The organism is Fictibacillus sp. NPDC058756 (assembly GCF_042746035.1).
Taxonomy (GTDB): domain Bacteria; phylum Bacillota; class Bacilli; order Bacillales; family Fictibacillaceae; genus Fictibacillus.
In genome coordinates this window covers 2,706,483-2,937,168 of the sequence record NZ_JBHYPU010000001.1, presented here as the reverse complement: position 1 = coordinate 2,937,168, position 230,686 = coordinate 2,706,483, and the positions used below count along the sequence as shown (strand labels likewise).

Below are 230,686 nucleotides of genomic sequence, written 5' to 3'. Positions count from 1 at the left end.
GCGAGCAGAATATCAGGTAATTTTGTGTTCTGTTTTTGAAGTTGTTCCAAAAGCCATGCCTCATTTTTTCCTGTTTCCGAAAGCTCTTGTTGATTGATTTTTCCTTCTTTAATAACAACCTGAGGATAATCGAAAGGCTTTGGAGGCAAGTTTAAATCTTTTTGAATAACAGTTTGGTATTGCGGCTGTAAAAATGAAGTAATGGTACCATTGGATTCAAACAAAGCGAGTGCGACTTCTTGAATATCTATTACCCTATGTTTTCGCAGTTCAGAAAACAAAACGTCTATTGAAATCCGTGCTTTTTTCAAGTTTTTATATAATATTTGACCATTCTTTACTAACAGAATAGGTGCTGGATCTATTAATTTTCTAAGTGGGTGCCAATGCAGACCGGTCATGGTTGTAGTCACATAAAGAATAACAAGAACGGACATTGTGATAAGGGAACCTTTAAGACCAAGATGCTGGTCAGACAGGGGATGGGCAATGATGTTTCCAAAGATAAGAGCCATAATGAAATCCAATAAACGAAGCTGTGAGAAAGATCGCTGGCCCATCAATTTTACAGCAAACAGCATAAAGAAGAAGGCAACGATTGCCCTTAAAATCCATTCGATCGCCAATAAATTCTCTTGTGCTTGATAAAAATCCAGCATACTAGCAGCACCCCGTTAAACTTGATGCATTTAGTATGGTCGTAAAAAATGACTTTTTAACCAGAAATAAATTATAAAAATAGTTTGACTATTCTTGCGGGTATGCTACAATCAATTTTAAATTAAAACTTAATCGAATTTCTTCTTATCCAGAGAGGTGGAGGGACTGACCCTATGAAGCCTCGGCAACCAGTACAAGTTGTGCACGGTGCCAATTTCAGAGGAAGCTTAAGATTTAAGCTCCGAAGATGAGAAGCAAGCGGGTACTTTTTTTCGTTATTCCACCCCTTCGCTCTTTTCTTTGAGTGAAGGGGTTTTATTATTTTAAGGAGGTGTAAAGCTTTAAAAAGGAGTGAAAGTATGGCAGTACTTTCACCCCGGGCTGCGATGATCACCCCTTGAGGAGGGCTTAAGAATCGCTTAAACATTTTACCATGTGAAGCGAAATGTCGTCCAATTCAAGGGATATAAACCTTGAGGAGGAAAAGAAAATGAGTGAGTTAAAATTTGCGTATTGGGTACCGAACGTTAGCGGAGGGTTGGTTGTATCTAAGCTTCCGCAGGAAACAGATTGGACATTTGAAGCGAACAAACGCTATGCTCAAATCGCAGAGGATTCCGGATTCGATTTTGCACTTCTTCAGACGCGTTTCTTTGCAAGCTATGGTGCTGAATATCAGCTGGAGGCGGCCACGCTTGCTGCAGCTTTGGCGAGTGTTACTAAAAAGATAAATCTTATCTCAGCTGTTCATCCGGGGCTTTGGCATCCAGGTGTATATGCGAAGATGATGGCAACACTCGATAATATCTCTGGCGGCCGGGCGGCGATCAACGTCGTGAGTGGGTGGTTTAAAGGGGAGTTTACCGGATATGGAGAACCTTGGCTGGAGCATGACGAGAGGTATCGCCGTTCTGAAGAATTTATTAAAGTTATAAGAAGTTTTTGGACAGAAGAAGAGACAACGTTCAAAGGTGATTTTTACAGAATAAATGGCGCTCCGCTGAAACCGAAACCTGTTCAAAAGCCGACACCGCCAATTTTCCAAGGCGGTAACTCAAAGGCTGCAAAAGAGATGGCAGCAAGAGTTTCGGATTGGTATTTCATGAACGGAAACACGACAGAAGGATTCAAGAATCAGATTGAAGAAGTGAAGGCTTTGGCAGAGAAAGAAGGCCGTACTTTGAAATATGCGGCAAACGGATTTGTGATTGTAAGAGATACAGAAGAAGAGGCTGTTCAAGTTCTGCGTGATATTGTTTCAAATGCTGACGTTGAAGCGGTTGAAGGATTTGGTGAAGCCGTAAAAGAAGCAGGGCAATCGTCTAAGGAAAAAGAGGGAATGTGGACAAATTCTACATTCGAGGATCTCGTCCAGTATAATGATGGATTCAAAACAGGTCTGATCGGAACACCTGAACAAGTGGCAGACCGCATAATAGAGTTGAAGCAGCTAGGCGTTGACCTTGTTCTGACCGCCTTTTTACATTATGAAAATGATTTGAAAGACTTTGGAGAGAAAGTGATACCGCTTGTGAAAGAAAAAGAAGCTCGATTGAAGGAAGAGGGAGTGCTTGTTTAATTTTTTAAGTGAAAAACATGTGAAAAGTCGCCGTTTGTGGCGGCTTTTTTTTATTTTAGGTAAAGGTCGTTGGGGTTGTAGTTTTGGTTAGGGATGTCGAAATTTCTATAAACTTATCTTTACCTTGAATATATTTAAAATTACCGTTGATAAAACAAATTTATCCTATTACGTGCCTTTATACAGATCAAATACAAGTGTGATGCATAGAACAAGGGCGGATGGCAGTGAAATCAACACTTCTGATGAGAACTTGCCAGCTTAAACTGTTAAAAGTACCGCTAATGAGATTTATCTTGTACATTCTCATTAATTTATATCAAAATACAGGGACTTTAGACCTTATCGTCGCTACCAGCCTTAAAAATATATGGAAAGAAAGTGAGAAATTTTTATCATTGACGATGATAATCATTATCATTTAAAGTGGTACATGTAATTAATAATGAGAATCATTTTCAGTAACGTGAATTCAATTAAACCTTAAGGAGGAGCAAACATGAGCACTCTACAAATAGAAATGAACGAACTTTACCTTAAACAGCAGGAAAAACGGGAGTCGAACGCGAGGTCCTATCCAAGACGGATCCCGATTGCTATAGAAGAAGCTGAAGGAATCTATGTAAAAGATGCAGACGGAAGAAAATTCATAGATTGTCTGGCAGGAGCAGGGACGCTGGCACTTGGCCATAATCATCCGGTCGTAATCGATGCGATTGAAAAAGTGCTTCATAACAAGCGCCCATTACATACACTGGATTTAACGACACCAGTAAAAGAAGAATTCGTGAGTGAAGTGTTTGATAGTTTACCAGAAGAATTCGCGAAGCGTGCAAAGATTCAATTTTGCGGACCAACTGGCGGAGATGCGATCGAAGCTGCAATCAAACTTGTAAAAACAGCGACAGGAAGAAGAAGCATTCTATCTTTCCAAGGGGGGTATCACGGAGCAACACACGGAACGATGGCTCTTTCCGGAAACTTAGGACCTAAGCAGAATGTTCAAGGTTTAATGCCAGATGTTCACTTTATGCCATATCCGTATGAATATCGCTGTCCGTTTGGAATGGGTGGAGAAGATACAGCGAAAATCAGCGCAAAATATATCGAAAACCTTTTATATGATCCGGAATGCGGAATTCTTCCTCCAGCAGCTATGATTTTAGAAGTTGTTCAAGGGGAAGGCGGATCTATTCCTGCACCAGTTGAGTGGCTGCGTGAAATTCGCAGAATCACAAAAGAACGCAACATTCCGCTGATCATTGACGAGGTTCAAACTGGAATTGGCCGCACAGGTGAGTTGTTTGCATTCCAGCATGCAGATATCGTTCCCGATGTTGTTGTTTTATCAAAAGCTATCGGAGGAAGCTTGCCGTTATCCGTCGTGATCTATGACCGGGAACTTGATAAATGGGGACCTGGTGCACATATCGGAACGTTCCGAGGCAACCAGATGGCGATGGCCGCAGGAACAGCAACTTTAAAATACATCAAAGAAAATAACGTATCACAGCATGCAAAAGAGCTTGGTGAGAAGCTTATGCTTGAACTATCTATTCTTCAAAATGAGATTCCCGAGATCGGTGATGTTCGCGGACGAGGCTTAATGGTTGGAGCAGAGATCGTAAATCCTAAAATCCCGTCAGGACAAAAAGGAACATTCGCAGCACATCCTGAACTGGCTAGCCGCATACAACGAGAATGCTTTAATAGAGGCTTGATTTTGGAAGTCGGAGGCAGACATGGAAGTGTCATTAGATTCTTGCCGCCTCTTATCATTACGGAAGAACAGCTTGATAATGTGATCGCAATATTTAAAGATGCGGTAAGAGCCGCGCTCAAATAGAGGTGCAGAATGAACATAACTGATTTTGACCGTTTTTTTCTAAATAACAGTGAAGCTGGATTGCAAAGTTTTCAGGACATCGTGTTTGAAGCGCAGCACCTTTTAAGTCATTTTTATAAAAACAATACAGATGCATATAACGGCAAACAGCCGCATGACATTGAAAAAGAGTTGAATGCTTTGTCTCTCACTTCAAAAGACGGAGACGATCCCTTGATAGTTCTTGAAGATGTAAAAGAAAAAATCGTTAAGAACAGCATTCACGTATCACACCCGACAAGCATAGGGCATCTTCATTGTCCTCCGCTTGTCCCAGCCATTGCGGCGGAACTGATTATCGGTGCGCTTAATCAGTCAATGGATTCGTGGGATCAAAGTTCAGCAGCTACTTATCTGGAAGAAAAGCTGATTCACTGGGTAAGCGAAAAATTAGAGCTTTCAAATAATGCAGATGGCACGTTTACAAGCGGAGGCACTCAATCAAACTATATGGGATTGCTGTTAGCCCGTGACCATTTTTGCGCCGAAAAGTGGAACTGGAACGTAAAGATTAAAGGTCTGCCGCCTGAAGCGAATAAGATGCGCATTCTTTGTTCTGAAGATGCTCATTTCACGGTAAAAAAGTCAGCATTTCAGTTAGGTCTAGGAGAACAGGCTGTAGTAACCATCGAAACAGATCACAACAAAAAAATGAATGTTTATGTTTTAGAGGCAGAAATTCAACGGTTAAAATCAGAAGGGTTATACCCGATGTGTGTCGTTGCAACAGCAGGAACCACTGATTTTGGGAGCATAGATCCGATTCAGAATATAGCGGTGACCACTGAGAGGAACGGTCTATGGCTGCACGTTGATGCTGCGTATGGCGGAGCATTAATGCTGAGTGAAAAACATTCAAAAAAACTCGCAGGCATCGAACAAGCAGACTCGATCACCATCGATTTTCATAAACAATTTTATCAGCCAATCAGTTGCGGTGCTTTCTTTGTGAAAAATAAAGAAAACTTCCGACACCTGGCACACCATGCAGACTACTTGAATCCCGAAAATGATGAAGACGACGGTCTCGTTCATCTCGTAAGCAAATCGGTTCAAACAACAAGACGGTTTGACGCATTAAAGCTTTTTATGTCACTTCGAATCGTCGGAGAAAAAAATTTTGCAAGCATGATTGATTACACGCTTCACCTTGCAAGTCAGGCTGCAGGTGTTCTGGATCAAAACGAGCAGTTCGAAGTCTGTAACAGAAACCCAGAAATAAATGCCGTCGTTTTCCGATATGCAGATGGCTATGCTAACAACCTGGATGAACTGAACATGTATATCTATAAAAGAATCCTTCATACAGGTACGGCTTTGGTTGCCAAAACAAAAGTGAACAGCCAAGTATTTTTGAAATTTACATTGCTTAATCCGCGAACGACCATCGTGGATATTGAAGATATTCTTCATAGCATTTCTCAATTTGCAGCAGAGTACGAAAACAGGGGGATCACCCAATGACAAACCATAACCAACGAGCAGAAAATGCGAGTATGCAGAGTTTCTTAAACTGCTATCTTAGAGAAACACAAAATTTTATAGAAGTTGAAGGTGAGATGAATCACTTAGAATGGAACGGAGATGCGCCAAAGAGATGGGTAAAGGTATCTCTCTTGAACCAGGATTCCGCCATTTTTGCAGCGGTAAAGCATTGGTCATTAACAGGCAGACATCTGTTTCACTTTCCTATTCTTTATCAAACAGGTGAGAAAGTGATAACGCTTGATTACGTTTCGCTCGTATCGGTTCTTTCGAAGGAACTGCTTCTGAATCAAGATCGGGAAGATGCGGAAGACGAATTGATGCTGCGCACGATTCTTAGCAAAAAGAATGTACAGCGGTATTTAGAAGAGCGAGAAAATGATGCAGCTGATTTAGAGAAAAGTGAATTTGCGTTTATTGAAGCAGAACAGTCTCTTCTTTTTGGCCACCTTCTTCATCCAACACCGAAAAGTAAGCAAGGAATGAGTGAAGAGCAGGAATCTATGTATTCTCCAGAACTTAAGGGGACGTTCCAGCTGCATTTCTTCAAAGCAGACAGGGGGGTTGTCGATCAGGATTCAGCAGACAACATTACTGCTGAAGAGATAACGATGCAGCTGCTTCAGAAAGATAAAAACTTTGTTCAAACGATAGAGTGTGATGAACGATCCATCTTTATCCCTGTGCATCCACTGCAGGTTCCTGTACTTTTCCAAGATTCGTCAGTTCAAGCGTTGATCACAGAAGGAAGTTTAAGCTACATAGGTCCGTATGGAGAGCCTTTTTCAGCTACTTCTTCTATGCGCTCAGTGTACAGCCGTGATTTTAAATATATGTTTAAGTTCTCTGTACCTGTGAAGATTACAAACTCACTTCGTGTCAATTTGGAAAAAGAACTTCATAGGGGAGTGGAGGTTTCCAGGCTTATGCAAGCGAGGATGGGACAAGAGCTGAAGGAGATCTATCCATCGTTTCAAATCATTCAGGACCCGGCATTCTTAAACATTCCAACAGTAAAAGAAACGTCAGGGTTTGAAGTGGTAATCAGAGAAAACCCGTTTTATGAAAATGACAAAAATGCGAGTTTGATAGCAGGGCTTTGTCAGGATCACGGATTTGAAGGGGAATCACGAATCGGAGCTATTATTCAGGACCTCGCTCAAAAAGAGAACCGATCAACGGAAGAAGTGAGCAAGGACTGGTTTGGCGAATACTTATCAATCGCTCTAGATCCGATGCTGTGGCTGTATGAAACATATGGTGTAGCACTTGAGGCGCATCAGCAGAACTCGATCGTCCAGATGGAGAATGGCTACCCGAAGCATTTCTATTATCGTGATAATCAAGGATACTATTACAGCGAATCGAAAGCAGACAAGCTGGTGGAACAGCTGCCTGGACTTAACCGGAAGAGTGTAACGATCTGCAGTGATGAAGTCGCGATCGAACGCTTCCGTTATTACTTCTTCATGAACCACTTGTTCGGACTGATCAATGGATTCGGTACAGCTGGTCTTATAGAAGAATCAGAGCTTATGAAAATGTTGCGAAACAGGCTGATGCATCATGATAAACTGACGGGTGGCAAATCAGCATTATTAAGAAGTTTGCTAGATTCGGAGGAGCTGCCTTGCAAAGCGAACTTGCTTACACGTTTTCATGATATGGACGAGCTTGTCGGTTCTTTAGAAACGCAGTCCGTTTATACGAACATTTCAAACCCATTACAGAAGGTGTTGACTTCAAATGTTTCTAGCGTTTAGTTTCTATGATTCAACCATTGAGAAAACACTAGCTTTTGTAAAAGTAGAATTAGAGAGGGATGTGGCACTTCTTCATAAGTGGCAGCAGCAGCCATATGTCATTCCGTTTTGGAAGATGGATATTTCCTTTGAAGACTATGAAAAACACCTGAAACATTTTTTAGCAGACAAGCATCAGACTTTGTATTTAGGTTTGATCGATGGCGTTCCGATGAGCTACTGGGAAACATATTGGGTGAAAGGGGATGTGGTTGAGAATTGCTACGACCTGCACCCCGAGGATCAAGGGATCCACCTTTTGATCGGAGAGGAAGCATACCTTGGAAAAGGGTACGCACTGCCTTTATTACGTGCGATTGTCCATTTTCAGTTCCAATCACAAGCTACGGAGAAAGTGATCGCTGAACCCGATATTTCGAATGAAAAGATGATTCATGTATTTGAAAAGTGCGGTTTTGAAAAAGTAAAGCCAATTGAGCTGCCAGATAAGACAGGGATGCTCATGTCTTGCCATAGAGAAACGTTTGAAAGGAGATGGAAAGATGTCTTTAGAACAGCCGCAGCAAAATAAAGTGTATGACATCATCGGTGTTGGCATCGGTCCATTCAACCTTGGGCTAGCGGCTATGCTGGATGAAACAGAGGGAAAAGAAGCGCTGTTTTTTGAAAAGAAAACAGAATTCAACTGGCATAAAGGGATGCTGATCGACGGTACAACTCTGCAGGTCCCATTCTTTGCAGACTTGGTGAGTATGGCGAATGTGAAGAGCAAGTATACGTTTTTAAATTATTTGCAGGAGCATAACAGACTGTATCATTTTTATTTTCTGGAGAACTTCCACATTCCCCGTACAGAGTATAACCATTATTGCCAGTGGGCAGCGAGTCAGCTTGATACGTGCCGTTTCGGAATGGCTGTGGAACAAATTATGCCGGTTGAAAATGGTGATGAGCCGTTGTATGAGGTGATTGTTAAATCTGAGGAATCAGGTGAAATAACCACGTATTACACAAGACACCTTTCAGTAGGTATCGGAACAAGTCCTGCCGTGCCATCACATCTGGAGAAGAAGCTTGGCGCAAAAGTCATCCACTCCTCGCAATACTTAGATCGAAAAGAGGAGCTGTTGAACGCAAATTCCATTACAGTGATCGGTTCTGGACAGAGTGCTGCAGAAGTTTTTTATGATTTAGCTCAGCATCAGGATAATGACGCTTATTCATTGAACTGGTTCACGCGTTCAAAAGGATTTTTTCCAATGGAGTATTCGAAGCTGGGGCTTGAATATTTTTCGCCGGATTATACAAATTTCTTTTACCAGCTGTCTTCCTCCAAGAAGGACGAGCTCCTGCAGAAGCAAGCCCTTTTGTATAAAGGCATAAGCATGGATACGATCTCGGACATATATGATCTGCTTTATGAAAAATCAGTAGGTCAGTATAAGCCAGAGATACACATGCAAGCGATGACCGAACTCGTTTCTTTAGACAATGAAGGAGTCACACACATTCTCTCACTTCGTCAAAACGTTACGGGTGAAGTGTTTGAGTTAGAATCTGACGTCGTTATATTAGGCACGGGTTATGCCCCTTCATTTCCGCACTTCTTGATGAAGATGCAAGAAAGAATACAGTGGGATTCTAAAAATCGTTACCAGATCACTCAAGATTATTGCTTGCAGACGAAAGACATGGAGAACAACCATATCTTCATTCAGAATGGAGAGCTTCACACGCATGGTGTCGGTGCTCCTGATTTGGGCCTTGGTGCACACAGAAACGCAGTGATCATCAATAAAATCTTTGGTGAAGAAATTTATCCAGTTAACGAGAAAAATGTGTTTCAAAACTTTGGAACGGAACCATCATGGAAGCGCGCAGCCGTTCGCTAAATCTTTTTCTATTAAGCTGTGTCTTTCTGTTCGTATGTACAGAAGTATTGCTATCACCGTTCTACCCGCAGTTTTTTAAAAAAGTGTATGGCATAACAGACCCTGATCTCACAGGTTTTTACATTATGACATGCCGGCTCGTAGTTGTCGTTTTCACCCCGATCTGGGGACTGATCGCGAACAAACGGCAAAACAGTTCTACTCTGCTGATCATTGGCCAATGGGGAACAGGACTCTCTTGCTTCTTGATGGCCATCTCCCAGACCTTTGAGATGTTTGTTGTTGCGAGTGTTCTTCTGCTGATCTTTAAGAGCAGCTATTTTCTGCTATATACAATCCTGATGCAGGAGAACCAAAAAACGACGACAGGCGCTGCTGCAAGCTATCATGCTGTTCTGCAGGGTGCAATCGTATCAGCGACATTATTATCTGGTTGGGTCATACAAATGGAAAATCCTCTGCTGGTATTCTGGCTGATCGGGATTATGGAATGTTTGTTGGGGCTTTTCAGTTATTTTATGCTGAAAAAAGCAGGACACAATGTGGATGATCCGTTACAAGAAAACGGACAACGAAGTTCCAAAAGCGTGCTGCCGCAATTATTCATATTCGGAATGGTGGTGTTAACCCTCCATCTAGCTATAAATATGGTTCGGCCATTTTTTACAACGTACACAGAACAGATGTATCACACAGGTACCATGATGAGCAGTATATTGTATTTACTGCCCAGTTTAATGGCGATTGTATCTGTGCCTCTAATCCGGAAATACAGTGAGAGGCTTGGCTGGAACGGCTATATAGCAGCAACCGTCATGATTATAACGGGATTGTTTTTCCAAGGAGTTGAAACAGGCATTGCAGAACTGATTGTGTTTCGCTGCATGTTCGGAATAGGAGCTGCTTGGTGTCTTGCGAAATTGGATGTATTCATTTTTAAGTGGAGCCAGAATACACATGGCGATTACAGCAAGATATCTGCGATTCAGAATGTCGGTCTTTTGCTCGCACCTGTTGCAGCATCATCGATCGTAAACGTCCGGTCGCTGTCAGATATATTTTTTTACGCAAGTTTGTTCGTCGTTCTCCATCTGATTGTTTTCTTATGGGGAACGTTCACAAGAGAAAGAAGCAGAGGGAAACTTCACATACATAAGGAGGAAAAGCATGCTTTATATAAATGAAACAGAATCCCTTCTTCAAAAGGAAACGTGGGAGAAAGTAAACAAAAATCTGCTTGCTAAGATGCTGGCAGAGTATATGTATGAAGACATGATTCTTCCAGAGCAAAAAGAAGAAGGCTTTGTATTAACTGTTAACAATGACCGCCAGTATCGTTTTGCCGGAGAAAAGCGTTTCTTTGACAGCTATGATGTGGATCCAAAATCGATACAAGTATTAGAGAACGGTGAGTGGAAGCCTGCAATAAGTGCGATCCGTTTTTTAACGGATATTCAGCCTATGATCGGTATGTCTGCAGAAACAGCAGGTCACCTTATTAAGGAATTGAACCATACACTGATCGCAGATGCCAATCTATTAAACAATCATAAAAAGTCTTCCGATGAACTGGCAGATCTTGATTATGCAGACTTAGAAGGCGAGATGTCAGGTCACCCATGGATCACGTATAACAAAGGTCGTATCGGCTTTGGATTTGACGACTACAGCAAATATGCACCTGAAAACCAAAACGAAACGAAGCTGTTCTGGATCGCTGTTCATCGTGACCGTGCTCAGTTCCAGTCCGTAAGTGAACTGCATTATGAAAAACTGATAATCAAAGAACTGGATGGGGTCCTCGTTCAGCGTTTTAATGAAATTTTACGTGAAAAAGGAAAGCTGCCGCTCGATTACTACTTCATGCCCGTTCACGAATGGCAATGGAAGAATGTTTTGATTCAGAACTTTCCCGAAGACTTGGCGAATGGCATGATTGTGCCATTAGAAGAGGGTACGGATCACTATTTGCCGCAGCAGTCGATCAGAACGTTTGTAAATACAACCAATAAGCTGAAGTCCCACGTTAAACTTCCGATGAGCATTTTAAATACGCTCGTATATCGCGGGCTGCCATCAGAGCGTACGGTGATCGCGCCTCAAGTGACTGAACACATTAAAGGCATCTTTGAACGCGACAGCTTTTTAAGAGATGAATGTGAAGTTGTGCTGCCAGGAGAAGTAGCAAGCATCAATGTGAATCATGACCATTACAGCGAGTTGAAAGGTGCTCCATATCAATATTTAGAAATGCTCGGAACGATTTGGCGTGAAAGCATCTACACATACTTGAAGCCTGGCGAACAGCCAATTACACTCGCTGCACTTCATCATGTCGATGTGAACGGCAAGCCATACGTACAAAGCTTGATCGAAAAGTCTGGCTTGAGTGCTGAGGCATGGGTGAAGAAGTTCTTTGATGTTGTGATGCCGCCGCTTCTGCACTTTTTGTATCAATATGGAACAGTATTCTCACCGCATGGTCAGAATACGATCTTAATCTTAAAAGATTATCAGCCTGGAAGACTGGCAGTAAAGGATTATGTGGATGATGTGAATATATCTGATCAGCCATTCCCTGAACTAGAAGGAGTAACGGAAGAATTGCGTAAGGTTCTTCGCAGCGAGCCGCCAGAAGGCTTAACACAGTTTATTTTCACGGGTCTATTTATCTGTCATCTGCGTTACATGTCGAACGTGCTTGTACGCAATGAATTGATTGAAGAGACAGTTTTCTGGTCCTATTTAGTTGATAGTATTGAAGGGTATCAAGAGCGATTCTCTCACTTAGAAAAGCGTTTCAAACTGTTTGATTTCTTTAAGCCAGAGCTTACAAAACTATGTTTGAACCGGAACCGAATGGTAGATTACGGATATAGGGATGGAGACGACCGTCCGCACGCATCTGAGTTTGGGAAAGTAAAGAATGCACTGCATGAAATCCGCGCAAGCAGGGTAACCGTTTAAAGGAACGATTAAGTTTAGAAAGGATTGCATTTTTTAAGAATGCAGTCCTTTTTTTGATGAAAGTTAACGATGATGATAAAACTGAAACTTCTGTCTTTTTATTTTCGTATGTAATAATATGTAAAAGAGGTGTGATGGGGGGCTATATGATGGATGACTTTGAAAACTTTCAAGAGTTTCAAGAACCTGGTTTAGGTTCAGGGGACTGGATTTTTGATTTTGGACCGATGTTCATGGGAGTTATCTTTGTACTTGTTATAGGTACGTTTATATTCGTGATTTTTAAAGGTATCAGTCAATGGAGCCACAATAACAATCAACCGCAACTGACGGTTCCTGCTGATGTGAAAACAAAGCGAAGCAATGTAAGCGGAGGCGCAAACGATACATCTGCGCGTACAACCTACTTTGTTACATTTGAAGTCGAAAGTGGAGACCGAATGGAATTGCAGGTGAAGCCACAAGACTATGGTCAGCTGGTTGAAGGCGACAAAGGAAACCTAACTTTTCAAGGTACACGTTATCTAGGTTTTGAACGAAATAGAAAAACTGAATCGATATAGATGGAGTTGAGAAAAAATGACAACAGAACTAGAGAACTATCAAACAAGTGTATTAAATGCTTTCTTAAATAAAGAAGGGAAACTGAAAAACATACCTTCACAGAAGAAGAAAAAGTTTGTGGTTCTGGAGTACTTGGTACGCAAATTAGAGAACGAAACTTACAGTGAACTTCAGATCAATCAATTCATCAAACAATACCATGAGGATTTTTGTACAATTAGAAGAGAGTTTATTGTAAATGGTTATATGGATCGAAACGCAGGCTTTTATAAAAAAAGAGAAGAATCATTGTGGGTGAAGTGGCAGGAGCTGAAGTAAACCGATGGGAGTCGTTAGTTTTGAAAAACGAGCTGCAGAACAATCGTTATGGGAACATCTAAAAAACGATGCAGAATGCCGTTTTGATTTGCATATTTATAAAAGTATGCCCATTAAACGCGGCTGGCTAAATCAAAAGTGGAAAATAGAAACGAATAAAGGGACCTTTCTTTTAAAGCAATACAACAGGGAACGCATCAAAAAATATGACCATGATACCATTCGAACGGCACTTCAGACACAAAATCGCTGTCTTCATCATGGAGTTCTCTGTCCAGAACTGCTGGAGCTTGGAGGGGAACTTTTACATGAGTCTGCAGATAATGAGCTTTATACGATTATGCGCTTTATGGAAGGAAACTTAATAAAGGCTGGAAAAGCTGACCCCCAACAGATGAAATCATTAGGATCAGCTGCTGGAAAGCTTCACAAACTATTGAATGATGGAACTCTTCCTCCCAAAAAAGAAACAGTGTTTAATCTGCCGTCTAAACAAGATCGTATTGATTATTGGAATTCTGTTTTATTGGAGTGCGATGAAAAAGATTTAACAGAATTAAGACCCCTAATACTTTTTCAAAAAGAAGCAACCCGTAAAATGGTTAAGGAGGACTTTGAAAATTTAACTCCAGGATGGTGTCATCGGGATTTGTGGGTGGATAATATATTGTTTTCAATGGACTCCGTAACAGCTATCTTGGATTTTGACCGGATGAATTATGACTACCTTGAATTAGACATTGGCAGAATTATTATCTCAGCCTGCTTACATAACGATACTTTAAATAGAGAAGCGGTACATGCATTTATTGAAGGATATTGCCATACAAATGAATTATCGCTTGAGAGGTTAATTAAGTCGCTAAAATTAGTTTGGTACATGGAGAGTACGTGGTGGATCTCAGTTATCGAGCATGAAGGTGAACCCCCTAAAAGGTTTGCACACGAAATGAACTGGCTGGCACAACATTTAGGCAAACTAGAAGAGATTTTAGCTTGGAAAAAATAAGCAAGGCAAATCACGTTTCAATCATTCAGCTTAAGGGAAATTCCTCATTATCAGATTAGAGGAGTGGTTAAGTGGAAACGAAACAATTAACTTTGCTTACTAAAGAAGATATGACAAATCCAGATAGAGTTCCAGCTTGGGTCATTGAAGAGTATAAGACCTTTCATGAAACAGTAACTGACAAAACGTTTCCTTGTTACTTTGGTATGGCCGCTGAGAAAAAAGGTGAGCTTCGCTATGCTTACGTGACTCATAATGACTGGTCAAACCTGCCTGAAGCCATTAAAGAATTCAATAAACTATTTAACGCACCTAAACTGATTCGTCATGGTTTGTTTGTGTTCGTGGAGCCTGAAAAAGAAGAGAAAGACATTCCCTATTATCGTGAATACTTCTGGAACATCCTTAAATACCTTCACGAAACAGATGATCAGCCATGGCCAAAACATATTCCAAAAGATCCCGATCATCACTTGTTTGCTTTTTCAGTGGATAATGAACCCTACTTTGTGTTTGGCAATGCACCAGCATATAAACAGCGTAAAACGCGGGACCTTGGAAACAGCTTAGTTTTAGGATTCCAGCCAAGACGAATTTTCGAAGGCTTAGAAGGAACATCCCCTGGCGGAAGCATGTCACGTGAAAAAGTACGTGAACGTGTTGAGAAGTGGGATAACTTGCCGACGCATCCGAACATCAGCCATTACGGTGACCCTGAGCATCGCGAATGGAAGCAGTACTTTATCGGAGATGACGTAGAACCGATTACCGGTAAATGTCCGTTTCATCATAAATAAAAATGAAATATAAAAAAAGGACTCTTTTGCTGGAGTCCTTTTTATATGGAAACTTTCTTCTTTGTATCTTTGTAAAACCTGATATTGCTGATGAAAATAACGATACTAATAATAGTAGCTGTAAAATAGGCTTTGTTAAAATCGAATCGTTCAATATTATAGCCTTTAATCCAAATATGATAGCCAAGTTTTGCCGCCATAATCAAGGGGACAGAAAGAATCATTAGAAGCACATAATAATATAAGGTTTTCTTGAAATCATAAAAGCCTCCTTAAACTTTCTAAAAACGAATTCTATAGGGAACAAATGAATTCCTATCATTTAATAAATTTTTTTCTTAAAATAGAAATAGAATGTTATCTAATAAATGGGAGATTACTTTTATGAGATTAAAAGAAATGGCTATAAAAATGGCATCAATTTATCAGAAAAATCCTAAAATAGAGGCTGTTTTACTCGCAGGTTCCGTTTCAAGAGGATGGGAAGATAAATATTCAGACATCGAGCTGAATATCTTCTGGTCTGAACCGCCAACAGATGAAGACCGAATGCATCCCATTCAAGCTATCAGTGGTTCAGTGATTGATTTTCACGCATTTGAGGAAGAAGAATGGGCAGAAAGCTATTTAACACCTGAGAATGTGAAGCTGGAAATCAGCAGCTTTTTAACAAGTACTGCTGAAACTTTGATTAACGATGTGGTGAATGAGTTTGATATGGATTACGGAAAACAATGTATGGTTTCTTCTATCTATTACGGACAAAGTTTATATGGAGATCAAGTGATCAATAAATTAAAAAATAAAGTTCAAATTTATCCAGATGAACTTGCTGAAAAGATGATCGAAGAGAACCTGGCCCTCTGGTACAGATGGAACAATCGCAAAGCATTATTATACCGAAAAGACTGGCTGATGCTGTATGATCTGTTGGGATCGGTCCAGAAAAAGCTAATGGGTGTGCTATTTGGATTGAACAAATTGTATATTCATCATCCATCATTTAAATGGATGCACAAATATAGCGAGATTTTTAACATTAAGCCAGAAAATATGGATGAAAGATTTTCTGCTATTTTTATAGGAGATGTACATAACAGTGTGCAAGAGTTGGAGCTTTTAATCCACGAGGTTTTCCTTCTTGTAGAAAAGCATAATCCTCATCTCGAATTTTTGGAATCATACAAAGAAAAAATGGCTTTTGTCCGACCAGTAAACGACGTATAAATAATGTGAAATAAATACAAAATAGTGATAGCCATCCGGGTGGATTCGTCTGCTCGGGTGGTTTTTTTATAAAGAGAGATAACTTTTAGCCATTTTTGGCAAAAATGAAAATAGAATAGTTGAAGGTGTAAAAAACGTTTACGGTACGGTTGATTTAGGGAAGAGCCTTATATATACCTTAAATGGAGGATTTTGAATGGCTACCGTAATTAAAGGAGAATATAAGCTCGTGAACTGTGACAGTGAATATGGAACATTAAAAAAAGTAATTGTATGTGAACCTAGATATATGAAGATCGATGAAATTATCAATGAAACTCAGCGTCATTTTGCGAAAGACAATATCAATATGAAGCGTGCGATGAAACAGCACCAAGATTTTGTTAAAATTATGACCAATCATGCTGTAGATGTTTATAAGCTTCCTCCAATGGAAAAATTCCCAGAACAGGTTTTTACCCGGGATATCGGTTTTACAATTGGTGAGACGGTATTTGTTTCTAGAATGGGAAGCAACATTCGTGATGGTGAAGAAAAAATTCTCCGAAACTGGCTTCTGGAGCATCAAGTAAACCTCTCTTTAATAGAAGGAGATCGAATTGAAGGCGGAGATGTAATCGTTCATGGCAATAAAGTATATATCGGCGTAAGCGGAAGGACTTCAGAAGAAACCATTCAAGAGTTGCAGTCACAGCTTCCTCATATGGAAGTTATCGCTGTTCCATTCGACCCCATCTTTTTACACTTAGATTGTGTATTTAACATTTTATCTGACAAAGAAGCACTTGTTTATCCGCACGCTTTTGAAGAAAAAGACTTAAAACTTCTCGCATCTCATTTTGAATTAATTGAAGTTAATAAAGACGAGCAATTTACGATGGGAACGAACGTGTTGTCGATCGGTAATAAAAAAGTATTAAGTCTTCCGTGCAATAAAAATGTGAATCGTGCTTTACGGGAACGAGGATACGAAGTGCTAGAAGTAGATATTTCGGAAATAATAAAATCAGGGGGATCGTTCCGCTGCTGCTCGATGCCTTTATATAGAGAATCGGTGTATTAAAATAAAGTCTCTGCCACTAGGCGGGGACTTTTTTATTATTTATTTAAAACTGTTTCATCGGAACATAATTTTCTGAGTTGAGGGAAAAGAGTAAGTATTCTACATCTAGGAGGTTATTATGAGAGCAGTTACTTTCCAAGGTACAAAAGACATCCAGGTGAAAAACGTTGCAGATCCTGTAATTCAGAAAAAGGACGACATTATCGTAAGAATCACTTCAACAGCTATTTGTGGTTCTGATCTTCATATTTATCAAGGTGCTCTGCCTACTAGGAAGGATTATGTAATTGGACATGAACCAATGGGAATTGTAGAAGAAGTTGGTCCAGAAGTTACACGGGTAAAAAAGGGGGATCGAGTAGTACTTCCTTTTAATATTTCGTGCGGTCAATGTTTTTATTGTAATCATGATATGGAAAGTCAATGTGACAATTCCAATCCAAATCCAGCGATTGATACAGGGGGATATTTTGGATTTACGGAAAGGTACGGGAACCATCCAGGAGGACAAGCAGAGCTGCTGCGTGTACCTTATGGAAATTTCATGCCATTTGTCATTCCTGAATCATGTGAAATTGAGGATGAAGCTTTGTTGTTCATGTCGGACGTACTTCCAACAGCTTATTGGAGCATCGAAAATTCGGGTATGAAAGAAGGAGATACAGTAGCTGTGCTCGGATGTGGACCTGTCGGTTTAATGGCTCAGAAATTTGCTTGGATGAAAGGGGCTAAACGAGTTATAGCCATTGATAATATCAATTACCGTTTAAATCATGCTGCAACAAAGAATCGTGCGGAAGTTTACAATTTCGATGATTTCGATAACATGGGTGCTCATATTAAAGAAATAACAAGCGGCGGTGTCGACGTCGTAGTCGATTGTGTAGGTATGGATGGAAAAAAATCGGTTGTTGAGAAGGTTGAACAGAAATTGAAGCTGCAAGGAGGTACACTCAGTGCCATTGAAATTGGCCTTAATGCAGTGAGGAAATTTGGAACGATACAGCTTACAGGTGTTTATGGATCTATGTATAACATGTTTCCCTTAGGAAATATCTTTGAGAGAAATGTAACGTTGAAGATGGGGCAGGCACCAGTCATTCATTACATGCCTTTGCTTTTTGATAAAATTATTAATCAGGAATTTGATCCAACAGAGATTATTACACATCGAATTCCATTAGAGGAGGCAGGGAATGCCTATAAAACATTTAACGACCATGAAGATGAATGTATTAAAGTTGTACTGAAACCTTAAAAATAATAAAAAGGAGCTCGGCAAATCCGAGTTCCTTTTATTTATAATTGATGTATTTCATTATGAACTACAGCATGAAGCGGCAGTAGGATCGAAAATGTTGTAACTTCATCAGAAGAAGTGCAGCTGATTGTTCCTTTATGCTTTTCTATGATCTTTTTGCACACAAAAAGACCTATTCCGGTACCTAACTCCTTTGTTGTGAAAAACGGTTCGAAAATCGTTTTAATCGTTTCAGGAGGAATAGCAGGACCGTTGTTTGAAATGGTAATATGTACGTTCGAATCTGACTCGGTTTTGCTGTAAATCATAATACGGCGATCGTGTTTCTTTTGCCGCAGAGCATCTATGGAATTCATGATCAGGTTAAGCAGAACCTGTTTCAACTCATCTTTGTGTGCCCACAACGTAATGGTCGGGTCAGTCCGAGGGACCACATTCACATCAGCATCTACCAGACTCGGATACATAAAGTCCAGTATGTCTGAAAATAAATCCTCGAGCGCAAATTCCTCTGCATCTCTTTCCTGAACCCCTTTTCTAGAAGCATGAAGAAATTGAGAGATACGGAAATTAAGTTGAGTTAGCTCATGGCTGATGATGTCGATATACTTCATTCGCGGGTTTTCTTGCTGCATGAGTTTTACAAACCCCATAACCGCAGTTAGCGGATTTCGGAACTCGTGAACAAAGCTCGATGACATCTGTCCGAGAATGGTCAGGCGCTCTTTGTGGCTTTGGTCGATAAAGTGCGTCTTCTCTTGTATTTCAGCGTCTTTTAATTGGGTGTACTTTTTAACTGCGTGGTATAAAAACTCATCAAAAAGAGAATTAATTGTTTCAATGACCGGCTGAAGCTGTTCAATAGAAATACCTGAACCCGTGACGAACCTGACAATTTCACTTCGGCCTAAATTTACATTATATACGAATTCGCCAATATTAATTTTTGCTTCTAATCTTTGAACGGCAACTTCACGTGCGAGCTGCTTAATTTTTTCAGGTGAAAGCTGGTCGCGTAAGGAAAGCTTAACGAGCTCAACCATGTGCAAAGCATTTTCGATGACCTTATCCTTATGTATATCATGGTTAGAGATCACGACTTTCTTATGCCAATCGTTTAAATAATTAGGCAAATTTTCATCCATATATGTAATCAGACTCTCCGTAATGTCCAACGCCCGCACCTCTTTCCCATGAAATGATGAAATATGAAGAGAATTTATTTGCTATGTAAAAGTATCGCTACTACATATAGTAATTGATATATGAATAAAATGCTATATACAGTTTACAATTTTTTCATTGAAAAGGGAAAAATAAGGTAGGTAATTTGATAGTTTATAACGAAATCTATAAATGAACTTCAATACCTATACTTCTTCTTTACTAACAAAAGCTATCCTTCAAAAGTCCGCTGAATTTTCTAATAATTCTAAAAATATTTTAAGAGATTTCACATTGTGAAATTAGACGATTGTATCAAGCTATCTTTTTCAATACGATGAACGCATATTGAAAGGGGTGGTTGTCTTTAAGCTGACATTCTAAATAACGTATCCGTTTGAGGGGGAGAATTTGTGATCTCATCTGTTCAAAAAATTTCAAGGATATTAAATTGCTTCACCAAGGATGAACCAGCACTAGGAAACTTGCAAATTGCAGAAAAATTAAATATGAACGCAAGTACTGTCCACCACCTTGTCAGGACACTTTGCTCAGAAGGCATACTAATTCAAGACAGTCAGAAAAAATATAGATTAGGATGGAAGCTTCTAGAATGGAGCAACCACGTCATGTATCAGCAAGACATAAACACTGAAGCTCTTCCGCTGTGTGAAGGTCTTGTCAGAAGGTTCAATACAACTGTACATATCGGAATGCTGGATAGTGGAGAAGTGCGATTTGTTCTGCGTGTTGCATCATCGAATTCAGTACAAGTCCCTACTTTTATTGGTGATACTAAGCCTGCTTATTGTACAAGTACTGGAAAAGTCTTGCTTGCTTACAATACCGCAATGATTAAACCCACTATATCAAGAGGACTTCTTCGACGTGCACCCAACACCATTACATGCGTTGAAAAACTAAAAGATGAGCTTGCCGCAATAAGAGCAAACGGATATGCCATTAGTAATAATGAAAACGAAATGGGCCTGTATGGTATAGCCGCGCCCATAAAGTCGTACACAGGACAGACGATAGCAGCTCTTAATATGGTAGGACCCGTGTCCTATATGCTTGGACAGGACACACCATCGATGATTCATCATGTCGTGAAGACAGCGGAGTCCATTTCAAAAGAACTAGGTTTTATCAGCGTTTTATGACAGCGCTTACATTTTTAAAATTGTATTGGAGGAGTTAAATATGAAGAAAAGGATAAAAGTCGTTTTGAGAAGTTGTTCAAATCATTATCACCATTTTTAGAAGTGGCGATTGCTATTTTATTTCTAATCACATATTTAAAAGATGCGGTTCTGTGAATTCCAAGAATGATCGGTCTTTAAAACGTAAAAGAGCCATGCTGTATAAGGGCTCTTTTTTTACAAAGATATTCTTTCTAAATGATTGTTGCTTATCGCTCTTTGCTTCATTGACAAGTTTATTGGAGTGCAAGGTGCGAGACTCCTGGGGGATAAGCGGGACAGGTGAGACTCCTAACGGCGCAAAGCGCAGAGGAGGCTCACCGCACGCCCCCCGGAAAGCGAGCATCCTGGAACGGAAATCAACTACTTCCAAAAGCTTATGAAACATCGAAATAAATTAATTTTCTAATAATTTCATAATATGAAATTTCTACATTGAGAGTTGAAAGCGCTTTCTTATATAGTGGTTACAAATTCAAACATCTATTCATAGAGGAGGCAGATGGTATGGGAATTAGAACTGGTGCTCAATATATTCAAGCATTGAAATCTCGTTCACCAGAAATTTGGTTAGAGGGCAGGAGAGTTACAGATGTTGTGAGCGAACCTGTTTTTAAACAGCCGATCCAAGAGATTGCCAAACTGTATGACATGCAGCATGATCCGCAATATCAAGATTCCATTACACATATTTGCAAAGAAACGGGCGAGAGGATAAACAATGCGTTCCTGCACCCGACGAGCTATGAAGAAATGATGGCGAGAAGCCAGCTGTTTGAAATCTATGCAAAATCTACTTTTGGACTCATGGGACGTACGCCTGATTTTTTAAACGTTGTTGTAACAGGCATGGCTCATAATGGATGGTTCCTAGATCAGTACAATCCCGAATGGTCTATAAATATCAAAAACTACTATAACTACATAAGAGATAACGATCTGTTTTTGACACATGCCATCATCAATCCGCAAAATGACCGCAGCAAGAACTCTCATGGACAAAAGGATATGTTCACACATCTTGGGGCTGTTGAAGAAACTCCGGATGGGCTAGTTGTCCGCGGAGCAAAAATGCTGGCGACACTCGCGCCGATCACGGACGAAGTCATCATCTATTCGTTCCCTGGATTCGCACCTGGAGACGAGCGTTATGCTCTGGCATTTGCGGTGCCGGTGGACACTCCTGGACTTAAGCTTATTTGCCGTGAGCCGATGCAGGATGGCAAGCGTTCGCAGTTTGACCATCCATTGGCATCACGCTTTGAAGAGATGGACGCACTTCTCGTCTTTAATGACGTACTTGTTCCTTGGGACCGTGTATTCCTTTATAACAATGTTGAAGCTGCTAATCTTCTATACCCTAAGACAGGGATCGCACAGCAGCCTGCTCACCAATCTGGTGTAAGAGGCTATGTGAAACTGGCGTTTGCAACAGAAGTAGCTTGTAAACTAGCAGACTCTATCGGTGTTGATGGATACCTGAATGTACAAAACGACTTGGGTGAACTCGTGCAGAACGTGGAAGTGATCCGCTCGTTATTGCGAGTAGCAGAGTATGAGTATGAAACGACAGCTTCTGGTGAAGTGATGCCGAATGCCGCAGCCCTTGAGACAATTCGCGGCATGCTTCCAAAAATGTATCCGAGAGCAATTGAAGTAATCCAGATTATCGGTGCTGGCGGTTTGCTCATGTCACCGACAGGAAATGATTTTAACGCACCGGAAATCAGAAGTGAGATTGATAAGTATTACTTAGGCCGTGAAGGTGTAGATTCGCTCGAACGTGTGAAGCTGTTTAAGCTTGCATGGGATCTTTGCGGAGAAGCGTTCGGACAGCGTCTTGTTCAATATGAGCGCTATTACACAGGAGATCCAATCCGTAAGAGAGCAATCTTCTATAACGGTTATAAAAGAAAAGCTAAGTTTTCCATGGTTGATGAAGCCCTTTCTGTAACACATGATCTTGTAGCTGACCAGCCTAAGCTGGCTAAATAAAAGGAGGCAATAAGGATGAGTACAACGACAACTTTAAAATCTTTTAACCTATTAAAATGGATCGAAGAAAACAAGGATCTTCTTAAGCCGCCCGTAAATAATAAGGTGATTTGGCAGGACTCAGAATTTATCGCAATGATTTTAGGAGGACCGAACAAAAGACGTGATTTCCATGTGGATCCGTCAGATGAATTCTTCTTTCAGATCAAAGGCAGCTGCTATGTAGAAATTATCAACAAACAAGGCAAGCGTGAAGTGGTGGAAGTGAAAGAAGGCGATGTATTCATGCTTCCGGCAATGGTTCCGCATTCACCGCACCGTGTTGCAGATTCATTTGGTTTGGTTATTGAGAGAAAACGTGCAGAAGGTGAGCTGGAAGACTTTGTCTGGTTCTGTGACCGCTGTGACTCTGAGATGCACCGTGTAACGGTCCAGTTAAGTGATATTGAAAAACAAGTAAAAGAAGCGATTCACAGCTTCAACTCCAACGAACGTGTCCGTTTGTGCAAGGACTGCGGCTATCAGATGCCAGAGAACGTGGAGGAATGGAAGTGCTAAGAATCGACTTTCACACACATATCATTCCAGAGTCGTTTCCTGACTTTGCTGAAAAGTATGGTGGGGAGAGATGGCCGGTTCTAAACAGAACGTGTGCATGCGGTGCTGCAATTATGGTCGGAGGCAAAAACTTTAGAGACGTAACAGATCAAGTATGGGATCCGAAAAAACGGATCGATGACATGGATCGTGAAGGGGTAGACATTCAAGTTCTATCCCCGATCCCTGTGACGTTCTCTTACTGGGCACCGCCGGAACAAGCCGAAGTGATGGCGCGAATCCAGAACGATTTTATTGCAGAAACGGTGAATGAATATCCGGACCGCTTTGCTGGACTTGGGACCGTACCGATGCAAGACGCAGATACCGCAATCAGGGAAATGGACCGCTGCATGAACGAACTTGGTCTTCATGGAATTGAAATCGGAACCAACGTGAACGGTCAGAACCTGGATCATCCTTCGTTTATTGAATTCTTTAAGAAAGCGGAGGAGTGGGAAGTGCCTCTGTTCATTCATCCTTGGGAAACGCTAGGGAAAGAACGCATGCCAAATCATAACTTTATGTATACGATCGGGATGCCAAGTGAAACAGCACTTGCTGCGGCTTCGTTGATCTGGAGTGGCATGATGGAGAAGTTTCCAAAGCTGAAGATTTGTTTTGCTCATGGTGGAGGATCCTTTCCGTATTTGATCCCCCGTCTAGATCAGGGATGGCATGTGTGGCCGCACCTTCGTCTGACTACACATCCTCCAAGTCATTATGCAAAGCAATTTTATTTTGACTCGCTGAATTATGATCCGATGAACATCCGTTATATGATGGAACGTTTTGGTTCTGACAAAATTTTTATGGGGTCAGATTATCCATTTTTATTGCGTGAAGTGAATCCAGGAAAAGTGCTGGATGAAACACTGGAACTGACAAATGAACAGCGCAAGGCCATGCTTGGCGGTAACGCAGCAGCCTTCTTAAATCTCGAAAAACGAAAGCGGGGTGCAGCCGTTGCAAGTCATTCAAACACCGGAGGATAAGCTTGAAAGTCTGGGGCTTATTTTGCCAGAAGTGCGCCCGTCTGTCGGTAATTATGTGAGCTGTGTACGAGTCGGAAATCTCCTTTTTACAGCAGGACAGGGTGTTGATCAGTATCACGGAAAGCTTGGGGAAAACCTGACGCTCGAAGATGGATACGCCGCCTCTAGGCAGTCTATGCTGAACCTGCTGGCTGTTGTCCAGCATGATCTCGGAAGTTTAAATAAAGTAAAACGCATAGTGAAGCTTCTTGGGTTTGTGAACTGTACAGAGGATTTTACAGACCAGCCGAAAGTCATCAACGGTGCTTCTGATCTTTTAGTAAATATTTTCGGTGAAAAAGGAAAACACGCCAGATCTGCAGTAGGAATGGCACAGCTTCCAGGCGGAACAGCAATTGAAATTGAGATGATTGTTGAGATTGAAGAAGAGAAGGGGGACTAGGAAGTGAAATCAGAAACCCTTGCACAGACAGTAAAAGTAAAAAATGCGAAACTGTTCATTGATGGAGAATACGTCGATGCACTTTCTGGTGAAACGTTTGAATCCATTAACCCGGCAACGAATGAAAAACTGGCGCTTGTAGCAAACGGCGGTGATCAAGATGCTAAGCGGGCCATTCAATCTGCTAAAACTGCATATGACAGCGGAGTCTGGAGCAAGATGCCAGTAGAAGAACGGTCAGATATTCTATGCAAGATGGCGGATCTCATCATGGAGAATGTGGACGAGCTTGCGATGGTTGAGACGCTTGATGTCGGTAAACCTATTAAAGAAAGCCGAGGATTCGATATTCCACGTGCTGCTTCTAATTTCCGGTTTTTTGCCGAGATGTCAAAATACATGGTAAGCGAGCATTATGACAAACACAACATCATGTCCTACGCCAAGTATAGTCCTGCAGGGGTTACGAGTCTGATCATCCCGTGGAATCTTCCTTTTATGCAGATGACATGGAAAGCTTCAGCGGCACTTGCTGCCGGGAATACGGTCGTTGTAAAACCAGCTTCGTACACGCCTCTTTCTGCCGTTATGTTTGGAGATATTGCGAATGAAGCAGGACTCCCGCCAGGTGTTCTGAACATCATTACAGGTCCAGGAAGCACAATGGGAGCAGCGATGACCACTGATCCAAACGTCCGCCGCATCTCATTTGTCGGAGAATCAAAAACTGGAAAAACGATTATGAAAAACGCTGCTGAAAATTTGATACCTGTATCACTGGAGTTAGGCGGCAAGTCTGCAAATATCGTTTTTGAAGATGCTGATTTAGATGAAGCGGTTAAAGGATCCATTGATGCGATCTATCGGAATCAAGGGGAAATATGCTTGGCAGGATCCAGATTGCTTCTGCAAGAAAGCATCTATGACGAGTTTTTGGACAAGTTTGTTGCAGCAGTTAAGAAAATAAAGGTAGGAGATCCAACCCAGGAAGATACCGATATGGGAGCGCTCGTATCGAAGAGTCACCTTGAAACGGTTGAAACCTATGTGGATATTGGATTAAAAGAAGGTGCAAAACTCGCATGCGGAGGTAAGCGAGTTAAAGGACTCGAAGCAGGGAACTTCTATGAACCTACTGTTCTTTATGATGTGAACAATAAATGGCGTGTGGCACAGGAGGAAATTTTCGGACCGGTTCTTGTCGTCATTCCATTTAAAACGGAGGAAGATGCGATCCGAATTGCAAATGATTCACAGTATGGTTTGGCAGGAGTTGTCTGGACAAACGATATCCGCAGAGCACAGCGAGTTTCAGCTGCAGTCGATTCTGGTTTGCTATGGGTGAACTGCTGGTACATACGTGACCTTCGCACACCATTTGGAGGATCAAAAGCGAGCGGAATCGGCCGAGAAGGCGGGAGACATAGCTTTGAATTTTATTCAGAAGCGAAAACGATAACGATGAAACTATAGAGGGGGAAGATTGTTGCTTTGGGAAAGGTGGGTGGTTGATCTCCGCTACAGGATGCTCGCTTTCCGCGGGGCGTGCGGTGAGCCTCCTCGGCGCCATGCGCCCTTAGGAGTCTCACCTGTCCCGCTGATCCCGCAGGAGTCTCGCACCTTTCGCTCCAATCAACTTTCATCGAAGGTTTTTACAAAAGCCTTTGAAAGCTACAATCGGCCCACCCGTCTTTTGCTATTAAATAGAGGGTTACAAAGTTTACGTATACAGTCTTTTTAAAACGTGATTGGATTCCAGTCGCGTTTTGCTCTTTGAATAGAGAAGGGAGGATTTACAAAGATGCAACAGCAAATCATTTCAAAGTTAACAGCAGAACTAATGGAAGCTGAAGAAAAATTGGTCCCTGTTGAGCCCTTATCCGTACGATATCCTGAATTATCTGTAAAAGACTCATATGAAATTCAGCTGGAATGGGTTCAGAAGAAACTGGAAGAAGGACGTGTGGTAATCGGGAAAAAGGTGGGACTGACGAGTAAGGCCATGCAGAACATGCTTGGTGTCAATGAACCGGATTATGGGCATCTTCTTGATCATATGAAAGTTACGACTGGCAGTGTGCTTTCGAGAAAGGATTTTATTAAACCAAAAGTGGAAGCAGAGATCGGATTTATTTTAAAAGAAGATTTGTGCGGCCCGAATGTTACGTATGTCGATGTTCTGATGGCAACAGAAGCGCTAGTTCCTACGTTAGAAATCATAGACAGCAGAATAGAAGATTGGAAGATTCAGCTTGTGGATACGGTTGCCGATAACGGTTCATCAGCAAGAGCCGTTATAGGTGAACCATTTTATGAGATTGAGCAAATAGATCTTCGTACATTAAGCATGACACTCCTAAAAAATAGGGAAGTAACCGCGACAGGATCAGGGGCTGCAGCTCTTGGACATCCGGCACATGCAATCGCATGGCTTGCTAACAAACTAGCAGACTACAATATATCTTTAAAAGCAGGAGAACTCATTCTTCCAGGTGCCTTGTCTGCTGCAATCGATGTAGATTCAGGTGATGAAATAACCGCAGCTTTCGGAAAGCTAGGTTCTGTAACCATCTCGTTTCGTGACTAAAATTATGTGCAGAAAGGACTAAAATCAGTGGAAAAGATTAAAGCAGCTATAATCGGATCGGGTAACATTGGCACAGATCTCATGTTTAAACTTCAAAAAAGTGATTGTCTGGAACTGACAGCAATGATCGGTATCGATCCGGATTCTGATGGTCTAAGACGTGCGAACTCTGCAGGTTACCGAGTATTCACGAATGGGATCGAGGACTTTATTGAAAGACCGGATCTTGCTGACATCGTGTTTGATGCCACTTCTGCTAAAGCGCATTTAAGACATGCTGACATCTTAAAAGATATGGGGAAGACGGTGATCGATCTGACTCCGGCAGCTGTCGGTCCGTTTGTATGTCCACCCGTTAACTTAGGGGATCATATGGAATCATGTAATATCAATATGATCACATGCGGTGGTCAGGCTACGATTCCAATCGTGCATGCGATAAACGAAGCAGCTGATGTGACGTACGGTGAAATTGTTGCGACGATTTCATCATTAAGTGCAGGCCCTGGAACTCGTGCAAACATTGATGAATTTACCATCACAACGCGGCGCGGAATTGAGGAAGTCGGTGGTGCGGATCAAGGTAAAGCGATTATTATCTTAAACCCCGCAGACCCTCCGATTTTAATGAGAGCGACCATCTACTGTGAAGTGAAGACTCTGGATGAAGAGAAAATCAGACAGTCAATCTCTGAAATGGAGAAAAAGGTTAAGAGTTATGTACCAGGTTACCGCTTAAAACAAGAACCCTTATTTGACGGCAGCCGTGTAACTGTTTTTATTGAGGTAGAAGGAGCTGGAGATTATTTTCCAAAGTACGCTGGAAATCTGGATATCATGACAGCTGCTGCAAAACAAGCCGGAGAAATGGTAGCTAAGCATCTGCTTGGCCAAGAGAAACATTTGAACAAGGCGGTGACAACTCATGAAACGAAATAGTTCTTTGCCGCTGAAATTCACAGAAGTAAGCCTTCGTGACGGCAGTCATGTGATGGCTCACCAGTTCACGGAAAAACAAGTGTTTGATGCAACTAAAGCTCTTGATAATGCAGGCATGCACTATATCGAAGTGAGCCATGGTGACGGGTTAGGCGGATCAACGCTTCAGTACGGCCGGTCGCTAACTGATGAGATGAAGCTGATCGAAACTGCGGTTGGTGCGTGCCAACAGGCTAAAGTGGCCGTGCTTCTTCTTCCGGGTATCGGTACAGTCTCAGAGTTGAAGCAAGCACATAAATTAGGTGCCAGTCTCGTCAGGGTGGCTACTCATGTTACCGAGGCTGATGTTTCAGCTCAGCACATCCACATGGCACGGGAACTTGGCATGGAAGTAATGGGCTTTTTGATGATGGCGCATTCTGCTCCGGCAGAAAAACTGGTCGAACAAGCAAAACTTATGGAGTCTTATGGAGCACAAGGTGTGTATGTGACGGACTCGGCTGGAGCCTTGCTGCCTCATGAAGTGAAGGAGCGGATCTCTGCGTTAAGAAACTCAATTGATATTGAAGTAGGATTCCACGCACATAACAATTTATCTGTCGCTGTGGCTAACACTTTAGTGGCGATCGAAGAAGGTGCGACCCGTATCGATGGAAGTGTCCGCTGTCTTGGAGCAGGTGCAGGGAATACACAGACTGAAGTGCTGCTTGCAGTGCTGGACCGGATGGGGATTGAAACAGGAATTGATCTATATAAAATGATGGATTTAGCTGAGGACGTGATCGGACCGATGCTTCCTGGATCGCAGGAAATCCGGAAAGGCAGCCTCGCGATGGGTTACGCAGGCGTTTATTCTAGCTTTCTTCTTCATGCTGAACGAGCGGGTAAACGATTTGGTTTAGACCCAAGAGATATTCTAATAGAATTAGGTAAACGAAAAGCGGTCGGCGGGCAAGAAGATCTCATTATTGAAGTTGCGGCTGAATTAGCAAAGAAAACGAAACTGGAGGTGTAAAGCATGACAGTAACGAAAAGGTCTGATATTGAAGTGATCGATTACCTTTTACGTGCAGAAAGCGACGTGAAAGAAGTAGTGAAAATAACCGATCAGTACCCTGGTCTGTCTATTGATGAAGCGTATGATCTGCAAAAAAAGCTGATTGAAAGAAGAATGGAGAAAACGAAAACAAAACGGCTCGGAATCAAACTTGGTCTGACAAGTAAGGCGAAACAGGAAATGATGGGCGTTCATGAGGCGATCTATGGATATCTTTTGAGTGACATGCTTGCTTTCGAGTGGGAGCCGCTTCAGCAGCACAGACTGATTCATCCAAAAGCAGAACCAGAGATTGCATTTATTATGAAGGAAGATTTGATGGGGGAACATGTAACGGCAGATGATGTGAGGAAAGCTGTAAAGTATGTTGTGCCGGCCATTGAAGTGATCGACAGCCGTTATAAGGATTTCCGTTTTACACTGCCAGATGTCGTAGCAGATAATTGTTCTTCAGCGAAATTGATATTGGGTAGCAAGATGGTGAAGCCGGAGGAGCTGGATTTGGCAAGCATCGGAATGGTTATGAGCAAAAATGGCGAAATGGTTGCAACAGGTGCTGGATCAGCCGTTCTCGGTCACCCGGCAGAAGCTGTTGCATGGGCTGTTCAAAAGCTCGCTAAGCGCGGCGAAGGGTTGAAAAAAGGAGATATCGTACTGAGCGGAGCATTATCAGAAGCAATTGCATTTGATATGGATGACACCATTATTGCTCAATTTGACGGATTAGGTTCTGTCACGCTGTCTTCCAGATATGTGAAATAGGAGAAATTTGCAGATGCCGATTATTCACGTACATGTTATAGAAGGCAGAACAGACGAGCAGCTGAGTGAGCTGATGGAAAACTTAACCAATGCAGCTGCTGAAAGTTTAGATGTTAAAAAAGAGCAAGTACGCGTACTGATTCAGGAAGTTCCGAACAAACACTGGGGAGTAGGCGGGAAACCAAAGCAAAGTTGTGGCCCTTTATGATAAAGGGTCTTTTTTTTGTAAAAAATTTTGTTTACGAGCGGTTCTTGAGATTTACGAGCGGTTCTGGAAGTTTACGAGCGCAACTTCAATGAATAGCTCATAACTCTTGTAAAACAGGAATAGTACAATCTTCAATTCTCATACCTTTAAGCGATATGCTATCGTGAGGAGGGAACTTGATGATTAAGCGTTTTAACAGACTGGCCATCGAATTGCCGACACCTGTGAACCCTGATGCGAATGCAGCAGCAGCTGTTCAAGAGCTATTAGGCGGGCGATTCGGGGAGATGTCTACGCTCAATAACTATATGTATCAATCGTTTAATTTTAGAAAAAGGGGAAAGCTTAAGCCGTTCTTTGATCTCGTTTCAAGTATTACTGCAGAAGAATTTGGCCATGTTGAACTCGTTTCCCATACGATTAATCTAATGATTTACGGTACGACGCAGCCTGGTGATGTGAATTCGGCACCGATGGCGGCAGCTACTGACAAAAGAAACACGCAGCATTTTATTGCAACCGCACAAACATCATTTCCGTTTGATTCGATGGGGAAACCATGGAATGGAGATTATGTGTTCAGCAGCGGCAACTTACTGCTGGATCTGCTTCATAACTTTTTCTTGGAATGCGGGGCGCGGACCCACAAAATGAGAGTATATGAAATGACAACCAACCCAGTAGCACGTGAAATGATAGGCTATCTGCTCGTTCGCGGCGGCGTTCACGTTCTTGCTTACGCAAAAGCGATTGAAATGGTAACAGGGGTAGATATTAAAAAAATGCTGCCTGTTCCGGATCTCGAAAACGCCGCATTTGAGACGACGAGAAAGTTTGAGGCGGAAGGTGTTCACCGGAAACTTTATACGTTCAGTGATACGGATTATAGGGATATTGCATTAATTTGGGCAGGCCAGCATCCGCAAGGAGGACAGCTGGAAACCGTAATCGGTGCTCCAGAAGGTGCTCCTATGCCTGAATTAAGATCGATATCAGAAGAGTTTGCACCAGGTATCTCGCAGGAAGATTTTTATCAAATTTATGAAAGATTAAAGAAAAATGCAGGAATTACCTAAACCGGCGCAATATGCGTCCGGTTTTTATATGTTATATTTTAAATGTTTATTTCGAATGAACTCAATTGAAGGGACTTGCCTTTATGACATATAAACAAATAAAATGGCTGATTCTATTGATTCCAACGATTTCTGTCGGGTTGTGGGAATATATCCGGCATACGGTGCTGCTGCCCTATATATCTATGAATGCGGGAAACTGGATGTCTGCCTTTATCGTATTTCTTGTTACACTATATTTTTTAAATATCCTGTTTGGCCGATTGGAGCGAATGCAGCAGGAATTGCAAAAAGAACGTGCTAAAAAAGCAGTGCTGGAAGAACGCGGAAAAATCGCTAAAGAGCTGCATGATGGGATTGCACAGTCACTCTTTTTCCTATCCGTACAAGTCAATAAACTAGGAAATGAAGTGAAAGATTCTGAGAAATATAACAAGCTAAAAAAGACACTGCAGCACATACATGAAGATACGAGGAGTGCCATTCAAAACCTTCGATGTGTGCCTGCTGAATCAGATATTACGTGGACCAAATCCTTAAATACCTTTTTTGATGAGATGGAAAGTCAGCATGATCTTACAATACATAGAGATTGGCAGCTGACTGATGAGGATCTTACATCAAAAGAAAAAGTTGAGTTGTTTGCATGTGTAAGAGAAGCGATTATTAATGTTATCAAACATGCCGGAACATATGAAGTATGGGTGGAAGCACAACCAAAGGCAACCGGGTGGACATGCACCGTTTTGGACAAGGGAACGGGATTTGATCAGAACCAAAATACGGATGGATATGGTTTAAAAATCATTCAGGATAGGGCATCATCTCTCGATTGGAAGTTAAATATAGTAAGCCAAGCGGAATTACTTTTATTTCAATTAAAAAGGAGGAGACGGCATGAATAAGCCGGTCCGATTATTAATTGCAGATGACCACTTGCTTGCACGTGAAGGAGTTAAGGAGATACTTGAAGGTCAGAAAGAATTCGAAATTGTCGGGGAGGCATCAAATGGACTTCAGGCGATCGAGAAAACTAGAGAACTTTTGCCAGAACTAGTTCTGATGGATATTTCCATGCCGAAGATGAATGGTTTTGATGCGACAAAAGAAATAAAAAAACAATTCCCGAATGTTAAGATCGTTATTATGACCGTTTCCTACGATATTACGGATTGGTTTGAAGCCTTAAAACGCGGTGCTCAAGGATATCTTTTGAAAAACTTAAACACAGAAGACATGCTTAACGGATTAAAAGCTTATTCCTTAGATGAAATTCCGATGTCGAAAGAGATGGCATTCCGTATATGGAAAGAATTTAAAAAAGATGGACAAGCACAAGCCGGAAAATGAAGCGACGGTTTATTTTAATCAGTATAATGGCGATATTGTTGAGGATGTTAGGTTCAGTGATTATGGCTGGATGGCAAAAGCCATTTCCATTGGAATAGCCCTGCATGAAGGTCATTATTTTGGACTGGCAAATCAGCTGTTAGGTACAATTGCTGCACTGGGACTAGTCGCGATCGTAATCTTTTCCCTGATCATGTGGAAAAAGAGAAAGCCTGCAGGAAGACTAGGCGTACCAAAAAAATCTGATAAAAAGCTAAAACCGTGGCTGATCGGAGTTATGATCATAACGGGAGTCTTGATGCCTCTTGCTGGAATTTCCTTTATCATTGTATTTCTAATGGATCGGTTTGTTATTCCTAAGGTTAAACCACTGCAAGATTGGTTATCGTGAAAAAGTAGAATTGAATATTAGAGGTGAAAGATAATGAAAAAAATAATGATGATTTTAAGTTTAGTCTTTGTTCTGACTGCATTATCAGCATGCGGTGGTTCAGGCGGATCACATGATGAGCATAAAGACCATAAACAACATGAGAATAGCAGTGAAGAATCGTCTCAGTCATTAGACTGGGACGTTCAGTCGTTTTCTTTTAAAGATCAAAATGATGACGCATTTGGAAGTGGAAATTTAAAAGGGAAAGTATGGATGGCAAACTTTATATTTACTAACTGTGAGACCGTGTGTCCGCCGATGACGGCACATATGGCGAAACTTCAGCAGATGGCAAAAGAGGAAAACGTTAATGTGGATTTTGTCTCTTTCTCTATAGATCCAAAGCGTGATGATGCAGAAGCAAGAACAAAATTTGGCGAGAATTATGACGCTGATTTTTCAAGTTGGCATTTTGTAGGCGGATACAGCCAAGAGGAAATCGAAAAGTTTGCGAAAGAGTCATTTAAAACTCCTGTTACGGCAGACCCGAACTCTGATCAATTCATCCATGCAACATCTTTCTTCTTAGTTGATCAGAACGGAAAAGTGGTATCCAGATATGACGGTGTGGAAAATACTCCTTATGAACAGATCATAAAGGACATAAAGAAACTATCGGAAAAATAAAACAGGTGAGTTGTGTAGGTTGAAATGGAGTAAACACCCTATAGAAATACTGAAGAATGGAAGGGAAAATAAATTGTTTGGGGACTGTCCCCAACAATCCTTTTTTGTTCACACAATAGTTTGGGTTAAAAAGTCTATCTTTATATGATTTATGATAAAACTAAAGATAGAATTGTAATATTGGAGGTAATTATTTTATGAACCCAATTAAAATGCTGAAAACAATTGGATTTTTAGAAGGCTGGTCATTCCTTATCCTTCTCTTTGTTGCGATGCCTTTAAAGTATTTCATGGATCAGCCGATTGCGGTAACGATTGTCGGAGCACTGCATGGTCTTCTGTTTGTACTTTATGCCTTAGCCATTCTTTATGTGTGGAACGTTAAAAAGTGGCCGTTTATGAGAGCCTTTCTTGCTGGACTTTCATCAGTAGTGCCGTTTGGTCCTTTTATCTTTGACCGTAAGTTTTTAAGAGATTAAATGAGAGGGGATGTCTGCTTTTACGGATATTCCCTTTTTGTTCATTAAGTATAAATTTTTGTACGGTTATCCTCTTTTTTTGTACGGTCCCAAAAAAACTTTTATTCGCTTCTCTCCAATAAGTACACATCCTCATCCAGCTTCTTTGCATTTATAGCATCCTATATTGTTAAGAAATCGTTTAGATTGTTTTAATTTCCTATATTTCGGTTATTTATAGTTTAATATGTTCTTTAAAAGAAAGGTTCTTTTCTAAAAGATTGTTGCGTTTGAGTATTTTGTTACCACTCTTCATTGACAAGTTAATTGGAGTGGAAGGTGCGAGACTCCTGTGGGACGAGTGGGACAGGTGAGACTCCTAATGGCGCATAGCGTCAGGAGGCTCACCGCCCGCCCCACGGAAAGCGAGCATCCTGCAACGGAAATCAACCACTTCTAGGAGCAACAAGATTACGAAAACGGCCAAAAGAAAAAAGCGAGATAAACCTTTTTACTCAAGTGGAATGACGACTGAACGATATCAATATATATATCTAGATGCAATGTCATGAAATGAAAAGTTAAGGGAGGATATTTATGCAGATTGAGCATGCTGCAGTTGAAAAGTTAAGCGGACAATATCAACAGGTCAGGTCCTTATCAGAAAAACTAGCTTCAAAACTTCATAATGAAGACACGATCATTCAGGCTATGCCTGACGTCAGTCCTCCAAAGTGGCACCTTGCCCATACAACATGGTTTTTTGAACGATTTATTTTAAAAGAAAACGATTCTTCTTATGTCCCGTATAACCCCCAGTTTGATTATCTATTTAACTCCTATTATGAAACGATCGGTTCCTATCACCCGCGTCACTCCAGAGGGGTGCTATCCAGGCCGTCGATGGATGAAGTCTATGAATACCGTAAACATGTTGACGAAGCCATCATTCACCTTATCAATCAATATGAAAGTCAGCTTCCTGAGGAGATACACGATCTGATCGAAATCGGTCTTCAGCATGAACAGCAGCATCAGGAACTTCTGTTAACAGATGTGAAATATAATTTTTCCTGCAATCCCTTATTGCCTCAATATGCTGAACCTAAGACTGTCCAGCTTCCACAATCAAATACCGAAACAACGTATATCAATATTGAAGGCGGTCTTGTAGAGATCGGATATTCTGGTGCAGGTTTTTCGTTCGATAATGAACGGCCGCGTCATAAAGTATGGATTGAGCCTTACCGGCTGGCTTCTCATCCTGTAACGAATGGTGAATATATCTCGTTTATAGAAGCTGGCGGTTATGAGCAGCCGGAGCACTGGCTGTCTGATGGCTGGGCAACCGTAAAAAAAGAGAAGTGGAAGCACCCCCTTTATTGGAGAAAAACCGAGGACGGCTGGTATACATTTACCTTAACAGGTGAAAAGATACTCAACCTGGATGAGCCGGTTTGTCATATCAGTTTTTATGAAGCAGATGCGTTTGCAAGATGGAGCGGAAAAAGGCTCCCGACTGAAGCTGAATGGGAACATGCGATGGCGTCGATTCCAATCGAAGGCAATTTTGCGGAAAGTGAGTGCTATCACCCCGTTGTGGATCGTTCAGAGACTCTTGCTCCGTTTAAACAAGTTTATGGGGATGTATGGGAATGGACGAGCAGCCCGTACAACTCTTATCCAAGAAGCAAACCACTTGAGGGTGCACTTGGTGAGTACAACGCGAAGTTCATGTGCAACCAGATTGTTTTACGAGGCGGATCCTGTGCAACCTCACAATCCCATATTCGTCCGACATACCGCAACTTCTTTCAAGCGGACAAAAGGTGGCAGTTCAGCGGATTGCGTTTAGCGGAGGACCAATCATGAAAACCGTTAAACAGAACGTGCATTATCATGTCGGGAATGAAAACGAAACAGATATGTACATTGAAATTTTGAACGGTTTAAAATCATCACCTAAATCAATCTCACCCAAATACTTCTATGATAAGAAAGGTTCCGAGCTTTTCGAATCGATCACCATGCTGCGGGAATATTATCCGACACGCACAGAATTATTTATCTTAAATAAGTATAAAAGCGAAATGGCGAATGCAGCAGGAACAAACAGTGCACTCATTGAGTTTGGAAGCGGCAGCAGCGAAAAGGTAAGAACTCTTTTAGAGGCGATGCCAGAGTTGAAAGAATATGTGCCGATCGATATCTCAAAAGATTTTCTATATCAATCTGCCAGGGCGTTATCAATGGAATACCCGGGCTTAAACGTTTATGCCGTCTCAGCGGATTATACCGCTAAATTTGAAATGCCAAAACTTGAATCAGAACGAAAAGTTGTATTTTTTCCAGGTTCAACAATTGGAAATTTTGAGCCGCACGAAATGGAGGATTTCTTAAAACAAACGGCTGAACTATTAAAACCAGGCGGAGGTCTATTGATTGGAGTGGATTTGAAAAAAGATCAAGCAGTCTTGAATGCTGCTTATAATGATAAAAAGGGAGTTACACGTGATTTTAATTTGAATTTGCTCAATCGATTAAACCGTGAACTGCTGGCAAACTTTAAGCTTGAAGACTTCAGCCATCATGCTTTTTACCACGCGGAAAAAGGCCGGGTTGAGATGCATCTTGTAAGCTTGAAGAATCAGGTGATCACGATTGGTGACGTACAGATTGCCTTCCAAGAAGGAGAGACCATTCACACAGAAAACTCCTATAAATTTACGATTAAAGAGTTCCACCAGATCGCTGCCATGTGCGGATTTAAACCAAAAAAAGTCTGGTGTGATGAAAGGCAGTGGTTCACCATTCACTATCTTGAAGTTATATAAAGGTAAAAAGACCGAATTTTGTTTTCGGTCTTTTTTCTTTTACAATGAATGGAGAATGCTTTAAGGGAGGTTCAAGATGTTTACAGCCATTTTTTTGTTTATAATCGCTGGAATTGCAGAGATTGGCGGAGGATATCTTGTATGGCTTTGGCTCCGGGAATCTAAGCCGATTACATATGGATTAGCTGGAAGTTTAATTTTAGTCACATATGGCGTGATCCCCACCTTGCAGAATTTCCCGACGTTCGGAAGGGTCTATGCAGCATATGGTGGTGTATTTATCATATTAGCGGTACTATGGGGCTGGCTGATAGACAAGAAAACACCGGATATGTATGACTGGCTTGGTGCAGGAATCTGCTTAATAGGAGTCTCTGTCATGCTTTGGGCGCCGAGGAGTTAACATTTTTGTAAATATGCTAAAACACCGGACCGTTTCATTGGGCATTTTTCACAAAAAAGCAGATAATATAGAAAAAGTGTGAAAGAAGGTTTTGTAGATGGAACTTAAAGGAATTCATCATGTTTCTGCTCTTACCGCAAAAGCTCCTGAGAATTTTAAGTTTTATACAGAAGTGATGGGGCTCAGACTGATCAAGAAAACCGTGAACCAGGATGACACGAGTGTTTATCACTTATTTTATGGCGATGAAAAAGGAAATCCGGGAACAGAGCTCACATTTTTTGAGATCCCGATGGCTGGCCGCAACCATGACGGCAACAATTCGATTTCTGCGATTTCTCTTCGTGTAAAAGATGATGCCGCATTAAACTACTGGGAAGACCGATTAAAAGAACATGGAATAGAAACAGAAGGAATTAAGGACCGTGCAGGACGGCAGACTCTCGCGTTCCGTGATTTCGAAGGACAGCGCCTGATCTTAGTTTCTGATGAAAAGAACAAAGGGGTAGCAGGCGGAAAACCTTGGAGAAAAAGTACCACTCCAGAAGAAACTGCGATTATCGGACTTGGCCCTGTCCGTTTAACTGTTCCTGCTGCTGAGCCAACCATACAAGTGCTGACAGAACTTTTAGGGTTCCGAAAAAGCGGATCATACTCTGCAGAAGTTTCAGGACAGCCTGATATTATCGTTTTGGAAACGGGAGAAGGCGGATCAGGAGCTGAGGTTCATATTGAAGAACGCACAGATCTGCCGCAGGAACGACTTGGACGCGGTGGAGTCCATCATGTTGCGTTCCGTGTGGATAATGAAGATGAACTGCGTGAATGGATTGAAAAAGTAAGAACATCAAGATTTCCTAACTCTGGTTTCGTCGATCGCTTCTATTTTAAATCACTTTATTTCCGGGAGCCTAATCGCATTCTTTTCGAGCTTGCGACTGACGGACCAGGTTTTGATACAGACGAGGAATTGGAGCATCTTGGAGAATCACTCGCGCTGCCGCCGTTTTTGGAACCGCAGCGTGAAGAAATAGAAGCAAGACTTAAGCCGCTGAATACAAAAGCTTAAATAAAATAAGGAATGACGCTTGAATCAAACTTTGATTCAGGCGTTTTTTATTGAAATCTGTAATAAAAACTGCAAATTAGGAAAAAGTAAAAAACGCTAGGTATGACTTATATAACCTTTTCTAAAAGATTGTTGTTTTGGGTGGTTTTTTTGTAATTTGCCTCCATTGGCACGTTAATTGGAGTGTAAGGTGCGAGACTCCTCGAAAATAAAAATCATATTTTCTTCGTGCGATGTTAAGCTGCCGAAGCCTTCCTTGTCCTGCGGGATCAGTGGGACAGGTGAGACCACTCATGGTGCAAAAGCACCGAGAGGGCTCACCGCACACCCCGCGGAAAGCGAGCATCCTGAAACGGAGATCAACTTCTTTCAAAAACAACAACGAAAACAGCCTATTTAAAAGAGTGGAGGAGTTACTAAAATGTTCATAAAGTGGTTAACTGGATTGTTAATAATCGCGCAGCCCGTCAATCAGCCTGATAGCTTAACAGTGAACCAGCAAGGGAAAATAATCGCTGAGGTGAATCGCACTCAATTTTCTGCCTCGATTCCAGGAATACCAATGATCGATGATGAAAAATACGACCGATTTGTAGATAAGCTCGAGAAACAAACCTACAAAGCCCCTGTTAACGCCAAGATCAATGATGTCGGAGGTGTCGTTGCTGGAGAAGTAGGCTACAAATTAAATCGGCTCATGTTTAAAGAAAGCTTTTACACCTATTTTTTCAGTAAAGGCTTTGCGAAGATAGATGTCCCGGAAGTTAACATCTATCCAAAAGTGGATACAGAGCTCCTTGCACATATTAAAACTCAGCAGATTGGACAATACATAACCTATTTTAATTCTAACAACAAAAGCCGTTCCAACAATATTGAACTGGCTTCAAAAGCATTAGACAGTCATGTTGTTTTCCCAGGCGAAACCTTTTCTTTTAATCAAGTTGTAGGAAATCGAACAATAGCTAAAGGATATATGCGTGCTCCTATTATCGTCAGGGGTGAATTATCTGAAGGTGTTGGCGGAGGTATTTGCCAAGTGTCTTCTACACTGTTTAATGCGGTTGACCGGGCAGGATTAAAGATCGTGCAGCGTTATTCTCACAGCAAAAGGGTTCCGTATGTTCCCTCTGGCAGAGATGCAACGGTCAGCTGGTACGGTCCTGATTTTCAATTTGAGAACCAATACAATCAGCCTATATTAATCAGGGCTAAAAAATATGGAGGAAGTATGATGGTCAAGCTATATTCCTCTGATGTGATTAATATGAAAACAAAAAAAGTACCAAATGCACCAACCAGTCTGCCGAAAGAAATCCATATCGAGCAGAATGTGCATCTTTCTAACCCAGAAAGATAATAAAAATGTACAATTAAGAAGTATACAGATCGTTTCATGGGGAGATGAAAAGTATTGCAAACACTGGAGAAATTAAGCGAACGGTTTTGGTATCAAACACCTGTCTCTGAAACAGACAGACCGATTTTAGGGGCAGTTGTTGGAGATGATATGACGCTGATGATCGATGCTGGGAACTCAGAAAATCATGCAAAATACTTTTTAGAAGAATTAAGTAAAAAAGGCATACGCAAGCCGGGTCTTGCTGTTATTACGCATTGGCACTGGGATCATATTTTTGGCATGTCAGCCTTAGATTTTCCGTCAATTGCATCCAGCCAAACGAAAGCTAAAATGAAAGAACTCATGCCTTTTTCATGGTCAGATGAAGCGCTGGATGAGAGGGTAAAGCAAGGGATTGAAATTGAATTTTGTGCAACCGCTATCAAGAACGAATTCCAAGAATACCGAAAGATTACTGTTAAGCTTCCAACAATTACGTTTGATGAAAAAGCAGAAATTGATCTTGGCGGTGTGACATGTATCGTACAGCATGTTGGGGGAGATCATACGACGGATTCTTCAATCGTCTACATAAAAGAAGAAAAGATTGTATTTTTGGCAGATTGCATATACGCGAACATGTACGCACCGCGAAATAACTATACAGTCTCGAACACAATTAAGCTTTTGGATGTTATAGATACGTTTGATGCAGAAACGTATATTCTTTCTCATTGGAAATCAGTTTCAAAATCAGAGTATAACCAAGAGGCAAAGACATTAAGAAGTGTGGCGAATCTCACTGAAAAATTTAAAGGGGAAAAGCAAGCCGTTACAGAAGCCTATAGAGAGTGGATCGGCCGGGAACTGAATGAAGATGAAATCGAGACGATTCAGTTTTTTGTGAATGGCTATGAGTTGTATCAATAACTTACAGCAACTTTTCTAAAGGTCCTGGAAAGTGGTTGATTTCCGCTCCAGGATACTCGCTTTCCGCGGGGCGTGCGGTGAGCCCCCTAGGCTAATCAAGCCTGCAGGGTCTCACCTGTCCCGCTGATCCCGCAGGACAAGGAAGGCTTCGGCAGCGTTACATCGCACGAAGAAAATTGATTTTTATTTTCGAGGAGTCTCGCACCTTGCGCTCCGATCAACTAGTCAATGAAGTTTTTTTAAAATGCCAGGCATCAATGATTGCGAAAATAAGAAAATCAAGATTAGGAGAATAAGATGATACAAGAATTTAAGATTAAGATAGAACAGTTCGGTGGTATTGAAAGACAAATTCGGGTCTGTCTTCCAGCCAGTTATGAGGAAACTGACGAAACCTATCCCGTTTTGTATATGCATGACGGGCAAAACCTTTTTCGTGATGAAGGTGCTAGTTATGGCGTATCTTGGGGTCTTGCTGACTATCTGAAAGAAAGTAAAACACATCTTATTATCGTCGGGATTGACTGCAATCATGAAGGATTTGAACGCCTTAATGAATATGGTCCTTGGGAAAACCCTTCTGTTGGACCAGAGCTGCTTCAGATAGATGGTGTTTTTGGAGGAAAAGGGGAAGCGTATCTTGAATTTTTGCTTTATACGTTAAAGCCGTTCATTGATGAAAAGTACCGAACGAAACCCGATGTGACTTTAATGGCAGGGAGTTCAATGGGCGGGCTGATTTCAACCTATGCCGCATGCCGCTATCCTCACATTTACAGCAGAATAGCTAGCTTGTCGTCTGCGTTTTGGTTTAACCAGCAGGAAATTGAAAGCTTCATAGAAGAAAGTGACTTGAGTGCTGTAGAAAAGTTTTATATGGATATTGGAACTGATGAAGATACATCAAAAGTCGATGCAGGGCATTACATCCGTTCTTCAGAAAAAGTATACGAAAAGCTCAAGGAGAAGGGTATTGAAGTACGCTTTGAAGTAGCAGAGGGCGGAAAGCATCATGAATCAGCTTGGCGTGAAAGAATGCCCGGAATCATTGAATACTTGTTGAAATAAGGAGCTGAAAGTATTGATCTCATTTGAAAAAATGAAAAATAAAGAGTTTCAGAGCTACATAGGGTTTATGATTCCTGATTACGCAAAAGATACGGCTGAGCACTATCTGATGTCGATGGAAGAGGCAAACGAAAAGGCAGAAAAGCAGATCGAAAGCTTGCTGCCAGATCAAGAGAATACAGAGGGACAATATCTTTATCATATTAAGAGTGAAAAAAGACTCGCAGGCTACCTTTGGTTTCATGTTATGAAAGAGGAGAAAAAAGCATTTCTCTATCATATTTACATCCTTAATGATTTTAGAAAACAGGGAATTGCCCGTGAAGCGCTGCGTTTTTTTGAAGAAGAAGCCAGAAAGCTTGGTGCAGCATCACTAGGTTTACATGTGTTCGGAAGCAACGAAAATGCAATTGAACTTTATAGGAAATCAGGGTTTAAGCAGGCATCTGTTTCGATGAACAAAATTTTGTAATCGAATAAAAAAGGAGAGGGTAAACATGCGTAAAATCGGATTGCAGCTATACTCCATACAATCAGAGGCTGAAAAAGATCTGCTCGGAACATTGGAAAAAGTTAGTGATATGGGCTATGACAGTGTTCAGTTTGCTGGCCTTTTCGGAATATCAGCAAAAGAAGTGAAGAAAGTGCTTGACTCAACCGGTCTGACCGTTGCGGGTGCACATATTCCATTGGACCGTTTTTCAGGAGATGCATTAAAGCGGCATATGGAAGAACAGATGGTGCTCGGAAACGACTTGATGATCATGCCATATTTAACAGAAGAACAAAGGCAGTCGATTGATGATTATAAGCGGGTAGCTGATACGCTGAACGAAGCGGGCGTTAGAAGCAAAGAGTACGGAATTCGGGTGGCTTATCATAATCATGATTTCGAGTTTTATAAGTTTGAAGGAAAACTGCCGTTTGATGTTATTTTTCAAGAAACCGACCCTGAACTTGTGAAAATGGAGCTTGATACATACTGGGCAAAATATGCAGGGTTTGAACCGGAAGAATTATTAAAGAAATATAAATATCGCTGTGTTTCCCTTCACTTAAAAGATATGACAACAAAAGACGATAAAAAGGTAAGCACGATCTCGGGTTCAGGATTTTTGGACATGAGAGGATTTCTGGAGCTTGCGGATGAAGAAAAGATAGATTACTGCGTTATCGAACAGGAGTATTTTGAAGGTAATCCGCTTATGGAAGTTGAAAAAGGGGTTCAGAACATTAAAGCACTTTTATAAGGAGATAGATTAGTGGAAGAACTAAAGATTGTACCTTTCTCTGAAGAATACTTTTCGGAAATACAGGAACTGAACAAAAAGGAAGGCTGGAATCAGCTTGTTGAGCGTTATGAAGAAACATTTGATGCATGGAAAAATTCAAATGCAGCGTATGTCGTAGTCGGACCTGACGAGAAAGCAGCAGGTTACATTCGTGGTCTAACAGACAAAAATGTCACGATTTATATTTGTGAAATGCTTATTTCAGAAGAATTTAGAGGCAAAGGGTTAGGCGAAAAGCTTTTAAAGTATTTGCATAGTTTGTATCCGCGAGCAAGAATGGAAATGCTCGCATCAAGTACATCACATACTTTCTATGAAGCAAAGAATTTCAGACCTTTTTATGGTTTTCGCAAAACGTATGAGGAATAACAAATTATTAGGAGGCATCTGTTATGAGTGAAAAAGTAACAAGCATTGCTCCGGTTCAAAGTCACATTAATAATGTTTTTGTTCACGTGTCTGATCTGAAAAAGTCAGTAGAGTGGTATGCGAAGCTGCTCGGGATAACGATTGATATGGATAAAGTACAGTCACCTGTTCATAACATCCCTGTCACTGGTCAAACCGGTTTATCCCTTGATGACCACACGTTTGATCCGTCGTTCCATCGCACGCCAGGTTCAGGGCCGATGTTTAATTTATATGCGCCAGACATTGACGCAGCTTACGCCGACATAAAAGAAAAAAACATCAAGATTATCCGTGAGATCGAGTGGCATGGGGAAGTCGCTTGGTTCAATGTGGAAGATCCTGATGGAAATGTTGTTATGATATGTAACTGCTAACAAAAACGGGGGTTGTTTTATGAAAGAAACGCTGACGATTCTTCACACCAATGATTTGCACGGACATTATGACCTAGCTTCAAGACAGTCTGCTTTTATTAAAAAAAGAAAGCAGGAACTATTGAGTCAAAATCAAAACGTTATCGTCGTGGACGGCGGTGATCATATGGACATGAGCATGAATGAGTGTCTTGCAACAAATGGGTACATCCATCTCGATATGGTATCAGCTGCGGGCTATGACGCGATGTCGGTTGGCAATAACGAGCTGCTTCGTCTGCCAAAAGAAAAGATTCGGCAATTAAGCTTAGATTCAAAAGTTCCTTGGTTATTGCTTAATCTTGGAGAAGAGGATGGCTCACAAATAGGTGGCACCAAAAAATCGATCATGCTTGAAGCGGGAGAACATCTGAAAATCAGTTTATTTGGTGCGACTGATCTGTTTGAAGATCTATATGAGAGCAAACATGGTTTTAAAAACCGGGACACTTTAACAGAAATAAAAAATGAAGTGGACAAATTAAGACATGAAGGATCGAATCTCATTGTTTTTCTATCTCATTTGGGACTCGAGGCTGACCGTGAACTAGCAGAGAACCTTTCTGGATTGGTGGATGTAATTGTTGGTGCCCATACACATAACGTTTTGCTGCAGCCGGAGATCGTTTCAGATGTAATCATCGTACAGGCTGGATGCTATGGTCAATATGTAGGGGAACTAACGATCACTGTGGATCTTAAAACTAAGAAAGTTACCGATCATTATGGCAAGTTAGCAGAGATAAGCTTGGAAGATGAACGCGATCCTGATTTAGAAGAAGTGCTGAAGAACGGAAGAATACAAGCAGAACAATTTTTATCAGAAGTCCTTACAGAATCAGTGGATGACCTTTCACACGAACAGCTTGTGACGATGACAGCTCATAGTTTAAAAGAGTATTGGAATGCAGATGCAGGAATCATGTATGGTGGTGGTTTCACAGATAGCTTAAGCCGCGGGAAAATAACGAAGGAGAATGTTCTGAACGTTTGTAAAAGCATGCATACACCAATCATCATGGAGCTAACCGGGAAACAGATTGCGGGTCTCATCAAAGAAACATACATAGAGGATGTGACAAACAAACGCGTCTACGGAGGCGGTTTTCGGCCGCATGGGATTGCAATTGGCAAGCTTCAGTTTTCTGGAATAAGCTGGACCGGAGAGGGTGAAGGTGTGTCAGATATACGTGTAAACGGAGAAGAGATCGATTTTACAAAAACGTATAAAATCGGGACGGGAACACCACTCTTGTATGAAGAGGTCTGCGGTTATCCGAGTGTTATAGGCAACAAACTGATCGAACTCGGTAAAGATATCATGATAAAAGATGTACTTATGGATTATATGAAAAAACAATTTGCGGCAAAAAAAACAACGGTGTGATGTGTGAGAAAACTCATTTATATTGTCATAACAATCATTGCAATTATTTTTGTGATTCGCTCATGCAGTGATAATAATGAGAAAAAAGGGAGCTCTATTCCAAAAACGGTATTAAACATCGTTAATAAAGACGAAAAAAATACCGTGAAACTAGCAATTCTTCCTGATGAAAAACCTGCATATACAGTAGCTGACAAAGACTTGTATAAAGTCTTCAACATGAATGGAAGTTATATTGTACAAGAGTTTGAAGATTATAAGAACGATGTGAAAATTGATTTTCAATACGAAATAAGCATATTCGAATACGGGATTTTATCGTGGTATTTAGATTAACGATTAAAAGCTAACTCAAAAAGGCAGTAATGATGCTGAAGAGTTAGCTTTTCTTCATATTTAAGAATTACATATTTTACCTTATCTGTGATAAGGTGATAGGTAGAATGACTATGGAGGGATTAGGTTGGACGTGTTAAATGTTAAAAGTTTAAAGGAAGAGTTTGATAGCCTTGTAAACGTGCATATCAGTTCTGCTGAAGACTTGAAAACTTTTTTATCTGATCAAAAGAGATTGTACGAAAAAGTTGAAGAAAAGATGATGAGGCACTATATCACCTTTCAATGTCAGAGTGATGATGAGGAGAACAAAAGGAAATATGAGTTCGATCAGCAGCATATAAAGCCGCTGTACAAAAAGTATCAATCTATACTAGATGAGAAGCTGTTAGAATCACCTTTCTTAAGCGATCTTCCGGATAGTGAATATGGTGAATTTAAAAAGAAGCTGCGCGTACAGTTTGCACTTTTTCAGGAAGCGAACCTCGAGATTGAAAAGCAGGAAGATATCTTAGTCAATCAGTATTTCGAGATTGCAGGCAGCTTGACTGCGAACTGGGAAGGTGAAGAGGTAACGTTAAGTGATATTTATGTGCATGCGAGAGATTCCAATCGGAATACGAGAGAAAAAGCCTGGGGTGCAATGTATACTCCAATCTTAAAGGAAGAAGAAAAGGTGCAAAAAATATTGGATGAACTGATTCAGCTTCGTGTAAAAAAAGCTGAGAACGCAGGCCTTCCAAACTATACAGAGTATATGTTTAAGAAATACAACCGTTTTGATTACACACCAGAGGATTGCAATCAGCTTGCTGAATCAATCCGAGAACATGTCGTGCCTCTTACTTTGCAGTTAGAAAAGGAGCATAAGAAAGAACTGAATGTTGAGGTATATAGACCTTGGGATGTTACGGGTGCACCTGACAGCAAAAAGCCATTGAAACCCGTAGACTCTGATGAAGAATTGATAAACAAATCATCTAAAGTGCTGGGTGAGCTTCATCCGTCATTTGGTTCCCTCGTACATGAGATGAATGAAAAGGGACTTCTGGATTTAAAGAGCAGAAAGGGTAAAACACAAGGCGGTTTTTGTGAATCTTTGCCGGAAACAGGACTTTCTTTTATCTTTATGAACCTGTCAAACACAGACAGTGATTTAATTGTCTTCATGCATGAAATGGGCCATGGCATTCATGATATGCTGAAAAGAGATCAGGAAGTTTATGCAAACAAACAAATACCGATGGAGTCAGCTGAACTCGCCAGTATGAGTATGGAGTTGCTGACAGCAGAACGCTGGAACGAATTTTATAAAAGTGAAGAAGAACTTAAGCGTGCAAAAAAGGATCATTTAAAATCAGCAGTGATGCTTCTTCCATATATAATTGTCGTTGATCAATTCCAGCATTGGCTATATAAAAATCCAAATCATTCTTGGGAAGAACGAAACAAAAAGTTTGGCGAGATAAAGGAACGATACGATTCTTCGATTGTTAATTGGGATGGCTATGAGGATTGGAAAGAAAAGAACTGGTTGAAAATCCTTCACATTTTTGAGGTTCCTTTTTATTTTATTGAATATGCAATCGCTCAGCTTGGAGCACTGCAATTGTATAAACAATACAAAGAGAACCCTGAAAAAACGATAGAGAATTATATCGAAGCACTGAAGCTTGGAAGTTCTAAATCACTTCCTGAAGTGTATGAGGCGGCAGGGGTGAAATTTAGTTTTTCATCAAAAACAATAGCGGAACTAATGGAATTCGTAGCTAAGGAATTGGATCTCCTGACTGTTTAATAAATATATGTTCGTAAATAATTAAAGAATTTAAATGCTTTTTAAAGGAATTTAATAGCCTTAGTAGAACTATAAAGAGTAAGGTGCCCATTTTTTACAACATTCTTGTTTATTTTTGTACTTAAATTTTGAAGAGGTGCCCATAAATTCTTGTCAAAACCGGTTGGTGAGAGAGTTTCGTTCTGATACACCGACACACCTATTCCGATATTGAGCCGGACTCTATTTCCAGTGCCTAAAGGAGAGTGTACACTGGATTTCTCAATAACGAGACGTAAATTATGCATATTAAGACTTAAATGTTTAGTTTGACGGTTATTCTTCCTATGAAGAGGGAAAATAGGGAAAAGAATGTTGTCTTGCATATTTACAGAGGCTATTTATTCGGAAGATTGAGGGGTGAAGGGTAATGAGAAAACAGGATGACGAGAAAATCTGGGATACTGGTACATCTGATTTTGAAGAGGGCGATAAAATAACCTTTCACAATACCGAACAAGGTGTTGAGAAAACATATATCGTCAAAAGGGTGAAAGAGAACGGTGACATTGAATTAGTATATTCAGCAAATAAACAGCAGACTCCCATGCAATAATGGGTCCTGTTAAGAACAAGCAGAAACAGCTCACGCGGGTGAGCTGTTTTTCTATGCGGTTCAAAGACACTGCATCAGATAACATAGTTCAATATGATTATTTTAAGGGAATAATTTCATACTCCCTATTGGAATGATAAATAATGGGTGTTTAGTAACCGGTCAAAAGGGATACATATGAGGAAGTAATACAAATTGAGAGGAAGTATAACGATGAACAAGAAACCATTGATAGGACTTACAAGTACTGTTATGTCTATAAATACAATTGAAACACAGAGTGAAAATGTGGATACGATCGTTGTTTATAATAAATTTGCGGAAACCGTCAGAGATGCTGGAGGAGTTCCCGTCGTAATTCCGATGGGAAAACCTGAGGAAGCTGATTACTATGCAAAACTGTGTGACGGAATTATTTTTACAGGCGGTGAGGATATCAGTTCCATAACATATGGGGAAGAGCCACATCCTAAAGTAAAAAAAGTGAATAAACATCGTGATGATTTTGAAATTGAATTAGTAAAAAAAGCACGCGAAAATGAAAGAGCGATTTTGGCGATGTGCCGAGGATATCACTTATTGAATGTCTCTTATGGCGGTACGATTGTTCAGGATGTAGTAAGTGAATTCGAGGACAGCATCAACCACTTCCAAACATCTGCAACGAGAACTGAGCCATCTCACACTGTGACCATCGATGAAAATAGTAAACTTTATAAAATCGTTGGTGAAAAGGAAGTAGCGGTTAATAGCTTCCACCACCAGGCAATTGGAGAAGTAGGTAAAGGCTTGCGCGTGGCAGCAAGAGCTGCAGACGGTATAATTGAAGCGCTCGAGCTTGAAGACGAAGAGGCTACATTCTTGCTTGGAACACAATGGCATCCAGAAGAACTTAGACATGAAAACAAAAACATGATGGCGATCATCACAACCTTTATTGAAGCAGCAAGTAAGACGAAGAAATAGATTTTACAAAAACCTCCAATTGTTGGGGGTTTTTTGTTACGATGAAAAGAAAACAGGGTAGTGGATAATGTGAAAGATTTACTTATATTAATGATGCTTTTTACAATACTTTGGATTTTTGTAAGAGCAGTAATCTTTGCATGGAGAAGAGAGTTTTCGATGAAAAGAGAAATTATGGCTGCAGCTATACCTTTTGGCTTTATGCTTATTTATTTTGTAACAGCATTTCCTTTTCCTTTTTTTAATCCATATCAATTTGTTGGAACTGGAATAGAACGGTCTTATAATGTAATACCTTTTAAGAGTATAGTTGATTCCCTCAATCACTTTTACTACATGGTTCCTATTCGTAATTTAGGCGGGAATATTCTCTTATTTGTGCCTTTTGGTTTTGCGTTATTGCTTAGGTTTTATAGGATGAAATTTTGGAAAGGCGTTTCAATCGGTTTTTTGGTTTCACTTGTTATGGAGCTGTGCCAATTAAAATTGGGATATCGCTCTTTCGATGTAGATGATCTAATCCTAAACTCTGCAGGAACATTTATTGGAATGATTACTTTTAAAGTAATTGCTAAAATTTTGCAAAAGGAAACTTTTCCAGTTGTAAGCCGTAAGATAGGATAGAAATTTATCGAGGAGGTTGTCTTATGGGTATATCGAGACTTTTGAAATGGGTAACAGGCGGAATTGAAGCATTTCTTGGAATTCCATTCTTAGGCGGACTCATCATTGTAGGTTCCGGCTGGGCACCGCTTCAGTTTATGTTCGTTCTCCACTTGGTTACATTGATTATTTGTGTGGTGCAAAAAGAAAGGTTTTACGGCAGCGTTTTAGGATTAATAACATCTGTTGTAGGTTTTATACCGTTTTTAGGTATGGCCATGCATATTGTAACAGCTCTTGTATTGTTTGTTGATGCTGCAAGAGGCGGCCGTAAAAAGAAGAATGAACATATAATTGATGCGAAATAGAAATTTTCCAGCTCTAGAAGAGGTGCGAATTTCATAATGATGCTATTGTACATTCTTATAACTTTTCTCTTTGTGCTTTTCTTTATGAATTGGCTGCTGGGATATAAACAAGGGAATATCACCTTAACTCTGGATGATCGTTATACTGATTTAAAGGAATATGCGAAAGCGATAGGTAAGGAGTTAGAGCAAGAAAGGAAACAGGCAGTCTATAAAGGCGGAAGGGAATTCCTTGTAGATGGGAAGCTTTATGAATTTAGTGACCGAACTGTACCAATTGGCGGAGTTCCTACACAGCAGACTATTTTACAGCCTAAATAGAATATAATGAAATGAAACCTTGAACATGAAATGTGTTTGAGGTTTTTGTATGTGCGGGGTATTCTTGACGAAAAGAATTTTGGTTGCTGTCGAAAAGTCTATAAAAGATCATTTACGGCTTATAAAATAAAATTACGGCTTTTAAATTATTTTTACGGCCTATAAATTCCTATTTAGGGCTTATAAAAGATGTTCTCAGCTTATAAATACCATTGAGGGTATAGACGATGGACAAGGAGGTTCCTACAAAAATGAAAGATCATCTTGTATTTATATATGGATCTTTGCGAAAAGGTGAGAAATATTCATATTACCTGAACGAGGCGGAGTGTTTGGAAGAGAATTGTATGATTGAAGGACAGCTTTATGATACTGGCTGGGGCTATCCGGCATTATTATTAGAAAGCGGTAAAGTTCATGTGAAAGGTGAGCTTTATAGAGTATCATCTGAACAGTTAAAAGAACTCGATAGGCTTGAAGATTATGAAGAGAATGGTGCAAATAATTTGTATGAGCGGATAATAACTAAAGTTACAACTGAAAAAGGAGAACAAGAAGCAATTGTTTATGTGATGACTTCAATAAAAGACCATTTTAACAAGATAGACGGGAATGACTGGATTTTACGCAAAAAATAAAAAGACAAACAAAAAAGAGGCTGCCATGAATCATGGTAACCTCTTTTAATATAAATGGAGAATCAACTGCTTTTCTATCTGATAATCATTGTGCTAATGGACTGAACGGCAGATTCTACGTCTTTAAACTTCTCTAGGGAGTTAGTCTCAATCTGAATAACCTCGAAAGTCTCCTCGTTCTTGGAGTACTTGACAGAAAAAACGGCATTATTGTTTTCACTAAAGGTGTGTGTAATATCAGATTCAATATATTGTTTGTTCTGCAAGTTTAAAAGTATAGCTTTCACATCTTGTTGGTTCATGATACATCGTCCCCTTCCTATTATGGGGGATCACCTAAGAACCCAAATAATAAAATATTTTCCTTGATTAACTTTTATGGTATCATAATAAATTTGGGAAGTACAGGTAACACAAGACCTATTCTTCATGATTTAATGGGTTTTTATCGTCAAAATCGCTTCTACTTCGACATTACCTTTCAATGCTCGTGAAATCATACACGAATGCTCGGCCTTTATAGCGAGTTTTTGCAGCAATGTCGAAAGTTTTTTTGACTGCTCTTGTTTGATGGTGACGACTGGTCTATGAGTAATCTTTTCATAAGTGATGACACCATCCGTAACATCTACAAATCCCTCTGATTCCATCGTTAAATCTATTTTATCCACCTTGCTTCGCTCTATCATGGCAGCAAGTGTGATGATATAGCAAGTTGCAGCCGCTCCTAAAAGCATTTCATCCGGGTTCGTTCCAATTCCAGGACCGTCCATTTCTGGCGGGATCGATACAATTGTTTTAAGGTTCTTCGTTGCAATCGATCCTGTGTCATTACGACCTCCAGGCCAATGTGCTTTTAAATGAAAAACATGTTGAGCCATCTCAGATATCCCACCCTCTTTAACATATCTCTAGTGTAAAGCATATTAACTGACACGTCACATTTGCTGTTTATGAAGAAATATTTGTCGTGTAATTTATAGATTGTATGGCTATAAAATAAAACTGAGGTCGAAATGGGTGTGAAATGGAGCAAACACCCTTAGCGAAAACTTAAAACCAGAGTGGGAAATAAATTGTTGGGGGTCAGTCCCTCATGTATACTTAAGCTTATTAAGGATAATTTAGGAGATGGCAAGATGGTACATAAGGATAACAATCTGAAATTGGTTGTTGCTGGTTTATTGCTGGGTATTTTAATGGCTGCCATGGACAACACGATCGTCGCTACCGCGATGGGGACGATTGTTGCAGATCTTGGCGGCTTTGATAAATTTGTTTGGGTAACAGGATCTTATATGGTTGCTGTTATGGCAGGAATGCCGATCTACGGCAAGCTTTCAGATATGTATGGAAGAAAGCGGTTCTTTATCTTTGGACTAGTGGTATTCCTCATGGGGTCTATGCTTTGCGGACTGGCTCAAAGTATGGAGCAGCTGATCGCGTTCCGTGCTATTCAGGGAATTGGCGGCGGGGCACTTATGCCTATCGCCTTCACCATTGTTTTTGACATCTTTCCACCTGAGAAAAGGGGGAAGATGACAGGGCTTCTGGGAGCAGTTTTTGGAACTTCAAGTGTTCTTGGTCCTTTGCTAGGAGCGTTCATTACGGATGCCATCAGCTGGCATTGGGTGTTTTATATTAATGTTCCGATTGGTGCAGCATCCTTTTATCTCATTTACCGTTATTATAGTGAAACCCTTGAACACCGCGAACAAAAAATTGACTGGTGGGGTGCGATCACTCTTGTTGTTGCCGTTGTTAGTTTAATGTTTGCCCTTGAACTAGGCGGGAAGGCATACGCATGGGACTCAACACCAATTGTTGCTTTGTTCACGATCTTCACAGTCTTTTTTATAGTGTTCTTTGCAGTGGAGCAAAAAGCGACTGAGCCGATTATATCTTTTTGGATGTTTAAAAGACGCCTTTTTGCAACGTCTCAAATTCTAGGTTTTTTATATGGCGGCACATTTATAATTTTGGCGGTATTTATCCCGATCTTTGTTCAGGCAGTTTATGGCGGGTCAGCAACGAGTGCTGGAATGATTCTTACGCCAATGATGCTGGGATCTGTAGCGGGAAGTATGGTGGGTGGTATCTTCCAGACCAAGACAACCTTCCGAAATCTTATGATTGTTTCAGTCATTGCTTATTTCACAGGGATGTACATGCTTAGTGGTATAACACCTGATACTACAAGGTTGATGCTTACCTTATTTATGATACTTGTTGGTTTTGGTATGGGCTTTTCGTTTTCATTGCTGCCGACCGCAACGATCAACGGTATGGATTTCCGTCACCGCGGATCAGCCAACTCAACAAACGCATTTCTTCGTTCTTTAGGGATGACGATAGGTGTAACAATCTTTGGAGCACTTCAGAACCGCGTTTTCTATGAAAAATTAAGTGAGAACCTGCAAGGACAGGGTGAAACAGCGAAAGGAACATTTAGCAGCATAGATCCTCAAAAAGTATTCCAACCCGAAGAGAGATCCAAAATACCTTCCGATATTCTTGAAGGTATAACTGTTTCGGTGTCAGATTCAATCGCAACTGTTTTCACGTATGCACTTATTCCGATAGCCATATCAGCCTTTGTGATTTTGTTAATGGGGAATGAGCGAGTGAAAACCTCTGCAAAAGAAAGTTTGAAATCTGAATAGCATAAAAAATGACGCTTGAATGTGATACCAAGCGTCTTCTTATTTATTTAACCATTTTTGTATTTACATAACCTAAGAGGATTACGTAACCGATTACCATAACAGGAAACAGAATTTGTGTATTAGGGCTATCAATGAATGCACCCACTAACATGGCTAGACCAATAATGAAAGTATAAGAACCTACAAGCTTAGCCAATCGGTCCAGATCATGTACTCTTCGCTGATTAAAGCCAGATAAAATCCATGTTTGTTTCTTTACGCCTATCAGAAAGGCTAATACCAACAGAACAGCTGCAGTAATTAATAAAGTATTGTTCATCTTTTAATCCCCTCATTTTTTTATCGTTTTCTAACAATAGAAGGTCCAATAAAAAAGCTGATCATGAAAGTTAAACTGATAAAAATAATTAAGTAGTCAACTTGAATCAAGTGTTGTTTAAACAGAAGCTGGGAGACTAGTAAATAAACAAGAAGAATTAATATGGAAAAAGCAAAAGATTGAAGGGTGAACTTTCTGAGGTTGTCATTGACTCTTTCGTCATACTCGATTTCATCATTTGCGTTTCTTTTTTGAACGCGGAGGTATTTTAACCCGCCAACTAAGACAACTAGACCTGCAAGAAAGCCCCAGCGTAAATCGGATGTTACTAAACTCATTAAACTAAAGCAGGCAACCGCTGAGATAAAAACGTTAAAATAGTTTACGTTCATACCAAGACACCCCTTTTTGTATCATTCTTCAATCCAAAACAATTCATCTACTGGTGTTTCTAAGTACTTGCTTATGAGCAAACATACACGGATCGTCGGGTTGTACTTCTGTGCTTCAATTAAATTCATCGTTTGCCGTGTGACTCCTACAAGTTTGGCAAAATCACCTTGAGTTAAGTTTTCTTTTTCAATTCGGGCGATTTTCACTTTGTTTTTTATTGTGAACTCACTCAAGGAAAACACCAATCCTTTCCAAATATACACTTTAATTGTAATATATATATTAAAAATGTCAATTATATATTACAATAAAATCAAAAAAACTCTGGGCTGAACTCTTTTCTAAAAGTTTGTTGCATCTGAGAGATTTTGCCCAAAAATCTTCATTGCATAGTTAATTGGAGCGAAAGGACGAGACTCCTCGAAATTGAAAATCGCATTTTCTTCGTGCGATGTAACGCTGTCGCAGCTTCCTTGTCCTGCAGGATGAGTGGTACAGGTGAGACCACTCAATGTCGCGAGGCGACGAGGGGGCTCACCGCCCACCCTGAGGAAAGCGAGTCCTGTAGCGGAAATTAACCTCTTACAAACAACAAAGTTTACAAAAACAGCTAAAAAAATACACCTCAAAAGAGATGCATTTTAAGCTGAATGTGTAAATTGTTTTTCTTTTTTCGGAAAAATGGTATACGACAATGAAATGACGATATCAATAGCAAGAATGAGGGCCCATATACGGGTAACGTTATTGGCTGTATCATTTTTATAGAACAAATCCGTTTCCTTCTGATCATACCAATCTTCAAACAGGGTATCGAGCTGAAGAGAGGAAACAGCTTCAGATAAACCAAACATAAAAAAGAACAATACCTGGACCGCTGAGAAGATGAGTAAGTGTCCATACAAATTTTTTCTTTCTTGTTTGGCATGCTCTGCTCCATAAAGCGGTTTTAGACTCGCTATTTCAGGTTCAGGCAGCCCGCGCCATTTTGCCACTTTTCGCTGTATAAAACCATCAAGTTTTTGAAAATCACTTTTTCCATAAAGAAATGCATACGCGATTACGATTAAAATAATGATTTGATAAGCAGAAAATTCGCCAGTCCTCAAATAATCAAAATAACCCATTGTGGCAATCCATAAATCGTTTACGATAAATAATACAAAGAAGGCGGTGCTGAGTCTTTTCAGATTAAACCAGTATCTTACGATCAAAAACGAAAGCGTAGATACCCAGAAAATGACTTCCGCTAGAATAAGAAACGCCCACTTATTGTCCAAAACAAAATCCACTTGAAGTCAGCATCCTTTCAAATCTGGTATATAATTTCCAGTAATAAGAATACCACTTCTAAATGGGTAAGTCTTCCATCAATTTTACCATAAAAAGTCATGAATCAATCGGACATTCCTTTTTATGGTAAAATTAAAAGTGGGCAAAGAAAGAGGGGACATGTATGTATTCTGACTTTAGTGATGAGCTGCGCAGGATTCGGATCACATTAATCGTAATTGCGATTATTATGTTATTCTCTCACGGCGGCAGCAATGTAACAGTTGATCATAACTACGAAGATATGTCATACCAAGAAAGTAAATTTCATAAAAACCTTGTTCCGCTTGGAAATGGGTATTTCGGTTTGTTTAGTGGTGATACGGAACAGGTAGAGGATAATCAAATGAAAGTCTATTTCTATAATGAAAAAGAAAACAAAATGGTACTTATGAGAGATGTGAACCTGGATACCTTAGAATTGACTGCAGAATAACAAGAGAATTGACTGCAGAATAACAAGATTTTTCGGTGAAAATTTTATCTATAAGAAATGGAAAGTCGTTATTTCAGTCAGTTCTTGTATTTTATGATATACTTTTCTAAATAAATAAAATTTATAAACCCTAGGAGGTGACAACTTATATTCCAGAGTGTTTGGGGTATAAGGAGTCTTTTTGGACAGTTTGACCTTATTGAAATTATTTGCAGTAGCCGTATTAATTCTACTAACAGCTTTTTTCGTAGCAGCAGAGTTTGCGATCGTAAAGATCCGAAAATCACGGATCGATCAGCTAGCCGAAGAAGGAAACAAGCGTGCGATTGCCGCCAAGAAGGTCATAGAGAACCTTGACGGGTCACTATCAGCGTGTCAGCTAGGGATTACAATCACAGCTTTAGGACTTGGCTGGTTGGGTGAACCAACTGTAGAAGCCATACTCGGTCCGGTATTTAAAAGCATGGAATTAAGCTCGGCAGTTGTTCATACTCTGTCATTTGCTATTGCCTTTTCATCTATTACTTTTTTACATGTGGTTCTTGGTGAACTAGCACCAAAAACTGTAGCGATCCAAAAAGCTGAGTCAATTAGCTTGATGCTATCCCCTGCTTTGATTGGTTTCTATAGAGTAATGTATCCATTCATCTGGTTCTTAAATGGAAGTGCACAGCTTCTAGTGAGAATGTTTGGCTTGAAGCCAGCTTCAGAACATGACATGGCACATACAGAAGAAGAGCTCCGTTTAATTTTAAGTGAGAGCTACAAAAGTGGTGAAATCAACAAGTCAGAATTCAGCTATGTAGAAAAAGTATTTGAATTTGATGACAGAACTGCAAAAGAGATTATGGTCCCTCGTACAGAGATGGTTTGTATGTATCTTGATAATACAATGCAGGAAAACATCGACATCATTGCTGAAGAAAAATATACACGTTACCCTGTTGTGGGTGAAGATAAAGATAATGTGCTCGGTATGGTCAATGCAAAAGAATTATTCTTTGATCTGATTAAAGGAAAGGAATATCCTCTTGAGCATTATATAAGACCAACTCTTAGCGTTTTTGAAAATACACCAATTAAAGAAACATTGTTAAAGCTTCAAAAAAAAGGCTTTCATATGGCTGTCCTTGTTGATGAATATGGAGGTACAGCAGGTATCGTAACCATTGAAGATATTTTGGAAGAACTTGTCGGTGAAATTCGAGATGAGTTTGACGAAGATGAATCCCCTATGATTCAAGCTATAAGCCCGAATGTGAAACATTTTGATGGGAAAGTGCTGATATCAGAAGTAAATGATATTTATGGGCTTCAAATAGATGATAGTGAACTAGACACGATTGGCGGATGGGTGCTATCTCAGAATTCCGAGATTCAAGAACAGCAAGTTATCATATATGAAGGCTATGATTTCAAAGTTATTGAAATCGATGGACACCAAGTTAAGAAAATTGAAATCTCTAAAAGAGAAGTGGATAAAGAAAGTGATGCGTCAGTTGAAGATGCTGAACATACACTAATTGAAAAAGAGGCTTAAACCTTAAAAGGAGCTGACTCAAAAGTTTTTATACTTTGAGTCAGCTCCTTTCTATTTAAACCTTTTTTAGACAAAATTATCGATTAGATAGCTGAAATTCGAAGAAATCACTTATTTTTTATTTTGTAAAAATAAAAAAATCGGGGCTGCCAAAAGTAAGTTTAACTTACTTTTGGGACAGCCCTTGTTTACAAATCTCGGAGTCGGGTACGAATGTATAAAAGGAGGAGATACACAATGAAATCAATTACTGTCGAGCTTGAATATGATGAAAGAGTATTGCATGAAGGTCGAGAAGTAGAATCAAAACTTAACGAGCAGCTGTATGGAACGGGCTTCCAAGTTATATCCGTGTCACACCATTCCTCTGATAAAGAACGTGAGAATCCACCTGTTAAAGATGATAAGGATTCATCAGGTGCAGGTGGGCAGGCATCACCTGACAATGAAAAGCCGCCAAATAAAAATTAATAAAAGACGGGTATTGTCCGTCTTTTTTCCTTTTTTATCGAAAATATTACAAAATAGCACAACTAATTTCCCGGGAAATCGACTAAAATTGACAGAATTTATTGACAAATAAACTAGCAGATTTTATTATTTAATTAATAAAACTTTTAAATGCAAGACATCTAGCTTGAAACAATATAAAGGGGTTGAAGAAGATGAAAAGTTCTTCGCGTTACCGCTTTTTTTGAGTGATTTCAGGAGGTGATTTATTAGACATTGATATATTCCAATATCCCCACGAAACAACAGTGGTTATAAGCATGCTCTACTATAAACAAGAACACATCCTCATGGTCTAGCAAACAAATTTAGACAGAAGAACCGCAATAAGACTTGCGAATTTTTCATTTCTGAAAAGTAAGAACCTATATGAAAAAAAGCTTAACATTCCTCCAGTTCTTAGTTAACTCTCCGGTATTTTCTGATTGTAATTTTTTCCAATATTAAGGATATTCATGTAAAAATTTCTTTATTTATAAAAGGACATATGTTTATAATTTAGTTAATTAAATAAACGTCTCTCTTGGAACAGGCGTTTTGCGATGGAGGGTAGATATGAAGATTCCAGATGGTCATCCAGCAGCAGACGGACTAATCAGCCAAATTAAAAGATATGCAAAGAAATTTGAGCATTCTGAGATTCCTTTTCTAATTCAGGAAGACCGTAAGTGGATGTATGTTAACCCCGCAGCAAAAAAGATTTTAGAAGCAGAAGAAGACATCATCGGTAAACCAATCTGGGACAATCTCCCGTCAGAAATACATGGTTTAGTCGAAGAAAGAATTCAGTCTAGCAAAAATGGCGTTGCACCAATGCCTAGCGAACAGACTTGGATTACTCAAAAAGGAAACCGTATTATCTTAGAAGTGATTGGATTCCCGCTCATGTTTTCATCCGATGCTACACAAATCATTATCCGGGATATCACGAAGCAAAAGCTTGAGAAGAAAGAAACGTTAGATCACTTAAACCTAATTACAGAGAATATGATTGATATCATTGGCCTGGTCAACGACAGAGGTGTATTTACTTATCTGACTCCTTCTTATGAATGGGTTACTGGTTACTCACAAACTGAAGCAATCGGAACCACTCCTTTTAATTTAGTGCATTCTGAAGACCGTTCATACGTGATCTCGGAGTTTATGAGAATGATTACAGAACAAACCCCTCTGAGTGTAGAATACCGTTATCAGAAAAAGGATGGCTCATATATTTGGCTTGAATCACAGGGAACTCCAGTAAATGAAGAAAACTCCATCCGCTATGCCGTTGTGGCTACAAGGGAAATTACAAAGCGTAAAGAAGCAGAGTATGCGTTGAAAAAGAGTGAACACACTCACCGTATTATCCTTGAACATAGCAACGATTTAATCTGTTTAATTGATTCTAAAGGGAAGTATTTGTTTGCATCACTTTCATATCAGGACATACTAGGCATCGATCCGCAAACATTACTTGGACAAGACGCATTTAGGTTTATTCACGGTGAAGATCACGCTTCTGTTCAGAAGTATATAGAGCTTCTTGCTGCTTCAGAGGACCCGCAGCCGCTTGTATTTCGGAAAATACATGCATCTGGGAAGGAAATTTTCCTTGAAGGTAAAGGGATGCCGATGCTTTCTGAAAACGGAATAGTTGAAGGGATTGTGTTTATTTCCAGAGATATCACTGAAAAGAAAAAAGCTGAAGAATATATTCGCAACAGTGAAAAACTGGCTGTGTTAGGTGAGCTTGCAGCAGGTGTAGCTCACGAAATTCGTAATCCCCTTACTTCAATCAAAGGGCTATTTAGCTTATTAAAACAAAATGAGATTGATCAGGAAAAACAACATTTCTATCATGAAGTCATTTATGAGGAATTGCACCGAATTGAGCATATCGTTAATGAATTTATGGCTTTGGCAAAACCAGATGCTCTTCAAATGGACAAAGAAGTAAACCTTGTCCAGCTCCTTCAGGATACGGTCATGCTTCTCGCAACAGAAGCTAATCTGTACAATGTTGAGATTCGTCTTTTATTTAAAGAGAAGGCTTTGTTTGTAGCGTGTGAAAAGAATCAAATTAAACAAGTGTTTATAAACATTATTAAAAACGCGATCGAAGCGATGAGCAATGGTGGAGTTTTAACGATTGGCATTGAAGAAGAGAGGGATGGAGCTGTTAAACTTATCTTTGCAGACACTGGAGTCGGTATTGAAGAGGAACGCCTGAAAACGATTGGTGTTCCGTTCTTTACTAATAAAGAAAAGGGTATCGGTCTCGGTCTTACGATCAGTAATAAGATTATTACTGAACACCAAGGCAGCTTAAAAGTGGAAAGTATTCCTGGTCAAGGTACGACTGTAGCTGTCACGTTAAAGAAAAATGTAAATAATAATAAGCTGGTGTTACCATAGTGTGGTTAATCCAGCTTTATTTTTTTCCTAACAGATGGCGGTTTTCTTTTTTTGACCAAGCAGGAGCGATTGAAAAAGCAAATGAGCTGTTAAGTAAATATCCTGTGAGTGAGTTGGACGCAGGGTGTAAGCGGCCAGGATTATATTGATGTACAAAAACGAATGAATGATATTTATAACCCTTTATTTCATATCTCTACGAACGAAGGAAACCGTATAAGAAATGCTGTATACTTTCTTCAGCAAAATAACCTTATTCCACGGGAGAAAGGAAATGAAGTTATTGATCTTGCAGGCGCCAGCGCAGAATTAAGAAATGAACATTTCAAGAAAATTAAAGAAGAAAAACAAGCTGAAGCAGTACGTGTACAAAAAGAAATTAACGCCAAAGTTGAGGCATGGAAACAGCAATGGCGCGATGAAATTAATGAATAAAAAAAAGGACCGAAATTCTAATTCGGTCCTTTTTATATTCCGTCAAACATTCTCCAAATGCCTCTTCCAAGCAATCGGATTATCCCAATCAACAACTCTGGAACAAAGAACAATACATCACATAACAAATCAAACCAAGTGTAATGCTGGTACTGTTCTTTTCTCTTTTTCCTTCGCTTAAATGCCATCATGTTCACCTGTTTCTTTGAAGGTATTATGATTAATTATATCAATTTCCTGCAGAAAATATCTCTCGTTTTTTGTTTAAAGGAATTGTTAAAAAAAATAAGCCGAAAGTGTCGATGCTTTTTAATCTTTCACTGGTGATTTCTTATTCTTTCATTCGATTTTCAATTCTTCTTATAAAAAATGTAATGAAAAAGTCCCAGCTATTTCTTTTTCACATTTTTGTACGGTTTACAAAGGAAATAGTTTCTTAACAAACCATCTTTATAATGAGTGTTGTTTGAAAATTCATTTTGAAAGGGGAAACATCATGAAAGATGAAAGACCAATGGATGAATGGATTAAGAAGCTGACAGAAGACAGCTTGGAGAAGCGAAAGCTGGACCGCCGAAAATTTTTAGCAGGTGCAGGAAAAATTGCGGGTCTCTCATTAGGGTTAACGATTGCACAATCAATTGGGGCGTTTGAAGTGAATGCAGCACCTAGGTTCAGAAACTATCCATTTACACTAGGAGTTGCCTCTGGTGATCCGTTATCTGACAGTGTTGTGCTCTGGACAAGACTTGCACCAGATCCGCAGAATGGCGGAGGAATGCCAGATCAGGCAGTTCCTGTGAAATGGGAGATAGCCAATGACGAAAATTTCACAAAGGTAATTCAACATGGGACAGAATTAGCACAGCCGAATCTTGCTCATTCTGTTCATGTAGAAGTAGAGGGATTAAAGCCGAATAAAGTTTATTATTATCGTTTCAGAAGCGGAAATGAAAACAGTCCGATCGGTAAGACAAAGACTCTTCCTGAAAAAGGGGAAGAAGTTTCCAGCATGACTTTTGCATTTGCATCCTGTCAGCAATATGAACACGGTTATTATACGGCATTTCAGCACATGGCTGAGGAAGAACTTGATCTTGTCATTCACCTCGGTGACTATATTTACGAATATGGGCCAAATGAATATGTATCTCCATCAGGGAATGTTCGCGCACATAGCGGGCCGGAAATTATCACACTAGAAGACTACCGTAACCGTTATGCGCAATACCGCTCAGATGCTAACCTAAAAGCTGCACATGCTGCTTTTCCTTGGGTGGTGACATGGGATGACCATGAAGTGGAAAACAACTATGCCAATATGATTCCCGAGAAAGGCCAGTCTGTAGAAGCGTTCGTAAAACGCCGTGCGGCTGCCTATCAAGCGTATTATGAGCATATGCCGTTACGCAGATCTTCATTGCCGCATGGTGCGGACATGTTATTGTATCGTGATTTCACGTACGGAAATTTAGCGGCGTTCAATGTCATGGACACGCGTCAATACCGTGATGATCAAGCGAACGGGGACGGAAGTAAACCGCCATCAGAGGAATCAATGGATCCAAACAGAACTCTGACCGGTCAAGAGCAAGAAGATTGGCTGATTTCTAATCTAGGCAACTCAAAAACACATTGGAACATTCTCGCACAGCAAGTCTTTTTTGCACAGCGCAACTATGGGACAAGTACTGCACCTCGTTTCAGCATGGATGCATGGGACGGATATACGGCATCACGACAAAGAATTACAGATTTTGTTCAATCGAAAAAGTTAAATAACATCATCGTCTTAACAGGGGATGTACATGCGAGCTGGGCCTGTGATTTGAAAGCAGACTATGATGATCCGGCTTCAAAAGTAATCGGCGCAGAATTCGTCGGCACTTCCATCACTTCTGGTGGTAATGGTGCCGATAAGCGTGCGGATACAGATAAGATCATGGGATTAAATCCGCACATTAAGTTTTTTAATGATTATCGCGGATACGTTCGCTGCACAGTAACACCAGAAGAGTGGCGTGCAGATTATCGGGTATTGCCGTTTGTTACCTCGCCTGGGGCGGATATCTCAACTCGGGCATCCTTTGTGTATCAAAAGGATCAAGCAGGGTTGAAACAAGTGGGTTCAAATTTAGTGCCGACAGGTGTGAAGATATCAGCAGAAGTAGAAGAAGACCGCAATCGTGCGCATGGAAAAGCGCATGAAAAACAGATGAAGAAGAATGGAATACTGGTACAATAATGTTAAAAGTGACCAAGAGGAAGCTCTACTTGGTCATTTTTTTATGTCTATGATCGATGTTGAGCGAAAAACAAAGATTCTGAGCGAAACCGCACGTAGTTTGAGCGAAGATAGAGATTTTTGAGCGAACGTGTAATAAATATAAGAACACGTACCGTAAAATAGTTCTCACCTCAATAAAAATGGCCGGCTAAATTTGTTTTTAGCCGGCTTCCTGTTTATTTTTGGCTCTTTTCTAAAGGATTGTTGCTATGGGCTTTTTCTATTTTCATCATTTGTAAGTTGATTGGAGCGCAAGGTGCGAGACTCCTACGGGACGAGCGGTCAGGTGGAGACTCCTAATGGCGCAAAGCGGCAGGAGGCTCACCGCACGCCCCGTGGAAAGTGAGCAGCCTGGAGCGGAAATCAACTACTTTTAAAAGCAACAATGTATGCGAAAACAGCCTTATTTTTTATCCTTCATCGCAGCTTTCAAAGCATCAGCTAAACTGTTTCCAAATCCTTCTTCTTCTTTACTTTTTGCGCTGTATTTTTTCATGAGCTGCCGTTCTTCGCGTTTGGATACTTTCTTTTTCATTTCATCTGCTTTTTCAACGATATTACACGGCTTGCATTGGAAGTATGTGCCCGCTTTTCCATTATGCAGTTCCATTTTTTTCTTGCACTGCGGACAGCGTCGGTTAGACAGCTTCGGATCCTTACGGCGGCGGTATGAACATTCACGATCAGAGCATACGAGCACTTTGCCGTCACGCCCTTTAACTTCTTTAAGAAGCTTGCCGCATTCTGGACACTTTGAGCCTGTTAAGTTATGAGCACGGTATTCCTGTGAACTCGTTTTGATTTCCATTACCAGCTGCTTCGTCTGCTTGCGGATATTTTCTAAAAACTCTTTAGGGTTGCCATTGCCGCGCGCTATAGCTTCAAGCTCTAGTTCCCACTTAGCTGTCAGCTCAGGTGATTTTAACTCATCGTTCACAAGTTCAATAAGCTGTTTTCCTTTCGGAGTAGGGTGCAGCTTATTGTTTTTACGATCCAAAACTTCAGAACCAAGCAAGCGTTCAATAATATCTGCACGTGTGGCTGGCGTTCCCAGGCTGTATTTTTCCATCCGTGATAAAAGGTCTGCTTCAGTAAAGCGTGCTGGCGGTTCAGTCAGCTTCTTCTCCAGATTAACGTCTTTTACTGACAGTGTTTGACCTTCTTTTAAACTAGCTAAAGCTCTAGGAGATTCTTCTTCTTTGCCTGATAATACTTTAAAACCTGCATCAAGCACTAAAGTTTCTCTCGCGATAAATGATTCACCCGCAACTTTTAACGTAGCCGTTAACGTTTCGGACTTATATGCCGGGTAAAAGAGAGCAAGGAAGCGGCGTGCAATTAAATCATATAATTTTCGTTCGTCATTATCGAGGTCACCGAGGTGCAGCGGTTCATCTGTTGGAATGATGGCATGGTGATCCGTAACTTTTGTGTCGTTAAAAACTTTCTTCGCAACGACTTTCCCTTTTTGCTTCAAAAGAGGCTGAACTTCTTCACGGTATCCACCCGACATTCCCTGAAGACGATCGTACATCGTGTTTTCCATATCCATTGTTAAATAACGCGAGTCGGTTCTTGGATACGTAACAAGCTTATATTGCTCATAAAGTTTCTGCAGAACTGAAGATGTCTTTTTTGCAGAGAAACCAAATCGGCGGTTTGCATCTCGCTGCAGTTCTGTCAGGTCATATGGCATTGGGTGAGCCTCTGTTTTCTCTTTCTTTATAAGAGACTCAACTGTTGCTGACTGCTCCTTCACCTTATTTACGATTTCTGCTGTTTTTTTCTCATCAAAAATACGCTTTTCACCATTGTTTTCCCACGACGCCTTCAAGAGACCGATTGTTGCATCAATCGTCCAAAATTCTTTTGGCTGAAACGTATTGATCTCTTGCTCACGTTCTAGAATCATCGCAAGGGTAGGTGTCTGTACTCGGCCAGCAGACAATGGATCATTATATTTAGTTGTGAGTGCACGCGTCACATTTAACCCGATCAGCCAATCGGCTTCAGAACGGCAGACCGCGGATTGATATAAGTTGTCATATTGTTTTGCCGGTTTTAACTGGTTGAATCCATCGCGAATCGCTTTATCCGTCTGCGATGATATCCAAAGACGCTTCACCGGCTTTTGCCATCTTACTTTTTCCATGATCCACCGGGCGACAAGTTCACCTTCACGCCCTGCATCAGTTGCAATAACAAGCTCACTTAGATCTTTTCTTTTTGCAAGCTGTTCAATCGCCCGGAACTGGTGACTAACCTGGCGGATTACCTTCAATCCCATGTGCTTTGGGATGATCGGCAGATCTTCTAATCGCCATTGTTTATACTGTTTGTCATAGTCTTCAGGCATTTTCAATTCTACAAGGTGTCCGAGTGCCCACGTTACAATATGTTTCGGCCCTTCAATATAGCTTTTATTTTGTTGCTTACAGCCAAGCACTCGGGCAAGATCACGCGCCACACTCGGCTTTTCAGCAAGAATCAGTTGTTTCATAGCGTACCCCTTTCCAACTTCTACTTTAGTCATTATAACAGAGTATAAAAAGAGGAAAGAAATGAGTAGAATTTTCACGCCGATTTTTCAAAATACTGGTATACTAAAACAAGAATACTTAACTTTGTTGAGTACTTTTAAAAGACGTTTTGTATAGCAGTTTCGGTGGGGCTGAGAGGGGAAAGTTAACATGTGGAGAAACCGGAATTTTTTAATTTTGATGTTTGGTCTGGCAGTATCGAGTACGGGATTGTGGGTAGGGATTATCGGCAATCTTGAATTTTTGCAAAAGAATGTGGAGTCGTCCTTCTTGCAAGCTCTCATTATTCTAGCTGGATTTCTTGTAGGGATTTTTCTGGCACCGATGGCAGGCAGAATTATCGACCGAAGCAATAAGAGGAAGATCCTCATTTATGCTGGTTTTGCGAGATGCGCAGCTATCTTTTTTATGTATCTGGCAATTGCCTACAATAATGTATGGTGGATGGTTGTTTATACGCTCGTTATAGGTATATCAGGTACTTTTTCGCAGCCTGCTATGCAGACAATGCTTCCTTTGATCGTGAAAAAAGAAGAACTTTTGGATGCAAACGGCGTGAACATGAATATCTTCACAGCCTCTAGGATCGTGGGAACAGCGCTTGGCGGTGTTATGCTGGTTGGAATGTCACTTTTCGCTGTATACACGGTAACGTTGATTTCCTATGTCATTCTTTTAATCTCAACTTTCTTTCTTAATGTAGAGGAAAAGCCGAAAGAAACAGATAAGACCGGCCGAAAGGAAAGCTTTTTCAGAACGCTTGGTGAGCTGTATCCAATCGTGAAGAATCAGCCGAAAGTGGTTTATGGAATCTTTTTATTGATTCCTGCTTATCTTTTTTTGGCAGGATTTAATTTGATGGTTATTGAAATCAGTGACTTGCAGGACAACCCAGGAGTAAAAGGAATTCTTTATACGACAGAAGGAGTTTGTGTATTCATCGGAACGTTTTTGTCTAAAAAATTCTTCCGTGACAACCCCAAGCTGTTATACATGTTTGCGATTACGTTTATCATCGCGGCAGCACATACATCCTTGTATTTAGCAGATCATCCGGTCATGTCAATACTTTCATTCGGACTGTTCGGTCTTTCTGCTGGAACACTTTTTCCGGTTGTTACAACGATTTTTCAAACAGATGTACCATCTGACTATCATGGAAGATTCTTCTCCATCAAAGGGATGGTCGATAATATTATCTTCCAGGCATTGATGCTTTTAACAGGGTTGTTCCTGGATACGATCGGCTTCTTTAACATGGTGATCGGGTTTGGGATCACATCGTTTATTATCGCATCTGTCATTCTTTTTCAGTATATGGCTAAGGGGAACCGCAATAAGCGTGGACCTGTTGCAGTAACAAAATAATAAAAAGAAGAGAGCGGCCTATTGGTCACTCTTTTTTTATGGATAGAAAATTTCTAACTAAGGACAGACCATAACAGCAAGATTGAGGACGATTTTTGAAGTGTGCACTGTTAAAATAATGATAAACAAGGCGGATGGAGGATGTATGTCATGCATGTAAAAATGTTGTTTGATGAAATGTGGGATAAGATCATGGAATGTGACAGGTCGTATGACGGATTGTTCTACACGGCTGTTAAAACGACCAAGATTTTTTGCCGACCATCCTGCAGGTCCCGTAAACCGAAAAAAATCAATGTAACGTTTTATGAGTCAATATCAGAATGTATAGAGGCGGGTTACCGCGCATGCAAGAGGTGCCAACCGGAAATTGAACACTGTCCACAGATTGATTTGGTTCGAAAAACAACCGCGTATTTGGTAAACAATCATAATCAAAAAGTCATTCTGCAAAATATAGCTGACCATGTTGGTGTAAGTGCGTTTTATTTGGAGCGTCTTTTTAAAGAAGAGATGAGCGAAACTCCGCGTGAATATCTCGAGAAGATCCGAGTAGATAAGGCTGCATATCTTTTAAAAAAGACCAATCGAACGAATTTGGAGATCTGTTTTGAGGCAGGGTTCCATAGTCCCTCCAATTTTTATAAAGCATTTCGCCGTGTGAAAAAATGCTCGCCGAGCGATTACAGGAAATCTGCAGGATTATCGGAGTCTAAAAATGCAGTGGATTGATAGGGGAAACCATGTCGAGATGATGCTGCCTGAGGCATTTAATTATAGAGAATGCCTTGTTTTTCTTGGAAGATCTGAGCTGGAACAGCTGCATCATATTCATGATCAGTATCTGATGAAACTAGTAGACACAAGCGAAGAAGAGGTGCTACTGAAGATAAGCAGCTGGAATAATAGTCTTATCATCGAGTTTCCGTTCGGCAAGCCCTCAGACAGAAGCAAAGATGATGTTGCTCATTACATATATGATTGGTTTGACCTTAAAAGGGACCTGACAGATTTTTATAAGATGGCTTCCGAAGATGTTATTTTGCAGCTTTTGGCAAAAAAGTATTACGGGTTGCGCATCATCGGCATTCCAGATTTGTTTGAAGCGATCACGTGGGCAATAATGGGTCAGCAGATCAATCTGAAGTTCGCCTATACATTAAAGAAGCGTCTTATTGAGAACTTTGGTGAAAAGCGAGAATATGAGAACACATCTTATTGGCATTATCCCTCACCTGAAAAAATCGCAAATCTTAATACAGACGATTTAAGAAAATTGCAATTTACAAGCCGAAAAGCTGAGTATGTGATCGGTGCAGCGAAAGAGATGGCATCAGGCAGGTTATCGAAAAAATGGTTAATGGAGTTACAAGATCCAGTAAAACAGCACCAATTCCTTCTATCTATTAAAGGTGTAGGACCTTGGACGGCAGACTACGTTATGATGAAATGCCTGTTAGAGACAACAGCTTTTCCTGTCGCAGATGCAGGGCTTCATAATGCGATAAAAAAGCATTTGAATCTGGCTGCTAAACCGAATCAAGATGAAATTATTGAATTGGCAAAAAATTGGAGTGGCTGGGAAGCTTATGCCACGTTTTATCTTTGGAGGTCATTATATGAATAAGGGATATAAGCTAGACTATCAATCTCCTATCGGTGTCATAGAAATCATAGGCAGTGAAGAAAGTATCCGATCTATTATGTTTGTTGATAGAGATTTATCATTTGAGCATCAGCCTGACATCCCAAAGGTATTAAGAGATTGCTATAAACAACTCGACGAATATTTTAAAGGAGAGCGTCAAATATTTACGTTTCCTCATGAACAGAAAGGAACCTTATTTCAACAATCAGTCTGGAATGCACTTATTACGATTCCTTTTGCAGATACAGCGTCATATCGTGACATCGCAAACTCTCTGCAAAACGAGAAAGCGATCAGAGCGGTAGGGAACGCGAACGGAAAAAATAAGCTGAGTATCGTCATACCATGTCATAGAATTATAGGTTCCAATGGAAGTTTAACGGGTTATGCAGGTGGACTTTGGAGAAAAGAATGGCTGTTAACTCACGAAAGGGAGATTAGGAAAATCACTATATAATTATAGTGATAAAACTTTTAATAATAAATCAAGATTATTTAAAATAGTCCGATAATTCAATCATATTAAGCTTTAAGAGTGATTTTTAAAAACTTTTATAAAAGTCGAAACTTTAATATTTACAATAGTAAGAAAAAGTATTAAAATGAGAAAGTTCCAAAAAATAGAAATATAGATATAGGGGGCATTCTCAATGAAAAAATTCTTAGCAGTTACAGCAGCTGCAGTTCTAGCACTTAGCGTAGGTTGCAGCAAGGAAGAAGAAAAGCCGAAAGAAGAAGCAAAACCAGCAGCAGCTACAGAGAAAAAAGAAAATGCTAATACAGAAAAAATCACTCTTCTTAACTTTGAAGGTGAACTGATGCAGCAGCTTAGAGAATATCATGCTGCATTCAATGCATATGCAGCAGGTCTTGAAAAAGAAGGCGAAGAAGCACTTCCGAAAGAAGAGCTTGATAAGCTGAAAGCTGATGCAAAAACAGCTGGAGAAAAAGCGGTAGCTGAAATTCCATCAGTTGAAGTTCCAACTGAATTATCAGAAGAAAACCAAGCAACGGTTAAAGGTGCTTTAGAAGAGCTGAAGAAGTCATATGAAGCAAAAGTTGCCGGTTTAGATGACGAAGCAAAAGCGACAGAAGCTGACGAGTTGTTCACAGCTTTTGAAGAGAAGTTAAACACGATTCACGAAGACTTAAAATTAATTCCTGGAAAATTCATCAACGAACTACAATAATAGAAATAACTGAACTGCTGTCTCACATGAGGGAGCAGTTCTTTCTGTCTTAAGGAGGTTATATTGTCATGATACGAATCATAGCAGAAAGAAGCGGAGACCAAAAAGCCATCACCCAAATAAACGATTTGGCTTTTAAAGGTGACAATGAATCGAGATTAGTAAATGCGATTAGGAATTCAGAGCTGTTCGTGCCAGAGCTTTCCTTAGTTGCTGAAGCTGATGGAGAACTGATCGGACATATTCTTTTTAGTATCGTTCACATTAAATCAGGGGAGGATGAAATCCCGACTTTGGCACTTGCTCCTATGGCCGTCGTTCCTGAACACCAGAACAGAGGTGTAGGATCATTGTTAGTAGATGAGGGGTTAAAGAGAGCTAAAGATCAAGGTTTTGGGCATGCAGTTGTTTTAGGCCATCCAGAATTTTATCCAAAGTTCGGTTTTGTACCAGCAATAACCAAAGGAATTGAGGCGCCATTCCCAGTTCCTGATGAAGTTTTCATGGCCTTAGAGATAAAAGAAGGGTCTCTAGATCATATCAAAGGAAAAATTGTTTATCCGCCAGCTTTTGATACGGTCTCATAGGATTTTTAAGAAAAGAGCAGAAATAGAATAAGAGATTCTACCTGTAAAGGAGTTGTGTAGTATGAGTCTTGCGAAAACGGATGTATCTTCTGAATATATGCGTTCTGTAAAAGCGCGTTTTCTGGATGCGAAAAACTATGCGGAAAAGACGTTTGATCAGCTTTCGGAAGAACAATTATTTTGGTACCCGAATGAAGATTCCAACAGTGTTGCCGTAATCGTTAAACACATGAGTGGAAATATGATTTCAAGATGGACAGACATTTTTGACACGGACGGAGAAAAACCTGACCGTAATCGTGATGGCGAATTCGAGAACACGATGTCTAACCGCGAAGAAATGAAAGTGGTGTGGAACAAAGGGTGGGAAGTATTCTTTGAAACACTAAACGGTTTGAAAGAAGAAGATCTTCTTCGTAAAATCTATATCCGAAATGAGCCTCACTCTGTAATGGATGCAATCGAGCGTCAGATGTATCACTATTCGTATCACATCGGCCAAATTGTTTATATTGCAAAAATGCTTAAGTCGGATCAATGGCAAACATTAACGATTCCTAAAAAAAAATAATATGAATTTTATAAAACATGGTTTATACTGGAAATATCAAATGAAAGGGGTGATGACAAAATGATTAAGAAATTCAATAAGAACAGTCATATCTTGTCCTCGCCCAACGGTTATAAAAAATAAACATTTAATCGGTGTGCTCTGGGTTCAATATGACTCCCAGGGGCTTTTTCTGATTAATAATGTTAAAGCCAAACGGGCATCCTGCTCTTTTGGCTTTTTCTTTTGCAGATATCTCTGGCTTATTGAAAGGTTTAGATAAAAAAATCTAATACAAGAGGTGCAATAAGCAAATGATGAAACTTAGTACAATGTTTAAAGTAGCAAGCACGGTCGACAGTGAATGGCGCAGTTCTATAGCAGAGAAAATCCTTGAGCATTGGGATTATGATGAAGGAAGTGTTTATGCTTTTCGTTACAGTGCGAACTTTATTTTCGTTTTTAAGATAGATGGAGAGACTCATTTTTTGCGTTTCAATGAGGTTTCAGAGAGAGAACTTTCATCACTTGAAGCGGAAATGGAAATCTTAGAATATTTAGCTGGAACATCATTACGTACAGTGAGACCGGTTTTATCGCTGAACGGGAAAAAGATAGAGCAAGTGGAAGAGGAGAATGGAATTTATTACGCTTCTGTATTTAAAGCTCTGCCTGGTAAGCTGTATGAGATAAATGAGCTTGAACAGTATCAGTTTTTTATATGGGGAAAAACACTAGGGAAACTTCACGGTGAAATGAAAAAATGCGATGAATCTGTTCATTTCAACCGGTTAACCTGGAGGGATCATTTAAACAGTGCAGAAAACTTTCTTCCGATGCAAGAGACTGCTGCGAAAAAAGAGCTTGCCTATCTCGTTAGCTGGGCAGAAACATTGCCGGTTACTCAAGAAAATTTCGGTTTGATTCATTATGATTTTGAATTAGACAATCAGTGCTGGGAAGATGACGTGGCAGGAATACTAGATTTTGATGATTGTGCCTATTATTGGTATGCCGCTGATATCGCTTTTGCATTAAGAGATCTAGATGATCAAAAGATGACGAACCCTTTGTTTGCTGAATTCGTTAATGGATATGAAAGCGAAACGACCTTGGATTCTGATTTAGTAGAGCAGTTACCGATGTTTAATAGACTTCATGATCTTACGATGTTTGTCAAATTACTTCGTTCAGTTGATATTTCAGATTCCGCTGATCATCCGGAGTGGATGTCGAATTTAAGAAAAAAGCTGGTTGAAAAGATAGAGAGATATCGTTCTTCCTTTGAACGATTACATGTTAATAATAAGGAGTTGTTAAAATGAAAAATGCACTATTAGTTATAGATGCTCAACAGGAACTGATCGATGGGAATAAAGAAGAACAAGCCGTTTTTAACCAAGATCAGCTAATAAAGAATATTAACCTAGTAATTAAACAAGGCATAGATGCGGGAGCGGAGATCATATTTGTAAGAGATCTAGACGTTGCAGAAGGTGAGGGGAAAGGTTTCGAAGTTCATTCGGAAATCCATGTACCTGAAGGAGCAGCATTTTTTAATAAAAAAGCCACAAATGCATTTTACGGTACTTCTCTATTAGAAGATTTAAAAGAAAAAGAAATTAGTCATGTCGTGATTATGGGATGCAAAACAGAGCATTGCATCGATACTGCAGTAAGAATGGCGACAGTAAACGGACTCGATGTAACATTAGTCGAGGATGGTCACTCAACGACAGACTCTGCAGTGTTAAAGGCCCAACAAATCATCGAACATCATAATAAAATCCTTCATGGCCATTATAACGTTGACCACTTCTCGGTAGTCAGGAAGGCAAGTGAAGATCTTTTCAGCCCGATTCATAATCAATATCGATGAGCATTCTTTTATTAGTCAACTGATTTTTAAGCTTGTATAATTAAAATTGAAAGGGCTTTTAACTTTAAGGGAGGCGTAAAGATGAGTGAATTAACATTTAAGAACTTTGAATTGTCACGAAGCTTTTTCCTGAAACATCTTGGGGAACTAGACGCAGAAACCGCTAACGTTCAGCCAGAAGGGTTCAACAACAATATACTTTGGCATGTTGGTCATGTTTTAACAACGGCTGAGTATTTTATGTTTGGGTATCCCGAAAAATCAAATCACCTTCCATTAAATTACCTTGATCTATTTAACAGAGGAACAAGTCCTGCTGACTGGAAAGGTGAAGTGTCATCCCTCTCTAAACTAACAGAGCAATTGAAGGACCAAATGGCTCGAATAAAAGAAATTCCAGAAGATCGTTTGCAAGAAAAGTTAGAGAAACAATTTTTCGACTTCAAAACATTTGGGGAATTGGTGAATTTCGCTGTGTTCCATGAAACGTATCACCTTGGCCAGATGCATGCCATGAAGAGAGTGATTGAAAAATCTAAGGTGCAACAAGGGTAAATTAATAAAAAGAGTGGTTCCTTAAATGGGAACCACTCTTTTTGCGTAATAAGTTATGTACTTTTTGCACAAGATTATGCTATTATATAAAAGACGCGCGTTAATAATATTTATGTTTATAATATACCTTAATTATATTATATAACAAAATGGAAGAGCGTGTCAACATAAAATTTTATTTTAGGGAGAGATCGGATGACGACATGGAATCGGGAGCAGCGGAATGAACAAGAACGAGTAAATGAAGTAATCAAGGAACTTTCTCAAGCTACTTCTAAACTTCAAGAGCATTTAGGCGGAAAACTGGCTGATGTGGTCCAAATCCGAAAAAACTTTTGGTCGGACGTTACTGTGAACCTAGATGATGCTGATGATGCCATCGAAACAGCAGCAAGTATCAAACAGCAATCTGAACTCTTATCTGAGATCGAGAGAAGTCATATTTCAGCGGAAAGCCGATTAAAAACATACGAAAAACTAAAGAGATCACCTTACTTTGGACGAATTGATTTTAAGGAAAAAGGTGAAAGTGAAACGGAAGAAGTCTACCTCGGTATTGCTTCTTATTATGACGAAACGACAAGTGAATTTTTAGTTCATGACTGGAGAGCGCCGATCTCAAGCTTGTATTATGATCACTCCCTTGGTGAGGCTAGCTTTCGGGCACCAAGTGGAACGATAAAAGGCGATTTAGAATTAAAGCGCCAATTCATTATAAAAAATGGTCAGATTCAAGGTATGTTTGATACAGGGGAAGCGATTGGAGATGAACTTCTTCAGCAAGTCCTTGGCAATCAGGCGAATACTCAAATGAAAAGTATAGTAGCGACCATTCAAAAAGAACAGAATGCCATTATACGAAACACGGAAAGTGATTTGCTTATCGTACAAGGAGCAGCAGGATGCGGAAAAACATCTGCTGCATTGCAGCGTGTAGCCTATCTTTTATACCGGGACAGGGAAACTCTACAATCCCATCATATTGTTTTGTTTTCTCCAAATAACATGTTCAATAGCTATGTCGCAAACGTCCTTCCTGAACTTGGGGAAGAAAATATGGAACAGACCACTTTTCAAGCTTATATCGATCACCATTTAGCCGAGGAATTTTCAGTTGAAACGCCATTTGAACAAATGGAGGATATACTCTCCGGAGATGGTGAATCTTCACGGATTGAAGGGATCAAATTTAAAGCATCTGTTGATTTCTTAGATGCCATCCATAAATACGTGGAAAAGCTTAGTGAATCCGGTATGCAATTTTTAGATGTGAAGTTTCGCGATAAAACAGTGATTCGGGCTAAACAGATCAGTGAGTACTTTTATTCTTTGGATTCACGTGAAACAATTCCTTATCGCATGAAACAAACATCCAAATGGATTTTAAAAGAATTGAAAATAGTTGAAAGAAAAGAACGTAAGAAACCATGGGTCGAAAAGGAAATTCAATTTTTAGATAAGTCAGTCTACACAAAGCTTTATGAACAGCTGCAAAAACGAAACAAATATGGTGATGACTCTTTTAACGATTTAGCCAGTGAACAGAAAGTGCTGTCAGCATATGTAACAAGACTGGCGTTTAAATCACTTCGAAAAACTGTTGAAGAATGCACTTTTTTAGACATGAAGAGTATATATGCAAAGCTGTTTCAGAAGAATAATAAATTACTGCAAGAGTACGATGTATGGGGTGAAATCTGCAATCAAACTTTATTTAACCTAAAACAAAATCATTTATCAAACGAAGATGCTACACCTTTCTTGTATGTAAAAGAATTATTAATCGGATTTCAATCAAATGCTGCTGTACGACATGTCTTTATCGACGAAGCACAAGATTTTTCACCATTTCAATTCGCTTTTATTCAGCGGATTTTCCCAAGAGCCAGCTTAACAGTACTTGGTGATTTAAACCAATCAATCTATGCACATGCGTCCGATGAATCGTTTAACATGCTGCAAAGGTTATTGGGCAAGAATAATGCAGAAAAGATAACACTTACTAGAAGCTACCGTTCGACAAAGGAAATCGTTGAGTTCACGAAAAGTCTTTTAAAAGATGGAAGCACCATTATTCCTTTTAATAGACACGGTAATAAACCAGCTGTAGTTCATGCAGAGGGAGAAGAGCTGCTGCATGAACAATTAGAAACCCTCATAGAGTCCTGGCTGAAAGATGGCCATGAAACAATAGCTATTATTTGCCGTACTGCAAAAGAAAGTATGAAAGTACATGAAAAGCTAAAGTCAAAGATAGACATTAGACTTATGGTCAATGAAGATGCAGCATTTCAAAAAGGAATTATTGTAATTCCATCGTATCTAGCAAAAGGTATTGAATTTGACGCTGCAGCCATTTACGACGCTTCAGGCTACCAGAATGAACGAGAGCGAAAACTGTTTTATACTGTTTGCACACGTGCGATGCATGAACTGACTGTCTTTTATAACGGATTGCCATGTCCATTTATCCAAGACGCTCCAAAAGTTCTTTATGAAATCAAATAATTGGAAATAAGAATTCGCTGTTCTTTGAGCAGCGGATTTTATTTTTGTTCTCCAAATAAACGGGTAACCTTAAAAAAGAAGGAGGGAGATCTGTGCCATTTGATTATGACCTTGATTTTGAACATATCGATTTTAGAAAGAACCCAGAAAAATATAGAGTTGGCCGCGGAGAACAAGGAGTGCTTCTTGTTGAGCCCTATAAAAGCGAGATTCTTCCTCATTGGCGTTTTAAAACACCCGAAGAAGCTAAAAAGTCATCAGAGAAAATCTATGAACAATTTTTGGAGTATAAAAAGAATAAAGATTTCGTTGGCGCAGATATGGCAAGGAAGTTTTTGCAGATGGGTTATACCCGTGCAAGACGATACACCAATTACAAGGGTGGCAGAAAATATGATAAAAACGGTGAGGTCAATGAGAGACAGATAGATCCTGCCAAAGCAAAATCAGCTGCAATCTTTGAAGAGAAGTGGAAACTTGCCAGAACAGATGAAGAGTATTTAAAGATGAAAAAAGCACATCAAAAAGAGTTTGGATAAACACCTCTATTCTTGTTAGAGGTGTTTGTTATTGTTCTCCGCCACCACCAATTCCGCCGCCTCCGCTTGTGAACCGGTTATCACCCATCTGGTAATTTGTGTGTTCACCTGGCTTTGCTGAAGAATGATGGGAATGATTGTTGTTCTTTTTGCGCCGCAAGTCTATTAAGAATGCTAAAAATAGAATGACCCCAATAAAAATAATGAACCAAAGCATGACAGAACCTCCCTTAAATATTCCTATAATAATATGCTATGGCTATCAGCACGAAGTATTTAATTTTGTTTAAATAAAAAACAGCAAAGACTTTTCACTCGTGATGTCTTTACTGTCGGCTTTTTCCCTCTAATTCGGTTTCAACTTTAAAAATCCTTTTATTTAACACTTGAGCTGTATCATCAAAGTGATTAATAATCTTATCTGTATAATCTCCCATACTTGTGATGACATATGCATTAAACTTATCAAGCTTGTTTTCAATCCTTTTTTGTCCTGCTATTAAAACAATTTGTTGTTTCTTAAAATCCTCTTGATTGGAAGTTAAAGTATCCAAACGTTTACTGAAATCTTCTTGATTAAACGCAAAAGTAGCCAGACGTTTGCTGAAATCGTCTTGGTTAGACGCAAAAGTACCCAGACGTTTACTGAAATCATTTTGTACTTTTTGAATACCGCTAATGTCGTTTCGAATTTCTTTCATTTCGGTAAGGATCAGTTTCAGAGTATCTTCCATCTCAAATAACTCCTCTTCAATAAAAATAGTATTTTCAGTATAACACCTGTTCCTTTTTTATTGAGTACCTAAAATGCAGAAAATGTATGGTAAGTATTACAAGGTTGGCCTTACCGATGTTGTGGTTTGCTGAAAGGGTACTATCACAATCTCTTTACCGTTGTGTGTTCTGAAACAAACTCTCCAAACAATATATGATCAAGAGGTGCGACATGGGCAACAAACTCGTTTAATAGCTCGTTCACTTCTTTGTCTGAATCAAAGTCTTCCATTGTAAGGCGGGCGTGTTCTTCTGATTGGAAGTGAAGCAGCCCGATCCAGAGTTCCTCATCTTCTTTCACATCGAGTTTCTCTGGAATTAATGAAATTCCATAGTTTTTTGAAGAGGGTGATAATTTAAAGATTTGCTCAGTCACTCCTCCATATTCCTGAAATTTTTTATTCGTTTTCGCAGATATCTCCAGGAACTTTTCCTTCGCTTCAGGTTTGATCTTATAAAGGTAGACAAGCAGATGAGCCATTTCCTAACCTCCTGATTTTTAAATCATTTCTTTATGTACGACTTCACGGTGAATCACAAATCCCGCTTTTTTATAGAAGTTTCTAGCAATCGTATTGTCAATCCAATAATCTAGCTCAAGCTTAGTAGCACCAAGATTTTTTCCCAATTCCTCGATATAAGCTATAACTTGTGAACCAGCGTCTTTGTTGCTACTGTTTTTCTCTATGCTGATCTGATGTATGTATAAGGATCTGGAAGCTTTTTTGAAGGGTGTTTCTGCTGAATCACGAAGTGTCATCCATACATAACCGATTGGGTTAAAATCCTCTTCCACCAGTAAGAAGATTTGTTTCGGATCCTTCATGATTTCTTTATAAAAATCTCGAATCGGTTCATAGTTATATGGTGTAAAGTATTCAGGGAAAAGTTCAACATGTACATCCTGAACGTTTTTATTAAGTTTTGCAATTGCCTCATAATCTTTTGTTTTAGTGATTTCCATAAGAGTTTCCTTTCAATTGCTGTAAGTCTTTTTCCAATTTTATCATATTGAGTGGTACAACTAACAACATATTTTGTTCACAAAACGTCCAAAGGAAATGTGATTTAAATCACATTCCTTCTTCTCGAATTCTTTTACGATAGAGTTGTAATAAGAACTGAGGGGGAATTGACATGTTACAAGCAAGAACGATTGAGATCATTAAGTCAACCGTACCTGTATTAGAAGTCCACGGAGAAGCGATTACTTCCCGTTTTTATCAACTGCTCTTTACGAAGCATCCAGAACTTTTGAATATTTTTAACCATGCGAATCAGAAAAAAGGACGCCAGCAAGCAGCACTTGCAAATGCCGTTTACGCAGCAGCAGCTAACATTGATAAGCTTGAAATGATCATTCCAGTTGTAAAGCAGATCGCTCATAAACATAGAAGTTTAGGTGTAAAACCAGAGCACTATCCAGTTGTTGGGGAAAACTTGCTGCAAGCGATAAAAGACGTTCTAGGGGATGCTGCAACAGATGAAATAATCAACGCTTGGGCCGAAGCGTACGGCGTGATCGCTGATGCATTTATCGGAGTTGAGCGTGACATGTATGAAGCAGCTGAACAGCAAAAAGGCGGATGGGAAGGATTCAGAGCATTTGTTGTTGCTGACAAAGTGGAGGAGAGCAGTGTGATCACATCATTCTACTTAAAACCACAAGATGGCGGACCAATCGCGGAATTCAATCCTGGGCAATACGTGAGTGTAAGAATGGAAATCCCAGGTGAAACGAACACACATATCCGCCAGTACAGTTTATCTGACGCGCCAGGAAAAGAGCATTACAGAATTTCTGTTAAAAAAGAAGCAGGCTTAAATTCTCCAGACGGTATTGTATCTGTTTATTTACATGAAGGTGTAAAAGCAGGAGATGTACTATATCTAAGTGCACCAGCAGGAGATTTTTACTTAGACACTGAGAGTGATAAACCAGCTGTTTTGATCAGTGGCGGTGTTGGTCTTACTCCAATGGTAAGTATGCTGAAAACAGCAGCTGAAAAGCAGCCTGAGCGTGAAGTGACTTTCATTCATGCGGCAATCAACGGCCAGACACATGCATTAAAAGATGAAGTGAAAAAAGTGGCAGAAGATGCTGAGAACATCTTAACTTATTTTGTTTATGAAAAACCATTAGAAGAGGACTTCGGATACGATCAGACGGGTTATATTGATGAAGCATGGCTTCGCAAAGTGTTGCCATTAAATAGAGAAGCGGAATATTACTTCTGCGGCCCGGTTCCATTTATGCAGGCAATCAATCATGCACTTCAAGAGTTAAACATCAAGAAGGAAAATATTCATTTTGAATTCTTTGGTCCTGCAAGTGATTTGGAAAAAGAAAAAGTAAACGCATAAAAATGACGAACACCTTCCTGATATGGAAGGTGTTTTTTATGTTGAGACCCAGCGCTGAAAGCTTAGTAATAAAGCTTTTCTTTTATACAACAGTAAAGCTAACAATAGAAGTAAACTTAAAGCAGTTATTTCTGCTCCTAGATATATTCCACCGAGGGTAAAATAGATACTGATCTTTGGTGCGAAAAAAATCCATCCCACGATGCCGAGGATCCCAACACATAGATTCAACATTAAGCTTATAAAAAAATGAGGGACAACCATCCCTGTATGCTTTACCATAAACGCAGCATATTTGTAGCTAATAGGCAATCCAGAAAGTAAGAATAATGTATAGAAGATAATGTTTAAATCGGCTTCACTGAGCAAGAAATCACTCCTTTTGTATTCTATTTATTCCACTTTCGAGAGGAACATTCCTCTCTGTTTTTCTAAAGTGAAACGCATTTGGAAATGATATCGTCTAACGCTTAAAAGGGGTGCTGAGGATGAAAATAAGATTTTTATTATTCTGTACACTGGTATGTTCAACGATTCTGTTTACAGGATGTTCTGCCAAAAAAGAACCTATTGACGGCAAAGTCTCTGGTGCAGTGTTTGAAAAAGTTCATTCATTAATCGGGAGTCAGCCAATAGGTTTTGATTTGAAGAATATGAGTATTGATTGGGTGGAGGATTCGTATAATGAAATTCAAACATTAGCTGATCCATGGCTTGAAACGTTATCACCTGCATATGAAATAAACAAATTTACATTGAAAGAATATATTCATATTTATTACAGCAATCCTTATGATAAGAATGAAAATATAGATATATTCATACCGTATCCGAAAGCTAGAGAAGCTCATAAAAATATTATCCTTAAAGGGAAAGACAACGGAACGACGAAATACTACGTGTTTGAGGGCGGGGAGAAGGAAACTGCCGCTTTAGTAGACTGGATGAAAGATCACGAACCGAATTAAGCATGTAAAAAGGGCATAAGGATGCCCTTTTTACTTTTTTATAACGTGTAAGGTGCAAAGTTAGGAAACGGATGATTCGCTTCAGCTAAAGATGAGGGGCTTTTGATTTCAGCAATTTCCATTATTTCATTCCAGACTTTCATTACGATTGGGGATTCGTGGGCAGCATCTTTTGCTTGCTCCGACTTCCACTCGAAGATCTCAATGACCGTGCCATCTGCTGCTACAGCACGGATGGGTTCACGTGAAGTAATAAGCTCTTCTGCTTCTAGCGTTTTGATGTGGTTTTTTAAAACTTCATTAAGCTGTTCTTCTTTTCCCTCATGGGGCTGGTACAGCGCCATCGTTATTAATGTAGACATTTCGCTTCCTCCAATATAAAGGCAGATTTCTTCACCATTTGTTTATTCCTATTTTATCATAGGGAACATGTCTTAAAGAGGGTTAATCACCCTCTCATAAGTGAAGACTGTTTTACAGACTAGCCATAAAAGGAGAGATAAGATGAGATACCCGCGTTCTTTTTCGCATATCGGACTATCCGTTCCTGATGTAGAAAAAGCAGTGAAATTTTATGAAGATGTAATGGGCTGGTACACAATTATGCAGCCGACCATAATAGAAGAAGATGACAGTCCGATCGGTGAAATGTGTACGGACGTATTCGGTCCAGGGTGGAAGAAGTTTCGAATCGCCCACATGGCGACATCGGATAAGATCGGAATTGAGCTGTTTGAATTTGAAAACAATGAAAAGCCTGAGAATAACTTTGAATATTGGAAAACAGGAATCTTCCATTATTGCGTTCAGGATCCAGATGTTGAAGGACTTGTAGAAAAAATCGTGGCGCATGGCGGAAAGCAGCGAATGCCGATCCGCGAATACTATCCAGGAGAAAAACCGTATCGGATGGTTTATTGTGAAGACCCATTCGGCAACTTAGTTGAGATCTATAGCCATAGCTATGAGCTGACCTATTCAGATGGTGCATATTAATAAATAAAAGTAGGATGATTCCGGCTGGAGTCATCCTTTTTTTGAGGAAATTTGCTTTTTATTCTATCGTGTCATTTTGAGAAAGACAATTAAATAAAAAGACGAAATAAATAGACATGGAATAGGTGATAAATGGTTAATCCCACTTTATTTTAAAAATACCCACGTTATTTTAAATAATCCCACGTTAAGTGACCAAAATCCCACGTTAATTTTTATTTATCGAATTTTCGACAACTGCAGATAAAGTACAGGCAAAAAAGAGACTCATGCAGGTCAAACCGACCGCATGAGCATCAATTTTTTATCCATCAGTCCCGGTCTTCATGATTTTCTCAAATTTTTCCTGAGTAAGCTTTTTTGCAGGAACAGGCTGCTTCTTTTTACGGCGGCTGAAACGGCGCGTTTTTGTATAAGAACCTTGAGCAAGATACTGTTGTTTCATCGCTTCGACCATAAAGTTTAGAGCGAGTATCGAAACCGCAAATGCAGCGAGCGGCGTGTAAATTACCCATAGATTGCCTCGGATTTCATATATATAAGCACCGATCATACTGGACCACTCGTTAATCATGGAAACGGGCAGGGTATTGTTGCTAAGTGGTTCTAGCGTAATAATATCCATACCGCCGATAAAAACCTTTAAAACTCCCAAATGAGCGACGAGCAACAGAGTAGAGATTAATTGCTGGCTGTACAAGATACCTAGACGAGGTCTTAGAAAGGGCAGGACATGTTTAAAGAGTGTATGAAATCTACCGCCTCCGAGTACTTTTACAGATGAGATAAATTCATTTTCTAAGAACTTTTTTGTCTCGCTTGCAACGGTAATCATGAGCGGTGGCACAGCAATTACAACAAGTATGGTTATTGCAAAAATCGTCTGTTCATCACGAGGGAGTGACCACGTGAATATCTGCAGCACAGGAAAGAGTATAAGATAAGCAATAATAGTTGCCGGAGCATAATAAAATGCTTCGAAAAGTTTGTTTAACATTCTAAGTATGGATTTAGGAAGCTGACTAAACAGAAGACCTAGCAGAGATCCGATCAAAAGTCTTGCGAATGCGATTAAAAAGGCAAAACCTAGTGTGTATTTTGCTCCATCTAATACCTTATGAAGCATACTTACCCCAAACCGGTCTGTTCCAAGGGGCATATCTTCAAACGGTGCGATCGGGACTGAATCAATCGGTGTGTTATTTTCATCATAACGAATTTGCATAACGGGCTTTTCTTTGTCAGGCACAAAATAAGAATAGATAATGCTTCCGAAAAAAAGTGTAATAATGATAAGGAATCCGGTCAGGAATAGAGGGCTTTTCCATACAGACATCTATGCCGCCTCCTCTTCATTACGGCCAAGTCGAAAGTTTATCGTATAAGAGATGGCTGTAAAAATGATATAAAATGGAACGAACATCAACAAGACACTGACTGTCACTACATCTGGCGTAGTTGGGCCATTATTCAGCATGAATTGTGTGATACCTGGAATCGCCATTATATATTCGATAATAAAGAGCGTTGATATCATTAGCCAATAGATTGTCTTTGTATGATAAAAAAGGCTGATCAAGGAATTCCTTAGCATGTGGACATAAAGAATTAATGAATACTTTATTCCTTTTGCACGAGCAAACTCAACATAGACTTTGGAATCTTCATCATCAAGCAAAAAGAGCAAAGTCCTCACGATAAATAATGTAGGCAGTATGGCTAAACAGAGAACAGGAAGCAAGAAAATCGGTTCTTGTTTGCTATGAACGATTGGCATAATAAGTTCCCCTGTGTTTCGATAAACAAGGATAATCATATATTGAATCATAGTTATTAAAAAAATATCTGGCAGGGATTCTAGTGAAAAGAAGAAAAAGCGGACCGTTTTTTGAATTCTGCCTGGTAAACTCTTAATAAGTAAAGCGAATAGAATGGCTGCACCAACAGATAAGAAAAAAGCACTGACAACCAGTTTAAGTGAGAAATAAAAATAGGGTAATATCGTGGGAAACAAGTATTTTACCTGCTGGCTTTCATAATATTCGACATTTGAAAAAGTTAGAATTTTTCCCATCAGCACGCTAATTTTATGGAGATAAGCATCAAAATACAATCCAAGGTCCTGATTTAAAAATAGTGCGTTTTTAATAGCTCCTGATTGCAATAACCGAGCAACAGCCTCAATGCCTTGTACATTGCTGAAAAACAGAAATGGCAGTGCTCCAATAAAAAAAACACCAATAATAGGCAGCAAAAAACTAAGCCCATGACGCAGGACAGAAACAACCATGAAATTTTCCCCCTCAATATCTATATCTCTCTCTTTTATCTAATAAAGTTAATTAGTTCGACAGAAACCATAATTTACCTTTTGATTTATAAAAAAAACGCTGCCATATTGACAGCGTTTTTCTTATTTCAAAATACTTAAATAAGCTTGCCACGGTCCAACGTCTTCTTTATAACGCTTTGCCATAATTCTTGTAATTTGAGAGATGTGCGTTAAGTCATGAACGGCCCAAGTCGAGAGCAATTCTCTTAATCTAACAGGTCCGAATTCTGGGTGTCTTGCTGATTGTTCAAAATCTGTCACGCTGCTAAGCTGACTTCTCAGTTTTACGAGACTTTCTTCCCGGTATTGTTTAAACTCCAGTAATAGCAGCTCAATGTTCTTTTCACTTTTAGATAAGTGCGAAAAACGATCAAACGGTGGAAAAGTATAATCCTCGCCTTTTGTCAAAATCATATTCATTCGAGGGATCCAGTTCACCTTTTCTCCTTCAATAAGGTGAGCTACAACCTCGAGGGCATTCCATGTGTCACCGCCTTCACTGCAAGTTAACCAATCAGGAGAAAGGCCAGTTAAAAGAGAGGAAAGCGTTTCAGGTGTACGTTCCAATAGCTCAATAGCTTCATTGATTTTGAAATTCATTGAAGGTATCCTTTCTATTAAAATTCATTGATCATTTTTACAACTCTTCTTACTAAATCAATCGATTCAAGTGTTTGACCACCGATCTCTAAAGCATGATTTGCTCCAGGGGGAATAAAATAATCTATATTTTTATTTGTCTGTAATTGTTCAAGGCTTTCTTTGTTGTAGAAAGAATCCCTGTCTCCGATCATACATAATCCTTTATTTTGACTATTTAACATTGTCTCAAATACGTTTTTCTCTTTCAAATGTGGTGTTAACCAAACCGTTTTAGCGTTTTGCAAAGGGTGAAAATTTAACGCTTCTGGCATCGCCAAACATCCAAAGGATTTACCTACAAGGTAATAAGATTTAAAATCTGCATCACGTAAAGTTTCATGAAGCACTGTCATCACATCTGGGGCTAATGTACTTTTTAATTCTTCATATGTAAAATGGTCATACTGATCCGTGTGGTACTCATAGTTTATATGCAGTACGTCATAACCTCTATTTAAATATGCTCCTGTGGCGAAGTGGAGTATAGGTGATTTAACGGTATAGCCCATGCCTGGAAGAATGATTGCCAAACCATTTGGTTTTTCAGTCTTATTTAAAAACGCATAGGGAACTTTCATTTCTTTGTAGCCTTTTACAATTCCTTCACGTACATTCATTCCTGTCTTTTGCCCCCATTCGTTAATAAAATATTGATTATAATATCGTATCGAAGAGCTGAACTTTTAGATGATCTTTGTTCTTATAATCAAGAAACCGTTCGATATGCCATTTGTTAAGTGCCCTTGTATAGTTATTTTTCATAATCCATTCATGAAGTTTTTCATAACTGTTTCTGATTTCATGGTTCGGTCCTTCATGCAAGATCATTGCATATGTTTGCGGCGGAACAGTGAGCGAGGTCATGTCTTCTGGAATGTCTGCATATTTATCGACTTGAACGCAAACCCAATAACCATCTTCATTTTCAGAATCGGCATCCACAATAAAGGCTCCAATTTGCTGATCAGGTGAGATGACGTGTTTAACATCCATAATCCTATTCTGTAATGCGAGAGATGCTTTTGGAATTTCGTTTATATACTGATCACCATCACAAAGAACTCGAAAGCCAACTAACTTTAATTCTTCTAGCAGTAGAATGCTGATTTTATCTTGAAGTGTATTTCCTTTCATAAAAAAACTCCTTTCAAGGGTCTGCTTATCTCTTCTATAAAAATGACACCCATCCTTTATTTTTCTCCTGAAAGCTTAGCTAAAGAATTTTTTCCTTATATTTTCATTTTAATAATTCTTTTTACCTGTAAGTGCTAGATTCTTATACATCAAATGACCGAATCTTGTGAAAGGTACTTATCTTGGTTCTTTGTAAATGTTAAAATGTTGGTGAAACGTTTCGATTGACGATGATCTTAAAACTGAAAGGGGCAGCATTTTATGAAACCAGCAAAGGTAATTAGCTTTCTTTTAATGTTTAGTCTTTTTGCGAACTTGTTTGTTACGCCGAAAGCCACAGCGGCAGATCTCGGAGAAGACCTTGCTTTTCAGGTTGAATTGAAAGCGATTGCAAAGAAAACGTATAAATTTTATCAGGACCATACAGATCCGGTTACAGGAATGACGTATGACGAAACACGTTATACAGCAGATGGTAAGAAGGATGCGACTCACACATCTCCAACAAACATCGGGATGTACATGATGAGTACGGTTTCTGCTCAGCAGTTAGGAATTATCACGAAGGATGAGGCAGTAAAAAGAATTCAAGTAACGCTGAATACACTTGAAAAACTAGAAAAATGGAATGGATTATTTTATAACTGGTACAACACGAAAGATGGATCGCTAAAAACAGACTGGGGACAATTTATCTCTCAAGTAGATAACGGTTGGCTGTCTGCTGGATTAATTGTTGTCGGGCAAGCCTACGATGAACTCAACCCTCAAACGAGCAAGCTGGTTGAGAACATGAATTACACTACTTTATACGATCCTGAAGTAGGTCAGTTCCGCGGTGGATATGATGTTGCTCAAGGTAAGTTGACGGATCATCATTACGGATTGTTCAATACTGAACCGCGTGTCGCGAGCTATATCTCGATCGGAAAAGGTGATGTTCCAAGTGAGCACTGGTGGAAGATGTACCGTACGATGCCTGCAAGCTGGGATTGGCAGGCTCAAACTCCAGAGGGACATGATGCTGTTTATGATGGAGTTACTGTATTTGAAGGGCATTATGAATACAACGGAGTAAAATTTGTACCGAGCTGGGGCGGAAGCATGTTTGAAAGCCTTATGCCGGGAATCGTTTTAAAAGAGAAAGACCTAGGGAAGAACGCTCTCGGAATGAACAATGCACGTCACGTTGAGCTTCAGCAGGCATTTGCAGAAGAAAAAGGATATCCTGCTTGGGGATTCTCGCCGGCAGCAACACCTGACGGATACAGTGAATTCGCAGCAACACCACTGGGCACGTCTGGATACAAAGATGGCGCGACAGTAACAGCTCATGCTTCTTTCCTCGCATTGGATTATGATCCAGAAGCAGTTCGTCAAAACATTAAAGCATTAAAAGAGCTAGACACTTACAGCACGTATGGATTCTACGATTCAGTAAACGTCGAAACGGGTGAGATCGCAAAGGCGTATCTTGCACTGGATCAGGGGATGATCATGGTATCCATCGCTAACTATTTAAAAGATGGCGTAATCCGTGACTACTTCCACCAAGATCCAATTGGTAAAAAACCAGAAGAATTGCTTGAGAAAGAAGTGTTTTCGATTCAATAGGTTATGTGAGCACCCTATCCCGTGTGGATGAGGGTGCTTTTTTTAAAATGAAAAAGCTGTTGGAGATTGTCTTGTGCGAGGAACGGAAGAATCTCTGCGTGAACGTGTAACAAATAAAAGAACACTACCGTTAACAAAAGGGATTGAGATAATTTAGGCGAAATAAGTCATAAACCTTACTAGCGAAAAGGAGTGATTTTCTTGAACACGGCTTCGCAAGAACAAACCCAAAAAGGGAAGAACACATATACATTTGAAGAGTTTCTGCAAAAGCGTCAAAGCCTTGATTGGTACCATGATGAAACGTTTTTGCAACAAGCGGTAAAACATTTTACGGGATCGGAATTTGAATCTATACATAGTGCAGTCATCTCTTTTTCGTCAACCGTTTCTTCAAAATGGAACCGTTTGGCTGAGCAAAACGCCAGACCTGAAGTTCGTCCTTATATGCTTCATTATGATGCATTCAACAATCGTATAGACCGGATTGTCCGCCCGATGGAATTACATCAGCTTGAAAAAGAAGTATTTGGTGAAGGACTTTTTTCTAGCAAAATGACACCTTGGGAAAGTTTCGTTAAACGAATGCTGATCCATCAGCTCGGAGAAGCGGGTGTTGCCTGTCCGCTGACTTGTACGATTGGTCTTATTGCTTTACTCGAGGAATATCAAAATCAAGAGCATCCTGAACTTCAAGAGATTTTGCAGCACACAAAAGAGGGTCTAGAAGGAGATTTTGCAATTGGTGCTCAGTTCATGAGTGAAATGCAGGGAGGATCCGACTTGCCAGCAAATGTTCTTGAAGCAGTGCCTGACGGGAAGAACTATCGCTTGTACGGAAACAAGTTCTTCTGTTCTGTAGCACATGCAGATTATTCAGTGGTAACGGCTAAAATTACAGGATCAGATAAAATCTCAACTTTTATCGTTCCCTCATGGCTTCCAGGTAATAAAGAAGAAGAAAAGAGAAACGGCTATCAGATTAACCGGATAAAATGGAAGATGGGAACAGCTGAGCTTCCAACAGGGGAGATACAATATGATGGAGCACTTGCTTATCCGGTAGGACCAGAAGGAAATGGTATTGCCGTAGCGGTAGGTATTGTACTCACTCTATCGAGGCTTGAAATCGGTATTGCATGTGCTGGTTTTATGCTCCGTGCAGCGCGTGAGGCGAAGCTTTATGGAGATTTCAGGACTGTTTTCGGGAAAAAAGTGAAGGATTATCCGCTTTCGGCAAGAACGCTGAAAAGAATCGAGAATGCTGCTGCACGGACGACTGCTGGTGCATTTAAGATCTACGATTTGTTTTTAAGACTGGATCGGCCATTAAATCCCGGCATACCAAAGGATCAGCCGCTCGAAATAAGAAAGCAGCTGTTTAACTTAAGAGAACTCGTTTTATTACAAAAGATTTGTGCGACCAATGAGGGAGCAGAAGTGCTAAGGGATGCAATTTCGGTGTTCGGCGGACACGGAGTGATGGAGGAGTTCTCTTCACTTCCGCGCATCTTCCGGGATGTTGTCGTTAATGAACAATGGGAAGGACCTCGCAATCTTTTATTAACGCAAATCTACCGCGACATTCAAAGAGTGGCAGACTGGTATCCACCGGCTGATTTTGTAGAGAGTGTGCTGCAGGGAGCATCGCAGGAAACAATAAAAGAATATGCGGAAAAATTAACTGATTTGATGCGAAAAACAGTCTGCGGGGATGTTTCAGATGAATCTATCCAGGCAGCCGAAGAGTGGGATGCGCTTTGTGATGGGTTTTTTAAGGTTTATCAGACGGTAGCTCTTCAAGAAATTCATTATGAAGCCTAATTAAAGTGTGTTTGAGCGAAAAGTAGTGCATTTTGAGTGTAGCTAGCTCATTTTGAGCGAAACTCAACCACTTTTGAGCGCAGGTTAGAGATTTTGAGCTCAGGTCGGAATTTTTGAGAGTACGTGGAATAAATAAAAGAACACGTACCGTAAAACTCTTAATATAAAAGGAAGGGCTGACATTAAATTAATCAGCCCTTCTTTCTATTTCATACCTGAAATGGTATAGCCTTCGATAATATGCTTTTGGAAGATGATAAAGATTATTACGATCGGTACGACCATGAAGGTTGAACCAGCCATCTGCAATGCGAAGTTTCCACCGTATTGACCCTTCAGTAAGCTCAAACCGACAGATAACGTGTACAGACTCTCATCGTTCGCTATAATCAATGGCCATAGGAAGCTGTTCCATCCAGCGATGAAGGTCAGGATTCCCTGCACCGCCATGATTGGCTTTGAGATCGGAAGGATAAGCTGCATGAACACGCGGAATTCGCTCGCTCCATCCAATCGAGCAGCTTCAAGCAGCTCGTCTGGAATCGTAGACATAAACTGTCTGAATAAGAAGATGCTGAATGCGCCGACTAAACCGGGCAACACTACACCAGTCATCGTGTTCGTTAACCCCATCTGGTTGAGGATCAAGTAAACAGGGATCATCGTAACCTGACCAGGAATCATCATTGTCGCAAGCACGAGATAGAAGAGCTTGTCCCGGCCTTTGAACTTATACTTTGCAAAAGCATATCCAGCCATCGCGTTAAAGAAAAGTCCGACGAAAGAACAGAGGACAACGATAATTGTATTTTTTAAATAAACACCAAAGTTCATGTTCTCAAACAGGTAGATGAAGTTTTCCGCTGTAAACGTTTCAGGCCACAATGTCGGAGTAAGCTGAAGGACTTCACTTTCAGGCTTGAAAGCAGAAAGGATCATCCAGATAAACGGAATGGCAACTAGTAATCCGCCAAGTGTTAAAACGATTCCGGCTATCCATTGCTGCATTCTGTAAGCTTTTTTAGCATCAGATACTTTTGTTTTCATGTTCTCACCTCACATCTTAAAAGTCGGTATCTTTCTTTTGCAATCTGAACTGAATCATTGTAATGATGATAATTGCGATAAATAGGACAAATGATCCTGCAGCTGCATAACCAAAGTTGCTTAGCTGGAATCCGTTACGGTAGATAAATAGCGCAACTGAAGTCGTACTGTCTAATGGTCCGCCCTTTGTCATAACAAATGGTTCTTCGAAAAATTGGATCCAGCCGATCATTGTCGTAATCGATACGAAGAAGATCGCATAACGCAGCAATGGAATCGTGATTTTCGTAAGCTGTTTCCAGTTGTTAGCACCATCTAGCTGTGCTGCTTCATAGTACGTTTTCGGAATTCCTTGCAATGCAGCAAGGAAGATAATCATGTTAACTCCGATTGCGCGCCAAACAGCCAGAGCAATCAAAGAGCCTTTAGCGATCGTTGGATCTTGAAGCCAAGGAATAGCCGGAATGCCGACAAGTCCTAAAAGATAATTGAACAAACCGAATTGCGGGTTGTAAAGATACGTCCAAACAACAGCTACAGCGACTACGTTCGTAATTGAAGGCATATAAAAAACGAGTCGAAAAGCTTTGAAAATACGTGCTGTACCAAAGTTGATCAATAAGGCGATTCCAAGTGAACATGCTATTACAAGGGGTACACCGAACACTACATAAAAAATTGTGTTGCCGATTGATTTTAAGAAGATCGGATCTTTAAATATATTTAGGTAATTTTCAATTCCTATAAAGCTGATGTTCGAGTAATCAGCTAAACCAGCCAGGTCAATATCTGTAAAACTAATCACCAATGCAACCAGAATCGGGAATAGAGAAAATAAGGCCAATAGAATAAGTGCCGGTCCAATGAAGAGGTAAGGAGTTGATTTTGAATAGCTTTTCATGTTTTTCACATCCTTCATGTTGCCCGGGTGTAACAATAAAAAGGTAACGAGCAGGGTTAGCTGCTCGTTATACCTATGTTAGGCCGGACTTATTTCTTTAATATCTCTTCTGATTTCTTGTCGAAAGCATCCATTTCTTTTTGAACATCTGCTCCGCCGCGATAGATTTTCTCGAAGCTCTTCAAGTACGTTTGAGCGATTTCTTCCCATTGTTTAATTACAGGCATAGGCTGTGAGTTTTCCATTTGCTCACCGAATGCTTTGTAATATTCGTTGTCAGTAAGTGACTCATCTTCCCAAGACTTTTGAGCTGCTGGAAGAGAGTTAGTCATTTCCATCCACTTCAATTGTGTTTCGGGTTTACTCATAAATGCTGCAAATTTCAATGCTTCTTTTTCGTGTTTTGTGTGTTCAAATACAGATAAGTTAGATCCGCCAAGTGCAGAAGTATTGTTTTCTTTTGCCGGAAGTACAGCTGTTGACCATTTTCCTTTTAAATCAGGTGCTTGGTCGTTGATCAATTTGATCATCCATGGACCGCTGATGAACATTGGAAGAATACCGTCTCCACGGAAACCTTGGATGATGTCCATGCCAAGCTCTTCTTTAGGTGCAGCTCCGCTTTCATAGAAGCTGTTCAAATAATCTACTGCTTCAACAAACTTTGGTTCATTAAATTTAGGATCATTGTTTTCCCCTAGAAGTTCAGCTCCGTTTTGGCGAGCGAACATGAAAGATAAGCTTTGTTCTTTAGCATCAATAGAGATACCATATTTTCCTTCACCACGGTCAGCAAGCTTGTCCGCAGCATCTTTCAGCTCATCCCAAGTCTTTGGAGCTTCTTTATAACCTGCTTCTTCAAGCAGATCTGTACGGTAGTAAAGTACACGTGTATCAATGTACCAAGGTACACCAACCATTTTGTCTTCGTATTTAGTCGTTTCAACAGAACCTTCAAAGAAGTTTTTCGGATCTAATTCAGGATAATCTTTTACGTGTGGCGTTAAGTCTTTTAAAGCTCCTGCTGAAGCGAATTCAGGAATCCATGTTGTTCCCATCTGAAGAACGTCAGGTCCTTTTTTAGATGCAACCGCAGTTAAAAGTTTATCGTGTGCTTGATCCCAAGGAAGAGCTTGCACTTTTACATCGATCTTTGGATTTTCTTTTTCAAATTCTTCTGCGATCTTAGGAAGGGATTTTGCTTCTTCTCCCATACCCCAAACTGTTAAAATAGTTTTCCCATCGCTTGAATCGTTTGAGCAGCCTGCAAGTGCGCCAGAAAGTACTAATGCTCCAACCATTGAAGTAACCATCGACTTCTTAAACCAATGTTTTTTCATAAGTGTTCCCCCTAAATTTGGCTTTTGATCAGCTGTAGAAATAAATTCCCAACTAATTGAAAAAGCAATCTCGTATTATTATTTTCTTTACTTCTTTTGAAAATTATTGTTGAAACGTTTCGATAAGCACATTATAATTCAAGTTGAAATCGTTTTCAACACCAGAATTCAAAAAAATATGAAACTTTCATTATTTGTTGAAAGCAAAGGGTTTTAAAGGTAATTCCGATTTTATGATGAAGTAAGAAAAAATTGACACTCTTGCAAATACATCATATAATCGCCTTGAATTTAATAGAAACGTTTCGATGATTAATGGAATTTCATTTTTCTAAAAGATTGTTGTTTTTGAAAGCTCTTCTCTAAAAGATTGTTTCTTTTGGTTCATTTTTCTATTCTCTTCATTGATAAGTTGATTGGAGTGCAAGGTGCGAGACTCCTGCGGGATTAGCGGGACAGGTGAGACTCCTAATGGTGCGAAGCGCCAAGGAGGCTCACCGCACGCCCCGCGGAAAGCGAGCATCCTGGAACGGAAATCAACCACTTCCAAAAGCAACAATTTCCAAAAGCAAAAAAGGTTAAGCAATAGCCCTAGATTTTAAATAAAACTTATAAGGAGCGCGGGTGAATGAACAATAACCGGATTACATCATTAATAGAAAAAATGACGATTCACGAAAAGATCTCACAGCTTATTCAGCTTGCAACGCCATTCTATGAAGGTGCAGCCAACGGCGGTCAGATTACGGGTCCGATGCTGGAGCTTGGAATACAGAAGGAAGATGTCATAAATAGCGGATCAGTATTAGGGGCTTCAGGTGCTAAAGAAGTGAGAAGCATCCAGGAAGTTCATTTAAAGGATAACAGACTTGGCATCCCGCTCTTAATGATGGCGGACATTGTTCATGGCTACAAAACCATATTCCCCGTTCCTTTAGCGATTGGCTGTTCATGGGATTTAGAAGCTGCTGAAAAAAGTGCAGAGATCGCTGCAAAAGAAGCATCAGTAAGCGGGGTTCACGTTACGTTTGCTCCGATGGTTGACTTAGTACGCGACCCGCGCTGGGGAAGAGTCATGGAAAGCACGGGTGAAGACCCATTCCTGAACGGCGAGTTTGCAAGAGCATTTGTTAGAGGCTTTCAAGGAAATGACCTCACAAATGAGACAGACCGAGTAGCAGCATGCGTGAAACACTTCGCAGCATACGGGGCAGCTGAAGGCGGCCGTGATTACAACACAGTAGATATGTCAGAACGCCAGCTTCGCGAATCATATTTTCCTGCTTATAAAGCAGCACTTGATGAAGGCTGCGAAATGGTGATGACGGCTTTTAATACAGTAGATGGTATTCCAGCAACAGGGAACAAAAGATTGATGCGTGACCTGCTCCGCGAAGAGATGGGCTTCAACGGTGTATTGATCTCCGACTGGGGAGCTGTGAAAGAACAGATTCCGCACGGTGTCGCGAGAGATGAAAAGGAAGCTGCTGAAAAAGCGATCCAGGCTGGAGTCGATATCGAAATGATGACTTCGTGCTACCCACATCACTTACAGTCACTTATAGAAGAAGGAAAAGTTGAAGAAAAAACAATCGATGAAGCAGTTTATCGTATTTTAGAGCTAAAAGAAAAATTGGGACTCTTTGAAAATCCTTATCGCGGTGCAGATGAAGAGCGTGAGAAGGAAATTGTGCTTTCTGAAACACATCGTAAAGCTGCATACGAACTAGGAGTAAAATCAAGTGTGCTACTCAAGAATGACGGAATTCTTCCTTTAAATAAAGAAAAGAAAATTGCGCTGATCGGACCATTTGCAAAAAGCGGAGATATTTTAGGGCCATGGTCTTGGTTAGGTTCAAAAGATGAAGCTGTTACTTTATTTGACGGGATTTCAAAAAAAGTAAGCTCCAAAAATCTATTAGTTGAAAAAGGCTGTGACGTTGAAACAGGATCTGAAGAACATTTTAATAAGGCGATCTCACAAGCAAAAGAAGCAGATGTCATTGTACTCGCGCTCGGAGAGGATTCTGAAATGAGCGGTGAAGCAGGGTGCCGTGCAGACATTCGTTTGCCGGAAATTCAGCTGGAGCTTATTTCAAAAATGAAAGAGTTTGGGAAGCCAATTGCAGTTATTTTATTTAACGGCCGGCCGCTTGATCTTACTGGAATCGAAGGACAAGTGGATGCCATTTTAGAAGCTTGGTACCCGGGAACAGAAGGCGGAAATGCTCTCGCAGACCTTCTGTTTGGAGACCAGAATCCTTCAGGGAAACTGACGATGTCGTTTCCATATACTGTAGGACAGGTTCCTGTTTATTACAACAATTTCAATACAGGACGTCCGAAAGGTGCACCTGACGCACAAGTCCGTTATGTCTCTCAATACTTGGACATTCCAAATGAACCATTATATCCGTTTGGTCATGGATTAAGCTATACGAACTATCAATACAGTGAATTAAACCTTTCATCAAATACGATGACAACAGATCAATCACTGAATGTCTCTGTAAAAGTGACGAATTCAGGTGATGTAACTGGTGATGAGATCGTTCAATTATACGTACGCGACATGGCCGGAGAAGTGGTCCGTCCATTAAAAGAATTGAAAGCTTTTGAAAAGGTGACACTAGCACCTGGTGAAACAAAAACAGTAGAATTCACGTTGACCGAAGAACAGCTTCGCTATCACCATGCTGACCTTGCTTTTACAAGTGATGCAGGGGAATTTACGGTATTTGTCGGCGGCAGTAGCCATGATGTATTGAGCGCAGCATTTGAACTTACCAAATAGAGAATTGAGGGGTAACTTATGACAACTATGACGAAAGGAGACTTTGAAATTAAAGCCGGTGAATATCGATTTACTTTTCTGAACTCTGGCGATATTTTTGAAGTTTCCCATAACGATACAATGATCAATCAATGGATGAGCAACCCGATCGACGGCGCTTTGAATAACTTATATCTGCGCCTCTTTCAAAAGGATGGCATCAAAGTAACTCCGCTATTAGGTGTTCGTTCAAATAGTTCAGTTTCTCATACAGACAGCCATGTATTCTGGAAAGGATTATTTGAAGGTGTTTCTTACAAAGTATCTTTCACTTTATCAGAAAAAGGTATCTGGTTCTGGGATGTAGAGTTAGAAGGTTCTGATGTAAAAGCCGACATCATTTACGGACAAGATGTTGGACTTGCGCATAGAGGGGCAGTCCGGACAAATGAGGCATTCATCGCTCAATATGTCGACCATCGCGTTTTTGAAAAAGAAACATTAGGCTATGTTGTTTGTTCGCGCCAGAACCAGCCGAACGGTAAAGCTTTTCCGTATCTTCAGCAAGGTTCACTGACAAAAGCAGTTGGGTATGCGACTGATGGTTTCCAATTTTTTGACCGTTCTTACAAAGAAACGGATGTACCTGAAGCATTATATAAAGAAAATCTTCCAAACGAAGTCTATCAATACGAGTTTGCTTATACAGCTCTTCAGTCAGAAGCGGTTGAACTTCAGGGGAAAGAGCAATTTATCTTTTATGGCTGCTTTAAAGAGGACCATCCAGAAGCGATTACTTCCGTTGAATTTACTTCAGAAGTGCTTGATGCCTGGAAAGACGTGCAATCTCAAAGTGTAGAAGAAACGATTTCTCTTCCAAAAGTAAGAATGAATGAAGAATTTGCAGGAACATTAAAAACAGCAGATCTAACGATTGAAGAAGTAGACCTGCTATTCCCGGAAAGAATTTTAGAAGAATATGAAGGAGACACGTTGCTGTCTTTCTTCACACCAACCTATGAACATATCGTTTTAAAAGAGAAAGAAAGAATTGTAGAACGTCCGCACGGGCACATTCTAGTAACAGGCAACAATGTTCATTTAAAAGAAGATACGATCTCAACAACTTCATATATGTACGGAATTTTCAACTCCCAGCTGGTTGTCGGAAACACATCGTTTCATAAGATGATGACGAATGCCCGTAATGCACTAAATGTAATGAAAACTTCCGGTCAGCGCATCTATGTTGAACTCGAGGGCAAACTTCAGCTGTTGACAATGCCCTCACTATTTGAGATGGGCTTTAACTATACGCGCTGGTTCTATAAAACAGAAGAAGAAATGTTTATCATCACAAACTTCACAACGGTTGATACACCTGAGGTAGAGATGCAAGTGAAGACACAAAGCGGTAAGAAATACCGTTTCGTCGTAACGAATCAAATATCCATGAACAACCAGGAATTTGAAGTGCCGTTTAAAGTGGAAAAAGAAGAGAATGTACTGACGTTCACTGCAGATTCTTCATCTGACAGTGCAAAAACATATGAAAACTTAAGCTATCGTATGAAAGTAAATGGGGCAGAGATGCAAGTGACAGATGAGACGATCTTTGGTGAGAATATTGAGTCTCTGTCAGCTTCACTCGTTGTATGTGACTTAGCTCCAGCAAATGAATGGACGGTTACGGTTCAAGGACTCATTGACGGACAGGCGATTCCATTTACTGAAAAAGAAGCCGATATTGAAATTGAGCGATACCGTGAATTTATCCGAAACACGAACCGCGGTTTCCATCTTTCAAAAGGCGGAGAAGAAACAGCAGAACTTCAGAAAATGAACGCACTGGCACACTGGTATACGCATAACATGCTCATTCATTATTCAGTTCCGCACGGATTGGAGCAATATGGCGGTGCAGCTTGGGGTACACGCGATGTATGTCAGGGACCGACTGAATATTTCTTGGCGACTCAGCATTATGACGCAGTAAAAGAGATCTTGCTGACGGTCTACTCACATCAATACGAGGAAACAGGGAACTGGCCGCAATGGTTCATGTTTGATCAGTATTTCAAGATTCAGCAGGAAGAATCCCATGGAGATATCATCGTCTGGCCGTTAAAAGCTGTGACTGATTATCTTGCCGCAACAAATGATTTTTCGATTTTAAAAGAGGAGATCCCTTATACAGAGAGCTCGTTCGGTTTTACAGAGAAAAAAGCTACTTTGATGGCTCACATACAAAAGCAGATCGACTATTTGAAAGCGAATTTCTTGCATGATACTCACTTGTCTTCTTACGGTGATGGGGACTGGGATGATACGCTACAGCCGGCAAATCCTCAGCTGAAAAAATTCATGGTGAGCTCTTGGACAGTCGCTTTAACGTATCAAGTGATGACACATTTCTCAAGAATGGTGAACAATGTGGACGAAGAGAAGGCTCTCGAACTAGGGCAGCTTGCTGAAAACATTAAAGCAGATTATCAAAAATACATGCTGAGCCATGATGTGATTCCTGGGTTTGTGTATATGGAGAATGCAGAAGAACCGAAACTTATGCTGCACCCGAGTGATAATACAACAGGCATTAACTATCGATTGCTGCCAATGACCCGCAGTATGATCGCAGAACTTTTAACTCCAGAACAAGCTGAACAGCATCTAGACGTGATCATGGACAAGTTTTATTGTCCGGATGGTGTGAGGCTGATGGATAAGCCTGCACATTATAAAGGCGGTGTCAGCACACACTTTAAGCGAGCTGAACAAGCATCAAACTTTGGTCGCGAGATCGGTCTTCAATACGTTCATGCACACATTCGTTTTGTAGAAGCGATGGCGAAACTAGGGAAAAATGGCGAGGTCTGGAGTGGTCTTGAGAAGATCAATCCAGTCATGATTCAAGAAGCAGTTCCGAATGCTGAGAGACGACAAAGCAATGCCTACTTCAGCAGTTCAGACGGCGATTTCAAAACGCGTTACGAAGCGCAGGAACGTTTCAGCGAGCTGAAAGAAGGCAAGGAAAAAGTAAAAGGCGGATGGCGCATCTATTCTTCAGGACCAGGAATCTATATGAACCAGTTGATCTCCAATTGTTTAGGGATTCGTCCGAATGGCGAAAATCTCGTTATTGACCCTGTACTTCCAGAAGATATGGACGGATTAGTATTTGAATATATGGTTGATGACAAGCCTGTAACGTTTATCTATCGTATTCGTGGAGAAGAAGGAAGCCGTCTTGTAGTTAACGGTAAAGATGTGAAAGCAGAAACGTATCAAAACCTTTATCGTGATGGCGGATTAGTCGTTAATCGTTCCGAATTTGCCAGAGAATTGACAGAAGACAAGAATACGGTGGAGATTTATTCATAATCATTCGGTATAATAAAGGAAAACGTTTACAGAAAGAGATAGGAGAGAGTTTCGTTGGTAAGTATTAAAGACATTGCGAAAAAAGCAGGTGTTTCCATATCCACGGTCTCCTATGCCTTAAACGGAAGTCCGAAAGTAACGAAGGAAACATCTGAAAGAATACAAGCAATCGCGAAAGAATTAAAATACATTCCAAGTGCAGCTGCACGTTCTTTGAAAAAAAGAGAGACAAAGATTATCGGGATCTACCTGACGAATTACAGCGGTGCTTTTTACGGCGAGCTGCTTCAAGGAATGATGGAGACTCTCAGTAAAAATGGCTATGAACTGATTGTTTGCAGCGGAAAAGAATCGCACCGATTCTTGCCGGAGCGTATGATTGATGGTGCCATTATTCTAGATGCGACATATGAGACGGAGGAATTGCTAAGCCATGCTGAGCGAGGCCACAAGCTTGTGGTGATGGACCGAAGAATGGACCATCCGAACATTTCTCAGGTTCTGCTCGATAACAAAGCGGGTGCCACTCTTGCCATCGATTATTTAGCTGAAAAAGGTCATCGTAAAATCTATGTATTGAAGGGACCTGAAATTTCCTTCGATGCCCGTCAAAGACTAGAGGCCGTTCAAAAAGCTGTACAGCGCTATTCTCAGGTTGAGTATATCGAGCTTGATGGAGATTTTAACAAGCAATCTGGTGAGGCTGCCGGAAAGAAGATTCACCAGGAATTTTCAGAACCGGTTGGCGTATTTTGTCTGAACGATGAGATGGCGATCGGTATGTACAACTATTTTAGCCGAACGAACTTGCGTGTAGGGGAAGACGTGCATATCATCGGGTTTGATAATATTGAAGTGTCTCAATATATCCAGCCAAGACTAGCAACGATTAACTATTCCAAACACAAATGGGGATCGCTGGCATCAGAACTTCTGATTAACCTGATACAAAAGAAAAAGCCAGAGCACGAACGGATCAATGTAAGCCTTATTGAAGGAGATTCGGTAAGGAACCGATAATAGGATAAGAATAAAAACAGCTTGAGCGTGCTGCTCAAGCTGTTTTTTTGTCGGAAAATCTATTACGGCTTAGAAATGAGAATTACGGCTTATAAAAATTATTTACCGCTTATAAACAAAAAATACAGCCTACAAACCAAAATTACAGCTTACAAATTTAAATTACGGTCTAGAAATTAGAAATCCTTAAAAAACTTGAGCATCCGCTCAAGCTATTTGAATCTAATGAGAACCTCTATACCTCTTAGCACTACTAGGCTCTTCCGGTTCCGGCTCTATTTTCCTTCTTCTTTTAAGCAGGGTATAACTGTAACAAAAAGCAACGGAACAGGCGATGCTGTAACCGAATATGGCAAAAAGGTTGGATTCTGCGAAGTCCATCCAATAAAAGAGTGTGAATCGATAAATAATGATGAATAATGCCGTTAATAGAATATATAAAATTAGGCGGATTCTAAGTCTAATCCAGAACTTCGTTGCGAGTCCTTCCACGATAAAAGCAGTCGGCAATGTGCAAAAAAGGAAGAAAGGCAGCGTTGTGATTATCCCGAAAAACAGGCTGAATAACACCCCTTGCCACTCTACTTCTAACAAATTTCCACCGCCTGGAAGGGCGAAAAACACGAGAGCTCCTAAAAGAACAGATATAACTGATGCAATGATAAATCTCATGACTATCTCCTTACTATAAGTTCAAGTTTCTCTTTCTTATTGTTTTCATCTTTGTATTCAAACAAACCTAGCTGATTACCCCAAGGATCCGAAAATGTTGCCCATTTCACTGGAACCTCTTCACGTTCATGAATGTCAAATTCCTCAATTTTTAAAATATCCATCAAACGTTTTCTCTCAGCCACAAGATCAACAACACCCAAACGAATCGGACCGCTGCCTTCAGTTGGAATACCCTCAGCGACTTGAAGCCAGCAGTTCGGAATCAGTTCCCATTCAGCAAATCCTTCATGCGGAGTAAAATCTGGCTGTCTGTTAAGCAGTGTTTCATAAAACCGCTGGCCTTCTATTATATCAGAAACACGAACTTGTACCGTCATTTCGTAGATCATAAGAAACCTCCCATTATTTGAGTCCTTTATTTTTTATGTATTGCTTAACAAGCAAGACTAAATTTTCTTTTTCGAGAACAGGAATGTTTTCATTTAATCTAGCTGCTGCTACTGGGAGTATCCATTTCTTAAGAGAATCCATAGGGAAATCAAAGGACCTTTTATAGCTTCTTATGTATTGGCCAGCTAATAGATTTCTTACATACAATACCGCTTTGCTCTTAAAAGGTTTCATTTCTGGAGGTAATCCACCGTATCGCAAAATAACTAATGTCCGGGCTAAATCAGCCAATCTGTTTCCTTGGGTTGCATCTGCCCAATCAATAATTATGGGACCGCGTTCATCATAAAGTATATTATCGGGATGAAAATCTCCGTGACATAAAGAATTTCCCGATGGAAGTTTCGAGAGCATTTCAGTTATGAAGCGTTTTTCTTCAGAAGTAAGTTCATTTGCTAAATTTATTTTTTGCTTCAATATGTCTTTTTGCTGAGGAAATTCAGAGATTTCATTATCATGCATCAATACTTGTAATTTTACCATCTGATTTATTAGGTTAAATGTAGTCCAAGGTTGTTTCGATATTTTCTTTGTAAGTGGAAACCCGTTTATTTTTTCGTATAAAAGAGCGGTTGTTCCATTAAGTTTTACTTTTTTAAATATTGCTGGTACCTGAAGCCCGCACTCCATCACTGCTTTGCTTTTTACATATTCATTTTCAATTGAAGAGTCTGAAACATGTTCAAAGAACTGTTTGGCAACTGTATTTTCATTAAAAACAATAATTTGAGCAGTGCTTCCTTCACCAATTATTTGTTCTATTGTCATCAGAGAACCACAACCCCATTTACAAATTACTACATGGATAATTTTAACACAAATAGAAAAGCTAACCCATTTTAGGAGTTAGCTTTTTGCAGAGGTTTTTTATTTACCATCATATCCAAAAGAACTTTATCTGTCGTGCTTGAAGTTTCGTTCCCGAGGCGGCAAAAGTTTTCGATCGTTTGTTCAACGTCTTCTTCAATGAAACCGTTTGTAGAAGGAATACATAGACCTTGTGAGGCGAGAATGGCTGATTGCACTGCAGCACTTGAACAGGTTGCGACCTTCATTGCACATCCTGCTTTTGCACCGTCACACACCATTCCGCTAACATTCCCTAATGTGTTCTGAATAGCAGCTTTAATTTTGTTCAAGTCGTCACTTAATAGATAAGTGATCGCAGCAGATGCGCTGGCACCAGCAACGGTAACCCCGCATAGTGCTGATAAACGGCCGAACTTCGACTTCATATATATGGAAAGCAGGTGGCTTAAGGTTACAGCTCTTAGCATTTTTTCATTAGTTGCTCCCATTTTTTCGGCTGCGGCTACAACCGGCATCGTAACGGCGATTCCTTGATTTCCACTTCCGGAGTTCGCCATGACAGGCATGGTCGACCCAGCCATCCGGGCATCTGAGCCAGCCGCAGATAGTGCCATACTGTAGGTTGCTATGTCATCAGAAAGGAGTCCCGATTTCGTTTGATCGTAAAGTGTTTTTCCGACTTTTAATCCATAATCATTAGATAAGCCTTCTTCACAAATCGCCCGGTTAAGATCAACACTTTTCTTAACAAGTTCTAACCGATTTATCGGCACTTTAGCGATAAAAGAATAAAGGTCATTTACCGAGAGCTCAGGGAACTTTTCTTGTTTTTGAACAGGAGATTTCTTTGTATCAGATTGATCCAGTAAAACTTCATCGTTGTATGCAATGAAGCTTACATTTGTATGGTCACCAGAAATAATAACTTTTACTTTTTCAGAATGAGACTCGAGATTCACTTCTATATATAATTTTTCAGGTGTATCAGCGGTTGAAACAATTACTTTACCGTCACGTACTAGCTCGATCGCAGCTAACTCATCTGATTCGCTAACACCTTCTAACACTTGGAGCTTTTTAGAGGCGTTACCTGCCATGACACCGAGTGCTGCTGTAAAATCAATTCCTGTATAACTCATACCGGGAATTCCTACAGACAAGGCATTTTTAATGACGTTTCCGCTGGCTGAAACGGAAATCGATACTACTTTTTCTTTAATGTGTTCTTTTGCAATAGCTGCCGCCAATGCAATCGCTACAGGTTCCGTGCATCCTAAAGCAATAATTAATTCTCTTTCAAGCAGGTTAAAGATCCTCTCCATTTACATTCAGCTCCATCCCGATGTTTTCTCTACTTCCTACAATAATGGGTGAAGGGAGGAAAAGGGAAGAGGGAAATTTAGAGAATAAAGCAAATTTTCGTGAATTAGATTTTATCTGTAAAATGATTCAGGACTATTTGAGTGAGTTTTCACTGATCAGGAAATGAGTGTATATACCTTTTATCCTAATATAAATAATTCTTCTACCATTCTGTGGCTAAAAGGACATGAGATCTGTAAGTTTTATTGTTTCTATTTTTTCTCGTTTTTTTTAATAGTTGAAGATGGGAGGAAAGGTTCTTTTTTGTAAAAATGTACTAAAAAGCTATGCATCACCTTAAATTGGAATTATTATAAATAAAGTAATATCTAACACCTTAGTAAGGAGCTTTAAAATGGATTTAAAGATAACGAAATACCAGTTTATGCTCGAAAAGAAAATAAATGATCAAATCAATAATTGGAGAGAAACCCAACAGATCATTACAAATCAGCAATTGTATCAATTTTTGCATACCATAATCGGCACAGCTGGAACCATATCCATGCATGAAATAGCTAAAGTAACGTCTGGCTTAATTAACAAACTTAGTAAAGAAGAACAAAAAAATTGGAAAACAGAAGATGTTCTTCATTACTTAGAACCCCTTGTAGTTCTTTTAAAGGATAAAAAACAGGATCTCGTGTTGGATGTGCCTCCACTTCAAACGCCTCTTACAGAAACTGAAGATAAGCCACTTGTTTTAATGATCGACGAGGATATTCCCTACTTAATTCAGATAAAAGATATTTTAGAAGGCAGCGGTTATTCAGTACTTGTATCTCCTGCGATAGATAAATCTATGGCTATCTTTTATGATGTTCACCCAGATTGCGTGGTGCTCGGTTGTTCTTTAGGTGATACAGAAGGTGCATCTTTTCTTAAACATGTAAGAGATACACTTGCTCATCAGCTTATTCCTGTTGTTGTCTTAAGTGAGAGGAATGAAAAAGCAAAACGGATGAGAGCATTTAAACTTGGGGCAGATGACTTTATGGAAAAGTCTATAGAATCAGATGAGCTTTTAGTGAGATTGCAACGACAGCTTACAAGAAGGACTTTTTTGAAAGAATTGCTATTGAAAGATGAGCTTACCAAAGTTTATAATCGCAAATTTTTAACGGATGTTTATGGGAGAATGCTGACAGAACATGAAAGGAATAAAGAGACATTTTCTCTTGCTATTTTAGATCTAGATCATTTTAAAAGAATTAATGATACTTACGGTCATTCAGCAGGTGATTATGTGTTGACCGAGTTTTCATCGTTTATTCGTTCCTTCCTCCGAAAGCAGGATGTAATCATCCGGTATGGCGGTGAGGAATTTATCATTCTTATGCCGTATACGAAAGTATCTGGTGCGCTTTTAACGATAAACAGGTTGTTAGACCAGCTTAAAAAGCATGTGTTTTCATTTGACAAACATTCCTTTTCTATAACGTTCTCTGCTGGAGTCTACGATATCGAGAGTCCATTAACACTTTCTGAAGCAGTTAGTACGGCTGATAATGCGCTGTATGCGGCAAAAGAAAAAGGGAGAAATCGAGTAGAATCTGCTCAAGTGCATGCTGAAAGAAAGCGAAAACTTAAAGTGGCAGTTATAGATGATTCAGAAATCATCAGAAGTATGCTGGAAAGCTTCTTTAAAGAAATAGACGTTGAAAAATATGAAATTGAAGTCCAAACCTATCAAGATGGGTTCCTGTTTTTTAATGACGATTGGCATAAAACAAAGGATGAATACTTAATTATTTTAGATGGCGTTCTTCCTAAAATGGACGGTGTCGAGATTCTGCAAAAATTACGTCAATATCCAAACACTAGTCAATATACGATATTGATGCTTACGGCGCGAAAGGCGGAACAAGATATTGTAAGAGCGTTGAACATGGGTGCTGATGATTATTTAACAAAACCATTCAGTATCCGTGAATTGGAAGCACGTACAAAAGTCTTGATTCAAAGGGTGAAATAATGCTTAAAGATGAAATCCTATTTGTAGCTTGGCTGGCCGCTTTTTTATCAGGTGTCTTAATCAGTATGTTTTTATACTTGGTAGTCAAAAAAGTGATAGAAATCAATCAGGAAAAACGGATTCAGCAATATATGGATAACATTCAAACCGCGATATATAACTATTTGTACAAGAAGAAAGATTCAAGACTATTAATACCTGATTCAAAAATTAAATTTAATGCGATTGAACGATTATTGACCCATTATGCAACGGTAATTGATGGGGAAGGGAAAAAACAAATAGCAAGACTAGCTGACCATTTGTTCCGGGACAGATACCATAAGTTGCTGAGTCAGAATAAATGGAGCACGAGAATGAACGTACTCTATAAAATTGACAGTTTTAAAATGAGGGCTTTATCAGATGTTATTAAAAGAATGTTGAAAGATGATCGAATCACAAAAGAAGAAAAACTGATAATTTTTCGATGCCTGGCCAATACAAATGGTTCTGAGATGTCTCTATGGTTTGAAAAAGTTCCCGTTCGGTTTTCAATATTAGAATACAGAAGCATTTTAAACAGGCTGGATGAAATCAGGTTCAGTGAGGTCGTAGAAGCTTACACAAGATATCCGGAAAATCTTAAGCTAGCTGTAATAGATATGATTGGCATTCAAAAAAAATTAGACTTTGTTTCTTTTTTGGAGGATCAGTTAGATCATAAAGACTTTGAGATTCGTATTCGTTCGATGAAAGCCATTGGAGAAATTGGCTTTCTGTCAGATTCATCTGTTGTCGAACATTTTGCTTTTTCAAAGCGCTGGGAAGAACGTTTGATGGCAACAAAAATAATCGGGAAAACCCGTGTTCCAAACGGGCTGGACTTGTTGGGTAATTTGATAAAAGATCCTTCCTGGTTGGTGCGTTCTCAAGCGGCAAAAGCGTTTTTGAGCTACACCGAAGGACTTGAACGTTTGTATGACATCCGTTTTACGAGTGACGATCCTTTTGCGAGAGATATGGCTTCAGAATGGATTGGGAGAGGACTTGAAGATGATTTCAGTTATTAGTCATGTATGGCTTGATATTGTACGTGTTTTTGGATGGTTTATTTTGTTTTATATGTCTGGCGTTGTCCTCTTTTACGGATTATTATTTGTGCTTGCCGCGCTTCAGCTAAAGAGAGAAGAAAAGGTTGATTCATTTGAGCGATATGAGGATTATATGGATGCTAGCTATACAAAACCTGTTTCCATTATTGTCCCTGCTTATAACGAGGAATTGGGAATAAAGGAAAGCATACGTTCACTCTTAAGCATCAACTATCCGCAGTATGAAGTGATTGTTGTAAATGATGGATCTAGTGATCAAACTGTTGAAACGGTCATTGAGTATTTTAAAATGAAAAAAATAAAAAAAGCAATTCAGATGCGAATTGATACCCAGCCCATTAAAGGGATTTACCATTCAACGATACACCCAAATCTATGGCTCGTGGATAAGATAAATGGTGGAAAAGCAGATGCCTTGAACGCAGGTCTGAACGTATCCAGCTTTCCTTATATTTGCTCACTGGACGGGGATTCGGTATTGGAACGTGATGCATTTCTCAAAGTTATGAAACCGATCATAGATTCTGATGAAACTGTCATTGCATCAGGAGGGAGTATTCGAATCGCTAATGGCTGTAAGATTCATGAGGGACAGGTAGAGAAAATCGGATTATCTGAAAATCCAGTTGTGATCATGCAAGTGGTTGAATATATGCGTGCCTTTTTAATGGGACGAATCGGTCTTAGCCGATACAACTGGCTTTTAATTATCTCTGGTGCTTTTGGAGTGTTCTCAAAAAGCTGGGTCATTGAAGCTGGGGGATATAAACGGGACACAGTTGGAGAAGATATGGAGCTTGTCGTCCGTTTGCAGCGGCTTATTAAGGATAAGAAGGAAGATAAAAAGGTAGTCTATGTGCCTGATCCCGTATGCTGGACAGAAGCTCCCGAGGACCTGAAGTATCTTCATCGACAGCGGAACCGTTGGCATAGAGGGCTGTTTGACTCTCTTTGGATCCACAAAAAAATGCTATTCAACCCGAAGTACGGAACTATTGGAATGGTTTCACTTCCCTATTTTTGGTTTATTGAGCTCTTAGGACCTGTTGTAGAGCTGTCTGGCTATTTGTTTGTGCTGCTCTCCTTCTTTTTAGGCGGTATCTATTTTGAAATGGCTTTGCTATTTTTCTTGTTATCAGTATTAGTAGGCTCTTTAGCCTCTATGGGAGCCGTTATCCTAGAAGAGTGGAGTTTACGAAAGTACCCTAAAGTCTCTGACATTATGAAACTCTTTATTTATTCACTAACTGAAACACTTTGGTATCGTCCTTTGACTGTAGTATGGCGATGTCAAGGACTGATCCAAGCGATAAATGGGAACAAAACATGGGGTGAAATGAAACGAAAAGGGATTTCCGGAGGGGTTTCAAAATGAACAATCATCTTAAGAAAAATAAAACATTTCTCTCCCTAATCATCATCATACTCCTTGCAGGTATCTCTTCTCCATTTTGGGTGTGGAGAACCCTTCCAAAAAAGATAGTTAGTATCACCATCATTGACAAAACGGTGGATGATGAAAATTATAGGGAACATACAGGACTTGTGTGGGCGTTGAACCATTTAAAAGTTCAAAAACAACATGCTGTTCGTTACGAAGATGCAGCAGACTTTTACAAGGAAATACCTGATTTCCAAAAAGAAAATCTTCCAAAGATTATCTATCTAGCAGATACTTACGGAGTTGAAACAGTCAAGGAGAATAATAGGGTAGTAGTAGAAGGCGGCATTGCAACGGAAGAAGTTAATCGTTTAAGGAATGCTGTCTTAACAGGAAAAACAAATCTCATTGCAGAGTTCAATACCTTTGCTAGTCCAACAGAAAGAGAAGCACGAGAAGAGCTTTCAAACCTCCTCCACCTGAAGTGGTCAGGTTGGATCGGAAGATATTTTTCAGATCTAAACAGCAAAGAAGTTCCGGTTTGGGTAAAAAGAAACTACAAAGAACAATATGGCGATTGGAAACATCAAGGGGCAGGCATGCTGTTTGTACATGAAAATGGTGAAATGATTATTATAGAAGAAAAAGATATGAGAGAAAAAGGCGCGATGTTCCGTTTTACCAAACAAGGAGAAACAGTGTATCACTTAAAAGCTTCAGTTCCATATCCATATTGGTTCGATATTATAAAGCCTTTAAATAAGCAGGAAGTAATGGCTAATTATGAGTTGAAATTAACTCAATCGGGCAAAGAGAAATTAATGAAACAAGATATTCCTTTTACGTTTCCGGCTATCATTCATCATCAAAACGAGACATACCATTCTCTATACTTTGCAGGTGATTATGCTGATCAGAGTGAACTCCCAGGTATCTATCAAACCTGGGGATTTAGCTGGATTAGACAGCATGTTGTTCTAGATGATGGAAACGGGAATACGTTTTATTGGAAAGTGTACCTTCCGCTAATGAAAACCCTTCTTACCCGTTTCAGCTAACTTCTCAACAAATTGAGGTAAAGAAACGATATAACAATAGATAAATAGAATACATTGAGGGAGTATATCCATGGGAAGAATTCTGTTAGTTGAAGATGAAGAAATCTTGAGAATGCTCATTCTAGATACGTTAGAGGATGAAGGATATACGATTGAAGAAGCGTGTGACGGCCAGGAAGCCTTTGGAATGCTTTTAGAAAACGATTATGATCTTGTAATTTTAGATTACATGATGCCGCGCATGACAGGATTGGAAGTTGTTAAGAAGACCAGAACGGAACTAAATAAAAATATTAAAATGATGATACTATCAGCTAAAAATCAGCAAGCAGACCGCGAGCGCATTAAAGAAGCGGGGGCCGATTACTTCATGTCAAAGCCTTTCAGCCCACAGCAGCTCCTTGAAACGATAGGAGAGATCTTAGGTGAATAAATATTTTAGGCGAAGTCTTGGCAGGCAGGTAATCGCTATTAATTTGGTCTTTGTATTTTTGCTGCTTGCAGGAATGGTTTCACTCAGGCTTTATCATGTGGACTTAACGAATTCACTTGATCAAGAGATATCGGCAAAGCAGGAGAAATTAAATTTTGTTGCAAATTTTAAAGAGAACCTAAACTCCATTATGTTCGATTCAAGGGGATATTTTGCGTTTGGATCAGAATCATTTATTGACCAATTGGAAAAGAAGCAGGAACAGATTAACGCCGACTTAGTCATTTTTGATAAGAGATACAACCGTGAAAAAGATCAAGAAATCCTTGTAGAAATCAAACAATTTACAGACAGCTATTTTAATAATCTGCTTCCAAAAGCCTTTGAATACAGAAGAGCAGGACAAATCGATGAATTGATTAAAATGTCACAAGAAGATGGCGGGACTCAAAAAGTTAATGAGGTATTGATGACATTAGAGGATTTTGAGAAAGAGATCCAGGGAGACATTGATTATACATATAGCGTTAAAGATAAGAAAACAAGTATAAGCCAATTGATTTATTTTTCATTTTTAATCTTAATGGTACTTGCCTTCTTAGGTTTAATCAGAATGATGATTAAGAGGTTTGGCAGTCCGCTGCATGAAATAGCTAACGTTTCTGTACGAATTACAAATGGTGAGTTCGTAAACAAAATACCTTATACGGAACGATTAGATGAAATTGGAATATTAGCTCAGACGTTTGAAAAAATGATAAAAGGTATTCAGGATAATGAACAAGAATTGATTGCCCAAAATGAAGAACTTGCAGCTCAGCAGGATGAGCTGAACGAACAGCAAGAAAAACTGCGTGAGGCACTCTCAACAACAGAACAAAACGAAAAAATGCTGATGCGTATGAATTCATTTATCCATTCCATATCAAACACGCTTGATAAAAGCCAACTGTTAAAGAGCATAGTAAATAATATCGTTGAAATCACTTATTCTAGTAAAGGTTTGATTTGGTTAATTGATAGTAATGAAATATCTTCTGTCGGAGTGTCAGCAAGTGAACAAAGGCAATTTATTAATCATTTCCCAGATTCGGGTATGTTAGAAAGAATAAAAGAAAGTACTTTATCATATCAGGTAATGAGAGATAGCAAGACTTCTGAAAAAGGATATATTGAACAGGAATTTAAATCGGGTGATCTGTATATCCCAATCTTCTCAGGAAAACGGGAAATTTTGGCCGTCATGGTACTTACACGCATCGGTTCTTCCTATTCGTGTGATGAGGTTACAGAATATCAAGGTCTTGGTCGCCAAGCAGCTCTTTCGCTTGAAAAGCTTAAACTGTATGAAGATAGTGAGAAGCAGCGGATTACCATGCATAATGTGATGAACAGCATTCATGAGGGAATTCAGCTTATTGATAACGATGGAAACATCATTTCTGCAAACCAAAAATTTTGTGAATTTATGGATTGTGATACACCAGAACTGTTAATTGATATGTGTTATGAGGAGTGGACCAACCGGATAAAAGGAAGAGTTCATACTGCCCATGAATTGCTCGCTTTTATACAAAATGCTGTTCACGAAAAGAACAAGATTGGCATTTCCTATGTTTTTGAATTAGAGGATGAACCCAAGAAAGTGATTCAAATTTATTCTGAGAGCCTGGTTCAAAATGATATGAAGATTGGAACGGTAATCGTATACCGTGACATTACAAAAGAATTTGAAGTGGATCAGATGAAGTCTGAATTTGTAACGACGGTAAGCCATGAACTGCGTACACCGTTGTCGAGTGTACTTGGGTTTACAGAATTGATGCTCACACGTGAACTCAAGCCGGAAAGACAAAAGAAGTATTTAACAACGATTCATCAAGAAGCTTTCAGGCTGACATCCCTCATTAATGATTTCTTGGATGTACAGAAAATGGAGAGCGGTAATCAGGAGTTCGATAAAAAGTACCATTCGATTCTCCCAATCATTGAAGATGTAATCGATGTACAGAAAATTAATAGTCATAAACATGCGTTTGAAGTAGAGCTGAAGACGGAAAATCTCTCTGTTTTTGGTGATAAGGATAAGCTTTCTCAAGTGTTTGTGAATCTGATGTCAAACGCTGTAAAGTATTCTCCTGAAGGTGGCAAGGTCCAAGTAATTCTTAAAAGCAATGAAAATCATTTAATCATTCATGTGAAAGATGAAGGACTTGGAATACCAAAAGCAGCTCTTCAAAATCTATTTACTAAGTTTTATAGAGTGGATAATTCAGACCGCAGAAAAATTGGCGGAACGGGTCTTGGATTAGCCATCGTAAAGGAAATTGTAAAGGCTCATAATGGGCATATTTCGGTGGATTCTATTCTTGGAGAAGGCAGTACATTTACAATTAAGTTTCCATTGATCGAAGATGTTTACGTGAATGCATCTGCTGCTGAGGCAAAAGGTAAAAAAGCTGATATCCTAATAATTGAAGATGATAGGCATTTGGCAGCTCTCTTAACAGATGAACTAATGGAGAACGGGTTTCAAATAGCTCAGTTTAATTTAGGAGAACAAGCAGTTAAGGTCGTTGAAGAGATACAGCCTAAAGCAATCGTACTCGATATTCTATTAGAAGGGGAAATGGACGGCTGGCAAGTCCTTCAGAATCTCAAAGAGAATCCTGCCACGGCCGATATTCCCATCTTAATATCTTCGGCACTTGATGATAAACAGCGGGGAATGAACCTTGGGGCATCAGGGTACCTAACGAAACCTTATCAGCCAAGTCACTTGACTTCTTCCATTCTGCAGATTCTCTTTAATAAAGAGAGTAACGGTCATATTTTAGTCCCCGAAAACTATGAATAGTGAGTGTGAAAAATATGAAGAACTCGTTAACAAATAAACGGTTAACGGGTTTTCTTTTACGAAAAAAATGGATATTTATGTTAAAGTTTATTTTATAAGGAGAGTGCTTATGGAATTCTTTATTCTTATTATATTATTAGTTTTAATGTTTAATATGGCTAAATTCAGGAAACAAAATCAAACATTATTGAACAAAATGAAAAAGTAATTTCTCTATTAAAAGAAATTAAAAACAAGTAATTTGTGGAGGCTAAATCTCATGGATAATCAAGTCGTTGTCTTCATATTAACGATGATCGGCAGCATTCTTGTATTTTTTTCCCTATGTGCTTTTGTAGACGGTGAGGATAGAGAATTTGCATATGTTTTTTTCTTTATGGTCCAATTCTCTTTTACAACAGCCATGCTTTTCAAAATGTACGATAAGATTAAAAAACTAGAAGAGAAGCAGGTTGAAAAGAAAAGAAAAACGATCTAAGTCCAGAGCAAAAGGAGCTTCCAGCTTGAAATTTATTGAATTTTGATTTGGAAACAGATGGTTGGTAAGGACAGAAACAGAATTAAACAATGGTACGGAATTCGAAGAAAAAGGAATCGTATTGCCCATCAAACTGCAATCACTTTATTTGAGGATATGGATTGGGAAAACTGTTGTGATCTTTGACTCCAAAGAAGGATATAAAAGATCAATAAAGAACCGCAGTGATTTCAAACTATTAGTTGGAATTAGAAGTCTCTGAGTAATCAACAACATACATATTAAAAAACTGATAATTCCCATCTCCATTAATCTTCAAGACCAGATTTTCCCCTAAAGGTTTTAAGAGCTTGTTTTCTTTAAATTGAAGTGATAACTCGCTTGGAAATTCATCAAATGATACCGTAAATGAACCAAGTTGATGTTGTTTTTTATCTTTATTAAAAGCCGTACTTAATGTGAAGGAAAGCTGTTGTGGAAGTTGGTTTTTTGTAGATTTACGCTTAAGTTTAAGCTGATTCATCATATTTTTTGTAATGAGGAACTCTGCTTCCCAATAGTCATTTTCACCTTTAAATAAAACAGTGCCATCATTTATTGAGCGTTGTGTCTTTATTGTAGTTTCTGCCTTTTTTATCTGTGAATCTTGTCCCTTTAAAAAGGTTGATGCGAGAGCGAATCCAAATAATAAAATAACGGCTATAAGGAGTTTCTTTTTCAATTTAGATGCCTCCTGTATTCGGATTGAATATTAAAAGGTATTCTTTACTGGAGATAAAATTCCTTGAGCTTATGATTTAGAATGGGAGTAGTGTTCACAATGACAACAAGTATTATAGTGAGGCGGTTTGACGATGCTGATTTACAGACAATTAACCAGTACACACTACTTGACGAGCAAGCGATCTATACATCCGTTCCTTCTCTTATTGTAGAGACTTTTCAAAGTGATAAATGTAATCAGCCGTTTGTGATTTGTTCTGAAGGTCAAGTAGTGGGGTGGTTTGCTCTGTACACAGACCGGTCAGGAAATATCTACACGGATAATGAGAAAGCCATCCTTTTAAAATCTTTATCGATTGATGTTCGTCATCAAAAGAAAGGCTACGCACTTGAAGCTTTGCGTATACTGCCAGCTCTCGTGAAAGAACAATACAAAGACAAAGACGAAATCATCTTAACGGTTCATGATACAAATATGTCTGCGATCCACTTATACAAAAAAGCAGGTTTTACTTACGAAAATGAGGATTACGATGGAGAGTATGGAATTGAAATGATTTTTCATCACAGGTTATGAAAAAAAGTGACGGGATCCATTCTCGTCACTTTTCGCGTGCTATTTCATACTTCTTCTATATAAATCCATAGATTTGTAGCCTTCCCCTAAGATGTCTTCCATCTCAAGCAAACGTTTTTCTTGTGTTTCTTTCCGTTTAGCAGAATACACGTAACGAGCCCAGTCCTTTTGATAGCCAAACGTTAAAGCATTATAGGTACTTAATAATTCTGCGTTCTTCTCTAAATATCTTTTAATATCATCTACATGAACGATATAGTCATCTACACATTGACTCTTCTTAGAACTGGAGGCAGACTTCTTTTTCTCAGATCTCAAACCGACAACGGTAAACACGTCATTTAAACTGACCATCCTCGAAAACTTCAGATTGCTGTCCGCTACATAACCGTCCTCACCAACCTTTATGTATGGGAAGATCTGATCACGTTCGATATACTCATTATATTGGGGATTGTTCTTTTTAGGATAAGCAAAAAAGAAGTATCCTTTGTCGCTGAGCAGCTGGTTCTCGATTACGTTGTTAAGCTCATTTGAAAACTCTTCTAGATTAAATACAAAGGCAAAGATGAGGTCATATTTTTCTTTCGTAATTGAACCATCAAATTTTATTTCATTAAAATCATTTATATCTTCAGGCAGGTTAAGAATCAGCTTGCTCTCATATTTTCTTAGATTTAATTTATCAACGATTGTTTTTGTAGAGTTCATGGATAGGCCTCCAAAATAGTATTGATATAGCATTTAATTCAGCAGCAAATCTCTTATATCCTTCACATCTGAAACAATGGCATAAGGAGAATGACTCGTTGATGGAACAGCACCTCGTGAATTGATCCAGATCGCATCCATTCCTGCATCCACTGCTCCTGCTACATCATGTATCCAAGAGTCCCCGATGAAAATTGTATCCTCTGGGTTTACTTCAAAATATGTAAGGGGTGCATGATAGAATTCACGGTCTGGTTTCCTTAATCCTAATTCTTCTGCACTAAAAATAGTTTTGTCAGGAAACACGTTCGACAATCCCATTTTATAAACTTTTTGGCGAGGATCATAAAGCGCATTTGTTACAATACCCAGTTTATAATGATTCCTCAATTCCTTTAGAAGCAGAATAAGTGATGGATCTTGGGTTATACATGCTAAGCCTTTTTGTAAAAACTGTTTTTCTATTTCAGTGAGGGCGTCATCATCTGGTGTCATATCAAATTGAGAATATGCATATATCCACCGTGCTCTTCGAAATTCCTCGGGCGTGAATTCCCGACTCTTAAGCTTTTCGATCAAGTGGGATGGAACACGCAGCTTTTTCTCAAGGAATAGAGCTGCGTCTAAGCTTTTAGTTAAAGGATGTTCTTTGATTGTCTGAATCAAGCCTTCTTTAAACCAGTCTGAATTTAAAAGGGTATCATCTAAATCAAACAAAAGCAGTTTATACTTCTTCATTATGCACCAACTTCTAACGTTTTTTCCGCATATACCAAACTTTTATAAACTGTATTTCCTTGCATTAACTCATCGTGAGTTCCTTGCTCAATGATTGATCCGCTGTCCATCACGTAGATGATATCTGCGTTTTTTACAGTAGAAAGTCTATGTGCGATTACGATCGTGGTTTTTCCTTCTCTAACAAGGTCGAAATTGCATTGAACTTGTCTTTCAGTTTCAAGGTCTAGCGCTGACGTGGCTTCATCTAAAATTAAAACTTCTGGATTCGCGATGATTGCGCGTGCAAGAGCCAAACGTTGCCGCTGACCGCCGGAGAGGGTGATGCCCCTTTCTCCGATCTCTGTATCATAGCCTTCAGACAGGCACTCAATGTACTCATGGATTTGAGCTATTTCACAAGCTTCAATCATTTTCTTATGAGAAATCTCTCTCCCTAACAACAGGTTATTCTTTACGGTGTCAGGAAACAAATACGGTTCTTGTGTAACAAAGCCGGTTCGCTTCGTCCAGTCAGCGTATACCAAGTCATGAAGGGAATGGCTGTTTACTAAAATTTTTCCATCTGTTGGTTGGAAGAAGCGCATAAGAAGCTGAGCAATTGTTGATTTTCCGCCTCCGCTCGTTCCGACAAAAGCAACCTTCTTTCCGGCAGGTATCGTAAACGTAAGATCATGAAGCACGTTGTTATCAGATTCCTCGTTGTATGAAAACGAAACGCCATCAAACTGAATAGACTTGATTCTCTCGTTAAACGGTATAGAGCCTTCTTTTTCGGTCGGCGACTCAATCACGGAACGGAGTCTATCAACGTTCGCATAAATGTTAGACAGGTCCATCGAAAAGGCAAACAAACGATGCAGGGCATCCATCAGCTGGCCGGTAAATTGATAGACGATGATGAACATACCGATTGTGAGATTTCCTTGGATGACGCTATATCCGCCGTACCCTATCACGATCAGTGAGGCTCCCCATTTTAAAGGTTCACTCGCGAGAAGCTGTTTGTTGTTGATCTTAGCTTGTTTCATAACCGCATCGAAATACCGTTTGAAATGGCGGTTATAGATCGAAGTTTCCCAATCGGTCCGGTTATACGCCATGACCTCACGCGTAGAAGAGATACCTTCTTCGATATGGATAAGCAGATCCGTTTTCCGGTCTTGAGCTTCTTTTCCCGCTTTTCGGATCAAAGGTGAGAAATGTCTTCCCATCACGATATATAGGGCACTAAATACCAAAATAGATGCTAAAAGAACAGGGGAAGAGATGCAGATAATGACCGAAAGTACAGCGATTGTGACAAAAAGCTGTATAAGTCTCGGGATGTAGCCTCCAATCATGCCGGCAACTTGTGAAACATCATTTGATAAATAATGAACATACTTCGTCACACGTTCATTATGAAAAGTCTTAACCGGAATACGCTGCATATAGTTCATAAAGTCTTGAGTCAAAACAGCAATGATTCTTGCTTGAATTCGGTGAAACGTGTGAGGTGCGAGTGTGAAGAGAAGAGCATACGCTATGAAAGCACCAGCGAACATTAGTAAGATCGGAACGAGTTTATCGTATTCTCCGTTTATAAAAACATCATCGATGATGTACTTTTGCAAGCCAAAGGTCGCGATAATTGACATCGATTCTAAACATAATAAAATTACTGAAAACAGAAAGAACCACTTAATCTTTCTAATATAATGAAGAAGCCATTTTATATTGTCCATCTAACCCCTCCAATTAAACGATTTCTTTTTCAGCAATAGGAAGCTGTGCGGCATCCTCACCTGAAGACAAGTGATAAAAGATTCCTTTTCGTGCCATCAATTCTTCATACGTTCCTTTTTCAGCAGCCTGACCTTGATTGACAACAATAATCTGATCGCAATCTTGTATCGTTGAAAGACGGTGAGCTACAGTAAGGGTGGTTTTTCCATTTAAAAGGGTATCCAATGCACGCTGAACTTCCACTTCGCTCACGTTGTCTAAAGCAGACGTGGCTTCATCGAGCAGGATGATCTTCGGGTCTTTCAAAAACATACGCGCGAGAGAAATCCGCTGCTTTTGTCCACCCGATAGCTTGATACCTCGTTCACCGATCAAAGTGTCATATCCATTCTCGAGTTTCAGTATAAAATCGTGCGCATACGCCGCTTTGGCAGCTTCTTCAATTTGGTCATCTGTTGCATCAGGATTACCAAATCGAATATTTTCCTTTACACTTGAACCGAATAGATACGTTTCCTGAAATACATAGCCGATAGAATCACGGATTTGAGAAATCTTCAAATCTTTTAAAGAAAAACCGTCTAGTAAAATATCACCTTTAGTAGCATCATAAAATCTGCCTAACAGTTTTAAAAGGGTAGACTTTCCGTTTCCGCTCGTGCCGACAAAAGCGATCCTCTCACCTGGCTTAACCATTAAGTTGAAGCCTTTTATGATATCTTCAGAAGCAGGATAGCGGAAGTGAACATTCTTAAACTCTATTTTTCCTTTTATATCAGAAAGCAGGACGGGCTGCTCCGGATCCGTAATCTCAGGTTTGATATTCATCAATTGATAGATTTTATCGACTTGATACATGAGTACCCGCTGTTCCGTCATAGAAGTAATGACCGCTGTCAACCGGTGCATAGCGGTAAAATAATAAAGCAGAAAAGCTGAAAATTCACCGACTGTAAGATTGTTTGAGCGAACTAAGATAGAACCATAGATTAAGATTGCGATAGCGCCTGCATAATAGGAAAGCCGCCGTACGGTTCCGCGGATATAAGCATAGAGATAGGCTTTTATCATGCTCTGGTTATAAGTATGTACTTTATCGTTCAGGCGTCCGTACTCCCACTTTTCAGAAGAGTATGCACGCACTTCGAGCAATGAGCTGATGGTTTCATAGATTTTCTTGTTTAATGCAATACGGTTCGTACTTAACTCCTTGCTAAGAAGAGAAGCTTTTCGTTCAAAACGAGGACCGGCTACATAATAAAAAAGAAATGCAGGAATGATGATCAATGCCAATTTGACATTCATCGTAAACAGAATAAAAATAGCTAAAATTGAAAAGATGGCTTCTTGAATCATAAAAGGAATGAATTGTCGATAAAGATTTTGAACAGCCGTTACTTCTGTGTTCATTAAGGAAAGGGTTTCTCCGATCGGAGTCTTTTCGAAATAAGAAAACCCTAATTTTCTAAGATGCTGGAAAATACTGAAGTGTATATCTCTCGATGCTTTTTCTTGTACGATGCGCTGAAGATTGTTTCGGACTGTGCTGAGGTAGATCATGATAGCGAGCAATCCTACAGTCCCGCCCAGAAGTTTGAAGAACATTTGTGTGTTCTTTTCTGGTACGATGACATCAATAAAATATTGAATGAACTTCGGGATTAACAGTTCGATTCCCGTGATTAAAATACTGCTCACAATCATGAGAGTGAAGAGCCATTTATAAGGCTTTAAAAACGATAGTGTCCAAAGATAGACCTTAAATAAATGAGAGGCTTTGAGCGTTTCCATAAATCAGCTCCTAACATATTTTGTTATTTTTAAATTGAGCGGAAGTTTTATTTTACAACATGTTTGATAACGTTTCCATAACTATTTTCTGATTTAGAAATGTTATAATCGATATCATATTTATAGTGAATTTCGGGAATGAAGTGGATAGAGTCGAATTGCAAACAGGAGGTTTTAGTATTGAAAGATGAAGCAGAATTAGTATTACCAGAGAAAGCCGAATTGGGCGAAGGGCCATGCTGGGACTCGCGAAATGGTGTATTGTACTGGGTGAATATTTTAGGTAAAACCGTGAATATATACAATCCGGAGACGAATAAAAATAGAGTGATTGATGTGGATCAGCTAGTAGGGACCGTGGTTCCTCGGAAGTCTGGTGGACTTGCTGTTGCTATGGAAAAAGGTTTTTATTTCTTGGACCTAGAAACCGTGCAGTTAACTGAGATTGTTGATCCCGAAAGTCAGCTGCCAGAGAACCGGTTTAATGATGGAAAGTGTGATCCATATGGACGGTTCTGGGCGGGCACACTGAGTTTGAGTGAAGAGCAAGGAAAGGGATCGCTTTACTGTTTATATCAGAATTTAAAAGTGGAGAAAAAAGTTGGTGACCTTACGATATCAAATGGCCTGGCTTGGTCACCTGATCATAAATTCATGTATTTAATCGATACACCGACTAAGAAGGTAACTCGCTTTGATTATGATGGGGAAACCGGAGCAATAGAAAATCCAGTAGCTGTCATCGAGTTTAAAGAAGGACAAGGATATCCAGATGGAATGACGATTGATGAAGAGGGAATGCTTTGGATTGCGCATTGGGCTGGAGCACAAGTCTCACGCTGGAATCCTGAGACTGGTAAACAATTGATCTCGATACCAGTTCCAGCATTGAATGTTACATCATGCACGTTTGGTGGTGCTGATTTGAAGACACTCTATATCACGACAGCAAGAAAAAATATGACGGAAGAGGAGCTGGAGAAATATCCGCTCACAGGAGGTCTCTTTAAAATAGAGACAGATGTAAAAGGAAGCCCTGCGTATTCATTTGGCGGTTAAAAAAACTAAATGATTTAATAAAAGCCAATAAGGTGAGCCGGTAGTAGAAACTATTGTGGTTTAGCCTTGTTGGCTTTTTACTTCGTAAACACCTTTAGTATGTGTCTATGAGCCGAAATATAAGGTCTATGAACTTAACTGATTACTCTATGAGTCAAACTTTGGAATCTATGAGTCAAAGTAAAAGATCTATGAAACAAACGGATTTCTATGAGCCATAAGGAATGTCCTATGAGTCAAATCTATTCGCCTATGAACCGTTATAAAAATGAAATCAATTTACTCAATTTTCAATGTAATAGCAAATGATTTAAAAACTTCTGAAAATTTCATTTACTTTTTTACCCATATAAATTACAATATCTTAGGTAAGGAAAATATTTCAAATAAAGGAGGCGTTGGACATGATTCAATTTAATTTTAAAACGATGAAAACAATTAAATGTAACGTCCAATACACAACCTTCTTTATGGTAGCCGTTTAATTTTAGTTACGTGAATCGGAGCCCCGGGATGTGTATGCATTCTGGGGCCTTTTTGTGCATTTTTTTAGTGCACACAAAAGGTCATCAAAATTCTGGTGGCCTTTTTTATTTTTATAAAAGGGGTGCTGACGATGATACAGTTCAGAAAATCGCGTGATAAAAGGTGGAATCGCTAGAACACAATAATTAAAAAACGACTGGAGGCAACAAAAATGGAAGTAATAAAACAATCAGTAATCGATCAAATTACAATCGTAGAATATGATCCGAGCTATGCAGGACGAGTCGCAGAAATGTGGAACAACAGTCGCGACGGCTGGGGCGGCGGCAACACGATCAGAACAGAAGAACAAATCCTAAAACAAGAAGCGAACTCAACAAACCTCCATTTATATTTGGCTCTTGATGGCGATAAGGTCGTCGGTTATTGCAGCCTTGGGGAGTACCGTGAAGATGAAGGCGCGCTTTATATTCCGCTTTTAAACGTAAGTGGAAATTATCATGGAAAGAAGATCGGGAAGAAGCTTGTCTTAAAAGCGCTTGAGAGAGCGATTGAAATGAAGTGGCCGCGTCTCGACCTTTATACATGGCCTGGTAATACAAAAGCAGTGCCTCTTTATAAGAAGTGCGGATTCTTTTGGGAAGATCGTGATGACACAACACACCTTATGAACTTCATGCCGTCCGTTATGCAGACGGAGGCAATCGCAGATTTTTTCAATAAAGTGAACTGGTATGAAAGCAGCACCCGAACAATTGAAGTAGTACCTGATGGAAATAAGGACAATGACTTCCATTATTATGAGTACTCTTGGGAAACGAAGAACCAAGAGAAATTAAGAATGGAGTTTGAACGTTTTGGCAGGGGACTTCGTTTAATCGAAACGGATGACTATCTGATCTTTGCTACAGTAGAGGACTTCAATCTTGTATTTGGTTCAGAATATAAGATTCAATATCGTGTTATCAATAAGTCGGGCAAACCATTAACGGTAGCGATTGAAGGGATGAACGACAAAAATATTGAGTTTCTGGTCTCTAGAGAAACAACGGTAAAAGGTGAAGACACCATTGAAGTGCCTTTTACAGTTAATCCGATTGATGAAGAACAGAGCGTTTGGCGGACACATCCAACTGTATCTGCCATGCTGACAATCAACGGAAAAAAAGCATTATTTAAAGTCGGAATCAGACATAAGTTCCCATTGAATTTGAGCTGCAAACTTTCAGATGCATTGACGTTTACAGGAAATTCATCAACGTTTTATATGGATCTAGAAAACAATTTTAATGAAGACGCTGTGTTTTCCTTTGAGCTTCCTAAGTCAGGATTAATCGATATGGAAAACCGCAAATTCTGTATTTCGTTAGCACCGAACGCAAAACAATCCGTACCTGTGAATTTTACATTGGTGAAGCATGGATTCTATTCAGCTGATCTTGAGATTACAGGTACGAAAAAAGATGGCAGCTCTGTTGTTTTCTCCAAAAAGATAGGAACTGCCTTCAAAGGGATCGGAACAAAATTTGCAGGAGAATGTGATGATTACTATCACGTGTACAACAGTCAATATCATTTAATTCATGAGAAGTTCAACAACTGGATCAAGCTTGGTAAAGGAAGTAAAGATTACAAACTGGCACTGATGTGTCCGAAGCTCGGCAAACCATTCTCGGAAGAGCTGTCACGCATACGCCCTCTGCGTGTGGAGCCGATCTTGAAAGAGGGATACGCTGGTATGAAGGCTGTCTATCGTTCAAATGCATTCCCTGGTCTTGAGCTTGCTTCCATTGTGAAATTATTCAGTGAAGGTTTGGTTGAGCAGCATTATGAAATCACGAATACAGAAGACACAGGAACAGCAGAAGAAGTTTGGCTGAACAATCCAATTTTTAGCCGTCTATTAGAGCGAGCGGTAATGCCGTATGAGGGTGAAATTTTGGCACTTAACGATTCGATGGGATCTTTTCTGGACTATTGGAAAAGCCAGAACCTTTCTGAAAACTGGATTTTCTTAAGAGGACAGAACAATCCTCGAGGGATCTCCTGGTCAAAAGATGAAAGCCTTCATTTTGCATCATGGTTTATGTATTTTGAACATAACCTTGGGAAATTGACTGCACATCAAACGGTACAGACAAAACCGGTTGTGTTTTCAATCGGTGCATTCCATGACTGGCAGTCTTTCCGCGAATATGCGGTGCAAAAGAGTGATATGCCTGCTGAGAGCCTTACGAACCATATAACTTTTTCCGTGAATGATGGGAACCCATTTGTGAGCGGAACTGAAGTAAAGGCATCTGTTAAAGATTATAAATCAGCGTTCTTTAACGGAATGATTGAAATTAAGAGGGACGATGAAATTCTTCAAAGCCACTTGTTTGCTTCAGATGAGGAAATGACAAGAGCATCGTTTGAAATTCCACTAGATGCTGAGGAATCGGTTCACGTTCTAACCTCCAAAATGAGTTTGGATTCAGTCGATATTACGCGTCAAACTGCGGCTTTTGTCATGAAGGAAACACCGGTTCTTTTCGAGAAAAGCATAAAGAGTGATTTAGAAGTTTTGTCTGTAGAAAATGGTGAGATGAAGATTTCAGCTTCTGGCCAATTTGCACCGAGTTTGTTTTCTCTTTTCTATAAAGGACAGGAGTGGATGGATACAGCATTTCCAAAACCGGCTCCGAAATCGTGGTGGAATCCATGGTTTGGAGGGATCGCAGGGCTTGTTGAAGGAACGAGTTTGAACTCTATTTTAAAAGAGGAAAGTATCGTGGAATTTGCTGAGAAAGAGGACAGCAAAGGAAACGTGTGGAAGGGCTTGAAGATATCCACAAAATACGAAAAGCATGAAACTTTTAAGGGGCTTGAGATCCATAAGTACTTCTTAATGCTGCCGGGAGTTCCCGTTCTTTGCCACACTACAGAAATTGTTCAAACGATGGGAAGTTATCTGCAGGGTAAGAATTTCTATACCGGATGCTTCTTAAATCCAGGACCAGAACTTACAAAGAACTGGGCAAGTTTCCAGAGTGAATCAGGTGAATGGGCGATGGTTTATGGCGGAAAGGGCGAACAGGAGATGACCGTTGACCAAAGCGTTGTATTCGGCAGTGATGATCATGAGAATCTGCTTCAGATTGTAGCTAATAAAAACGCCACATTTGTGGATTCTTATATCAACAAAGAAGTGATTGAGCTCGGATATGCTGAGAAACTTCACTTAGCACATGGCTCTAAGCATTTTACCGCGCCAGTATTCTATCTTTTCAATAGCAAGGTAGTTCCAGATACCGCTTTAGTAGATTTAAAGAAGATTCGTTTTTGCTAATTTCAACAAGGGAGAGAGTCCATGAAAATCATTGACGCACATATGCATTATTCGAACATTGAAAGCTTCAAGCACACGGCAATCAACCTGTCCAAACTGGATTATTCCTATGATGGAATTATAAAAGAGTACGATGATGCTGGTGTTGTTCTCGGGATTGCGATGGGGTTGACTGAGAAAGAGGTTGAGGGGTTTCCGGATCCCTTGACTGCTACACCGATGGGAATCGATTTAGAAGAGAGAATTCCTGAGAATATCTTGTACTGTGCAGGCATCAATCCGCATCATTTAGGTGAGAAGGAACTAGCAGAACTTGAAGAAACGGTGCAAAAGCCGGAAGTGGTCGGATTGAAAATCTACTTAGGCTATTATCCATTCTATGCGTATGATGAAGTGTACCAGCCGGTGTATAAGCTTGCCGCGAATTATGGTCTGCCGGTTGTATTTCACACGGGGGATACGTATTCAGAGCGGGGATTGCTGAAGTATTCTCATCCGTTGACGCTGGATGAAGTAGCTGTCATGCACCGCGATGTAAATTTTATGATGGCTCATTTTGGTGACCCGTGGACACTGGACGGAGCAGAAGTCGTTTACAAGAATCGCAACATGTATGCGGACCTTTCGGGACTGGTTGTCGGAACGAGAGAAGATATTAATAGATACAAAGATTCACCGCGGTTCTTTAACCACCTGAAGCATGCACTGACTTTTACGGATAACTATGAGAAGTTTTTGTTCGGAACAGACTGGCCGCTCGTGCCAATCCAGCCGTACATTGATTTTGTGAAAGAGATCATACCGGAAGAGCACCATGAGGATGTTTTTTATAATACAGCGGTAAAGATTTTTCCGAAGATCAGGCCGTTTTTAAAATAATTGATTGAGAGTGAGAGGGGTGATGCCTTTGGTACATGTTACTGGAATTTATCTAAAGAAGTTTACTAGAAAACAAACAGAAAGAAGGGATCACCCCTATGATTACAGGTAAAAAAGTAGAGTTGCGGCCAGTATCATTGGAAGACCATAAGCGATCGTACCATTGGCGAAACGATGAAGAAACAGCACGATTTGATGCGGGTTCGGGTCTATATCGCTATAGCCATGTACCGCTCGAACAAATTGAAGCCAGCTATGAAAAAGATATTCGTACCATTGATAAGCGGGAGGCAGGAGAATTCTCGATTTATACCCTTGGAGAAGAATCGCGGCATATCGGTTCAATCGGGTATCGGAATCTTGATATTGTTTCACGACGGTGCGTGGTCGGTCTTGGAATTGGAGAAAAAGAGCTGTGGGGCAAGGGCTATGGAACAGATGCGCTAAAAGCTTTAATCAACTACCTGTTTAAGACGATGAACTTAAGAAGAATCCAACTGGATACGTGGAGCGGCAACACGCGTGCGGTCCGTTCCTATGAAAAATGCGGTTTTGTGATGGAAGGACGTTTGAGGGACGATGCTTTTATTGATGGAAAGTACTATGACACCATTGTGATGGGGTTATTAAGAGAAGAATTTCAATATGATTCTTAATCTCACATGGTTCTTCAGTAAGATCACATAATTTTGGCGGCTCATCACATATTTTTTGCGGTCAATCACATGAAAAAGTGGCAACATCACATAAAAATTAAGGATCTTCACATGATTTAACATAATATGGAAATAAAAGGTGGGCGTTAAAGCTCACCTCTTCCTATGAAAAGGAGAGATAAGATGCTGAGAGTAATAGATTTGGAAGAACGAGATCACGAACTCATTCGTGCAGCTCAACAAGTCATTGAAAAAAATTACATATACGGCAAGCATCATATTGGAGCGGCAGTCCGCACAAAATCAGGAAGAATTCATGCGGGTGTTCACTTAGAAGCAAACGTAGGCAGAATTGCATTTTGCGGTGAAGCGATAGCGCTAGGGAAATCAATATCTGAAGGCGATCATGATATCGAAACGATTGTAGCTGTTGCACACCCACATCCGCATGAGGAAATAGAACAGTGCTGGGTCGTCGCGCCATGCGGAATGTGCCGTGAACTAATCAGAGACTATGGACAGGATACGATGGTGATTCTGCCGTATCAAGAACAGATCGTGAAATGCAATGTGATGGAGCTGCTGCCGGAAAAATATAATAGCTGAGATTAAATTAAGTAGGTGAATGAAATTGACAGTTGATTTTTATTGTGAAGAAGTGTTGAGCGGAAGGACACCTATAGAAAAAGTAATTGAAACTGAAAATGTACTGGCCTATTATCATACGCGCCCATTTTATCCGATACATATTGTTGCCATACCGAAAAAGCACATTTCATCCTTATTAACGCTTGAAGAGGATGACAATAATCTGCTTCTTGAATTGTTTAATGTTATTAAGGAAGTAGCTTCAATGATTACGGAAAAGAATGGAGCATGTAAAATCATTACAAACATTGGAAAATATCAAGATTCTAAACACCTTCACTGGCATATTGTTTCTGGTGAGCCAAACAGTTCCAAGAAAGAAGGTGATTAAATGGACTACATTTTTCTATTTTTGATTTTTGCAGCTATGTTTGCCATTTACGATGCGATTAGAAAAGTTAACAATAATATATTAAATCAGACAAAAGAAATAAAAAAATTAAACGAACATCTTAAAAACAGCAATAAAGTCATCAAAATAGAAGGATTCAAATGGGGAAAAAAAGATGAATAAAGGAAAAATTATCTTATTAAACGGTGTATCCAGCTCAGGTAAATCTACATTGGCAAAGGAACTTGTAAAGAAACTTAAGGATTATTTTCATTTTAGTATTGATGATTTTGACACCATTATTGAGACGATGGAGGACCGGAACAGCGATCATCTGATTCCTGTTCCAACTGAACATTTTTTTTATCGCAATATTGTGATGTTTTCGGATAAAGGCGTTAATCTTGTTGTTGATCAAATTTTACATAACAAAGATACCACAAAGGATTGCTATGAAATATTGAATGATTATCCTGTATTTTTTGTTGGTGTTCATTGCCCTCTTATTGAACTTGAAAAAAGAGAGAAAGAAAGAGGGGACCGACCGGTTAGGCAGGGAAAATCACAGCTGAACTATGTGCATCAGCAGGGCGAAGTTTATGATATCGAAGTGGATACGTGTGAAGAGATGGAGTCTGCTGTTGATGCTATTCTTACTAAATTGTCCGAATCCCAATCTCATAAAGGATGGGAAACGACACTTGAAAAATATTAGCAAAAAAGTTTTTGACATCTTTTAAAAAACTTCGTATACTAATAAAAATTTAACAAAAATTGGCTATGAAGAGAACGAGTAATTAAGCTGTGTTATTCCCAGAGAGCTCTTGGTTGGTGAGAAAGAGCAATAATCGTCTTAATGAAAAAAACCTCTGAGCCTTGTACGGATGCGAGGGAATCCTCGCTGATACTACAACGGGTTCTCCCGTTATAGAGATAGGGTATACGCAAGTGATTGTTTTTCATTGCCGTACCTGAAGAGGTTGATATGGTGACATGTTAACAAACTGAGGTGGTACCGCGAATGCTCATAAGCTCTCGTCCTCAAGATGAACAATCTTGGGGGTGAGGGCTTTTTTGTTTTTTTTTATAAAAAATGGAGAGGTGATGAAAGATGCATTGGGCATATCGAATAGCAGAAATATTAATCAGAAAACATCCTGGGCGAGAAACTTTTGTTTGCGCTTCCGGAATCAGTCCATCAGGTTCCGTTCATATTGGAAACTTCCGTGAAGTTGTTACAACTTATTTTGTAGTGAGGGCTCTACAGCAGTTAGGTAAGGAAACACGCTTCATATTTTCGTGGGATGACTTTGATCGTTTCCGTAAAGTTCCGAAAAATGTAGATTCTTCATTCGAACGATACATTGGCATGCCATACTCTGAAATTCCTTGTCCATTTGGGTGTCACAACTCCTATGCGGAACACTTTGAAAAAGAGTTTGAGCAATCGTTGATAGCATTTGGCTTTATGCCGGAGTTCATCTATCAAAACAAGGAATACACATCCAAACGATACAATACAAACATCCTTCATGCATTAAAAGAGAGAAAGCGAGTTTACGACATTCTCATGAAATATAAGACAGGAGAAGCGAGTGAGGAGGATCGTGAACGGTTTTATCCTGTGAATATTTATTGTGAAAACTGCCGAAAAGATACGGTAACTGTCACAGGCTTTGAAAATGAAAGGGTAGATTATCAATGTTCATGTGGTCATGCAAACAAAGTGGAAGTTCTGGAAGCCACCAATGTGAAATTGAACTGGAAAGTCGATTGGCCGATGAGATGGATGCTAGAAGATGTGGTGTTTGAACCAGGCGGTCGGGATCATTCTTCCGAGACAGGGAGTTTTAAGGTTTCAAGTGAAATGGTTTCAACAGTTTTTAACCAAGAGGCTCCACATTATGAACCTTATGATTTTATAAGTATTAAAGGGACAGGGGAAAAGATGTCCAGTTCATCTGGGAACAACATTACACCTGCTGAGTTGTTAAAAGTCTATACCCCGGATGTCATCCTATTTATGTTTGCGAAATATAATACGAATGCTGCGTTTCATATCGGACTGGATGAGGATGTGATTCGGAACTATACGGAATATGAGAGATTTAGAGATGCTGAACCAGCGCACTTGAAGGAAGAGATCAAAGTTGCTTTAGACTTGTCTGTAGTTACACCGAGACCTTTTAAAAGTCCAAAGTTTGCTCAAGTTGCGAGTATTCTTCCACTGGTGAATTTTGATGCTTATATAGTTAGAGATGTGCTTAATCGGACAGGCGAAGCTTACACTTTAGAAGCTGTTCAGGAAGTTTGTGAAAGAGCACAATATTGGCTTCGAAACTGGTGTCCGGAAAAAGTGATTACGATAAACAATAATAAAAATCTCAAATATTATGAGACACTAACAGCTCAGGAACAAATGTGGGTGAGTAGGTTTGTGAAAATAATGGAAGAAGGTGGTTTTGAGCTGTCTGAAGAGAGTTTTATGCGAAAAGTATACGATATTTGTCACGTCGATGATCCAAAGGAGAAAAGAAACAACCAAAAAAGGTTGTTTACCATCATCTATGAACTGGTTTTGAACAACAACAGTGGTCCTCGCATTCCTTTACTGGTTCATTCAATAGGCAGGGAACGATTGAAAGCATTGTTAGACTTCTAATTATTGTTTATTACAGGGTAATCTGAAATTTATCCACGGTAAATTGAATTTTATACAAGGTAATTTGAAATATATCCACACATAAAAAAATTTAAACGATTTTCGACAAACTGCGACTATACTGACCCCATAAAAAAGATGACCCCAAAAGGTCATCTTTTCCTTATTTCTTCAATTCCTGCCCCATGCCTTTTAAGAAATGAAGGCCAAAGCCGATTGCTCGGTTAATGTCAGGGTCTTTCAGAGACTTAACAAGATCGAATGCTCCAATCTTTTGTTCACTCTCCACAAATGTTTCACCTTGCTTCAAACCAGAAACGACGCTATCGAGAAGTTTCACGGTTACTTCTGGATCCATCTTCGTCAGGACGCCAGCTGCACCCATCAGATTGTTTATCATGTTCGTGACCGGTTCGCGTGAGGCTTGACCTAGTGCGATACTTGCAATCTTGTCTTTTGCTTCAAGCATGGCATTGGCTGCTTCCAACGCGCCTATCTTATCGAGCTCTCCAATAAAATCGAGCGCCTTTGTTAAGGCTGCGTCTTTTTCCGCTAATGCTTTTTGAAGTTCGGCGAGTTTTTCCTGCTGGATCTGTTCTTCTGTTTTTACATTCTTCTTAACAACTGTAATCGGTTCTGCCATATCAAATCAGCCCTCCTACACTTCATCCGTCAGGTGGACATAGCCAGGACGGTTCCATTTTCTATCTACTTCCACGCCATTTTGCGGATAACGTTTCTTGTTTCTCGGGTTGTTGCCAGGCAGCTTCACTTCGCCTTCACGACTGATGATCTCCATTCGAACTTTTGTCTGCTTGTAAGCAGGTGTACGTGTTCGGTGGTCAACGGCCGGACCGGTAAGGAAGTTGATGGCGGACTCTTTATCCACCGAGTTCATGGGCAGATACAGCTCGTTGTTTTTTACACGGTCGGTAACAAGTGCATTCAGCTTAACGGCACCAAAAGGAGAGATAAGCCGGACGACCGAACCATCAATCAAACCGCGTTCCTCGGCAAGACTTGGCGATACTTCAACAAACACATCAGGCACTTTATGCTGAATTCCTCTCGATTTGTTCGTCAGGTTACCTTCATGGAAGTGCTCCAGCATACGCCCGTTGTTGATGTGCAGGTCAAATTCTTCAGGGAACTCAGCTGGCAGCATCCAGTCAGAAAGTGCAAAGCGCGCTTTTTTATCAGGGAAGTTAAAGCCATCTGTATAAAGAAGCGGTGTGCTCTTGCCGCTGAAATCTCCCCAAAGAAAGCTGCCCCAGCCCTCAAGAACGTCATAGTTAGCTTCACCAAACAACGGTGCTAATGACGCCATCTCTGCAAAAATCTCGCTTGGGTGCGAGTAGTTCCAGTCAGCTCCCATACGGATGGCAATCGCCTGGATAATTTCCCAGTCCGGCCGTGAACCGCCAGTTGTCGGAAGCGCTTGGTATAATCGCTGAACACGGCGTTCCGTATTCGTGAACGTTCCCTCTTTTTCTAAGGAAGGCGCCGCTGGTAAAATCACATCTGCATATTGAGCGGTCTTCGATAAGAAAATATCTTGAACAACAAAGAAATCAAGCTGAGACAGCATGTCATGGACGTGGTTCGAGTTAGAATCCACTAGAGCCATGTCTTCACCGATCAAGTACATCGCCTTGATCTCGCCTTTCCCGATTCCTTCAACCATTTGGATGTTGTCTTTTCCTGGTTTGCCGTCGATCGATACGCCATACGCTTTTTCAAATTTTGCACGGGCGACATCATCGGTAATGTGCTGATAGCCAGGCAGCCATGCTGGAAGGCTACCCATGTCACACGCGCCTTGAACGTTGTTATGTCCACGAAGCGGATAAGCTCCAGCACCAGGTCGGCGATAGTTTCCAGTTGCTAAAAGGAGGTTCGAAATGGCAGCTGACGTATCACTTCCGCCCGTGTTCTGCGTAACACCCATGCCCCATAGGACACATGTGCCATCAGCGTCACGGATCATTTTCGCCACATCGATCAATGTCTCTTGCTTCAAACCTGTGATCTCTTCTGCATATTCAAGAGTGTACTTCTCTAAAACTTCCTTAAATTCATCAAGGAAATGAACGTTATCATCAATAAACTTCTGATCGTGCCAGCCTTGATCGATGATGTACTTTGTAACGGCCATCAGCCACACCTGATCGGTTCCTTGTTTTGGACTTATAAAAATGTCCGAACGCTCAGCAAGTTCATGTTTACGAAGATCAGCGACGATCAGTTTTTGACCGTGGAGCTTGTGTGCACGTTTCACACGAGTCGCAAGTACAGGATGACCTTCTGTCGGGTTCGCACCAACAACAATAACAAGTCCGGCTTCAGCGATATCTTGAATCGTACCGGCGTCACCACCCATACCGACTGTTCGGAACAGACCGTCTGTTGCAGGTGACTGACAATAACGAGAGCAGTTATCTACGTTGTTCGTTCCGAAAACTTGTCGTGCCAGCTTCTGCATCAAATAGTTTTCTTCATTCGTAATTTTAGATGAAGATACGAACCCAAGAGCATTGCTTCCGTAATCTTGTTTGATCTGGCTCATCTTACTCGCAATCAAAGATAGCGCTTCATCCCAAGTTGATTCTACAAACACTCCGTCTTTACGGATAAGAGGAGTAGTCAGGCGTTCCTCAGAATTCACGAAATCCCAACCGAATTTTCCTTTTACACATGTGGAGATTGCGTTAACAGGGCCTTCACTCGGCTCTACTTTTAAAATTTTTCTGCCTTTTGTCCATACTTCGAACGAACAGCCGACACCGCAGAACGTACAAACCGTTTTCGTCTTTTTCGTACGCGTCTCACGCATAGCAGCTTCCACTTCAGACACAGCAAAAATACCGCTGTAGCCTGGTTCAACTTCTTTTACAAGTTCGACCATCGGCTCAAGAAGATCTTCCTTCAATCCGGTCATGAAACCAGCTTCACCGAGCATGGATTTTTCCATTAAGGCGTTGCACGGACAAACCGTTACACACTGTCCGCAGCTGACACAAGAGGACTCGTCGATACTCGATCCAGCATCCCAAATAACACGCGGGCGTTCACGTTCCCAGTCGATCGAAAGGGTCTCGTTCACCTGGAGGTTCTGACATACTTCAACGCACTGGCCGCACGTGATGCACTGGTTTGCATCATAACGGTAGAACGGGTGAGACATATCGATATCCACCGTTTCTTCTTTTGGCGAGTAGGGAATAGACTGATGTTCGATTTCCATCAGTTCAGCCGTGTTATGCAGTTTGCAGTTTCCGTTGTTGTTATCACAGACTGTGCAATAGAGAAGGTGATTTTCCAAGAGGCGGTCCATCGCCTGATTTTGTGCATCCTTCGCTCGAGAGGAGGAGCGTTCAATGCTCATGCCGTCTAGTGCCATCGTCGAGCACGAACGCATCAGTTTGCCATCTACCTCAACGATACATGTGTCACACGTCTCGATCGGATCCACTTGCGGTGTGTAGCAAATTTGAGGATGAGGCAGTTCATTTTTGTTGATGATATCCAGGATGGACGTTCCAGTTGGTGCTTCGTACGCCTTCCCGTCAATCTTGATTTGAATCATTTTATCCATTTCAGACCTTCCTTTCAAATATGAAAGTACAAAAAAATCCACCACGAAAGCACAGATTCTATGAAGCGCAGAAAATGTGTATCATGGTGGAATAGTTTAATAGCAGAACTTACTATTGAGCCAATCCAACATATTATGTAATTCGGTAAGAGGGAAGAAGAACAAAACATTATTCCTGCATCCAACTTTTCTCCTCTTATTATAGCGTTTTCATAGAAAAAGAACAATGAATCTTCAAAGCTTGCTAAATTTTTTCACGTGCGAAAAGTAAGTACATCATGTATGATTAGTAAAAAATGGAGAAACAGTGGTGATGGTTCAAATGTCTAAGAAGGTACATGACTTTAATGATATTATCCGAAAGCTGCGCAAGAACCTATTAGGAAAGGGTCCAGAAAAAATACACACAGTCTTTGTTGAAAACATGGCGATCTCGACCATGTACGGCAACTTGACTCCGACTGAGAAGTTTATTGCGAGAACATCTGAAGGCAAAGAAATGGTGCATGCAGCCAGAACGCGCCTCATCCAGGATATTTATGCAACAGCACCGCCGGAAGGATTAGAAGATGTGACGGGTGCAAAGTTTGTATATCTGTTCTCAGATTTTAAAGTTGATGAAGACATGGCCGTATCTGTATTTGTTTTCGATAAACCCATCGCTTAAGGGGGAAACCACTCATGAAACCTGTTGTAACAAAACGCGAAGTGCTTCATTATAAAAGGGGTGAAGCGTCTCATGTTGAGGACACCATCGTAACCGAACTTCCAGTGACGATCAAAATCAACGGGGAAGAATTCGTGACGATGGTCTGCAGTCCGGAGTACATAGAAGACATGGTTGTCGGCTATCTTGCATCAGAAGGCATTATACGAAACTATAAAGATATTAAAGACATCTGGATACAAGAGGACGGAAGCTATGTTCATGTGACGACGGATCGGCTCAATCCCCTATATCAAAATCTGCAGAATAAGAGATACATAACCTCGTGCTGTGGAATGAGCAGACAAGGTTTTGTGTTTGCGAACGATGCGCTTACGGCAAAGAGCATGAACGAGGTTCGGGTAAAGGTAACGCCTGAGGATTGTTTTCGGTTAATGAAGGAGATGCAGGGAACAGCTGGTGTTTTTCAAGAAACAGGCGGTGTTCATAACGCAGCACTTTGTGATGTGAACGGAATCGTGCTGAGCCGGATGGACATTGGACGCCATAATGCTCTTGATAAAATCTACGGCTATTGCCTGAAGAATGATATTTTCATAGGGGATAAGATCCTTGTTTTCAGCGGGCGAATTTCATCAGAGATCTTGTTGAAGGTAGCGAAGATCGGATGCGAGATCGTGCTGTCCAAATCTGCGCCAACAGAATTTGCCCTGCAGTCGGCAGAAGAACTCGGAATTACGACGGTTGGGTTTATCAGAGGTGACTCGATGAATGTGTATACGAGGCCGGAGAGGATTATACATTAGAGCTGAGGATGAATCCTCAGCTTTTTAAAATTTTCGTTTTTTAGAGAGTTTTTATAAAATAGCGAACGAAATTTGTATTTCTTGCCAATAGATAGTGTAAAGCAAAGGAGGGATGCAAGTGGATACCCAAAATGAGTGTGGGAAACTGATAGAACTTACGCTGTCTGGCAGTAAAGATGCATATGGAGAAATCTATGAAAAAACTGTACAGGATGTTTACCAAACGGTCCATTTCTTATTGGAAGAAAAAGCAGATGTCGATGATGTTGTTCAAGAAGTATATGTTCAAGTCTATAAAAGTTTAAGCCGTTACGATCAAAGTAAGCCGTTTCGACCATGGTTAAAAGGGATAGCAATTAAACAGATTTCTGCATATCGAAGAAAACGATGGCTCGGCTTTCGAAACACTAAGAAGGTTTTACAGCAGCCGATTGAGATTGAAAAAGATTTTTCCGGTGAAGTAATAGACAAAATTTCAAATAAGCAGCTCGTTCAGCTAGTGGATAAACTTCCATTTAAATTAAGACAGGTAATTATTCTCCGTTACTTAAATGAACATTCTCAAGAAGAAGTAGCTGCCATTTTAAAAGTACCGATTGGAACAGTTAAATCCAGAATACATTCTGCGCTAAAAAAGCTGCGTGAACATGAGCAGAGTGAAAATATATTTTTGAGAAAGGTGGAGAACATCTAATGCAGCATGTAAACCAACTCAAAAAAGCTTTGCAAGACGAGGGCATGAAACTAAGTCCGCCTCCAGAACTAAAGCGGAAGGTATTGAGCCAAATCTCAACCCATAAGGGATTGGGGATGAAAAAACGTGCAGCAGCTTTGCTCATTGCACTATTTATTATTCCAACTAGTGCGTTTGCGTACCAATCCATTTTGGCGGATGGCGTGTATGGCTCGTTTGAAAACGTAAAGAAACATATTGCTACAGCTACCTTTGAAGGATATATGATGTTTGATGCAAAATTATCTCAGGCAAAGGGTGAACTTGGTGAAAAGGATTATGAGGCATTTAGACATTCAATAAATATATTAACAGATGCCAAACTTGAGTATGGAGATAAATATGGCAATATTAATTTTGAGTTGATGACCAAAAAAGAAAAAGAAAAAATAAGAAACACATCATTTGTTCTGCAACCATATTTTGATCGGTTAAATGGAGATGTCTCAAGCAAAGAATTGTTATCACCTTATGAATACTCACTTTTTATCGATGCGCTTATCACATATGAAACAATTCTTGCCAAAGCGGAGATCAACACAAGTGACGGGCCAGTTGAGATTGAAAGGTTGCCTGCAGAACTACAGGATCAGTTTGCTATGGCAAGTAATATGATCCAGCATGTGTACAGTTTGCAAAAGGAGTATAAAGAAAGTCACTAAAAAACAGTCCTGCAATTGGCAAAACTGCTTTTTAAGATTTAGTTATGCACCTGTAACTTATTTCCGCTAGGATCAATGAAATGGAAATAGCTGTGCCCGTTGTCTTCTAGAATGTCATCCACTTTCACATTTTGATTTGTTAAATAGGTATGCAGCTTATTGATATTTGAAGTTGTAAATCCTATTGAAAATTCAGCCTGTCCATTTATGGTAAAATGCCCTCTGGAATCGTGATCAGCCTTTACTAAAATAAGCAGAGGTCCAGACTTCAGTTCTATAACAGCAAGTTTTTCATCGCTGTGCCTTAATTGAAATCCTAAACATTCCGTGTACCATGTTATTGACTCTTGAAGGTCAATGACAGGTATCCTAAAGTAATGCATCTCATGGATTAATGATTCACTCATCGTTATTCCTCCTTAATTTTCTAACAACATATTTCGGTAATAAATGACTTAATCCTTCAAAAAAATAAAGCAGTCCTGCTTACAGAGAGCAGAGCTGCTTCATGCTTTTTACCAGCTGCGCTGTTCCCACTGGCTATCGATTACTATTAATCTCTCTTTATTTCCTATCGAATCAGTGGCGTACACATCATCCACATACCAGCCTCTGCCGTTTACAGAACCATCCGTCTGATAGAGGAAACGGACGAATTTTGTTCCATCAGGAAGATCCACTTTTTCGTGCGACCATTTTTCATCCTTACCGGTGTATACTTCAAGCAAGTCTGTCCACGTTTCGCCATCTTCTGAAACTTGGACAATTCCTTTGTCACTGCCTGTTTCGATGCTGAACCAGTTTTGGAAGTGAAGTGTATTGTGGCTATCTTCAAGTTTAAAAGTTAAATTCTTTGCAAGTTTGTCGCCATACCCTGCAAACCACGCTTTATCTTTTTGATCCATTGCAACTGAAATGGAATCACCAGCGTATTGTGCGACTTGGCGTCTGATCGGATTCATTGAAACGGTTGCCCGGGAAGGATGCACACGGTTCGTTAATGTTAAAACGATCATCTGATTTTTCGGTGAAACGACCATGGATGTACCAGTATATCCGGTATGACCAAGTGTTTCTTCGTTAGATAATGAGTCCATGTACCAGCCTTGATTCAATTCCCAGCCGAGTCCGTGTGAGTTGCTAGGAAACTGAGGAAGCTGGTTTTCAGTTAATAAGCGAACTGTTTCTGGCTTGAGAATTTGAGTCGAACCATATTTTCCTTTTTGTAAAATCATATGGCCAAATACGGCGAGATCTTTAGCAATTGAAAATACACCTGCGTGTCCTGCAACTCCATCCAGACTCCATGCGTTCTCGTCATGAACACTGCCCCATACCATGCCGCGTCCGATGTTCGGCTGATATTCTGTAGCAGCTACTCTGTCACGAAGAGAAGCAGAAGGGTTGTACATCGTATCCTTCATACCGAGCGGCTCGGTGATGTTTTCTTTTACGAATTCATCAAGTCTTTGTCCTGACAGTCTTTCAACTAAAACTCCAAGTGTGATGAGGTTGAGGTCACTATATGTATAGGTAGTGCCAGGCTGGTATTTCAGCTGATATTTTAACGCGATCTGGAGCCTGTCTTCACGGTTCGTTCCCATGTTGTAAAGTGGGATCCACGCTGTGAAACCAGAGGTATGTGTCATGATCTGCCTGATTGTTACTGATTCTTTTCCGTTCTCGTTAAACTCTGGAATATACTTTCCGACGGGGTCATCCAGCTCGAATTTTCCTTGTTCATACAGCTGCATAGCAGCTGTAGTAGTAAAAAGCTTTGAAATGGAGGCGATGTCAAAGATTGTATCCTTTTTCATCTCTACAGGGTTTTCCATTTCCGTAAACTGATCGTCTGTATAGCGAGCGGAGTATCCATAAGCATCATGCTTTGCGATGCTTCCGCTGCGTGCAACAAGAACAACCGCACCCGGCATCGTCCGTTTCTCTATTTCACTTTTGATAAAAGAATCGATCTTCTGAAGCGGTTCTCTTTTAAGTGAAGCGCTTTCAGGAGTTCCCGGATGAAGGATAGCAGACGGCTGAACAGGACGGTTCCAATCTCCTGGTTTAATTTGATTGTTAATTGAAGAATCTTCGGCAAAAATTGCAGGGGTTACACTGGATAAAAGCATGGCTGTACTTAACATGGTACAAACTAATACGCGTTTTCCTCTCATATATACATCTCCTTATTCTGAAAATTCTTACACTTTATTACAGTATCAATCCAGAAAAGGGCTGTCCATCACTCAGAAGACCCACAGCACAAGGACCTATAGAATTGTCAGAATTGTTTGGGGCCTGTCCCGGGTCTGTCCCGGGACAGGCCCCTTTTAATTTTGAAGGAACATTTTGTCTTTTATCGAATTCTATATAAACGGCAAACTTGAAAGGAGATTATTGTGCTTCTACAGCTTACCCCTGCATTTATCACGTTTTTATTAACGGTTCTTATAGCACCTATATTGATTTTTACTCTTAAAAGATTAAAGCTGACCCAGCCTATTCGGATGGAACTTCCTGCAGATCATCAAGAAAAGAAGGGAACACCACTCATGGCGGGGAGTGTATTCTTCGTAGGAATCATAGTCGCTTTGTTTTATTACACAAGTCCCAGCATGCTCTTTTTGGTAGGTACATTTATTTTATTTAGTTTTATAGGTTTTCTTGATGACTTTTGGAAGGCGTCAAAACAAGATCCTGGCGGGGTGTCGGGGAGAACAAAGCTTATCTTTCAATTTGGATTTACGATTTTGCTCTTATATATTGGTATTGATCTGTTCAACATTGATACAAGCATCAGGGTGACGGATTCCTTTCACATTGTTTTGCCATACATTCCATATCTTGTGATTATCACACTATTTATCGTAGGTACCGCCAACGCGATCAATTTTACTGACGGGATGGACGGGCTATTGGGCATGGTTGCAATCCCTACATACTTCTTTTTCTTTGTGATCACTGAGAATACAGAAGTGAAAGTTTTTTGTTTAGTCATGATAGCGACCATTCTTGGTTTCTTAATCTATAACTTATATCCGGCAAAAGCGTTTATGGGGGATACAGGTTCTTTAGCGATAGGAGGGACGTTGTCATTTCTCGCAATCATTGAAAACGTAGAAATCTTGATTCCCGTCCTATTTATCATTTATCTTGCCGAACAGCTATCTGTCATCATTCAAGTAGCCTATTTTAAAAGGACGAAGAAGAAACTGTTCAGCTTTACGCCAATACATTACCATTACGGTATAAAACATGGCTGGTCTGAAAATATGATCGTTACCGTATTTGCCATGGTCTCATGGGCTGCGTGTGGAATATGCCTGATTTATTTTGAAATGTTTATGTAGTTTTGCTCGTTTCTATAAGATTGTTGCTTGAACATCACAGTAAGACTTGTCTCTTAATTAAATTATAATATCTATTATGAGCTAAACAATAAGGGGGAATGAATATGACAACCACTACCGGTATAAAGGAATTGTCACTCGAACAGCGTGAAGAATTACTGCAAACACTGAAAACCCGTTTTGAGAAAAACATGGATCGTCATAAAGACCTTGAGTGGGACAAAGTCCAAGCAAAGCTGGCAGCTAATTCTGAAAAACTGTGGTCACTCAATGAGATGGAAAGAACTGAAGGGGAACCTGATGTTGTTGATTACGATGAAAAGAAGGACGAATACGTTTTTTATGACTGTTCGGCGGAGAGTCCTAAAGGCCGCAGAAGTGTTTGTTACGACCGTGAAGCACTGGAAGCGAGAAAAAAACATAAACCAGAGAATAGCGCTATTGATATGGCAGCTGAAATGGGCATTGAACTTTTAACGGAAGAACAATATCGGGCTTTGCAGAAACATGGAAACTTTGATAAGAAAACGTCCAGCTGGGTACAAACCCCTTCAGATATTAGAAAACTAGGCGGAGCTCTTTTTTGCGATTATCGTTTTGGGCATGTCTTCGTGTACCACAATGGAGCAGATTCCTATTATGCTGCAAGGGGTTTTCGCGGCTCGCTAAAAGTCTAATCCAAAAATAACGTTAAAAAACGCTTGGATTTTTTAGTCCAAGCGTTTTTTTATTTTATATGAAATTCAATTGTTAACCCTTTCTTTTACCAGATCTCCTCAGCCCATTCGGGATGATCGATGAAAGGATTTCGGTTGTGCTGATAATCGTTATAGATGATGTTATTGCGGTTGCGTTCCCAATTATCAACCGGATCTTCTAAATGCCACTGAAGCAACACAGACATTTTACCGTGATATGGAGCCGTTCCGTTATTTACGTTGTTGTTTAGCTCTAGCTGCGGTTCGCCGCTGTCTCCTTCATAACGAACAGCCATGTAGAACAGCATACGTGCAACGTCGCCTTTTACCGCATCCCTCGGTTCCCACGAATCACTGTCATAATAGTTTCCAAGTGCTTCAGAGTGCTGTGTGCCACCATTGTCAAAATCAAGGTTGCCTCTTGAACTGTTTACCGTCACATCGGTCGGACGAAGGTGGTGAATGTCTGTACCAGGTCCCATCGTCGTACCGAAATCACCGTGAGATTTTGCCCAGACGTGTTCACGATTCCAGTCGTTCACATCGCCTCCGTTCGTTGTTTTACTTTGGGAACGACCTGTATATAACAAGATTACGTTGCTGCTGTTGTTTGGATCTTCGTCTGTGTCTTTTAATGCTTCCCAAACTTCTGAATAGGTAAGTTCAGTGTGATCGTCGATGATGTTGTGCAGAGCAGTTTTTAAAGCTGCACCTGTTTTTCCTCTGGCTGAATCATAATAAGAATCGTCATACGCTGGCGGATCAGTTGGATCCCCTGGATCACCGGGATCAGAGCCCGTTACTTTTTCCATCGCAGTTGCGTTCTTTAAGCCGGGGTGTGAAAAATAAGCGGTTAAGTTCCCGGTAACTTTAATCGATTGTCCTTTTAAGCTTGGATTCGATTGCAAGCCGAATTCTGAACGGAACGATGAAGGGATTTGTACATACACCATGTTGGCAGTGTTTGTTTCAGATGCACTGTCCGCGAGTGCGAGTGCATAGTCGTTCGGATAGTTGCTCGTCACAACCGTATTGGTAGCAGTAGGCTGCCCGACAACATACCCTTGAACCGTTTTGATGCTATTGTTTTGATTGGATAGGGCTTGAGAAACAGAGTACGGACTTGTCCAGGAACCATCACCGGCCGCCTGAAGAGTAGGTATGAATGCTAGTGTACTGATCACCAAAGCAATGACTACAGAAAAAAGAGAAAGAAACTTCTTGTTTCCATGCCTTCTTTTCATCATCAACGCCTCCATTATTTTATTTTCTTTAAAAGCTTTTTTAACTGTTTTTATTTTCCAATCATTTCATTAACTTCATTTTACAGACTTGTAAAATATCAACCTAGTTACTAAGGAACGAACTATTTATCAAGAAAAAGCAGTTAGAATTGCCTAGTCGTTAATCGGGAATTGAAAGAAACGGAACTTTTATAATATAAGTCTGCAGTGATAGTGTCTTGTCAGAGGGAATATGCAAGTTGTGTCGAAACAGACGAAAAGAGAAAACCGTGAAAAGAGGTGAAGGAATTGAAAAACAAAATAAGGTCTATTAATAAACCGGATCTTCCTGAAAACTTGGAAACCTTAGAGATAAGCAGGCTGGGTGATGGAGACTCATTCGAAATGGTAAAGATTGATACACCTATTGATACATTTGATGCAAAGCACGTGCAATTTAATGAAGTTCATGTAAAAGGTGTCAACTTGGCAGATTCGAAGTTACCCTTCTCAGCATGGAATGATGTTGTTTTTGAAAAATGTGATCTGTCGAACGTGAAATTAAACGGTGCACGATTTAACCGTGTGGAATTTATTGAATGCAAGCTGGTAGGTGCGGATTTTGATGAAGCGATTCTGCGGGATGTTCAATTTATCGACTGTCCTGCTCCATATTCCTTATTTAGTCTTACTGAGCTTAGAGATGTTCGATTCGATAATTGCTTGTTAAAAGAAGCAAATTTCATCGAAGCAAAGCTGGACAACTTTCAACTTGGGACTTCAACGATTCAAGAGGTGCAGTTTTCAGACACGTCATTAAAAAATGTAGATCTGAGCAGATGCCAATTTTCATTCATACATGTGAAGGAAGATGATCTGCGGGGTGCCATCATCTCACCTGAACAGGCAGTCACCTTGATTGAAGTGTTTGGTGTGGAAGTAAATGACTATTAAGATTACAAGTCTACGATTCCTTCAGAAGGGGATCCAGTAAGATTTTTATACAGCTAAGGCGCTGATTTCTAATTAGAATCAGCGCCTCTTAGTCATGCCTAAAGATCAGAATGTTTGGTACGTACTTTCATTATTTGTTCAATCAACTCTGTACCAATCTCTTCTTCAAATGCTTTGTAAACAGGCTCAAAATATGCTGCCCAGTTCCTTTTTTCTTCTTCAGTCAGGTGATAGATCTCGATATCAGACTGCTTTTCTATCAAGCTAAGCTGCTCTTCATTCATCTCAAACGAATGCGTTTGATTCCACTTTGTTGTTTCTTTTAAAGACTCGCTGAGGATTCTTTGCTGACCTTTTGATAGTCCCTTCCAAAAGTCTTCGTTCATGATTAACGCATAACCTAAAAATCCGTGGTTGCTGATAGTTAAATGACTTTGAACGTTAAAGAACTTTTTTGAATAAATGTTTGAGATCGTATTCTCTTCACCGTTCAGCTTCCCTGATTCAAGCAATCTATAAGTCTCATTGAAGTCTAACCCGACAGCTTTGGCGTTTAAAAGTTGAAACTGTCTCTCTAAAATAGGGCTTGGCATGATGCGAAAAGTTTGTCCATTTAAATCGGACGGCTGTAAAAGAGGTCCATCATTCGTTGTAATCTGCTTAAAGCCGTTTGTCCAAAACGTCAAACCTTTCATGTTGCCTTTTTCAATAGACTGAAGGAGCGTTTTACCGATCTCACCGTTTAAGACTTCAATAATACTTTTACGTGTAGGCATAGCATAGGGAAGATCGAGTACCTGAAACTTGGGAGAGAAGGTGCTCAATTTTGTTGTGGCAGGTGCGATCATCTGAACATCTCCGCGTTCTAAGGCTTCGAGTTCTTCTTGATCCGAATATAGCCCGCCGTTTGGAATAACTTCAACTTTTATTCTGCCATCTGACTTCGCATCAACAAGCTTTGCAAATCGCTGTGCCGCCAATCCTTTAGGCGTGTTCTCTGCAACCACATGACTGAACTTGATCACGACTTGGTCTTTAATCCCTTTTTGATCGTCATCAAATGGCAGAGTGTCTTCTGAAAACTTCGTATGAAATCCAATCCAGATGGATACAGCCAGGCCAACAAATAATAATAACGCAACACTTAAGAACGCTTTCATCCCTTTAAACCCCGAATCCGTCATTTTTTAAATAGTCTAACATATGAGGACTAGAATGATACAATAAGGTCAGGATTAAGGGAGGAAGCTGGGAAATGACGATGAAACGATTGCCTATTCGGACAAAAATCATGATACTCACCTTTGGAATCGTATTTTACGCCATTCTCATCGGTGGTATCGTAATCATCGGAAAGATTCTAGATATACAAGAAGAAGAACTCGGCAAACGTGCGATGATAACTTCTCGAACTGTTGCACAGCTTCCAGAGGTGAAAGCCCATATACAAGAAAAAGAAGGCTGGGAAACGATAGAACCCGTCGTTGAGAAAATACGAGTGATCAATGAGGCAGACTATATTGTTGTCATGAATATGGATGGTATACGTTATTCTCATCCCGTAAAAGAAATGCTAGGTACTGAATCAAAAGGAAAAGACGAGAGCGCTGCTTTTGCAGATCATACATTTATCTCTAAAGCAAAAGGAGAGATGGGTACAGCGGTAAGAGCTTTTGTTCCGATCAAAAATGAAAACCTGGAGCAGATCGGTGTTGTTGCAGTTGGTCACGTTATACCTGGATTTAACGAAGAATTTCATGATTTGAAAGATGAGATGACGCTGATTCTTTTGCTTGTGCTTTCGTTTGGAATCATTGGTGCGTGGTTCTTGGCACGGCATCTGAAACAGCAGATGTTTTATCTGGAACCGCATGAGATCGTCCGTATGCTGGAAGAGCGAACAGCTACCTTCCATTCCATGCATGAAGGTGTCATTGCGATTGATATCCAGGAGCACATCTCCATTTTTAACGAAAAAGCCAAGCAAATATTTAATGTTTCAGGGGATGTGGTGGGACAGCCGATCCGAGAGGTGATTCCAGATACTCGTTTGCCAGAAATCATCGAACTCAGCCGCCCTGTCTATAATCAAGAGATTAGGGTCAAGGGAAAAGTGATCATGAGTAACCGGGTTCCGATTAAAGTGAACGGCCAGATTGTCGGTGCCGTAGCCATTTTCCAGGATCGTACGGAAGTTGCGAGAATGGCAGAAGAACTAACGGGTGTAAAAGCGTTCGTTGAAGCACTAAGGGTTCAGAACCATGAACATATGAACAAGCTGCATACCATTGCTGGGCTGCTTCAGCTCGGTAAATTTAAAAAAGCGATGAAATACGTTTTTCAAGTATCAGAAGAAAAAGGAATACTTACAAAGTTTTTAAACCAGCGGATAAAAAATGATAGTTTAGCAGGTCTTTTGTTAAGTAAAGTGGGACGTGGAAAAGAACTGGGAATCGAGGTTATTATCGACAGTGAGAGCTGGTTTGCATCATTCCCGGAACATCTCGATCAGCACGATTTTGTAACGATCTTAGGGAATTTAATTGAAAATGCCTTTGATGCCGTAGAGGGAATTCCAGATGCAAGAATTGATATTAGCATCGAGCAAAATTCTGATGTATGTGCTCTCTTAGTAGAAGATAACGGATCTGGGATGAAAGAAGACGTTAAGAAGCACATATTCGAAAGAGGATACACTACCAAAGGCGAGAACGGATCAGGCATCGGTCTATATTTAGTTCAGCAGATCGTTGAAAAAGGAAAAGGTGAAATGGAAATCGCATCCCAGGAGAATCAAGGGACAAGCTTTATTATTACTTTTCCGATGGGAGACAGAGGTGAAGAGATATGAGTGAGTTAAAGGTATTACTAATAGAAGATGATCCGATGGTGCAGGAGATCAATAAGGCATTTATCGAAAAAGTAAAAGGATTCAAAGTGATATCATGTGCTTCAAACGGAAACGAGGGCATGAAACAAGTAAGGAAATTAAAGCCTGATCTTGTGGTTCTCGATATATTCATGCCTGGCCTGGATGGCATGAAAACCCTTAAGCAGATTAGAAATGAAAAAATTCAAGTTGATGTTATCGTCATTACCGCCGCCAATGATCTGGATACAATACGATCTATGCTCCAAAACGGTGCTTTTGATTATATCATCAAGCCGTTTAATTTTGAACGGATAAAAAAAGCCCTTGAAAAATACAAAGAATTTCACACAGCCCTTTCACCATCTGGATTCGTTACACAAAAAGATCTCGATACCCTTTTCTTTTCGGAAAAGAGGGCTGCAGTAGATACCACTGAGCTTCCTAAGGGACTGAATGAACTTACGCTAAAACAGATCGAAGGATTTTTAAAGACCCAAACAATACCGAAATCTGCCGAGGAAGTGGCAGAAGGTGTGGGGATTGCACGTGTGACAGCCCGCAGATACCTCGACTATCTTGTGAAGAACGGCAGTATCCAGATGGACATCCAATACGGGACAATCGGCCGTCCTGTGAATCGTTATTTATTAAAAAAATAAGAGTGCCTCTGCCGGATTTTCATTGCATTTTCTCTAAATTTCACAAAATAAAAATACTAGTGATTCATGGGGAAAAAAGGATATTATTTAATATTGGTGGCATTTACGATTGGGGGGTTAATAATGTCTGAACAAAAAACAAATATTCGACCTGTACGAGTAGAAGATGCTGAAGCTGTCTTATCGATTCAGCGTGAAGTCGTTGGAGAAAAAGATTACTTTATTGCGGTATCAGAGGAATTCAACAAAACTACGGAAGAGCACCAAGAATGGATTCAGAAGATTATTGAACACGAACGAGAAACCATGTTCGTGGCAGAAATAGAAGGCAAAGTGGTCGGATGGATCGTTTTCAAATCTCAAGAGCGCAAAAGAATGCATCATACAGGTTCGTTTGCAATCATGCTGAAAAAAGACTGCAGGAATAAAGGGATTGGTAAGCTGTTAATCCACGAATTGCTGCGCTGGGCAGAAGAGCATCCGATCATAGAAAAAGTTTCATTAGGCACGTTTTCGACGAACACAAGAGCGATTGAACTCTATAAAAAGCTTGGTTTTGTTGAAGAGGGACGCAAAGTAAAGGAATTCAAATTCAGTGAAAATGAATACGTCGATGATGTCTTAATGTACAAAATCGTTAAAAGATAATCTGAGACCAAAAAGACCAAAACGTCCAATAAGTTCATAATATTCTAACAAAATATTGAAAGCGTTATCATAACATTACAAATGTTGATAGCGCTTTTTTTTATTTTGAATTGTGTATGAATTGACTGGGGTCTGTCCCCGGGACAGACCCCAGTCAATTCAATCCCACTATCACGGAAGGAGAAATACAAACATGAAGAAGCTATTTAAGAACTTATCGTTTCAAGTGTTAACTGCGATTGCAGTTGGTGTGCTTGTTGGATTGATTTGGCCGGAAGTCGGAAAGCAGATGAAGCCTGTTGGTGATACATTCATCAACGCCGTGAAAATGGTTATCGCTCCGATTATCTTCTTAACGATCGTACTTGGGATTGCAAAGATGGGTGACATGAAGAAAGTAGGGAAAGTCGGAGGAAAGGCTTTTATCTATTTTGAAGTCGTTACAACTTTGGCACTTGTTATCGGTCTGATCGTCGTTAATGTGCTCAAACCAGGTGCTGGACTTGATTTTGATAAACTTGAAAAAGGAGACGTTTCACAGTATACGTCAGAAGGCGGCGGAAAGATTGACTGGATCGAGTTTGTCACACACATCGTTCCAAGCAACATGGTCGATGCTTTTGCAAAAGGTGATATCCTCCAAGTACTGTTTTTCTCAATCCTGTTTGGTGTCGGACTAACAGCACTCGGAAACAGCGGAAAAATTATTATTGAGTTCTTTGAAAAACTGCTCAACGTCTTTTTCAAAATCGTTGGCTATATCATGAAAGCTGCGCCGCTTGGTGCTTTCGGTGCGATGGCTTTTACAATCGGAAATTACGGTCTTGAGTCACTCGTTCCACTTGGAAAACTCATGATAGCCGTCTACACGACGATGTTCTGTTTTGTCTTTATCGTGTTGAATATCATCTGTAAAATGTATGGGTTCAGTCTATGGAAGTATTTGAAGTTTATAAAAGACGAGCTTCTAATCGTACTCGGGACAAGCTCCTCAGAATCCGTCCTTCCACGAATGATGAACAAGATGGAAAAGTTCGGCTGCTCAAAGTCAGTAGTTGGTCTTGTAATTCCGACTGGTTATTCGTTCAACTTGGATGGAACATCGATCTATCTCTCAATGGCAGTTGTTTTCTTGGCGCAAGTATTCGGAATCGATCTAAGTCTGACTCAGCAGCTGACGATCATCGCAGTTCTGATGCTCACGTCTAAAGGGGCTGCTGCTGTTACGGGCGGAGGATTCATCGTCCTCGCCTCAACACTGACAGCGATGCAGGTTATTCCTGTTGAAGGTCTTGCTCTATTGCTCGGGGTTGACCGCTTCATGAGTGAAGCACGTGCCATCGTGAACTTGATCGGAAATGGAATCGCAACAATCGTAGTTTCAAAGAGTGAGAATGAATTTGATGAAGGCAAGAGCGAGGAAGCGATCCAGGAAATGTATGAAAACAGAAAAATTGCCGTGTAATACAAATAGAGCTTTGGTCAAAACAGACTAAAGCTCTTTCTTTTTGATATGATTTAGAAAAAGTATGGGAGAGGAGAGCAAATATGATCTGTAAAAGACTAAACATCAAATACCCCATTATCCAGGCAGGAATGGCAGGGGGGGCGACAACCCCGGAGCTGGTAGCCGCGGTCAGCAATGCAGGTGCTCTTGGAACATTAGGAGCTGGATATATGTCACCAGAAGATATACGAAATGTACTCTCACAAATTATGAAACTAACGAAAAAACCTTTTGCAGTGAATCTCTTTCTTCCACAAGTCTATGAAAAAAACGAGCAGCAGATCTTGAGCATGCAGAAATATTTGAACAAGTACCGGAAACAGCTCGGCATTCCGGAAGTCAATTCTGTTCCGAATATCCAGGATCTTTTTGAACAGCAGCTTAACGTGGTGATTGAAGAGGGAGTGAAAATTGTAAGTTTTACGTTCAATAAACCTTCTGCTAGTTTAATAGAAAAATTGCATAAAAGCGGAATTACGGTGATCGCCACAGCAACAACTGTAAAGGAAGCGAAAGAACTAGAGTCACTCGGTGTGGATATGATCGTTGCACAGGGCAGTGAGGCGGGTGGCCATAGAGGAACTTTCTTGGATGTTGAAGACGAGGCGTTGATCGGCACGATGGCATTGGTTCCCCAAATCGTTGATGCTGTTCAATGTCCTGTAATCGCAGCCGGAGGGATTATGGACGGCAGAGGGATGGCGGCGGCCTTCTCGCTGGGAGCATCAGCGGTACAGCTAGGAACAGCATTTTTAACCGTTCAAGAAAGCGGTGCAAGCGAGATTCACAAGTCAGCCATCCTAACAAGCAAGGATACAGATACAAAAATAACACAAGCATTCTCTGGAAAAAGCGCACGAGGATTTAAGAACGAAATGATGTTGAGTTTAGAGAGCGCAGTCGGCTTGCCGCCTTATCCGATCCAGCATGTGTTAACATCAGACATCAGAAAAGAAGCGGCAAGGCAGGGAAACAAAGAGTTGGTTTCTATGTGGGCAGGACAGGCATCTGCATTAAGCAAAAAACAATCTGCTAAGGGATTAGTCGAATGTCTTGTACAAGAATACAGATCAACGGTTTCAAAGATTTCAACTGAATGGAACTAAGGCAGCATCACATGTCGTGCTGCTGTTTTATTATTGTGCTGCTGTTCTTTTATTTAACCAATAAAAATATATTGTGATAAGCAGTACAATACACTGAACGAGGTGACATTCATGGATTTTGCGAGTTTAGCAGCAAATTTTTCACCGTATGTTGGTCTGGCTGTGATTTTATATGCGATTCGTCAAACGGAACGAGTGTCGAATAAGTATATCCCCATTGTAGCTATCGTGTTAGGAGTCCTTTATTCTTTTTGGGAATCTGGAGGAGCAAGTCCGGGTGCCACATTAGAAGGATTGAAATATGCACTGCTTGGAATCGGTACAGTTGCGGGTGTGAAGTATTCCATTGAAAACAAGTCAAAGAAATAATATTAGAGCAGTACTGTATATATGTAACGGGTTCTCTTTTGGAGTACAAAACAGAAAAAAGCAATACAAATAGCAAGCTAATTTGCATATGAATTAGCTTGCTTATTTTTGTTGCTATATCAATGTTTATTGGGTTTTTATGTTCGAATTGGCACCCAATTTCGCATAGCTTTTAGCAGGATGACTATAACTACGCTGCGATTTGGTATGCGAATTCACTTGTTAAAAGACTTACCAATTCTGGCGGAAAAGGATTAGACTACGGCTAAATCGAATATATAATTAGATTAAAAATATACTGTTCTTATTCAACAAAGGGTAGCAGGTTAGTAAAAAAAGGATACTTACATATTAATAACCAATTGTTGATGAACAGAGTAAAGAAGAATAGTGATAAAAATGAAATTCATACCGTGTATAGACATTCAATAGTGACAAATTATATTTGTAGGGTGATAAGTCGATGATAGGAATAAGCATAGCAACGAAGTGGGAATACGAAGCAACATTGGAATACTTTAGCATAAAAGATAACGAACGTTTCGGTTATCCATATGGCGAGTATTTCACAAGAACAATTAATGATACAGAACTTGTTTTTTATAGTACAGGTGTAAGAAAAGTAAATGGTGTTGGTGGTAATCAGTATATGATTTCTAAATTTAATTTAACTAAAGTAATCGTTGCTGGAACATGTGCAGGAATAGATGATAAGTTCAGTAATTTGGATATTTTTGTACCCGATAAAGCCGTTCAATATGATTGCACAGTAAAAGAAATTGAGCCTTTTATTAAACAATCCTTCATAGTTAATATTGATCTATCAAAATATGGAAATGATTTTTATAACGGAATAATTGGCACCGCTGATAAAGCAGTAGTTATGTGGAAGGACTATTTAGAACTTAAAAAAAACGAAATAACAATAGCCGATACAGAAGCGGGGGCAATTGCTTATATCTGTAAGAAGAATGATGTTGAATGCATTATTATTAAAGGGATATCTGATTTTCCAACAGATGAAAGAAACTCTGATAAATTCGAATCGAACATTGAACAAATTAATGTTTATTTAGAAAACACCCCCAAAGTTATGAACAAAATATTTGGCGAATATTTAAAAAGATTTATTTAAAAAAATGTTATTGAAGTAAAAGGGTGCGATTACGGAATGAAGCTCTGACCAATTGCAATCAATAAAAATGCTAAAAGCACTGCGATTTGCAGTGCTTTTTCGTTTGCTAATTTATATGCGATTCTCTATGTTTTTTAACTTTTTGTACTCCAAAAGAGAACCCGTTAGTTCACAAAAATTTCAGGAATATAGGTTTTGAAAGACAAAAACAAGCTTAGAGGACGTAAAACTGTCTACCTTTTATTAGATTTTGAAGCGAATCCACTCTGAAAAGATATTTTTTATGATCATTTTCTTATGAATTGCATGTGTAGATACAATGTTTGGCTTCGGTTTGTCATCCTTGCAAAAAACTAATCAACGAGAATGCACAATGATTATACAAAAGTTTAACAATGCGGTTATGGGGTAATGTAAAATAAATCTATGAAAAGGGTGATGCTGTTATGAAACTGAAAAAAGAGTTAGATACTGAGCTCCTTGAAAGATTATTGTTTAAAGATCCTGAAGCTCTTAAACAATTAGTGAGTTCATACAGCACACTTCTATTTCAAATTGCCTTTCGAATAACTGGTGATCAAAAAGCTTCTGAAAAAATACTAAGTGACGTGTTCCATGAACTTTGGGACACACCAAACGATTTTAATCTATCCCAAGATACATTTCTTTCGAGTTACTTGATCAAACGCTGTAAAATAAAATGTGTGCAAATGGAAGAAACACATATTAAATCTCTTTTGTCAAAAAAATCAAAAAATTGTATTGCGGCTTGCTGTTCTATCTGATAACATTAAAAGCGCTTACAACTTTTGCAAACTTGAATGGAAAATTTGCATGATCTGCTTATTTTCTATTTATAAAATAATGATGAATGATTTCTCTGCACGAGTATGTAGAGATGTTAGGCAACATTCTTAAAAGACTTATCACTGTATAAGTTCTTTTGGATGTTGCTTTTTATTTTGTTTGCTTTAGGTGTAACAAGAAACTATACTTAACAAAATTAACTTTTTAGGGGGGATTTTCGAGATGAAAAAGACAAAAAACCGTTGGCTGATTGCATTGTCGGCTGTTGGTATTCATATTTCAATCGGGTCTGTTTATGCGTGGAGCAACTTCACAAATCCATTAATTGATAAGTTTGGGTGGTCAGCGTCACAAGTACAGATGACGTTCAGTATCGCTATTCTTTTCTTAGGATTGTCAGCTGCATTTTTGGGTCATTTTGTTGAGAAACATGGTCCGAAAAAAGCAGGTATGCTGGCTGCGATTTTCTTTGGGATCGGTATTGCCGGATCTGGGCTTGCAGTGAACTTAGGCTCTCTGCCGCTTCTCTACATTTTTTATGGAGTGCTTGGCGGAATCGGACTAGGAGTAGGTTACATCGCACCCGTTTCAACACTGATCAAGTGGTTCCCTGACCGTCGGGGACTTGCCACTGGACTTGCAATCATGGGTTTTGGTTTCGCAGCGGCAATCAGTTCCCCGATCATGGACTCATTAATCAAGTCCGTTGGGGTAGCTAACACATTCTTTATTTTAGGAATCGCCTATTTTGCAATCATGACATTGTCTTCTCTTTATTTAGAAAAACCAGAAGAGGGATGGCTGCCGGAAGGGTTTAAAGAAAACGTGGAGAGTGGAAAGGTGAAGATCAAGAAGGACCTTTCTCAACTTACTGCAAATGAAGCTGTAAAAACTCGCCGCTTCTACTATTTGTGGATCATGCTCTTTATTAACGTAACGTGCGGAATCGCCATTCTTTCAGCTGCAAAACCACTTGCGCAAGAAAGTATCGGTCTTTCTACAGCAGAGGCTGCAGCACTTGTTGGGGTGCTTGGATTATTCAATGGTTTCGGCCGTATCGGCTGGGCTTCCATTTCGGATTACATCGGACGTCCAAACACGTACACGACATTCTTTGTTTTACAGATTGCACTCTTTTTCATGCTTCCGCAAACAACATCATCAATCCTTTTCCAAGTGATGCTTGCGGTCGTTTACACATGTTATGGTGGTGGATTCGCATCGATTCCAGCATACATCGGCGACTTGTTTGGAACAAAGCAAGTTGGTGCGATTCACGGGTACATCTTAACAGCTTGGGCAGCGGCTGGTCTTGCTGGGCCACTGTTCGCAGCATGGATCAAAGACACAACTGGATCATATGCAAACAGCTTATCATTCTTCTCAGGACTGTTCGTTGTGGCACTTATCGTATCCATCCTAGTACGTTTTGATATGAAACGATTGGCCGCGAAACAAGAGAAATCAGTAGCATAAAACTAGTAGAAATGCAGTGCTTTCATTGACGGGAAGGCACTGTTTTTCTTTGTGTGATATGCCTTCTTTTTGAGAATATATGGTATTGTTAAGACGATACATAATTGCAGTCAAAAGGGGAATTTATGAATAACAATCTTGTAGAGATCATGGAGTTAAACGCAGAAAATTGGTTTGAATGCTGCACGTTAGAAGTTTCTGAAGAACAAGCAGGTCACATTGAGCCTAATGCCGTTTCAATTGCTCAATCTAAATTTGAACCGACTTTAAAGCCTTATCTATTCAGTTCGAAGGGAAAACAGTTGGCTTTCTCATGTTTAATACGAATGAAGAAGAGCTTGACGGGTATTGGATTTATCGGATCATGGTCGATAAGAACTATCAGAAAAAAGGGATAGGGAAAATCGCGACACAATTAATGATTGAAGAAATGCGTACATTGCCTAATGTGAAAAGAATTGTAGTAGGTTATCATCCAGAGAATTTAGGAGCGCATCAGCTTTATAAAAGTTTAGGATTTAATGACAAATGCGATCGGTTCGGTAAAGAGATGGCCGTAGTTTTAGAAGTCAATTGATATTTTTCGACTGCCTAATTTGGGCAGTCTTTTTAATTGGTAGAAGTGACAATATAATGAATTAACGGGAATACACGTAACAGTAATTGTTAAATACTTTATAATTTTTATATAAGGATATTCAACTTAATGAAAGCTGCTCATCATGCAATCCTTTTAGAAAAAGAGGAGGAATGATTATGAAAATCGCATTGATTGGTGACAGTTTAACAGAAGGACGGCCTGGGGTTTCATTTGCAAAAATCCTTCAAGAAAAGTTTCCAGAGTGTACGTTCTCTAATCTTGGAAAACCAGGTGAATCTGTTAAAAGTTTAGATAAACGCCTTACTAAAAATGAATTGGCTCAGAATAATGATCTTTCCTTCTTATGGATTGGGGTTAATGATGTATATTCCAAATTATTAAGTGTTCAGGCTCAGCCCGTTGCGAAAGATCACGATGAGTTTAAAGAATACTATGAAAAGAATCTAGCTGCCGCCTTAACATCCTCAAAAAAAGTTGTAGTCGTTTCTCCAGCTCTCATTGGTGAAGATCTCAACAACGCATCTAATCAAGAGATCAAACAATTATCTTCTCTTATTGAGTCCCTTTCAGCCAAACATTCAAATGTCCATTTTCTAAATCTCCATTCCATCTTTATTGAGCACCTCTCAACAGTAAGAAGTTCCGATTATATCAGCACAAAAGTAATAAGAGTGATGTTAGATGTTCTTTTTTATAAAAATCCTGCTCGAATCGATAAGTTATCAAAAGAACGCGGACTTCATTTTACGATGGATGGGATTCATTTAAACAGCAAGGGTGCGCAAGTAGTTGCAGATGCATTTGCAGCCAAGATCGATGAGATTGCATTTAACAAGAAAGAAAACATTCTATAGCAATTTCTAACAAAGCTCCTAATACCCTCATCTTTTTATACCATTTTGACGAATATTGTTGAGTGATTAAAAGAGATTCTTAATTGATAGAACTCCTTAAGCTGGAGTTCTTTTGTTTTATTTTAAAGATAGAGGGAACCGTATTTTAAGGAGTGATTTATAGATGGGAAGATATAACAAGAGAGAAAAAAGCTCAAAGAAAAGAAATGTTGTCCTGTTCAGTGCATTAAGTGCAGTACTTTTAGCGCTATTGTTCATGCCGAAAGATGCATTATTAATGGGCAATGAAGAAGAGGAACCAGCTAAAAAAGAAAGCAAAGAACCAAAACATAAAGTAGTAAAACTTCAGCCAGACAATGAAAGTGCATATGAAGATGAGGAAAAGAGCTCTGAATCTTCTCAAACAGCAAAAGAAGAAGAACAAGAACCTTCTGAAGAGATCGGTATAGATCCAGAAAAAGAAGCGGATAAGAAAGAAAAAGCTAAAAAAGCAGAAGAAGAGAAAAAGAAACAAGCTGCAGATGCCAAAAAGAAAGAACAAGCAGCTAATCAGCCTAAAATTAACGAGCCGATTGGAACATCTCAAACCGGAACACATACATCAAGTTACGAAGAAGGCAGCGTAGATTGGAATGAGAAATTAAAAGCCATTCGTCTCGCTACAGGACTGGATGAAAACATGACTGTGTGGAAGATCGCTAACGGTGGTGGACCTCAAAAATCAGTTGCAGAAGTAAGTCCAGATGGAAAGCCCGGTGAAAGGTATACGGTAAACCTTGAGTGGGTCGACCAAAAAGGCTGGAAAGTAACGAGCGTGGAGAAGTAAGAAGTTCTGCTTTTGGATTTGGACAGATTAATAAAATATAGCTGGCTCTGATAGGGATGGACCCATTAAAGAGCCAGCTTTTTTAATTATTTTTTCTTAGCTTTTAATAGGAAACGATGCTGTTTTACGTCAAAATAACCCTTCAATTGAATGATCTCATGAATTTTATAAAGCTGAGCTATATAGTTTTCACTTTTAAAATCAGGAACCTGCCATGGTATTGCTTTTAAATAATAGAGGAGAGCCCCAATATCATAAAAGCGCTGAATCGGAAATTCCTCTTTCGCCTCAAGAATTTCGAATCCATTTTCACGTAATTCTTTCTCTGCATAAGCGAGTTCCCAGTGGGAAAACTCGTCATTTACAGGGGCACCAAGAGCATAATTAATATCTACATAATCGGAACCACCAACCTGCTGTGTCACAAAAATACCATCATCAGTCAGTACTCTGCGAACTTCGCTTGGAGAATAAGATTCATGCTTGTTGATGATCAGATCAAACTGATGATCATCAAAAGGAAGCAAGTCGTCTTCGCCGATTTGATATACCTCAACGCCTAATGGCTCAAGCCGTTCTTTTGCTACTGGAACATTTGGCGGGTAACCTTCTGTTGCACAAACTTTTTCCGGAAAAGGCTGCAGCTTTGATAAGAACTCACCGCCGCCAGTTCCCATATCAAGCATGGATGTGGATTTCTGAATAAGTGGCAACACCATGCTGCCATATGACCAAGAAAGCAAACTGTAGCTCACCCGGCCTGTTTCTGTTATATAGGAAAAATCCCACCCTAAAAAAGGCTTTTCACTTTCTATTAAGTAACTTTCAAATGATTGATCTTTTAACATAATTGCACCTCCGTAAGTTTTTATTAAGTTAATTGATGCAGCCGGAGGTCCTCTGCATAGATAGCGTTTTTATATGTCTTGTTCGAATGTATTCATTATTTACTCCTTTCGCACAGTTTCAGTTGTTTAGTTATTCTTTAAAAGGAGGCATTTCCCTCTAAAATAGCAGGGTTTTGAAACTTTTTGTCGAAATTCAGCAGACGCCGATTTATTAAGGAGCGAGTGGATGAAGGATAGAAGGACAGTTCTGTTTGGAGCAGTTACACTTATTTTGCTCATTTTGGTTGCTAGTCGTGGTGATCAAAGTTTTGCTCAATACATACGATCTTTTGCGGACACAAAGATCTCGAATAAAGAAGTTCTTTCGGAACACAAAATTAAGAAACTCGCTTATTTTTACGAGCATGTGATGAATAAATCTAAGAAAGAAGCAACACTGAATGCCATTGATGCTCTTCTAAAAGATAAGGCAGTTCAACAAGAAGCAGAAAAGCAGAAGCTGAGTGTTTCAGATGAAGAAGTTCAAAAGACGATCAACTTCCAAATGGAGCATGCAAAAAAGACAACTTCACCAGAATTGACATCACTTCTAAAAGCTTTAGATTTAACGATTGAGGAGTATTACCAAGAATACTCCTATGAATCAATTCGCGAAAAGTTAATAGAGAACAAATTATCCCAACAACTGACAAAAGAATTCCAAGATCCTGAGGAAAAAGCCAAGGTATGGGAGAAAGAAAAGCAAAAGCTAGTAAAACAATTTTTGACTGTGAATTATGTTGAAATCGAACAACTTAAAAAAAGGTATGAGTAGTAATAAGTTTCATGCTTGACGATTAAAGGAGAACAAATGAAAAAGAAGATTTTGATTACCCTGCTCTCTGTTGCAGTTTTATTAGCGGTTTCATACACTCTATTTAAAATCAGCAGTTCAAGAGATTTTCAGTTTTACGGCGGCCTTGTTACAAAAGCAGAAACGACAAATAAGGTAGTTGCACTAACGTTTGATGATGGTCCTACGGAAAACACAGATGAAATCTTATCAATTTTAAAAGAAGAAGATGTAAAAGCAACATTCTTTGTTACAGGACGCGAAATTGAGGAGAACTTTGAAGAAGCAAAAAAGCTTGCTAAAGCAGGCCACGAACTGGGTAACCATTCGTATTCTCATAAAAGAATGGTCTTGAAAACGCCATCTTTTATCAAGAGCGAAATCGAGAAAACAGACGAACTGATCCGAAAGACCGGTTACGAAGGGACGATTCAATTCAGACCGCCTTTTGGAAAGAAGCTGATCGGTCTGCCTCGTTATTTGGATAAACATGATCGAAAGACGATTCTCTGGAACCTTGAACCTGATTCTTATCCGGAAATCGCCTCTGATTCAGAAAAAATCGTCAAGCATGTAAATGAAAAAATAAAACCAGGATCCATCATACTCCTGCACGTTATGTATGACAGCCGGGAAGAATCCATGAAATCAGTAAGAGGAATCATCAAGGACTTGAAGGCTCAAGGGTATACGTTTCAAACCGTTACAGAAATGCTGGAATAAAAAGAGGAGCTCACTCTCGTTAAAGTGGGCTCCTTTCGTGTATTAGCTTTAATTATTTTGCAACAAGTACTGGCTGGTGTGCGTCAGATACGAATTTTTGACTGACGCTGCCTAGAAATAATTTTTTAAATCCGCTATGGCCTCGGTTTCCGATGACGATGAGATCGATGTTATGGGTATCCGCGTACGAGCAAATTGTCGCAGACGGATCTCCATGCAGAATGGCTGAGGTAGTCTTTATCGTGGGATCGACTCTTCTTTGTGCTTTGTTCAGGATTTCTTCTCCATGACTTTGCTCGGTAATGGCAGCCTCTTTCACTTCAACAGTCGTGTTAGCCATACCTACAGGGTAAACGCCGCCATATAAGGGAAGAGATACCTCATTCGTCACGTAGAGCAACGTTAATTCAGCACCCGTGTTTCTAGCAATCTCAATGCCATTGTGAAGGGCCCCAAAGCTTCCTTCTGAACCGTTAACTGCTATGAGAATCTTTTGATATAACATCACGTGATCTCCTTTCATGCAGATTTGGTAACTTCTATCAAAATAGTTACCTTATAAAAACATTACCCCTTGAAATTTTATGTAAACAAATTCTGGTTCTCTGTCACAAAACCTAACCCTTTCTCGTCTTGTTTATAAAATCAGAAAGTGGTGATTGGATTGAATAAATACGATGCAGCAATTATTGGTGGCGGAGTTTCTGGATTGGCAGCCGCAGTGTACCTGGCTAAAGCAGGACTATCTGTTGTTATTTTTGAAAAAGGAAAAGAACTTGGAGGGCGGGCTCAAACCGTTAATCGAAACGGTGCACTATTTAACCTTGGAGGTCATGCGTTATATAGAGGCGGAGCAGCAGAAGAAATATTACAGGAACTTGAGATAAACGTTTCTGGAAATGTTCCCGATACAAAAGGATATGCCATATGGTGCAATGGACTCTTAGAACTGCCAGATTCGTTAAGCAGCATGTTAAAGACAAAATTATTATCGTGGTCTGGAAAAATGGAGCTTGGCAAATTAATGATGAAACTTCGGAAAATAAATGCCGCTTCCATTAAACCAATGACATTGCGAAAATGGGCAGAAACAGAGGTTAAAGATCCAATGGTAAGACATGTGTTCTATGCACTATGCAGGACATCTACCTATTGCATAGATCCAGATCGGCAAGCAGCAAGTGCTGTAATAAAACAAGTTCAGCTTGGTATGAAAGGTGTCTTGTATTTAGACGGCGGATGGCAGACGATAGTAGATCATTTAAGAATGAAAGCTGAAGAAAATGGTGTGGATATCCTGACAAACAAATCCGTTGCATTTATAGAGTGTAAAGAAATGCAGAATATCCATTTTACAGATGGAGAAAAGGTCGAAGTGCCATACGTTATCGTGACTGCTGGTCCAGATCAAACGTGTAAACTTGTTAGAGAATCTGAACAAACCATGCTTCAGAAATGGAAGGAACAGGCCCGTCCGCTTTATGCAGCATGTTTGGATGTAGCATTAAGTAATCTTCCCAATCCGAACCATAACTTTGCAATAGCTGTGGATCAGCACATTTTATTTTCGAATCACTCCAGAGCTTCAACGTTAAGTAATAATGGATCGGTAGTACTGCAGCTTATTAAGTATCTGGGAACTGAAAAAAATTGCGATCCTAAGATTCACAAACAAGAGCTTGAAGAAGTCATGGATCTTATGCAGCCAGGGTGGAGAGAGAACGTAATTGCTCAACAATTCCTCCCTCAAATGACTGTTGTCCATGATACCATCACAGTGGATGACAAACATTATTTTGGTCCATCTATTCCTGAGATTCCAAGGCTCTTTATAGCAGGAGATGGAACAGGACATGGAGAAATGTTGGTGGACGCAGCACTTGCCAGCAGTAAAAGGGCAGCGCATGCCATAATCGAGAAATATGGAGTTCAAAGGGTTCAGAGGGAGGCTTAAAGATGAATGAGACGGAACAATTATTTACGACACATCGTCCTTTATTATTTTCATTGGCATACCGAATGTTAGGAAGTGTGCAGGATGCAGAGGATATTGTTCAAGAAGCCTATATTACCCTGAGTGAGACAACAACAGAACACGTTCTGAACTCGAAAGCCTATCTCTGTAAAATTGTGACCAACCGCTGTATCGATTTGCTAAAATCAGCAAAAAAACAGCGGGAAACATATACAGGCCCTTGGCTTCCTGAACCACTTTTAATAGATTCCAAGGAAGAACCAGCACAAAACTATATCATGAAGGAATCTCTTTCCACGGTTTATTTGCTTTTGTTAGAACAGCTATCAGAAACGGAACGTGCCGTATTCCTTCTGCGTGAGGCTCTTCAATATGACTATGACGCCATTGCGGATGTGGTAGGGAAGAGCAGTACAAACTGCAGACAGATTTATCACCGCGCGAAAAAAGCAGTTGGGAATCATAGACGATCTGATCAATTAACGCCAGCTAAAGCAAAAGCACTCTCTGAACAGTTTGTTTCAGCGATTATTACAGGAAATGTTAGTAAACTATTAAGCTTGTTAGCCGTTGATGCGACTCTTTTATCAGACGGAGGAGGGAAAACAAAAGCAGCCCTATTCCCGATTCTTGGTGCAGAACGAATCTCCCGTTTTTATATGGGAATCTTGGCTAAAACAACTGAAGATTTCTCCTTCAAATTTACAACGGTTAACGGTGACCCTGGTATCGTGTTGTATATAGAAAGCCAGGTCTATGGAGTGCTTTCACTTCATGTCCAAGACGACTTGATTGAAAAGATATATTGGGTAGCAAATCCCGATAAATTATCTCATATCAGCTGACATAATTGGAGGAACACGATGAAACCAATACTATTAGACTTCCCAACAGAATTCACAACAGATAGACTGCTGATCCGCATGCCGAAACCGGGTGACGGCAAGGCAATGTTTGAGGCGATCAATGCTTCTATCGAAGATCTAAAACCATGGCTGCCCTTTGCTCATATAGATCAGTCAGAAGAAGATGTTGAAGTAAATATACGAGAAGCACATCTGAAATTTTTGAAGAGAGAAGATCTGCGTTTTCTCGTTTTCTTAAAAGAAACAGGTGAACTCATCGCATCATCAGGTCTGCACCGGATTGACTGGGACATCCCGAAGTTTGAGGTCGGCTATTGGATCGATTCTCGTCACGCAGGAAGAGGATATATGACAGAAGCGGTTCAAGGAATTACTGATTTCGCAGTCAAAGAATTAAAAGCACGCCGCATCGAAATCCGATGTGACACAAAAAACGTAAGAAGCGCTGCGATACCTGAACGATTAGGCTTTACATTAGAAGGGATTCACAGGAATGACTCTTTAGCAATGGGATCAACAACCGTACTTAGAGATACAAGTGTTTATGCGAAGGTTTTTTAACTAGGAGGACTTTCTTTTGATAAAAGCAGTTTTTTTCGACCTGTATGAAACACTTATAACGGAGTGGGACGGTAATAAGAAAAAAGCAGTATATTCCACCGATGAGCTTGGATTGGACCCCAAGGTTTTTAAAAACGAGTGGGATAGTAGAAGAGAACTGCGGATGAACGGAACCTTTCCTGATTATGCGAGTGTATTGAGAGATATCTTGAATTCTCATGGCATGTCTATAGATCCTGATTTGATCGAGAAAGTTCATCAAAAGAGAGTGTGGGCAAAGAAAATACCTTTTCAAGACGTGAAGCCAGAAGTTTTAGAATTACTTCAAACCCTAAAAGAAAGAGGCATGAAAGTTGGTTTGATATCAAATTGTGCACCAGAAGAAGTCTCTTCTTGGAGTAGAAGTAAACTAGAAGAATACTTTGATGCTGTTGTTTTTTCTTATGAAGTAAAGGTCGCAAAACCAAGTCCAGAAATCTATCATATAGGATGTAAGAAACTCGGAGTAAAACCAGAAGAAGCCATTTTCATTGGCGATGGTGGATCGAATGAATTAGTAGGTGCAGCTGAAGCAGGGTTAAAAGCTTATCATGCCACTTGGTTTTTACCTGTTGATTTTAGTAACAAGATTCAAGGGTTTCCAAAGTTACGTAGTCCCTTAGATCTTCTAAATCGAGTTGAACTAGCACATTATTAAGGTGCTAGTTCTTTTTGTTTGGATGCTATTGCAGTTGATTGATGCAAAGTGTACATGAGAACGTTTACAGTGTCCAGGATTGCGTGGATAAATAGCAAAAACTTTTGGATTCAAGCCTAAAACTCGTGGATTTAATATAAAAAATTTTGGATTCAACTCTAAAACTTTTGGATTGAACTCATGTACAATACATATTAGGAAGAGGTTAGCAAAAAAGGTTAAGAACGAATAGCAGTTCGTGGATATGATAGAAGCAGGGTAGGTGATAGGGATGGAATATGAGGTTTGTATTCAGCGGACATTGGATTACATCGAGGAGAATTTGAACGAACGGATCACGTTAGAGGAGCTTGCAGAGCTCGCTTGCTTCTCACCTTTTCATTATCATCGAGTGTTTCATTTTCTCGTAGGAGAATCCGTCATGGATTATGTGAGAAAAAGAAGGCTCACACATGCAGCCATCCGATTAATAAATTCTGATGAGAAAGTGATCGATATCGCATTGGATATAGGATTTCAATACCAAGAATCGTTCAATCGTGCTTTTAAAAAGTTCTTTGGTGTCTCGCCTAGACAATACCGAACTACAACTTTTATTCCGAGGTCTCTTCATCAAAAAGCTTACCTGAATATGAGCAGTTTTATGGGAGGAATTTCAATGGAAATGAAATTAGTTACGAAACCTGCGTTCAACCTTATCGGATATGAACTGAAAACACGAAATATCGATGGTGAAAACAACCGTGAGATCCCAAAGTTCTGGCAGCATTATATTCAAAACAACCTAGGAGCTAAAATACCAAATCCTCTTAACAGAAATGAACTCGGGCTTTGTACAGATTACAACATGACGACAGGTGAGTTCGTATATATCATTGGAATGGAAGTGGCGGAAGGGACACCGGCTCCTGAAGGCTTAACATACAGAAGCTTTCCTGAAAAGGAGTATGCTGTTTTTACAACGCCTAAAGCAACAGAAGAAAACTTCCCGTCAACGATTCAGTCTACATGGGTAGAGATCTACTCAAAGTGGTTCCCGAATTCAGGCTATGAGCAAGAAGGGACCCTTGAGTTTGAATTGTATGATGAAAGATGCATGAACAATGAAAAGCAAATCGATATCTATATTCCGGTAAAAAAACAAAGAGTAAAAGCATAGGAACAAGTAAGGCAGCTGCAATTGGCTGTCTTTTTTCTTTTTAAAAAAGACTTTGCTATTTTTTGTCGAATTATAAAAACAGACACACTAATTGGAAGGAAGTAACATATGGAATTTATAATTGCACAAGGTCTTTTCAGCAAAGCTCTTTCTGATGTTAGTAAAGCAGTTTCATCAAGGACATTATTACCTATTTTATCTGGCATAAAGATTGTTGCAGAAGAAGATGGAATCACTTTGATCGGCAGCAACTCAGATATTATCATTGAACGAACCATTTTGGTAACTGATGAGAAAGTTAAGATACACAGGACGGGTAGCATGGTTGTCTCTGCAAAATATCTAACTGAACTGGTTAAAAAGATGCCTGATCAAATTCATATTAAAAGTGATAATAACCAAATACATATACAAGCAGGAACAATCAGTACCAAACTTAATGGGATAGATGCGGAAGAATATCCTTCACTTCCTGTAGTCGTTGGTGACTCGATACATATACCAGCACAAGAATTGAAAGAAGCCGTGAAAACAACGGTGTTTGCAGCAGCAAAAAATGAAACAAGACCTGTCCTGTCAGGAGTGAACCTCACTTTTGCAGAGAACTCTTTCACTTCAGTAGCCACAGACTCACAACGCTTGGCATTCAAGAGAAGTGACATTCAAAGCTCAGGTGAAGGAAGCTTTGTTGTTCCGAAATCGAGCATAGATGAACTAGCAAAACTCATAAACCATTATTCTGGCATGGTAGAGATACAGTCAGCGGAAGGCTATATCCATTTTAAAACAGATGAGATTTCCCTGTATTCAAGATTAATTGCAGGGCATTATCCACCTACCTCTGCTCTCATACCAAGTGAAGTAAAAACAACACTCGTGTTATGCAAAGAGACACTGATTAAAGGAATCGACCGTGCGTGCTTGTTTGCCGGAGAGTGGAAGAACAATAATGTAGTGCTAAGTATAAATGAGCATAAGCTGTCTATCTCATCTGGCTCATCCGAGATGGGCAGTATTGAGGAACTTCAAGAAATAAAGGCGATTGAAGGAGAGTCTGACTTAAAGATATCAGTTGACGGTCATTTCTTACTGGATGCCTTGAAGACAATTAATGACGGAGAAATCAAGATGAAATTCAGTGGCTCGATGAAACCAATCGTTATTGAATCTGCAAGAGAGGAATCAACCTACTTGCATCTGATCTCGCCAGTACGGTCCTATTAAGAGGTGCTCTGTGAAATTTAATAATCGTGAATATAAATTAAGTATTAACGGGATCAATCATTGGATAAAGATTGAAGGTTATGAGAACAAATCAATGCCTTTAATTCTTATCCATGGCGGGCCAGGCGGTAATCATTATAATTTTGAACGAACTGTTGGACGCATGATTTCTAAAGAAAGAACAGTTGTGTATTACGAACAAAGAGGATCAGGGCGAAGTGACAAGCCAGAATCTGCTGATGACTACTCGATTGATTTGCTTGTGTCTGATTTTAAGGTTTTAAAAGATTCATTAGGAATAGAAAAAGCAGACCTGTTGGGATACTCATTCGGTGGAGAGTTAGCACTTGAAATAGCTTATGCCTTTCCGAATGACATTAATAAGCTGGTGCTTTCTGGTCCAAGTTTAATGTATTCAAATATACAGCAGCTTATTCAGATACAGGGATTCATGTCTGTTGCTGAAGGAATTCTTCTAGAGAGAATTGAAACAATCCTAAAACAAAAGAAATCGATAGAAGAGAAATATAATGAAGTGTGGTCAATCGTAGATACAAAGACTGTTGATAGATTTTTGTTTGAAGATCAAAGTGTGGCTGAACAAAATAGATTGCTTTGGAATAAAAGCGGTCTACAGAACACAGGACAAATGATGAAAGCATTGTATAAAAGTCCACCTCATGTACCTCTATTACATCGACTAAAGAAGATAGAAAACGAGACTTTAATAATTACTGGAGTACATGATAGAAATACAGGATTAAGTGTTTCAAAAATAATAGATAAAGAGCTTAACTACAGCAGCTTGGAGTTGTTTTATAATAGTGCCCACTTTCCTGAAATGGAGGAAAAAGAGAAGTTTGTAAAATTAACTTTAGAATTTTTGAATACAAAAGATTAAGGAGTCATTTCAATGAACATCGTACCAATCTCAGTACTGGACAAAGAAAAAACTGATTGCTTTTTTATCAAGCATTGGGGAAGTCTAGAAATGGTTATTTCAAGCGGAACGTTTCAATGTAATGAATTAGATGGTTTTGCAGTTTTAAATGAATCAGAGCAAATCATAGGTCTTATTACATATATATTTCAAGCAGAAATATGTGAGATTATCTCCCTAGATAGTTTAGTAGAGAAACACGGGATAGGGTCTTCACTTATTGATAAAGTGGAACAAATCGCACAGAAAAGAAGTACTTCACAAATAAAAGTCATCACTACAAATGATAATTTACATGCTTTAAGTTTTTATCAGAAGAGAGGTTATCAAATTGTAGAAGTACTGGTAAATGCAGTTGAGCAAGCAAGAAAGAGTAAACCCGAAATTCCTTTTACAGCTGAGAACGGAATTCCAATTCGTGATGAAATCGTTTTGCAGAAGAGTTTGGGTGTAGATCAAGTACTAAAAGGTGATATTAAGTATGTCATTAATGATAATTTGTTAACTGCCGAAGTGTTTTTATTATTAGTAAACGGAGTTTGGCAAGGTGATTACAATGAAACACTTACACACATTGCCTTACAGAAAACAATGAACATAACAGCTTGGCAGAACGATAGATTAGTTGGCTGCGTTCGAATTCTAACAGATGGTTATTTTTTTGGAACGATTTCAGAGATTCTCGTACTTCCTGAATTTCAAAAAATGGGGATTGGGAAACGACTGATGGAACTTGCTTGGGAAGCCAGCCCAACATCACTTTTCTTGGGTGCACAGCCAGGGAAAGAACCGTTCTTTGAGAAATTAGGTTTTGTAAAAGGTATTCAATCCTTCCAAAAGAAAAAGGAACGGAGAAAATAAAAAAGGGAGAAACAAACATATGCTGACTTTTATAAATGAACTTCCAACAGGTAAAAAGATTGCCGGTGTCCATACCATTCCCATTACAGAAGGTAATATTATGATGGCTTGGGACGAAGATGAACAGATCCTCACTACAATTGGTGGCAGAGTGGAAGAAAATGAGAGTTTAGAAGAAGCTCTGGCACGTGAAGTAATGGAAGAATCGGGAATAACGCTTCATGAAGAAAAAATACCATTTGCTTGCTGGTATTGGGATTCTACCAACACTTATACAGTTCGGTACTTGAGTAGAGTTGACCAATTTGTTTCAAATACATTTACACTAGAAAAAACAGGCTATGTAATAAGTAATTTTGAAACAATGAAACAAATGGTTAGAAAGATGGAAGGTCCCTCAAGTATACGGACACAACTATTAATTGAAGCAGAAAAAAGAGCAAACCAATTAAACTGCGTATAAATTTAGGGGATTCCAATGAAAAAACGAATACCAAAAATAATCTTGCGAGAATTAATAATAGAAGACGCATATGATCGTTATCAATGGTGCATGGATCAAGAGGTTACTCGACACCTCAACATGCCTGATAGAACACCACCATTTAGCCTGGATGAGACAAAGAGCTGGATTCAACAGTGCATCAACAAGACAAATGGTTATGAACAAAAAGCAATACTTGCTGAAGATGGAAAACATATCGGCTGGGTTGATTTGAAGAACATTGACACTTTAAATAAACATGCAGAATTAGGCATCGCGATTGGTGATAAGAACTATTGGGGTAAGGGTTACGGCATTGCTTCAATGAATGAAATGCTATCATTCGGATTTCAAGAACTTGGTTTGAACAAGATTTGGCTAAGAGTAGAAGTGGATAATGAAAAGGCCATAAAATCTTATAAAAGAGCAGGGTATGTAGAAGAAGGGATTTTAAGACAAGATCGATTAAGAAAAGGCATGTATGTGGACAGGTTAAGGATGAGTATTTTAAAAGACGAATATGTAAAGGGAAGGCAATGCTGATGCCTTCCCTTGTTTTCGTTATTCAGCTTTACTCATTCTGCGTTCTTGCTCGGCGATGATCTCATCGTCTTCTGCATTATCACGTGTAACTTTCTGTGTAAGGATTGCGCCTACTGCGACTAAGATCATAACCGCAATGTAATACCCTTTTTCATTCAGCTGCAGATTATCTGCGTTGTAGAGACCGATACAGAACATCGAAACTCCTGCAAAAAATGTAAAATACGCCAATACCGTAAAGGCTGGAGTGTTTCTTCTTCTATATTTTTGCATATGTACATCCCCCTTTTTTTAATAAGATAAAATAAAATATATATGCCAAATCGTAACTTCATTATAATCAAAAAAAGGATTATTTTCCTTATTTTTCTTGTTTTATTTGTATAGGTAAAGCACAGACTCCGCCATTTTAGTTACATCATCAATCAATGAAACAGGATGCTTAATCTGATTTGATCCCCAAACCCTAACACATAGGCTTCTGCTTCTTGCTTCGTATCAAAAGAAAGCTTAACAGGTATCCAGCCATCTTTGTTCGGTGCTCCGGTATGTAAAACTTGAGCAAAACGTCCGGTGAAAGTTAACCGTGGAAAAATAGCAGGAGACACTTCGACATCCACTTCAAAGACAGGCAAATTTTGAACAAAGGTTTGTTTTGACTCATTCCAATACTCAGCAAGTTTAAAATCTTGAGGTCTTTTAAATACCTCGGCAGTCATTTCTGCAGATTTTATTCGAGATACTCTAAAGTTTCTGAGTTCACCGTTTGAGGCTGCGATCAAATACCACGTTCGTCCTTTTGCCACTAGTCCCAATGGTTCAACGATTCTCTCTGATGTTTCTAGGTTGGCTTTTTCGTACTTCATCTTTATTTTTCGTTCTTTCCAGATTGCCTGCTGCAAGGTGCTTAGTGCGGAAAGTTCTTGGCTGGACTGTCTCCAAGTATCTGTATCGATATGAACACGGTTCCACATATCATCTGCTTGTGATTGAAGAGAGTTCGGAAGGGATGCCAACAGCTTCTGCCGAGCTTCCTTCCAGTCCTTTGTGAATCCAAGGTCACTAAGCAGCTGAAAAGAAGGGGAAAGAAACAAAGTTTTAAGCTCGTTATCTTTTAATCCTGTCAGTTTTGTTCGGTATTGCTCAACCAGCCGCCACCCGCCATGTTTACCGCGCTCAGCTAATACGGGAATCCCAGCAGAACTCAACGCCTCCATGTCACGATGGATCGTACGTTCTGTTACTTCTAGTTCTTTGGCTAATGCTTTTGTTGTCATCTTTTCATGATTTTGCAGCAGTAATAAGATACTGATCAATCGGTCTGCTCGCATACGATTTCTCCCTTTTTTTAATATGACATAAGGTGTCAACTTTAAAGGTTATACTAAAGATAATTCAAAAAAGGAGCGGATGCAAATTGAAACCACTAGAAGGAAAAATAGCACTTGTAGCTGGCGGAACAAGAGGGGCTGGACGAGGGATTGCGATGGAACTAGGAGCTGCGGGAGCAACCGTTTATATTACGGGAAGAACAACACGCAAAGAAATTTCTGAATACGGAAGACCAGAGACGATCGAAGAAACAGCCGACCTCGTGAACGAATTAGGCGGTGTTGGAATTCCTGTGCAGACAGACCATCTAGTACCAGAGCAGGTTAAAGCGTTGATTGAGAAAATTGAAAGAGAACAAGGCAGGCTAGACATCCTTGTTAATGATATTTGGGGTGGAGAAAATTTGATCGAGTGGGATACACCCGTTTGGAAACATTCACTTGAAAAAGGGTTGCGAATGCTTCATCTCGCTGTTGATACGCATCTTATCACCAGCCATTACGCACTTCCGCTATTAATTAAAAATGAAGGCGGACTGGTGGTTGAGATGACTGACGGGACAAAAGAATACAACGATTTAAATTACAGGGTATCTATGTTTTATGATCTTGCGAAAACTTCTGTCAACCGGATGGCAAAAGCTTTGTCTCATGAACTTTCATCATATAAATGTACGGCGGTTTCGGTATCGCCAGGGTGGATGCGGTCAGAAATCATGCTTGAGGTATTTGGTGTAACTGAGGAAAATTGGCGAGATGGGGTGAAAAAAGACCCGCACTTTGCAATCTCGGAAACACCGAGGTTTGTCGGAAGAGCTGTGGCAGCAATAGCAGGGGATGAAGATCGTCATGAATTGAATGGTCAATCCTTTTCTAGCGGAGAACTTGCAAAAAAATACAACTTTTATGATTTGGATGGTTCACAGCCAAATTGTTTTCGTTATTTGGAGGAAGTAGTGGAAACGGGAAAACCAGCAGATATAAAAGGATACAAATAAGAAAAAGGCGTATGTTGTATACGCCTTTCCTACTGCAAAGTTTTATTCATTTCTTTTAAAAAAGGAAACAAATAATCAACGCTATCTCTCTTTTCGTTGCGAATGAATTCATCAATACTTTTATTATTGTTCTTTAACCACACTATACGTTGAAACTCAGGACTTTCACCTTTTGCTATTAAAGCTTTACAAAAGACTTTATATTGTTCATCAAGTTGTTCTAGCGTTAAGTTCAGCTGTATGTGATAGTTATGAAATCAAAATCGCCACCAGTTTTCAAATATTTCACACCACATTCCTTAACGTCATTATTATCGATTATTCCTAATTCTTCGTGTAATTCTCTCAACAAACTTTTTTCTAAGTTGAAAACAGAATCCTGAAGATCATGAACGCTTAATCCGCCGCCAACACATTGTAATCTTCCAGGATAAGCTGTGTTTTTTCCCATTTCTCCAAAGACAAAGAAAGAATCTGCTGTTTCAACTAATCCTGCACTATAAATTACTCTGCATCTTTCCATTTCGATTTGTTTGTTTCGAACAGAATAGAGATAGTATGCGTAATCTGATCTTTTTAAGATAACGTTCAAAAAATATTGGCTTTCTTCCACTGTATTAACATGAAAGACTTCACCACGAGTAAATCTATTGTCTTTATTAATTTCACTCCAAAAATTTTCCACTTTATCTTGAAAAGGTTCAGGTAATTCTACCGGAATTTCATCAAGTTTAACTGAGAGAGGCTTGGTTACATAAGTTAAAACTGCTGGTTTCATGATGAAAAATCCGTTAATTTTTTCTCTGTCATAAACGAAGCAGGTTCTAACTCTTCACTTTCAATCACAATAGCAGTCAATCCGGTTTTTGTAGTCGTTTCATGAAATTCATCTTTTACCCAAAATGCAGCTTGCCCGGCTTTGATAGGATAGATAGCATCGTCCTCGCCCAGTACAAAACCTTCGCCGTTAACAACAAGAAACAGCTGAGGAACAACCGCCTGATGATAGCCGATGATGCCATCTTTATCAAGATGCATGCACCCAATATTTGCGGACTTATCCGTTAGTATAATACGAGACATAACAAAGTCAGAATCGAATTTTGTTATGTGTTTGCCGACCTCTTTACTAAAATTAAAAATCTTCATAATAAACCTCCATTACTAGAACATATATGGACCAACAGTTAGGGACAAAAATGTGATGTTTATTACTACAAAGTAAGAAATTGAAGCGATCATACTCCAGTCTTTCTTTTTACCGAACATTACCGCGACTCCGCTTAATACGGCCAGAAGCAATGGAATGATAAACGAACTGCCTGAGAACGCAAGAAAGTCTGGTGCAAAGTAATAATAATGCTCGTTAAATAATTTTTGAATAAAAATAAGCTGTACGCCAAGATAAAGGGCAAGGATCGTAAACATAACTCGCTTATCTTCGGCCTCCATCAGCGAAATCTTAACCAAATAGACAAGCAGTGCAAAAAGTACTGCTGGTGTGATCCAAAACAATGCACTCATGGCAAGTACTAATCCTTGAAATAAAGATAGAATCGTTGTTGAAATCGCCTGCTTATAATCTTCCTTTGTTTTTACCAAACTTTTATCAATGATGTCCGATTTTGAAGATGCTCCGCTAAAAGTAAATTCTTGTTGCGAGATCATATTCATCCAGATGATGGACTCATCACCTACCCAATGTGCATGAAGGGATCCATTATTTGTGGTGTTTCTTCTTTCTGTCAGCCAAACGTCGCCTTCTTCATAAGCCTCGTAAACATTCACTGCCTCTTTTTCATGAGACTTCATGGCTCTTGTAGTAAAAAGAACCTTCGCTTGATTATTCTGATCTACACCGTATTGCAAGTATTTCGGATTCTCCAGTTTCATCCCATTCTTCTCTTGAAATGTCATTTTCTTAAATGTCCAGTCGGCACCAGAACCCAATTGATTGGTTCCCTTAAAAATATAATACGATTTGCCGCCAGATGCATTTTGAAACAGACTATAGTAAATGGTTATATCCAGGCCATTTTCTATAAAATAAAATCCAAAATGATTTTGAGTTACCTGTTCATCAGCATCTAAAATGGTATGTTTTTTATACTCTGAGTTATTGAATTGATAAAGAAAGGCTTTTGCTTTTTTCGTATCACCTACTATTATTCCTGAAGCTAAAAAAGACTGAGATTTTTCGTTTACTACTACATCTTCTAAACGTTCTTTTACTTTATCAATCGATTTTATTTTCCATGTCCCCGGTTCCACACTTAGAATTTCATGTTCTTTAAAATATACGATTTTCTTTTGATTGGCATCCATACCGAAAACATCCTGATCAAGAATGTTTTCTTTCTTACCATCAAAATGTATGAGTTGTTTATTTTTCACATAAACAAATTCATTATCTTTTACCCAGAAATTTTGGGGGCTAGGAATCGTAACAGGTGTGGTCTTTTTATTCTTTACTTCGAGGTCACTGTTAACAGTAAAAGACAGCACTTCATTTTCTTTCGGAACATACACATGCTGCTGACCATTCTCTTCATAAAAAACCGGCTTTACCTCTCCAACGTGTCCTGCTTCTAAGGGCAATGAACGGCTCCAGCCTTCAGCAGGAAGCTCTAATTCTTTTTCTAAGTTCTGCCCGGTTAAAACAGAAAAAACGAGAAGAAAAAATAATAATGGAATAATAAATGGTTTTAGCTTATAGCCTATTTTTTTCATAGTTCATCCCCCTAATCTAAAATTTCGACACCAGTCCAAAATTTTCCTTTTTTTTATGTAATCACTCCAATATATGACTGAAAAAAGTAAATGGGGGCGAACTTAGTGAAGATTGCTTCGAACATAATCCTTAAGACCTCAAGAAAAAAGATGTCCCTAGCCAGTTGGGGACATCTTCTTCATTTTTTATTTGAAGAACTGTATGTATTCATAGCGTTGTTTTCAATTAACGGAAGGGTGATGTCAAAGGTTGTCCCTTTGTTCAGTTCACTTTTAACGGAGATGCTTCCTTTATGATTCTGAATGATTTTGTAGCTGACCATCAGTCCTAAGCCTGTACCGGTTGCTTTTGTCGTATAAAACGGCTCACCGATTTTCTTCACTTGTTCTTCGGTCATGCCCACGCCGTTATCCTCGATTGATATTCTTACTTTGTCATTGACTACAGATGTGGAAACGCGAATAATACCGCCGTTAGGCAAGGCTTCCATCGCATTTTTTAACAAGTTAACAAAAACCTGAGTAAGCTGGTTCTTTTCTCCGTATAAAATCACATCTTCTTCAGCAAAGTCGTTTAAGATGACGACATTTTTTAAATTTGCTTCAGCTTCAAGCAAGTAGATGACTTTTTTAAGGATGTCGGTTAGATTGCATTCATTAAAATAAATGGCATGAGGTTTAGCAAGTACCATAAACTCGCTGACGATATAGTTGATACGGTCTATTTCTGTGAGAATGATATCTGAGTATAAAACTTTTTTATCCTCGGTCGTTTCCTGTAAGACTTGAACTAACCCTTTTATCGTTGTGAGCGGATTTCGGATCTCATGGGCCAGTCCGGCTGCCAGTTCACCTACTAATGAAAGCTTTTCTGATTTGAGCAGCATTTCTTCCGTTTTCTTTTGTTCTGTAATGTCATATTGGATCGAGATGTGCTTATACGTCTTACCATCGTAATTCAAAAAAGGAATAATGGTCGTATCCACCCAATACAGAGTCCCGTCTTTCGCTTTGTTGCAGATTTCGCCTTTCCATACTTTACCCTGTTGGATGGAGTGCAAAATGTTATTAAGATATTCTTCGGTATGATAGCCAGACTTAAAGATTTCCCCATGATCTTTTCCTATTAATTCGTCCCGAGAGTATTTTGAGATTTTGCAAAAATGGTCGTTCACATAGGAAATCGTGTTGTTCTGGTCAGTTACCGCGAAAATGGTTGCCTCATTTAATGCGAATTTAAAATCCTTCAATTCTTCTAATGTAATGATTAAGTCTTCATCTGTTTCGGTGCTATAAGTATTTTTTGTGTAGTTATTTGTTAACGAACTTGTTGCATGATCCAATAACGGATCAACAACCTTTAAGATTTCGAGAAGAGCTGCGGATGATACTGTGTTATCTTTAATTTCATTTTCCAATACGCATAAGATAAGTTTACGGGAATAAAAAACAGAATTTAAATAATAGGTTAGCGAGTATTCATGCGGAACCTTTTGCTCCTGTAAGTCTGCCCAATACTGAATTTCTGCTTGTGCTTTTTCATAGTCTTCACTTAAAGCATAACCAAGGTGCTGGAAGAGCTTGCTGCGCCATTCGATCATTTCTTTCCTGTCTGGTTCGGGTGAATGATTCCTTAGCTGATGAATCTCAGTTATTTTATTCGCTAGGAGATGACTTCGCATCTGCAGCATATAACCGAACAAACTTACTTCTGTGTTCACGATTCTTTCACCTCTCGACAAAATTTGAATATTATTCCTATTAGACATTTAGATGTAAATACCTTTATTTCAAATCTAATTTGACAATCTGCTTTTGCCAAAATATACTATAAACTGTAAGAAGTCATATGGGAAAGGAACGGTACTGCGCTGATGTGGAAAAATCTTATTTTCTTAGGCTAACTCATAATAAGTGAGACCTGGAGAATAGGATCAGTCTGCCCATTTTGCGTACACAAGTACCATCATTCCGAATATGATTTCACACAAAAAACTTTTGTTTTTGTGTTTATTTGGATACGTGTCAATGCAAATTTGCGATCAAAACCTCTCTGGGTCTCTAGGGAGGTTTTTTTGTTTAGCCTCCTTCAAAAACAGATAACGAGGTGAAGCTGCATGTCTATCGTATTACAAGTAAAGAATCTGCAGAAAAAATTTGGTGAACGAGAAATTTTAAAAGATATTAGTTTTGAAATCAGACAAGGTGAGAAAATCGGGCTTGTCGGCTGGAACGGAAGCGGTAAGACGACGCTTGTGAATATGCTGATGGAAAGAGTGGAGCATGATAGGGGATCGATCACAACTTGGCCTTCAAACTTGAAGATGGGCTATCTGCCGCAATCAACAGATTATACGCTGAATGTAGAAAACGAAATAACGAATTCCGCAAAAGAACTGTTTCAGACGAGCAAAAGACTGGGTCTTCATAAAGAGGTCATCGAACGAGAAGAATTTCAGCATCTAAGCGGTGGAGAGAGGTTGAAGTTATCGATCGCCAAGATTTGGGCAAACCACCCAGAGTTCTTGATCTTAGACGAACCTACCAATCATTTAGATCTTCAGGGGATCACGTGGCTGACAGAAGAAGTGGGCCGATATGCTGGAGCAGCCCTCATCATTTCGCATGACCGCCGTTTTTTGGATCAGACAGTTGATAAAATTTTTGAGATCGAATACAGCAAGCTGACCGTATACGAAGGAAACTATTCCGCATACCGTGCAGAGAAAAATCGCCGGTATGAACAGCAGAAACGTGATTATGAAAAGCAGCAAAGAAAAGTGGCGATGATTGAACAACAAGTCAACACGATCAAGAACTTTGCGGAAAAAGCACACAAACAAGCGGGTAAAGGCGGCTCACTATCTGAAAACAGGCAGATGGGTCTCAAGCAGTTTGAACGTGCAAAGGCGAAGAAAAAAGATAAACAGGTGAAGTCCAAGCTGAACCGGTTGAACCTGGAGTTGTCCAAAAAAGGTGTTGAAAAGCCAAAAGAAGAGACGGACGTTTTCTTTCATTTTGATGCTGCCGGTAAAATAGGGAAAAGGCTGATTGAAGCGCGCGGGCTGTCGAAACAGTTTGGAGACAACATCCTATTTGAGAAGAGTCACTTTTACATCAAAAACGGTGAGAGAATTGGCCTGCTCGGTTCGAACGGAGCGGGTAAGACGACTTTTATTAAGATGCTGCTTGGAGAAGAGACGCTAACGAAGGGCTCGATCTGGAAGAGTGAATCGATGAAAACCGCCTATTTGTCGCAGGACGTCAGTGATCTTCCTGAAGAGAAGAACGTCTATCAATATTTAGTGCTGGAGGAACGGGAACGAGTTAGAAAAGCAGAAACCATTTTTGCGAACATGGGGATCGATAACGCTAAACTATCAAAGCCGATCTCTCATTTTAGTTTAGGGGAACGTACACGGGTGAAGCTCGTGCAGATGATTCTTCAAGACTATGACGTTCTTATTCTTGATGAGCCAACGAATCATCTGGACCTGCCAAGCCGGGAGCAGCTTGAAGATACACTGAGTGAATTTAACGGCACCCTCATCATCGTCTCTCATGACAGATTTTTCGTTGAAAAGCTTTGCGATAAACTGCTAGTTATCGAGAATAAGCGTATTAATCGCTATGAAATGGGGTTGGTAGAATATGAGGAAAAGAAGACAGAGAAAAGTGGTGTGCCAGATCGAAATTTGGCTGATGAGCTTGTATTGGTCGAAAATAAAATAACAGAACTGCTTGGGAAGATCAGCTTCTGTAAAACAGGTACCGATGAATATATGCAAGTCGATCAGGATTTGCAAGGTTTTATGGAAAGAAAGAGAAAACTTATACAAGAATTATAACAATATCAGCTGGCTCAAAAGAAAAACTTTTGAGCTAGCTTTTTTGTATGGCATGTTTGGGGTGCAGAAGAGAAAAGAGCATATAGCGAAAAAGCCGCGCTATAACTGGCTGGATGAAGTTGAATGTGATTGTTGATCAGAAAATCAGCGTGACCGAACAAAAAAACACCCAACCGAACAGTTTTACATTGAGCCAAGTAAAAAAACAATTTCAACTTTTTACTGAATATATATTGAAATTTCTGATAACTAGTTTATACCCTCTTAAAAGGAGAGTGAGAACCATGAGTTTTCTAGAGAAAGTAAGTAAAGCAGCAGGCAGTACATTCGCAGTTTGGGTGATTCTTTTTGCCATCTTAGCCTTTTTTATTCCAGGGACTTCATTGAAAAGTTAATTGGAGCGGAAGGGCGAGACTCCTGCGGGACGAGTGTGACAGGTGAGACTCCTAATGGCGCAGAGCGGCAGGAGGCTTACCGCACGCCCCGCGGAAAGCGAGCTCTGCAGCGGAAATTAACCTCATTCAAAAACAACACTGCTTATACATAAGAACTAAAAAGAGAACTCCCCAATAAGGAAGTTCCCTTTCACTTCGTAATAATATTATTTGAAAATGTCGATCGGGATCGTCCCTTTTTTCACAGAAAGTGATTTAATCTTCTGCACATCCTGGTTGTTCTTAATTTCTCCCATAAACTTCTCATACGCCTCAGGTACTGAAGGAACAGTATACACCACACGATGCAATCTATTTTCAATGGCAGCTTCAACTAGAAACAGTTCAAAATGATCTTTATTCAAAATTGAACCCCCTTCGTATTTCAGAATAATAATAAATTCTCCTTTCTAGTTCGTTGTCCCTTTATTCTTCAAGTATTTGTAATAGAAAAGTAAAGAAAACATGGCTGACTCCAAGCATTTAAAAAACCATGTTAGATTTTCTGACATGACAGTAGAATCTACGCCAGAACTGTATAGAATGAAAGAAATATCACATACAGGGGGCGTTCTAAAATGGAAGAAATCATATTTTCGTTAAATAGTGTGTGGCTGGTGCTAGGTGCACTGCTCGTTATTTTGATGCAAGGTGGATTCATTTTACTTGAAGCAGGTTCGACTAGAATGAAAAACGCCGGTCACATTGCCGGAAAAACAGTCTTTACGTTCGGGCTGGCATCCATCGTGTTCTGGGCTGTTGGCTACGGATTTATCTTTGGAGGAAACTCAAATTTCTTTATCGGCTTGTCAGACTTTTTTTATTCAGGTGAACAAACAGGTGACATGCCTTATTCGACAGCAGCATTTTTCCTTTTTCAGCTAGCTTTTGCTGGCATCTCGTTAACCATTGCGTTCGGTGGTTTTGCAGAGCGTGCAAAGTTATCCGCATATCTCGTATTCGCAATACTCTTTTCTGTTCTTGTTTATCCAGTGGTTGCACATTGGATCTGGGGTGGCGGTTGGTTGGCTGAACATGGGAAGCAAGACTTTGCAGGTTCGACAGTTGTTCACTTAACAGGTGCGATGGCTGCGTTCGCGGCAACGATCTTACTAAAACCGCGTATTGGCAAGTTCAATAAAAACGGAACAGCAAACAATATCTTTGGCCACAACCAAGTTTATACCGCGCTTGGAGTCATCGTATTATGGGTAGGCTGGTTTGGTTTCAACGGCGGCAGCACGTTTGTTGTAGATGATGGCTTTTTTGGATTCGTGGCACTTAACACAAATATTGCTGCTGGGGCTGGGGCAGTAGCTGCACTTATCATTTCATGGATGGTTCTTGGGAAATCAGATATTCCAACGATACTAAACGGTGCACTTGCAGGGCTTGTGGCTATCACCGCATCTTGTGCTTTCGTTGAAACGTGGGCAGCGGTTGTGATCGGGTTTGTAGCTGGAATCTTAGTATTCTACAGTGTGAAATTCTTCGACCGATTAAAAGTAGATGATCCGATTTATGCATTATCTGTTCACGGTGCAGCGGGTGTTTGGGGCACGTTGTCAACGGGTCTATTCGCTACACCTGAACTCGCAGCGGTCGGGCAGCCAGGATTATTTTATGGAGGAGGATTCTTTCAGCTTGGAGTTCAGGCGATGGGTGTTTCGGTATCCGCGATCTACGCGTTTGCTGTCTCTTTCGCAATTTTATATATCATGAAAAAAGTAATGAAAGGATTGCGAGTAAGCGAGGAAGAAGAGATTATAGGGCTGGACGTAAGCGAGCATGGCAACTACGGTTATCCGGAAGCTTTTATTAAAAACGAAGAAAAGAATAAAATTGCAAATTAAATCTGTGTGATAAGCATTGGGGAGTGCCTCAATGCTTTTACACAATTGGATGTGTTTTTAATGTCATATATCGAAATAAAACAATGGCGGGACAGCCAGATCGAAAAACAAGAATCCTCGGATGAATTAAATGTATTTCACGATTCTATAATGAAAAAGGTGTTTGAAACAGCTCTAAAAAAAGTGAAAGAAAAAGCGGGGCCTCCGCCATGCCGGTTTGCCTGGTTTGTCATGGGCAGTGCGGGCAGGTTTGAGCAGGCGATCATAAGCGATCAGGACCACGGTATCGTCTATGAAGAAGATGGCGAAGAGAACAGCGCTTACTTTAACACCTTCGGAAAAGAATTAGCTTTTGGATTGCATGAAGCGAGTTATCCTTATTGTGATGGCAACGTGATGAGTTCGAATCCAGTCTGGTGCAGATCAAAAGCGAGCTGGACCGAACAGCTGAAAAAATGGCTGAAAGAAGAAAGCTTTGACAGCATTCGTTATCTGCTGATCTTTTATGATGCAAGGGTGATAGAAGGAGAGAGTGAATACATCCTATATTTGAAAAAACAAATTCACAATGCCATCAAGAAAAAACCAGATCTGTTAGATCGTTTTTTAGAAAATACGATTCATACAAAAAAGGCAGTCGGTTTCTTTCAGCAGTTTTTGCCGGAAACACACGGTTCACATGCAGGTAGTATTGACATCAAACAATCTGGATTCCTGCCTTATGTGAATGCTGTCAGATTGTTAGCGTTAAAAGAAAATATTGAGGCAGCTTCGACCCTGTCAAGGATTGAAGCATTATCCCAGCTTCCGAAATACGGCCGCGAGCTGCAAGATTATAAAAGTGATTTTGGGAAGCTGCTTCATTACAGGCTTATGTATCATAAGAAAATGACGGAAAGTTATGATGATATTCATTATCTAGATGTTAAAGAATTAAACAAAAATGAAAGAAAAGAACTAAAACAGATTCTAAAAGATGGACAGAAACTGCAGGATTATACACAGTCAGTCATCAAAGGAATGATGAGTAGGTGAGAATCAATCCGCTCATACAGTTAATGAAACAGATGCAAGGCAAGATCAATTCGAGTGTTTATGCGTCGATGCAAGGGCAGTCTAGTGCGCAGCACATCGCTTTTTTAAGACAATTGCAAAAAGAAGTGAAAGTAGAAGAAAGTCTTGAGGTTCCGCTGAACGAACTGAATGTCGTCGTATTCGATCTGGAAACAACCGGGTTCTTTCCTGATCAAGGAAATGAGATTCTTTCGATTGGTGCTGTAAAAGTAAAAGGTGGAAAAGTACGCTATGAAGAGTGTTTCTATTCATTAGCCCAATGCAATGCTGAACTGACCCCTGAGATCAAACAGCTGACAGGACTAAAGGAAGAAGATTTTGAAGGAGCTCCAGAATTATCAAAAGTACTTATCGACTTTTATGAGTTTGTAAAAGGCGACGTCCTCGTGGCGCACCATGCGAGCCATGAAAAAAGTTTTCTGCAGCATTTCAACTGGAAGCTTTTCAGGACCCATTTCAGACACAGAATCGTGGATACTTCATTTATATTGAAAATTGCAGAACCAGATTCAAATATGATCCGTCTGGAAGATTGCTGTGAACATTGCGGTATCTCTGTAAATGACAGGCATCATGCATTAGGAGATGCAAAAATGACTGCTGAACTTTGGAGTATATATGTAACGAGAATACAGCAGCAAGGGATTAAAACCTTGCGTGATGTATATGAAAGGCTTTCAAGATAAGACAGCTGGCAACCTTAAGGGGAGCCAGCTGTTTTAATTCCTTATATTAAACTGGGCGTTGATCTGTCCACGGATCATCTTGTTCCGTTCTTCTCGCTGTTGTCTTTTCGTCATTTCCTTTTTAATCTCAAAGGTTTGTACACCGTCTTCTATCTGGTTTGCAATCTCCATCAATATTTCCACGTCAGAGAAGGAATACTTTCGAGTCCCGCGTCCTGTGCGCTCAGGAAAGATAAGCTTTCTTTCTTCGTAATATCGAATCTTCCGCTCTGACAAACCTGTCAGCTCACTGATGATGCCGATAGACATGACTTTTTTGTCTTTATAAGAAGTTTTATCAACAGACATAGAGTGACCTCCATATTAAGAATGAAAGAAAGCTAACAAATCCATGTTTTTCAGAATATTGTTAATTATTATATCATATTTATGTTAGAATTCCTTACATTAATTTTATGATAATAGTTGAAAAAGGTGATAATTCCTATTTTTATGGCTACTATATACAGAAAGGTCAGAATAACTCTTATAATGAGAGGAGTGTATTCGATTATGGATGTGTTAGATGCTATTAAAACACGAAGGAGCATCGGAAGAGTAAAAGATAACCCAGTACCTTCTGACTGCATTGAAAAAATCCTTGAAGCAGGAACGTATGCACCAAACCATTACAGGACAGAACCTTGGCGCTTTTTTGTTATAAGCGGAGATAGCCGAAAAAGATTAGGAACCGTTTTAGAAGAAATAGTTCGAACCGATCATGCAGATTTAGAAGCTGATGAAGTGGACCGGAAAGCAGAAAAAGCAAGGAATAATCCTTTAAGAGCACCAGTCATCATCGCTGTGGGGGTGGAACCAGGCGATAAGAAAAACGTTATCATGAAAGAAGAATACGCAGCAGTCTGCAGTGCGATCCAAAACATGCTGCTTACCGCACACTCATTAGGATTAGGCGCGATTTGGAGAACGGGTGCAGTAACTTATCAAGATAAAGTAAAGGAATTCTTTGGACTGACGCCAAAAGGAGATATGGCTGGTTTTATCTATATCGGTTATCCAGATTTAACGCCTAAGTCAGTAAAGAAAAAAGGATTTGAAGATTTCACAGTATGGATGAACTAAGAAAAGATAAAGAATATTAGTTAAATATTAGGAGAAAATAAAAATGAAAAATTAGAGTTTGCCATTAGTTTCACAGGAACGATTGTTTTCAATCGTTCTTTTTTATTTCCCTTAACAAATACTACCTCTGCTTAAAGGCGTATAAGAAAAATTTGAAGTGGAATTATAATCTTAATCATTAAAAGGAGGTGAAAACAATGGCTAGAAACAACAACAGCAACCAATTAGTAGTACCAGGTGCTCAACAAGCTATCGACCAAATGAAGTATGAAATCGCTTCTGAGTTCGGTGTAAACCTTGGACCAGACTCTACATCTCGTGCAAACGGATCTGTAGGTGGTGAGATCACGAAGCGTCTTGTAGCACAAGCTCTTGGCGGACGTTAATAATTAAATAACATGGCTATGGCTATCTGTTTAAGCAGGTAGCCTTTTTGTAAATTGGAAATGTATAGATGTAAATACATGGTTTAAAATAAAAAGGGAAGGTGAGTGATTAATGGATAACAAGGCTATTCATTATGATGGAAGTTTGCATAGCACAAATGAAACAGAGCAAGAAACAATCACAGAGCCGTTTGCATTAACTGATGAAGTAAGAGCAAAGATCAGCGGAAATCCTTATCTGCATGAAGCAAATGAATAACTAGAAAGGTCAGGTTCATTCTATGACAAAAGTCTTGTACATAACAGCACATCCGCATGATGATACAATGTCGTACAGCATGGCTGTTGGAAAAGCATTTATTGAAGAGTATAAAAAAATTAATCCAGATCATGAAGTAGTGAATGTTGACCTATATAAAGACGATGTTCCGCAAATTGATGTGGATGTCTTCAGTGGTTGGGGGAAACTTCAATCAGGTAAAGGGTTTGAAGAACTGTCTTCAGAAGAAAAGGCCAAAGTAGGAAGACTCACAGAGTTGTGTGATCAGTTCGTTTCAGCAGATAAATATGTATTTGTTACGCCAATGTGGAATTTTTCGTTTCCTCCAGTAATGAAAGCATATATTGATTCAGTAGCTGTGGCCGGAAAAACATTCAAATACACAGAACAAGGGCCGGTTGGTCTTTTAACAGATAAGAAAGCCATGCACATTCAAGCCCGCGGAGGCATTTATTCTGAAGGACCTGCAGCAGGAATGGAAATGGGACACCGTTATCTGAGTATCATCATGCAATTTTTCGGGGTTCCTTCATTCGAGGGAATTTTTGTTGAAGGACATGCCGCAATGCCTGACAAAGCAAATGAAATAAAGGAAAATGCCATCGCAAGAGCTAAAGACGCGGCACATACGTTTTAAAACAACTTCTAAAAACAGAATGACTAATAAATCGAGCAGAAGATCTTTACATTTTCTGCTCGTTTTTTTATTTTGCTCTTTTCTAAAGGCTCTTTTCTAAAAGATTGTTGCTACAGGGAGCTTTGAAGTTCTTCGTTGAAGAGTTGATTGCAGTGGAAGGTGCGAGACTCCTGCGGGACTGGCGGTCAGGTGAGACACTTAAAAGTGAAACGTACGAATGTGGCTCACCGCCTGCCCCGCGGAAAGTGAGCAACCTGGAACGGAAATCAACATCTTCCAAAAACAACAAAGTTTACGAAAACAGCCTTTCTAAAAGATTATAATTTATGAGCATTTTTTCTTTTAATTATTAGACCATTGATAGGAGTGCAAGGCGCGAGACTCCTTGAAAGTCACTAAAACAATCTTTATTTTTAAGGGTTTGGTAAATTATGGTAAAATTTTAGTGTGGTTATAAATTATTGGGGGATGGTAAATTGTTTGGGATGGCTGTAGAAGAAACGCTTATTTTAGTATGGTGTGTCATACTGTTAATAAATAATGTAGAGCTGCTTATTAGATATCGTTTTATAAAAGACAAATACATAGAACTTCAAGGATCGGATGAGTTTTTTCCAATCAGCAAATTTAGATTAAATTTAGGGATACTTATAGGAACTTTTATCTTCAAAGGGCTGATCTATATCATTGCAGTGTTTGTACTGAATAATATGTATGCCAAAATAATAGGTTTTTTGCTTTTGGCTTTAAGGATGATTGTTGGGACCCAGACCGAGGAAGAATTCCGTAAAACAAAATGGGATTTAATAACTTTAATATTAGAAACGCTTTTTGTCATTTACTTCATACTAGCTTTCTTCTTTTTTAACTGGTAAGAAAAGCTCAGAATTCTGGGCTTTTTTATTTTTTATAATAATTTTTAAACTTATAGTTGAGTAAATTTTCTGAACTATGTCATAATGGGTAAATACTATTTTGAAAACGTTTTCTAAAATCGGAGCAAAAGGAGGAGTAAACTTGAAAAGTGAATCATCATTGAATCATGATCTGCATCACGCAACAGCAAACACTGGTCCTTTGCCGCCACAGACAATAGGGCAAAAGCTGAAAATGATTGGTCCAGGATTTGTAGTCGCTGCCACTGGAGTCGGAACAGCGGATATGATTACTGCTATTGTCATCGGAACTTCTTTCGGTATGACCTTCGTATGGGCAATTATTGTGGGAGCTATCTTAAAATACTACTTAAACGAAGGTGTTGGACGCTGGTATCTTGCAACAGGGCAAACGATTCTGCAAGGCTGGCATTCCCTTGGCAAATGGGCAACGAGTTATTTTGGAGTCTACTCTGTTATTTGGGGTTATATTTATGGAGCTACAGCCGCGATGACTTGCGGATTAGGCATGCACGCTATGCTGCCGATCATGCCGATCTGGGCATGGGCCATCGTACACTCACTGGTTGGATTCGCTCTTGTGTGGACGGGCCGCTATTTATTGTTTGAACGAATCATGACTGTACTCATTGGTGTTATGTTTATCACGGTTATCGGAACATCACTCCTCTTTTTACCTTCAATCGGGGAGTTTGCAGGAGGTTTTGTACCTCGAATGCCTGATGGATCACTCATGCTCGCTTTAGGATTAATAGGAGGTGTAGGCGGAACGATCACAATGGCGTCCTATGGGTACTGGCTGAAGGAAAAGGACTGGAAAGGAAAGGCTTTTGTTCCAATCATGAGGCTGGATTCTAAAGCAGCGTATGTGATCACGGGAATTTTTACGATGGCTGCACTTGTGATCGGTGCAAAATTCTTATTTGGAACAGATGTAAAACTGGAAGGAGACCAAGGTTTGCTGGATCTTGCCGGATTATTGGGGCAGAAATTCGGAACACCATTGCGGTGGCTTTTCCTGATTGCTTTTTGGTCGGCAGCTTTTACTTCACTTCTCGGAGTATGGAACGGTGTACCGTACTTGTTCGCTGACTTCTTAAGAACGATTCGAACCAAAAAGGAAGACTTGCACAAAGTTAAGCCGGTATCGGAAAAAGATAAGTCTTACCGCGCATATCTTGCTTGGCTGACATTTCCGCCGATGCTCATTTTCTTTTTGGGGAAACCAGTGCAGCTCATTATCATCTATGGAGTTCTCGGAGCATTGTTTATGCCATTTTTAGCTATATCACTGATCATTTTATTGAACTCGAAAAAAGTGGACGCGGAGTACCGCAACAAATGGGTGACGAACGCAGTCTTGATCGGATGCCTCCTTATGTTTGCGTACCTCGGAATAAACGAACTGCAAAAGCTGTTTTAATAAAGGAAACGTCTCGTGAAAAAAAGGCAAAAGGCTCGTCATTGACGGGCCTTCAATTGGATATTTTCAAGATTCACGATTCGTTCTGGCTTACCTTGGATTAAAAAAGAAAGGATGTTATCGATGCTTACAGATAAAAACTGATGAAACATATTATCTGTCTTCCATCCAATATGAGGCGTTAAGATTACGTTATTCAGCTTCAAGAGCGAGTGATTCTGGTCGATTGGCTCATGATTAAATACATCGAGGCCAGCTCCGCCGATCCAATTTTCTTCTAATGCTCTTAAGAGTGCAGCTTCATCCACTACTTCTCCCCTTGACGTGTTAATAAGGAAAGTATCTTTTCTCATAAGTTTAAAATGTTTTTCTGAAAGTAAGTGTTTTGTTTCTGGAACGAGCCTCACCGTAATCACTACAAAATGAGATCTCTGCAGCAAATCCTCCAGTTCACTGAATTCAACACCCTGAGCTTCTGCACGTTCTTCAGTTAATCGGGGTCCCCAGGCGATTGTATTCATGTTGAAAGCTCTCGCGATTTTTGCGACACCCGAACCAATTTTACCAAGACCGATAATACCCACCGTTTTATTTTCAAGTCCTAAACCGGATGATTCCGCCCATTGTCCTTGTTTCATCTGCATATGTAATGACAAAAGATTGCGAGAGTGAGTGATCATCATGCCGATGATTAATTCCACAACAGCGGCAGATCCCCCAGGAGTGGTGGCTACAGGTATGTTCAGCCGATTCGCCTCGTCCATATCAATATGAGCAAGACCAGCACCTGTTTGTGCAATAAGCTTAATATTCTTTAGTTGCTTGAGCACTTCTTTAGAAAACCTCATACGTTCTCTTATCGGTAAAATGACATCTGCATGCTCGATACGGCTTAGAAGAACATCATGAGAGGGTTTATCCTGATAGATCTCAACTTGAAAGTGCTGCCGCAATCGCTCTATTTCTGGATTTTCCGCAAAACTTTTTTCCCAATCATCTAATATGACTACTTTCACTAATACCCACCCCATCCTCGTTACTCATTTCCTTTTTATCATAACGAAAAAAGAAGAAATCATCTTCTTTTTTTAAAGGCTTTTTCTGAAGGATTGTTGCTTTTGGCTTTTTCTATTCTCATCATTTGCAAGTTGATTGGAGCGCAAGGTGCGTGCCTACCACCTGAGAAGCTTCTCGCTAGGCATGCGACGAGGAAGCTCACAACGGTAGCATTTACTTGTAGACGCAGGAGCAAGGGATACTTCCATGAAGCGGTCAGGTGGAGACTCCTAATGGCGCAAAGCGGCAGGAGGCTCACCGCACGCCCCGTGGAAAGCGAGCAGCCTGGAGCGGAAATCAACTACTTTCAATAGCAACAATGTATGCGAAAACAGTCTTTTTAAATCGTCGGGTCTTAGGTTGTTGTAAGAGAACCGCATATCATCTTATGGATCTTCATAGAATAGCAAAGGCCGTTTTACACAATGGAGGATTGATATGAAAATTCTTCTTTTATCAGGCGGTGCCGGAAGAAGACTTTGGCCGTTATCGAACAAGGTCAGAGCAAAGCAATTTTTAAAACTGCTAAGCAGAGAGAATAACAGGAATGAATCCATGCTGCAGCGTGTATGCAGACAATTAGAAGAAGTTGGTCTTTTTTCAAACACTTATATTATTACGAGCCAAGATCAGCAAGACTTAATTCAAAACCAGGTGGCAGCACCGATGCCAATCATCAGTGAACCAAGCCAAAAAGGTACCTTTTCAGCTGTATCATTAGCTGTTGCTTATCTTCATTCAAAACAGGAGGCAGGACTCGATGAAACGATATGTGTTCTCCCCATCGATGCATTTGCGGACCTATCCTTTTTCCACCTTATTAATCAGATGCCTTCTATCCTCGCAAAATCCTTGGCAGAACTTGCGCACATTGGTGTTGAACCTGAATTTCCATCCGACCAACTGGGTTATATCGTTCCCAACATCACGGAACAGTCCAATGACTATTTTCAGGTCACTCATTTTATTGAAAAGCCGAATATGAAAAAAGCTGCTGAACTAATAAAGAAAAAAGCTCTTTGGAACTGTGGAGTTTATGGTTTCAATATGAGCTTTATGCTTCAGCTGCAGAAGGAAAAAGGAATTTCAACACAATACGATGAGCTGCTTAGCGTTTATAATAATCTTCCCAAATTAAGCTTTGATGTGGCAGTAGCTGAGCATAGCAAGCGTTCAATCGTCGTACCTTATAGCGGACAGTGGAAAGATATTGGTACGTGGAAGAAGATAAGTGAACATATGCCTTCAACGGTTACAGGTCGGGGCATGCTCTCGGACGACTCAATCAATACACATGTTGTAAACGAATTATCACAGCCTGTTCACGTGATAGGAATTTCTGACAGCATGATTGTGGCTGGCGCTGATGGAATACTTGTAGCGGATAAAAGCAGATGTGCAGAAGTAAAGCTGCAGCATACAAAAGAAATGCCCCGCTATGTGGAAAAACGATGGGGCAGCTATAAAGTTTTAGAAAAGATAGACGCGGCTGATGAACAGCAGTCCGTTACAAAATTCGTAAACGTACTGCCGAACTGTAATATCAGTTTACATGTTCATCATAATAGACAGGAGATCTGGACCATACTTTCAGGTTCAGGTGAAGTGATTGTAAACAGCCAGCTGCACTCAATTAAAGCGGGGGACGTCATTCAAATTCCTATAGGTTTTAAACATTCAATTAAAGCGTTAACTCCTCTTAAGTTTATTGAAGTGCAAATTGGAGATGAGATTAACGAGAACGATATACTGCGTATTACGTATTCATGGGATGAGGCAGTTCAACAATGTACGTAAGGTGGAGAGGATCATGGTCTCAATCATCTGCTGCACAATGAGAGAACAATTTATGGAGAACGTTTTTCGGAATTACGAAAATCAGCTTATGTCAGAAAAAGAAATGATCATTATATTAAATAATGATCATTTACAATTAGCCAAATGGAAAGCAAGGGCAAGATTATTCAAAAACGTATCCGTGTATCAGCTCCCTGAAGAAACGACGCTTGGCGAATGTTTAAATGCTGCTATTCAAATAGCCAGCTATCCTTATATTGCAAAGTTTGATGACGACGATTATTACGCACCACATTATCTTCAGCAATCCTGGGATACTTTGCAAGAGACAAAAGCGGATGTAATTGGGAAACGAACAGTCTACATGTACTTTGAAGATGAAAAATTGCTTGCTATTAATAGTCCGAGCAGAGAGAAGATGTTCGTGAGACAAGGTCTGAAAGGAGCTACTCTGTTTTTTAATAAAAAAATCTGTGAGAACATCCATTTTCCTGCTCTGAACCTTGGAGAAGATACTGTTTTTTTGAAACAGTGTGTAAAGAATAATTTGAAATTGTATTCGGCAGATAAAAGAAATTACGTATGCTTACGTACTTTCCGGTCCGGTCATCATACATGGAATATCAATAATGCCGCACTGAAAAGAAAATCATCTATCGTTTGTCATACAGAAGATTTTAAGTCTCTCATTCTCGAATGAAAAAGGAGATTAATATGAAAGACTATCAAGTGATTTGGCGAGGGCCTGTACTAGATGCAACAGGGTACGGAACAGCAAGCAGGGAATATGCTCTGGCTTTAGACAGGCAAGGTGTTGACGTGAAAATTGAAACGTATACTTGGAATTTCCCTTTTACTATAGAGAATCGAAAGAAAAAAGAGAGGCTGCAGCAGCTCATAGAAAAACCTGCATCAAACGATAAACCGAAGATCTTAATCTATCATTCTCCTCCGGCTTTTATTGATAAAAAAGAAAGAGAACAGTATGAGTACAGCCTATTAAATACTGTCTGGGAAACGAATAAAATCCCTGAATCTTGGAATGCGATCATTCGAACCTTTGACGCCGTATGTGTACCGTGTACCCATAATATAAAGGCACTGAAAAACAGCGGCGTTTCTATCCCGATTTTCCTGGTTCCTCACGGGGCCGATTCGACCATGTATCATCCTGCCAATCCGCGAATAACGCTGCCTGAAGGAGAGGGAAGGTTTGTTTTTGTTTCAGTCTTTGATTTTCAGCACCGGAAAAATCCGGAAAGTCTCTTGCGTGCTTATTGGGAAGCGTTCACCTCAGATGACCAAGTCCTGCTTGTCATCAAAACATATGGCAGTTCGCGCAAAGAAATCAGGAGTGCCATTATAAATTATAAAAGAAAGCTTGGGTATGGTGATGATACGGCGCCTCTTTATGTAATGACAGGGATCTGCGAGGAAAAACAATTAAGAGGACTTTATACCGCAGGCGATGCGTTTGTACTTCCCACAAGAGGTGAAGGTGTTGGGCTGCCTTTTATAGAGGCATTATCGAGCGGGTTGCCAGTGATCGCAACAGGGTGGGGCGGACAGATGGATTTCTTACATGAAAAGAATTCCTTTTTGGTGAAATATAAACTGCAGAGTCCTTCGATCAGCATGCACAATGAAAATGCGATATCCACAACTTATCCTAGCTTTGCTGAGAAAGACCAGCTATGGGCAGAAGCGGATATTGAGCATCTGAAGCAGCAGATGAGGTATGCCTTTATGAATCCGGAACTGTGTAAACAAAAAGGGGTACAAGGCAGACAAGATATGCTGAAAATGACATGGGAAAAAGCAGGTATGGCTATGATAAAAGCTATCGAGAGGTTAATGGGACATTAATTTTTTTAGTTCAAAGTTCATTTGTTTGGCGATGCTTTTCCATGAAAAATGATTGTTTATATATTTTTGCCCATTTAAGGAAACTCCATGTAATACGTTTTTATCAGTTGTGTATCGCTTTAGTGTATCAGCGAAGTTATTTTTTTCAGCATGAATGTAGTGTTTCATAGGGATCAGATTTAATCCTCTTACACCGAATTCCGTTGAGAATAATGGAAGTCCTGCAGATAAAAACTCCAATGTCTTCAAATTAACGCCAGCACCCGTGAACATAGGATTAATGGCAAGATCAGCTTCTGCCAATAACCTTAATTTATGTTTATGGCGCACTCTTCCCAAGAGTTTCACATTAGGTTTACTAGAGTTTGCAAATGGAGTACAGCATCCTCCAGCGACAACGAATTCAATTTCAAGACAGCTGTCAGCTAGATGATTAATGATATAATCCACGGATTCAAGGTTAGGCGGATAATCTGCTCCAATAAAAAAAGCTGTGGGCTTTTCGTTAGATGACTTTATTCTTGGGAGCCTTTCAGATGTATGAATACCATTAGGTGCCACCATAATTTTAGAAGGGTTTGGAGTGTACATCGTTATCAAACTATTACTTTCGTCCTCTGAGGTTGAGAAAACGAGGTCCGCACCTCTTACTAGCTTTTTTTCCAAGTTGAAAAGCACAGGAAGGTAGTCTCTAGCCAGATTGTTTTTCCAAATCTGTTCTGCGAGCTTGTATTCGTGATTATGACTGTTATAGATTCTGAGTTTACGATCCTTACCAAAATACTGATCATATTGAAGCAAATAAGGGGATTCGTGAACGATTAGATCGGCAGAATCATAGAGAGAGTCAAACTGCTTTTTTAATAGAGTAGGATAATTGGACAGTTCAGTCTGTATAAGTAAGCCGAATTCATAGGATAATTCATTGTGCTGCAGTTTTCCCACCACTTCATGATAAAAGGAATCCTTCTCGACCTTATATTCTCTGAAGGTAGGAGAATATGTAAACAAACCTCCTTTATGGCCAAAGGTTTGGGAAAGAAGAGTAACATCGTAATAGCTGCTGAGCTCCTGATAAATATGAAAATAGCGTAAAGTGCCACCGCTGGTCGGAGGATATACGGTTGGGAAATGATTTAACACTAGAATTCTTTTCATCGCTTATCATTCCTCTTAATAACTTGCTGAAACACAGCGAGTGTTTCTTTGGCGCAATTATCCCATGAAAAAATCTTTGACCGAACCATTCCTTTAATGATAAGAGCAATCCTTGTTTCTGGATACAGGAGTTTTAGCATCTTATTTGCTATGTCTTCTGGGTTTTCGGGATTGAAATGAAGAGCTGCATCACCTGTAACTTCTGGAATACTTGCTCTGTCTGAACAGATGATTGGACATTTAGATTTCATCGCTTCGACCAAAGGAATGCCAAAACCTTCATAAAGGGAAGGGAAGACAAGGAACGAGGCGTGGGCATACAAATCAGGCATAGCTTCTGTTGGAACATACCCGAGAATCTTTACTTGGTCTTGGAGTAAATGTTGGTCTAAAAATGTTAAGACAGACTGATACGTCTGGTTTTCTTTCGGTGCAAAACCTGTAAGAACAAGAGGGATACGCTTTTTATAGTGATCCCGAAGAATAACGATAGCTTTCAAGAGATTAAGGTGATTTTTATGCGGGTTATAGCTTGCTGGATAAAGAGAAAACCCACTTTCCAGCTGTTCAATTATGCTGTTATTTGAATACCGATCTCTGTAATGATGGAAAGCTTCAGGTGCATCAGGGTAGATAGCCGTAATTTTATCTTTAGGGATATGAAGGTGTCTGGAAATAGCTTTTTTCGAGAACTCAGAAACCGTTAAAACGGCATCGAAGGATGGAGCGAACTTTTCATAATAACGGTTGTTTTCGTGCAGTTCACCTGGTACAAATTGCGGGTAGCGTGTATGGAGAACGTCATGAATGGTCGCTACAGAAGGCACCTGGATATTTGGAATATACGATTTGTGGACGGGTGAAAACCAAACATCAATCTGGTTTTCTTGAATTCGGCTGTGAACTTCAGTTTGAATTTTAGATTCCTTCAACATGACTTTTTTTATACGATCCTGAAAATCAGGGAAGATATCTCTGCTTGGTTTTGTAAGAAACAAAAATAATTTTACTTTTTCATCTGCTTTTTTTAGATGTTCGATTAAGTGTTTAACATATTGCTCAACCCCTCCATATCTGTCTTGTGAAAGGGTCAATAAATTTACCCCGATTCTCATATGTATCACCTCATACTATCGTCCTTCCATATGTATATGTTCGTGCCAAGTCCATAGCCACTTTTTATGTTGAGTACACAAAAATTGCTTAAGTGCCCATTCCTTTTTATCACCTTTTGCATTTAATATGTTGAGGTTTAATGACAATGAAGAAAAAGAATGGAAAAGGAGTGCTTTAAATGAGTGAATCGAAAGATAGATCTAAGGATAAACATAAAAACAGCAAAGTGAAGATTACCACGGGTCCGTTCCTTGTTCCGGAGGAAGTTGACTCAGAGCTTCAAGGGGGCAGGGAGAACGATCGAATCATCATCATCTTGAAAAATCCGACGGACAAATATCTCAAAGTAAAAGTAACACTTGGTGTATGTCTAGAACCAAGAGAACCTGTGAGTGGTTCAATAAATGTATATAAAGACATTGAAGAAAAAGAAATTAAATTAGGATACTTCACTTTAAAGCCCCATACATGTACACGAATTGAGAGAAATATTCCTCGTGGTTTGGGAATAGGAAAAGATGAGAGTAATGCAGTTTATCGCGTAACGGCAAAAGGTGATTTCAACGTTAGTTCGGACGGAAGTACAGTACTATGCGGGTTGGCCGAGATTTCGGTTATTGGAGGAAGTGTATTTAATTTCCAAGAAGCAGGTCTTGAGCAGGCAGATCCAGCATTGTTCTTCCCGTACAGCAATTTCGTCGTTTGTAATAAGTGCTAGCTGTTTTGCGATCAGGCGGATGTTGATTCCGCCTGTTTTTTCGTTGAGGAGACGTGTGAAAAGGCGGAAATTGTCGGGGAATGACAGCTCGTGGATAAATGAACAAAATTTTTGGAATCAAGGGTTGAACTCGCGGATTAAGGTCCGAAACTCGTGGATTCCTACCTAAAACTTTTGGATTTAAGCCACATGTTAGCTGAATATACCCCTGGTGTACCGTGGAATGACCAGTTTCGAGGTTCGAAACTGTACGTTTTTAAGGCAAACTTTTAAAAGGAGAAAGAATTTACATGTAGAAGACTTATCCTAGATCAAAATAACGTTAAAGGAGAGGGAATATGTACGAACTGAAAACGAAAGTGAACGATAACAGTGTCATCGAGTTTATTGAAAACGTAGATAATCCGAAAAAACGTGAGGATGCTTATAAACTATTAGATATTTTCACCGAAACTACCGGTTTTGAGGCTAAGATGTGGGGGTCAAGTATAATAGGTTTTGGATCCTATCACTACAAGTATAAAACTGGTCACGAAGGGGATGCACCACTAGTTGGTTTTTCGCCGCGCAAAGCGAAGATCAGTCTCTATTTTGCACCAGGAGATCCGAACCGGGAAGAATTGATGAACAAGTTTGGAAAGCATACGACCGGAGCAGCTTGTGTATACATAAATAAAATAGCTGATGTTGATGTCGAAGTGTTAAAAGAATTGATCAATCAATCAGTTGCCTTTTTACAAAAGACGTATCCGCAAGAATAGAACGATGAATAAAAATGGTGGCCAATTTGAAAAAAAAAGAAAACATATAATCTCTCAAACAGCGGGTTGGCAAGCGGTATTGTGATTGGTGTTGCAATCGGACTGGCTCTTGACAATATTGCCATTGGTATCGGAATTGGAATTGTGTTTAGTCTTGCCATATCAAGCGGAATGAAGAAAAAGAAATAGCGAAAAGGAGCCCGTTTAAGGACTCCTTTTTTATGATTAAAATCAGTGTTTGTCTTTGCATCTGCACTTTTTCTTCTTTTTCTTGCGCTTTTTACATTTTAAATGAACCCAGCTTGAAGAAGAAGAGGACTCACATTTGTCCCAGCATTTGTTCCAACCCATTAAAATCACCCCCGCTATTGTCGCAGCACCTTAACTTTAGCGCTGATACTATATCATATGCGGGAGGGGACAAGTTGTTTAGACGGATGAAGATTTTTTGTGAAATATACGATTGCCTCTATAGGTCATAGTTTTAATAAAATCCTGTACAAAAGCGTTGTAGTCAAACCAATTTGCGATGTGATCAACGGCATCAGGAGGTCCTTCTTGAGGAGCTCTCGTTCTAAAGTCTGCTTGGCTGAGTCCTTTTGTATCGTCCATATTGATAGAAACCGATGCTTTTCTGTCCACATAGCGTACTTTATCTGGATTGGTCAGCGCAAATAATGGCAATACATCATGTATGGGACTTCCTTCAATTCCGGGTACCAGCTTTTTATACGCTTCGTTATAGAAATCAAAGATTGGTTTAATTAAAGGTGAGAAAGAATTATAGTCTGCAGAAGATATTTGACTGATTGTTTCAGGTTTTATGAGGGCATAGTTTGTCACGTTCAATGGAAAGATATAGACGTTTCTCGCTTTATTGAGTACTAGATTTGATGCAATCGCATCGCCATGAAAATTGGCTTCGGCAAGCGGGGTGACATTCCCAGGAACTAAGAACGCTCCTCCCATGATATAAAAAGCTGAAATCTTATGCATCTGTTCGTCGCCACCCAAAATAAAAGCAGTCGCTAAAGAGGTAGATCTTCCAACATCGACCACTACAAGGTTGTTTTCATATTTATTAATGATTTTAAAGATCTCATCAAAATTGAAAATTTCTCGTGGAATCGTTTCCGGCGGCTGGATGGGTCCAAGACCTTCTTCCCCATGAATTTCAGGATAATAAACCGCTATCTCTCCGCTAAAAGGACTCCTTGCGCCATAAATGATGGGGATGTCCGGCCGGTTCGCAAGCTGCAAGAGATACGCGATATTCTGAGTAGCTTGCTGCTGAGGCACGTTTCCATAACTAGAGACAATCCCCACAACATTTATTTCTGGGTTAAGAAGTGCATACATGATCGCGAGTGAATCATCAATTCCAGGATCACAAAACAATAAAGCATTGTACATTGGTGTGCCCCCCTCAACTATAAATATATGCAGACATTTCATGAAATTAGCTATTGAAATCTGAATATTATTTCAATGGATTAACTATTTGCCGAGGTTTTTCTGAATAGGTAACCATTAACAAAACATGCTATGATAAAACAAAAAAGAGGAGTTGATTGAAAATTGAAACAAGAAATCATTGATAGATTTACTTCTTATGTAAAAGTAGACACCCAATCAGATGCTAGCAGTGAAAATACTCCTTCAACACCGGGCCAGCTGACACTGGCTAACATGCTAGTTGAAGAATTGAAGCAAATCGGAATGGAAGAAGTTGCGATTGACGATAACGGCTACGTGATGGCAACACTTCCATCTAATACGGAAAAAGAAGTGCCAGTTATCGGTTTCTTGGCGCATGTTGATACGGCAACAGATTTTACAGGAACGAACGTCAAACCGCAGATTGTTGAAAACTATGACGGCGAAACAATCATACTGAACAAAGACTTACATATCGAACTATCACCAAAAGACTTTCCTAGTTTAAAAGATTACAAAGGTCATACTCTGATCACGACAGACGGTACAACGCTGCTCGGTGCTGACAACAAAGCAGGTATCGCAGAGATCATGACGGCCATGAAGTATTTGATCGATCATCCAGAAATCAAGCACGGCAAGATCAGAGTGGCATTCACACCCGATGAGGAGATCGGCCGAGGTCCGCATAAGTTCAATGTTGCTGCATTTGGTGCTAAATTTGCTTATACGATGGACGGAGGACCTCTTGGCGAGCTGGAATATGAAAGTTTTAATGCGGCAGATGCAAAGATTAGAATTTTAGGCAAGAACATTCACCCAGGTTCTGCAAAAGGCAAGATGATCAACTCTGCTAAAATCGCGATGGAACTCCAAAGCAAGCTTCCGGCAGACGAAGCGCCTGAATACACAGAAGGATATGAAGGTTTTTACCACCTGCTTGGATTAAAAGGCGACGTTGAAATAACCGAGATGGCTTATATCATCCGGGACCATGATAAAGAGCTTTTTGCGAAAAGAAAGTCAACGATGCAAGCGATCGTTGACGAACTTAGAGAAAAGTATGGCAAAGACAATATTCAGCTGAAGATGGAAGATACGTATTACAACATGAGAGAGAAGATCGAACCTGTTAAAGAAATCGTAGACCTTGCTTACAAAGCGATGAAAAACTTAGAAATAGAGCCAATCGTTAAACCGATCCGCGGAGGAACTGACGGTTCTCAGCTATCCTATATGGGACTGCCGACACCGAATATCTTCACAGGCGGGGAGAACTATCATGGCAGACACGAATACATCTCGGTAGACAACATGATTAAAGCAACTCAAGTCATCGTCGAACTCGTTCAGTTGTTCGAACAGGAAGCATAAACAGATTGAAGCTAACCATTTTATTAAGTGGCTAGCTTTTGTTAATGGGTACAGGGGACTCGTTAATGGTAATGAAGCTGGCAAGAGCCTGAATAGCAATTATCACATAAAAAGTATCATAAACACATGAATATAGAAGTTCATCACATAAAAACTACTATTTATCGCATAATTACCCTTTTATTGGTAATTAAGTATCAAAAAATTCAAAAAAATATCTGTCATTAGTTTGCTAAACTATTTATAATATAATTACATAAATAAACTAATCAGTCGGTTTTAAAACATGCACAAATGAGGAGGATCTATATGGAGTCCTATTTTTTTGAAAGAAATCGCAGCAGATTGAAGGAATTGCTTCCAGATGAATCACTCACAATTCTTTTTGCAGGAAAAGCACCTCAGAAATCAGCCGATGAGCACTATTCGTTCGTACCAAATCGCAACTTTTATTACTTAACAGGTATTAACGAGCCAAACGTGATTCTATTGATGAAGAAGAATGGCCAAACGTTTGAGGAAACTCTTTTTATCGAAAAAGCGGATCCTGTAATGGAGAAGTGGGTCGGTAAAACAGTTTCAAAAGAAGAAGCTGAAAACATCTCCGGAATCAAAGACATTAAGTATACAGAAAGCTTTGAATCCTTTGTAGCAGGAAACTTCTTTACGAATCAAGCAAAGCAAGTTTGTTTAGATCTAGAACGCCGCGGCTGGTCAGGTGCACCAACGAGCACTTCTCTTTTTGCAAAACACATTCGTGAGCATTATCCGCACGTTACGATCCGCAACATCTATCCTGAGATTTGTGAACTGCGTGTCTTCAAAACAACAGAAGAAATCCAGAAGATTAAAGAAGCGATCGCAATAACAAAAGAGGGAATCTATAATATTCTGAAGAACGCTAAACCTGGGATGATGGAATATCAGCTAGAAGCACATTTTGATTTCACATTAAAATCCAATGGTATCCGTGATTATGCGTTCAAAACCATTACGGCAAGCGGCAAAAACGCAACAGTGCTGCACTATGAGCACAATAATGCGCAAACGAACGACGGTGATCTCGTTCTGCTGGATCTTGGCGCACAAAAAGACTATTACAATGCCGACATCAGCTACACGTTCCCGGTAAATGGGAAGTTTACAGACCGTCAGAAAGAGCTTTATAACATCGTGTTAAAAGCGCTAAAAGAAACGACAGCAATGATCAAACCGGGCCTTCCTTATGCGGAACTCGATAAGCATGCAAAAAAGGTTTTATCCGAAGAGTGCAGAAAAATCGGCTTGATTCAAGAGGACTCAGAAATCTCCAATTACTATTATCATAGTGTAGGGCATTTCCTTGGACTGGATACGCATGATGTTGGCTCATACAAAGACCGCGTGCTGGAGCCAGGAATGGTAATCACAATCGAGCCTGGGTTATATATTGAAGAAGAATCGATCGGAATCCGAATTGAGGATGATATTTTAGTGACAGAAGACGGTTATGAAAATCTGTCAAAAGATATCATGCGGGAAACAGATGAGATTGAAAATTTTATGGCGACACAAGGGCAATTATCACCCAAAATATAATGGATTATCAACACTTCGATATAAATTATCGGAGTGTTTTTTTAATGTGGTAAGGTTAAGTAGAAGAAAATTGACAAATTTTAAAAGCTAATGTAATTTGTATGTACAAGCAAAAATAAAGGGTGTTTTTAATGACCGATAACAATTTAGACAATTGCATTTTAGATAACTGTCTTTATTTTACAGTTAATAAGCTTTCACGTGCGATTACTAGAATGGCAGAGGATTCGTTCAAAAAGACGGGTTTATCTCCAACGCATGCCTTCTTGCTCATGTTAGTAAATAATAAACCGGGCATTTCTCAATCTGAGTTAGCTGAAGAACTGCACATGATGCCTTCTACTATTACTCGATTCATAGATAAGCTTGTTATGAAAGGCTTAATCGAGCGAAAAGCAGAAGGGAAACGATCTTTCATTTTCCCGACTGAAACAGGGGAAAACACGCAGGTAGAAATAAAAGAAGCGTGGAAAGATCTATATCGAAACTATTCTGCTGTACTTGGTGAAGATGCTGGAAAAAAACTAACGGTGCTTATCCGTGAGGCAGGAAATACGCTGGAAAAGTAAAAAAATGAATCCTTCGTCAGGCTCGTCCTTGCTTAGGATTTTTTATACCAATTATAGTTGCTTGTACAAACAACAAAAACATAAACTTAAAGAGGAGATCTAAGAAATGAAAACGTTAGTTATTGTAGCACATCCAAATATTGAACAATCTGTAATCAATAAAGCATGGGCAGAGGAAATGGAAAAACACGATGTAACCGTCCACCGTTTATACGAAGAATATCCGAATGAGCAGATCAATGTAGAAAGCGAACAAGAACTGTTATTGGCGTATGACCGCATTGTTTTCCAGTTCCCTCTATACTGGTACAGCACGCCATCTTTACTTAAAAAATGGATGGACGAAGTATTAACATATGGTTGGGCATATGGAACGGGTGGAGATAATCTTAGAGGAAAACAATTGTTAATCGCTCTTTCAGCAGCCGGTCCAGATACTTCATATGTTGCTGGGGGATACAACAACTACACTATGAGCGAATTGCTTCGTCCGCTTCAAGCAACAAGCAACCTTATCGGCACTCGTTACATCACACCGTTTACTGTTCATGGAGTAAGATTCCTATCAGCAGAACAAGTTCAAGAAAGTGCTGAGCGTTATGCGCAGTATGTTTTAAACGAAGACCTATAGGATTAAGAAGATCGTATGAGAACCAACTTCATACGATTCTTTTTTGATAACAAATGACAAAAAATAATATTTGTCATTTGTTATTTTTCCTGATATAATCACACCAACATCTGAAAAATGGAGGAACGAATAATGAAAACAAGAAAATTGGGAAGCAACGGTTCTGAAGTATCAGCAATTGGTTTAGGCTGCATGGGAATGTCTGATCTTTACGGCAGCGCGGATAGAATGGAAAGCATCGCAACAATTCACGAAGCACTCGAAAAAGGAGTCACTCTTTTTGACACTGGTGATTTTTACGGAGTAGGGCACAACGAACTTTTATTAAAAGAAGCATTGCAGGGAACGAAGAGAGAAAATGTATTTATCGCTGTAAAGACAGGTGTATTAAGGTCTCTAGATGGCGGCTGGATCGGAATGGACAACAGACCGCAAGCGATAAAAAATGCTTTAGCTTACACACTTCAGCGCCTTGGAACAGACTACATCGACCTTTATCAGCCAGCACGGGTTGATCCAAATGTACCGATTGAAGAAACGATTGGAGCAATGGCTGACTTAGTGAAAGCAGGGTATGTTAAGCATATTGGTTTATCAGAAGCGAACGCTGAAGCGGTAAGGAAAGCACATGCCGTTCATCCAATCAGCTGGCTGCAAATCGAATATTCTTTATTCAGCCGTGGAATTGAAGCGGAAATTCTTCCAACACTTCGTGAATTAGGTATCTCACTATCTGCTTATGGAGTATTATCGAGAGGACTTTTAAGCGGTAAATGGACGAAAGAACGTCAAACGCAAATCGATTTCCGTTCATTTGCACCGCGCTTTATGGGTGAGAATTTGGATCAAAACTTAGCACTTGTTGAAGCATTGCGTGAAATTGCTGTAGAAAAACAAACTACAGTCGCACAGCTTGCTATCGCGTGGGTACTATCGCAAGGTGAGGACATTATTCCATTAATCGGTGCACGTAAACGATCTCATTTAGAAGATGCGTTTTTCGCGTTAGACTTACAGCTTACTGGAGCAGACCTTGAAAGAATCGGAGCCGCTGTCCCGGCTGACAAAGTCGCTGGAACAAGGTATGCTAAAGAACAGATGGCAATGTTAGGAGTAGAATAAAGAATGGCAGGACCTTTAACGAGGGAACAAATTTTAGATACAACCGAACAAGTACTTCGCCGGTTCGGGCTTGAAAAAACATCTGTCGTGGATGTAGCCCGGGCAATAGGTGTCAGTCACGGAACACTGTACCGGCATTTTCCCAGCAAGGCTGCGTTAAAAGAGGCAGTGGCTGAACGCTGGCTGCATGAAGTATCTGCACCGCTAGCTGCGATTATTCAAAAAGACGGCAGTTCGCTTGAAAAAACACGCATGTGGGTGGAAAAGCTGATTGACATTAAACAGTCAAAAGCATCTGAAGATCCAGAACTATTTGCGATGTATAATGCACTTGCTGAGGAATCAGTGGAAAGCATCGGAAAGCATATTAACGAACTTATCTCCCAGCTCACGAAGATTGTGGAACAAGGCATTCAAACTGGTGAGTTCCAGAAGGGTGAAGCACGTCAGCAAGCTTCTGCCATTTTTTATGCTACCGCTCGTTTTCACCATCCGGCGCTTGCGAAGGAATGGGAAACTCCTTCTATTAAAAATGAGTTCGAGCAAGTTTGGAACCTGCTCGAATCTGGGCTTGTAAAAAAATAGGAACTAGTAAAACATCACTGATATGAGTGATGTTTTTTTCATTATCTTATAAACAAACCGCCGAACCAATGTGAAAGAGCAAACTTTGATTCTTGGTTTAATGACTTTAGCTTTTGGCCATTGATGTAACGTTTAATATTAACCCATAAGAGATCACTTTGTTCAGTTGAACCATTAGTCGTACACTGATTTATTGAAACACATTCACCTGCACCAAAAATAAACGGAAATTCTGTATTTTGCAATGTATCGTCAACAAGCATACGGTCAACTGAATCCACCGGCACCAAGGCTTGCTTAAAGAGGGAATATTTCGTATCGATATCAAATGAAATGACATCAAAACGATAGATTTCACCTGAAAAGCTGAGCAGCATTTTTTGCAGGGGATCAAATGAGATCACCGTATCTTCTTTAAAAGTTACGGCAGCTTCTTCACATCGTTTGTATGTTTCAGCTGATTTTGAAGAAGATATCATGGTAACTTCTAAATCATTTGTTTTTTCCTTTTTAACATGCTCGAGAATTGACTGATGAGATTCTCCAGCACCAACGAGTAAGATTTTTATCAAAATAAACACTCCCGACTAGAACTTCTATTACAACCATAACGAATAGGAAGAAAAGGGACAAGACATGAGAACTCTCTTAAAAAAATGGTTGTCAGAAAATCTTACAAAAAGATTGTAAGGTTACCCCTTATAAAATTAAAATATAGAAAAAAGAAAAAGGGGCATGGGTGTGGAGATCATTAATGTCAGTAATATAGATGAGCATGTAGAGGAGCTTTCAGACCTTTTAATAAAAGTGGTTCATGATGGAGCTTCAATCGGATTTTTGCCGCCGCTTAAAAAAGAAAATGCAGATGCTTTTTGGAGAAGCTGTGCAGCACCCGAAATTATTTTTTTAGCAGCAAAAATAGAAGGGGAAATTGCAGGAACGGTCCAGCTCCACTTATGCACAAAGCCAAACGGCACGCACAGAGCAGAAGTAGCAAAGCTGATGACGCATCCATCACATCGTCAAAAAGGAATTGCCCGTCAGTTAATGAAAGAGATCGAAAAGCGGGCAAAACAGGAAGGCAGAACATTACTGGTTTTAGATACGAGAGAGGGCGATCCGTCTAACCTTCTTTACCAATCAATTGGTTACATAGAAGCGGGGCGTATTCCAAACTTTGCTCAGTCTGAAACAGGGACACTAGATACGACGATTCTTTATTATAAAAATATATAAAACAGAGCGAAGAGAAGTTTCTCTTCGTTTTTTTGATTTGACAATATACCCCATAGGGTATATGATGTGTGATTAAGAACTAAAGATTAAAATGTTAGTTTGATACTAACCATAGGAAGGGTGGAAAACAAAATGGAATACCTGAATTACATTCTTTTTGGTCTTATTATTTTGTTTATCGCTCAACGTTTTATACCGACTAAAGGTGTGAAAAATATCTCAACTCAAGAACTAAAAGGGGAGCTAAAAGATAAGAAAAAACAATTTATTGATGTCCGTACACAAGGGGAGTTTAACGGGTATCATATTCCTGGTTTTAAGAATATGCCGCTGCACCAATTAGCTCAAAAAACAGATAAACTTTCAAAGGACAAGGAAGTAGTAGTGATCTGTCAAAGCGGTATGAGAAGCCAAAAGGCGAGCAAGATCCTAGTAAAGTCAGGTTTCAAAAATGTAACAAACGTAAAAGGCGGAGTCAGTGCCTGGAGATAAAGAGGAGGAAAACATGATGAAGCAATTAACAGCTAAAGAAGTGGAAGCGAAGTTGAATGAAGGACAAGTGTTAAATATCATTGATGTACGTGAAGTCGATGAAGGTAAGGCGCGTAAAATTCCTGGAATCACTCATATTCCTCTTGGATTGTTAGAATTTCGTATGCACGAATTAGATAAATCAAAAGAATATGTGATGGTATGCCGTTCTGGCGGCAGAAGCGGCCGCGCATGCCAGCTGCTGGATAGCCATGGTTTTAAAGTGATCAACATGGCTGGCGGAATGGACGCATATGAAGGAAAGACTGAATAGCTTAAAGTTAAACAGAGTGCGATAAGCACTCTGTTTTTTCGTTTCTGTTTAAGAAGAAACATAGCTGGTTATAGTACAGGTAGAAAGCGGGTGGAAAGATGGAAAAAACGTTGTCCGATTATCTAAGGAAGCATATGGTCCGGTTAAATAACCACATAGATCTGGATGCCATTGTAAGTGAGATTGGCGACTCGCGGTATGTTCTATTGGGAGAAGCATCGCATGGAACGTCTGAATTTTACACTATACGTGCTGAACTTTCTAAAAAGCTAATCCAAGAAAAAGGCTTTTCGTTTATTGCTGTGGAAGGAGACTGGCCCTCATGTTATCGGATAAATCGTTACATAAAGGGCTACTACGCAAATCAGCCTCAGTTGGACTTTCTATTAAAACACAGTTTTACGCGCTGGCCGTCTTGGATGTGGGCAAACAAAGAAATTCTTGATTTTACAACTTGGCTGAAAAAACATAATGATCAGCAGTCGAGGCAAAAAAAGGTCGGTTTTTTCGGTATTGATATGTATAGCCTTTTTGAATCAATGGAAGAGATTATACGATATCTGGAAAAGCATGACTCCGAAAGGGTTGAGTCTGCCAAAAAAGCTTTTTCTTGTTTTCAGCCGTTTGAAAAAGATGAACAAACTTACGCAATGTCGGCGGGTTATCTTTCTGAAAGCTGTGAGGATGAAGTGATCAAGCTTCTTGTTGAAATTCAGACGAATCGGGATTTATACGATGAGGATCCTGAGGGCGGTCTTAGCTTGGAACTTAATGCACTGGTTGCTGCACACGCTGAACATTATTACCGATCTATGGTGAAAGGAGATACAGAAACATGGAACATCAGAGATCGACACATGGCAGAAGCAGTGGAACGACTGATGGACTTTCATGGCAGTGACGCAAAGGTAATCATTTGGGAACACAACACACATATCGGTGATGCACGGGCTACTGATATGGCTGATGAGGGCATGGTGAACGTAGGTCAATTAATTCGTGAAAACCATGCGCCAGAGGATGTATTTGCAGTAGGTTTTGGTACTCATAGAGGTACCGTGATTGCAGGAGATAAATGGGGGGAACCTTATAAAAAAATTATAGTACCGCCAGCACCACCAGACACTTGGGAAGGGGTTTTTTATGCTGCAGGTGCACATGACCAGATCGTAATGCTGAAACAGCATCACGAAAAACTGCAAGAAGTAAGAGGACATAGAGCCATCGGAGTCGTGTACAATCCTCAATTTGAGCATCTTGGCAACTATGTTCCAACAAGTCTTTCAAATCGGTATGATGCTTTTGTTTTTATTAACCATTCAAATGCACTTCATCCTCTTTAATTATAAAAAGCTTAATAAAAAAATAGACTCGTCTAATTATATAAAACTTGGGGTAAACAAACTATTAAAATAAAGTTTGATATGAATGAGGAGGATACAAGATGAAATGGCGAGGCAGACGCGGAAGTACAAACGTTGAAGATAGGAGAGGGATGGGTGGTAAAGGACTAGCTGTTGGAGGCGGAGTCGGCGGTCTTATCATCGTCTTAATCATAACTTTATTAGGTGGAAATCCCGGTGATCTTCTAGGTGGAATCACCGGAACAGAGGAAAATGTTCCTTATGAAGAAACTGAAAAAGAAAAAGAAGATGCTCAGTTCGTTTCTGTCGTTCTAGCGGACACGGAAGACGTCTGGACTGATGTCTTCCGTGAAGAAGGCATGACCTACAAAGAACCAAAGCTTGTCTTATATTCTGGCAGTGTCCAGTCAGCCTGCGGAGCAGCAGGTTCATCTGTGGGCCCTTTTTATTGCCCAGGTGACCAAAAGCTCTACATAGACCTTAGTTTTTATCAGGAACTCCAAAGTAAGTATGAAGCACCTGGTGATTTTGCAATGGCTTATGTTATTGCCCATGAAGTAGGACACCATGTTCAGACACTTTTAGGAAAATCCCAAGAGCTCCAGGATATGCGCTCAAAACTCAGTAAAGAAGCTTTTAACAGGTACCAGGTTAGGTTCGAACTTCAGGCAGATTACTACGCAGGTGTCTGGGCGAATCATGCGCAGGATATGAATGTGCTTGAAGAAGGAGATCTGGAAGAAGCACTGACCGCGGCGAGTGCTGTAGGTGATGATACCCTTCAAAAGAAACATCAAGGCTACGTCGTTCCGGAAAGTTTTACACATGGTACATCCGAACAGCGGAAGCGATGGTTCCATAAAGGATTCAAAAATGGAACGATCGAGGGTGGAGATACGTTTAAAGCGAAGGAGCTTTAAGTGAAGGACGGATTATTGTTGGGAAAAGCTGACCGATTGGGGTCAGCTTTATTTTTTTTAGACAAAATCGTTAAATAAAATAAGAGTCCTCATTAGTTGTTAACATCAGGCGAACAAATTATTGAAATGTCCTCGCTTAAAGGACATTTCGAAATGATTATTTCGGAATCGCACGTTATTTGAAATAATCACACGTTATTTTGAAAAATCTCACGTTAAAGCTATTAAATCCCACGAAACCATTCTGCTAAAGGTACGGCGATCAATGCATCCCAAAAGTTTGTATGGATAATCGGAAAATTCTCCAAAGGCTTCCACTATTTAAACTAGCTTTGACGAAATAGCAAAATAATAAAACTTCCCAACGTGTTTATGTATAATGAAATAAAATTCAAATTTTGAGGAGTGATGATCAATGAACGTAGCTCTACTCAGCAAATGGCATGTGCACGCGATAGATTATGCACGTGAAGCGCACGAAAATGAATCGATCTCTATTAAAATGGTCTGGGATGAAAATCATGAACGTGGAGCAGAATGGGCAAGTAAATTAAATGTTCCTTTTGAGCCGAACCTAGATGACGTCTTATCGAATCCTGAAATTGATGGAGTGATTGTAACAACAGCTACAAACCGTCATAAGGATATCATCATTGCTGCCGCCAACCATGGAAAACATATTTTCACGGAAAAAGTGCTAGGTTTCACGGTGGATGAGTGTGAAGTAATTTATAATGCTGTTGAAAAAAACAACGTTCAGCTGATGGTCAATCTCCCAAGGCTGACAGAGAGTTTTTATTTATATGCGCAAGAAGCCGTTGACAAAGGCTGGCTCGGAGACATTACATACATCAGATGCCGGGTAGCACATAATGGTTCAGTTCCTTCAAAAGAAAATCCGAAGGGCTGGCTGCCGGAGCACTTTTATAATAAAGAGGAGTGCGGTGGCGGTGCGTTGATCGACCTTGGTGCTCACCCGATCTACTTAACAAATCGGTTAGGCGGAAAAGTAAAAGCATTGAGCGGGAAACTGAACCACTTTTATGATCTCGGGGTAGATGATAACGCGGTCGTGATGGTCGAGTATGAATCAGGTGCTATGGGGATGATCGAAACTGGCTTTCTATCATACGGAAGTCCGCAACAGCTAGAGCTTTATGGAACGGAAGGAACACTCATGATCGAGGGGCACAATGTTCGAATAAAGAGTAAACATCTTGGCACCGAAGATTGGGTAACGCCAGAAGAGTTGCCACATCCGATTCCTTCAGCGATGGAGCAATGGGTGCAAGCTATCCAGAATGATAAGAAACCATCGATTACGAAAGAAGACGTTCTAATCCTCACTGCAATTAATGAAGCTGCGTTGATCTCAAGTCAAGAAGGCCGCCGAGTGCTGCTGTCTCAGCTCGGAATAAAGCAAGGAATTTAAATACACGAAAAAAGAGCTTGCAATTAAAGCTCTTTTTTCTTTTGGCTCTGTTTTAAAAGAGTGTTACTTATGATCACTTTTTTCCACTTCATTGATAAGTTGATTGGAGTGCAAGGTGCGAGACTCCTCGAAAATGAAAATCACATTTTCTTCGTGCGATGCAACGCTGTCGAAGCCTTCCTTATCCTGCGGGACGAGTGTGACAGGTGAGACTCCTTAAGGCGCAAAGCGCAAGGAGGCTCACCGCACGCCCCGCGGAAAGGGAGCGCGTGGAACGGAAGTCAACTACTTTCAAAAACATCAAAGTTTAAGGAAACACCTTTCTTTTACACAGGTTTACCTCGTACTAGTGAAACGAGCCAAATGAACACGGGCATGAGCATCCATAGCACCGCATAAAAATCATAGATCGGTGTGAACTCAATAAGATAAGTTGAGCTTGGAAAAATAACAAGAGATACGATATATAACAAAAGTCCGATCGGTAACGTTAAAAGTTTATAATCCTGAACATTAAACACAGAAGCCATTCCTAAGCATAACGCATAAGTCAGAACGACTAGTTTAACAAAAACGGTAATGAACCAGATCAGAGCCATAAAGGCTTCTACCCGCTGGAAAAACTCCCGGATGTTGATCGTTTTGGATAAATCATACGTTGGATAGATGCTTCGTGCTGTTTCATTGACACCGATTACGAGAATAGAAAGCGTAGCGATCAAAATAAGTAGGCCGCCGCCAAGCGCAGTACCGAGCAGAAAGGCTTTTTTCGTCTTTTTCGGCTCATTCACATAAGGAATAATCATCAGAAAGACCACCAATTCCAGAAAAGGAAATACGATAAATGAGAGTGATGATCTTAGAACAGGCTGGATGCCGTTTTCCATTATAGGCAGTATGTTAGTAAACTCGATTTGCGGAAGGAGTGTTATGAATAATACAACGAACAATATCACAATCCAGGGAAGAAACAGTTCAGTCGTTCTTGTAAAAGCTTCTAGACCGAGCTTGACTCCATAAAGTACGACGGCTAAAAAGATAATATGTATGGCTTCTATAGGTGTTTCTACCATCATAACAGTCAGCATGAAGTCGCCGATATCCCGCAGAACAAACGTGGATAATATGAAAATATAGAAGGTGAAATAAGAAAATGCAACAGCCTTTCCAATCCATTTTCCGAAGCATTTTTCGAGAATTTCAACAAGATTCATAAACTGAAAGCGTTCAGATATTTTCCAATAAAAAAATACCAACCCTAACCCGGAACCGAGACCGATCAAACCAGCAATCCAAATGTCCTGCATCGCTTTTGCAGCAAGAATGGAAGGGATGATTAAAATCGCAGTGCCTACCGTATATAGAGCTACTAATACCGTAAACTGACGCACACTTATTTTGCCATTTTCAAGCATGATAACCACCCATCCTTTCTTTAAAAAATGCTAATAATCGGCTTTAAGACCGCGGAAATCCAATAAAGAGGTGTAGGGAGAGTTCTACCTGAACTGTGGATAAGCAATAAAACAGAACCGAACCCTAGAATCCCAAAGTACACCCATAGATCTTTTCTGGAATTTTTGTACTTTTTTAATTTACGTTTATCAATAAGAAGGATAGCTCCAATGATCAGAAATGAAATGATTGTGTAAACCATGTTGTTACTCCTTCAACTCATTAATATAAGAGTTGCTTCTTTTTCCTAGCTTATGAATGTGAACACGCACTTCACTATTTATAGGAATGTTAACAAATTCTTTATCCCAGTCTTTTTTTACACGTTTCCAATACTTTGGTTCAGAACGGTGTACAACTTCTCCGAATCCTAGGAAGTCTAGTTTGTACTTTTGCTGAGCAGTTTTAATAGCAGATCTGATCTTTGAGTTGATATCTTTTTCAACTAACTTCTCAATTTTATTTATTGTTTCTTGCTTTGTTAGATCAATTGAACATCCAACCTCTGCAATATTTGCGTCTGTCTTAACAGAAACACTCATTTCAGGATAGCTATTCATAGAATTGGTTTTCAGTTTTGTATCTGAATCAATTAGCTCGACTGATAAATTTTCTTTTTTGTTCGTAAAACACGGTACGGTTACGATCGTACTTTTTACCTGATTCTGTATGTAATTGTAACCTTTACTTTCTTTTTCATTCAGCCAGCCTTTTAATTTATCAACCTTAAACACAGCTATGTTCGTGTATTTTAAGCGGACTTTCGGGTTTACTCTCTGTAGGTTCTCCATCTTTTCCCCCTCAAGAGGATCTCCAGTAAGCTGAATGCCTGTAATCACGGGCTGTTTTCCCGGACTTGTGAGGTCATGAAGCAAGTCTCCAAAAGTAAGAGCTAGGGTTGGAGCAAATACATCTGCTGAAGTTTTTAGCTTCGAATACATGTTTTGTGCTGCGATTTTTTCTACCGGAACTAGAACATTTAATACTTGATCCGCTCTATGATCTTTCGCTACCACTACATAAAAATCTGAACGAAACTCAGGATCGCGTGCAAGCAGGTCAAGTGAGTTTGCAAAACCTTCACGCGCAAGTTTTTCACCTATTACTAACATCTTTAAGTGAGGATAAAAAGTTTTTCTTGGAGCTGTTTTCGTAAGCCGTCTTATGGCATCAAAAATTGTTTTGCCTTTTTCCTGATAGGTTACAATTGGCGCTCTGGATGAATCACCCGTTCTTGCAGAGATTGACGATGGATTTACGAGCTGAACCGTCACAACATATTGGTTGTCCACTTTATCGATGCCCATCGCAACTGCAATTCCTATGTCTTCAATTTCCCTATTGTTCCAGCAGCCCGTCAGAATAAGCATGAGGGCACAAACCGGAATCAGACATTTTCTTGTAAGTTTCACCCTTCATGCTCCCTTCTACTTATTTTTTGGTGACACAGTTTCTCTAACGACATTCGTTTGATTAATTAATCGTGGACGTGTTACTAATTTCCACCTTGGCTTTCTCCATAATGTATCTTTCATATCTGATCCGATATATGGGGCAAGCGGCTCCATGTAAGGAATCCCAAAAGATCTTAGACTGCAAAGGTGCAGTGACAATGCAAATATTCCGGCTGCAATGCCATAAAGCCCGAAAGATCCCGCAAGGAACATAAATAAAAATCTTAAAATACGGACAGCAATTCCCATATTATAAGCAGGCAGAATAAAGTTAGAGATTGCAGTTATGGAAACGACGATAACCATTGCAGCTGATATGATTCCAGCTTCAACGGCAGCTTGTCCGATAACTAAAGCACCAACAATGGAAACCGTCTGACCGATTGCTTTTGGGAGCCGAAGTCCAGCTTCCCGCAAAATTTCAAGGGTGACTTCCATGATCAAAGCCTCAATTAAGGCAGGGAATGGAACGCCTTCCCTTTGTGCTGCAAGGCTAATCAAGAGAGGTGTCGGAAGCATCTCCTGGTGAAAGTTAATGATCGCGATATAAACTGAAGGACCAAGCAATGAAATAAAATAAGCTGTAACACGAAGCAATCTTAACAGGGTAGAGATATCCCAGCGCTGATAATAATCTTCTGCTGCCTGAAAGAAATGCGTAAACAAAGCCGGAACCAATAAAACAAAAGGTGTTCCATCGATAAAGATCGCGATGCGTCCTTCCAAGAGAGCAGCAGCAACCACATCGGGTCGTTCCGTATTAAAAACAGTAGGAAAAGGTGTATATACTTCGTCTTGAATAAATTCTTCAATATAGTTGCTCTCTAAAATGCCATCAATGTCGATCTTATCGAGGCGTTCATGTACTTCTTTAACAATTTTGTCGTTAGCGATGCTATGAATGTACATGACGGATATACTTGTTTGAGTAATGTTTCCGATCTCTTTCTTCTCCACCCACAATCTCGGATCTTTGATTTTCCTTCTGACTAACGCCGTATTGGTCTGAATATTTTCAGTAAAAGCTTCTTTCGGACCACGAACTACATTTTCTGTTGCTGACTCTGAAACATCCCGATCTCTCCAGCCTTTCGCGTTAATTACGAGAGCATTTGAAATTGAATCCACTAGCAAAACAGCGTTTCCCGAGAGTATGGCTGAAATGACCTCTTTGTAAAGTTGAACTTCTTTTACTTTGTTTGCAGGTGCAAAAAACTGTTTCATAAAATCAGAAGCTTCTAGTGTCTCTGTTAAAAACTCCGAGTGTTTAATCAAATGCTCAGATCGACCGATGTTCTCAAAAAAGTGACTGATAATCATCTTATCTACAAGCCCATTTATGTAGATCAAAACTGCTTTTTTATTACCTAGCTCAAAATCTGAAAATGAGAGGTCGGAACTGTTACCGAACGTTTGTTGAAGATACTGTACGTTCTGGTTCAGTTCGGTGGACAAAGCATCCTCAGGCGGATCTTCATTTTTTGGATTCTCAAGTTGCGTCGGGGCATCAGTTTCATTCTTATCTTTTACCAGTTTCTTGAGCGCCCTTTTCTTAAATACCATCAGCAAAACTCCCGTACAGGTTTTTTGGTATTTTTACCAAGAGAGTGCCCGATTATTCTTAAGGTTACGATCGGAAAAAAGTAGGGAAAGAAGTCGAATTAAAGGAGTTCCAGTTAGTATGAAGAAATGATACCTGATGATCATTTTGTACAGGAGGTTTTTTCATGGATCAGAAAACAATTCTGTTAAGGCAGATGGCAGCCAATCATAATGAGCCGAACTGGTTTGTCCCAGTTGAACGGGCCCTGGATGGATTGACGTCGGAGCAGGCGAACGAGAAAAATGGTATCAGCAACTCAATTTGGGAGATTGTAAATCACTTAATCTTTTGGAACGAGCGTTATTTGAGCAGGTTTAAGGGAAATCCGACTTCAAAAAAGATTGAAAGCAATGATGAGACATTTCATAGCGAAAACAATCAGGACTGGGAAGAAATGAAAACCCAGCTTTATCGGATACTGAAAGAGTGGGCAAATGCTGTAAAAGATGCAGAAGATGATGATGTGTTTGAACGGTCTGCACATGAGGACAGGCATGACCCTTGGTACTCGGTTCTTGCAAATATCAATATCCATAACGCTTACCATATTGGTCAAATTGTAGAGATTCGTAAAACCAATGGAAACTGGGATCCGAAGAAAGGCGTGCATTAAAAAAGGAGGAACATCATAATGGAATCAAAGTATGTATATGTCACATATATCGGGGCAACGCCCGAAAAAGTATGGGAGGCATTAACTGAAGGGGATATTTCGGAACAATACTTTTTTGGAACAAGAGTAGAATCAAACTGGGAAGAAGGATCAAGTGTTACATACTCCCGTAATGGAGAGGTTACGGATGAGGGCAGTGTATTAAAATATGATCCGGCTCACGTACTTTCATTTACATGGACAAGTAAAAATGATGACACTCCCCGCGAAAGCCCGACAGTGGTGACTTTTAAGCTGCAACATATGGACTCTACGGTAAAACTCACAGTGATCCATGAAAACCTTGTGAAGATAGACTTTGTTGAAAAAGAAGGTACTTTCGAAGGTGTTAACAATGGCTGGCCAGCGATATTAAGCAACTTAAAGACATTCCTCGAAACGGGGAAAACGCTGCCGGCTTTGAGTTTGTGATGAAGTGGGAATTTAAAGGAACAGATGTTAAAAAAAAAAACGGCTTACTCTATTATCAATAGAGTTCTTGCCGTTTTTTTAATGAAAATGTTTATCGTTTTCTTTGTTTTTCTAGGAAGATAATAAATTTTTCACGAGCGTAAGGATTATTGATCAGTTTACTAACACGCCGTTTACTTTCTAAATAACGACGCACATGAACATTGGTGAAAAATAGCTTTCGATAGTTTGCGTCTTCATATATTTTGCTAAACCATCTATGTTCGTTCAGCTCTTGAATATGCCGGTCGATTGTTTTAGTATCCAATCCAATGAACATACGAGGAGAATTTAACCGTAAAAAGAAGTCCAAAAAATCTCTTAACATTTTATGTACCCCACTTCTCATACAACTCTTTAATCTCTTCCCGATGTGTAATCCCGTATTCAGACGGAGTCTCCAAAATAAACGGAACATCTTTCATTATACGAGAAAGAACGAGCTTAGAAAACTGCTTCTCTGAAATATGACCATTGTGAAAAATATTCGCATGACGGTCTTTTCCTTCACCGGAAGCATACCGCGAATTATTTAAATGGACAGCGAACAAATGTTCAAAGTAACCTAACTCCGTACCTTTTTCCTCAACCTTATCCCAGTTATCACCATTCCACAAACCGCTTGCAAAAGCATGGCATGTATCCAGACAAAAGCCGATTTTATCAGGATACTTACACAGGTTCCTAACTTGGACAAGCTCCTCTAAGGTTATACCCATCGAACCCGGCCGTCCCGCAATATTTTCTAATAAAATTTTACAACCTCCGTTCCAATCCGTAAGAACAGCATTCAGCATGTGTATCATCAGCTGATAGCTTGCAAGCGGATCCTCACCAGGAATCGGACTGCCGAAATGAACGACAACTCCTGCTGATCCGCACGCTTCAGCAATCTCTAAATCATTCTGCAAAGAGTGAATCGTCATCTCTTTTTTATCGTCAGAAGGAGTAAGACTGGTCGGGTAGGGAGTATGAGCCACAGAAATTAGATCATTTTCCAGACAGAATGCTTTACAGCTGGCTGCGTCCCCTCTATTAAAATCTTTCACAGACAGACTGCGCGGATTCTTTGGGAAGTATTGATATGCGCGGGCCCCTAAAGAAAAAGCATGTTTTGCAGCTCCAATATAACCGTTTCTAATACTGACATGGCACCCGAATCGCACAAAAATCCCTTCTTCCGTTCAGCGAATGATAAGAATAAAGTTTCCATATTGGAAAGATGATATGCGAATTTCAGTCCAATGGTCTTAGTTTTAAAAAAAGTGGGAAGGGAATATTGATACAAACCATAAAGGAGGTGGATAGCATGTCTGTTTATGATCAAATCAGCTCGTGCTGCAGCAGGATTGAGAAAGCAGACACAAAAGAAGACGTACTCCGCGAAGTAGATAAGCTGGATAACTACGCCTCTTATCTCAACGCTGACAAAGCAAAAAGACTTCATATTTATTGCGATAATATCCGCAAACTAAACGTCGATGTGAAAAGTGAAACCGTTAACCAATCTCAATCTATCCGGAAGTTATTTTCATAGAATGCCCAAAGAGACAAGGCTGCCATAGGGTGGTCTTGTTTTTGATGTGTCACATATTTTTATTGCGGCGTGGAACAATGAAACCAAACACTTAAAGTAGATACTTAAGAGCCATAAGGGGTTGATAATATGGAACATCAATCAGAAAAGAAAGATATGAATCATGAATTTTTACCGATGACGAGTGTTGCGAATAACACTGGCGACCAAATTGCACCAGGAGTTTATGTACTAACAACCAAGATCGTGAACGTCTATTTCATCCAGTGTACCGAAGATTCCAATACATATTATTTAGTGGACACAGGAATGCCCAAATCCGGAGATATGATCTGTGAATGGGCTGAGAAATGGTTTAATCATCCGCCAAAAGCAATCCTTTTGACTCACGGTCACTTCGATCATGTAGGAGCGGTAAACGATCTAGCTGAAAAGTGGGGTGTTCCGGTTTATGCACACCATGAAGAGATTCCATATTTAAATGGGCAAAAAGACTATCCAGAACCAGATCCTTCTGTAAATGGCGGTTTGGTCACGAAACTTTCTCCTATGTTTCCGAATCAAGGGATTGATCTAAGGGATCATATTCAATCTCTTCCTGAGGATGGAACCATTCCTGGACTTACCGGGTGGAGGTGGATTCACACACCGGGTCACACCCCAGGACATGTTTCATTTTTTAGAGAAAGTGACAGGGTACTGGTTGCAGGAGATGCTTTTATAACAGTAGAACAAGAATCGCTCTATAAAGTCTTGACGCAAAAACAAGAAATGAACGGGCCGCCTAAATATTTCACGACGGACTGGCAGCTGGCGAAGAAATCGGTTCAAGCATTAGCTGCCCTTCAGCCATGTGTAGCTGCAACAGGACACGGAGTTCCAATGAACGGACCAAAGCTTACAGAGGAACTAAATAATCTTGCCGAAAACTTTGACGAGCTGGCAAAACCAGCCCATGGAAAATATGTAGATTAGAAAAAGGTAAATCCCTCGTGTATACGTCACGAGGGATTTTTTATCAGTCATATCGTGTTTCTTGCAGAGCAGCTTGTGTTTCGTGGAGGTGTCGCAAATATTCCTTCGCATGCAGAAGCTGCTTTTTCTCTTCCTCAGTTGTTCCTTCTCCAGCAGAATGCAGAGATTGCTGAGCGGTTTCGAGCCAGATTTTAGCGGTTTGAAAACAATTCGGTGCTGCGTTTGCCTGTGCTTCAATCATGGCTTCATCAGCTCGCTTCACATGGTCTAACACTTCTTGAATCTTAGGATCTAGGTTTTGCTCCATAGGGCTGTTTCTCCTTTTTTAGTAAAAATGAATTTATGGTCTGATTGAATCTCCAGATGAATAATATAAAGACATGCAGAGTTGTCCAATTTATTGTGGAGGTCGCCAATGCTTCTTATTTTAAAATATGTTTTATTAGGGATATCACTTGCGGCACCAATCGGTCCAGTCAACGCGGCTCAGATGGATCGCGGAATTAAATATGGGTTCTGGCAGGCATGGATGGTCGGACTCGGGGCGACGATAGCGGATGGACTGTACATGCTTATGGTCTATATGGGACTCGTAAGATATATCGATACAGCGTTCATGAAATCTTTTCTTTGGCTGTTCGGCTGTTTTGTTCTTGTATACACAGGGATCGAGACGTTTAAAAGAGCGACCCAAGAAATAAGCAGAGAAAAGAACTACACGGTACATGCTGGTAAAAGTTTTTTTGCTGGATTTCTAATGTCGTTAACAAATCCGCTTACCATCTTATTTTGGTTAGGAATATATGGTTCTATACTTGCGGAAACAGCCGTAAAGTACAGCTTTGAGAGTTTGATGCTATACAGCGGGGCAATATTTGCAGGAATATTAGCCTGGGATTTTACGATGGCACTTGTTTCGAGCAGTTTCCGAAAGCTCTTGGCTGACCGAATCCTAGGAGCAATTTCTAAGCTTTCAGGATTATCATTGATCGGCTTTGGTGTTTACTTCGGATATCAAGGGATTGCGTTTTTGTTTTTTTAAAACAGCCCAAGGATGACCTTGAGCTGTTTTTCTTTTTGAGTATGCATATTCGACCGGTTAAGTCTGAACAATAATACGTGAGCAGCAGGAGGTTATTATTGTGAAGAATTCTAACTGTAATGGGCCGGTGCAGGCCAAAGTGGATCAATCAGAAGTCAAGAAAATGGCATGGTGGCAGCTCTCATTAATAGGGGTCGGCTGTACGATCGGGACAGGTTATTTTCTCGGTTCGACAATCGGAATCCAGCTGACTGGTCCTTCGATTGTTTTTTCATTTTTATTAGCCGCAATCGGAACATACATCGTGTTCCAGCTTCTTGCTAAGATGACAGCAGCAGATCCTCAAAAAGGATCATTTTGTTATTACGCTTCACAAGCCTTTGGTAGTTGGGCAGGATTCAGCTGCGGGTGGAATTATTGGGTATCCAGTATATTGATCATGGGCAGTCAGCTCACGGCACTTTCGATCCTTTCGCAGTTCTGGTTTCCTCAAATCTCGTTATGGGTGTTTGCGGCAGGTTATGCCATTCTCGCCATTATCATTGTGTTGGCAGGAACGGAGAGATTTGACCAGGTGGAAAACCTGCTTGCTGTTATAAAAGTTGCTGCAATTGTCATGTTCATCATCTTGGCAATAGCAGGACTCATTGGGATTGTCGATGGCAAGTCATATGATTTATCGATTCCAAATAACTTCGATGGTTATTTTGCAGGCGGGCTGAAAGGATTCTGGTCTTCCCTGATCTATGCGTTTTATGCTTTTGGCGGGATTGAAGTAATCGGAATGATGGCGATGCAGCTAAAAAAGACAGAAGATGCAGCAAAAGCCGGTAGTATCATGCTTTTGATTTTAACAATTATTTATGTACTTTCTATTGGATTAGCCGTAACGACGGTAGGTATGGAAGTTTTCGATCATAAAGAAAGTCCTTTCGTAACCGCAATGAAACGATATCATCTATCTTTCTTTCCTCATGTCTTTAATGGAGCAATTATTATAGCAGGATTTTCAGCGATGGCTGCTGCCTTATTCGGAGTAACGAACCTTTTGCAGTCTCTAGCAGAAGATGGTGATGCTCCAAAGTTTTTTGCGAAAAAGATTAAATACAAAGAACTTCCGATGGCAGCAATGGGATTGGGAGCCGCAGGATTATTAGCAAGCATTATTACAGCTCTGCTTCTTCCAGGGAGGATATACGAATATATTACAACAGCTGCAGGAATCCTTCTTTTATTCAATTGGCTTTTCATCATCTTCTCAGCTATGAAGATCCTTAAGCAAAAAGCGTGGGCAAGAGTAATCGCCGTAATTGCGATCGTACTGATATTTGCGGCTGTAACAGGAACGTGGTTCGAGCACACCATTCGGCCCGGGCTGTACGTAAGTTTAGCAATTGCAGCATTAATTGGCGCAGTTGCAATCATAATCCAAAGAAAACATACAATATCCAAATAAAACTGTCTCTTAAGTACACATCGTGCTCTTAGGAAGGCAGTTTTTTTGCTTTTCAAAGCTGATTTTTAGCTTTAATAAAGATTGAAGGGCGAAACGGGAGGTGCATGGGGCGAACCTGCATATATTCAGGGTGAAACGAAAGGTGTACCGGGTGTAAGCACAATGAGTTGGGGCGAAAACAGTTAGTTATTGGGCGTACGTGTAATAGATATAAGATCACGTACCGTAAAAACTCTTCATAATAAATTGTAAAGGACTTCATGCCTCGAAAATCGAATCTTATAAAACGACGATATTTTTCAAGGGAGAAGATACATATGACAGCTGGCAATCAAAAAATCACTACATTCCTCATGTTTACTGGACAAGCAGAAGAGGCGATGAACTTTTATATATCTTTATTCGATGACTCAGAAATTACGAACGTCCTTCATCAAGAAAACGGAAAGGTACTTCATGCGACATTTACGCTGAAGGGACAGACGTATATGTGTATCGACAGTCCGATCAACCATGATTTTACGTTCACTCCATCCATTTCGCTTTTTGTTACGTGCGATTCTTTGGATGAGGTAAGCGGTCTTTTTGAAAAATTGTCTCATGGTGGCTCTGTTCTCATGGAGCTAGGGGAGATTCCGGGCTATGAAAAATTCGGCTGGGTGCAGGATCAATACGGTGTTTCTTGGCAGTTGAGTCTTCCTCAAAAATAAAAAAGCAGGAGAATTGCGCCTGCTTTTTTTTATCCAAAACAAATAAAGTTCCTAATTTGGGAATATTCGTAGCGAACTCGCTGGCGGCGTCCACGAATCCAGATAAACCCTGTTACGCTGTTTCTGCGGATTACTGTTGGGAAGAACCAGAAATCTCTGCCAAACTGACCTTGACGTCTTAACCCTAACAATCCCCAGTTTCCTAAACAAGCACACAAACGTGCACGGAGTTGAGGTGGTTGAAAGGAGGAAGTGAAGAAGGGTTGAGGAATTTGGGACTGCTGGATAAATTGCTGCGGCGGCGGTCCAAAAGGTCCATCTTCTTCATCTTCTCCGTCAGGACGATCAACATACATAGGTTCCTCATGCGAATGGGAATCATGGCTCTGATGGTAAAAAGGATGGTTATACATGTACAATTCACCTCCTTGTCTGATGACTCTATGATATGGATATGTTGTACACTTCGAATGAGTAGCTTGTACGCCAGCCTAAATTTAATTTGTCAAAATTTAAGTGGTGTTAACGAATGAAAATGAAAAGAGAGATGAGCAAACATGATCAAATATCCAATTTTAAAAAATAATGCAACGATCGGTGTAACAGCACCATCTTCAGGTGTCCCTTCATTTTTGCACGATATGTTCAAGCAGGCATGTAATCAAATGGAGGAGAGGGGCTATCAAGTAACAGTGGGTGATACTGTCTGGACACAAGAGAAAGCGAAATCTGCACCAGCGAAAGTAAGAGCAGAAGAGTTTAACCAGATGATGGCAGACGATTCTATAGACATAATCATTCCTCCATGGGGCGGCGAACTGCTCATTGAGATGATCGAGCATGTAGATTTTACTTCTCTCAAAAAGAAGTGGATTCTCGGGTATTCCGATACAAGCGCACTGATGCTTGCAACTACACTGAAAACAGGAATTGCGACAGCGAACGGAACAAACTTCGTTGATGTTAGAGGAGAATACTCCGATGAAACGACAGCAATGTGGGAGAAGGTGCTGTCAACGAAAGAAGGAGATTCCGTTCTTCAGCATTCATCCTCAAAATATCAAAAGGCTTGGGACCATGCGAACCCAACCCCATATATCTTTCATCTGACAGAAGAAACGAGCTGGAAGACAGTCTCAGGGGCAAAAGAAAAGGTAGAAGGCCGCTTGCTCGGCGGATGTATTGATATCATCAGGCATTTGATAGGGACCCCTTTTGGTGATGTGAAGACTTTCCGTAAGCAGTTTATAAATGATGAACCGATCCTGTGGTACTTTGAAAATTGTGAGATGAATACAACAGGTTTGAGAAGAACACTGGTACATATGAAGCTAGCAGGGTGGTTTGAAGGCTGTTCAGGAGTTCTGTTCGGCAGAAGTGATGCAAACGATCCTGTGGAAAATTATACAGCAGAAGATGTGTATCAGGATTTGGCAAAAGACCTTGGAGTGCCTGTCATTTATGATATAGATTGCGGCCATCAGCCGCCGCAAAATACATTTATAAATGGTACCTATGCAGAAGTAGTAGCAGATGGTGAGGGTAAGGGCACAGTTTTGCAGCATTTTAGAACATAGAATAGTTTATAGGCAACAAAAAAGCTGACTCGTCATCCGAGGCAGCTTTCTCCACTTATAATCTACCAATCAATCACCATTCAGCATGCCGAACACGCCTTTAGCTAAGCTGCCTTCGTCACTGGATCCGCCTCGGTGTGGTGCAGCTGCGAATACTCGGCTCGCCAATCGGCTGAATGGGAGGGACTGGATCCATACTGTTCCTGGTCCTCTTAATGTCGCGAAGAATAAACCTTCACCGCCAAATAATGCCGTTTTCACGCCTTTTACCATTTCGATGTTGTAATTGACACTGCTTGTCATCGCAACTAAGCAGCCTGTATCGACGCGGAGCACTTCGCCGGGTGCCAGTTCTTTTTTGTGAATCGTTCCGCCAGCATGAACGAAAGCCATGCCGTCACCTTCAAGCTTCTGCATAATGAAGCCTTCTCCACCAAAGAACCCAGCGCCGATCTTACGCTGAAACTCGATTCCTACAGAAACACCTTTAGCCGCAGCCAAGAATGCATCTTTTTGACAGATCACTTTTCCGCCAAACTCACTCAGATCCATCGGGATGATTTTACCAGGATAAGGAGAAGCGAAAGAGACGTGCTTCTTCCCATTGGCGTCATTCGTGAAAGTTGTCATGAACAGACTCTCACCCGTGAGTACACGTTTACCGGCACTGAAAAGCTTGCCCATCAAACCGCTTCCCCCACCGGAAGAACCGTCACCAAAGATCGTTTCCATCTCGATGCCGTCTTCCATCATCATCAACGCACCTGCTTCTGCGATCACCGTTTCTTTTGGATCGAGCTCCACCTCAACAAACTGCATGTCATCTCCGTAAATTTTATAATCAATTTCGTGATTGTTCATATTCATTTCCTCCAATTAAGATCATTTTCGTTAACCTAAATAAATTACGTTTCAGGGAGAAAAATGGTTTCAAAATACTTACTTAACCAAGGAAAAATTTTCAACTTCCAAATTCTTTTTCTTTATTTTAAGTAAATGGTACAATAGAAGGTAGAAATTTCAAAAACAAAAACAGGAGTGAACACTATGGCTTTAACCTTGGAAAAGGATTATATTGATTATTTTACAAATAACAGAGAAGAGTTCCAAGAGTCTTTATTAAGTGAAGCCCGAAATGTTCGTGGGAAAATTGAAGAAATCCTTCTGATTGGTAATATCGATCTATTATCCAATGCTCATAAACTTGTGATGTACACGATCCAGGGAAAAGACGATGAATTAGAAGCATTTGCAAAAATCGAAGGTGTTTCGTGGGCATCGCATAGCCTCACGCTAGCATTCAAACTTGAATGGGTACAAGCTATCCGCAGAACTATCTGGAAATACTTGCAAGAATTTGATGAATTAAATCAAATTGATTTAGACAGTGACAGATTTTTTAATATTGAAAGACAAATTAACGACCGCATTGACAAGTTTTTAAACGGATTATTCTTGAGTTATTCTGAGTACAAAGATAAGCTGATTGAATCACAGCGAGCGCTCGTTGAAAATCTCTCTGTTCCAATTATTCCGATCACTTCAACAGTTTGTGTCCTTCCTCTAATTGGAAGTATTGATACATATAGAACGGACACGATTGAAGAGAAGGTTCTGATGGAAATCTGCAGACTTCGCATCGGAACGTTAGTCATTGATCTATCTGGTATCGCTCAAATGGAGACTGAAGTAATCGAACATATGATGAAGGTCATAGAAGGGGCGAACATGATGGGCTGTGAGTGTGTAATCACCGGCCTGCGTCCAGAAATCGTACGCAAAGTGACGAGCATCGGGTTAACATTCGAAAGTAAAGCACAAACGAAAGCCACGCTTCAGCAAGCATTGGAAGATTACTTGAAATAATAAGTTTATGAAAAAAAATCAGAGGATGACTCAAAAGTAAAAAACTTTTGAAGTCATCCTTTTTTTACTAAAAAATAATAAATGAGGACTGCCAAAAATAAGTTAACTTACTTTTGGGACAGTCCTTTTTCTGCATTTCTATGAAAACAACATATAGAACGGTATTAAGGATGAAACAATGATGGCGGTAGTGATCATGGCGATTGCACTCATAGCACCTTCTTCTTCCCCCCATTGCAAGCACTTGCTTGCGCCAAGCGCCTGTGCTGAAGCACCCATTGCGAGCCCTTTGGCTGCTTTGCTTTTTATATTTAGCCATTCTAACACTTTAGGACCACAGATAAACGAAAACAGAGCTGATGTTAAAACGAATAAAACAGTGAGCGCAGGCACGCCGCCAAGTGATCCAGATGCTGAAAGCGCGACAGGCAATGTGGCTGCTTTAGGAAGCAATGACGCCATGATGTCCTTTTTGATGCCGAACAAAGTGGCAAGAGATAAAGTTGAACCTACACCTGCCGCACCTCCAATAAAAATACCTGTACCAATTTTTTTGAAATTCTTTTTGATGAGCGGCCATTGTTTATACAGCGGAATTGCCAAAGAAACAATCGCTGTTTGCATGAGTATGGAAAACAAACCGCTGCCGTTTTCGTAAGTTTTATAGTCTAAGTGAAGGAAAGGAAGAAATATGAACAGAAACACAGTTACAGTATAGAGCGGGTTTAACCAAACATTCCGATTTGCTGCTTGAAATATCTTTAAGCCGATAAGATAAGCAAACACGGTAATTCCTGTACTGATTAACATAGTATCAATCATTGTTTTAGTCTCCTTTTCAATTTTTCGTAAAACTCCACAGAATATCCTGTGATGACGATGATACATAAGCTGCTCCCCGCTATGACGACGCCAAGCTTCCAGATTTTCATATGAATATTATGAAAGTACACTAAAGCTCCAATAACTGGCGGGATAAAAAGCAATGTCATATGCTGCAGATGAACATTAGCGGCTTTTTCCACCCATTCAATCTGAATGATACCGGTAAGAAGTGATAAAAACAGTAAGAGCATTCCTACTATACTTCCGGAAAGGGGCAGTCGGAAGATAGATACAATGGCATTTCCAAAGGCTAGAGAAGAGAAGATCAGTGTAAACTGCCAAAATATCTTGTGCATCTGAACCACCTCGCATTAATTTCCTCTAGTGTAAATAACAGAAATACTTTCATCTACAAACTTGTCAGAAAATATACCAAGGTTTTTTAATTTTCAAAAAATATATGTCAGATAACCTCACAGTTTTCTTGATTAACAGTTGGGTTGAGATAAAGTGGAATAAAAGGGGACCTCTTTTTTTAAAAAAAGGGAGTGGCTGGAATGTCTTCTGAAAGCACATCGTATAAAGAGAAAAAAGTCATTTCAATAGGAATTGTGAGGGAGCTTACGGGATTATCTTTAAGACAGATTCGGTATTATGAAGAGCGAAAGTTAATATTCCCTGATCGCAATGAGAAAGGAACGCGAAGATATTCGTTTTCTGACATTGAAAAGCTCATTGAAATTGCGAATAAAAGGGAAGAGGGGGTACAGACAAATGAAATTAGACGGGAGATGAACAAGGAAACAAAACCGGTTGTAAAGAGAATGCTCAAAGAGATGCTGCGGGGTCAGTTTAATGCACACTTCAGGAATAATTCAAATAACAAACCATTTTAAAAAGGCAGTCAGATGACTACCTTTTTTTAAAATCAATCAGCTTTTTTAAGATTACACTCTCAAGAAGTTTCCAAGGCATAATTGACTTCATAAAAAGACTTATTTTAATACCTTTACCGATGGGGTACCGCAGTTTAGGTGTCTTTTTGTGTGTGGCGATTTGTACAACAAGCTGTGCCACATCACGCGGGTTACCGTGATTCGTTTTGCCAGACTCAATTTCGCTCAAAAGGCTCTCCATATAAAAGTGGTAAGGGGAGTCTCTGTGAATGGTCGTATTGTCAATCGAAGACCAGATGTTTGTCTGGTAGGAACCGGGTTCTAAGAGCACGACATCTATGCCAAACGGTTTTAATTCCAATCGGAGGCTTTCACTCAGACCTTCAAGTGCGTGCTTTGATGCCGTGTAAGGAGATAAACCCGGAAAACCAAATTTTCCAGATATGCTGCTCATGTTGATGATTCTGCCTGTCCGGTTTTTCCTCATTATTGGAAGTACAGTTTGTGTCACGGCGATCACGCCAAAGACGTTCGTCTCAAACTGCAGCCGGTATTCATCCACCGAAAGTTCTTCACAAAAACCGCCAAGTGCAAACCCTGCGTTGTTCACGAGCACATCAATACTAGGAAACTTTGAAAGGTACGCTGCAAATGAACGAACCGATTCCTCTGATGTCACATCGAGAGTTTGCAGCTGAATGAAGTCAGACACCCTTTTTTCATCCGCCAAACGCAATAGATTCTCCGCTTTATCCAAACTTCTCACCGTACTGATCACTTCAAAACCGGCCATCGCGAGTTCAACTGCACACAGCATGCCAAACCCCCTAGAAGTTCCGGTTACAATGGCGCGTTTTCTTTTCATGAATTCTCCTATTCTTCTTCCACAATCGGAATTGTATTTTTGAATGGAATTGGTGACGACAGCACGATGAGCGTTGTAGAATCACCGTGTATTCCACTTGCGTTAATAAAATCTTCGAGTGATTGCATAGACTCTGTAACTATTTTTAACAAGTAATTATATTCGCCGCTAATTCTATGAAGTTCCACTACATCAGGAGATTGCGTACAAAATTCTATGAACAGCTCTTTTCAAAGAATCGTACCAGCAATAAGCTGCTTCATCCTCGGAACTTGTTTATGCATCTTATCAATCTCCTTTTCTCGCAACTTCTTTTTATCTTCTTTATTTGGCACCTATTTCCTTCCAATATTACAATATGTGATTTATCATACATTTGGCCCCAAATTGTTATTCCCCTGTAACTGCTCTAAAATCTCACTGTCATCTCCACCTGTTAGTATGGGACAGGTCAGATCAAAAAGAGATCGGCGTATCAAATAAAAAGGGGATGGCAGTTTGAAGAAACTAACAGCAGGTTTAGCATTAGCAGGTGTTGTAGCATTCAATCCAGCGACAGGTCATGCAGCAGTAGGAGATCAGACTCTGGAACCTGGAACAACTCATGCAGACGTACAAGAACTTCAAGAGATATTAGACAACAAAGGATATTTCTCGTATAGCAAAACAACTACTTACTATGGCGACTACACAACGGATGCCGTGAAAAAGTTCCAAGAAGCTAAAGGAATTACGGTAGATGGAATCGCTGGAGATGAAACATTTAAAGCGTTGGGTGTTGATGGAGAAAGCAACGATTCAAATATCGTGGAAGTAGCGAAAAAATATGAGGGAACAAAATATACGTGGGGCGGAGAAACAGCTGAAGAAGGCTTTGACTGCAGCGGATACTTAAATCAAGTGTTTGATGAAGCAGAAAACATCGATTTGCCGAGAACGGTAGATGAAATCTATGCAGAAGGAACTAGTGTAGATGAGCCGGCAGTTGGTGACATCGTGTTCTTTAACTTAGAAGGAGACGGACCAAGCCATGCTGGTGTATACGTTGGTAACGGCGAATTCTGGCACGCATCTTCATCAAATGGTGTTACATCAGATGACCTTAATAGCTCTTACTGGAGCGATAAATATATCGGAGCTAAAAGCTACGAATAAAAAATATAATATGATGGACAAAAAAAGAAACAAGGCTGCTGCATGCGGCCTTGTTTTTTTGTATACCCGCATAGACTAAATTTCACACTTTAAAAATGCCGATAATGGCTCATGAAATCATCCATTTATAGATATAAAATGAAACAACGAAAAATTTTTCAACTATATATTCGAAACAGTTGAACGAACAAGGGAAAACAATCGTCGTTGTCACCCATAATAAAGATATTTTGCCTTATTTCTCACGAGTAATCTCATTAGACGATATGTACGTAAAGAAAAACAAGACTGCGATATAATAACCGGGAGAAAAACACAAAATCGCATAATAAATAGCAATATAAATCGCAGCGTTATTCGCTGCGATTATTTCATTGGTATATATGGATTTATGAAATAACACTGACTATAAAACCCTGCAAACATAGTGCTGAATTCTTACGAAAGGATTAAACAGGTCTAAAACGAATAAGAATAAGGTTATAACGAGTGGATCTTATTCCACAAACGTGCAGGATTGTTGAATAAGCACCATCTTTTTCATCAGATGTTGCATTTTTTTCAATAAAGTTAAAAGCAATTCTGGTGAAAAAAATCCACTATTTTTATTTAAAGGATACATAGATTTTCTCTTGAATATATTTATTATTGAACCATACACTTTTGTAAGGCAATTAAGGGAGAGATTTTTATGAAAATTGAAGGAGTCTGGCTACCGATTATAACCCCTTTTCACAATGGGAAGGTCGATATGGAATCATATTCAAAATTAGTTGATTACTATGTAAACCAGGGGATTTCAGGATTAATCCCATTAGCTACTACAGGAGAAAGTCCTGCGATTGAGGAAGATGAATTTGAAATGGTACTTGATAAAACACTTGAAGTAGTTAACGGACGTATTCCCGTTTTCGTCGGGCATGGAGGAAATTACACAAACAAGTTAATCAAACAGTTAAAAGTAGTTGAAAAATATAAAGTAGAAGGCATATTATCTGTTTCCCCTTATTACAACCTACCGAGCCAAGACGGAATTTACAATCATTTTTTACAAATCTCAGAAGCAACGGATTTGAAAATAATGATCTATAACATCCCTTATCGAACAGGTCGGAATATAGATAATGAAACTGTTTATAAATTAGCAGAATGCAAGAATATTATAGGAATTAAAGATTCTGGCGGAAACTTGAAACAATCCTTAGAATTACTTATGAATCCAATAGAAGACTTTTCTAATCTAACAGGCGAAGATGCTTCTTATTACCACCACTTAACTTTGGGTGGGGCAGGTGGAATATTAGCCTCTTCACATTTAGCGACAAGAGACTTCTTGGATATCTTTAAAATGATCCAAGAAAATAATCATAATCACGCATTGAAAGTATGGAAAATGGTATATCCGATTACGACTCTTCTGTTTCAGGAGACAAATCCAGCACCTTTGAAGTATATTCTTTACAAAAAAGGATTAATACAATCTCCTGAAACCCGGTTACCCATTACAGGTACGAGCAAAGAATTGAATAAGAAATTAGATACATTGATTTCTTCCTAATAAAAATTATAAATAAGTTGTGGGGATACCTTAATGATGGCATTTTTCAGTTAGTAATTAATCATATATGTTGACTACATTAATGAGCCATATTTAGCTTATTCAACAATCGGGTGCTTTAGTTGAAGATCAAGACGGCTGATAATAGCATAAGAAATAAACCAGGAGCAACCCAATAAAGGTTGCTCCTATTCTATCTATTATTCTTTTTAAACAGCTTTAAAGTAATAAGATTATCAACCAGGAGCATTTATATAAACCATCCTAGTTGTAGTTTAGAACACTTTCTGGTTCTAAAAAAATTAGAGTTCCTTTTTAAGTAGAAAAGGATTGTAAGGATCCCTTGTGGAATGGAATGTAGAATAAGAAAACAAAAAGGAGAAATTATGTGCCGAAACATTAGAACATTATTTAATTTCGACCCACCAGCTACCAATGAAGAGATTCATGCAGCAGCTATTCAGTACGTCAGAAAAATAACGGGATATAACAAACCCTCAAAGGCGAACGAGGATGCGTTTAATCACGCAGTTAATGAAGTAGCAATGATTACTAAGAATTTATTTGATACTATGGAAACCAGTGCAGAACCTCGCAATCGTGAAGTCGAAGCTGAGCGTGCTCGTGTCAGATCAGCTAAAAGATTTGGTACAAGTTAGTAAGGAATAACATTCTTATAATAAGTTATTTAACAATCGGGTGCGTTTCTTCAAGAAGGAGAAGTGCATTTTTTTTATTGAAGTAAAGAGTAGATAAGTTGAGAAGGGGACTGAATGAAATGTCTTACCATATTAGGGTACGAGCTGGTGCAATAATAATTGATAACAATAAAATTTTATTAACTGAATATAGCGACCCAAAAAGAGGAGTAGTTTATGATTTACCTGCAGGCGGAACTGAACCAAACGAATCAATAGTTGAAGCAGTAATAAGAGAAGCAAAAGAAGAAGCAAGTATAGATATAGAGGTAGGTCCATTAGCCTTTGTATATGAGTATGCACCCCATCTTAACTCGGAAAAGTTCGGAGATACTCACACCTTGGTTATGATGTTTGATTGCACTCTGAAAAGTAGTTCTATTCCTAAGCAACCTCTTAAACCAGATCCTAATCAAACTGGTGTTAAGTGGGTCCCGATATCCGAGTTAGAAAATGTGCAACTTTATGCTAATATTGGAAAGCAAATAAAGAATTACACATTAAATAAAAGAAATATTGAATTACTAGAAGAACATAAATTACTGATAGGTATAACTTAAAATATCTCTCTTCAACAATCGGGTGCTTTTCTGTAAGAAATGTGCCTTTTTTATGTTGGGGCAAGTTAATGTAATTATACTTGCAATATTCGAATTTATTGTTGTTATACTTTAAAAAAGGAGTGATTACATGATATTGGAAGCTGTATGCTACAAGTTAAACAAGGAATGGAAGGGGAATATGAAGAAGCCTTTTATAATGCTTCAAAGATTATTTCATCAATGAAAGGCTACATATCTCACGAATTACAACGATGTATGGAGGTAAAAGGGAAGTATTTACTTTTAGTTAAATGGGAAAGTTTAGAAGATCATACAGTAGGTTTTAGACAATCAGTAGAATACCAAACATGGAAAGAACAGCTTCATCATTTTTATGACCCATTTCCAATAGTAGAACATTTTGAATCAGTAAACCTTTCGTAAAGATATCATTTTTAGTATCTTCCACAAAAGGATGCGTTTCTTCGGAAGGAGAGTGCACTTTTTTATGGAACTTATTGAACAAACGTGCAGGATTGTTGAATAAGACAATGTGACCTGAGAAAGATTTTTAACGACTAACTTTACTGAGGGGGATTTATATTAAAATTAAACATTTACTATCTTTTGTAATGTTAGTTTCTTTTATATGCACTTTAATATTTCCAACGCTGTCACTTGCAACATCTTGGGCTTATTCATTTGTAGTTTGGGAGGATAATATTTATGTTATTAGTGACGAATATGTTAGTGAAATCAAAAGTGAAATTGGTCACGTAACTAAGTATTCGGATATGAAATCATATCCTGGTAACTTCTCAAATACCTTTGAAAAAGGTACTAAGTATTATTCAATAAAAGGCATTAGTCCTAATGAAGCAATAGCGATTGAAGAATCTAATGGTCGATATATCAAGGCTTATAATGATGGAGAATATGAAGTAAGAAGTGTTTTTAATGGATTTTTTGACGGACAACAGGGTGTAATAAAAATTTTTGTCCTCATAATAATAGGAATAATTGCTGTTTTTCTAATTTGTAAAGGTAAGAAGAAAAATAGCAAAAATGGTAAGGACTTATTCCACTAAAGGGTGCGTTAGTTGAAGATTCGAATATATGTTTTACACAATTCGTTTTTATTGGGGTAAAGGAATGAAGGATCTAATTTTGTGAAAAAAGAAAACAGTATAGTTTAAGGATTCAGGTAAATTATGAAATGTAAATCGTAAGTTTTCCTGTACAATTGTCCATACATAATTTAAGACATCACATATACTTATAAAGAAAAAATGTAAATTAAGAAAGGTTTGCTTTTAGTGTTACAAAGTTCAAGATTGAGTGGTCAAGAATTATACCAAATTTTTAATACAAACAAGTACGGAACAACCAATGTTAAGGGTTATGGTCAGGTCATAGCAATGCTTGCAGGTTTTGAAATAAGTCAAAATGTGAACAAAGTACATTTAATTATATACACTCCTGCAGAGAATATATATTCAACCGTTCGCAGTGAGGATATAGTTGGATGGACTCCTTATACTGGTCCAATTCCTCCTCAATTCGGACATCAAGGTGGTCTTCCAGGCGGCATGGGTGGTCAAGGATATGGTCAAGGTCAAGCTTTTCCTTCACCTTGGGGAGGTCAAGGTAGTCAAGGTGGATGGGGTACTTGGGGGTATTAATTTGGAGTTTATGAACAGGATTTAGAACTGACCTTTTTTCCACAATCGGGTGCATCTTCAAGAAGGAAAAGTGCCCTTTTTTTTGAAAAGAGCATGTAGTTACTATGAGATTAGTTTAAATTTATATGAGAAGGTGGAAGAGTGATTGATTATTTAGGAACGCCTAAAATAGAAACTGATGTTTGATCCTTAGAAGGCTAGAACTATCAGATGCTCAAAAGGTTTTCGACCACTGGCTTTAGGACGAACGAGTATCTGATAATCGGGTCAACGCCGCACACAAGACCGTGTCAGAAACAATCGAGAAGGTAGCAAAGATTGTAAATGATTATGCCAATAAAGAATTTTGTTGGTGGGCTATTGAGCGAAAAGCTGACGGTGAATTTATTGGTGAAATTGATTTGTATGACTTCGATAAAACCACCGGAAACTGTGTGGTAAGTTATTAGATTGGAAATGAATGGTTGAAACGGGGGTATGTGACCGTAGCGTTAAGGGCGATTGTGGAATTCGGCTTCAACATATGAACATTCACAAAATCTTTGCAGCATATAACACTGACAACCCGGCTTCTGGAAAAGTGATGGGTAAAGCTGGAATGGAGCAAGAAGGAACGATCAGACATATGATTCGAAATGCCAAGGGCCAATTTATGGACTTCTACAAGAAGATTATGTTAATAAACACATCAGTGATCAAACCAGTATCCTTAAAAGGATTGAATATGGAAATTAATAACGAACTTATCTTTTTATAAAGGAGATGACTTTATGACGATTGGTATTAGTATAGTTCAGGACGTTCTTGAAAATTACAAATGTGCCGTTTATGAAAAAGATGCTGAGAAGTTCCTATCTACTTATGCTGCTGATGTACATATTTATGATTGCTGGGGAAACTGGGAGTGTAAGGGTATTTCTTCATGGAGAGAAAATGTGATAGAGTGGTTTAATAGTTTAAGTGAAGACGAAATTTTACTAAAAGTAGATTTTAATGATTTAACGATTGAGGAAAATACTAATGTTGCATTTGTTCATTGTGCTGTTTCGTACGCTGCATACAGTGAAAAATCTGGAGAGAAACTTCGTCAAATGACAAACCGTTTTACATTTGGATTTAAAAAAGTAAATGAGTCTTGGCTCATAACACACGAACATTCATCATTGCCGATAGATATGCAAACTGGAAAAGGTATGTTTAACCTAAAATAATAGAGTTAGAGGTAGTAGAGGGAAAAATAAGTTAAATAATTTCAGATATAATACTTCTATTTTATTCCACATTCGGGTGCATTTCTTCAGGAAGGAGAAATGCTCTTTTTATTGAAAATAGATAAATGTGTATTCGTAAAAAAATGAGGTGAGCTAATGACGACCCATGAACCCGATAAGGTAGAAAAATTTATGAATAACCTTAATCATCCTCTAAAAGAGGAAATAGAAGCTGTACGAAACATAATCAAAAGCACAAATAGTGAATTTACGGAAAAGATTAAATGGAATGCACCTAGCTACAGTATTCAAAATAAAGATAGAATAACTTTTAATTTACATGGTAAAGGATTTTTTCGTCTTATTTTTCATTGTGGAGTCAAGGTAAAAGAGGGTAGTAATGAAGATCAGCTGTTCGTCGATACTACTGGTTTATTGGATTGGGTGTCACCAGACAGAGCCATCATGAAGTTTACTAATAAAAGTGACGTAATAAGAAACGAAGAGAAACTTAGAGAAATAATAGCTAAATGGCTTAAGGTAACGGTTTGAAAATTCTATAAAAGTAGTAAAAATGTTCAACAAACAGGTGCGTTTCTTTAGGAAGGAGAAGTGCTCGAATTAAATACTATATATTAGGGAGAGTGTGATTTAAATGATTAACACTTCAGTGAAACTGAGAGATGTTACAGAGGAAGACATCCCTATCTTCTTCGAGCAACAACTCGATCCTACCGCGAACTATATCGCTGCCTTCACAGCTAAGGACCCATCGGATAAAGATACATTTATGGACCACTGGACAAAAATTATAGCCGACGAGACTATAACCATTAAAACTATCATTTTTAATGGGAAAGTCTCTGGTCACATCTCGAACTTTGAACAGTTCGGAGAACCTGAAGTCAGTTATTGGATTGGAAAAGAATATTGGGGTCAGGGGATTGCAACTAAGGCGTTATCTGAGTTTCTGAATTATATCAAGATACGCCCACTTTTTGCTCGTGCCGCCAAAGACAACATTTCCTCCATTCGGGTCTTGGAAAAATGCGGGTTTAGAATTACCTCTGAGGATAAGGGTTTTTCCAACGCTCGAGGAATTGATGTTGAAGAATTTATTCTGAAGCTTGAATAATTTAATGTTAATC

243 protein-coding genes, 3 pseudogenes, 1 riboswitch and 1 other annotated feature (1 of these 248 running past the window's edge) are annotated in these 230,686 nt (G+C 39.7%); of the genes and pseudogenes, 179 read left to right on the top strand and 67 right to left on the bottom strand.

The window, feature by feature from the left end; genetic code table 11:
* Window positions 1–656 carry the 5' portion of a DUF421 domain-containing protein gene (locus ACFW35_RS15080; RefSeq protein WP_425590101.1) on the bottom strand. The gene continues 46 nt to the left of window position 1, outside the view, so 656 of the gene's 702 nt are visible here — the first part of the coding sequence; it begins with the start codon at window positions 654–656; its stop codon lies beyond the left edge, outside the window.
* A 145-nt stretch (window positions 657–801) separates the two neighbouring features.
* Window positions 802–914, top strand: a riboswitch (SAM riboswitch).
* A 236-nt stretch (window positions 915–1,150) separates the two neighbouring features.
* Between ACFW35_RS15080 and sfnG the strand changes: the two genes are divergently transcribed.
* From sfnG to ACFW35_RS15005, 15 genes are all read left to right on the top strand, one after another.
* Entirely contained in the window at window positions 1,151–2,239 is a 1,089-nt protein-coding gene (gene sfnG, locus ACFW35_RS15075) for a dimethylsulfone monooxygenase SfnG (RefSeq protein WP_379846884.1), read from the top strand.
* 499 nt (window positions 2,240–2,738) lie between these two features.
* The gene (locus ACFW35_RS15070; protein ID WP_379846882.1) at window positions 2,739–4,085 is read left to right on the top strand and encodes an aspartate aminotransferase family protein; all 1,347 of its coding nucleotides are present in this window, start codon (window positions 2,739–2,741) and stop codon (window positions 4,083–4,085) included.
* 9 nt (window positions 4,086–4,094) lie between these two features.
* The gene (locus tag ACFW35_RS15065) at window positions 4,095–5,588 is read left to right on the top strand and encodes a pyridoxal phosphate-dependent decarboxylase family protein (protein WP_379846881.1); all 1,494 of its coding nucleotides are present in this window, start codon (window positions 4,095–4,097) and stop codon (window positions 5,586–5,588) included.
* A complete protein-coding gene (locus ACFW35_RS15060; RefSeq protein ID WP_379846879.1) occupies window positions 5,585–7,372 on the top strand; it encodes an IucA/IucC family protein in 1,788 nt (595 codons plus the stop codon). Before ACFW35_RS15065 ends, ACFW35_RS15060 begins: the two co-directional genes overlap by 4 nt.
* A 16-nt stretch (window positions 7,373–7,388) precedes the next feature.
* Entirely contained in the window at window positions 7,389–7,943 is a 555-nt protein-coding gene (locus tag ACFW35_RS15055; RefSeq protein WP_379847523.1) for a GNAT family N-acetyltransferase, read from the top strand.
* Window positions 7,915–9,264, top strand: coding sequence for a lysine N(6)-hydroxylase/L-ornithine N(5)-oxygenase family protein (locus tag ACFW35_RS15050; RefSeq protein ID WP_379846877.1), 1,350 nt, complete (start codon window positions 7,915–7,917; stop codon window positions 9,262–9,264). Before ACFW35_RS15055 ends, ACFW35_RS15050 begins: the two co-directional genes overlap by 29 nt.
* Complete coding sequence (locus ACFW35_RS15045; protein WP_379846876.1) at window positions 9,240–10,448, top strand: MFS transporter; 1,209 nt, start codon at window positions 9,240–9,242, stop codon at window positions 10,446–10,448. Before ACFW35_RS15050 ends, ACFW35_RS15045 begins: the two co-directional genes overlap by 25 nt.
* Window positions 10,432–12,231, top strand: a complete 1,800-nt coding sequence (locus ACFW35_RS15040) for an IucA/IucC family protein (protein ID WP_379846874.1) — start codon at window positions 10,432–10,434, stop codon at window positions 12,229–12,231. Before ACFW35_RS15045 ends, ACFW35_RS15040 begins: the two co-directional genes overlap by 17 nt.
* Window positions 12,232–12,380: 149 nt before the next feature.
* A complete protein-coding gene (locus ACFW35_RS15035; RefSeq protein WP_379846873.1) occupies window positions 12,381–12,794 on the top strand; it encodes a DUF2500 domain-containing protein in 414 nt (137 codons plus the stop codon).
* Window positions 12,795–12,810: 16 nt separating this feature from the next.
* Window positions 12,811–13,113 carry a DUF2087 domain-containing protein gene (locus ACFW35_RS15030; RefSeq protein WP_379846871.1) on the top strand — a complete coding sequence of 101 codons (303 nt, stop codon included), beginning with the start codon at window positions 12,811–12,813 and terminating at the stop codon, window positions 13,111–13,113.
* A 4-nt stretch (window positions 13,114–13,117) separates the two neighbouring features.
* Window positions 13,118–14,122, top strand: a complete 1,005-nt coding sequence (locus ACFW35_RS15025) for a phosphotransferase (protein ID WP_379846869.1) — start codon at window positions 13,118–13,120, stop codon at window positions 14,120–14,122.
* Window positions 14,123–14,232: 110 nt separating this feature from the next.
* A complete protein-coding gene (locus ACFW35_RS15020; RefSeq protein WP_379847521.1) occupies window positions 14,233–14,919 on the top strand; it encodes a YqcI/YcgG family protein in 687 nt (228 codons plus the stop codon).
* Window positions 14,920–15,303: 384 nt separating this feature from the next.
* The gene (locus ACFW35_RS15015) at window positions 15,304–16,146 is read left to right on the top strand and encodes a DUF4037 domain-containing protein (RefSeq protein WP_379846867.1); all 843 of its coding nucleotides are present in this window, start codon (window positions 15,304–15,306) and stop codon (window positions 16,144–16,146) included.
* Between the two features lie 196 nt (window positions 16,147–16,342).
* Window positions 16,343–17,209 (top strand): dimethylarginine dimethylaminohydrolase family protein, encoded by an 867-nt coding sequence (locus tag ACFW35_RS15010; RefSeq protein WP_379846866.1) that lies wholly within the window; start codon window positions 16,343–16,345, stop codon window positions 17,207–17,209.
* Window positions 17,210–17,327: 118 nt separating this feature from the next.
* Window positions 17,328–18,467, top strand: coding sequence for a zinc-dependent alcohol dehydrogenase (locus ACFW35_RS15005; protein ID WP_379846864.1), 1,140 nt, complete (start codon window positions 17,328–17,330; stop codon window positions 18,465–18,467).
* A gap of 41 nt (window positions 18,468–18,508) precedes the next feature.
* Here ACFW35_RS15005 and ACFW35_RS15000 read toward each other — a convergent pair whose 3' ends face one another.
* On the bottom strand, window positions 18,509–19,645 hold the full coding sequence (locus tag ACFW35_RS15000) for a histidine kinase N-terminal domain-containing protein (protein WP_379846863.1): 1,137 nt from the start codon (window positions 19,643–19,645) through the stop codon (window positions 18,509–18,511).
* Window positions 19,646–20,047: 402 nt separating this feature from the next.
* Here ACFW35_RS15000 and ACFW35_RS14995 point away from each other — a divergent pair, with 402 nt between their 5' ends.
* The 37 genes from ACFW35_RS14995 to ACFW35_RS14815 all read left to right on the top strand — a co-directional run bounded on the left by ACFW35_RS14995 (window position 20,048) and on the right by ACFW35_RS14815 (window position 51,136).
* The gene (locus tag ACFW35_RS14995; RefSeq protein WP_379846861.1) at window positions 20,048–20,797 is read left to right on the top strand and encodes an IclR family transcriptional regulator; all 750 of its coding nucleotides are present in this window, start codon (window positions 20,048–20,050) and stop codon (window positions 20,795–20,797) included.
* Window positions 20,798–21,343: 546 nt separating this feature from the next.
* Window positions 21,344–22,831 (top strand): 4-hydroxyphenylacetate 3-hydroxylase family protein, encoded by a 1,488-nt coding sequence (locus ACFW35_RS14990; protein ID WP_379846860.1) that lies wholly within the window; start codon window positions 21,344–21,346, stop codon window positions 22,829–22,831.
* Window positions 22,832–22,846: 15 nt separating this feature from the next.
* On the top strand, window positions 22,847–23,389 hold the full coding sequence (locus ACFW35_RS14985; protein ID WP_379832861.1) for a 3-hydroxyanthranilate 3,4-dioxygenase: 543 nt from the start codon (window positions 22,847–22,849) through the stop codon (window positions 23,387–23,389).
* Window positions 23,377–24,423 carry an amidohydrolase family protein gene (locus ACFW35_RS14980; protein WP_379846858.1) on the top strand — a complete coding sequence of 349 codons (1,047 nt, stop codon included), beginning with the start codon at window positions 23,377–23,379 and terminating at the stop codon, window positions 24,421–24,423. Before ACFW35_RS14985 ends, ACFW35_RS14980 begins: the two co-directional genes overlap by 13 nt.
* Window positions 24,395–24,865 carry a RidA family protein gene (locus tag ACFW35_RS14975; protein ID WP_379846856.1) on the top strand — a complete coding sequence of 157 codons (471 nt, stop codon included), beginning with the start codon at window positions 24,395–24,397 and terminating at the stop codon, window positions 24,863–24,865. Before ACFW35_RS14980 ends, ACFW35_RS14975 begins: the two co-directional genes overlap by 29 nt.
* A 3-nt stretch (window positions 24,866–24,868) precedes the next feature.
* Complete coding sequence (locus ACFW35_RS14970; RefSeq protein WP_379846854.1) at window positions 24,869–26,338, top strand: aldehyde dehydrogenase; 1,470 nt, start codon at window positions 24,869–24,871, stop codon at window positions 26,336–26,338.
* 328 nt (window positions 26,339–26,666) lie between these two features.
* Window positions 26,667–27,452: a 2-keto-4-pentenoate hydratase gene (locus ACFW35_RS14965; protein WP_379846853.1), complete on the top strand. Its 786-nt coding sequence runs from the start codon at window positions 26,667–26,669 to the stop codon at window positions 27,450–27,452.
* A gap of 27 nt (window positions 27,453–27,479) precedes the next feature.
* Window positions 27,480–28,391, top strand: coding sequence for an acetaldehyde dehydrogenase (acetylating) (locus ACFW35_RS14960; protein WP_379846851.1), 912 nt, complete (start codon window positions 27,480–27,482; stop codon window positions 28,389–28,391).
* Window positions 28,378–29,406, top strand: coding sequence for a 4-hydroxy-2-oxovalerate aldolase (gene dmpG / locus ACFW35_RS14955; protein ID WP_379846849.1), 1,029 nt, complete (start codon window positions 28,378–28,380; stop codon window positions 29,404–29,406). The genes ACFW35_RS14960 and dmpG overlap by 14 nt, the downstream gene beginning before the upstream one ends.
* Before the next feature lie 3 nt (window positions 29,407–29,409).
* On the top strand, window positions 29,410–30,210 hold the full coding sequence (locus tag ACFW35_RS14950; protein WP_379846847.1) for a 2-keto-4-pentenoate hydratase: 801 nt from the start codon (window positions 29,410–29,412) through the stop codon (window positions 30,208–30,210).
* A 13-nt stretch (window positions 30,211–30,223) separates the two neighbouring features.
* Complete coding sequence (locus ACFW35_RS14945; RefSeq protein ID WP_379846845.1) at window positions 30,224–30,418, top strand: 4-oxalocrotonate tautomerase; 195 nt, start codon at window positions 30,224–30,226, stop codon at window positions 30,416–30,418.
* Between the two features lie 179 nt (window positions 30,419–30,597).
* Window positions 30,598–31,494: a manganese catalase family protein gene (locus tag ACFW35_RS14940; RefSeq protein ID WP_379846843.1), complete on the top strand. Its 897-nt coding sequence runs from the start codon at window positions 30,598–30,600 to the stop codon at window positions 31,492–31,494.
* An 83-nt stretch (window positions 31,495–31,577) separates the two neighbouring features.
* The gene (locus tag ACFW35_RS14935; protein WP_379846841.1) at window positions 31,578–32,399 is read left to right on the top strand and encodes a sensor histidine kinase; all 822 of its coding nucleotides are present in this window, start codon (window positions 31,578–31,580) and stop codon (window positions 32,397–32,399) included.
* The gene (locus ACFW35_RS14930; protein WP_379846840.1) at window positions 32,392–32,844 is read left to right on the top strand and encodes a response regulator; all 453 of its coding nucleotides are present in this window, start codon (window positions 32,392–32,394) and stop codon (window positions 32,842–32,844) included. Before ACFW35_RS14935 ends, ACFW35_RS14930 begins: the two co-directional genes overlap by 8 nt.
* Window positions 32,819–33,235: a PepSY domain-containing protein gene (locus ACFW35_RS14925; protein ID WP_379846838.1), complete on the top strand. Its 417-nt coding sequence runs from the start codon at window positions 32,819–32,821 to the stop codon at window positions 33,233–33,235. The genes ACFW35_RS14930 and ACFW35_RS14925 overlap by 26 nt, the downstream gene beginning before the upstream one ends.
* 33 nt (window positions 33,236–33,268) lie before the next feature.
* Window positions 33,269–33,904, top strand: a complete 636-nt coding sequence (locus tag ACFW35_RS14920) for an SCO family protein (protein ID WP_379846836.1) — start codon at window positions 33,269–33,271, stop codon at window positions 33,902–33,904.
* A gap of 197 nt (window positions 33,905–34,101) precedes the next feature.
* The gene (locus ACFW35_RS14915; RefSeq protein ID WP_379846835.1) at window positions 34,102–34,383 is read left to right on the top strand and encodes a DUF3817 domain-containing protein; all 282 of its coding nucleotides are present in this window, start codon (window positions 34,102–34,104) and stop codon (window positions 34,381–34,383) included.
* A 576-nt stretch (window positions 34,384–34,959) separates the two neighbouring features.
* Window positions 34,960–36,234 (top strand): ergothioneine biosynthesis protein EgtB, encoded by a 1,275-nt coding sequence (gene egtB / locus ACFW35_RS14910; protein WP_379846833.1) that lies wholly within the window; start codon window positions 34,960–34,962, stop codon window positions 36,232–36,234.
* The gene (gene egtD / locus ACFW35_RS14905) at window positions 36,231–37,196 is read left to right on the top strand and encodes an L-histidine N(alpha)-methyltransferase (RefSeq protein ID WP_379846831.1); all 966 of its coding nucleotides are present in this window, start codon (window positions 36,231–36,233) and stop codon (window positions 37,194–37,196) included. The genes egtB and egtD overlap by 4 nt, the downstream gene beginning before the upstream one ends.
* Window positions 37,197–37,272: 76 nt before the next feature.
* Window positions 37,273–37,599 carry a YnfA family protein gene (locus tag ACFW35_RS14900; RefSeq protein WP_379846829.1) on the top strand — a complete coding sequence of 109 codons (327 nt, stop codon included), beginning with the start codon at window positions 37,273–37,275 and terminating at the stop codon, window positions 37,597–37,599.
* Between the two features lie 97 nt (window positions 37,600–37,696).
* A complete protein-coding gene (locus ACFW35_RS14895) occupies window positions 37,697–38,668 on the top strand; it encodes a ring-cleaving dioxygenase (RefSeq protein ID WP_379846828.1) in 972 nt (323 codons plus the stop codon).
* A 421-nt stretch (window positions 38,669–39,089) separates the two neighbouring features.
* On the top strand, window positions 39,090–40,028 hold the full coding sequence (locus ACFW35_RS14890; protein ID WP_379846826.1) for a VanW family protein: 939 nt from the start codon (window positions 39,090–39,092) through the stop codon (window positions 40,026–40,028).
* A gap of 54 nt (window positions 40,029–40,082) precedes the next feature.
* On the top strand, window positions 40,083–40,940 hold the full coding sequence (locus ACFW35_RS14885; RefSeq protein WP_379846825.1) for an MBL fold metallo-hydrolase: 858 nt from the start codon (window positions 40,083–40,085) through the stop codon (window positions 40,938–40,940).
* A 297-nt stretch (window positions 40,941–41,237) separates the two neighbouring features.
* Complete coding sequence (locus ACFW35_RS14880) at window positions 41,238–42,008, top strand: alpha/beta hydrolase (protein ID WP_379846823.1); 771 nt, start codon at window positions 41,238–41,240, stop codon at window positions 42,006–42,008.
* A gap of 13 nt (window positions 42,009–42,021) precedes the next feature.
* Window positions 42,022–42,480 (top strand): GNAT family N-acetyltransferase, encoded by a 459-nt coding sequence (locus tag ACFW35_RS14875; protein ID WP_379846821.1) that lies wholly within the window; start codon window positions 42,022–42,024, stop codon window positions 42,478–42,480.
* A gap of 25 nt (window positions 42,481–42,505) precedes the next feature.
* Window positions 42,506–43,258: a sugar phosphate isomerase/epimerase family protein gene (locus ACFW35_RS14870; RefSeq protein ID WP_379846820.1), complete on the top strand. Its 753-nt coding sequence runs from the start codon at window positions 42,506–42,508 to the stop codon at window positions 43,256–43,258.
* 12 nt (window positions 43,259–43,270) lie between these two features.
* Window positions 43,271–43,669 carry a GNAT family N-acetyltransferase gene (locus tag ACFW35_RS14865; protein WP_379846818.1) on the top strand — a complete coding sequence of 133 codons (399 nt, stop codon included), beginning with the start codon at window positions 43,271–43,273 and terminating at the stop codon, window positions 43,667–43,669.
* Between the two features lie 23 nt (window positions 43,670–43,692).
* Complete coding sequence (locus tag ACFW35_RS14860; RefSeq protein ID WP_379846816.1) at window positions 43,693–44,085, top strand: VOC family protein; 393 nt, start codon at window positions 43,693–43,695, stop codon at window positions 44,083–44,085.
* Between the two features lie 19 nt (window positions 44,086–44,104).
* Complete coding sequence (locus ACFW35_RS14855) at window positions 44,105–45,511, top strand: bifunctional metallophosphatase/5'-nucleotidase (RefSeq protein ID WP_379846815.1); 1,407 nt, start codon at window positions 44,105–44,107, stop codon at window positions 45,509–45,511.
* Between the two features lie 3 nt (window positions 45,512–45,514).
* On the top strand, window positions 45,515–45,847 hold the full coding sequence (locus ACFW35_RS14850; RefSeq protein ID WP_379846813.1) for a hypothetical protein: 333 nt from the start codon (window positions 45,515–45,517) through the stop codon (window positions 45,845–45,847).
* 127 nt (window positions 45,848–45,974) lie between these two features.
* Window positions 45,975–47,645, top strand: coding sequence for a M3 family oligoendopeptidase (locus ACFW35_RS14845; protein WP_379846812.1), 1,671 nt, complete (start codon window positions 45,975–45,977; stop codon window positions 47,643–47,645).
* Window positions 47,646–48,054: 409 nt separating this feature from the next.
* Window positions 48,055–48,240, top strand: coding sequence for a hypothetical protein (locus ACFW35_RS14840; RefSeq protein ID WP_379846810.1), 186 nt, complete (start codon window positions 48,055–48,057; stop codon window positions 48,238–48,240).
* Window positions 48,241–48,453: 213 nt separating this feature from the next.
* Complete coding sequence (locus ACFW35_RS14835) at window positions 48,454–49,206, top strand: gamma-glutamyl-gamma-aminobutyrate hydrolase family protein (RefSeq protein WP_379846808.1); 753 nt, start codon at window positions 48,454–48,456, stop codon at window positions 49,204–49,206.
* A 69-nt stretch (window positions 49,207–49,275) separates the two neighbouring features.
* A complete protein-coding gene (locus ACFW35_RS14830; RefSeq protein ID WP_379846807.1) occupies window positions 49,276–49,830 on the top strand; it encodes a VanZ family protein in 555 nt (184 codons plus the stop codon).
* A 23-nt stretch (window positions 49,831–49,853) separates the two neighbouring features.
* On the top strand, window positions 49,854–50,177 hold the full coding sequence (locus tag ACFW35_RS14825; protein WP_379846805.1) for a hypothetical protein: 324 nt from the start codon (window positions 49,854–49,856) through the stop codon (window positions 50,175–50,177).
* A 36-nt stretch (window positions 50,178–50,213) separates the two neighbouring features.
* Complete coding sequence (locus ACFW35_RS14820; protein ID WP_379846803.1) at window positions 50,214–50,498, top strand: hypothetical protein; 285 nt, start codon at window positions 50,214–50,216, stop codon at window positions 50,496–50,498.
* 251 nt (window positions 50,499–50,749) lie between these two features.
* Window positions 50,750–51,136 carry a gamma-glutamylcyclotransferase family protein gene (locus ACFW35_RS14815; protein WP_379846801.1) on the top strand — a complete coding sequence of 129 codons (387 nt, stop codon included), beginning with the start codon at window positions 50,750–50,752 and terminating at the stop codon, window positions 51,134–51,136.
* 74 nt (window positions 51,137–51,210) lie between these two features.
* On the opposite strand, the gene ACFW35_RS14810 is transcribed toward ACFW35_RS14815, so the two are convergent.
* On the bottom strand, window positions 51,211–51,438 hold the full coding sequence (locus ACFW35_RS14810) for a hypothetical protein (RefSeq protein ID WP_379846799.1): 228 nt from the start codon (window positions 51,436–51,438) through the stop codon (window positions 51,211–51,213).
* Between the two features lie 132 nt (window positions 51,439–51,570).
* Window positions 51,571–52,017, bottom strand: coding sequence for an OsmC family protein (locus tag ACFW35_RS14805; protein ID WP_379846798.1), 447 nt, complete (start codon window positions 52,015–52,017; stop codon window positions 51,571–51,573).
* Between the two features lie 258 nt (window positions 52,018–52,275).
* On the opposite strand from ACFW35_RS14805, the gene ACFW35_RS14800 reads away from it, so the two are divergent.
* Window positions 52,276–53,799: an MDR family MFS transporter gene (locus ACFW35_RS14800; protein WP_379846796.1), complete on the top strand. Its 1,524-nt coding sequence runs from the start codon at window positions 52,276–52,278 to the stop codon at window positions 53,797–53,799.
* A gap of 43 nt (window positions 53,800–53,842) precedes the next feature.
* Here the strand turns inward: ACFW35_RS14800 and ACFW35_RS14795 are convergent, their stop codons facing one another.
* From ACFW35_RS14795 to ACFW35_RS14780, 4 genes are all read right to left on the bottom strand, one after another.
* The gene (locus ACFW35_RS14795) at window positions 53,843–54,121 is read right to left on the bottom strand and encodes a DUF3784 domain-containing protein (RefSeq protein ID WP_379846794.1); all 279 of its coding nucleotides are present in this window, start codon (window positions 54,119–54,121) and stop codon (window positions 53,843–53,845) included.
* A 20-nt stretch (window positions 54,122–54,141) separates the two neighbouring features.
* The gene (locus ACFW35_RS14790) at window positions 54,142–54,513 is read right to left on the bottom strand and encodes a hypothetical protein (RefSeq protein WP_379846792.1); all 372 of its coding nucleotides are present in this window, start codon (window positions 54,511–54,513) and stop codon (window positions 54,142–54,144) included.
* Window positions 54,514–54,534: 21 nt separating this feature from the next.
* Complete coding sequence (locus tag ACFW35_RS14785) at window positions 54,535–54,747, bottom strand: helix-turn-helix transcriptional regulator (RefSeq protein ID WP_379846791.1); 213 nt, start codon at window positions 54,745–54,747, stop codon at window positions 54,535–54,537.
* Window positions 54,748–55,155: 408 nt separating this feature from the next.
* Window positions 55,156–55,806 carry a hypothetical protein gene (locus ACFW35_RS14780; protein WP_379846789.1) on the bottom strand — a complete coding sequence of 217 codons (651 nt, stop codon included), beginning with the start codon at window positions 55,804–55,806 and terminating at the stop codon, window positions 55,156–55,158.
* 164 nt (window positions 55,807–55,970) lie between these two features.
* Here ACFW35_RS14780 and ACFW35_RS14775 point away from each other — a divergent pair, with 164 nt between their 5' ends.
* The 5 genes from ACFW35_RS14775 to ACFW35_RS14755 all read left to right on the top strand — a co-directional run bounded on the left by ACFW35_RS14775 (window position 55,971) and on the right by ACFW35_RS14755 (window position 61,167).
* Window positions 55,971–56,282, top strand: coding sequence for a hypothetical protein (locus tag ACFW35_RS14775; protein WP_379846787.1), 312 nt, complete (start codon window positions 55,971–55,973; stop codon window positions 56,280–56,282).
* A gap of 190 nt (window positions 56,283–56,472) precedes the next feature.
* On the top strand, window positions 56,473–57,822 hold the full coding sequence (locus ACFW35_RS14770) for a hemolysin family protein (RefSeq protein WP_379847519.1): 1,350 nt from the start codon (window positions 56,473–56,475) through the stop codon (window positions 57,820–57,822).
* 237 nt (window positions 57,823–58,059) lie between these two features.
* The gene (locus ACFW35_RS14765) at window positions 58,060–58,293 is read left to right on the top strand and encodes a hypothetical protein (protein ID WP_379846785.1); all 234 of its coding nucleotides are present in this window, start codon (window positions 58,060–58,062) and stop codon (window positions 58,291–58,293) included.
* Between the two features lie 594 nt (window positions 58,294–58,887).
* The gene (locus tag ACFW35_RS14760) at window positions 58,888–60,732 is read left to right on the top strand and encodes a PAS domain S-box protein (RefSeq protein ID WP_379846783.1); all 1,845 of its coding nucleotides are present in this window, start codon (window positions 58,888–58,890) and stop codon (window positions 60,730–60,732) included.
* Window positions 60,733–60,840: 108 nt separating this feature from the next.
* Window positions 60,841–61,167 carry a hypothetical protein gene (locus ACFW35_RS14755; RefSeq protein ID WP_379846781.1) on the top strand — a complete coding sequence of 109 codons (327 nt, stop codon included), beginning with the start codon at window positions 60,841–60,843 and terminating at the stop codon, window positions 61,165–61,167.
* Between the two features lie 32 nt (window positions 61,168–61,199).
* Here the strand turns inward: ACFW35_RS14755 and ACFW35_RS14750 are convergent, their stop codons facing one another.
* Complete coding sequence (locus tag ACFW35_RS14750) at window positions 61,200–61,355, bottom strand: hypothetical protein (protein ID WP_379846779.1); 156 nt, start codon at window positions 61,353–61,355, stop codon at window positions 61,200–61,202.
* A gap of 308 nt (window positions 61,356–61,663) precedes the next feature.
* On the opposite strand from ACFW35_RS14750, the gene ACFW35_RS14745 reads away from it, so the two are divergent.
* Window positions 61,664–63,412, top strand: coding sequence for an alkaline phosphatase D family protein (locus ACFW35_RS14745; RefSeq protein WP_379846777.1), 1,749 nt, complete (start codon window positions 61,664–61,666; stop codon window positions 63,410–63,412).
* Window positions 63,413–63,857: 445 nt separating this feature from the next.
* On the opposite strand, the gene ACFW35_RS14740 is transcribed toward ACFW35_RS14745, so the two are convergent.
* Complete coding sequence (locus ACFW35_RS14740; RefSeq protein ID WP_379846775.1) at window positions 63,858–65,954, bottom strand: DNA topoisomerase III; 2,097 nt, start codon at window positions 65,952–65,954, stop codon at window positions 63,858–63,860.
* A gap of 190 nt (window positions 65,955–66,144) precedes the next feature.
* Here ACFW35_RS14740 and ACFW35_RS14735 point away from each other — a divergent pair, with 190 nt between their 5' ends.
* The 12 genes from ACFW35_RS14735 to ACFW35_RS14680 all read left to right on the top strand — a co-directional run bounded on the left by ACFW35_RS14735 (window position 66,145) and on the right by ACFW35_RS14680 (window position 76,818).
* Window positions 66,145–67,362 (top strand): MFS transporter, encoded by a 1,218-nt coding sequence (locus ACFW35_RS14735; protein WP_379846773.1) that lies wholly within the window; start codon window positions 66,145–66,147, stop codon window positions 67,360–67,362.
* A gap of 150 nt (window positions 67,363–67,512) precedes the next feature.
* Entirely contained in the window at window positions 67,513–68,094 is a 582-nt protein-coding gene (locus ACFW35_RS14730) for a bifunctional transcriptional activator/DNA repair enzyme AdaA (RefSeq protein ID WP_379832908.1), read from the top strand.
* Entirely contained in the window at window positions 68,081–68,989 is a 909-nt protein-coding gene (locus tag ACFW35_RS14725) for a DNA-3-methyladenine glycosylase family protein (RefSeq protein ID WP_379846771.1), read from the top strand. The genes ACFW35_RS14730 and ACFW35_RS14725 overlap by 14 nt, the downstream gene beginning before the upstream one ends.
* On the top strand, window positions 68,982–69,467 hold the full coding sequence (locus ACFW35_RS14720; RefSeq protein WP_379846769.1) for a methylated-DNA--[protein]-cysteine S-methyltransferase: 486 nt from the start codon (window positions 68,982–68,984) through the stop codon (window positions 69,465–69,467). The genes ACFW35_RS14725 and ACFW35_RS14720 overlap by 8 nt, the downstream gene beginning before the upstream one ends.
* A 193-nt stretch (window positions 69,468–69,660) precedes the next feature.
* Window positions 69,661–70,200: a hypothetical protein gene (locus tag ACFW35_RS14715; protein WP_379846767.1), complete on the top strand. Its 540-nt coding sequence runs from the start codon at window positions 69,661–69,663 to the stop codon at window positions 70,198–70,200.
* 68 nt (window positions 70,201–70,268) lie between these two features.
* Window positions 70,269–70,787, top strand: a complete 519-nt coding sequence (locus ACFW35_RS14710) for a GNAT family N-acetyltransferase (RefSeq protein WP_379846766.1) — start codon at window positions 70,269–70,271, stop codon at window positions 70,785–70,787.
* Window positions 70,788–70,848: 61 nt separating this feature from the next.
* Window positions 70,849–71,358 (top strand): DUF1572 family protein, encoded by a 510-nt coding sequence (locus ACFW35_RS14705; protein ID WP_379846764.1) that lies wholly within the window; start codon window positions 70,849–70,851, stop codon window positions 71,356–71,358.
* A 293-nt stretch (window positions 71,359–71,651) separates the two neighbouring features.
* Window positions 71,652–72,662, top strand: a complete 1,011-nt coding sequence (locus ACFW35_RS14700; protein ID WP_379846762.1) for a phosphotransferase enzyme family protein — start codon at window positions 71,652–71,654, stop codon at window positions 72,660–72,662.
* Window positions 72,659–73,216, top strand: coding sequence for a cysteine hydrolase family protein (locus ACFW35_RS14695; RefSeq protein ID WP_379846760.1), 558 nt, complete (start codon window positions 72,659–72,661; stop codon window positions 73,214–73,216). The genes ACFW35_RS14700 and ACFW35_RS14695 overlap by 4 nt, the downstream gene beginning before the upstream one ends.
* A gap of 81 nt (window positions 73,217–73,297) precedes the next feature.
* Complete coding sequence (locus tag ACFW35_RS14690; RefSeq protein ID WP_379846758.1) at window positions 73,298–73,771, top strand: DinB family protein; 474 nt, start codon at window positions 73,298–73,300, stop codon at window positions 73,769–73,771.
* 195 nt (window positions 73,772–73,966) lie between these two features.
* Window positions 73,967–76,279 (top strand): RNA polymerase recycling motor HelD, encoded by a 2,313-nt coding sequence (gene helD / locus ACFW35_RS14685; protein ID WP_379846757.1) that lies wholly within the window; start codon window positions 73,967–73,969, stop codon window positions 76,277–76,279.
* 92 nt (window positions 76,280–76,371) lie between these two features.
* Window positions 76,372–76,818 (top strand): DUF4385 domain-containing protein, encoded by a 447-nt coding sequence (locus ACFW35_RS14680; protein ID WP_379846755.1) that lies wholly within the window; start codon window positions 76,372–76,374, stop codon window positions 76,816–76,818.
* A gap of 28 nt (window positions 76,819–76,846) precedes the next feature.
* Here ACFW35_RS14680 and ACFW35_RS14675 read toward each other — a convergent pair whose 3' ends face one another.
* The 4 genes from ACFW35_RS14675 to ACFW35_RS14660 all read right to left on the bottom strand — a co-directional run bounded on the left by ACFW35_RS14675 (window position 76,847) and on the right by ACFW35_RS14660 (window position 78,556).
* Window positions 76,847–77,035, bottom strand: a complete 189-nt coding sequence (locus tag ACFW35_RS14675) for a hypothetical protein (protein WP_379846753.1) — start codon at window positions 77,033–77,035, stop codon at window positions 76,847–76,849.
* Between the two features lie 109 nt (window positions 77,036–77,144).
* Window positions 77,145–77,552 (bottom strand): hypothetical protein, encoded by a 408-nt coding sequence (locus tag ACFW35_RS14670; protein ID WP_379846751.1) that lies wholly within the window; start codon window positions 77,550–77,552, stop codon window positions 77,145–77,147.
* A 143-nt stretch (window positions 77,553–77,695) separates the two neighbouring features.
* Window positions 77,696–78,073, bottom strand: a complete 378-nt coding sequence (locus ACFW35_RS14665; RefSeq protein WP_379846749.1) for a hypothetical protein — start codon at window positions 78,071–78,073, stop codon at window positions 77,696–77,698.
* A gap of 18 nt (window positions 78,074–78,091) precedes the next feature.
* On the bottom strand, window positions 78,092–78,556 hold the full coding sequence (locus ACFW35_RS14660; RefSeq protein ID WP_379846747.1) for a GNAT family N-acetyltransferase: 465 nt from the start codon (window positions 78,554–78,556) through the stop codon (window positions 78,092–78,094).
* Between the two features lie 173 nt (window positions 78,557–78,729).
* Here ACFW35_RS14660 and hmpA point away from each other — a divergent pair, with 173 nt between their 5' ends.
* Complete coding sequence (gene hmpA / locus ACFW35_RS14655; protein WP_379846745.1) at window positions 78,730–79,956, top strand: NO-inducible flavohemoprotein; 1,227 nt, start codon at window positions 78,730–78,732, stop codon at window positions 79,954–79,956.
* Window positions 79,957–79,992: 36 nt separating this feature from the next.
* On the opposite strand, the gene ACFW35_RS14650 is transcribed toward hmpA, so the two are convergent.
* Window positions 79,993–80,325 (bottom strand): hypothetical protein, encoded by a 333-nt coding sequence (locus tag ACFW35_RS14650; protein WP_379846743.1) that lies wholly within the window; start codon window positions 80,323–80,325, stop codon window positions 79,993–79,995.
* 119 nt (window positions 80,326–80,444) lie between these two features.
* On the opposite strand from ACFW35_RS14650, the gene ACFW35_RS14645 reads away from it, so the two are divergent.
* The gene (locus ACFW35_RS14645) at window positions 80,445–80,924 is read left to right on the top strand and encodes a hypothetical protein (RefSeq protein WP_379846742.1); all 480 of its coding nucleotides are present in this window, start codon (window positions 80,445–80,447) and stop codon (window positions 80,922–80,924) included.
* Window positions 80,925–80,962: 38 nt separating this feature from the next.
* Here ACFW35_RS14645 and ACFW35_RS14640 read toward each other — a convergent pair whose 3' ends face one another.
* Window positions 80,963–81,286: a hypothetical protein gene (locus tag ACFW35_RS14640; protein ID WP_379846740.1), complete on the bottom strand. Its 324-nt coding sequence runs from the start codon at window positions 81,284–81,286 to the stop codon at window positions 80,963–80,965.
* A 142-nt stretch (window positions 81,287–81,428) separates the two neighbouring features.
* Between ACFW35_RS14640 and ACFW35_RS14635 the strand changes: the two genes are divergently transcribed.
* The gene (locus tag ACFW35_RS14635) at window positions 81,429–81,920 is read left to right on the top strand and encodes a lactoylglutathione lyase family protein (RefSeq protein WP_379846738.1); all 492 of its coding nucleotides are present in this window, start codon (window positions 81,429–81,431) and stop codon (window positions 81,918–81,920) included.
* Between the two features lie 304 nt (window positions 81,921–82,224).
* On the opposite strand, the gene ACFW35_RS14630 is transcribed toward ACFW35_RS14635, so the two are convergent.
* From ACFW35_RS14630 to ACFW35_RS14610, 5 genes are all read right to left on the bottom strand, one after another.
* Window positions 82,225–83,256: a hypothetical protein gene (locus ACFW35_RS14630; protein WP_379846736.1), complete on the bottom strand. Its 1,032-nt coding sequence runs from the start codon at window positions 83,254–83,256 to the stop codon at window positions 82,225–82,227.
* Window positions 83,257–84,210 (bottom strand): ABC transporter permease subunit, encoded by a 954-nt coding sequence (locus ACFW35_RS14625; protein WP_379846734.1) that lies wholly within the window; start codon window positions 84,208–84,210, stop codon window positions 83,257–83,259.
* A gap of 123 nt (window positions 84,211–84,333) precedes the next feature.
* Window positions 84,334–84,852: a DinB family protein gene (locus ACFW35_RS14620; protein WP_379846732.1), complete on the bottom strand. Its 519-nt coding sequence runs from the start codon at window positions 84,850–84,852 to the stop codon at window positions 84,334–84,336.
* Window positions 84,853–84,869: 17 nt separating this feature from the next.
* On the bottom strand, window positions 84,870–85,511 hold the full coding sequence (locus tag ACFW35_RS14615; protein WP_379846730.1) for an alpha/beta family hydrolase: 642 nt from the start codon (window positions 85,509–85,511) through the stop codon (window positions 84,870–84,872).
* A gap of 37 nt (window positions 85,512–85,548) precedes the next feature.
* Window positions 85,549–86,028, bottom strand: a complete 480-nt coding sequence (locus tag ACFW35_RS14610; protein ID WP_379846728.1) for a GyrI-like domain-containing protein — start codon at window positions 86,026–86,028, stop codon at window positions 85,549–85,551.
* 261 nt (window positions 86,029–86,289) lie between these two features.
* On the opposite strand from ACFW35_RS14610, the gene ACFW35_RS14605 reads away from it, so the two are divergent.
* Both ACFW35_RS14605 and ACFW35_RS14600 read left to right on the top strand, forming a co-directional pair.
* Window positions 86,290–87,642 (top strand): glucoamylase family protein, encoded by a 1,353-nt coding sequence (locus tag ACFW35_RS14605; RefSeq protein WP_379846726.1) that lies wholly within the window; start codon window positions 86,290–86,292, stop codon window positions 87,640–87,642.
* A 201-nt stretch (window positions 87,643–87,843) separates the two neighbouring features.
* Window positions 87,844–89,466 (top strand): acyl-CoA dehydrogenase family protein, encoded by a 1,623-nt coding sequence (locus ACFW35_RS14600; protein ID WP_379846724.1) that lies wholly within the window; start codon window positions 87,844–87,846, stop codon window positions 89,464–89,466.
* 204 nt (window positions 89,467–89,670) lie between these two features.
* Here ACFW35_RS14600 and ACFW35_RS14595 read toward each other — a convergent pair whose 3' ends face one another.
* The 3 genes from ACFW35_RS14595 to ACFW35_RS14585 all read right to left on the bottom strand — a co-directional run bounded on the left by ACFW35_RS14595 (window position 89,671) and on the right by ACFW35_RS14585 (window position 92,754).
* Complete coding sequence (locus ACFW35_RS14595; protein WP_379846722.1) at window positions 89,671–90,513, bottom strand: carbohydrate ABC transporter permease; 843 nt, start codon at window positions 90,511–90,513, stop codon at window positions 89,671–89,673.
* A 16-nt stretch (window positions 90,514–90,529) separates the two neighbouring features.
* A complete protein-coding gene (locus ACFW35_RS14590) occupies window positions 90,530–91,414 on the bottom strand; it encodes a carbohydrate ABC transporter permease (RefSeq protein ID WP_379846720.1) in 885 nt (294 codons plus the stop codon).
* An 89-nt stretch (window positions 91,415–91,503) separates the two neighbouring features.
* The gene (locus ACFW35_RS14585; protein ID WP_379846718.1) at window positions 91,504–92,754 is read right to left on the bottom strand and encodes a sugar ABC transporter substrate-binding protein; all 1,251 of its coding nucleotides are present in this window, start codon (window positions 92,752–92,754) and stop codon (window positions 91,504–91,506) included.
* A gap of 628 nt (window positions 92,755–93,382) precedes the next feature.
* Between ACFW35_RS14585 and ACFW35_RS14580 the strand changes: the two genes are divergently transcribed.
* Genes ACFW35_RS14580 through ACFW35_RS14570 form a run of 3 tightly spaced genes read left to right on the top strand, consistent with a single transcriptional unit; the run spans window position 93,383 to window position 99,928 of the window.
* Complete coding sequence (locus ACFW35_RS14580; RefSeq protein WP_379846716.1) at window positions 93,383–95,548, top strand: glycoside hydrolase family 3 N-terminal domain-containing protein; 2,166 nt, start codon at window positions 93,383–93,385, stop codon at window positions 95,546–95,548.
* Window positions 95,549–95,566: 18 nt separating this feature from the next.
* Complete coding sequence (locus ACFW35_RS14575; RefSeq protein WP_379846714.1) at window positions 95,567–98,908, top strand: GH36-type glycosyl hydrolase domain-containing protein; 3,342 nt, start codon at window positions 95,567–95,569, stop codon at window positions 98,906–98,908.
* Window positions 98,909–98,962: 54 nt separating this feature from the next.
* Window positions 98,963–99,928, top strand: coding sequence for a LacI family DNA-binding transcriptional regulator (locus tag ACFW35_RS14570; RefSeq protein ID WP_379846712.1), 966 nt, complete (start codon window positions 98,963–98,965; stop codon window positions 99,926–99,928).
* A gap of 222 nt (window positions 99,929–100,150) precedes the next feature.
* Here the strand turns inward: ACFW35_RS14570 and ACFW35_RS14565 are convergent, their stop codons facing one another.
* From ACFW35_RS14565 to ACFW35_RS14550, 4 genes are all read right to left on the bottom strand, one after another.
* A complete protein-coding gene (locus ACFW35_RS14565) occupies window positions 100,151–100,600 on the bottom strand; it encodes a hypothetical protein (RefSeq protein WP_379832939.1) in 450 nt (149 codons plus the stop codon).
* Between the two features lie 2 nt (window positions 100,601–100,602).
* Window positions 100,603–100,992, bottom strand: coding sequence for a VOC family protein (locus ACFW35_RS14560; RefSeq protein ID WP_379846710.1), 390 nt, complete (start codon window positions 100,990–100,992; stop codon window positions 100,603–100,605).
* Window positions 100,993–101,005: 13 nt separating this feature from the next.
* Window positions 101,006–101,821 carry an aminoglycoside phosphotransferase family protein gene (locus tag ACFW35_RS14555; RefSeq protein ID WP_379846708.1) on the bottom strand — a complete coding sequence of 272 codons (816 nt, stop codon included), beginning with the start codon at window positions 101,819–101,821 and terminating at the stop codon, window positions 101,006–101,008.
* 71 nt (window positions 101,822–101,892) lie between these two features.
* Window positions 101,893–103,185 carry a serine dehydratase subunit alpha family protein gene (locus tag ACFW35_RS14550; protein WP_379846706.1) on the bottom strand — a complete coding sequence of 431 codons (1,293 nt, stop codon included), beginning with the start codon at window positions 103,183–103,185 and terminating at the stop codon, window positions 101,893–101,895.
* Between the two features lie 395 nt (window positions 103,186–103,580).
* Between ACFW35_RS14550 and ACFW35_RS14545 the strand changes: the two genes are divergently transcribed.
* From ACFW35_RS14545 to ACFW35_RS14510, 8 genes are all read left to right on the top strand, one after another.
* Window positions 103,581–105,200, top strand: coding sequence for a GGDEF domain-containing response regulator (locus ACFW35_RS14545; protein ID WP_379846704.1), 1,620 nt, complete (start codon window positions 103,581–103,583; stop codon window positions 105,198–105,200).
* A complete protein-coding gene (locus tag ACFW35_RS14540) occupies window positions 105,200–106,252 on the top strand; it encodes a HEAT repeat domain-containing protein (protein WP_379846702.1) in 1,053 nt (350 codons plus the stop codon). Before ACFW35_RS14545 ends, ACFW35_RS14540 begins: the two co-directional genes overlap by 1 nt.
* Window positions 106,236–107,669 carry a glycosyltransferase family 2 protein gene (locus ACFW35_RS14535; RefSeq protein WP_379846700.1) on the top strand — a complete coding sequence of 478 codons (1,434 nt, stop codon included), beginning with the start codon at window positions 106,236–106,238 and terminating at the stop codon, window positions 107,667–107,669. The genes ACFW35_RS14540 and ACFW35_RS14535 overlap by 17 nt, the downstream gene beginning before the upstream one ends.
* Entirely contained in the window at window positions 107,666–108,733 is a 1,068-nt protein-coding gene (locus tag ACFW35_RS14530) for a hypothetical protein (protein ID WP_379846698.1), read from the top strand. The genes ACFW35_RS14535 and ACFW35_RS14530 overlap by 4 nt, the downstream gene beginning before the upstream one ends.
* 70 nt (window positions 108,734–108,803) lie before the next feature.
* Complete coding sequence (locus ACFW35_RS14525; RefSeq protein WP_379846696.1) at window positions 108,804–109,166, top strand: response regulator transcription factor; 363 nt, start codon at window positions 108,804–108,806, stop codon at window positions 109,164–109,166.
* Window positions 109,159–112,023, top strand: a complete 2,865-nt coding sequence (locus ACFW35_RS14520) for an ATP-binding protein (RefSeq protein WP_379846694.1) — start codon at window positions 109,159–109,161, stop codon at window positions 112,021–112,023. Before ACFW35_RS14525 ends, ACFW35_RS14520 begins: the two co-directional genes overlap by 8 nt.
* A 259-nt stretch (window positions 112,024–112,282) precedes the next feature.
* Window positions 112,283–112,501, top strand: a complete 219-nt coding sequence (locus tag ACFW35_RS14515) for a hypothetical protein (protein ID WP_379846692.1) — start codon at window positions 112,283–112,285, stop codon at window positions 112,499–112,501.
* A gap of 61 nt (window positions 112,502–112,562) precedes the next feature.
* A complete protein-coding gene (locus tag ACFW35_RS14510) occupies window positions 112,563–112,763 on the top strand; it encodes a DUF3977 family protein (protein WP_379846690.1) in 201 nt (66 codons plus the stop codon).
* Here the strand turns inward: ACFW35_RS14510 and ACFW35_RS14505 are convergent.
* Window positions 112,740–113,222, bottom strand: coding sequence for a hypothetical protein (locus ACFW35_RS14505; protein ID WP_379846688.1), 483 nt, complete (start codon window positions 113,220–113,222; stop codon window positions 112,740–112,742). The two genes, ACFW35_RS14510 and ACFW35_RS14505, sit on opposite strands and share 24 nt — an antisense overlap.
* Window positions 113,223–113,321: 99 nt before the next feature.
* On the opposite strand from ACFW35_RS14505, the gene ACFW35_RS14500 reads away from it, so the two are divergent.
* Window positions 113,322–113,801 carry a GNAT family N-acetyltransferase gene (locus tag ACFW35_RS14500; RefSeq protein ID WP_379846686.1) on the top strand — a complete coding sequence of 160 codons (480 nt, stop codon included), beginning with the start codon at window positions 113,322–113,324 and terminating at the stop codon, window positions 113,799–113,801.
* A 39-nt stretch (window positions 113,802–113,840) separates the two neighbouring features.
* Here the strand turns inward: ACFW35_RS14500 and ACFW35_RS14495 are convergent, their stop codons facing one another.
* Genes ACFW35_RS14495 through ACFW35_RS14480 form a run of 4 tightly spaced genes read right to left on the bottom strand, consistent with a single transcriptional unit; the run spans window position 113,841 to window position 118,769 of the window.
* Window positions 113,841–114,512 carry a YdeI/OmpD-associated family protein gene (locus ACFW35_RS14495; protein ID WP_379846684.1) on the bottom strand — a complete coding sequence of 224 codons (672 nt, stop codon included), beginning with the start codon at window positions 114,510–114,512 and terminating at the stop codon, window positions 113,841–113,843.
* 33 nt (window positions 114,513–114,545) lie between these two features.
* Window positions 114,546–115,250, bottom strand: a complete 705-nt coding sequence (locus tag ACFW35_RS14490) for an HAD family hydrolase (protein ID WP_379846682.1) — start codon at window positions 115,248–115,250, stop codon at window positions 114,546–114,548.
* On the bottom strand, window positions 115,250–116,977 hold the full coding sequence (locus tag ACFW35_RS14485) for an ABC transporter ATP-binding protein (RefSeq protein WP_379846680.1): 1,728 nt from the start codon (window positions 116,975–116,977) through the stop codon (window positions 115,250–115,252). The genes ACFW35_RS14490 and ACFW35_RS14485 overlap by 1 nt, the downstream gene beginning before the upstream one ends.
* Before the next feature lie 13 nt (window positions 116,978–116,990).
* Window positions 116,991–118,769 (bottom strand): ABC transporter ATP-binding protein, encoded by a 1,779-nt coding sequence (locus ACFW35_RS14480; RefSeq protein ID WP_379846679.1) that lies wholly within the window; start codon window positions 118,767–118,769, stop codon window positions 116,991–116,993.
* Between the two features lie 180 nt (window positions 118,770–118,949).
* Between ACFW35_RS14480 and ACFW35_RS14475 the strand changes: the two genes are divergently transcribed.
* The 9 genes from ACFW35_RS14475 to lysS all read left to right on the top strand — a co-directional run bounded on the left by ACFW35_RS14475 (window position 118,950) and on the right by lysS (window position 128,821).
* Complete coding sequence (locus ACFW35_RS14475) at window positions 118,950–119,828, top strand: SMP-30/gluconolactonase/LRE family protein (protein ID WP_379846677.1); 879 nt, start codon at window positions 118,950–118,952, stop codon at window positions 119,826–119,828.
* 697 nt (window positions 119,829–120,525) lie between these two features.
* Complete coding sequence (locus ACFW35_RS14470) at window positions 120,526–123,645, top strand: GNAT family N-acetyltransferase (RefSeq protein ID WP_379846675.1); 3,120 nt, start codon at window positions 120,526–120,528, stop codon at window positions 123,643–123,645.
* Between the two features lie 21 nt (window positions 123,646–123,666).
* Window positions 123,667–124,524, top strand: a complete 858-nt coding sequence (locus ACFW35_RS14465) for an amidohydrolase family protein (RefSeq protein WP_379846673.1) — start codon at window positions 123,667–123,669, stop codon at window positions 124,522–124,524.
* A 98-nt stretch (window positions 124,525–124,622) separates the two neighbouring features.
* Window positions 124,623–125,180 (top strand): GNAT family N-acetyltransferase, encoded by a 558-nt coding sequence (locus ACFW35_RS14460; protein WP_379846671.1) that lies wholly within the window; start codon window positions 124,623–124,625, stop codon window positions 125,178–125,180.
* Between the two features lie 183 nt (window positions 125,181–125,363).
* Window positions 125,364–125,786 (top strand): cytidine deaminase, encoded by a 423-nt coding sequence (locus tag ACFW35_RS14455; protein WP_379846669.1) that lies wholly within the window; start codon window positions 125,364–125,366, stop codon window positions 125,784–125,786.
* 25 nt (window positions 125,787–125,811) lie between these two features.
* Entirely contained in the window at window positions 125,812–126,159 is a 348-nt protein-coding gene (locus ACFW35_RS14450; RefSeq protein WP_379846668.1) for an HIT domain-containing protein, read from the top strand.
* Window positions 126,160–126,342: a hypothetical protein gene (locus tag ACFW35_RS14445; protein WP_379846667.1), complete on the top strand. Its 183-nt coding sequence runs from the start codon at window positions 126,160–126,162 to the stop codon at window positions 126,340–126,342.
* Window positions 126,335–126,874, top strand: a complete 540-nt coding sequence (locus ACFW35_RS14440; protein WP_379846665.1) for a chloramphenicol phosphotransferase CPT family protein — start codon at window positions 126,335–126,337, stop codon at window positions 126,872–126,874. The genes ACFW35_RS14445 and ACFW35_RS14440 overlap by 8 nt, the downstream gene beginning before the upstream one ends.
* 56 nt (window positions 126,875–126,930) lie before the next feature.
* Window positions 126,931–127,205 (top strand) — a binding site (T-box leader).
* A 65-nt stretch (window positions 127,206–127,270) separates the two neighbouring features.
* A complete protein-coding gene (gene lysS / locus ACFW35_RS14435; RefSeq protein WP_379846664.1) occupies window positions 127,271–128,821 on the top strand; it encodes a lysine--tRNA ligase in 1,551 nt (516 codons plus the stop codon).
* Between the two features lie 163 nt (window positions 128,822–128,984).
* On the opposite strand, the gene ACFW35_RS14430 is transcribed toward lysS, so the two are convergent.
* Window positions 128,985–129,464, bottom strand: a complete 480-nt coding sequence (locus ACFW35_RS14430) for a DUF1641 domain-containing protein (protein ID WP_379846662.1) — start codon at window positions 129,462–129,464, stop codon at window positions 128,985–128,987.
* 15 nt (window positions 129,465–129,479) lie between these two features.
* Window positions 129,480–132,416 carry a formate dehydrogenase subunit alpha gene (gene fdhF, locus ACFW35_RS14425; protein ID WP_379846661.1) on the bottom strand — a complete coding sequence of 979 codons (2,937 nt, stop codon included), beginning with the start codon at window positions 132,414–132,416 and terminating at the stop codon, window positions 129,480–129,482.
* A gap of 322 nt (window positions 132,417–132,738) precedes the next feature.
* Between fdhF and ACFW35_RS14420 the strand changes: the two genes are divergently transcribed.
* The 4 genes from ACFW35_RS14420 (at window position 132,739) to ACFW35_RS14405 (ending at window position 135,284) form a co-directional block, all read left to right on the top strand.
* Window positions 132,739–133,083, top strand: coding sequence for a DUF2294 domain-containing protein (locus ACFW35_RS14420; protein WP_077363750.1), 345 nt, complete (start codon window positions 132,739–132,741; stop codon window positions 133,081–133,083).
* 14 nt (window positions 133,084–133,097) lie between these two features.
* A complete protein-coding gene (fdhD, locus tag ACFW35_RS14415; RefSeq protein ID WP_379846659.1) occupies window positions 133,098–133,889 on the top strand; it encodes a formate dehydrogenase accessory sulfurtransferase FdhD in 792 nt (263 codons plus the stop codon).
* Window positions 133,890–134,001: 112 nt separating this feature from the next.
* Window positions 134,002–134,583 carry a sigma-70 family RNA polymerase sigma factor gene (locus tag ACFW35_RS14410; RefSeq protein ID WP_379846658.1) on the top strand — a complete coding sequence of 194 codons (582 nt, stop codon included), beginning with the start codon at window positions 134,002–134,004 and terminating at the stop codon, window positions 134,581–134,583.
* A gap of 116 nt (window positions 134,584–134,699) precedes the next feature.
* Window positions 134,700–135,284, top strand: coding sequence for a DUF3600 domain-containing protein (locus ACFW35_RS14405; protein ID WP_379846656.1), 585 nt, complete (start codon window positions 134,700–134,702; stop codon window positions 135,282–135,284).
* A gap of 38 nt (window positions 135,285–135,322) precedes the next feature.
* Here ACFW35_RS14405 and ACFW35_RS14400 read toward each other — a convergent pair whose 3' ends face one another.
* Window positions 135,323–135,691 (bottom strand): VOC family protein, encoded by a 369-nt coding sequence (locus ACFW35_RS14400; protein ID WP_379846655.1) that lies wholly within the window; start codon window positions 135,689–135,691, stop codon window positions 135,323–135,325.
* A gap of 108 nt (window positions 135,692–135,799) precedes the next feature.
* Complete coding sequence (locus ACFW35_RS14395) at window positions 135,800–137,461, bottom strand: serine hydrolase domain-containing protein (protein ID WP_379846653.1); 1,662 nt, start codon at window positions 137,459–137,461, stop codon at window positions 135,800–135,802.
* Window positions 137,462–137,686: 225 nt separating this feature from the next.
* On the opposite strand from ACFW35_RS14395, the gene mraY reads away from it, so the two are divergent.
* Both mraY and ACFW35_RS14385 read left to right on the top strand, forming a co-directional pair.
* Window positions 137,687–138,637 (top strand): phospho-N-acetylmuramoyl-pentapeptide-transferase, encoded by a 951-nt coding sequence (gene mraY, locus ACFW35_RS14390; protein ID WP_379846651.1) that lies wholly within the window; start codon window positions 137,687–137,689, stop codon window positions 138,635–138,637.
* A 104-nt stretch (window positions 138,638–138,741) separates the two neighbouring features.
* The gene (locus ACFW35_RS14385) at window positions 138,742–139,314 is read left to right on the top strand and encodes a DUF4256 domain-containing protein (RefSeq protein ID WP_379846650.1); all 573 of its coding nucleotides are present in this window, start codon (window positions 138,742–138,744) and stop codon (window positions 139,312–139,314) included.
* An 86-nt stretch (window positions 139,315–139,400) separates the two neighbouring features.
* On the opposite strand, the gene ACFW35_RS14380 is transcribed toward ACFW35_RS14385, so the two are convergent.
* A complete protein-coding gene (locus ACFW35_RS14380; protein ID WP_379846648.1) occupies window positions 139,401–140,582 on the bottom strand; it encodes an endonuclease in 1,182 nt (393 codons plus the stop codon).
* A gap of 285 nt (window positions 140,583–140,867) precedes the next feature.
* Here ACFW35_RS14380 and ACFW35_RS14375 point away from each other — a divergent pair, with 285 nt between their 5' ends.
* A complete protein-coding gene (locus ACFW35_RS14375; RefSeq protein WP_379846646.1) occupies window positions 140,868–141,512 on the top strand; it encodes a pentapeptide repeat-containing protein in 645 nt (214 codons plus the stop codon).
* Window positions 141,513–141,610: 98 nt separating this feature from the next.
* On the opposite strand, the gene ACFW35_RS14370 is transcribed toward ACFW35_RS14375, so the two are convergent.
* Window positions 141,611–142,672, bottom strand: coding sequence for a DctP family TRAP transporter solute-binding subunit (locus ACFW35_RS14370; RefSeq protein WP_379846644.1), 1,062 nt, complete (start codon window positions 142,670–142,672; stop codon window positions 141,611–141,613).
* Window positions 142,673–142,773: 101 nt separating this feature from the next.
* Here ACFW35_RS14370 and ACFW35_RS14365 point away from each other — a divergent pair, with 101 nt between their 5' ends.
* The 12 genes and pseudogenes from ACFW35_RS14365 to ACFW35_RS14310 all read left to right on the top strand — a co-directional run bounded on the left by ACFW35_RS14365 (window position 142,774) and on the right by ACFW35_RS14310 (window position 154,372).
* On the top strand, window positions 142,774–144,363 hold the full coding sequence (locus ACFW35_RS14365) for an ATP-binding protein (protein ID WP_379847517.1): 1,590 nt from the start codon (window positions 142,774–142,776) through the stop codon (window positions 144,361–144,363).
* The gene (locus ACFW35_RS14360; protein ID WP_379846643.1) at window positions 144,360–145,043 is read left to right on the top strand and encodes a response regulator; all 684 of its coding nucleotides are present in this window, start codon (window positions 144,360–144,362) and stop codon (window positions 145,041–145,043) included. Before ACFW35_RS14365 ends, ACFW35_RS14360 begins: the two co-directional genes overlap by 4 nt.
* A gap of 123 nt (window positions 145,044–145,166) precedes the next feature.
* Entirely contained in the window at window positions 145,167–145,691 is a 525-nt protein-coding gene (locus ACFW35_RS14355) for a GNAT family N-acetyltransferase (RefSeq protein ID WP_379846641.1), read from the top strand.
* 193 nt (window positions 145,692–145,884) lie between these two features.
* On the top strand, window positions 145,885–147,156 hold the full coding sequence (gene dctP / locus ACFW35_RS14350) for a C4-dicarboxylate transporter DctP (protein ID WP_379846640.1): 1,272 nt from the start codon (window positions 145,885–145,887) through the stop codon (window positions 147,154–147,156).
* An 83-nt stretch (window positions 147,157–147,239) separates the two neighbouring features.
* On the top strand, window positions 147,240–148,304 hold the full coding sequence (locus tag ACFW35_RS14345) for an NAD(P)H-dependent flavin oxidoreductase (RefSeq protein ID WP_379846638.1): 1,065 nt from the start codon (window positions 147,240–147,242) through the stop codon (window positions 148,302–148,304).
* Window positions 148,305–148,415: 111 nt separating this feature from the next.
* On the top strand, window positions 148,416–148,673 hold the full coding sequence (locus ACFW35_RS14340) for a hypothetical protein (RefSeq protein ID WP_379846637.1): 258 nt from the start codon (window positions 148,416–148,418) through the stop codon (window positions 148,671–148,673).
* A 463-nt stretch (window positions 148,674–149,136) separates the two neighbouring features.
* Window positions 149,137–149,808: a permease gene (locus tag ACFW35_RS14335; protein WP_379846635.1), complete on the top strand. Its 672-nt coding sequence runs from the start codon at window positions 149,137–149,139 to the stop codon at window positions 149,806–149,808.
* Window positions 149,809–150,254: 446 nt separating this feature from the next.
* A complete protein-coding gene (locus ACFW35_RS14330) occupies window positions 150,255–150,593 on the top strand; it encodes an RNA polymerase sigma factor (protein WP_379846634.1) in 339 nt (112 codons plus the stop codon).
* Window positions 150,594–150,837: 244 nt separating this feature from the next.
* Window positions 150,838–152,091 (top strand): L-lactate MFS transporter, encoded by a 1,254-nt coding sequence (locus tag ACFW35_RS14325; protein ID WP_379846632.1) that lies wholly within the window; start codon window positions 150,838–150,840, stop codon window positions 152,089–152,091.
* A gap of 125 nt (window positions 152,092–152,216) precedes the next feature.
* A pseudogene (locus ACFW35_RS14320) lies at window positions 152,217–152,668 on the top strand (GNAT family N-acetyltransferase).
* A 179-nt stretch (window positions 152,669–152,847) separates the two neighbouring features.
* Complete coding sequence (locus ACFW35_RS14315; protein WP_379846631.1) at window positions 152,848–153,546, top strand: SGNH/GDSL hydrolase family protein; 699 nt, start codon at window positions 152,848–152,850, stop codon at window positions 153,544–153,546.
* 163 nt (window positions 153,547–153,709) lie between these two features.
* Complete coding sequence (locus ACFW35_RS14310) at window positions 153,710–154,372, top strand: YrrS family protein (protein WP_379846629.1); 663 nt, start codon at window positions 153,710–153,712, stop codon at window positions 154,370–154,372.
* 86 nt (window positions 154,373–154,458) lie between these two features.
* Here the strand turns inward: ACFW35_RS14310 and ACFW35_RS14305 are convergent, their stop codons facing one another.
* Window positions 154,459–155,220, bottom strand: coding sequence for a class I SAM-dependent methyltransferase (locus ACFW35_RS14305; protein WP_379846628.1), 762 nt, complete (start codon window positions 155,218–155,220; stop codon window positions 154,459–154,461).
* 226 nt (window positions 155,221–155,446) lie between these two features.
* On the opposite strand from ACFW35_RS14305, the gene ACFW35_RS14300 reads away from it, so the two are divergent.
* Together ACFW35_RS14300 and ACFW35_RS14295 are read left to right on the top strand one after the other, a co-directional pair.
* Complete coding sequence (locus ACFW35_RS14300; RefSeq protein ID WP_379846626.1) at window positions 155,447–156,034, top strand: SurA N-terminal domain-containing protein; 588 nt, start codon at window positions 155,447–155,449, stop codon at window positions 156,032–156,034.
* Window positions 156,035–156,070: 36 nt separating this feature from the next.
* Window positions 156,071–156,775: a polysaccharide deacetylase family protein gene (locus ACFW35_RS14295; protein ID WP_379846625.1), complete on the top strand. Its 705-nt coding sequence runs from the start codon at window positions 156,071–156,073 to the stop codon at window positions 156,773–156,775.
* 52 nt (window positions 156,776–156,827) lie between these two features.
* Here the strand turns inward: ACFW35_RS14295 and ACFW35_RS14290 are convergent, their stop codons facing one another.
* The gene (locus ACFW35_RS14290; RefSeq protein ID WP_379846623.1) at window positions 156,828–157,280 is read right to left on the bottom strand and encodes a universal stress protein; all 453 of its coding nucleotides are present in this window, start codon (window positions 157,278–157,280) and stop codon (window positions 156,828–156,830) included.
* Between the two features lie 159 nt (window positions 157,281–157,439).
* Here ACFW35_RS14290 and ACFW35_RS14285 point away from each other — a divergent pair, with 159 nt between their 5' ends.
* The 11 genes and pseudogenes from ACFW35_RS14285 to ACFW35_RS14235 all read left to right on the top strand — a co-directional run bounded on the left by ACFW35_RS14285 (window position 157,440) and on the right by ACFW35_RS14235 (window position 166,085).
* The gene (locus ACFW35_RS14285) at window positions 157,440–158,729 is read left to right on the top strand and encodes a phytoene desaturase family protein (RefSeq protein WP_379846622.1); all 1,290 of its coding nucleotides are present in this window, start codon (window positions 157,440–157,442) and stop codon (window positions 158,727–158,729) included.
* 2 nt (window positions 158,730–158,731) lie between these two features.
* Complete coding sequence (locus ACFW35_RS14280; RefSeq protein WP_379846620.1) at window positions 158,732–159,595, top strand: RNA polymerase sigma-70 factor; 864 nt, start codon at window positions 158,732–158,734, stop codon at window positions 159,593–159,595.
* Window positions 159,596–159,613: 18 nt separating this feature from the next.
* On the top strand, window positions 159,614–160,177 hold the full coding sequence (locus tag ACFW35_RS14275) for a GNAT family N-acetyltransferase (protein ID WP_379846619.1): 564 nt from the start codon (window positions 159,614–159,616) through the stop codon (window positions 160,175–160,177).
* A gap of 16 nt (window positions 160,178–160,193) precedes the next feature.
* On the top strand, window positions 160,194–160,874 hold the full coding sequence (locus ACFW35_RS14270; RefSeq protein ID WP_379846617.1) for an HAD family hydrolase: 681 nt from the start codon (window positions 160,194–160,196) through the stop codon (window positions 160,872–160,874).
* A gap of 271 nt (window positions 160,875–161,145) precedes the next feature.
* Window positions 161,146–162,033 carry an AraC family transcriptional regulator gene (locus ACFW35_RS14265; RefSeq protein WP_379846616.1) on the top strand — a complete coding sequence of 296 codons (888 nt, stop codon included), beginning with the start codon at window positions 161,146–161,148 and terminating at the stop codon, window positions 162,031–162,033.
* Window positions 162,034–162,141: 108 nt separating this feature from the next.
* Window positions 162,142–163,257, top strand: a complete 1,116-nt coding sequence (dnaN, locus tag ACFW35_RS14260) for a DNA polymerase III subunit beta (RefSeq protein WP_379846614.1) — start codon at window positions 162,142–162,144, stop codon at window positions 163,255–163,257.
* 10 nt (window positions 163,258–163,267) lie between these two features.
* A complete protein-coding gene (locus ACFW35_RS14255) occupies window positions 163,268–164,158 on the top strand; it encodes an alpha/beta fold hydrolase (RefSeq protein ID WP_379846613.1) in 891 nt (296 codons plus the stop codon).
* Between the two features lie 12 nt (window positions 164,159–164,170).
* A pseudogene (locus tag ACFW35_RS14250) lies at window positions 164,171–164,644 on the top strand (GNAT family N-acetyltransferase); the annotation flags it as partial.
* A 66-nt stretch (window positions 164,645–164,710) separates the two neighbouring features.
* Window positions 164,711–165,058 carry a GNAT family N-acetyltransferase gene (locus ACFW35_RS14245; protein ID WP_379847515.1) on the top strand — a complete coding sequence of 116 codons (348 nt, stop codon included), beginning with the start codon at window positions 164,711–164,713 and terminating at the stop codon, window positions 165,056–165,058.
* A 19-nt stretch (window positions 165,059–165,077) separates the two neighbouring features.
* Window positions 165,078–165,521, top strand: coding sequence for an NUDIX hydrolase (locus tag ACFW35_RS14240; RefSeq protein WP_379846611.1), 444 nt, complete (start codon window positions 165,078–165,080; stop codon window positions 165,519–165,521).
* A 15-nt stretch (window positions 165,522–165,536) separates the two neighbouring features.
* Window positions 165,537–166,085 carry a GNAT family N-acetyltransferase gene (locus ACFW35_RS14235; protein ID WP_379846610.1) on the top strand — a complete coding sequence of 183 codons (549 nt, stop codon included), beginning with the start codon at window positions 165,537–165,539 and terminating at the stop codon, window positions 166,083–166,085.
* 18 nt (window positions 166,086–166,103) lie between these two features.
* Here ACFW35_RS14235 and ACFW35_RS14230 read toward each other — a convergent pair whose 3' ends face one another.
* Window positions 166,104–166,358 (bottom strand): YiaA/YiaB family inner membrane protein, encoded by a 255-nt coding sequence (locus ACFW35_RS14230; RefSeq protein ID WP_226536750.1) that lies wholly within the window; start codon window positions 166,356–166,358, stop codon window positions 166,104–166,106.
* Window positions 166,359–166,510: 152 nt separating this feature from the next.
* Complete coding sequence (locus ACFW35_RS14225; protein ID WP_379846608.1) at window positions 166,511–167,416, bottom strand: helix-turn-helix transcriptional regulator; 906 nt, start codon at window positions 167,414–167,416, stop codon at window positions 166,511–166,513.
* Window positions 167,417–167,502: 86 nt separating this feature from the next.
* Between ACFW35_RS14225 and ACFW35_RS14220 the strand changes: the two genes are divergently transcribed.
* The gene (locus ACFW35_RS14220) at window positions 167,503–168,414 is read left to right on the top strand and encodes an SDR family oxidoreductase (RefSeq protein WP_379846607.1); all 912 of its coding nucleotides are present in this window, start codon (window positions 167,503–167,505) and stop codon (window positions 168,412–168,414) included.
* Between the two features lie 232 nt (window positions 168,415–168,646).
* On the opposite strand, the gene ACFW35_RS14215 is transcribed toward ACFW35_RS14220, so the two are convergent.
* From ACFW35_RS14215 to ACFW35_RS14200, 4 genes are all read right to left on the bottom strand, one after another.
* Window positions 168,647–169,192, bottom strand: a complete 546-nt coding sequence (locus tag ACFW35_RS14215) for a hypothetical protein (RefSeq protein WP_379846605.1) — start codon at window positions 169,190–169,192, stop codon at window positions 168,647–168,649.
* Window positions 169,189–169,563, bottom strand: coding sequence for a cupin (locus ACFW35_RS14210; RefSeq protein WP_379846604.1), 375 nt, complete (start codon window positions 169,561–169,563; stop codon window positions 169,189–169,191). The genes ACFW35_RS14215 and ACFW35_RS14210 overlap by 4 nt, the downstream gene beginning before the upstream one ends.
* Window positions 169,564–169,578: 15 nt before the next feature.
* Window positions 169,579–171,144 (bottom strand): hypothetical protein, encoded by a 1,566-nt coding sequence (locus ACFW35_RS14205; RefSeq protein ID WP_379846603.1) that lies wholly within the window; start codon window positions 171,142–171,144, stop codon window positions 169,579–169,581.
* 179 nt (window positions 171,145–171,323) lie between these two features.
* Complete coding sequence (locus tag ACFW35_RS14200) at window positions 171,324–172,865, bottom strand: ATP-binding protein (RefSeq protein WP_379846601.1); 1,542 nt, start codon at window positions 172,863–172,865, stop codon at window positions 171,324–171,326.
* A 396-nt stretch (window positions 172,866–173,261) separates the two neighbouring features.
* Between ACFW35_RS14200 and abc-f the strand changes: the two genes are divergently transcribed.
* The gene (abc-f, locus tag ACFW35_RS14195; protein ID WP_379846600.1) at window positions 173,262–174,992 is read left to right on the top strand and encodes a ribosomal protection-like ABC-F family protein; all 1,731 of its coding nucleotides are present in this window, start codon (window positions 173,262–173,264) and stop codon (window positions 174,990–174,992) included.
* A 601-nt stretch (window positions 174,993–175,593) separates the two neighbouring features.
* On the opposite strand, the gene ACFW35_RS14190 is transcribed toward abc-f, so the two are convergent.
* Window positions 175,594–175,791 (bottom strand): hypothetical protein, encoded by a 198-nt coding sequence (locus tag ACFW35_RS14190; protein WP_077362752.1) that lies wholly within the window; start codon window positions 175,789–175,791, stop codon window positions 175,594–175,596.
* 213 nt (window positions 175,792–176,004) lie between these two features.
* Between ACFW35_RS14190 and ACFW35_RS14185 the strand changes: the two genes are divergently transcribed.
* The 3 genes from ACFW35_RS14185 to ACFW35_RS14175 are packed head-to-tail and all read left to right on the top strand — an operon-like array spanning window position 176,005 to window position 179,039.
* The gene (locus ACFW35_RS14185) at window positions 176,005–177,279 is read left to right on the top strand and encodes an ammonium transporter (RefSeq protein ID WP_379846598.1); all 1,275 of its coding nucleotides are present in this window, start codon (window positions 176,005–176,007) and stop codon (window positions 177,277–177,279) included.
* 60 nt (window positions 177,280–177,339) lie between these two features.
* Window positions 177,340–178,314: a DUF294 nucleotidyltransferase-like domain-containing protein gene (locus tag ACFW35_RS14180; protein WP_379846597.1), complete on the top strand. Its 975-nt coding sequence runs from the start codon at window positions 177,340–177,342 to the stop codon at window positions 178,312–178,314.
* Complete coding sequence (locus ACFW35_RS14175) at window positions 178,311–179,039, top strand: exonuclease domain-containing protein (RefSeq protein ID WP_379846595.1); 729 nt, start codon at window positions 178,311–178,313, stop codon at window positions 179,037–179,039. The genes ACFW35_RS14180 and ACFW35_RS14175 overlap by 4 nt, the downstream gene beginning before the upstream one ends.
* Window positions 179,040–179,072: 33 nt before the next feature.
* On the opposite strand, the gene ACFW35_RS14170 is transcribed toward ACFW35_RS14175, so the two are convergent.
* Window positions 179,073–179,387 carry a MerR family transcriptional regulator gene (locus tag ACFW35_RS14170; protein ID WP_066287352.1) on the bottom strand — a complete coding sequence of 105 codons (315 nt, stop codon included), beginning with the start codon at window positions 179,385–179,387 and terminating at the stop codon, window positions 179,073–179,075.
* 204 nt (window positions 179,388–179,591) lie between these two features.
* Between ACFW35_RS14170 and ACFW35_RS14165 the strand changes: the two genes are divergently transcribed.
* From ACFW35_RS14165 to ACFW35_RS14140, 6 genes are all read left to right on the top strand, one after another.
* On the top strand, window positions 179,592–180,161 hold the full coding sequence (locus tag ACFW35_RS14165; RefSeq protein ID WP_379846594.1) for a nitroreductase family protein: 570 nt from the start codon (window positions 179,592–179,594) through the stop codon (window positions 180,159–180,161).
* Window positions 180,162–180,358: 197 nt separating this feature from the next.
* On the top strand, window positions 180,359–180,547 hold the full coding sequence (locus ACFW35_RS14160; RefSeq protein ID WP_066287355.1) for an alpha/beta-type small acid-soluble spore protein: 189 nt from the start codon (window positions 180,359–180,361) through the stop codon (window positions 180,545–180,547).
* Window positions 180,548–180,659: 112 nt separating this feature from the next.
* Window positions 180,660–180,806: a hypothetical protein gene (locus ACFW35_RS14155; protein ID WP_379846592.1), complete on the top strand. Its 147-nt coding sequence runs from the start codon at window positions 180,660–180,662 to the stop codon at window positions 180,804–180,806.
* 22 nt (window positions 180,807–180,828) lie between these two features.
* Window positions 180,829–181,464 (top strand): FMN-dependent NADH-azoreductase, encoded by a 636-nt coding sequence (locus ACFW35_RS14150; RefSeq protein ID WP_379846591.1) that lies wholly within the window; start codon window positions 180,829–180,831, stop codon window positions 181,462–181,464.
* A gap of 476 nt (window positions 181,465–181,940) precedes the next feature.
* Window positions 181,941–182,339, top strand: coding sequence for a hypothetical protein (locus ACFW35_RS14145; RefSeq protein WP_379846589.1), 399 nt, complete (start codon window positions 181,941–181,943; stop codon window positions 182,337–182,339).
* A gap of 142 nt (window positions 182,340–182,481) precedes the next feature.
* The gene (locus ACFW35_RS14140; RefSeq protein WP_379846588.1) at window positions 182,482–183,783 is read left to right on the top strand and encodes an Nramp family divalent metal transporter; all 1,302 of its coding nucleotides are present in this window, start codon (window positions 182,482–182,484) and stop codon (window positions 183,781–183,783) included.
* 38 nt (window positions 183,784–183,821) lie between these two features.
* On the opposite strand, the gene ACFW35_RS14135 is transcribed toward ACFW35_RS14140, so the two are convergent.
* Window positions 183,822–184,814 carry a D-2-hydroxyacid dehydrogenase family protein gene (locus ACFW35_RS14135; protein ID WP_379846586.1) on the bottom strand — a complete coding sequence of 331 codons (993 nt, stop codon included), beginning with the start codon at window positions 184,812–184,814 and terminating at the stop codon, window positions 183,822–183,824.
* 463 nt (window positions 184,815–185,277) lie between these two features.
* Here ACFW35_RS14135 and ACFW35_RS14130 point away from each other — a divergent pair, with 463 nt between their 5' ends.
* Genes ACFW35_RS14130 through ACFW35_RS14120 form a run of 3 tightly spaced genes read left to right on the top strand, consistent with a single transcriptional unit; the run spans window position 185,278 to window position 188,502 of the window.
* Window positions 185,278–186,636, top strand: a complete 1,359-nt coding sequence (locus ACFW35_RS14130; protein ID WP_379846585.1) for a sugar phosphate nucleotidyltransferase — start codon at window positions 185,278–185,280, stop codon at window positions 186,634–186,636.
* A gap of 13 nt (window positions 186,637–186,649) precedes the next feature.
* On the top strand, window positions 186,650–187,336 hold the full coding sequence (locus ACFW35_RS14125; RefSeq protein WP_379846583.1) for a glycosyltransferase family 2 protein: 687 nt from the start codon (window positions 186,650–186,652) through the stop codon (window positions 187,334–187,336).
* A 14-nt stretch (window positions 187,337–187,350) separates the two neighbouring features.
* On the top strand, window positions 187,351–188,502 hold the full coding sequence (locus tag ACFW35_RS14120; protein ID WP_379846582.1) for a glycosyltransferase: 1,152 nt from the start codon (window positions 187,351–187,353) through the stop codon (window positions 188,500–188,502).
* Here ACFW35_RS14120 and ACFW35_RS14115 read toward each other — a convergent pair.
* Both ACFW35_RS14115 and ACFW35_RS14110 read right to left on the bottom strand, forming a co-directional pair.
* Window positions 188,488–189,660: a glycosyltransferase family 4 protein gene (locus tag ACFW35_RS14115; protein WP_379846580.1), complete on the bottom strand. Its 1,173-nt coding sequence runs from the start codon at window positions 189,658–189,660 to the stop codon at window positions 188,488–188,490. The genes ACFW35_RS14120 and ACFW35_RS14115 overlap by 15 nt on opposite strands.
* Window positions 189,657–190,775 (bottom strand): glycosyltransferase family 4 protein, encoded by a 1,119-nt coding sequence (locus ACFW35_RS14110; protein WP_379846579.1) that lies wholly within the window; start codon window positions 190,773–190,775, stop codon window positions 189,657–189,659. The genes ACFW35_RS14115 and ACFW35_RS14110 overlap by 4 nt, the downstream gene beginning before the upstream one ends.
* Before the next feature lie 179 nt (window positions 190,776–190,954).
* Here ACFW35_RS14110 and ACFW35_RS14105 point away from each other — a divergent pair, with 179 nt between their 5' ends.
* The 3 genes from ACFW35_RS14105 to ACFW35_RS14095 all read left to right on the top strand — a co-directional run bounded on the left by ACFW35_RS14105 (window position 190,955) and on the right by ACFW35_RS14095 (window position 192,444).
* A complete protein-coding gene (locus ACFW35_RS14105) occupies window positions 190,955–191,494 on the top strand; it encodes a hypothetical protein (RefSeq protein ID WP_379846577.1) in 540 nt (179 codons plus the stop codon).
* A gap of 338 nt (window positions 191,495–191,832) precedes the next feature.
* Entirely contained in the window at window positions 191,833–192,255 is a 423-nt protein-coding gene (locus ACFW35_RS14100) for a DUF1801 domain-containing protein (protein WP_379846576.1), read from the top strand.
* A gap of 66 nt (window positions 192,256–192,321) precedes the next feature.
* The gene (locus ACFW35_RS14095; RefSeq protein ID WP_379846574.1) at window positions 192,322–192,444 is read left to right on the top strand and encodes a hypothetical protein; all 123 of its coding nucleotides are present in this window, start codon (window positions 192,322–192,324) and stop codon (window positions 192,442–192,444) included.
* 240 nt (window positions 192,445–192,684) lie between these two features.
* On the opposite strand, the gene ACFW35_RS14090 is transcribed toward ACFW35_RS14095, so the two are convergent.
* Window positions 192,685–193,668, bottom strand: a complete 984-nt coding sequence (locus tag ACFW35_RS14090) for a nucleoside hydrolase (protein ID WP_379846573.1) — start codon at window positions 193,666–193,668, stop codon at window positions 192,685–192,687.
* A gap of 165 nt (window positions 193,669–193,833) precedes the next feature.
* Between ACFW35_RS14090 and pepT the strand changes: the two genes are divergently transcribed.
* From pepT to ACFW35_RS14060, 6 genes are all read left to right on the top strand, one after another.
* Window positions 193,834–195,066: a peptidase T gene (pepT, locus tag ACFW35_RS14085; RefSeq protein WP_379846571.1), complete on the top strand. Its 1,233-nt coding sequence runs from the start codon at window positions 193,834–193,836 to the stop codon at window positions 195,064–195,066.
* A gap of 309 nt (window positions 195,067–195,375) precedes the next feature.
* Window positions 195,376–196,644, top strand: a complete 1,269-nt coding sequence (locus ACFW35_RS14080; RefSeq protein ID WP_379846570.1) for an aminopeptidase P family protein — start codon at window positions 195,376–195,378, stop codon at window positions 196,642–196,644.
* 131 nt (window positions 196,645–196,775) lie between these two features.
* Complete coding sequence (locus tag ACFW35_RS14075) at window positions 196,776–197,213, top strand: MarR family winged helix-turn-helix transcriptional regulator (protein WP_379846568.1); 438 nt, start codon at window positions 196,776–196,778, stop codon at window positions 197,211–197,213.
* A gap of 106 nt (window positions 197,214–197,319) precedes the next feature.
* Window positions 197,320–197,844 (top strand): NAD(P)H-dependent oxidoreductase, encoded by a 525-nt coding sequence (locus ACFW35_RS14070; RefSeq protein ID WP_379846567.1) that lies wholly within the window; start codon window positions 197,320–197,322, stop codon window positions 197,842–197,844.
* Between the two features lie 132 nt (window positions 197,845–197,976).
* The gene (locus ACFW35_RS14065; protein WP_379846565.1) at window positions 197,977–198,966 is read left to right on the top strand and encodes an aldo/keto reductase; all 990 of its coding nucleotides are present in this window, start codon (window positions 197,977–197,979) and stop codon (window positions 198,964–198,966) included.
* A gap of 3 nt (window positions 198,967–198,969) precedes the next feature.
* Complete coding sequence (locus ACFW35_RS14060; protein ID WP_379846564.1) at window positions 198,970–199,551, top strand: TetR family transcriptional regulator; 582 nt, start codon at window positions 198,970–198,972, stop codon at window positions 199,549–199,551.
* Between the two features lie 41 nt (window positions 199,552–199,592).
* Here ACFW35_RS14060 and ACFW35_RS14055 read toward each other — a convergent pair whose 3' ends face one another.
* Window positions 199,593–200,123, bottom strand: coding sequence for a hypothetical protein (locus tag ACFW35_RS14055; protein ID WP_379846562.1), 531 nt, complete (start codon window positions 200,121–200,123; stop codon window positions 199,593–199,595).
* 163 nt (window positions 200,124–200,286) lie between these two features.
* Between ACFW35_RS14055 and ACFW35_RS14050 the strand changes: the two genes are divergently transcribed.
* The 6 genes from ACFW35_RS14050 (at window position 200,287) to ACFW35_RS14025 (ending at window position 205,308) form a co-directional block, all read left to right on the top strand.
* Complete coding sequence (locus ACFW35_RS14050) at window positions 200,287–200,787, top strand: GNAT family N-acetyltransferase (RefSeq protein ID WP_379846561.1); 501 nt, start codon at window positions 200,287–200,289, stop codon at window positions 200,785–200,787.
* A 132-nt stretch (window positions 200,788–200,919) separates the two neighbouring features.
* Window positions 200,920–201,279, top strand: a complete 360-nt coding sequence (locus ACFW35_RS14045; RefSeq protein ID WP_379846560.1) for a rhodanese-like domain-containing protein — start codon at window positions 200,920–200,922, stop codon at window positions 201,277–201,279.
* 16 nt (window positions 201,280–201,295) lie between these two features.
* Window positions 201,296–201,592, top strand: coding sequence for a rhodanese-like domain-containing protein (locus ACFW35_RS14040; RefSeq protein ID WP_379847513.1), 297 nt, complete (start codon window positions 201,296–201,298; stop codon window positions 201,590–201,592).
* A gap of 98 nt (window positions 201,593–201,690) precedes the next feature.
* Entirely contained in the window at window positions 201,691–202,935 is a 1,245-nt protein-coding gene (locus ACFW35_RS14035; protein ID WP_379846558.1) for an erythromycin esterase family protein, read from the top strand.
* Between the two features lie 101 nt (window positions 202,936–203,036).
* Window positions 203,037–203,876: a KPN_02809 family neutral zinc metallopeptidase gene (gene ypfJ, locus ACFW35_RS14030; RefSeq protein WP_379846557.1), complete on the top strand. Its 840-nt coding sequence runs from the start codon at window positions 203,037–203,039 to the stop codon at window positions 203,874–203,876.
* Window positions 203,877–204,291: 415 nt separating this feature from the next.
* Window positions 204,292–205,308, top strand: a complete 1,017-nt coding sequence (locus ACFW35_RS14025; protein ID WP_379846555.1) for a Gfo/Idh/MocA family protein — start codon at window positions 204,292–204,294, stop codon at window positions 205,306–205,308.
* Window positions 205,309–205,634: 326 nt separating this feature from the next.
* Here ACFW35_RS14025 and ACFW35_RS14020 read toward each other — a convergent pair whose 3' ends face one another.
* The 4 genes from ACFW35_RS14020 to ACFW35_RS14005 are packed head-to-tail and all read right to left on the bottom strand — an operon-like array spanning window position 205,635 to window position 209,780.
* Window positions 205,635–206,723, bottom strand: a complete 1,089-nt coding sequence (locus ACFW35_RS14020) for a GerAB/ArcD/ProY family transporter (RefSeq protein WP_379846554.1) — start codon at window positions 206,721–206,723, stop codon at window positions 205,635–205,637.
* Window positions 206,724–206,743: 20 nt separating this feature from the next.
* On the bottom strand, window positions 206,744–206,965 hold the full coding sequence (locus ACFW35_RS14015; RefSeq protein ID WP_379846552.1) for a hypothetical protein: 222 nt from the start codon (window positions 206,963–206,965) through the stop codon (window positions 206,744–206,746).
* A gap of 4 nt (window positions 206,966–206,969) precedes the next feature.
* Window positions 206,970–208,175, bottom strand: coding sequence for a Ger(x)C family spore germination protein (locus ACFW35_RS14010; protein WP_379846551.1), 1,206 nt, complete (start codon window positions 208,173–208,175; stop codon window positions 206,970–206,972).
* Between the two features lie 15 nt (window positions 208,176–208,190).
* Window positions 208,191–209,780: a spore germination protein gene (locus ACFW35_RS14005; RefSeq protein ID WP_379846549.1), complete on the bottom strand. Its 1,590-nt coding sequence runs from the start codon at window positions 209,778–209,780 to the stop codon at window positions 208,191–208,193.
* Window positions 209,781–209,944: 164 nt separating this feature from the next.
* Between ACFW35_RS14005 and ACFW35_RS14000 the strand changes: the two genes are divergently transcribed.
* Window positions 209,945–210,433 carry a DinB family protein gene (locus tag ACFW35_RS14000; protein WP_379846548.1) on the top strand — a complete coding sequence of 163 codons (489 nt, stop codon included), beginning with the start codon at window positions 209,945–209,947 and terminating at the stop codon, window positions 210,431–210,433.
* Window positions 210,434–210,451: 18 nt separating this feature from the next.
* The gene (locus tag ACFW35_RS13995) at window positions 210,452–210,904 is read left to right on the top strand and encodes an SRPBCC family protein (RefSeq protein ID WP_379846546.1); all 453 of its coding nucleotides are present in this window, start codon (window positions 210,452–210,454) and stop codon (window positions 210,902–210,904) included.
* Window positions 210,905–210,995: 91 nt separating this feature from the next.
* On the opposite strand, the gene ACFW35_RS13990 is transcribed toward ACFW35_RS13995, so the two are convergent.
* Together ACFW35_RS13990 and ACFW35_RS13985 are read right to left on the bottom strand one after the other, a co-directional pair.
* Complete coding sequence (locus ACFW35_RS13990; RefSeq protein WP_379846545.1) at window positions 210,996–211,271, bottom strand: hypothetical protein; 276 nt, start codon at window positions 211,269–211,271, stop codon at window positions 210,996–210,998.
* 1 nt (window position 211,272) lies between these two features.
* A complete protein-coding gene (locus tag ACFW35_RS13985; RefSeq protein ID WP_379846543.1) occupies window positions 211,273–212,109 on the bottom strand; it encodes a deoxyribonuclease IV in 837 nt (278 codons plus the stop codon).
* 143 nt (window positions 212,110–212,252) lie between these two features.
* Between ACFW35_RS13985 and ACFW35_RS13980 the strand changes: the two genes are divergently transcribed.
* Together ACFW35_RS13980 and ACFW35_RS13975 are read left to right on the top strand one after the other, a co-directional pair.
* Window positions 212,253–212,480, top strand: a complete 228-nt coding sequence (locus ACFW35_RS13980) for a hypothetical protein (RefSeq protein ID WP_379833033.1) — start codon at window positions 212,253–212,255, stop codon at window positions 212,478–212,480.
* A 129-nt stretch (window positions 212,481–212,609) separates the two neighbouring features.
* Window positions 212,610–213,455, top strand: coding sequence for an MBL fold metallo-hydrolase (locus ACFW35_RS13975; protein WP_379846542.1), 846 nt, complete (start codon window positions 212,610–212,612; stop codon window positions 213,453–213,455).
* Window positions 213,456–213,498: 43 nt separating this feature from the next.
* Here ACFW35_RS13975 and ACFW35_RS13970 read toward each other — a convergent pair whose 3' ends face one another.
* Window positions 213,499–213,762 (bottom strand): hypothetical protein, encoded by a 264-nt coding sequence (locus ACFW35_RS13970; protein ID WP_379846540.1) that lies wholly within the window; start codon window positions 213,760–213,762, stop codon window positions 213,499–213,501.
* Window positions 213,763–213,870: 108 nt separating this feature from the next.
* Here ACFW35_RS13970 and ACFW35_RS13965 point away from each other — a divergent pair, with 108 nt between their 5' ends.
* The 3 genes from ACFW35_RS13965 (at window position 213,871) to ACFW35_RS13955 (ending at window position 216,663) form a co-directional block, all read left to right on the top strand.
* Window positions 213,871–214,497: a LysE family transporter gene (locus ACFW35_RS13965; RefSeq protein ID WP_379846539.1), complete on the top strand. Its 627-nt coding sequence runs from the start codon at window positions 213,871–213,873 to the stop codon at window positions 214,495–214,497.
* A gap of 163 nt (window positions 214,498–214,660) precedes the next feature.
* A complete protein-coding gene (locus tag ACFW35_RS13960; protein WP_379847511.1) occupies window positions 214,661–215,953 on the top strand; it encodes an amino acid permease in 1,293 nt (430 codons plus the stop codon).
* 317 nt (window positions 215,954–216,270) lie between these two features.
* Window positions 216,271–216,663, top strand: coding sequence for a VOC family protein (locus tag ACFW35_RS13955; protein WP_379846537.1), 393 nt, complete (start codon window positions 216,271–216,273; stop codon window positions 216,661–216,663).
* Window positions 216,664–216,692: 29 nt separating this feature from the next.
* Here the strand turns inward: ACFW35_RS13955 and ACFW35_RS13950 are convergent, their stop codons facing one another.
* Window positions 216,693–217,076, bottom strand: a complete 384-nt coding sequence (locus ACFW35_RS13950) for a hypothetical protein (RefSeq protein ID WP_379846536.1) — start codon at window positions 217,074–217,076, stop codon at window positions 216,693–216,695.
* A gap of 144 nt (window positions 217,077–217,220) precedes the next feature.
* Here ACFW35_RS13950 and ACFW35_RS13945 point away from each other — a divergent pair, with 144 nt between their 5' ends.
* A complete protein-coding gene (locus tag ACFW35_RS13945; RefSeq protein ID WP_379846534.1) occupies window positions 217,221–218,240 on the top strand; it encodes a S66 family peptidase in 1,020 nt (339 codons plus the stop codon).
* A gap of 69 nt (window positions 218,241–218,309) precedes the next feature.
* Here the strand turns inward: ACFW35_RS13945 and ACFW35_RS13940 are convergent, their stop codons facing one another.
* Window positions 218,310–219,101 carry a TIGR00266 family protein gene (locus tag ACFW35_RS13940; protein WP_379846533.1) on the bottom strand — a complete coding sequence of 264 codons (792 nt, stop codon included), beginning with the start codon at window positions 219,099–219,101 and terminating at the stop codon, window positions 218,310–218,312.
* A 186-nt stretch (window positions 219,102–219,287) separates the two neighbouring features.
* Here ACFW35_RS13940 and ACFW35_RS13935 point away from each other — a divergent pair, with 186 nt between their 5' ends.
* Window positions 219,288–220,106, top strand: a complete 819-nt coding sequence (locus ACFW35_RS13935; protein ID WP_379846531.1) for an STAS domain-containing protein — start codon at window positions 219,288–219,290, stop codon at window positions 220,104–220,106.
* 138 nt (window positions 220,107–220,244) lie between these two features.
* Here ACFW35_RS13935 and ACFW35_RS13930 read toward each other — a convergent pair whose 3' ends face one another.
* On the bottom strand, window positions 220,245–220,928 hold the full coding sequence (locus ACFW35_RS13930) for an LrgB family protein (protein ID WP_379846530.1): 684 nt from the start codon (window positions 220,926–220,928) through the stop codon (window positions 220,245–220,247).
* Window positions 220,925–221,287, bottom strand: a complete 363-nt coding sequence (locus ACFW35_RS13925; protein ID WP_379846528.1) for a CidA/LrgA family protein — start codon at window positions 221,285–221,287, stop codon at window positions 220,925–220,927. The genes ACFW35_RS13930 and ACFW35_RS13925 overlap by 4 nt, the downstream gene beginning before the upstream one ends.
* 201 nt (window positions 221,288–221,488) lie before the next feature.
* On the opposite strand from ACFW35_RS13925, the gene ACFW35_RS13920 reads away from it, so the two are divergent.
* Complete coding sequence (locus tag ACFW35_RS13920; RefSeq protein ID WP_379846527.1) at window positions 221,489–221,827, top strand: MerR family transcriptional regulator; 339 nt, start codon at window positions 221,489–221,491, stop codon at window positions 221,825–221,827.
* Window positions 221,828–221,843: 16 nt separating this feature from the next.
* Here the strand turns inward: ACFW35_RS13920 and ACFW35_RS13915 are convergent, their stop codons facing one another.
* Together ACFW35_RS13915 and ACFW35_RS13910 are read right to left on the bottom strand one after the other, a co-directional pair.
* Window positions 221,844–222,692 (bottom strand): SDR family oxidoreductase, encoded by an 849-nt coding sequence (locus tag ACFW35_RS13915; protein ID WP_379846525.1) that lies wholly within the window; start codon window positions 222,690–222,692, stop codon window positions 221,844–221,846.
* Between the two features lie 8 nt (window positions 222,693–222,700).
* Window positions 222,701–222,910: an Lrp/AsnC ligand binding domain-containing protein gene (locus ACFW35_RS13910; RefSeq protein WP_379847509.1), complete on the bottom strand. Its 210-nt coding sequence runs from the start codon at window positions 222,908–222,910 to the stop codon at window positions 222,701–222,703.
* 280 nt (window positions 222,911–223,190) lie between these two features.
* Between ACFW35_RS13910 and ACFW35_RS13905 the strand changes: the two genes are divergently transcribed.
* The 11 genes and pseudogenes from ACFW35_RS13905 to ACFW35_RS13855 all read left to right on the top strand — a co-directional run bounded on the left by ACFW35_RS13905 (window position 223,191) and on the right by ACFW35_RS13855 (window position 230,673).
* Window positions 223,191–223,847 (top strand): C40 family peptidase, encoded by a 657-nt coding sequence (locus tag ACFW35_RS13905; protein WP_379833046.1) that lies wholly within the window; start codon window positions 223,191–223,193, stop codon window positions 223,845–223,847.
* 691 nt (window positions 223,848–224,538) lie between these two features.
* A complete protein-coding gene (gene dapA / locus ACFW35_RS13900) occupies window positions 224,539–225,405 on the top strand; it encodes a 4-hydroxy-tetrahydrodipicolinate synthase (protein WP_379846524.1) in 867 nt (288 codons plus the stop codon).
* Window positions 225,406–225,791: 386 nt separating this feature from the next.
* Window positions 225,792–226,064 carry a DUF2277 domain-containing protein gene (locus ACFW35_RS13895; protein ID WP_379847507.1) on the top strand — a complete coding sequence of 91 codons (273 nt, stop codon included), beginning with the start codon at window positions 225,792–225,794 and terminating at the stop codon, window positions 226,062–226,064.
* Window positions 226,065–226,183: 119 nt separating this feature from the next.
* Complete coding sequence (locus ACFW35_RS13890; protein WP_379846522.1) at window positions 226,184–226,663, top strand: NUDIX domain-containing protein; 480 nt, start codon at window positions 226,184–226,186, stop codon at window positions 226,661–226,663.
* 130 nt (window positions 226,664–226,793) lie between these two features.
* A pseudogene (locus tag ACFW35_RS13885) lies at window positions 226,794–227,089 on the top strand (antibiotic biosynthesis monooxygenase family protein).
* Window positions 227,090–227,277: 188 nt separating this feature from the next.
* The gene (locus ACFW35_RS13880; protein ID WP_379846521.1) at window positions 227,278–227,733 is read left to right on the top strand and encodes a hypothetical protein; all 456 of its coding nucleotides are present in this window, start codon (window positions 227,278–227,280) and stop codon (window positions 227,731–227,733) included.
* 228 nt (window positions 227,734–227,961) lie between these two features.
* On the top strand, window positions 227,962–228,327 hold the full coding sequence (locus ACFW35_RS13875) for a hypothetical protein (RefSeq protein ID WP_379846519.1): 366 nt from the start codon (window positions 227,962–227,964) through the stop codon (window positions 228,325–228,327).
* Window positions 228,328–228,850: 523 nt separating this feature from the next.
* Window positions 228,851–229,084 carry a GNAT family N-acetyltransferase gene (locus tag ACFW35_RS13870; protein ID WP_379846518.1) on the top strand — a complete coding sequence of 78 codons (234 nt, stop codon included), beginning with the start codon at window positions 228,851–228,853 and terminating at the stop codon, window positions 229,082–229,084.
* Window positions 229,085–229,097: 13 nt separating this feature from the next.
* Window positions 229,098–229,538 (top strand): YybH family protein, encoded by a 441-nt coding sequence (locus ACFW35_RS13865; RefSeq protein ID WP_379846516.1) that lies wholly within the window; start codon window positions 229,098–229,100, stop codon window positions 229,536–229,538.
* 156 nt (window positions 229,539–229,694) lie between these two features.
* Window positions 229,695–230,090: a DUF1801 domain-containing protein gene (locus ACFW35_RS13860; RefSeq protein WP_379846515.1), complete on the top strand. Its 396-nt coding sequence runs from the start codon at window positions 229,695–229,697 to the stop codon at window positions 230,088–230,090.
* A gap of 103 nt (window positions 230,091–230,193) precedes the next feature.
* Window positions 230,194–230,673, top strand: a complete 480-nt coding sequence (locus tag ACFW35_RS13855) for a GNAT family N-acetyltransferase (protein WP_379846513.1) — start codon at window positions 230,194–230,196, stop codon at window positions 230,671–230,673.
* The last annotated feature ends 13 nt before the right edge of the window (window positions 230,674–230,686 follow it).

Coding starts and splice junctions, on each gene's coding strand:
- ACFW35_RS14725 (WP_379846771.1), top strand. CDS start 68,081: ATGCAGTGGATTGATAGGGGAAACCATGTCGAGATGATGCTGCCTGAG.
- ACFW35_RS14370 (WP_379846644.1), bottom strand. CDS start 142,672: ATGAAAGCGTTCTTAAGTGTTGCGTTATTATTATTTGTTGGCCTGGCT.
- ACFW35_RS14115 (WP_379846580.1), bottom strand. CDS start 189,660: ATGAAAAGAATTCTAGTGTTAAATCATTTCCCAACCGTATATCCTCCG.
- ACFW35_RS13895 (WP_379847507.1), top strand. CDS start 225,792: ATGTGCCGAAACATTAGAACATTATTTAATTTCGACCCACCAGCTACC.
- ACFW35_RS14210 (WP_379846604.1), bottom strand. CDS start 169,563: ATGAAGATTTTTAATTTTAGTAAAGAGGTCGGCAAACACATAACAAAA.
- ACFW35_RS14610 (WP_379846728.1), bottom strand. CDS start 86,028: ATGAAAGGAAATACACTTCAAGATAAAATCAGCATTCTACTGCTAGAA.
- ACFW35_RS14405 (WP_379846656.1), top strand. CDS start 134,700: ATGAAAAAACGTGCAGCAGCTTTGCTCATTGCACTATTTATTATTCCA.
- ACFW35_RS13940 (WP_379846533.1), bottom strand. CDS start 219,101: ATGAACAATCACGAAATTGATTATAAAATTTACGGAGATGACATGCAG.
- ACFW35_RS14810 (WP_379846799.1), bottom strand. CDS start 51,438: ATGAACCAACAAGATGTGAAAGCTATACTTTTAAACTTGCAGAACAAA.
- ACFW35_RS13890 (WP_379846522.1), top strand. CDS start 226,184: ATGTCTTACCATATTAGGGTACGAGCTGGTGCAATAATAATTGATAAC.
- ACFW35_RS14870 (WP_379846820.1), top strand. CDS start 42,506: ATGCGTAAAATCGGATTGCAGCTATACTCCATACAATCAGAGGCTGAA.
- ACFW35_RS14775 (WP_379846787.1), top strand. CDS start 55,971: ATGTATTCTGACTTTAGTGATGAGCTGCGCAGGATTCGGATCACATTA.
- ACFW35_RS13920 (WP_379846527.1), top strand. CDS start 221,489: ATGTCTTCTGAAAGCACATCGTATAAAGAGAAAAAAGTCATTTCAATA.
- ACFW35_RS14675 (WP_379846753.1), bottom strand. CDS start 77,035: ATGCTTTGGTTCATTATTTTTATTGGGGTCATTCTATTTTTAGCATTC.
- ACFW35_RS14835 (WP_379846808.1), top strand. CDS start 48,454: ATGAACAAGAAACCATTGATAGGACTTACAAGTACTGTTATGTCTATA.
- ACFW35_RS13965 (WP_379846539.1), top strand. CDS start 213,871: ATGCTTCTTATTTTAAAATATGTTTTATTAGGGATATCACTTGCGGCA.
- ACFW35_RS14530 (WP_379846698.1), top strand. CDS start 107,666: ATGAACAATCATCTTAAGAAAAATAAAACATTTCTCTCCCTAATCATC.
- ACFW35_RS14545 (WP_379846704.1), top strand. CDS start 103,581: ATGGATTTAAAGATAACGAAATACCAGTTTATGCTCGAAAAGAAAATA.
- sfnG (WP_379846884.1), top strand. CDS start 1,151: ATGAGTGAGTTAAAATTTGCGTATTGGGTACCGAACGTTAGCGGAGGG.
- ACFW35_RS14410 (WP_379846658.1), top strand. CDS start 134,002: ATGCAAGTGGATACCCAAAATGAGTGTGGGAAACTGATAGAACTTACG.
- ACFW35_RS14615 (WP_379846730.1), bottom strand. CDS start 85,511: ATGAATGTACGTGAAGGAATTGTAAAAGGCTACAAAGAAATGAAAGTT.
- ACFW35_RS13935 (WP_379846531.1), top strand. CDS start 219,288: ATGGCTTTAACCTTGGAAAAGGATTATATTGATTATTTTACAAATAAC.
- ACFW35_RS14430 (WP_379846662.1), bottom strand. CDS start 129,464: ATGGCAGAACCGATTACAGTTGTTAAGAAGAATGTAAAAACAGAAGAA.
- egtB (WP_379846833.1), top strand. CDS start 34,960: ATGCAGATTGAGCATGCTGCAGTTGAAAAGTTAAGCGGACAATATCAA.
- ACFW35_RS14665 (WP_379846749.1), bottom strand. CDS start 78,073: ATGGCTCATCTGCTTGTCTACCTTTATAAGATCAAACCTGAAGCGAAG.
- ACFW35_RS14345 (WP_379846638.1), top strand. CDS start 147,240: ATGATCTGTAAAAGACTAAACATCAAATACCCCATTATCCAGGCAGGA.
- ACFW35_RS14705 (WP_379846764.1), top strand. CDS start 70,849: ATGAGTCTTGCGAAAACGGATGTATCTTCTGAATATATGCGTTCTGTA.
- ACFW35_RS14595 (WP_379846722.1), bottom strand. CDS start 90,513: ATGAAAACAAAAGTATCTGATGCTAAAAAAGCTTACAGAATGCAGCAA.
- ACFW35_RS14355 (WP_379846641.1), top strand. CDS start 145,167: ATGTCTGAACAAAAAACAAATATTCGACCTGTACGAGTAGAAGATGCT.
- dmpG (WP_379846849.1), top strand. CDS start 28,378: ATGAAACGAAATAGTTCTTTGCCGCTGAAATTCACAGAAGTAAGCCTT.
- ACFW35_RS14105 (WP_379846577.1), top strand. CDS start 190,955: ATGAGTGAATCGAAAGATAGATCTAAGGATAAACATAAAAACAGCAAA.
- ACFW35_RS14290 (WP_379846623.1), bottom strand. CDS start 157,280: ATGTTATATCAAAAGATTCTCATAGCAGTTAACGGTTCAGAAGGAAGC.
- ACFW35_RS14485 (WP_379846680.1), bottom strand. CDS start 116,977: ATGGACAATATAAAATGGCTTCTTCATTATATTAGAAAGATTAAGTGG.
- ACFW35_RS14365 (WP_379847517.1), top strand. CDS start 142,774: ATGAAACGATTGCCTATTCGGACAAAAATCATGATACTCACCTTTGGA.
- ACFW35_RS14920 (WP_379846836.1), top strand. CDS start 33,269: ATGAAAAAAATAATGATGATTTTAAGTTTAGTCTTTGTTCTGACTGCA.
- ACFW35_RS14225 (WP_379846608.1), bottom strand. CDS start 167,416: ATGCGAGCAGACCGATTGATCAGTATCTTATTACTGCTGCAAAATCAT.
- ACFW35_RS15015 (WP_379846867.1), top strand. CDS start 15,304: ATGAGATTAAAAGAAATGGCTATAAAAATGGCATCAATTTATCAGAAA.
- ACFW35_RS14015 (WP_379846552.1), bottom strand. CDS start 206,965: ATGGTTTACACAATCATTTCATTTCTGATCATTGGAGCTATCCTTCTT.
- ACFW35_RS14760 (WP_379846783.1), top strand. CDS start 58,888: ATGAAGATTCCAGATGGTCATCCAGCAGCAGACGGACTAATCAGCCAA.
- ACFW35_RS14135 (WP_379846586.1), bottom strand. CDS start 184,814: ATGGGGTGGGTATTAGTGAAAGTAGTCATATTAGATGATTGGGAAAAA.
- ACFW35_RS14950 (WP_379846847.1), top strand. CDS start 29,410: ATGACAGTAACGAAAAGGTCTGATATTGAAGTGATCGATTACCTTTTA.
- ACFW35_RS14820 (WP_379846803.1), top strand. CDS start 50,214: ATGATGCTATTGTACATTCTTATAACTTTTCTCTTTGTGCTTTTCTTT.
- ACFW35_RS14965 (WP_379846853.1), top strand. CDS start 26,667: ATGCAACAGCAAATCATTTCAAAGTTAACAGCAGAACTAATGGAAGCT.
- ACFW35_RS14880 (WP_379846823.1), top strand. CDS start 41,238: ATGATACAAGAATTTAAGATTAAGATAGAACAGTTCGGTGGTATTGAA.
- fdhD (WP_379846659.1), top strand. CDS start 133,098: ATGAAACCTGTTGTAACAAAACGCGAAGTGCTTCATTATAAAAGGGGT.
- ACFW35_RS14400 (WP_379846655.1), bottom strand. CDS start 135,691: ATGAGTGAATCATTAATCCATGAGATGCATTACTTTAGGATACCTGTC.
- ACFW35_RS14275 (WP_379846619.1), top strand. CDS start 159,614: ATGAAACCAATACTATTAGACTTCCCAACAGAATTCACAACAGATAGA.
- ACFW35_RS14935 (WP_379846841.1), top strand. CDS start 31,578: ATGACATATAAACAAATAAAATGGCTGATTCTATTGATTCCAACGATT.
- ACFW35_RS14580 (WP_379846716.1), top strand. CDS start 93,383: ATGAACAATAACCGGATTACATCATTAATAGAAAAAATGACGATTCAC.
- ACFW35_RS14860 (WP_379846816.1), top strand. CDS start 43,693: ATGAGTGAAAAAGTAACAAGCATTGCTCCGGTTCAAAGTCACATTAAT.
- ACFW35_RS14480 (WP_379846679.1), bottom strand. CDS start 118,769: ATGGAAACGCTCAAAGCCTCTCATTTATTTAAGGTCTATCTTTGGACA.
- ACFW35_RS14460 (WP_379846671.1), top strand. CDS start 124,623: ATGATTACAGGTAAAAAAGTAGAGTTGCGGCCAGTATCATTGGAAGAC.
- dapA (WP_379846524.1), top strand. CDS start 224,539: ATGAAAATTGAAGGAGTCTGGCTACCGATTATAACCCCTTTTCACAAT.
- ACFW35_RS14315 (WP_379846631.1), top strand. CDS start 152,848: ATGAAAATCGCATTGATTGGTGACAGTTTAACAGAAGGACGGCCTGGG.
- ACFW35_RS13925 (WP_379846528.1), bottom strand. CDS start 221,287: ATGCACAAGATATTTTGGCAGTTTACACTGATCTTCTCTTCTCTAGCC.
- ACFW35_RS14735 (WP_379846773.1), top strand. CDS start 66,145: ATGTGGAGAAACCGGAATTTTTTAATTTTGATGTTTGGTCTGGCAGTA.
- ACFW35_RS14335 (WP_379846635.1), top strand. CDS start 149,137: ATGATAGGAATAAGCATAGCAACGAAGTGGGAATACGAAGCAACATTG.
- ACFW35_RS14765 (WP_379846785.1), top strand. CDS start 58,060: ATGAAATCAATTACTGTCGAGCTTGAATATGATGAAAGAGTATTGCAT.
- ACFW35_RS14555 (WP_379846708.1), bottom strand. CDS start 101,821: ATGACAATAGAACAAATAATTGGTGAAGGAAGCACTGCTCAAATTATT.
- ACFW35_RS14560 (WP_379846710.1), bottom strand. CDS start 100,992: ATGATCTACGAAATGACGGTACAAGTTCGTGTTTCTGATATAATAGAA.
- ACFW35_RS14900 (WP_379846829.1), top strand. CDS start 37,273: ATGTTTACAGCCATTTTTTTGTTTATAATCGCTGGAATTGCAGAGATT.
- ACFW35_RS14455 (WP_379846669.1), top strand. CDS start 125,364: ATGCTGAGAGTAATAGATTTGGAAGAACGAGATCACGAACTCATTCGT.
- ACFW35_RS14035 (WP_379846558.1), top strand. CDS start 201,691: ATGGAAAAAACGTTGTCCGATTATCTAAGGAAGCATATGGTCCGGTTA.
- ACFW35_RS15065 (WP_379846881.1), top strand. CDS start 4,095: ATGAACATAACTGATTTTGACCGTTTTTTTCTAAATAACAGTGAAGCT.
- ACFW35_RS13930 (WP_379846530.1), bottom strand. CDS start 220,928: ATGATTGATACTATGTTAATCAGTACAGGAATTACCGTGTTTGCTTAT.
- ACFW35_RS14100 (WP_379846576.1), top strand. CDS start 191,833: ATGTACGAACTGAAAACGAAAGTGAACGATAACAGTGTCATCGAGTTT.
- ACFW35_RS14715 (WP_379846767.1), top strand. CDS start 69,661: ATGAAAAAATTCTTAGCAGTTACAGCAGCTGCAGTTCTAGCACTTAGC.
- abc-f (WP_379846600.1), top strand. CDS start 173,262: ATGTCTATCGTATTACAAGTAAAGAATCTGCAGAAAAAATTTGGTGAA.
- ACFW35_RS14575 (WP_379846714.1), top strand. CDS start 95,567: ATGACAACTATGACGAAAGGAGACTTTGAAATTAAAGCCGGTGAATAT.
- ACFW35_RS14805 (WP_379846798.1), bottom strand. CDS start 52,017: ATGGCTCAACATGTTTTTCATTTAAAAGCACATTGGCCTGGAGGTCGT.
- ACFW35_RS14090 (WP_379846573.1), bottom strand. CDS start 193,668: ATGTACAATGCTTTATTGTTTTGTGATCCTGGAATTGATGATTCACTC.
- ACFW35_RS14280 (WP_379846620.1), top strand. CDS start 158,732: ATGAATGAGACGGAACAATTATTTACGACACATCGTCCTTTATTATTT.
- ACFW35_RS14385 (WP_379846650.1), top strand. CDS start 138,742: ATGACAACCACTACCGGTATAAAGGAATTGTCACTCGAACAGCGTGAA.
- ACFW35_RS14205 (WP_379846603.1), bottom strand. CDS start 171,144: ATGAAAAAAATAGGCTATAAGCTAAAACCATTTATTATTCCATTATTA.
- ypfJ (WP_379846557.1), top strand. CDS start 203,037: ATGAAATGGCGAGGCAGACGCGGAAGTACAAACGTTGAAGATAGGAGA.
- ACFW35_RS14445 (WP_379846667.1), top strand. CDS start 126,160: ATGGACTACATTTTTCTATTTTTGATTTTTGCAGCTATGTTTGCCATT.
- ACFW35_RS14695 (WP_379846760.1), top strand. CDS start 72,659: ATGAAAAATGCACTATTAGTTATAGATGCTCAACAGGAACTGATCGAT.
- ACFW35_RS14710 (WP_379846766.1), top strand. CDS start 70,269: ATGATACGAATCATAGCAGAAAGAAGCGGAGACCAAAAAGCCATCACC.
- ACFW35_RS14620 (WP_379846732.1), bottom strand. CDS start 84,852: ATGAATTTCAAAATCAATGAAGCTATTGAGCTATTGGAACGTACACCT.
- ACFW35_RS14300 (WP_379846626.1), top strand. CDS start 155,447: ATGAAGGATAGAAGGACAGTTCTGTTTGGAGCAGTTACACTTATTTTG.
- ACFW35_RS14940 (WP_379846843.1), top strand. CDS start 30,598: ATGATTAAGCGTTTTAACAGACTGGCCATCGAATTGCCGACACCTGTG.
- ACFW35_RS14065 (WP_379846565.1), top strand. CDS start 197,977: ATGAAAACAAGAAAATTGGGAAGCAACGGTTCTGAAGTATCAGCAATT.
- ACFW35_RS14180 (WP_379846597.1), top strand. CDS start 177,340: ATGTCATATATCGAAATAAAACAATGGCGGGACAGCCAGATCGAAAAA.
- ACFW35_RS14215 (WP_379846605.1), bottom strand. CDS start 169,192: ATGAAACCAGCAGTTTTAACTTATGTAACCAAGCCTCTCTCAGTTAAA.
- ACFW35_RS14110 (WP_379846579.1), bottom strand. CDS start 190,775: ATGAGAATCGGGGTAAATTTATTGACCCTTTCACAAGACAGATATGGA.
- ACFW35_RS14360 (WP_379846643.1), top strand. CDS start 144,360: ATGAGTGAGTTAAAGGTATTACTAATAGAAGATGATCCGATGGTGCAG.
- helD (WP_379846757.1), top strand. CDS start 73,967: ATGACGACATGGAATCGGGAGCAGCGGAATGAACAAGAACGAGTAAAT.
- ACFW35_RS13995 (WP_379846546.1), top strand. CDS start 210,452: ATGGAATCAAAGTATGTATATGTCACATATATCGGGGCAACGCCCGAA.
- egtD (WP_379846831.1), top strand. CDS start 36,231: ATGAAAACCGTTAAACAGAACGTGCATTATCATGTCGGGAATGAAAAC.
- ACFW35_RS13975 (WP_379846542.1), top strand. CDS start 212,610: ATGGAACATCAATCAGAAAAGAAAGATATGAATCATGAATTTTTACCG.
- ACFW35_RS13945 (WP_379846534.1), top strand. CDS start 217,221: ATGATCAAATATCCAATTTTAAAAAATAATGCAACGATCGGTGTAACA.
- ACFW35_RS14630 (WP_379846736.1), bottom strand. CDS start 83,256: ATGTCTGTATGGAAAAGCCCTCTATTCCTGACCGGATTCCTTATCATT.
- ACFW35_RS14230 (WP_226536750.1), bottom strand. CDS start 166,358: ATGCAAAAATATAGAAGAAGAAACACTCCAGCCTTTACGGTATTGGCG.
- ACFW35_RS13880 (WP_379846521.1), top strand. CDS start 227,278: ATGTTAGTTTCTTTTATATGCACTTTAATATTTCCAACGCTGTCACTT.
- dctP (WP_379846640.1), top strand. CDS start 145,885: ATGAAGAAGCTATTTAAGAACTTATCGTTTCAAGTGTTAACTGCGATT.
- ACFW35_RS14945 (WP_379846845.1), top strand. CDS start 30,224: ATGCCGATTATTCACGTACATGTTATAGAAGGCAGAACAGACGAGCAG.
- ACFW35_RS14915 (WP_379846835.1), top strand. CDS start 34,102: ATGAACCCAATTAAAATGCTGAAAACAATTGGATTTTTAGAAGGCTGG.
- ACFW35_RS15030 (WP_379846871.1), top strand. CDS start 12,811: ATGACAACAGAACTAGAGAACTATCAAACAAGTGTATTAAATGCTTTC.
- ACFW35_RS15010 (WP_379846866.1), top strand. CDS start 16,343: ATGGCTACCGTAATTAAAGGAGAATATAAGCTCGTGAACTGTGACAGT.
- ACFW35_RS14640 (WP_379846740.1), bottom strand. CDS start 81,286: ATGTCTACATTAATAACGATGGCGCTGTACCAGCCCCATGAGGGAAAA.
- ACFW35_RS14700 (WP_379846762.1), top strand. CDS start 71,652: ATGATGAAACTTAGTACAATGTTTAAAGTAGCAAGCACGGTCGACAGT.
- ACFW35_RS14305 (WP_379846628.1), bottom strand. CDS start 155,220: ATGTTAAAAGATCAATCATTTGAAAGTTACTTAATAGAAAGTGAAAAG.
- ACFW35_RS13980 (WP_379833033.1), top strand. CDS start 212,253: ATGTCTGTTTATGATCAAATCAGCTCGTGCTGCAGCAGGATTGAGAAA.
- ACFW35_RS14925 (WP_379846838.1), top strand. CDS start 32,819: ATGGACAAGCACAAGCCGGAAAATGAAGCGACGGTTTATTTTAATCAG.
- ACFW35_RS15070 (WP_379846882.1), top strand. CDS start 2,739: ATGAGCACTCTACAAATAGAAATGAACGAACTTTACCTTAAACAGCAG.
- ACFW35_RS15025 (WP_379846869.1), top strand. CDS start 13,118: ATGGGAGTCGTTAGTTTTGAAAAACGAGCTGCAGAACAATCGTTATGG.
- ACFW35_RS14980 (WP_379846858.1), top strand. CDS start 23,377: ATGGAAGTGCTAAGAATCGACTTTCACACACATATCATTCCAGAGTCG.
- ACFW35_RS14020 (WP_379846554.1), bottom strand. CDS start 206,723: ATGCTTGAAAATGGCAAAATAAGTGTGCGTCAGTTTACGGTATTAGTA.
- ACFW35_RS15050 (WP_379846877.1), top strand. CDS start 7,915: ATGTCTTTAGAACAGCCGCAGCAAAATAAAGTGTATGACATCATCGGT.
- ACFW35_RS14495 (WP_379846684.1), bottom strand. CDS start 114,512: ATGAACTCTACAAAAACAATCGTTGATAAATTAAATCTAAGAAAATAT.
- ACFW35_RS14800 (WP_379846796.1), top strand. CDS start 52,276: ATGGTACATAAGGATAACAATCTGAAATTGGTTGTTGCTGGTTTATTG.
- ACFW35_RS15005 (WP_379846864.1), top strand. CDS start 17,328: ATGAGAGCAGTTACTTTCCAAGGTACAAAAGACATCCAGGTGAAAAAC.
- dnaN (WP_379846614.1), top strand. CDS start 162,142: ATGGAATTTATAATTGCACAAGGTCTTTTCAGCAAAGCTCTTTCTGAT.
- ACFW35_RS14605 (WP_379846726.1), top strand. CDS start 86,290: ATGAAACCAGCAAAGGTAATTAGCTTTCTTTTAATGTTTAGTCTTTTT.
- ACFW35_RS14240 (WP_379846611.1), top strand. CDS start 165,078: ATGCTGACTTTTATAAATGAACTTCCAACAGGTAAAAAGATTGCCGGT.
- ACFW35_RS14295 (WP_379846625.1), top strand. CDS start 156,071: ATGAAAAAGAAGATTTTGATTACCCTGCTCTCTGTTGCAGTTTTATTA.
- ACFW35_RS14130 (WP_379846585.1), top strand. CDS start 185,278: ATGAAAATTCTTCTTTTATCAGGCGGTGCCGGAAGAAGACTTTGGCCG.
- ACFW35_RS14075 (WP_379846568.1), top strand. CDS start 196,776: ATGACCGATAACAATTTAGACAATTGCATTTTAGATAACTGTCTTTAT.
- ACFW35_RS14990 (WP_379846860.1), top strand. CDS start 21,344: ATGGGAATTAGAACTGGTGCTCAATATATTCAAGCATTGAAATCTCGT.
- ACFW35_RS14160 (WP_066287355.1), top strand. CDS start 180,359: ATGGCTAGAAACAACAACAGCAACCAATTAGTAGTACCAGGTGCTCAA.
- ACFW35_RS14050 (WP_379846561.1), top strand. CDS start 200,287: ATGGGTGTGGAGATCATTAATGTCAGTAATATAGATGAGCATGTAGAG.
- ACFW35_RS14155 (WP_379846592.1), top strand. CDS start 180,660: ATGGATAACAAGGCTATTCATTATGATGGAAGTTTGCATAGCACAAAT.
- ACFW35_RS14625 (WP_379846734.1), bottom strand. CDS start 84,210: ATGGTTGTTTCTGTCCTGCGTCATGGGCTTAGTTTTTTGCTGCCTATT.
- ACFW35_RS14185 (WP_379846598.1), top strand. CDS start 176,005: ATGGAAGAAATCATATTTTCGTTAAATAGTGTGTGGCTGGTGCTAGGT.
- ACFW35_RS14670 (WP_379846751.1), bottom strand. CDS start 77,552: ATGGAAGATACTCTGAAACTGATCCTTACCGAAATGAAAGAAATTCGA.
- lysS (WP_379846664.1), top strand. CDS start 127,271: ATGCATTGGGCATATCGAATAGCAGAAATATTAATCAGAAAACATCCT.
- ACFW35_RS14500 (WP_379846686.1), top strand. CDS start 113,322: ATGACAACAAGTATTATAGTGAGGCGGTTTGACGATGCTGATTTACAG.
- ACFW35_RS14395 (WP_379846653.1), bottom strand. CDS start 137,461: ATGAGAGGAAAACGCGTATTAGTTTGTACCATGTTAAGTACAGCCATG.
- ACFW35_RS14690 (WP_379846758.1), top strand. CDS start 73,298: ATGAGTGAATTAACATTTAAGAACTTTGAATTGTCACGAAGCTTTTTC.
- fdhF (WP_379846661.1), bottom strand. CDS start 132,416: ATGGATAAAATGATTCAAATCAAGATTGACGGGAAGGCGTACGAAGCA.
- ACFW35_RS14645 (WP_379846742.1), top strand. CDS start 80,445: ATGAAAATAAGATTTTTATTATTCTGTACACTGGTATGTTCAACGATT.
- ACFW35_RS14060 (WP_379846564.1), top strand. CDS start 198,970: ATGGCAGGACCTTTAACGAGGGAACAAATTTTAGATACAACCGAACAA.
- ACFW35_RS14325 (WP_379846632.1), top strand. CDS start 150,838: ATGAAAAAGACAAAAAACCGTTGGCTGATTGCATTGTCGGCTGTTGGT.
- ACFW35_RS14795 (WP_379846794.1), bottom strand. CDS start 54,121: ATGAACAATACTTTATTAATTACTGCAGCTGTTCTGTTGGTATTAGCC.
- ACFW35_RS13960 (WP_379847511.1), top strand. CDS start 214,661: ATGGCATGGTGGCAGCTCTCATTAATAGGGGTCGGCTGTACGATCGGG.
- ACFW35_RS14080 (WP_379846570.1), top strand. CDS start 195,376: ATGGAGTCCTATTTTTTTGAAAGAAATCGCAGCAGATTGAAGGAATTG.
- ACFW35_RS14040 (WP_379847513.1), top strand. CDS start 201,296: ATGAAGCAATTAACAGCTAAAGAAGTGGAAGCGAAGTTGAATGAAGGA.
- ACFW35_RS14070 (WP_379846567.1), top strand. CDS start 197,320: ATGAAAACGTTAGTTATTGTAGCACATCCAAATATTGAACAATCTGTA.
- ACFW35_RS14720 (WP_379846769.1), top strand. CDS start 68,982: ATGAATAAGGGATATAAGCTAGACTATCAATCTCCTATCGGTGTCATA.
- ACFW35_RS13970 (WP_379846540.1), bottom strand. CDS start 213,762: ATGGAGCAAAACCTAGATCCTAAGATTCAAGAAGTGTTAGACCATGTG.
- ACFW35_RS14170 (WP_066287352.1), bottom strand. CDS start 179,387: ATGTCTGTTGATAAAACTTCTTATAAAGACAAAAAAGTCATGTCTATC.
- ACFW35_RS14125 (WP_379846583.1), top strand. CDS start 186,650: ATGGTCTCAATCATCTGCTGCACAATGAGAGAACAATTTATGGAGAAC.
- ACFW35_RS13865 (WP_379846516.1), top strand. CDS start 229,098: ATGACGATTGGTATTAGTATAGTTCAGGACGTTCTTGAAAATTACAAA.
- ACFW35_RS14025 (WP_379846555.1), top strand. CDS start 204,292: ATGAACGTAGCTCTACTCAGCAAATGGCATGTGCACGCGATAGATTAT.
- ACFW35_RS14790 (WP_379846792.1), bottom strand. CDS start 54,513: ATGAACGTAAACTATTTTAACGTTTTTATCTCAGCGGTTGCCTGCTTT.
- ACFW35_RS14985 (WP_379832861.1), top strand. CDS start 22,847: ATGAGTACAACGACAACTTTAAAATCTTTTAACCTATTAAAATGGATC.
- ACFW35_RS14470 (WP_379846675.1), top strand. CDS start 120,526: ATGGAAGTAATAAAACAATCAGTAATCGATCAAATTACAATCGTAGAA.
- ACFW35_RS13855 (WP_379846513.1), top strand. CDS start 230,194: ATGATTAACACTTCAGTGAAACTGAGAGATGTTACAGAGGAAGACATC.
- ACFW35_RS14525 (WP_379846696.1), top strand. CDS start 108,804: ATGGGAAGAATTCTGTTAGTTGAAGATGAAGAAATCTTGAGAATGCTC.
- ACFW35_RS14465 (WP_379846673.1), top strand. CDS start 123,667: ATGAAAATCATTGACGCACATATGCATTATTCGAACATTGAAAGCTTC.
- ACFW35_RS14565 (WP_379832939.1), bottom strand. CDS start 100,600: ATGAGATTTATCATTGCATCAGTTATATCTGTTCTTTTAGGAGCTCTC.
- ACFW35_RS15035 (WP_379846873.1), top strand. CDS start 12,381: ATGGATGACTTTGAAAACTTTCAAGAGTTTCAAGAACCTGGTTTAGGT.
- ACFW35_RS14730 (WP_379832908.1), top strand. CDS start 67,513: ATGCATGTAAAAATGTTGTTTGATGAAATGTGGGATAAGATCATGGAA.
- ACFW35_RS15045 (WP_379846876.1), top strand. CDS start 9,240: ATGGAAGCGCGCAGCCGTTCGCTAAATCTTTTTCTATTAAGCTGTGTC.
- ACFW35_RS14440 (WP_379846665.1), top strand. CDS start 126,335: ATGAATAAAGGAAAAATTATCTTATTAAACGGTGTATCCAGCTCAGGT.
- ACFW35_RS15040 (WP_379846874.1), top strand. CDS start 10,432: ATGCTTTATATAAATGAAACAGAATCCCTTCTTCAAAAGGAAACGTGG.
- ACFW35_RS14165 (WP_379846594.1), top strand. CDS start 179,592: ATGGATGTGTTAGATGCTATTAAAACACGAAGGAGCATCGGAAGAGTA.
- ACFW35_RS14235 (WP_379846610.1), top strand. CDS start 165,537: ATGAAAAAACGAATACCAAAAATAATCTTGCGAGAATTAATAATAGAA.
- ACFW35_RS14895 (WP_379846828.1), top strand. CDS start 37,697: ATGGAACTTAAAGGAATTCATCATGTTTCTGCTCTTACCGCAAAAGCT.
- ACFW35_RS13990 (WP_379846545.1), bottom strand. CDS start 211,271: ATGTTAAGAGATTTTTTGGACTTCTTTTTACGGTTAAATTCTCCTCGT.
- ACFW35_RS14540 (WP_379846702.1), top strand. CDS start 105,200: ATGCTTAAAGATGAAATCCTATTTGTAGCTTGGCTGGCCGCTTTTTTA.
- ACFW35_RS13870 (WP_379846518.1), top strand. CDS start 228,851: ATGAACATTCACAAAATCTTTGCAGCATATAACACTGACAACCCGGCT.
- ACFW35_RS14750 (WP_379846779.1), bottom strand. CDS start 61,355: ATGGCATTTAAGCGAAGGAAAAAGAGAAAAGAACAGTACCAGCATTAC.
- ACFW35_RS14930 (WP_379846840.1), top strand. CDS start 32,392: ATGAATAAGCCGGTCCGATTATTAATTGCAGATGACCACTTGCTTGCA.
- ACFW35_RS13915 (WP_379846525.1), bottom strand. CDS start 222,692: ATGAAAAGAAAACGCGCCATTGTAACCGGAACTTCTAGGGGGTTTGGC.
- ACFW35_RS14310 (WP_379846629.1), top strand. CDS start 153,710: ATGGGAAGATATAACAAGAGAGAAAAAAGCTCAAAGAAAAGAAATGTT.
- ACFW35_RS14045 (WP_379846560.1), top strand. CDS start 200,920: ATGGAATACCTGAATTACATTCTTTTTGGTCTTATTATTTTGTTTATC.
- ACFW35_RS14660 (WP_379846747.1), bottom strand. CDS start 78,556: ATGGAAATCACTAAAACAAAAGATTATGAGGCAATTGCAAAACTTAAT.
- ACFW35_RS14490 (WP_379846682.1), bottom strand. CDS start 115,250: ATGAAGAAGTATAAACTGCTTTTGTTTGATTTAGATGATACCCTTTTA.
- ACFW35_RS14515 (WP_379846692.1), top strand. CDS start 112,283: ATGGATAATCAAGTCGTTGTCTTCATATTAACGATGATCGGCAGCATT.
- ACFW35_RS14265 (WP_379846616.1), top strand. CDS start 161,146: ATGGAATATGAGGTTTGTATTCAGCGGACATTGGATTACATCGAGGAG.
- ACFW35_RS14840 (WP_379846810.1), top strand. CDS start 48,055: ATGAGAAAACAGGATGACGAGAAAATCTGGGATACTGGTACATCTGAT.
- ACFW35_RS14590 (WP_379846720.1), bottom strand. CDS start 91,414: ATGAAAAGCTATTCAAAATCAACTCCTTACCTCTTCATTGGACCGGCA.
- ACFW35_RS14120 (WP_379846582.1), top strand. CDS start 187,351: ATGAAAGACTATCAAGTGATTTGGCGAGGGCCTGTACTAGATGCAACA.
- ACFW35_RS14825 (WP_379846805.1), top strand. CDS start 49,854: ATGGGTATATCGAGACTTTTGAAATGGGTAACAGGCGGAATTGAAGCA.
- ACFW35_RS14535 (WP_379846700.1), top strand. CDS start 106,236: ATGATTTCAGTTATTAGTCATGTATGGCTTGATATTGTACGTGTTTTT.
- ACFW35_RS13955 (WP_379846537.1), top strand. CDS start 216,271: ATGACAGCTGGCAATCAAAAAATCACTACATTCCTCATGTTTACTGGA.
- ACFW35_RS14150 (WP_379846591.1), top strand. CDS start 180,829: ATGACAAAAGTCTTGTACATAACAGCACATCCGCATGATGATACAATG.
- ACFW35_RS14740 (WP_379846775.1), bottom strand. CDS start 65,954: ATGAAACAACTGATTCTTGCTGAAAAGCCGAGTGTGGCGCGTGATCTT.
- hmpA (WP_379846745.1), top strand. CDS start 78,730: ATGTTACAAGCAAGAACGATTGAGATCATTAAGTCAACCGTACCTGTA.
- ACFW35_RS14815 (WP_379846801.1), top strand. CDS start 50,750: ATGAAAGATCATCTTGTATTTATATATGGATCTTTGCGAAAAGGTGAG.
- ACFW35_RS14420 (WP_077363750.1), top strand. CDS start 132,739: ATGTCTAAGAAGGTACATGACTTTAATGATATTATCCGAAAGCTGCGC.
- ACFW35_RS13950 (WP_379846536.1), bottom strand. CDS start 217,076: ATGTATAACCATCCTTTTTACCATCAGAGCCATGATTCCCATTCGCAT.
- ACFW35_RS14635 (WP_379846738.1), top strand. CDS start 81,429: ATGAGATACCCGCGTTCTTTTTCGCATATCGGACTATCCGTTCCTGAT.
- ACFW35_RS14380 (WP_379846648.1), bottom strand. CDS start 140,582: ATGATGAAAAGAAGGCATGGAAACAAGAAGTTTCTTTCTCTTTTTTCT.
- ACFW35_RS15020 (WP_379847521.1), top strand. CDS start 14,233: ATGACAAATCCAGATAGAGTTCCAGCTTGGGTCATTGAAGAGTATAAG.
- ACFW35_RS14745 (WP_379846777.1), top strand. CDS start 61,664: ATGAAAGATGAAAGACCAATGGATGAATGGATTAAGAAGCTGACAGAA.
- ACFW35_RS14000 (WP_379846548.1), top strand. CDS start 209,945: ATGGATCAGAAAACAATTCTGTTAAGGCAGATGGCAGCCAATCATAAT.
- ACFW35_RS14585 (WP_379846718.1), bottom strand. CDS start 92,754: ATGAAAAAACATTGGTTTAAGAAGTCGATGGTTACTTCAATGGTTGGA.
- ACFW35_RS14340 (WP_379846637.1), top strand. CDS start 148,416: ATGGATTTTGCGAGTTTAGCAGCAAATTTTTCACCGTATGTTGGTCTG.
- ACFW35_RS13860 (WP_379846515.1), top strand. CDS start 229,695: ATGACGACCCATGAACCCGATAAGGTAGAAAAATTTATGAATAACCTT.
- ACFW35_RS14005 (WP_379846549.1), bottom strand. CDS start 209,780: ATGGTATTTAAGAAAAGGGCGCTCAAGAAACTGGTAAAAGATAAGAAT.
- ACFW35_RS14550 (WP_379846706.1), bottom strand. CDS start 103,185: ATGGAGAGGATCTTTAACCTGCTTGAAAGAGAATTAATTATTGCTTTA.
- ACFW35_RS14890 (WP_379846826.1), top strand. CDS start 39,090: ATGTTCATAAAGTGGTTAACTGGATTGTTAATAATCGCGCAGCCCGTC.
- ACFW35_RS15060 (WP_379846879.1), top strand. CDS start 5,585: ATGACAAACCATAACCAACGAGCAGAAAATGCGAGTATGCAGAGTTTC.
- ACFW35_RS14330 (WP_379846634.1), top strand. CDS start 150,255: ATGAAACTGAAAAAAGAGTTAGATACTGAGCTCCTTGAAAGATTATTG.
- ACFW35_RS14855 (WP_379846815.1), top strand. CDS start 44,105: ATGAAAGAAACGCTGACGATTCTTCACACCAATGATTTGCACGGACAT.